The following is a 215,598-nucleotide window of genomic DNA, read 5'->3' as shown; positions in this document are numbered from 1 at the left end:
CGTTGCATCTTCATCCGCTAACACTTTCTTCGCTTCTGTTAATGCTTCTTCAAGCGCCTGCCAGCTTGCTTCTGTGTACGCTTCTTCCTTCAGCTCGCCCGCTTCGATCGCTTCGTCGATCTCATCAGCTTTTGCTTTAAGCAACGTTTTGTCCACGTTTGGCACTACTGGCGCTGGTACTAGCTTCTCATGCGCATTTTCTAATGCTTCTCGTGCCGCATCCACTTCCTCTTGCGTTGCATCTTCATCCGCTAACACTTTCTTCGCTTCTGTTAATGCTTCTTCAAGCGCTTGCCAGCTTGCTTCTGTGTACGCTTCTTCCTTCAGCTCGCCCGCTTCAATCGCTTCGTCGATCTCATCAGCTTTTGCTTTAAGCAACGTTTTGTCCACGTTTGGTACGACTGGCGCTGGTACTAGCTTCTCATGCGCATTTTCTAATGCTTCTCGTGCCGCATCCACTTCCTCTTGCGTTGCATCTTCATCGGCTAGCACTTTCTTCGCTTCTGTTAATGCTTCTTCAAGCGCTTGCCAGCTGTCAGCTGTGTAATCTGCTCCTTTTAGCTCGCCTGCTTCAATCGCTTCGTCGATCTCATCAGCTTTTGCTTGAAGTGCAGTTTTGTCCACTAGATTATTCTCAACAGGCTTGTTAAACCGATCTACTGGAACACCGTTGGTGCCTCTCAAATTCTGAGTCCCATCATAATCTACGTTAACGTCCTTACCTATTAAATCAGTTCCAGTAGGTAACTTTAGAATCAGCTTGGTGTTATCGGTTGGGTCAACCTCAAATTCTGCTGCTACCTCATTACCTTCTATGGTAACAGTGAAGCCAGCCAAATCGTTCAACTCAATCTCACGATCAAATGTAATCACGATACGAGCATCGCCTGTTTCCGTTTTCTCTAAGACCGCACTAACAAACTGTGGTACTTGAGCCGCAATTGTAAAGAAAGAAACTGAATTAAGATCTTTCGTTTCAATCGTAACCTTGCCGTCCTCAATAAGATAGAAGGAGTCATTAGCGTCAAATTGCTCGTCCGCACTAACTACAACATAAAGCGGCCAATCTGAAGCTCCATTTACTTTGTCAACCTGTAATGTAATTGTTGAAGCTTCGCCTGTTACAGCGTTCGTGTCTTGCCAATTGGTTTTCTTAAGCTTATAGACACGTTCAATCCGTTTAAGACTTTCATCCTCTTTTTCGGCTGGTGCAACAAACTCTGCTTTTCCTCCATTGTCGCCAAACACAATGTATGATTTATCGTTCCATATTGTGTTTAGATTCTCTTCATTAGAGTTTTCAACAGAATCTCCTAGCGCAATCGTTACATTAGCGCCAACTTCTTGGGAAACCGATTGCTTTTGATATAATGCTCCGTTGTTATCGCGCCCAATACCTGTAATTCGATTACCGTAATTTGCGCTGTCTTCAGTCGTCCACATCGTTCCGCTTCCGCTATCTAAATAATCCGTAGCCAGCGTCAAACCATATTTTAGAGCCATATAACTGTTTACTTGCTGACGCTCATTTTCTGTGAGGACTCGATTAAATAGAATGACTTCTGAAATAGAACCATCGAAGCGACTAAAATGACCAGCTCCAATATAATAAGACGAAAGCCCTGCAAATTGCATTTGCACCTCATTTTCGGTATCAGCCAGCAATTGACGACCATCAAGAGAAAGAGCCCATTCTTCGTTTGAGCTTCTAATATTTAATACACGACTTTTCAACAGATCATACTCGCTTGGATCGATATTGATGATTCTACTACTTCCCGAGAAAGCAGAAGTTATAATCTGTGATTTGTCACCGTATTTAGCACTATCATATCTACTCCCGAACTCCCATGGAAATGCTTTAGAGTTTTGATAGTGAGCTCTAGCTTGTACAGAGAATATTTCTCTTTCTAAATTGTCAGTTGCAAATGCGGATGTGCTGTAATAACCTGAGCCGCTATTAATCGTAACTCCTGGATTAAAGTTGATTGTCGAAGCTTTGTATGGTTGTCCAATGGTGTTTGTTGCATCCCACGTTCTGGCACCCGCTAAGTCCTGCAAACTAGTAATATTATTATTTTCAGCGTTTTTAATTGCACTTTTACCTACATCTACCCAAGAAATTAGACCATCACTCACTCCGCCCGGAGCAACTTTTTGTTCTGCTCTAACAAATGTAATAATCGCCCCATCAGCAAGCTGAGCGCTATTTAAGGTTACTAATCCGGAAGCATCCAGTTTTGTCGTTTTATTATCAACGAGCAAATAATAATTGAATCCTTCCTCGACGTCATCTAATTGAAGAGTAATCTCTGTCTCCACCCAATTAGCTGTTTTCTCAACCTTAAATCCACGTGCCATACGCTTTAAATCAGAAGAAGTACCAGGAATAGAAACAGCTTGGTCATACTCCACACTGCCGTTATTATCGCTAAACGTTAAGAATGCTTTATCTGCTTCTATTTCATTTAGATTTTCAGCATTAGAGGCTTCTACCTTGTTGCCGAGTGCGATCGTAACTAGTGCATCAACATCAGCAGATTTTGACTGCTTCTGGTTAAGTGCGCTAGAATCATCACGCCCTATACCAGTAATACGATAGCCATAGCCTGCGTTATCTTCTGCAGTCCACATTTTCGTTGTTCCGTCACTTGCTAGATAATCAGTTGCACTGCCGCCATCAGCTTTTAAGGTCACTCCGTATTTCAATGCTAGGTAGCTGTTAATCTGGTTTCTTTCATTTTGTGTCCACACTTTATTGTCGTCAAACACAATTAATTCAGGGAAGTGTCCGTTCAAGAAAAGTATATCCCTGTCTGAAGCACCAAGTTTTAATTCAAATGAGCCTACATCTACAGGGGCCTTTGAAGCTCCAGCTACTCCGTTCTCCCATGCTGTACCCAAGGTTGCTGAGGCAGAAAGCTGCTTTAACGCATCGTTTTCTCGCTGATCAGGTGCGTAAAACTCACGAGCAGTCCCTGAACTTCCACTAGAATCAGGGAATTGAACCAATGGTCCGTTCCCATGATTTCTAAAGAAACCTTGAAGATTAGAAAGCTGATTTTTTGATGAGAAAATAGTCCCTTGCTGGTTATTAATAAATTTCGCTACGGTAAAGATATCGAGTACCTTTATAGCCGAATCAGCTCCACCGTTTAACTTTCCGTTGCCGTCAAACCTTACAGTAGGATTAAAATTAGCTAGATTACTGTCAAGCGTTACACCTTTACTGTTTGAGTCAGTAGTAAACACTTTTCCAGTCGTTTGATCCGTCCAAGTGGTGACTTTCCCGTCACTTCCGACCTCAACATCATCGCTTGCTTTTAGCCACAAAGCTGCGCCTTCAACCCCGCCTGGAGCTATAGATGTCGCTGGAGCCTCGCCAGTTGCAATTGCTCCACCTACTGCTACGGCTCTTAGGTCACTGATTGTAGATGGATCATCTGGAGTGAAGTATACTTCTAATAGTCCTTCAGCATTGGTCAGCATTTTGGACCAGTCTGTAATTACGATACCAGTTTCATCTGTCCATACTCCAGATTTGGAGCTGGTCATTACAATTGGAACCTCTGCTGCCGAAGATCCATCAGCATTTTTAGCGGTAACTGCAACCTTGTATTTCCCGACTTCAGATGCTCTTTCCGCCTTTAAATCAACAGAACTTGGGGTCTGCCGATAGCCAGAAGTGTCGTTCAAATCTCCAATCGGTGCAAAGTCGTTCACGAAATACCAGCTCAAAATTTCATGCGATTCATAATAGCCTGAAGTAGATCCCGTAAAACCAGCATAAATTTCATTTGCATCACCAAAAATGTCCTTCAAGCTAATACCCTCAGCATTAATTAAAGGCTCAGTAGGCTTGCTCGGCGAATCGTTAAAGTACACCTTTATGTTGCTGGATACACCATCGTAGTCGATCCAAGCATAGTAGACGTCCCCGCTCGTAAGTTTAAACTTCGGCTCGGGATTGCCCGGTTGCGTAGTTCCAAGATCGTAGTACCAATCTGGATTGCTATTTATCATATTTCCGTTATAAGCAATTCCAACATAATTGTTCGATGGATCTCTATAAGCAAAATCGGCGTAATTATTCAAGTAGGCGTCAAACTTTATACCCAGACTTGGTTTGACACCTGCTAACCCCAGACCACCACCGAAGCTACCCAAGTTTGTTGGATCAGCTACAATCGCAAAGGTCATACCATCAGCGGTATTCGGAGGATTACCATCCATTCTAAATGAAAATCCTGTACTGAAAGAAAAATAATCATGAGCCTGGATAGATTGCCTGTTAAAAACACTACCAGTTTGGCTAGCCAGCTTCGGCGTTACCATTAATTTTCCGTCCGCAAATGCTGCATTCCCATTTAGCTGAAACAGCGCTTGCTGAGCAGGATCTGAAAAATCATTCAAATCAAACTTGTAAGTCAACCATTTCAAACCTGCATTTGATCCTGTTGATGGCGTCTCATCACCCTCAGCCGCATAAATCAAGTTAGCTGGTAGAGTGCCGATAATCAACATGAGAGCAAGGGTAAAAATGATAAAACGATGCCATGTCTTAGTTCGACTTCTTGCTGTGTACATAACTTCCTCCTATACCTGATTAGCCTGTATTTTGGCAGTTTCAGATACCGCAGTTTCTGAACTGCCCCGGAGAACAGTGAAAACTTGCCCGTATCATGTATACAGAGGAAAACTATAGTGCTATTAGCCTTAACTAAACCTCCTTTCAATTAGAAAACTTGACATTCATACTATGACAAATTTCCACAGTATTCCCCACTACCATAGTTTAACAACCCCACCTATACAAAACCTATACACAATAAATTATTGAAAATAAAACAAATAATGTAAAAAAAGATTGCATATGACTTAATTCATTTAGAATATTTGACTTGAGAATGTAAGATCTGGCAAGCTGCAAGAAGATGAAGGAACTGCTCTTACGCGATAGCGCATTTCAAGAAGCTTAATGGGAATCCGCTTGATATGTACGGAACGAATCATGATCCGCGAAATTGGGGAGAACCCAGATCAGTTTCGACCTGGAACGATTCCTTGAGGAAATGAATGGCTGTGTAGTCACATAGTGAACGGTTTTCAATTCAAGACAAGCGGCCTTTGTCCTAATAATAAAATGGACAAAGGCCGCTACTTTTTATGAAACTACTTGCACGGGAAATGAATAAGCTTCAAGCTAGAGATCGGTCCTTCGGATCATGCCTGCCAGTAAAAACCGCATTAAAGTGCGCAACAGTTCCGCTTATAGCGGAATCAATCGCTTCCTTTAGCCTCTTCGTAAATGCTGCCAGGTTCCTAAAAAAGCTATAAAAATTGTGGCAGTAGCGCACTAAAATTGTTAAAGACATGGATCAAGATAGGGTAGATTAAATTGTTCGTTTTGTAATAAATTATTCCCATAGCGATTCCCATAAAAAAATGTGGCAAAACGTTAAAAAACTCGCTAGCCTGAAATGAGCTTACATGCAGCACCGCAAATAGCAGACTTGATAACAAAATAGACAGCCATGGAGGAATATACTTTATTAATGTTGAGATAAGAAAGCGGCGATAAAACATTTCTTCAACCGCCGGACCTGCAAGGCTCATAATAAAAAAAGCAAATACAGGCGGCAGGATCTTTATAGCGTTCATAATATTAGAATCATTTTGCAAGATAATGTCCGAACTATTAAAAGCATCAGAAAGCCAACTATAAAGCAATCCACCAATTAACTCCACAATCATATAGAATAGGTAGCCAATAATTAGAATGAAAATGGACTTTAGCACATTTTGCTTCATCCAGGCTAATTGTTGTCGGAAATCATCTCTAAAAATATAGAGACCTAGTACAAATAAAATCATGTAGAAAATGGACGTTACATAAAAACTAATTGATTGACTATCAAGTAATAATCTCGGAATCTTGAATAGAAAGACTAGGCTATACAGCACACAAAAAATGGCTAGTCCCCGTGTTAGTTGAACATTTTGCTTCATCCAATCACCCTTACGTTTTTAATTGGGAGAAGTCAGTCATAATATACTTAATAAGTAGACTGATTAGCAACAGGACAAATAAGAATACGCTACGGACATCTACTATAACAAGAAGTAACAGTATGGATAATAGCTTTGCATTTCTTTTTAGCGTCATCTGCAATACCTTTGAGCTGCTTGATCCTATTGTTGCAGTTGCAGATTCTTCATGTGTAGCTTCAACTGTAGATGAAACTGTTACATCGAACAATTCATCAATGGACAACTGATAAATTTGGGAAAGCTTGATCAAGCTATCAATATCAGGAAGTGTTTTACCGTTTTCCCAATTTGAAATCGTTTGTCGAGAGACACCCAATTTATTTGCCACAGATTCTTGTGTTTCGTTTTGCTTCAAGCGTTGTTCTTTTAATTTTTGTCCTACTAGCATTTGAATCTCCCTGCTTTCACTGTAATATAACGGATGATTGAAAATTAGACGAAACCCTTTTACATCAAGGTTTTACGGCGTGAAAATCCTTTTACATGCCTATATGCTATGAATTATAGCATGTCGGCTCATCAAATTTTATGTTTTAAAATGAAGAACTGGAATGATTACTCATTCCAGTTTTTTTCGTTAATAGCTTTCAAATTTAACATTGTAAATATTACCGGATTACGACCGAGCTGTAAGGAGGTATCGTTAATTGGCTTGCTTGCAGTTCGGCAGTATCTTCAGTGGCATAAAGCAGCTGATCAAACATGCCATAAGCCGCTGATTCTTTAAGCTCGGTGCTCTGCATCTCGCCCGATAAATTATGAACAACGAGCACTCGATCATCCTTCGTCACGCGTACATAAAGGCTAAGTGATGGATTCGGAGTATCAAGCTTGTATTCTCCAATTGCTCCGTTTTGCAAAGCCGGCTCCTGATTGCGCCAGTGAATCAGCTTGCGGTAATGATTGAGCAGCGACTGCTCATCTGCAATTTGAGTCTCAACAGAAATATCGCCAGCCTCGGTATTATGGCGTGACGCCACCCATGTCGTCTGACCTTCGCCCCCGGCAGAATCGGCATACCACAGCAAAGGCTCTCGAATGAATTCATCAGGTTTTGCTCCCTTCATTCCAATCTCCTCACCATAATATACAAATGGCGTACCCGGCAGCGTCAGCAGCATGCTGGCAGCCATCTTCGCATGATCAACGTTCCCATTCAGCTCCGTCATGACGCGATTCTGATCATGATTTGTAAGAAAAGGCGCATCTACAAAATGCCCGCTTGAAGATTGTGCATAAAAGGCATGAACTCGTCCTAACGTATGCGCAAGATCTGGATCACGTTCCTCTGATGCTGCACGAAGCAGCCGCTCAGACAGATCAAAGTTAAAAGCTGAATCAAGCGCCTCGTCAAAGTAAGGACCAATAACCGCTGTTGTATCCCACACCTCGCCAATTAGAAAGGCGTCAGGATTGATTTCATTCATGCCTCGTCTGAATTCCTGCCACCACGCTTTGTTGGCAGCTTGAATTTCCGGAGAATGAATCGTCGACTTAAAATCTCCATAAATGTGTTTGGCAGCATCTAATCTAAAGCCGTCCAATCCTTTTTCGAGCCAGAACTGACCAATATGAATCAATTCCTCCCGCACCTGCGGCTCATCGAAATTAAAATCAGGCATGCCTTCCCAAAAGATTCCCAAATATTTTGAGCCAAGCACGTTATGCCAAGGACTGCCGCTGCCCGCAGCATTGTCGCCTTTGGTCTGCTCCTCTGCGGAGACAAAATGATACCAGCTGCGATATGGGCTGTCAGGGTTAGCAACTGCCTCTTTGAACCACGGATGTTCTGTGCTGGAATGGTTTACGACCAAATCCATAATGACTTTAATATCACGCTTATGTGCTTCCTCTATAAGCGTAGTTAAGTCTTCCATCGTGCCATATTCAGGATTTATCGCATAGTAGTCAGTCGTATCATAGCCGTGATAACTGGGAGAGCTGTTGATCGGCATTAGCCAAATTCCGCCTACTCCCAGCTCCTGCAAATAATCAAGCTTCGCCGTCACGCCGTTAAGATCACCAATCCCATCACCGTCGCTGTCGTAGAATGCACGTACAAAAATCTCATAAAATACCGTTCCTGGCTGTTCATGAACGTCGTAAGGACCGAGCGTCTTAACCTTTTCGACAGATGAAGGTTCAACCGATTGCAGTGGCTCATTGGAACTGATCGGTGCTGGGTTATTGCCAGCATTCGTACAAGCGCTGATTACTAGCAACAGCAGCATGCAGATGCTGAATTTCGCAATACGGTAGCTTCCCACAAACGTCATCCTTTCATAGCTCCGGCTGTCAATCCTTGTACTAGGAATCGTTGCAATATTAGGAAGAGAATCGTGATCGGAATCGCAATAATGACAGAGCCTGCAGCAAATAACGTAAAGTTGCTGTTCGTTTGCGAAGCAATTAGCTCATACATGCCGACTGCAACTGTATAATTGTCCTTCGTTCGGAGCACAAGTCGTGCAAAAATAAAGTCTCCCCAAACACCTGTAAAAGAGGTTAGCGCTACAAAGGTTAGAATTGGCCTAGATAGCGGCAGCATAATTTTCAAAAATACTTGTAGATGGCTTGCTCCATCAATTCTCGCTGATTCATCCAAACTCCGCGGTATCGTATCAAAATAACCTTTTACAATAAAACCGCCGAGCGCAGCGCCGGCCGAATACACCAGCACCATCGCGAAGTGCGTATCTAGCAAATTAAGCTGTAGTAAAACGATATAAATGGCAATCATACTCATAAAGCTAGGGAACATTCCGAGAATTAGCATAACCGTTAGCATTGTTTTGCGCCCGCGAAAACGAAAGCGAGATAGCGCATACATACTAAGCGTCATGAGCAGCACAGAAAATATCATTGTAAACACAGCAATCTTAAAGGTGTTGACATACCATATTCCAAATGTATACTGCGTACCGGTAAATAACGTCACGTAATGATCCAGCGACCACGTTTCAGGAAAAAAAGTTCTGCTGTATAAGGAGCCGCCAGGCCGAAAGGAGGATACAATTACCCATAATGATGGATATAATGCACACACCGACAAAATAATTAACGTTAAATAGCTAAACGTTAAACGTATGATGCTATTTCGTTGCCTCATGATAGCATATCCTCCTCTTTAAACGATTTTGTTCTGCGGAAGCTGAATATCGAAAGAGATGCGATGATAATAAAGATCAAAATGCCGATCGCGGCAGACATATTGTATTTATTGTTAACCAGCGTCAGGTTGAACAGCCAGGTTACAAGCAAGTCGGTTGAACCCGCAAACTGATATTCGCCTTTTGGCGGTCCGCCGCCTGTCATCAAATAAATAACGTTGAAGTTGTTAATATTGCCTGCAAATTGTGTAATTAGGATCGGAGCCGTCGCAAACAACAAATACGGCATCGTAATAATTTTGAACTTCTGGAAGCTTGTCGCGCCATCCACCTCAGCAGCCTCATACAAATCGCGTGGAATTGCAGTCAAAACGCCCATTGCCAACAGCATGCTGACAGGAATACCAATCCACATATTAACAACAATTAGCGTCACCTTTGCCCAAAACGGATCGGTCAGCCATGGCAGCCCATCCAGACCAAAATACGCAAAATACTGATTGATTGGACCGAACTTGGCATTGAACAGATTGCGCATCACGAGCAAGGAAATGAGCTGTGGAATTGCATATGGGATAATAAAAAGTGTGCGCCATACCTTCTTAAAGCGAATACCTCTTGATTCAACTAGCAGCGCTACAAGAATACCGCCAAAGTAACAGGTGACGGTTGCAAGCACTGCCCAAATAACCGTCCAGACTAACAAGCCATAAAACGTTTTGCTCCATGATTTCATCTGCAGCAAGTCTATAAATGATTGAAACCCGACCCAATCGACTAAATTGGCAGGCGGTATATTGTTAGGCGCCGAATAGTTCGTAAACGCCAGCATAATCGAAAATAAAATCGGCATAATGGTAAAAAACAACACGCCAAGCACTGGTACAAACAACATGAAATAAGGAAAATGTTTAACCGTAACATGATTCCACGAATCTGAAAAATTAGGAACGTTTTTGCCCTCATCCCGTTTCTTTCCGTTTTGATAAGCATCATATACATTCAAAACATAGATCAGTACAAATACGAGCAAAACAAGAATGGTAATGATTCCTTCCAGCATCAAAAAGATGGAATGATCACCTTTAACCAATTGCGTGCTTTTCCCTACTCTTACAAACTTCTGTGTCGTTTCCCCTAATGTGACCAATCCCCAGATTGCATTGCCCAGTCGGGGAACCAGATAATAAAGCCCTAATGCCTGTACACAAAGGAATACAATCCCTTTTAGCCACTGCCGATTGTACAATTGACCAAGTCCTTGCAGCGCTACCGATAGCAAAGCTGCCATATTGCGATGCTTCATCATCCTTCGGCTCCTCTCTTCATTGCATAGAATGAAAGGTTCCCCCACTTATCGTGAGGAAACCGTACCCTTCATTCTTGCATGGCTACTATTAATTAGCTCCAATGCTTTCCTTAATTTGATTCACTGCATTGTCAAGTGCGGTTTTCGGATCTTTGCCGTCATTCCAAATTTCAGTAATGGCAGAAGTGATCGGGTTCCATACACTGTCCATTTCAGGAATGGATGGCATTGGGGTGGAGTTGTTAAATTGCGCCAAGAAGCCTTTAATTACTTCATCTTCAGCAACGACAGGATCGTTTGCTACCTCCTCGTTGGATGGCATTAAGCTGTTCATTTCGTAGTTTTTCATTTGAGCTTCTTTCGTAGATAAGAAACGAGCCAGCAACTGAGCAGCCTGTGGGTATTGTGAATAAGCATTTACATAGTAAGCTTGAACACCCGAGAATGAAGTCATAGGGTTGCCATCGACCTTTGGAAGTGGTGCGATGCCAAAATTAATGCCATTTGCTTTGTAATCTGCAATTGCCCATGGACCGTTGATATCTAGAGCTAGTGAGCCATCTAGAAACAGGCCCTTTTTAATGTCAAAATCAATGTCGCCTGTATTAATTGGAAGCAGTTTTTCTTTAATTTCTGCAAGTAATGTAGCACCCTTTACTGCGCCCTCATTGTTAAGTCCGATATCAGCAGAGTTTGTATTGTCATCGCCGAACATGTAACCGCCTTGTGAGGCAAGGAAAGCAAAGTTGTAATAGAATTGCTGAAGTTCCCAAGCAAATGCGTACTTGTTTTTAGATGGATCTGCAAATGTTTCAGCAAAAGCAAAAATTTCGTCCATCGTTTCAGGTGCATCAGCGATAATATCTTTATTATAAATAAGTGCATAGGTTTCTACTGAGCGAGGATATCCGTATAGGATGCCATCATAGCTAACAGCTTTTACTGTTTTATCAGCGTTTTCACTTATAATCTCATCTTCATAAGCCGTATTTGGTAGTAGTAAGCCAGCTTCAGCTCCTTTACCTAAATGGTCATGTGGGAAAAGCAATACGTCTGCTGCAAGACCAGCTGGACCATCAGTCATTAGCTTGTTAACTTGATCCGTGTTGCCCACTTCTTCAAATTTAACGCTTACACCATACTGCTGCTCAAACTCTTTTGCCATTTCCTCAATAAATCCAACTTGGTTGTTCGCATCCCAAATAACTAGGCTAGCGCCTGGTTCAGGTACAAGGTCATCGTCTTCTGATACGGCGTTCCCTGGTTCCTGAATATTGTTGTTGCCGCTGTTGTTTGTAGGCGCTACGTTGTTGCCTCCTTGATTTCCTCCAGTGCTCGAGCTGCAAGCAGCTACAAAAAACAGAGAAACAATCATCGTTAATGCAAGCAGTTTTTTCATTTTAAGTATCCCCTTTCAATTTGTATACTTCATACATCGAATGTGCTACATCCCCATTTGCTTAGCATTGTGCAATTTAGCGCAAACGTTTGTCCTTATTTCAGAAAAAAACCTGAAATTTGGGGAGATATACCGTATTTATGCACAAGATTTTATGTATTATGGAAATGTAAGCGTTGTATTCGTGAACTCATCATACAACATACTGTGCAATTTGTTAAAACGTTTGCATAGCTCGATTTATGTAAAAATAGCTATAAAATCTCTTATTTTCTCCTATTTTCTTTAATTTGGATAGTTTCTCGTCATTTGTTAACCGCTTTCATTTGGTATATATTAACTGACAAGTGATTAACGAAAATGGAAAATCAAGAACGAATCAAACATTTGCAGGATAAAGGGGCATTTCCTAATGGTAACGATAAAGGATATTGCAAAGGCTGCAGGGGTCTCTCCCTCAACGGTTTCGAGAGTGATTTCCAATCATGATCGAATCAGTAGTGCAACTAGCAGCAAAGTAAAACGAATTATGGAGGAGATGGGCTATCATCCGAATATAATGGCAAAAAGCTTGGTTTCAAAAACAACCAAGACGCTAGCCATTATGCTGCCGCGTCCTGCTGAAGAGCTGTTCAAGGATTTTTTCTTTGGCGAGCTGCTGCGCGGAATCTTGACGCACTCGACTATCGCAGGATATGACATGCTGCTAACCGCTGCAACATCTCCAATGGATGAGAAAGAAACGGTATCGCGTCTAGTGTTTGGACGTCGCGTCGATGGTGTCATTCTGCTTTCATCCCGCGTTAGTGATCCATTAATTTCGATGCTCGACAAGCAGCAATTCCCGACCGTTCTTATAGGACGCACAGATGAGCAAGCAGGAATTCTGTCTGTTGATAATGATAATGAGCAAGCGGCTTATGATGCAACGAAGCATCTTATTCTTCAAGGGCATGAACGTATTGGATTTGTAAGTGGTCCGCCGAATTTAACAGTTTCATTGGATCGAATGGCCGGATATCGACGCGCCTTGCAGGAGCAAGGGCTGGAGCTTCGTTCAGAATGGGTAGTTGAAGGGGAATATTTGCAGCATAGTGGATATCGAGCGATGACTTTTCTTATGAATTTGCAGGAGCGGCCAAGTGCACTCGTAGTTATTGATGATGCGGTTGCATTTGGCGTATTGCATGGTCTTACCGAGCTTGGCTTCGCTGTGCCTGAGGATATATGCATCGTCAGCTTTAACAACATTGCTTTATCCGAGCTGGCCTCTCCACCGATCAGTTCAATAGATATCGGCACTTATCAGCTCGGTTATACTGCATCGCAAATGCTGATAAGAAGAATTGTTGATCAGCCATCCGTGCATCAAAACCGAGTTATTATTCCTCATCGTTTAATTGTGCGCGAGTCTTCATTATTGTCACTGCCTAAACGAGTCAAGTAACTGAACAGCCCCCAGCTATAATTGAATGCGTCTCCAACTTTATTGCCTGCGAAATCGGAGATCAACACCGATTTCGCAAGCCTGGCTATTAAAACGATCTTCAGCTCAGTACGATCTGAAGCATTTCTATTCAAATAACTGCTGATTCTGCTTAAAAAATTGATAGAAAAACTTTACGTGCTCGAGCTCATACCACTGAGAGGTTTTCAGCGAAGCTGCATCCAAATTATAGATTTTGGCATGGAGTGTTCCAAGCATAACAGGTGAATGTGTCGCTATAATAAATTGACAGTTGCAATAGCGAGCAAGCTGATTAATCATCTCCGCAAGCTTTAATTGATTTTGCGGGGACAGTGAAGTTTCCGGCTCGTCCAGCACATACAGACTGTCGGGTGTTAAATACTGCTCAAAAAACTGCAGCGTCGTTTCCCCGTTAGAGTATTTCTCCTGTGAAAATTTCATTCTTTTCAGCTTGTTGTACAGCTCGCTTGATTGTTCGTACTCCGCAAGCTTAGTTTGATCCATCCCATTTTTCACCTGCTCGACAAGCAGACCTTCTCTTAGTATCGCGAGCTGTTGAATCTTTTTAATTTCATACAACAAATCCTCTGATTTCATATATCGGCTCTGCTCAGGCAGCTTCTCTAGTGTCCGTTCTCGCTCATCCTCTCCAAATGTGTAGACGCAATACTGTAGGAACTGTTCTGCATATGGTATTTTACCGTAGTCAGGCAGGCTTTCCTTGCCAGTTATGTCAAGCTTATTGGCAATTAAATTCAGCAACGTTGATTTGCCAGAGCCATTGTTTCCGTAAATTACAGTAATACGATCAAACAGCAACACTTCACCTGCCATATGTTTAAACACCTGATCCGGGTATGCATGTGGATTTCGATCAATAAAAGGCGACAGCTTGAAGCTTTTTAGATAGATCAACTCTTTCATTCCTTTCAGCATGATCATATTAACGTAAGTGTAGCATGAATACAGGAGTACCTAAAGTGTACAAGCTTCTTCGTATTCTGTATCGCTGATCGTTTTCAAGGAGTTACAATAAGATACGCGCACTAAAAAAGCATCTATGCCTCGCTGGGAAATAGATGCTTTTACTTTTACTTCTGCTAAAGCATTGTTTTTGTACTAGTTTACATACTTGTTAGCGTTCGTGCTTGTCCGAGTTTACATCATAGAGCTTCCGCAGCACCTATCTTTTCAGGCTCTTCGTCCTTAGATGAAAATAGCAGATTTAAGATAACTGCCGTAATCGAACCCGTCACAATGCCGTTTTCCAGCAGCATTCTAGCAAAGCTTGGAAGCTGACTGAACATTTCCGGCAGTACGGCAGAGCCTAGCCCAATCGCGATACTGCATGCAACAATCATTAAATTATTGCCTTTTTGCACATTGGCCTCAGCTAGAATGGATATGCCTGAAACTGCTACCGAACCAAACATCACAATCATCGCGCCGCCAAGCACTGCGCTTGGTATAATTGTCGTTATTGCGGCAAGCTTGGGTAGCAATCCTAGCACCACCATAATGGCTCCTGCTGCAAAAATCACATCTCTTGACTTAACGCGTGAAAGAGTTAGAAGTCCGACATTTTGCGAGAAGGCTGTGTAAGGAAAGGCATTAAAAATACCGCCAAGTGTGATCGCAACCCCTTCAGAACGCAAACCATTTACAATTTGTTTTTGCTCTACCTTTTGCCCGGTCGTTTTTCCAACCGCCAAATACACGCCGGTCGATTCGACCATGCTGACAATATTTACAATGACCATTGTCGCTATAGCCACGACACTTATTTGAGGTACGCCGAAATAAAATGGCTGTACCACGCTTACCCAGCTCGCTTCAGCTACCGGTGAAAAATCTACCATGCCGAAGCCATACGCGATAATAGTGCCAACAGCTAAACCAAGCAAAACTGATATGGAGCGAATAAAGCCTTTGGCAAAACGGTTAATAAGAAGAATAATAACAAATGTTACTAATGCTAGCAGCAGGTTGCTCGGCGCTCCAAAATCAGCACTTCCATCACCGCCAGCGGCGTTTTTCATTCCTACAGGAATTAGCGACAGGCCGATGATAGTCACGACTGTTCCCGTTACAATTGTCGGGAAAAACTTCAGCAGCTTGCCGTATAATGGGGCTGCGAGCACAACAAAGATCCCGGATATAATAATCGCTCCGTAGGCTGTAGCCAAATTAGAGGTCGAAGCAATCGCGATAATCGGGCCGACTGCAGTAAATGTACAACCCAATACGACAGGAAGGCGACTGCCAAAATATTTGGTGTTCATTACTTGAAGAATTGTTGCAATCCCGCAAGTAAATAAATCCGCAGCGATCAGGTACGCCATCTGAGCAGGTGTCAAATTAAGAGCTCCACCGACGATAAGCGGTACAATTACAGCCCCTGCATACATTGCGAGCACATGCTGAAGGCCAAGAGCAGCAACTTTTTGTTTACTTAGCATCGTCGTCGCTCTCCTTACCAAGCATAATTTCATCATCGCCAGGCACAAACTGAATACTGCCAGGAGCCATCGAGGATATTTTAGCTAGCGAATGAACGTCGACACCCTTTTGCTCAAGCAGCTCTCTTCCTTCCTGGAAGCACTTCTCTATCACACATCCGACTCCTACAAGGGCTGCCCCAGCTTCCTTGACGATATCGACAAGACCAATTAACGCCGCACCTGTTGCCAAGAAATCATCCACGATCAGAACTCTGTCCTCTGGACCCAAATAAGCTTGCGATACACAAACCTGATACGTTTCCTGCTTGGTGAAGGAATGTACAGCTGCCGTATATACGCTCTCCTGAAGGGTAACTGCTTTCTTTTTCTTCGCATAGACAAATGGAACGTTAAACGCCATTGCAGTTGCCATTGCAAATTGAATTCCGCTCGCCTCGATTGTCAACACTTTTGTAATCGGTTGATGTCGAAATATACGGTAAAATTGCTGACCAATCTGAAGTGCCAATTCTGTATCGACTTGATGATTAAGAAATGAATCTACCTTTAATACTTTGTCCGATAAAATATTGCCATGTTCACGAATTTTGTCCTCTAGCAATCTCATTAGATGCAAACTCCCCTTATTCACTTTAAAATAAAAACAGACTTCACTGAGCGAAGGCTCGTAAGTGAAGTCTGTCATCTTAGCTGTCTATAATGCATGTCTACATACGTAAAGCGTATAAAGCTAGCATTCATACCCTAATAGATCATCATTCACTCATAGTTGGCTGATTACAGTGGTCGCCAGTAGAGACTTATGGGCCATATTCCCAAAATTATACGAGTAGATTACTTCTGATTTTGTAATCCTACAACATCTTGTCTCATGTTTCAATACTTTTTTATGATTGCTTGTGTTTTTATAATCAAACACGTAGAATATGAAAATGTGTAAAAAGATCTAAACTGAATAATGGATGGGTGTTTGACAGATGAATGAATGGTTTAGAAAAAAATCATTGCAAGAGCTGCTTCAGAAAAAAGGGAGAGCACAGCTTGAGCAAACCTTAAGTGCATTCGATCTGATTTTGTTGGGGATCGGTGCAATTGTAGGAACAGGGATATTCATATTGCCAGGAACGGTAGCAGCCGAGCACGCAGGACCTGCTATCGTTTTTTCTTTTATTATTGCAGCCATTGTATGCGCATTTGCAGGCTTATGCTATTCCGAGTTTTCCAGCTCAGTGCCTGTAACAGGAAGTGCTTACTCGTATGCCTACGTTGTATTTGGCGAATTGTTTGCGTGGATCGTTGGTTGGGTGCTAATTCTTGAATATGGACTGGCTGTTGCTTCAGTAGCGACTGGCTGGTCATCATACTTAAGCGCTTTGCTTGCCGGGCTCCAGCTTCATATTCCGCAAGCCTTGTCTGGTCCGTTCAATCCCGCCGCAGGCACGTACATTAATCTGCCTGCCATTGCGATTATTATGGGCACCGCTTATTTGCTTACGCTTGGCGTAAAGGAATCAAGCAGAATCAATACGATTATGGTATTTATAAAAGTCGGCGTTATTGTTTTGTTCTTAGCTGTCGGCGTTTTTTATGTGAAGCCCGATAATTGGCAGCCTTTCATGCCATATGGTACAAGCGGCATATTTGGCGGGGCAGCTCTTGTATTTTTTGCGTATCTTGGCTTTGACTCCGTATCGAATGCTGCCGAAGAGGTCAAAAACCCTCAGCGGAACCTGCCGATCGGAATTATCGGCTCGCTGTTTATTTGTACGCTTCTGTATGTGTCAGTCTCGCTTGTGCTCACTGGAATTGCTCCTTACAGCCAGTTGAATGTTAGTGACCCAGTCAGCTATGTTATCTCTCTAGTGGGTCAGGACTGGATCTCAGGCTTGATTGCGCTTGGTGCTGTTGTTGGTATGATGACCGTAATTCTGGTAATGTCTTACGGAGGTTCCAGACTGTTATATGCCATCAGCCGCGACGGACTACTGCCAAAAAGCATGAGTCAGATCGATGAGAAATATAAAACACCTATTAAAAACACGTGGATCTTTGCAATTGCTGTTTCGGCTTGTGCAGGCTTCGTGCCTCTGGCCAAGCTGGCTGAACTGGTCAATATGGGAACACTGATTGCCTTTGCTATTGTATCGATTGGCATACTATTTTTAAGAAGAAACAAGTCTATACCGTCTGGCGGCTTCAAGGTACCCTTCTATCCTGTTCTGCCGATTGTTTCTTTCTTGCTCTGTTTGTTTTTAATGACGCAGCTCTCTCCTTACACATGGATGGCTTGCGGCATATGGATTATTGCCGGGATCGCGATCTATTTCATGTATGGACGAAAGTATAGTCACATGAACGATAACTAGCACACGCAAAAGCTAGCATCCAAGAGAGGATCGCTAGCTTTTTGCGTGTATTAGCCAGTATGCTTACCATTTTCATTTGACTGTTATGTATGTTAAGTTCGGCAAGTCAAGAGTCCTGTGCTATAAATTTTTTATATTTCGTAGGAGAAGTTCCCTCCAGCTTCTTAAAGACACGACTAAAATAAAATTCGTCACTAAACCCAACCTCAGCCGCAATGTCCTTGATGCGCAGCTTTTGATTCCTCATAAGCTGCTTTGCCTTTATCATCCGCAGCTGTGTCACATATTCCGTTGGGGTGACCTCATACATTTGCTTGTAAATAGACGATAAGTATGTAGCCGACAAGCCTGAACGAACGGCAAGCTGTTCGAGCGTAATCGGCTCGCAATAATGACGCTCAATATATTGCTTAACAGCTTCTATGTCTTTTTTAGCATTTGATTTTCGCATGTTCAACACCACTTTGTTAGTTCATAAACTGCATTCATTGCGCAATATTCCATCCAAGCGGATCAAAATGCCAACTAAAATGCGGCTTTTGATTTTTATCAATGATAATCATTATCAATTATATCGGATTGCATCGCTCTTGACAATCATCTTAGTGTATAGTTAAGATCTTATGTGCCGAATACTAAAAAAAAAAACCTTGAAGCATCAGTCAATGCTCCAAGGTTTTTCTATAGCTAATATTATTATGGCTTATGATACTTTATTGGTTCATACCAGGATAAATCATCACTTTGATGCTCGTATCCTTTTGCGTACGCGCCATTTCTACAGCTTGCTCTGTCTCTTGCAGGGTGAATTTGTGCGTGATAACCTTTTCAATATCGAGGTCACTGTTGGACAAAGCTGCAATCGCTGCAGGGTATGTGTTAGCGTAACGGAACAAGCCGAATACATCAAGCTCGGAATCAATAATAGTATTGATGTTCATTGGGATCTCATCGACAGCCGGCATACCTACCAGGACAAGTCGTCCTCCTCGCTTAACAGCACGAACCGCGTCACCGATTGCTCGTCCGTTACCGGATGACTCAACAACTACTGATATGCCGTGTCCATTTGTAAGCTCTTGCAGACGCTCCTTCACATTTTCCTTGGAAGGATCAATGACAGCTGTCGCTCCCATCTCCATAGCCAGCTCCTGACGGAATGGTACGACATCTGTTGCATAAATCTCCTTTACACCGTACAGCTTGGCAGCTTGAATTGCCAGCAGCCCTATCGGCCCAAGCCCTGTTACGAGCAAACGATCGGCAGGTGTAACGTTCGCACGATTCATGGCATGGATGCCAACCGACAGCGGCTCAAGCAACGCTCCTTGCTCGAATGTCATCGTATCTGGCAGCTTGAATAAAAAATCTGCACGTACTGCTACATATTCCGCCCATGCGCCATCAACTGGCGGTGTCGCCATAAATACGACATCCGGACAAAGGTTATAACGTCCTGCCTTACAATATTCACATCTACCGCACGTTACACCAGGTTCTACCGCGACTCGATCACCGACCTGAACCTGCTTGACATCCTCGCCTATAGCGACGACTTCACCAGCTAGCTCATGTCCTAATATGATGGGTTGTTCAACGACGTAGCGCCCAATGCGACCATGCTCATAATAATGCACATCCGAGCCGCATACCCCGATGCAATATACCTTTACAAGCGCTTCATCCTTGCCAGGTGTTGGGATCGGTACCTGCTTCATCTCCATATCCAATGGCTTATTCAATACAGCAGCCAACATCGTTCCATGTGACATAACGTTCCCCTCTCTTCTTGTTTAAGTCAACTTTGTTCAATCAATAAACTAACTCATTAATTACTATATTAAACTAGTCTGCAGCAGATAGGAAGTAGGAAAACGTTCTTTCTGCATTGATGCACGATCTATCATTTCTTACAAAGAATCTTAAATTATTTAACTAGGAAACAAAAATACTAGATTATACGATTATGTATAGAATCAAATAAAAGGAGGGTGGATTTTGTATGTTAAAACGAAGAGCAAGTCGCTTACTCACAATCGGAGTACTACTGATCGCTTTGACGATTTTAATTGTCGCTATACAAAGTCAAAATAGGCATGAGCCTAGCCAAGCGCAAGTTGCGTCTATGGCATCCAGTTATGTTGCGTTTAATCATATAGACGACTATATCAGTTATGCCGATCATATCGTTATTGGTACGGTCAAGGAACGATCAAAATTTGATTCTTATATTGATGAATATACCGTCATCGTAAATCAACAGCTTAAAAACGAAACACATTCGGCCGAGCTTTTAGTTTATACGCAAAATCAAGAATTAGAAATAAATAACCAGTATCTTTTCTTTTTCGAAAGATTTGAGGGAGGGTTGTATCCTGAACCGATCTATCAGCTATTACAACCAGAAGTGTTATTCGCCATTGATGGGCAACACGTCTATCATCAAAATCCCTTCTTGCCAAATGAGTTAAGCTTAACTGCACTGCTTGACTCGATTCAATCATCACCTGGAATAACGAAATCTCGTGTAATCGAACCGTCACAGACAAATGTATTGCTCAAAGACGCAATGAGTAACGATGAATTGATTAAACAGTCTGATATTATCGCTCATATCAAGCCCTCCATTATTACGCGAACCAACAAATATATGACCTTTGCCCAAGTAGAAACACTTGAAAGCTTTTCTGACAAACAAATCGAAAAGGATGCTATCGTTGTTCTGCCTGCAGGTATAGACGCCGATCAGGAGTACTTAGTATTTTTGAAGTACGAGGATGGTTTGTATATCGTTACGGCTAAAACAGGCAGCGTCATTGCTAAACAAGACAAAGAAAAGTGGGCGGATACGTTACATTCGCTGAAAGAGGAATAACTACAAAAGCCTCCTGCTGCACTGGCAGCAGGAGGCTTGATCATACATGTGGAAAAAGATGGTTACAGACGACGCACGGGTATCCAAATCTCGCTTCTAAAGTCTGGCTTGGATGTATCAGGTCCTTCATTCCACAACATTTCTGGTCCTCCTGTTAGTTCATAGCCGGAGGAAGGAAACCACTGAGCGTAAATGCTTGCCCACGTATCCTGAACTGCTTTAGGAAATTCGCCTACTACCTCAAACACTGCCCAAGAGGATGCTGGAACCTGAAGAGCATCGTATGACAAGTTTGCAGCGTTCGTTGCAATCCCAATATATTGGTCCAGCTCTGTTCCCTCATTCGTACGATCTGTAAAATTTGCTGACACATTTAAGATGCCTGCTGGCTCCATATTAGACAAGGATTTCAACTCTGCAATGACTTCTGGTGTCAGCTTCTGTACTAAATCATCCAGCTGATGATTAACCCCTTCGAACTGCAGTGTAATTCGTTTTTTAAATCCAATAATTCTAAACGCTTCTTTCTCAACAATGCGATAATTCATTGCTACCCCACCTTGTATCGTTAGTTGAAAGAACATGGGCGGTATCGCCTTCAGCATCGTATTCGACTTTTTCGCTTGTGACGGCAGGATGCCATGCAACAATAAGAACGCCTTGCTAAATGCTTCCGGGGAGTCATAGCCAAGCTGCATGGCTACATCAATAACCTTTCCACCCGCTTGCAGCAGCTCGGCTGCAGCAGATAGCTTTCTTCTCCGAATGTATTCACTAAGCGGCATTCCTGACAATGTAGAGAACATTCTGCGAAAATGATAATCTGAGCAGCCAGCAATTCGCGACAGCTGATTCATATCAAGCTCATCCATCAGATGCTGCTCTATAAAATCCATTGCTTCATTAAATTGGCTCAGCATATTCATACACGCCCCTCCTTTCAATCAACATTTTACAACGCTTCGGCTCGAAAAACCTGATATACACTGTGCTGCTTTTCACTGGTTTTGACGATCATCAAAGCCGTGTTTTTGATTACCTATTCCAATAAAGGGTTAAAATGTTCGACTTTCAGGATAAAGAAGATAGGACGAAGCTAGAAATTACGGAGCGGAGCGTACATGTATTGGTACGTGAGCTCAAATGTTTTCGCAGAAAACATCCTACGAAAGCATAGGTAGCGTCACATATTCGACGTCGACTACGCTACAGCGCATGACATCGTCATCAAAGCCGTGCTTTTGAATTACCTATTCCAATAAAGGGTTAAAATGTTCGGAGTTCAGTACCAAGAAGCTTGGACGCTAGTAGAAAACGAGGAGCGCAGCGTACATGTATTGGTACGTGAGCACCGTAATTTTCGCTAGCGTTCAAGATTCGACGTCGAATCAACTAACGCATTCGCATCGTAATCAACTTCGGACATTTTAACCTACCCCTTCTCGATGTGCATTAGCTGCTCAGCTTCATCCCATCTTACAGAATACCCCGCACCCTTGGCGCAAAAGATTGAGGATGAGGTATACTCGGGGTCTGCATCCTTATTATAGCCAGTGCGCTCGATGACCTCGCTCGCATTATGGCACGGAGCATAGCCACCAAAGCTAAGATGGAGCTTCCCTTTTCCTTGGGTGAAGGAAGCAAGCTCGCTTGAATAATCCAACATCGTAGCTACTGGTGCTTTACCCGTAATGATTGCCTTCTCCCCTTCCGTTTCAAGCGGATCGAGTGTTCCATGAGCACGCTGAATATCTGATATGACACGACCGAGCTGCTCCGTCTGAACGACAATCTTAAACTGATAATAAGGCTCCAGCAGTACATTTTCCGCTTTCTCAAGTCCCTGTCTCAACGCTCGAAAGGTCGCTTCTCTAAAATCACCACCATGTGTATGCTTGTTGTGATCTCGGCCACGCAAAAGCGTTACATGCACATCTGTTAGCGCCGAACCCGTTAGCAAGCCGTGATGCTCACGCTCCAGCACATGCTGACCGACGAGGCGCTGCAGAGCATCAGATAGCATATCGACATGGCAGTTGGAGGAATAGCTTACCCCTGCACCGCGTTCAGTTGGCTCCATCATGAGATGCACCTCGGCATAATGACGAAGCGGCTCAAAATGCCCATAGCCGATAACGGTCGCAGCGATCGTTTCCTTATATAAAATTTGCGGAGGCTCAAATTTGATCTGCAGCCCGAAGCGTTCCAGCACAACCTGCTCCAGCACCTCCAGCTGAATTTTACCCATCACATGAAGTTGAATGTCGCCATGCTTTTCATCCCAAACCACATTTAGCGAGGGCTCCTCGGTCTCCAGCATCCGAAAATAGCGCAGCGCTTCCTTCGGATTAATTGTCTGCTCGAGCTGAACCCTTGAGCGAAGTGTAGGCTGCATATCATAGCTTATCCGCTCCGACATTGCTCCTATTCCATCGCCTGTTTGTGGCTGAGACAAGCCTGTAACCGCAATCAATTCTCCTGCATAAGCAGTTGAAATCGTTTCATAGCTTGAACCGTTGTAGCGGCGAATTTGCGTAATTTTATCCTGCAAACCCGCGCCATAGCTAAGCTCATCTCGTACTGACAGTGTGCCACCAAGCAGCTTAATAAAGGCAACCAGCGTTCCTGCTTGATCATATCTCAGCTTATATATCCGTCCTGATAATGGTTTATCGTCTGCATAGCTTGTAACCGTCAAGCTGTCAAAAGCTGCAAGGAATGGCTCAACGCCAATATCATGCAGCGCAGAGCCTGCAAAGCAAGGATAGATTCGTGCCTCCATAATGGTGCGTCGCATAGCCTCCTGCCACTGCATCGGCTCGAAGCCATGCTCCATGTAATAATCGAGCAACTGCTCGTCACGCTCCGCAATCATTTCTATGACGGACTCGTCCCATTTAAGCCCGTCTTCATTTGCTTCCAGCAGCACTGCATCGCTCGAAAGCTCCTGCTGAATTTGCTTCATAACCGCCTCTACGTTAGCGCCAGTTCGGTCAATTTTATTGATAAAGAAAAAGGTTGGGATGCTATGTTTTTTTAGCAGCTGCCATACCGTTTCGGTATGCGCTTCAACGCCTTCTACTGCGCTGACAACGACAATCGCAATATCCAGAACAGCAATCGCCCGCTCCATTTCTGGCGAAAAATCGACGTGCCCCGGTGTATCGATCAAGTAATAGTGATTGTCCTTAAACTGGAACATTGCTTGATCGGCAAACACCGTTATGCCCCGCTGCTTTTCGATATCATGATTATCTAAAAATGCATTTTGATGATCGACCCTGCCGCGCTGCTTGATGCTTTTCGTATAATACAGCAGCTGCTCGGAAAAGGTCGTCTTGCCTGCATCAACATGTGCTAATATTCCTATCGTTTTTTTCATCGTATCCAGCCGTCCTTTTTATTCGTTGCGTACCTCCATTATAACAGGCTCAAAAAGAACGAAAAGAAAAACCTGACCTCCATACAATGTGCCATAGGTTGAAGGGCTGCGTTATGGTAAACTATAGCTGTAAAACTTGAATAAAGGAGCGTAAACGCAAATGAAATATAGAGCTTTAGGAAAAACAGGGATGAATGTAAGTGAAATTAGCTTCGGAACGTGGGGCATAGGTGGAGATTGGGGCAAAGTCGATGATGCTACCTCTCTACGCGCCTTACATACGGCTATTGAGAATGGCGTCAATTTTTTTGATACAGCTGACGTATACGGAAGCGGACATAGCGAGGAACTGCTTGCAGAGGCGACAAAGGGCAAGGAGGACGACATCTATATTGCAACCAAATTTTGCCGAAAAGGCGATATTCAGGATCCTAACAATTACTCGGAGCAAACCGTGCGCGCCTATTGCGAGGACAGCCTTAAGCGTCTAAAGCGCGAACGAATTGACTTGTATCAAATTCACTGCCCAGCTTTCGATATCTTGAAGCAGGGCGACGTTTTTCATGTACTGGACAAGCTTCAGGCTGAGGGTAAAATTCGCAGCTACGGTGTAAGTGTGGAAAGTGTAGAAGAGGGCTTATTCTGCATGGAGCAGCCCAATGTTGCAGCGTTGCAAGTTATCTTCAATATTTTCAGACAAAAGGTTGCTCGCGAGCTTCTTCCAGTTGCGAAGGAAAAGCAAGTCGGCATTCTTGCGCGCGTGCCGCTGGCTAGCGGACTGCTGACAGGCAAGTTCAATACAAGCGCAAGCTTCGAAGCAAGCGACCATCGCAGCTATAATCGAAACGGAGATGCCTTCAACGTCGGTGAAACCTTCGCAGGCCTTCCACTGGAAAAAGGTCAGGAGCTAAGTCGAGCACTTGGCTGGATTGCTGAGGGAAAAGAAAACATGACTCGCGCTGCACTTCGCTGGATTCTTGATCATGAAGCGGTAAGCACAGTCATTCCAGGCTTTAAAACAAGCGAGCAGGTGCTTGACAATCTTGGAGCATTAAAGGTTCCTGCCTTCACGAACGAGGAAATGAAAAAGCTGGAGCAGTTTTACGACAACGAGGTTCATCAGCACATCCGCGGCTCGTATTAGAACCATCAGTTGAAGCGCAGCGAGCAGCTCAACAAGAAGATAAGCAACAAAGCAAAACGTGACAGTCTGACAGGGTGTCACGCTAGAACACACATCATTTCCTAAAATGCTATTACAACAGCATTGAACTGCCCCCCAATTGTTAAGCGTATCTAACAATTGGGGGGCAGTTCTCATTGTTGAGGCTTTTCGATTGGATTGATGTAGCTTTTTCGATAGGATTGGCTATCGATTTATAGTGACGTATCGGGTATCTAGCTAATCATCCAGTTTTCTTGGAAGCTAACAAGCTATTTGCGAAGAAGGCATGGCGGATATCCCCATAGCTTTTCCCTGCTTATATCCCACAAACGCTGACACAGCTGCTGCAGCTTCCATACGGAGTGACCAACCGCGCGAACGACGATGCCGCCTTTTTCAGCCAAGCTTGCCGCTGCGAGCACTCGCTCGCGAGCAAGCAGCTCCAGCTCAGCACGCAGCAATACAAGCAGATCCGCGTTGACTTTAGGAGAAAATATCCACATCACCGCTTGGTGCGTATACTGCTCCATTACTCCTATTGCTGAATAAGCATCGCTTCCCGGCTTAAGCTGATAGCGATCACTAGCTACGAGCTGACCATCCAGGTATAGCTCCGTTGTTGTTGCGAATTGGGCAAATTGATAACGCTCATCCCGATGAGTCCTGCCCGGGGTTATGATTTCCGCAAATATAAGCGAGGCATCCTTCGCCAGATGAAACTCATTTCGCCCCGTAAACATACTGTCCTTATAAGGAATGGTAGGCTCCGGCATATACTCCAGCTTCGCGCCTTCCTCCAGCTCAAACCGTGCAGTAGTCGATGACCCGTGCAGCAAGGCAGGATGCACCTTCGTAAACGATTGATTTGTCATGACAAGATGCGTCCCTAACTGCTGCTTGAGCTGAAGCTCATAATGATCGCCCTCCATCAAGCCAGGTGATACATCCATCACATACATAAGCAGAGCATTCGTATCCGGCTCGCGAAAGGTTTTTGTGATTTTCAGCGGTGTCTCATGATAGCGAGAGGTTAGCACGGTCTTGCCTGCTACATGCTGACATACTGCACGAAGTGTTGCTCGGTTTATGTCCAATGTATTTTTGCTCCTTTACTTCGAGATCGATGTTTCATTGCTTCATGATGGACTTTCCATACCCGCCTGAGCTTGAGAAGGATGAGCAACGATTAATGAGACTCGTGCTGATGATGATGCTGATGCCCGTGGTTAGCTTGCTCGCCATGAGCATGAATGCGATGCTGGTGACCAGGCAGTTGATGCTCCAGCCAATGAACAATTTCGCTGACTCCGATTTCATCACGAAGATTGGTCATGAGATAAGGACGATCGCCGCGCATCAGCTCTGTATCCTGCTTCATCACGTCCAGACTCGCGCCAACGTGCGGTGCAAGATCGATTTTATTAATAATAAGCAGATCAGAACGCATAATGCCTGGCCCGCCCTTGCGTGGAATCTTCTCCCCTTGTGCAACATCGATAATGTAGATAAAGCGGTCAACCAGTTCGGGACTAAACGCCGCTGCCAGATTGTCGCCGCCGCTTTCTATGAAAATAATTTCAAGGTCCGAGAAGCGCTGCTCCAGCTCTTCAACCGCTTCAAAGTTCATCGAGGCATCCTCGCGAATCGCCGTATGCGGGCATCCTCCCGTCTCTACGCCAATAATGCGCTCCTCAGGCAAGGCATCCTCGCGAATTAAAATTCTTGCATCCTCCGCTGTGTAAATATCATTGGTAATGACACCGAGGCTGTAATGCTCACGCATTGCTTTGGATAATTTCTCGACTAGCGCCGTTTTCCCCGAGCCGACAGGTCCTCCAATTCCGATACGAATCGGACGATTTAACGCCATAACAGGTGTTTCCCATTGCTCATGTGAATGATTAGCTCCTTGACACATTATAAATTCCTCCTCTAATTGTTCTTCAATTTATCGTTATGCTGAAACGATGAAGCTGATTTGTTATGACATAAAAAGCCTTGAGTAAAGCGTCTCATGCTGCATCGCATAGATTTCATTGACTACCGCATAGCTGAAAGGCTCAACCGCTTCCTGCAACTTGAACTTCCACCATAGCTGCTCAGCTGTTTGTACCAGCTTGCGCACCAGCAGCTGCCCGTCCGTCTGCCCCAATGACATTAGCCTAAGCGCACTATTGACGGACATCTGAATGCTTGCATATAAATACCCCAGTATCGCGGTGTCCTTATCCATTTGCAGATGCCAGGCTATCCAGGCAAATACAATCGGATATGAGCCGTAGCCTTTTCCTTCTGCGAGCAGCCTCTCCAGCTCATCGAGCTGCACCTCCGGGTATAAGGATTTGCCAAGCTTAATCAGCCTGCGCCCCATCTTATGCATCCCTTCCCTGCTTTCACGAGCCGATCGCTGCGTGTGGCATAATCCATCGATTCGCAGCAGTTCCTTGCGAAGATGCAATTGCTGCTCTGCTTGCAGCATCTTCACCGCTGCTGCAGCTTGGATTGCTGTCCTCTCTGCTGTAAGGGCCTCCTGTGATGAAGCTGATAGTTTCCTCGCATTTTCCAAAATTCGATATACCGCTTGAATCGACAGTGCATCGAGTGGAATAAGCGAGGCTTCCAGCTGCGCATTCATATAAAGCTCTAGCTGGCTTAAATTATTTATTTTTTGCTGCTGCACATAGGTTTCCAAACCAAAGGAATGTGAAAAACTCCCGATTGGAAACGCAGAATCCAGCAGCTGAATATAGGAAAGCCAAGCTGACGTTTGGGTCATCTCTTATCACGCTCATTTATTAAATTGTGTTGCTTCCTGTAGGTCTCACAGCCCTAAAACAAATAGTAGCGCTGTGTCATAGGCAGCTCCTGGGCAGGCTCGCATGTAATTGCCTCGCCATCTACCTTGACCTCATACGTCTCGGGATTCACTTCGATCTTCGGAGTCGCATCGTTGTGAATCATATCCTTTTTGCCGATAGACCGCGTATTAAGCACCGGTGCAATTTGCTTGTGCAGGTCGAGCTTAAGATGAACGCCCTGCTCATAAGCAGCAGCAGATAAAAACGTATAAGAGCCTTTAGCAACCGCCTTGCCGTACGAGCCAAACATCGAGCGTCCAAATACTGGCTGCGGCGTAGGAATCGAGGCATTCGGATCGCCCATTTGCGCATAAGCGATAAAGCCGCCCTTAAGAATCATTTCTGGCTTTACGCCAAAAAATGCTGGCTGCCAGAGGACCAAGTCTGCCCATTTGCCCGGCTCCAGCGAGCCTACAAGATGCGAGATACCGTGTGCGACCGCAGGATTAATCGTGTATTTGGCAACATAGCGTTTAATGCGATCATTATCGTGGTCATGCTCCGCTCCTCGCTGACGCTTCATCTTGTCTGCCGTTTGCCAGGTTCGAGTGATGACTTCACCAACTCTCCCCATCGCTTGAGAATCTGAGCTGATAATACTGAACACGCCCATATCATGCAAAATATCCTCTGCCGCAATCGTCTCTGGTCGAATGCGTGAATCAGCAAAGGCTACATCCTCTGGAATGGAAGAGTCGAGATGATGGCACACCATCAGCATATCGAGATGCTCCTCAATCGTGTTCACCGTAAATGGACGCGTCGGATTCGTGGACGAAGGAATAATATTCGGATAACCCGCAGCTGTTATAATATCGGGCGCATGACCTCCGCCAGCTCCCTCCGTATGATACGTATGAATCGTTCTGCCTTTAATGGCTGCCAGCGTATCCTCTACAAAGCCCGCTTCATTCAATGTATCCGTATGAATGGCGACCTGCACATCGTACTTGTCTGCAACAGTTAAGCAGGTGTCGATGGTAGCAGGTGTCGTTCCCCAATCCTCATGCAGCTTCAGTCCGATTACACCCGCTTCAATCTGCTCAATTAACGGCTCTTCTGACGCACAGTTGCCCTTTCCTAAAAAGCCAATATTCATCGGGAACGCTTCTACTGATTCCAGCATCCGATGAATATGCCATGATCCAGGGGTGCAGGTTGTCGCATTGGTCCCGGTTGCTGGTCCAGTACCGCCACCAATCATCGTGGTTACGCCAGATGCGAGGGCCGTTTCAATCTGCTGCGGACATATAAAGTGAATGTGCGTATCTATACCCCCAGCCGTAACAATACGTCCTTCTCCAGCAATAATTTCCGTTGAAGCTCCAACAACAAGCTCAGGATGGACGCCGTCCATCGTATCAGGATTGCCCCCTTTGCCGATCGCAACAATTCTGCCATCACGGATGCCAATATCGCCTTTTACAATCCCCCAGTGATCAATGACGATTGCATTCGTGATCAGTACGTCTAGCGCACCTTGGGCCCGCGTTACACTTGATGATTGACCCATTCCATCACGAATAACCTTCCCTCCGCCAAATTTGCACTCATCACCGTAAACGGTGTAATCATGCTCAATCATCGCCCACAGCTCAGTATCTGCAAGGCGAACCGCATCACCTGTGGTTGGGCCAAATATGGAGGCATATTGGGCTCTCGTCATCTTAGCCATACTGCGTCCCCTCCCATTCTGCCAGCCTCTGCTGCAACTCGACGGATGCTTCCCAATCACCATCTGCAGCTCCTTCTGTCAGTCGGTTCAAGCCAAAAATCTGCTGCTTGCCTCCAAGCTGTACAAGCTCAATTGGCTTTTCCTCACCGGGCTCGAAACGTACAGCCGTACCAGCTGCAATATTCAATCGCTTGCCGAATGCCAGCTTGCGGTCAAAGCTTAGCGCGCGATTCACTTCATAGAAATGATAATGAGAACCAACCTGTATCGGTCGATCTCCTTTATTTACAACAAGCAGTGATACTACACTGCGACCCTGATTAATGTTAATCGTACCTTCTCGCACGCGATATTCTCCCGGGATCATGCTGGTATTCCCCCTATCTACTCTCGTTACTAGATCTACTCCAGTTAAATTGGTTCTTCATTATTCTAGCTATTGACGAATCGGTTCATGGATCGTCACCAGCTTCGTACCATCTGGAAAGGTAGCCTCGACCTGAACCTCGGCAATCATCTCTGGTATCCCTTCCATGCACTGTGCCCTTGTCAGTATCGTGCCGCCATACTCCATCAGCTGTGCAACAGACTTTCCTTCTCGCGCCCCTTCCAATACCTCAGATATTAGAATAGACATCGCTTCCGGATAATTCAGCTTGATTCCCCGCTCCATTCTTCTGCGAGCAAGATCGGCAGCATAACTGATCATTAGCTTCTCTTTTTCTCGTTCTGTTAGATGCATCCTTTGGAATCACCTCCATATTTTGGTGGTCATTTTTCTGTTGATGTTAATATATATAACATATGCACTTTGTTTTAGAAAGAGGAAATTTGTATTCACGTACAAAAAAGCCAATAAATAGGTTTTATCAGCAAAAATTATGTTAATATAGTTGACACAAGTAACTGGCGCTCATATAATTGGAAACACGAACATTTCAAGTAAATATATAGAAAATGTTCACATTTTGTACGATCCAACTAACAAAGGGAGTGGAGAAATGAAGAAGTATGGATGGAAAAGTGTTGTAGTAATGATGTTGGCGTTTCTTATTGTATTAGCAGGTTGCAGCAACGGAGGCAATTCTGGCGGCAATGGTGGCAGCAGTCCTACCCCTGCATCGACCAATGAAGGCACTGGCACGGAAACACCTGCTACAGACGGTGACACCATCAAGGTGGGCATCCTTCATTCTTTAAGCGGCACGATGGCGATTAGTGAAGTATCCGTAAAAGACGCGGAGCTGATGGCAATTGAAGAAATTAACGCAGCTGGCGGTGTGCTTGGCAAGCAAATTGAAGTGGTAATCGAGGACGGAGCATCTGATTGGCCGACCTTCGCTGAAAAAGCACGCAAGCTTCTGCAGCAGGATCAGGTGGCAACTGTATTTGGCGGCTGGACATCTGCAAGCCGCAAGGCGATGCTTCCTGTATTTGAGGAGTTAAATGGCTTGCTATGGTACCCGGTTCAATATGAAGGCCTGGAATCATCCCCTAACATTTTCTACACAGGCGCTACGACTAATCAGCAAATTGTACCTGCCGTTGAATGGCTGCTTGAAAATCGCGGTACAAAATTTTTCCTTCTAGGCTCAGACTACGTATTCCCTCGTACTGCCAACAAAATTATTAAAGCTCAGCTCGAAGCATCTGGCGGCGAAATGGTTGCCGAGGAATATACACCGCTTGGTCATACTGACTACAGCACAGTGATCAGCAAAATTAGAGAAGCTAAGCCTGACGTTGTCTTCAATACACTCAATGGCGACAGCAACGTTGCCTTCTTCAAGCAGTTAAAGGATGCAGGCATTAGCGCTGATGATTTAACAACATTATCCGTTAGTGTAGCAGAAGAAGAAATTCGTGGTATCGGCACAGATGTGCTTGAAGGACATCTTGCTGCATGGAACTATTATCAAACAACAGAAACACCTGAAAATGAGAAGTTTGTTGCTGCATACAAGGCAGCCTATGGCGAGGATCGTGTAACAGCAGACCCGATTGAAGCTGGCTATATCGCTGTATATTTATGGGCAGCCGCTGTTGAAAAGGCAGGAACAACGGATGTTGATAAGGTCCGCGAAGCAGCAGCCGGCATCTCATTTGATGCACCAGAAGGAACGGTAACGATCGATGGCGAGACGCAGCATATTTACAAAAAAGTATTAATCGGTGAAGTGCAGGCTGATGGCATGTTTAAGACGCTATACAGCACAGAGGAGCCTGTTAAGCCAGATCCGTACTTGAAGGGCTATGATTGGGCAGCAGGCTTGGCAGAATAATACCTCATTGGAAGCTCGACTTGAGTAACAGACTGCCCTGCCCTAGCTTGGCAGCATGAGCAATTTGTATACAGCCTGCTGGCGTATTCAGCAGGCTGACTCAAGCTTCGAGCAATTGGAAAGGAGTGCTGATATGGACGTAATACTCCTTCAGCTTTTCAACGGCATCAGCGTCAGCTCGATTCTGCTGCTGATCGCGCTTGGTTTGGCAATTACCTTTGGCTTAATGAACGTTATCAATATGGCGCATGGTGAATTTATTATGATCGGCGCCTACTCTACCTATGTGACTCAGCTGTTTTTTACCGCAAATTTGCCGGCTAGTTATTTTGGCTATTATTTTATCTTATCGATTGTAATCTCATTTGCAGTAGCTTTTGTGTTTGGTTTTGTACTTGAAATCAGCCTCATTCGCTTTTTATATGGCAGGCCGCTCGACAGCTTGCTTGCGACGTGGGGAGTTGGCCTTGTGCTTCAGCAGCTTGCACGCTCTATTTTCGGTGCACCGAACGTTGCCGTTCAATCACCAGCGTGGCTCAATGGCGGCTTCGAGCTGATGGAGGGCATCTATTTACCGTATAAGCGATTGTTCATTATTGCGCTCGTTGCTGTCGTGCTGATTGCCATGTACTGGTTTATTTACCGCAGTGAAGCTGGTCGCAGAATGCGTGCCGTCATGCAAAACAGGGAAATGGCGTCCTGCCTCGGCATCTCTACGCGACGCGTTGATTCCATGACCTTCGCCATCGGCTCTGGTATTGCAGGCATTGCAGGGTGCGCCATTACACTGCTCGGCTCTATTGGTCCATCTCTTGGCACCTACTATATCGTCGATGCATTCATGGTAGTCGTGCTCGGTGGAGTTGGCAAGCTAATTGGCTCTGTAGTCGGCGCTTTCGGCATCGGCATTACAGGCACATTTTTTGAATACTGGACCAATGCGTCCATTGGAAAAGTGCTCGTATTTATTGTCATTATCGCCTTCCTGCAATGGAAGCCTAAAGGTCTTGTGACGATGAGAACGAGAGCTTTAGATTAAGGGGGAGTACCATGATTGCGCAAACAGAAAAAGCTTCCTTCCACAAAAAAATAATACTCACATCGGTATACTCGATTGTTGTTCTATTATTATTACTCGCACCACTTTATCTCTCGGACTTTCGTCTCAGCTTGCTTGCCAAATTTCTTGCATTTGCAATAGTCGCGATTGGACTTGATCTGATATGGGGTTATTCAGGCATCTTAAGTCTCGGACACGGTGTATTTTTCGGGCTTGGCGCCTACTGCATGGGCATGTTTCTTAAGCTTGAGGCAACAGGCGGCAAGCTTCCAGACTTTATGAGCTGGAGTGGATTAAGTGAAGTTCCCTGGTTTTGGAAACCCTTTGCACACGCGTGGTTCGCCTTTCCGGCAGGTATCCTGCTCCCAATGGCATTAGCCTTTGTTTTAGGTTTCTTCACCTTCCGCAACCGAATACGCGGTGTGTATTTTACGATATTAACGCAAGCGCTCGTCATTATTATGACGACGCTCTTCATCGGCCAACAACAATATACAGGCGGTACGAACGGCATTACTGGCTTTCAGACGATTTTCGGCTTTGCACTTAGAGACTCCTCTACGAAAATCGCTCTTTATCTCGTTACAGTAGCAGCACTCATTGCAGTCTTTATCGCGTGCAAGCGTCTTGTTGGAAGCCGCTCAGGCCGCGTGCTTCGCGCAGTGCGTGATGCAGAAAACCGTGCGCGCTTTATCGGCTACAACCCATCCCGCTATCAGCTGTTCGTGTTTTGCTTGTCAGCTGGCATCGCTGGTCTGGCAGGTATGCTGTTCGTGCTGCATGTCGGCATTATCTCCCCTACGACGATGGGCATTGTGCCTTCCATTGAAATTGTGCTTTGGGTAGCGCTGGGAGGTCGTGGCACGCTGATCGGAGCGGTTATCGGAGCTGTTGCAGTAAATGCAGCGAAAAGCGGACTTAGCGAAACGTATCCCGATTCTTGGCTGTTTTTCCTTGGCGCCCTCTTCGTCATTGTCGTTGTATTTTTACCGAAGGGTTTAGTTGGCTTAGGGCAAGATCTGGCGTTGAAAATAAAAAGGAGGCTTGGTAAAGATGACAACAGCAGCACCTATCCTGTCTTGCGAGAACGTGACAGTAGCCTTTGATGGCTTCAAAGCAGTGAATGGCATGGACCTGAAGCTGATGCCTGGAGAGCTTCGTTTTTTAATCGGTCCGAACGGAGCAGGCAAAACAACGATGCTGGATGTTATATGCGGCAAGGTTAAGCCTTCCGCAGGTGTCCTGCGCTTTATGGAAGACGTAGATATTAGCCGCAAAAAGGAATATGAAATTGCTGAGCTTGGCATTGGGCGCAAGTTTCAGGCTCCTTCCATCTTTGTTGGCCTAACGGTGTATGAGAATCTTGAGCTGTCGATGAGCCAAAATCGTGGTGTATGGGCTACACTACGCGCCACGATATCAAAAACTGATCATATGCGCATTATGCGTCAGCTTGATATGATCGGCTTAACGCATCGTGCGCATGTTGCGGCGGGCGGTCTGTCTCATGGTGAAAAACAATGGCTCGAAATCGGCATGATGCTGATGCAGGAGCCGACACTGCTGCTGCTCGATGAGCCTGTTGCAGGCATGACGGATACGGAGACAGAAAAAACGGGCGAGCTGCTTCAGGAAATCACCAAGCAACGCACCGTTGTCGTCGTTGAGCATGACATGGAATTTGTAAGAAGCTATGCAACCAAGGTTACCGTCATGCACGAAGGCAAGCTGCTCAAGGAAGGAACAATGCTAGAGGTTCAATCAGATGCAGTCGTGTCGGAGGTGTACTTGGGACACGGGAGGGATGCAAGTGCTGTCAGTTAACCAGATCGAATCCGGATACGGTGAAAGCACCATCCTTCGCCAAGTATCTATTGAAGTGCCGCCCGGTCAGGTGGTTTGTTTAATGGGACGCAACGGTGTCGGTAAAACGACACTGACGAAAACGATAATGGGCGCTATTAAAACGAAAAACGGCGCCATCCATTATAATGGTCAAAATATTACGAAGCTCGCCCCCTATGAACGTGCAAAGCTTGGCATTGGCTACGTGCCGCAAGGAAGAGAAATCTTCGGACAGCTGACCGTACAGGAAAATTTGCTGCTTGGGCTTGAAGCAAGCCGTGACCGCAAGGCTGGCGTTCCCGCTTCCGCTATTGATAAATTCCCCGTTCTGCCCTCCATGTACAACCGCAAGGGTGGAGACCTTAGCGGCGGTCAGCAGCAGCAGCTCGCTTTCGCCAGAGCGCTTGCTTCGAAGCCGAAGCTGCTGCTGCTCGATGAACCAACAGAAGGCATTCAGCCCTCTATTGTTCAAGACATTCAAGATGTCATTCGCAGTATAAAGCAACAAGGCGATACGGCAATCCTGCTAGTTGAGCAAAGCATCGACTTTGTGAAAAGCGTCGCCGATTACTACTACATTTTAGAAAAGGGAACGGTGGTAGCCAGTGGAAGCATCGACACCCTTGATGAACAGGTGATTCGCCAGCATCTTGTTGTGTAGGACGATGCTCAACAGCTTAATAGCCAGTAGTAAAATGAAAACAGCTTAAGCATACGTGTATAAACACTCGCTTAAGCTGTTTTTCATTGTTGCCTCATTATACGTAATGAAATGGCTCCTTAGCATCTACAAATGAAACTGGAACGCCCTCAACTAATGGAGACAGCCAATCGGCCATATGCTTCATGCCCCATTCTTCAGAACGCTCGTGACCAATCACGATCATCGCTTTTTTCAAGCCTAGCATTGCAGCATCATTCACATAGGCACAAAGAGTCCATTCTGTAATTTCCCCACATAACATAACATCGAGATTTTTTTCGTTCATTAGTTCCATTGGCATCTGCTCTCTACCTAATCCTAAGCTTCCACCACCTACTAAAATACCAACTCTTGAGCAGCTCATTTCAGGATTTCCGACAACTCGAATCGTCTTCATTCCTAATTTATTTTTCAGGTATTGCGCAAGCTCCTTAACAGTAGTTGATTCTAGCTCGTATACCCAAGGCGAGTTAGCGTCTGCTTTGAACGCATCCCATTCCAGTTCCTTGATCAGTCCATCATAGATACGATCTGTATCTGCCATATGCATATGATCGTGGAATCTCCAAATCGTAATCTGGTGTTCATCGATTAGCTTTTTCTTTTCTACATATACTGCATCCTCAGTAAGCCAATCTGTATGATCTTTCCCAGTAAAGTAAGTCGGCTCATGTGTAATGATTAGATTAGCGCCTAATGCAATCGCTTCTTTTATAACATCTGCCGTCGCCATAAATGTTGTGACAATTCCCTTTACTTCCATCTCCATATGTCCGCTAGCCAAAACATCACAAGTCTCCTCTAGCTTTTTTCCACCACAGCAATCCAGCAAGATTCGGTCAATAACCTCTTGTACCTTCATATTCCCAGCTCCTTATCAATTTTTTATCCTTTAACTGCTCCAATAACAACGCCTCGGGTCAAATATTTCTGTGTTAACGGCAGTACGAATAGAACAGGAACAATCCCTAATACAGCCATCGCCATACGTACTGATGTGCTAGGCATATCGACTGCTTCTGCACCAAGCACGACATTCGCTTGTCCGGAATTCAAGTATTGGATATTATTCATTAATTGAACGAGAAGATTTTGAATGCCGTAATATTGCGGCTTAGAAATATAATAAAGTGCATTAATCCAATCATTCCAATACGCAAGTCCCATAAATAACCCTACAGTTACCATAACAGGTACTGACAGCGGCAGCATGATTTTGAAAAATGTGCGCAGCTCGGACGCTCCGTCAATCTGTGCCGATTCAATAATTTCTAGCGGCACATTGTTTTTGAAATAATTGCGAACTAACAGCACGTTAAATCCGTTAGCTAATAAATTCGGTACAATTAATGCCCAGATTGTATCTTTTACATTAAAAAATTGTGTCCACATAATATAGGAAGGAACTACACCGCCATTAAACAGCATTGTAAAAAACACGACAAATGCGAGTACATTGTGATATTTAAAGTCTCTTCTAGACATAGGGTAAGCTAGCATGCTTGTAATTAATAAGCCAACAGCTGTACCAAGCACCGTAACAAGAAACGATACCCCGTATGCACGAATAAACGTATGAAGGGATGCCTCCAAGTACAAATAAGAATCAAAACTAATTTGAGTTGGAATAAAACTATAACCGTTTCTTATAAGTGACGATTCTTCCGTAATAGAAGCAACTACAATAAGAACAAATGGTAAAAATGCTAATAACGTAAACAGCACCATCATTATTGCAGAGAAAATGACAAATGCTCGTTCTCCTCTTGTTTGAATCATATCATTCTCCTCCTAGAAAAGTGCGTTCTCCGGACTAACCTTTCTAACGATTGCATTTACAATTACAACTAATGCAAAGCCTACAATCGACTGATACAGTCCAGCTGCAGCGGACATTCCAATATCATTCAACTGCATGAGTGCACGATATACGTACGTATCAATCGTTTGTGTTGTACTGTACAGCGCTCCTGAGTTCATAGGGACTTGATAGAACAAACCAAAATCAGAATTGAATATTCGACCAAGCGACATAAGCACCAGGATAATGACAGTTGGCTTTAAGAGCGGAAGGGTGATCGTACGAATTTGTCTGATCTTCCCAGCTCCATCAATTTTCGCAGCTTCATAGATGCTTTTATCGATCCCTGCTATCGAAGCAAAATAAACGATAGATCCGTATCCTGCTGTCTTCCAAATCTGAATAAAAACGAGGATATAAGGCCAATATTTAGATTCCGTATACCAGCTTATTTCAGGTAAGCCTAAGGGCGCTAAAATAGATTTGTTTACGAAGCCACTATCAGCATTTAAAAATGCGAATACCAGCATGGAAAGCACAACCATTGAAATCAAGTTTGGTAATATCAAACCTGACATAAATAGCTTGGCATATACTTTTTTCAGCAGCTCAGCCATAAAAATTGCAATCATGATTGAGAAAACGGTACCCAACGCAATAAATACTAAATTATAAAACAAAGTGTTTCGTGTCATGATCCATGCATCTTTTGTCTGAAACAAAAAGGTGAAATTATCAAAGCCTATCCAATCACTACCAAAAATTCCTTTAGCGTAGTTCACATCTTTGAAGGCGATAAATACCCCAAACATCGGTAAGTAACTGTTGATTAAAAAATACAACAGCCCCGGAATCGCTAGCATAAATAGTGGAAGCGTTTTTTTCAACGCTCTAGCTTTCGTCATTGTCTCCTACCTCCACTTACGGAAAATGGAGCCTAGCATCGACTCCATTTTCCTTCCGACTTTTATTGTGTATTATTGTTGTTCTGCAATCCATGCATTCAATTGATCTTGCTTGCTCTGAATAATAGCTTCTGCCCCTGCATCCTTCAATGCTTGTACAAATTTAGGGATGATTGTCTCAGGATCTAGCGCACCTGTAACAAGTCCAGGAAGGTACTGATTCACAACGTTTGTTACGGCACTAATTTGAGTTTTCACTGGGCTTGGATCAAAGATAAATCCAAAGTAAGGGGATCTCTCTGTTTCTTTGTTTTCTTTCAGCTTCAACTCGACATCAGACCAATTAATACCTTCAAATTGATATTGAATAGATTCTGAACCTACAATTCCTGTGCTTAGCATAGCTGTATAAGAAACTGTGTTTGCATTTTTACCATCTGGAAATTTCACATGGTGCTCATCAACCTTAATAAAGTCTTCGCCTTCAATACCGTACAAAATCGTGTTAATGAGTTGTTGATCTGTATAAAGCAGATTCAAGAATTTTACCGCAGCTTCAGGCACTTTCGTTGTACTTGATACCAACCAGCTTACAGAGTTAACAGCATTCGTATCAAAGTAAAACGGAGCAATACGCTTCATTTCAATATTTTTACCTGTTTGGGCACTAATTGAGCTTGCTGCTTCCATACCACCGTATCCTCCCATATAAGAGAACAATCGATCAGAAGCCATGAGCTCAGTTGAGGTGATCGTCGTCGTTGCTGCATCCTTTTGCAAATAACCATTGTTAAACCAAGCATTCATCATCTTTACACCATCAATAAATGCATCCGTTTCATACAGATTTACAACTTGTCCATCGCCATCTACGACAACACCAATACCAGAAGTGTCTGTCAAAAAGTCAATTTTTGATGTGCCTTTAATGTAGTTAATAAGGCCGGTATCACTTGGATTGACGTTAATTGGACCAAATGGGACGACATCAGGGAACTTCTGCTTAATTGCTTCAAAGATAGCTGGCAAATCCTCAATAGATGTTATATCATCAGAAGTCTTGCCAATTTCTTTCAACATATCTGCGTTATAGACGAAGCTAATTGGCAGTGACATTCCTTTGTTTACAGGCACACCATACGTATGTCCACCAATCGTTGTAGCTTTTAGGAAGTCAGGTCCAAAGTCCTTCTCAACGATTTCAATTAGCTCTTTTCCATGTTCAGCTAGTAAATCCTCAATCGGATACAGCTGATTTTTAGATACATAGTTTGTAAACTGACCTAGTGTGGTGAATACATCCATCTTATCCCCACTTTGAAGCGCTAGATTTACTTTTTGTGCATAGTCAGCAGGTCCATAAAGCTTAAAATCAACCTTTACGCCAATTTTATCGACCGTAATGGCATTAATCGCTTCTGTTACTTTACTTAGGTCTTCTGGAATGGCATTGAAGGTCGGCATAGCAAAAACTATCTCATCTACTGCCTTTTCGCCAACTTTATTGGACGAGGAAGAATTATTGTTGCTTCCACACGCCGATAAGATCAAACTGAACACTACCATTACCAAGATGCCTAAAGTTAACCCCTTTTTTGTTTTCATCATTACTCCTCCTGTTCTGTAAGTTCGCTTTCAGTATACTGTAAACGGATTCAGGATGACTTTAATAAAAACGGCCTGTTTTTTAAAAAAACAGGCATATATAACTTCACTATTACGTTGTAATATAAAGGCTTATTTATGCCTTGCTCTATAACTGTTAGGAGTTTCACCTGTCAGTTTCTTAAATACTGTTGAGAAATAAGACATACTGTCAAAGCCCGTTTCCATCGCGATTACACTAATACTTTTCGAGCTCTCTACGAGCAGTTGCTTCGCTTGATTGATGCGCCATTCATTGAGATATTCTCTAATCGTAAGACCCGTTTCATTTTTAAATACTTTGGAGAAGTAATCAGAGGTTAAAAATACACTCGCAGCAACATCCTCCCTCGTAAGGTCTTTCATATAATTTTCTTGAATAAAACGCTTCGCTTTGTCTACAACGCCCTCTGACTGCTGAGCAGCGTTGACGGAGATAATCGTTTGCTCTGTGAGCATATGGGCCCACTTAATAAAATCAAATATGCTGCGCTCCGCATGATGACTTAGCTGCTGGGCAGTTTCACTTACAAACAAACGATGAGCTTGTATATGATTTCTAGTTAAGTATGAATATACAACCTGCAAAAAATCCTCTTTAATGGAATGAAGCGTAAATGAATCCAGTCGATTTTGCTCAGATAGCGTTTCTAGCTCTTTTCTTAATTTATTTATAATTTGAAGCTTCTCACGTTGAATAAACAATAACGAAAATTGGTCAATGTCAAGCATATAGCTGTCTGACTCGGCATAATTAAATGGATCATTCTGATATTGAACAATGCCCCTAAAAATGATGTTGGAGGCATCCATGCCTTCAAGAGCTTGTTTTGTTTGCGCTAGCTTGGCTATAGATAACGGTTCACCAATATAGCAGGTGGCCGTGCATTTGAAATATTGCTTGCAATGCATAATAATCAGCTCGCTTTTTTGTTTCAGATGTTCAACCTGACCTTCTTCTACGACAATAGCGGTATAGAAGACATGATCAACTTGGTAGGAGATCACTCTGTGATGATTAACTCGATCAAACATAATTTCAGAACAAATATTAGAAAGCGCAGTCAGGAGCAAGCTTGGTTGCCAATTCATTTCAATACCCGAGCTAGGGATACTAATAAGTAGCAATGTATAGGCTCGCTCGGCATTAATCGTTAGTTCACGTTTAACAATTTCTCCTTGGATGATATCAGCTCTGGATGGAATTGATGATGATAGTACGTCCTTCCAAAAGCTATTTTCAATGACATCCTTATTTTTCAGCCATGATTGACCTAGCTTGCTGTATTCGCCCATTTCTCTCTTCTGCTTAAGCTTGTCGATTGACTTTTCTAATGCTTCTTCAAGCTTATTTTTATCCAGAGGTTTTACAAGATAATTATCAGCATGATATGAAATTGCTGTAGCAGCGAATTCAAAGCTTTGATGGCAGGTAAAGAAGATAAAGCCACCTTCATAGCCCCGCTCATCTCTTACCCATTTAATCATATCGATGCCTGAACCACGAGGCATTTCAATATCACAAATAATTAAGTCAGGAACAGCTTCCTCATAAAGCTTTATCGCATGCTGCATGTTGTATGCAGTCACAACTTTTGCTATTCCATAGCGATGCCAGTCTATAATTTCTACTAATGCCTCAATTGTTGGAATATCGTCATCGATTATTAAACAACGCATGACTCTCTCCCCTTCTTATTCGCTCTTCTGTACATGGTATCCACAACTCGACTTTTGCTCCAGAATTTTCAATATTCGATAGTTGCAATAAATCATCACGCTTGTACAATAATTGCAATGTTTTTCTTATATTCGCAATCCCAACTTTATGTTGCATTTCCTGATTCTGCGGCTCTGACTGCCCCAGTAAAACCTCTTGAGGAAAACCGCAGCCATTGTCTTCAATCGTGATTTTCACAAATGAAGCTGCATCCTCATGCGTTTCCATATCAACACGGATAAATATCGACATCATTTCCCCATATACAATCGCATGTTTAAATATATTTTCTACAAAGGTTTGAATCATATATTGCGGAATATATTCCTTGCGTGCCATCTCATTAATCTCTGTCATGAAGAAAACTTGATTAGGAAAACGGATATCCTGCATCGCAATATAGTTTTCGACGTGCTTAATTTCTTCTCCAATTTGGATTTCTGTCAATACCCCATTAAACATATAGCGCAAATGGTCAGACAAATGACTTATCATCTTTCTGATCTCTTTGTTTTTATGCTGATAGGTTAAACTCGTTATTGTAGAGATCGCATTGAGATAAAAATGAGGGCGAATTTGCATCTGCAAATATTTCAGCTCTAGCCTGTTGCGCTCCAGCTGCTCTTCATACGAGGAAATTTTTAATTCCTTTATTTCACGAATCATGGATTGAAATGATTGGAACAGCTTCATAAATTCAATGGAATAGTTTCTAGTGGGGTCACGAAATTCGAGCTGTCCCTTTTCTATTTCTTTAGAAGCTTTTACCAGCTCAAGTACAGGCTTTACAATATCTCTTGCCAGATTACGAAGCACAACTGGTATAACAACGCATGAAACTACTGCCAAAGAAATAATCATCCATTGAATTGATTTTAATTTCCAAAAGACATTTTTCTTTTCCACCATGTTAGTGAGCTTACCTACTTGATCAATGGCCTCCGAAACAATAAGATACTGATTGCTTTGCATGGATACGAGCTCATCGAGCGGGATACCTACGTCACTTTTTTGCTGTTCGCTAGCAGCAATCACAACACCCTGCTCATTGCTAATCGCATATTGATTTGAATCTGTATCACTTTTATGGATTAACGCTAACAATGTATCTGCTTTTACAATTGTACCGAATCTAATTCCTGAAAATGAAATGATTTTAACTAAATAATACTCTCCCTTGATATTAAGGCTTGTCCACTCATTACTATCGTAATCCTCCGTCATGAATGAAGCCGATCTGATCGAATCACTTAATATTAATTTGTTCTCTGAATAGATTCGACTATTATATTGCTCAAGAACGATATCGCTTCCATCAATTTTAATGAACATGCCGTCGCTTGATTCATTTCTGGACATTTTAATCTGCAATGCATTGCGCAATTGAATTTGTCTGAGGTAGCTCGTGTTGGTATCAAGATCAATTAATGATGAAGCCAAATCGATATTATTTTCAAATACATCAATCAAATCTCGTTCATAGCTATTAAATGCATGTTGTACATTTGACTTATGAATAGCGAGCGTACCTTGAGAATTAGCTAAAGAGTTGTTTCTCACAACCTCCAAAGAGTACACATTGCTCATTACAAGTACCGTAATTAAAATGACAAGAATAAGAGTTACTTGCAGAGAAAACTTAAAGACGATGCTATTCGTTCTAATCATACTTGCTGCTCACGTCCCACGTATAAAGTAAAACCCTGTTGCCAGTAAACGTTTATGTGACGTTTACTGGCAACAGGGATAGGAACCATAGAAGGCTTATTCCTTAGTAGAGGGTAATGCGGATATCCAATTTAGTGCGTCTTCAATACCTTCATCCCAAAACTCCCACGTATGGTCGCCTGGCTTCTCTTTATAAGTATGCTCAATCGCTTCACTTAATAAAAACTGATGATAGCGTAAATTAACATCATATAAAAAATCCTCTGTTCCGCAAGACAGATACATGTGCGGCAGCTGTTTGCCTGCTGCTGCTAATTGCTTAATTAACGCCTCAGGATCCTTATCGCTCCCTAGCAGCTTCGTTAAATCTCCAAATACGCTTTGAAAATAGGGCTGTCTCATCGAATTATGCGTAAAATCCGGTGAAGCGTTCGCAATTTTGTATGGGATTAATGCCGCTGACAACGCAATAATTCCAGCGAATCGCGTATTATACTTTAATCCGTTTCGAATAGCGCCATATCCACCCATAGACAAGCCGCCTATAAATGTATGCTCTCTGCTCGTCGATATAGGAAAGCATTGTCTTGTAAATTCGACTAGCTCCTCGCCAACAAATTGACCGTAATACTCTTCTCGAGCTTCATGATCAACATAAAAATGATTTTCTCCAGCGGGCATAAATACCGCAATATTGTGTTGATCTGATAGCTTTCTTATGCGAGTGTAGCTTATCCAATCGTTATGACTGCCAGTAAAACCATTAAGAAGGTATAAAGATTTTAATGGTTGCTGAGATGCAAAGTCCAATTTATTGGACCCGTCTATTGGCAGCAACGCGTTAAAAGTCACTTCTCTTCTTAAGCTATCCGAAAAAAAGTTAACGGTTAGGTACGCCATTGTCAAACTCCCTTATTTATAGTTATACGATATAATCGACTATACGATATAATCGACAAGTTTTCCATCCTCATTTTGATACGTAATCACTGTTTTATATGTTGTTAAATCGACAGACAGCTGACAATAACGATTTGAAGTTTTCCAACACATATGCAGCTCATGATCATCCGTATCAGCTACTTCAAATTCACCATCGAACGCCTCATAGGTATTACGGAAACGGATAAGCTCTAATTGACGTTTCACAACAGACGTTTGGAGCGCAGATTCAATTTCCTCTATGGTGTAATTATGGCGATTGATTTCTCTTCCTTCACCTGTTGCTTTGACCCGTTCCATATCATTTTCACCAGCTAACAACCCGACGTAATAAACCTGAGGAATACCAGGAGTAAAGAGTTGAATAGCACGAGCAGCGATATACGCATCATCGTTCTCTTCCAGCACACTATAATAGGTGCAGCGAATTTGGTGGACATCGAACCCATCAGCTGCTTTATGCTCCTCAGACATAATTAGACTTAAATTTGCGCCTCGCTCCACACACACCTTAACAAGCTCTCGGGCTTCTCCTGTGTGAATGAGATCGTCCATATCTGGCTTCACAGGAATTCCATCGTGGCAATCCAGCATTGTAAATTGATTGTGAGGCCTTGTTTTAAGATAATGGCGAAGTTCTTTACTGTTGCGATTCACTAATGTATCCAATACGCGATATGGCAAAATAAAGTCGTATATCCAGTAGCCTTTTTCAGCTAACCTGTATTGAATGCTGTAATGCGCATGAACCTCTGGTAAAAGCTCAATATCGAGTGAATCCGCCAGTTCTTTTATTTCATCTAAAAAATTATAAATGTCCGGCTCGACAAAGAAACAGCTCGTTCCTAGCTTTTTAATCACATAGCCAACTGCATCAAGCCTTACAATTTTAATGTTATTGCGCTTGAAATTTTCGAAAAATGCGCGTAGTAACGCTTTTGTTTGAGCCGATTTAATGTCTAAATCAATTTGCTCTGAGGGGTCTGTTTTGCCAAAGGTTGTCCATACCTTTTCTTCTTTATTATCCTTTTTCGTTATAAATGTGGAATAGGGCAAGGGACGTCTTAAAAACATCTTGTCTATATCACGCTGAATCGGTTCTCCATCTGGCCATATTTTATCCAGCGTAATAAATAGGTCTGCATATTCTGAATCCCTGCCATGTTCCAGGAAATGCTGAAAAAATGGCGATTGCTGCGAGATATGATTAACCATCAAATCTACTAAAACATCAAATCGCTCTCCAATTTTCCTTATATCCTCCCACGAACCAAATTCAGGCTCAATTTCAAGATACGTTAGCGGTGCAAAGCCGCGATCTCCCGATGACGGAAAAGGTGGAAGGATATGCACACCTCCAGTAAACGCATCAGAAAAGTATTGATTTAGAACGTGGTTCAAACTTTTCAAGTTACCGCCTAATGAATCCGGATATGTTATGAGCTGAACTTTATTTTTGATTGCCATGTTGCTGCCTCCTACTAGCTGAAATATTGCCGTTCAATCTGTTCTAGTACTGGAAAATCTATAACGGCTCCCGCGTGCTTTAATTTATAGGCACTTACCGCAAAACCTAATTGAAGCGCCTTGTTAAGTGGATATCCCTTTACAATAGCTGCATAGAAGCCTGACCAAAAAGAGTCGCCCGCTCCTGTTGTATCTATAATTTCAGTTGCCAAGCTTGGAAAGGTGAGCGTCTCACGACCATTAGACACGAGTGCGCCATCTTTGCCAAGCGTCAAGATGACCAGCTTAGCACCTAAATCCAAAAACTTATCCAGTTGATTGTGTGGAGAATCTGCTCCAAACAAGCGCTCGGCATCGTCTTCAGAGGGCTTTATGACATCAACCTTCGGAATAATTGATTTCACATATTGAACGCCATCTTCGCCACTAGGCCAGAGCATTGGATGATAATTAGGATCAAAGCCAATAAGTAGCTGATGTTGCCGAGCAGTCTCAATCATTTGCTCTACGGTTTCACGAGCAGGATTTCTTGAGAGTGGCCAGCATGAAAAATGAAGCACCTTTGATTCCTTCAGGCTTGTTTCCAATTGTGCCGAATACGATAAGTGAAAATCAGCTCCACGGTAAAATATAGGAATTGGTGTAGCCGTACTTCGTGTTACGACAACTAGACTAGTTGCAGCATCCTTATACTGTATCGTTTGTAACGGTAGGCCTTCTTTTTGCAATTGATCGATAAGGAATCTCCCAAATCCATCATGGCCGACAGCGGAGCATACTTGTGCGTTTATTCCTAATTTCTTAGCATTTATTGCGATATTAGACGGAGATCCTCCAAAAAATTTGCTAAATCGATTGCCTTGAAATGGATCATCATACTCATCCGCAATTAAATCAATTAGCAACTCGCCGACTGTCAACACATCATTACTTCTGTCTTGCAATGGAATAATGCTGTTATACTCTAACATTTAAGCCCCCCTAGCATTGCCTTATCTATCTAATATCTACACTGTAAAATAATGAACCTAGGGGTACATCAAATAATACGGTTTATTTTTTAAAAATCTAGGCTTTTATAAAGTTGAAGCAACGCGTGTTAGATGGGTCGTTTTCGTTAATACTATACCATTGTCAAAACTTTGCTATGGCAACTAAGAATAGGAGCATGAGGATGAGAAGCGAGGATCAAGTTAAAAGCAAGCTGTATGAGCTGCGCCAATTAATGCAAAACAGTCAGGATGAAATGAGACTTGCGACGGTGCAGGCTCAAATCGAAATGCTGGAGTGGGCGCTGCATAATCCAACCGAAATATATCACATTGAGGATTTGGAGCAGCTGGACAGCTAATCCGCCGAACGATTGGAACCACAAAAAACACCTGCTTAAACCATGATTGGTTTGCAGGTGTTTTCTATTTATAGGTTCATATGTTAGTTTAATAATTGCTTTGCTTTTTCTACAACATTGCTTACGGAGAAGCCGAAGTATTCCAGCACCTCTGATCCTGGGCCAGAAGCCCCGAATGTATCGATGGAAATAATTTGTCCGTCAAGACCGGCAATACGATCCCAACCTAGTGAAATTCCCGCTTCGATAACAACACGGTTTTTCACACTAGCTGGCAGTACAGATTCGCGATATGCCGCATCCTGTGCATTGAACAGCTCACGAGATGGCATAGCTACAACTCGAACAGACACATTGTCTACTTCTAGCGCGGCTTTTGCTTGAACAGCAAGCGATACTTCAGAGCCAGTTGCAACAAGAATAACGTCAGGTGATGCATTCGTTTCAGTAAGGACATAGCCGCCTTTCGTTACATCAGCCACATTTGCCTTCGTCTCTTCGAAAATCGGTAGGTTTTGACGGCTAAGAATCAATGCAACCGGGCCATCTGTTTTTTGCAATGCATATGCCCATGCGCTAGCTGTTTCGTTCGCATCGCTTGGACGAATAACCGTCAAGCCTGGAATCGTACGAAGCGCTGCAAGCTGTTCAATCGGCTCATGCGTTGGACCGTCCTCACCAACTGCGATGGAGTCATGTGTAAACACGTAAGTCAAAGGCAGCTTTTGCAAGGCTGCAAGACGAATCGATGGACGCAAGTAGTCACTGAATACGAAGAATGTGCTGACGAACGGCTTCACTCCGCCATGAAGCGCCATACCATTGCCTGCTGCGCCCATTGCATGCTCACGAACGCCGAAGTATACGTTGCGGCCCGCATAGGAATCGATAGCGAAGATTGGCTCGCCATTAATATCGGTCATCGTAGAGTGCGACAGGTCTGCGCTTCCGCCAAAGATCGCTGGAATTTGTTGAATATAATGATTAATCGCTTGACCGCTTGCTACGCGAGTAGAGATCTGCTTGGAAGAATCAAACGTTAAAATATTGGATGCTTCAAGTGTTACATTACCATCAATCGCTTGCTTAAGCTGTGCTGCAAGCTCAGGATATTGTGCTTCATATGCTTTTACAAGCTCGTTCCACGCTTGCTCTTTCGCAGCACCTTGCTCCTTCAATTGAGCAAAGTGAGCCTTCACTTCAGCTGGAACTGTAAATTCATCATGCTCCCAACCATACTCTGCCTTCGTTGCAATTGCTTCTTCCTTACCTAGCGGATTGCCGTGCGCTTTGTTCGTGCCTTGAACCTTTTTACTACCGTAGCCGATAATGGTACGGATTTCGATCAAGGTTGGCTGATCCGTCTTAGCTTTCGCTTCAGCGATCGCTTTCTCGATTGCTTCAATATCGTTGCCATCCTCTACGCGCAAATATTGCCATGCTGCAGATTCTGTGCGTTTTTTGATGTCCTCACTGAAGGAAAGATTCAGCTCGCCATCAAGAGAAATATCGTTGGAATCATAAAGCACAATCAGCTTGCCAAGCTTCATATGACCTGCCATGGACATTGCTTCATAAGCAACACCCTCCATCAAGCAGCCATCACCTGCAAGCGCATACGTGTAGTGATCGATTACCGGGAATTGCTCCTTGTTGTATGTTGCAGCCAGATGCGCTTCCGCCATAGCCATACCTACAGCCATTGCAACCCCTTGACCTAGTGGACCAGTTGTTGCATCAACACCGTCCGTGTGACCAAACTCTGGGTGACCTGGTGTTTTGCTGTTAAGCTTGCGGAATTGTTTCAGATCGTCGATGCTAACCTCGTAACCAAATGTATGAAGCAAGCTGTACAATAGTGCTGAACCATGTCCTGCTGACAATACGAAGCGATCACGATTGAACCATTTGGAATGTGCTGGATTGTGATTCATTTGCTTTGCCCATAGCGTATAAGCCATAGGTGCTGCACCCATCGGCAAGCCTGGGTGACCTGAATTCGCAGCATTAATCGCATCAATTGATAATGTGCGTAGTGTCGTAATCGACAATTGATCAATGGTTTGTGTAGACATATTGCTGTTCTCCTTTAGACGTAGTAGTATGTTGATCTGATTCACGGTCCAGCCACCAGTGGTGACCGTTTTGAGCTAGCAGCTCTTCAGCAGCTTTGGGACCGTTGGAACCAGCTGGATAATAATGCAGTGGGACGGATTGCTCAGCGAATGCGTTCAAAATCGGTTGGACCCATTTCCAGCTAAGCTCTACCTCATCCCAATGAGCAAAGAAGGTTGGATCGCCATTGAAGGCATCAAGAATCAGACTTTCGTAGGCTTCAGGCACTTCATCCCCGTTGGAATGGAAATCGATATGGATCGGCTTGAACTGCTCCTTGTTTTGCGGATCTCTCGTATTAAGCTGGAATGTAATGCCTTCATTCGGGCTAATTTCATAAATTAGCAGATTCGCGATTCGATTGTTATCCTGCGTTTTCGTGCTTTGCTTCAACGCTTCCTTGAATTCTATAACAATGCGGGTAGATTTCTCTGCCATGCGCTTGCCTGTACGGATGTAGAATGGAACACCTCGCCAGAACGGATCGTCGATTTCAAGCTTCGCCGCAATATACGTATCATTCATAGATCCAGCTGGAATGCCTGGTTCTTCTGTATAGCCCGCAACTGGCTTGCCGCTCTGCGTACCTGCTGCATATTGACCGCGCACAATATGTGTCGCGACGTTATCCTTATGAAGCGGTTCAAGCGCTTCTAGAATTTTCTTCTTCTTAAAGCGTACAACCTCGGACGTGCTGTTTTCAGGCAAATGCAGCGTAAGCATCATAAGCAGCTGCAGCATATGGTTTTGGAACATGTCTCGAATGGCGCCAACATGATCGTAATAGCCTGCACGCTCCTCTACGCCTACCGTCTCGCTTGCTGTAATCTGTACGTTCGCAATGTAGCGGTTGGACCATAGTGCCTGCAATACAGGATTGCTTTGCTGCAATATCTCCAGCTTCTGTACCATCGGTTTGCCGAGATAATGGTCAATCCGGTAAATTTCATGCTCTTCAAATGACTCGCTCAGCTTCGCATTAAGCTGCTGCGCTGACAATAGATCGTGTCCAAATGGCTTTTCGATTACGAGGCGCTTCCAGCCTTGTGCATCGCCAAGACCGCTAGCTTTAATATTGTGAGCAATCGTTTCGAAAAACTCTGGACCGACAGATAGGTAGAACAAACGATTCGTTGTACCTGTCATTGCCGCTTCCTTCTGCTGAACCTGCTCAAGCAGCTTCTTGTAGTCCTCTTGATGATCAATATTCAATGCGCAGTAAGAGAAGCTTTGCATAAATCGCTGCAGCTCTGACTCATCAGCGGTACGTCTAGAAAAAGTTTGTACCGACTGCTGTACGCTTGCTTGATAGACTTCATCAGAAAATGAGCGTCTACCTAAGCCGATCACATGAAAGGATTCCGGCAGCTTGCCATCAATAAAAAGATTATATAGCGCGGGATAGATTTTGCGCTTCGCCAAATCTCCTGTTGCTCCAAACAATACAAATGTCGTTGCTTCCATTTTTCTCTTCCCTTCTGGCAATATATATTAACGCAATTGCTTTGTGTTCAAAGGCGTGAACATCCTCTTCCAATTGAAGTTCAAAAAGTTCGGATTTCAGGACCAAGAAGCTTGGTCGCTAGTAGAAAATGAGCAGCGCAGCGTAGATACCTACTACGTGAGCTCAAATGTTTTCGCAGAAAACATACTACGGAAGCATAATCCTTCGCTAGAGGCCAAGATTCGACGCCGAATCGACTACATCGCTTCGCATCGTAATCAAAGCCCGGCTTTTTGAACATCCTCTTCCAATAGAAGTTCAAAAAGTTCGGCTTTCAGGACCAAGAAGCTTGGTCGCTAGTAGAAAATGAGCAGCGCAGCGTAGATGTTGACTACGTGAGCAGCGGAATTTTCGCTAGAGGCCAAGATTCGACGCCGAATATGCTACATCGCATATCACCGTCATCAAAGTCGGACTTTTTGAACTACCTATAAAAAATGCGCTGGCTTAACCTGTATACATCTACTATAATACTAATAACAGGTATACAAGTAATCAATATATTTGACAGGAGATATAGACCATGTCTATGACTAATTATGAGCTATACAAGGTGTTCTACTGGGCGGCAAAAACAGGAAGCTTAACGAAAGCAGCCAAAGCACTGTTTCTCACGCAGCCTAGTGTCAGTTACGCCATTAAGCAGCTAGAGGATCGCTTCAAGATGAAGCTGTTCTATCGAACAGCCAAAGGTGTGGCGTTAACGGAAGAAGGAACAGTTCTGTTTTCATATATCGAGCAGTCTCAAGTTCTCATTACACTCGCTGAGGAGAAAATGGCGGCATTGAAAAACTTGACTAGCGGCGAGCTGCGCATCGGCGGCAGCGACTCGTTATTCAAGCATTACTTGCTATCTCATTTGGAGGAATTTCATATTGAATATCCATCAATCAAGCTGCAGCTTATTCACGGAACTACACCTGAAATCATTAATTATTTGAAAGAAGGAAAGATTGATCTCGGTGTCGTTCGTCTGCCAATTGCTGACCCTCAGCTTGAATACCGGGAAGGTATCGAGCTGCAAGATTGCTTTGTTGCAGGCTCGCACTATGCTGAGCTCAATGGCGTAGAGCTGTCGCTGGAGCAGTTGATTGACTACCCGATAATATTGTTTTCCCGCAACAGCCGTGCACGGATGGCCATCAATGAGCTTGCTCACGGTTACAACATAGAATTAAAGCCAGCTATTGAGGTCGGTAGTGTTGATCTGCTTATTGAGCTGGCCAGAAGAGGTTTGGGCATTTCGTATGTGACCCGAGAGTTTGTTTCCAAGGAGCTGGAATCAGGCGCACTGTTCGAAATCAAGCTAAATGTACCGCTTCCACCGTCGCAGGTCGGCATTATGAATATGCGCAGCGTTCCTTTGTCTACAGTTGCACGCAAATTTGTCGAGCGCTTTGACAAGGGGATGGCAACGTTTGAATCTTAAGCATGTGCTTATTCTGTGTGAGCACGGATTAGCTTCAATTCGTATACGATATGAACTAAAACAAAAAAGACAAGCCGCACGCTCTATTGTTGGAAATTCCCTACAATCGCGTTTGCTTGTCTTTTTGTATTGAATACCTAACTTAACATTACTTGCTTTGGCTGATGAGTTAGTTAGAGTTTGCTTTTAAATCGGCTAGACAACTAGGTTTCCACTAAAAAATCCAAGTTAACGACTACGAAGCGTTAACTTGGATTTTTTTATCTGCTCTGCTCCTGCAGCTGCTCTTCCTTTAGCTTAAAGCTGCGTGCCCAATATAACACAGGCGTTGAAAGCACTGATATAATGAATTTGAAAATATACGTTGTGAATACAATTTGCAGCCATTCACCAAGCGTATACAGCCCGGCAAAAGCGATCGTACAAAACACCAGCGAATCAATGAGCTGGGAAAAACCTGTGCTGACATTCGTTCGAATCCAAAATTGGTTGCGTGCACCAAACTTCTTTCTTAGATAGCCATAAACCCGTACGTCGAGAAATTGGCTGATGAAATAGGCGAGCAAGCTACCTGCTGCAAGTCGGGGCATCAAGCCAAATATCGTTTGCAGTGAATCATGAGCAAAATCGGTCTCTTGTGGCTCAAAAGCAAGCACCATCTGCATCATAATAGTTGAAGCAATTAACGTAAAAAAGCCGAACCATACTGCTCTTCTCGCTTCTTGCGAACCAAACTTTTCATTCAACATATCGGTACTCATGGAGATCGTCGTATAAATGGTATTGCCAAGCGTCATAATGATTCCAACAGAAGCAATAGACAGCTCAATCGTTTTCGTCACCTGAATATTTGCAATTACCGTCGCAAATCCTATCCACGCATATAACCCAATTCGACCAAACATTCGATAGCATATCAGAAATAGCGCAAAATTTACCGCTATAAAGAAAATGCCCCATCCTAAATTAAACATCTATATATCCTCCCTTAGTTTTGGTTACGCGGGATGGTTCCGAACCGCGGGCCAAGCAGACCATTCACTAGAATAGCAAAATTCCGCTCAAAAAGATACTGCTATTGTATATCCTTCGTTGAAATCATCCGCACCATACGTATCACTGCCCTTTCTCTTTTGTTTCTTATAGCTTCTCATCAATCTCTATTACCTAATCGCAATAGGCTGCATAAAAAAAGACTGCCGGTAAGTGAGCACTTTGCCGACAGTCTGAAATCGTAGAGCATTTATTTTTAGTTTTGGATAACGTTGCTCGTTGCTTTTATTAGTGTATAGGATTGGCCTTGCTTTACATTCCATTGCACAGTTTGGCCGTCCTGCTCAACACCTTCCAGTTCGACATCAGCCTCCAACGCAAGAGCTACATCTGCTCGAACACGGCACACTCCGTCAAGAGATGCATGAATGATTGCACGCTCCAATTGTCCGTCATTCCAGGAAAGCTCAAGCTCATATCCGCCTCTGGCTCTTAGACCACTGACATGTCCTTTTCGCCATGCGTTTGGCAAGGCTGGCAACAGCCTTAGCTCATCCTTATGACTTTGCAATAGCATTTCAGCTATTCCAGCAGCTGCACCAAAATTGCCATCGATCTGGAATGGTGGATGATTATCGAGCAGATTAGGCAGCATGGAATGCTGAAGTAGTGCAATCAGATTTTCATATGCCTTCTCTCCGTCCTCTAATCGAGCCCAGAAGTTAATAATCCATGCTCGGCTCCAACCTGTATGTCCGCCCCCATTTGCAAGTCTTTGCTGAAGCGTCACTCTGGTCGCCTCCGCCAATTCTGGCGTATGATGTGGTGTAATTTGGCTACCAGGATGCAAGGCAAATAAATGTGAGATGTGGCGATGTCCCGGTTCCGCCTCTTCATATTCCTCCATCCATTCCAGCAGCTGTCCTTTTGAGCCTACAGCAGGTTTAGGCAAACGATCTTTTGCCGCTAGCCATTGTTCCTTCAACTGAGCATCCTGCTGCAGCACCTCAGAGGCAGCGATGCATGCCGAGAAGAGCTCATATAGGATTTGGCTGTCCATTGCAGGCCCTTGACATAACGTGCCGGATTGACCGTTCGGCAATATATACGTATTTTCCGGTGATGCAGAAGGATTCGTCACAAGCAAGCCATTGTCTGTAGGCGTCAAAAAGTCAAGGAAAAACTGAGCGGCCTCTTTTAATGTAGGATAAGCCTGCGACAAAAATTGCTTATCTCCAGCATACAAATAATGCTCCCAGAGATGCAGGCTGAGCCATGCCGCTCCCATCGGCCAATATGAGGCTGGCAAGTATATATCCTGCGGCGCTGTATCTCCCCATATATCTGTATTGTGATGCGCTACAAATCCGCTGCACCCATACATAGTGGACGCAGTAACACGTCCCGGCTCTCTCATGCGCTCAATAAGCTCAAAGAGTGGAAGATGGCATTCTGCCAAGTTGCAGCTTTCGGCAAGCCAATAGTTCATTTCTGTATTAATATTGATCGTATATTTGCTATCCCATGGCGGCAGCATGTGCTCATTCCATATGCCTTGCAAATTAGCAGGCAAGGAGCCTGGGCGACTGGACGATTGCAGCAAATATCTGCCGTAATAGAATAAGCTCTCCACTAAGCCCAAACCAAGGCTTACCTCGCCATTCTTTATTCGCTCCAATCGTTCATCAATTGGCAACTGCTCCGTTGAATCCGAATCACCTAAGGTTAAAGAGACGCGCTTGGACAGTGATGTGAAATCTTCCACATGCCGCTGCTTCAACTGCTCATACGTTTTGGCAGACGCATGCTGCAGCTTTTCAATCACATACGCTTCTGGTTCATCATGCCTGAAGCTGGTACCAGCAGCGAGAAACAGCGTTACAGTATCTGCCTCCTTGCATATGATATGCTCGCCGATAATCGAGACTTCTCCTCCTTCGGCAGTGATAGAAAGACCTGCACGAATACTGGAGCCGCCATTGCCTCCGCACATTGCTCTCATCATCAAGGTATTGTCCTTAACGCGACTGATTTCATCGTAATAGCGGTTATTGTTTCCTCTTGTAAGCCGTGCTCGAAAGCTAATCTTGCCAGGCTTATCGGCTTCGAAACGAAATACCATTACCTGATCTGGATAGCTTATAAAGCTTTCACGTCTATATGTAACGCCTTCGCTGCTATAGACTGAATGAGCGATGCCATCTATCAGATTCAATGCTCGATTATATTGTTCAACCTTCGAATGTCGAAAATCTAGCTTCAAATCACCAAGCGGCATGTAGTGCCTCTGAGATTCAGGCGTACCGGATAAGGCCAAAACAGCCAGCTCCTGCGCTTGGTTAAGATTCCCTTCCGTAATAGCCTGTTGGATATCAGACAGATGCTTCAAGGCATCTGGATTGTTGCGGTTTTGCGGACCTCCATACCATACACTATCTTCATTTAAAGCTATCCGTTCCCGATCTACTCGACCAAACACCATAGCTCCTAGTCTACCATTGCCAAGCGGCAACGCTTCTTCCCATTTAGAAGCAGGCTTATCAAACCATATCTTGTTCATCATATCACTCCTTGACGTGTAGCTTAATCAAAGCACAGCAATTGTTTTGTTTTAAATGTAATTGTAGCGTAGCATAACGTTACTTGTGTGTAGACAGGTGAATATATAGATAATCGCATCAAGACGTTCGTTTTATTCCGTTTACAAACATTAGTAAACCCTATATAATGAGGAAGAAACGAACAAAAACAAACATTTAGTGAGGTGGTCTTATAATGGATATTCGTCATGCAACTAATCCAATTGATGTTAAACGTCTTACTACGCCTGAGCTTCGTGAACGCTTTTTAATTGAAGATCTTTTTCAAGCAGGGAAGCTGAGCATGGTATACACGCATTACGATCGAATGGTAATCGGTGGTGCGGTTCCTCTGCAGGAGAGCATTGAGCTGGACGACGCTGATACGCTGAAAACCGATTATTTTCTTGAGCGCAGAGAAGTAGGCTTTATTAATATTGGTGGTCCAGCTGTTATTGAAGCAGACGGCGAGCGCTACGAATTAAACAAGCTAGATGCTTTATATGTTGGCAAAGGCACGAAAAAAGTATTATTATCAAGCAAGGATCAAAACAATCCAGCCAAGCTTTATTTCTGCTCGGCTCTTGCACATGCAGTACTGCCGACTACTAAAATTGATCTGGAAAAGGCGACACCTAATCATCTTGGCTCAAAAGAAGCTTGCAACGAGCGTACGATTTATCAATACATCCATGCCGGTGCGGTGCAAAGCTGCCAGCTTATGTTAGGGGTAACGATTTTGAAGGAAGGCAGCATCTGGAACACGATGCCAGCGCATATTCATGATCGCCGTATGGAGGCTTATTTGTACTTTGACTTAAAAGAGGATGCGCGCGTCTTCCATTTCATGGGTGAACCTTCGGAAACACGCCATCTCGTTGTCTCCAATGAGCAAGGCGTTATTTCGCCAAACTGGTCGATTCACTCTGGTGCTGGAACGAGCAATTACTCCTTTATATGGGCAATGGCGGGAGAGAATTATACGTTTACGGATATGGAAGCAGTGAAGATGGATCAGCTTCGCTAAGAGAGGTTGTTTTAAAAGTACGACTTTGACATATATTTTGATTTTGAAACGGTTTAGGGGGTTCAACTGTGTTAGCAGCGACTAGACATAAAAAAATATTGGAACAACTGCAAAGCAACGGCTTCGTAAAGGTATCTGAGCTTAGTCAGCAATTTGACGTTACCGAAAAAACGATTCGTGAAGATTTGATGAAGCTAGAAAAACAGCAGTGGTTGAAGCGAATTCATGGCGGCGCTGTTTTCGTTGAATCCTCAGAGCAGCCCGACTTTGCATTAAAGCTGCCTAATACAGTGAATCCAAATGAAAAGCAGCAAATTGCACACTACGTTGTTTCCGAGCTTATTAGGCCCCACGATGTAATCGCCCTGGATAGCGGCAGTACAACGCTTGAAATTGCCAAGTTTATTGAGGATATGCCGCTTACTGTTATTACGAATGATTTGCTCATTATGCGTGAGTTGATGCTGAAGCAGCAAATTAAGCTCGTTATACCAGGAGGATACAGCCAGCATAATTTGCTTATCCCATCCCATCCACTAGAATGGATCATGCAAATGAACATTCATAAGCTATTTCTGTCGACCTCAGGCATTCATCCAAGCTACGGTCTGTCGATTTTCTCACACGATCAGCTTGTGATGAAAAAAGCTTTTGTAGAAGCAGCCAAGGAAGTCATATGCGTGGCTGATCATAGCAAATATGGCAGAGGGGCTCTCCATACATTTGCTACGCTTGAGCAGGTGCATCAATTCGTAACAGATGGTGGGATATCAGTTGATAATCTGGAGCAAATGAAACAAGCAGGAGCAACGCTTATTATTGCACAATAACTTTATAGAGGGTGGATCATTATGAAGCTGTTTAACCTTGCAGGGAAAAGCGCCATCGTAACAGGTGCTGCGCGAGGGCTTGGACAAGCCATTGCGATTGGTCTTGCAGAAGCAGGAGCTGACCTTGTCCTTGTCACCAACCAAAGCGCGGCTGACGAAACAAAGCAGCAAATTGAACAACTCGGTCGCAAAGCCATTATCGTTAAAGCAGACGTTAGTGATCAAGCTCAGCTTGCAGGAATTATCGAGCAAGCGAAGCAAGCCTATGGGCGCATTGATATATTAGTGAATAATGCAGGTATTATTCGCCGCACACCAGCTGTTGATTATTCCTTTGCCGACTGGCAAGCCGTGCTTTCAACGAATCTTGATTCGGTGTTTACACTGTCTCAGCTGGCAGGGAAAGAGATGATTGAGCAGGGCTCGGGCAAAATTATTAATATCGCATCGATGCTATCCTTCCAGGGCGGCATCAACGTGCCTGCTTATACAGCGAGCAAGCATGCAGTTGCAGGCTTAACAAAGGCACTAGCCAATGAATGGGCGTCTAAAGGCGTGCAGGTCAATGCTATCGCGCCAGGTTATATGGCAACCGATAACACCGCTGCTCTCCGTGCTGATGAGGTTCGCAGCAAGCAGATTCTGGAGCGTATTCCAGCGATGCGCTGGGGCAATAATGAAGACTTAAAAGGAGCAGCTGTGTTTCTTTCCTCACAAGCCTCAGACTATGTCAACGGTCATGTGCTCTGTGTAGATGGCGGCTGGATGAATAGATAATAAGAATTAAGGCAGTATGCTTAGCAAAGCTTCCGCTTTGTGCCAAGCATACTGCCTTCTCGTTTACTTAAGATGCCTCCCTTAGTTTACTGCAGCTCCGCAAGCTTAACAAAATCATCAAAATACGGGTAAACATAAGGATCATTCGGCGCTTCTGTTCTATTCAACTGCTTAACGTTCAGCTGTACAATTTCGATACCTCGATAGCTAGTCAACGCAAATTCACCCGTTATATGAACCCAGGCATCCTTCTCCAGTGTATTCGCATCATCCCATTGCACAAGAAATCCGTAGGGAGAAGCATCCGCTGAGCAGCATTGCATCGCCATTCTTGATACAACAAACTTATCTGAGCTCATATCATCCTCACGGTAGACGAATCCACTCATTACTATGCTTTTACCGAGAAAATTTTCACGATAAAGATCGAGTGTCGTTAAAATTTCCAAAAAGCCTTCCTCTGTCACCGTTATCGTATCCTGCTGATAAAGCAGCTTGCCAAGCTCTGCAAGCTCCACGCTGTATTGATCAGAAGGGAACAACGCATCAAAGCTTTGCTCGCTTAATGGCTGCCCCTCCGCACTACCAGCTGCAGCTTTATCTGAATTTATTCCTTCATTTTCTGAATCTATGTAACCATATTCATTAGTTTCGTTCGCGCCATCTGTGGGACCTTTGCTGCTCAAGCCTTCATCTTGCACAGCCGATACAATCTCGCCACGTTCATCAACTTCACTCTTATCTCCTGCTGCTGATGAAGGTACAGTTTGTTCACCAGCGTCAGCAGCAGCGTTATTGCTGGAACTGCTTGTGCTTGTTAGGAGTTTGTTTTCCGTTAACATCTCATTGCCATTAGCAATGCTTCCGGCTCCTGCACTTAAATTCATACCCTTTACCGCTGCCATATCACTCCCCATTAATTGATCGGGCAAGGCAAAGCCTAGCAGCAAGGGCAGTATAAACAAGCTGTAAATAAATGTGCTTTTCAACTTCGAAGTTGGCGGCTCATGCTGACAGTCACAATCATGACGATGTTCGTGTTCATTCTCATGCTCATGTTTACGTTTCTCCTGCCACGCCAAATAAATCGAATATAAAGCCAATATGTATAAGACAAAGGTAGTCAGCATGATATAAGGAATCATTTTAGGAACAATATAATAATGTAGCTTATTGAAATAAGCCAAATATGCAATATACGATGTAAGTCCTAATAGGATAGCGCCTCTAATGTAATAATGCAGCTTCTTGCTGTGATGCTTGTCCATGCTTATTTCCTCCTAAATGAGCCCAAAAGCTCCAATAAGTAAGGCTCCACCTACGACAACTGCCGCTACAGCAATGATGAGAAGCAAAACAAATTTTGCCCGAAATACAGACAACAGCATTAATGTTCCCTTAAAATCAATCATCGGTCCAAATACCAAAAAAGTAAGCAAGGAGCTTGCCGAGAAAGTCGTCATAAAAGATGAAGCTACAAAAGCATCTGACGTGGAACATAGCGACAACAGATAAGCAAATGCTAGCATAAAAAAGTGCGAGGAGTATTCGCCCTGACCAATAGCTACTAATTCAGCTCGCGGTATAAAGGTTTGGATTAAACTAGTAATACAAACGCCTAAGATTAGATACTTCCCCATATCAAAAAACTCATCACTGCTATGACGCAAAATTTGATGGCCCACATTTTTCTTCCTTGATTGCGTATGCACATGATCTTGTCCATGAACAAAACTCTCGTGGTCGATACTGGGCTTGCGCGGATCTTTTTTCACCAATAAATAAACAAGTAAACCAATAACACAACTAACGATCAGCGCAAGTCCCATTCTCCCATACAGCATGTCTGATCGCCCGCGAAAAGCAGTTAACGTAGCAGAGATTACGACAGGATTAATGATCGGTCCCGCCAATATAAAGGTAACTCCAGCATACAGCGGCATCCCCTTTTTCATTAGTCTCCGTACGACAGGGATAAGTCCGCATTCACACACTGGAAATACCATTCCCATCATACTCGCAACCAGTACGCCAAGCACAGGATGCTTCGGAATAATTTTTCGAATCCATGACTCGGGGATAAAAACCTGCATCACTGAGGATACAACAATGCCGAGCAGCAAAAAAGGCAGTGCCTCTAGTAATATACTTATGAACATAGACTTAAAAATAGAGAGGCTCGTAACCCAATCTATCGAATGATTCGAAGCTAAACTTGGTAAAACCCCGCCGAGCAGCAGTAGAAAAATCAACCCCATCCAAAGCACTGCCAGCTTGCGCTTATACAGCGCTACCTCATTGTTCATTCGTTCCGATCCACCTCCTTACGCTAGCCCTCTTCATTAAATGTAATGATTACGTTTATTGTTGTCAATACTTGGTATTTAAATTATTAAAAGACATGTGTTCGATGATTTCACCGAGCACATGCCTTTTGCCTCCATTCATATCCTATTTAATAGGAAAAGGCCGCGAGTACTGCACAGAACGAACCTGCCTATCTTAGGTGTGTTCTATGCATGCCCGCGGCTACATATCGTGACCAGCTGTTATTGAAGTTCTTGCTCTACATGCTTTTATATTTAATTGCTTACTTTTTTCAAACGAATCACATTCCATGATGCTTTTGCCAAGTTTGCAGTTACATAGCCGTCTTTTAGCTCAGACGCACCATTAGAGTGAGGTTTTACCTTCTCATCACTTGCGGTGTTAAACGCCTTCAAGTCATCATGCTCGAGTACGATGTGCTCTACAATGGCGTAACCTTCAAAGCTGCGAACATCACAAGAAAGCTGCAGGCTGTCTGTCAGATGACGGTTCAAAGCAAAAATCGTAACTTCCTCTTTTTGTTCGTTGTATACGGCAGCGCTATCCAGGTAAGGAACATCTGTATAATCCTGTGCGTCATATTTCGGAGAATCTACAATCGGCAGCAGTGAAACGCCGCGACCAAAGATCGATGCATGCAGGTAAGGGTAGAAGATCGTCTGCTTCCAAGCCTTGCCGCCTTCCTCCGTCATAATTGGCGCAATCACATTGACCAGCTGTGCGAGGCATGCCATTTTTACACGATCAGCATGACGTAGCAGTGTGATCAGCATGCTGCCAACCAGTAGCGCATCCTCGAAATTGTAGATATCCTCAAGCTGCGGAGGGCCAATTGTCCACGGTTCTATTTTTCTATCCTGATCATTAGAGTGATACCATACATTCCACTCATCGAAGCTGAGATACATCGTTTTCTTGCTGCGCTTTTTCGCTTTAATATAATCACATGTCGAGATTACGGTATGAATGAAATGGTCCATGTCCATCGTTCTCGCCAAGTAATTAGAGGAGTCTCCATCTCGGTTTCCATAATATTGATGCAGCGATACAAAGTCACTAACATCATACGTATGGTTTAGTGTCGTCGCTTCCCATTCCGGGAATGTCGGCATGCCTGTGCTGGAGCTTCCGCAGGATACGAGCTGAATATCTGGATCGACAAGGCGCATCGCTTTAGCGGTTTCGTAAGCAAGTCTGCCGTATTCATCCGCCGTTTTCTGCCCTATTTGCCACGGTCCGTCCATTTCATTGCCAAGACACCATGTTTTGATTTTGTGCGGCTCCTTATAGCCATGCTTAATTCTAAGATCACTCCAGTAAGTTCCTCCTGGGTGATTGCAATATTCAAGTAGATTACGGGCTGCATCCACACCTCTTGTCCCGAGATTGACCGCCATCATCACTTCAGTACCAATTTCCTTAGCCCATTTGGCAAATTCATTCGTACCGACATAGTTAGGCTCAACAACTCTCCAAGCAAGCTCAAGCCGCTTCGGACGTTCTTCGACTGGCCCTACGCCATCCTCCCAGTTGTAGCCTGAAACAAAGTTTCCTCCCGGATAACGAATAATTGGAACCTGCAGCTCCTGAATAAGTGCCTTAACATCACCACGGAAGCCCGCTTCATCTGCTGTTGGATGTGACGGCTCATAGATTCCCCCATAGACAGCGCGACCTAAATGCTCAATAAAGGATCCGTAAATTCGCGGATCGACCTCCGCTATTTTGAAATCCTTATCAACAATCATCTTTGCTTTCAATCCAGATGAACTCATTTTTGCTCCCCTCTCCTACTTGAATGCGTTTTCACCAATAAAATAGCATACGAGGTTGGATTTGTAAACACAAAAACATAAAATAGTTTATATAAACCTAAAACTATGTTCGTTTAGCAACGATTTAACGACATTTTACGACAATTATTTCAGGAAACTCCCGTATTCATTTTATAATAACCTAAAACAAAATTCGGATTTTTGAAAGTTTCATCTTTTCTTTAATAATCGCTTCGTATATGATAGATAGCAAATGAATGATTAGTTAAGGAGCCATCGCCGATGATTTATATTAAAGATTTAATGAGTGGATTGCCGATTTTCAAGGCTTTAAGCTCAGAGGTTCGCATTCAAATTATTGAGCTGTTGATCCGTCATTCCGCCATGAATCTGAATGAATTGGCAAACGAGCTTAATTTGTCTAACGGCGCCATGACGATGCATATCAAGAAACTTGAGGAAAGTGGCATTATTCAGATCAACTCTACAGTCGGCAAGCATGGCATTCAAAAAATTTGCTATTTGAATGAGGACAAATTGCTGATTGATATGCGAAATAACGACAAGGAAAATTTGTACGAGGTCGAAATTGAGGTTGGGCACTTTAGCAACTACAATGCTCTGCCAACATGTGGACTTGCCACTAAAGACAGCATTATCGGCGATTTTGATGATCCGCGTTATTTTGCAGATCCAGAGCGCATCCATGCAGATATCATTTGGCTGTCGGAAGGCTTTCTTGAGTACCGTATTCCAAACTATCTAAAATCAAACCAAACCTTTAAGGAAATTCAATTTTCGATGGAGCTAAGCTCTGAAGCGCCTGGCTACAATAATCATTATCCGTCGGATATTTACTTCTATCTAAATGACGTTGAAATTGGCAAATGGACCAGCCCTGGGGATTTTGGCGATACTCGCGGCAATTTCAATCCGGACTGGTGGCCTCCACATCTGAATCAATACGGTATGCTTAAGCTGATTCGAATTACGAATGAAGGCAGCTTTATTGATGGAGTCCGTATCTCAAACATTTCCTTAGAACAGGTTCAACTAGATTACAAAAGTGATCTTACCTTTCGAATTGCATGCCCCGAGTATTCTCTGAACAAAGGTGGCATGACTATATTCGGCAAGAGCTTCGGCAATTATAGCCAAAACCTCCTTGTTCGAGTTCTTTATGATGTACAACGATAATTTTGTCTAGGCACGCACGCATCAGCATGTTGATCTCATGTGAATGGACCCTAACAAATCAGCCCGCTAATGACCAAGCAGCTTGCTTGGCATATAGCGGGCTTTGTGTTAACTACTGAATATATTTCCCATAATCGGGAACAGCGAGCGAGTCGAAATCTGCAGCTAGTTTCTTTAAGCCTTGAGCAAGACGCTCTCCACGCATAGGCACACCGTGCCCGGTTACAGCAACAGCAGGTTGAAGCTGCTCTAACATGTAAACCGAATGTTTAGCCTGTTCCCAGTCCGTTGTCAGGTAGCGCGGTGGTCCGTGTACTTCTTGCTCCTGTGTAAACACCTTGTAAAGCGAATCCTGCCTTACTGTAACAAATGCATCGCCCGCAATCAACACGCGATCCTGCTCACGAAACAGCGAGATATGACCCGGTGCATGACCAGGCGTGTGAAGCCAGCGCCAATCCTCAAGAAACGGAACGCTGCCATCCTCAGGCAGTTCCTTTATCCAATCACCTAGTTGGATCGGTTCTACAGGAAAAACAAAGGAAAGCTTCGCAACCATTCCGCCTTCAACAGAAGGATCAGGTGCAGGATAGCTTTCTGCTCCTGTTAGATAAGGCATCTCTAGTTTATGCGCATAAACAGGCACCTTCCAGAGCTGTACCAATTCAATGATTGCGCCAACATGATCAAAATGGCCATGTGTTAGTACAATACATTTTGGCTTGCTGCCAGCACCGAATCGCGCTTCACATGCCTCTATAATTTGATCGGCTGAACGCGGCATCCCTGCATCAATCAAAACCCAATCGTCCTGATTGCTAATACAGCATATATTTACAATTTGAATCGTTTTGCACCATACACCAGTAGCGACTTCATCTTCAGCACCGCTTTTGATCGAGGTAACCGGCAAAAAATGATAATCGCTGCCATATGACAAGCCAGAGTCTATTTCCATTGCAACTGAGCCTCCTATGTATGGCAGGTCAGCACGCAATTAAGCATGCTTTTTTGCCAATCCATTTTTTATTAAAAGGAGATGCAGGAAGTACTCAACTACAGTAAGCAGAACTGCAGCCCAGAATGCCCCCCAAACGCTTACATAAGCGGTATCAAAAAGCAATGAAAGGCCAAATACAAGTACCCATGACACGATAAAGTCAGCAAAAGTGCTTATCCATAGTGTTCCTTTTCTAAGGATTGCGTACTCCATAGCTAACCCTACTGCTGCTAAAATCAATCCTACAATGATGGGCTGATACAATCTTGAGTATTCCACATTCGGAAATATCCAGGAAGCTATAATTAACCCAAGTGGAACACTTAATATTTTAATGAGTAAACTTGTCATGGTAATCCTCCTTTAATCATTCGTTTAGTACAGTACTAGCATGTACAATTTGTCGAAACTTCAAACAAAAAAGATTCAGCAGCATGTACTGAATCTCACTTGTTTCAACAAATGATTGACAATAATCTAAAACACAAATGACCCACAAGAGGATCACTTTTTCAAAGAGTCCTTTTGTAGGTCACTGTTCTCCAGGTTTTCTGTTGTTTTAATAACATCTAAGCTTATTCTTCCTTCGGGATAAATTCGTAAATTTCACCCGTTTCAAAAGAATCGATTAATCGATCCAGCCACCTATAATAGGCCAGCGCTTCTTGAATTTTTTCTTTATCGCTCTCAAGCAGCTGTTTCATCGACAAATCTGTTTCATACTGAACCATCAACTCATCGACTTCCTTCAAGCTGCGCTTAAGTGCACTCATGTTCTGTTCAACGGCTTTTCTCCATTTAATTGAAAAATAATCAACGAAGTTCTGATGCCAATCCGGTACGACCTCGTACAGGTCCTTACGTGATCCCTTACCCCAGACCTTGTTAATCATCTTCAGGTCATGAAGTGTTCTCATACCTGTACTCATAGATGTTTTGCTCATTCCCATCGTCTGGCTCATTTCGTCCAGTGTAACAGGCTCGCGATTAAAATACATATTTCCATATAAATAACCAATAGAGAGCGTTATTCCGTACAAATCCATATTTTTACCGATAGATTCAATTACTCTTCTTCTAACCTTAAGCAATTGAGAGCGCTGCTCTTCCGTTAATGCTTCTAGTTCATTCATTGTGTGCCTCCCTGAGAGCCGCATAACCATGCGAGCTAACTATATCCATTGTAAACAACGGGCAATGATTATGTAAAGAATACACCAGAGGCGAAAAACGGAGTTATCAAGAGTATACAGTACATAAAGTTTGTAAAGTTAAAACTGTACGAACTACACGAAGGCTGAGCCGCTTTGACCGCTGCAACCATTATTTTCTACACTATTAGGGTGCAAAGTTGCTATATACCACAATGAAAGGGGGAATACGAAATGTCGATTATCGAGGCAAAACATTTGACCAAAATATTCGGTCATGAGCCCAAAAAAGGTATATCTTTGCTTCAGCAAGGCTGGACAAAAGAGAAAATTCTAGCCGAAACCAAGATGACGGTAGGGGTCAATCAAGCCAGCTTTAAGATAGAAGAAGGACAAATCTTTGTCATAATGGGACTGTCAGGCAGTGGTAAATCTACGCTTGTCAGATTGCTCAATCGCTTAATTGAGCCTACTGCTGGGCAATTGCTGTTCAAAGGTCAGGACGTGATGCACATGTCCGCTGAACAGCTCCGTCAATTCAGAAGAAAAAACATCGGCATGGTATTTCAAAAATTCGCTCTATTCCCGCACCGCACCGTGCTTCGCAATGTGGAGTATGGACTTGAGGTTCAAGGAATAGACAAAGCAAAACGCAAGGAGATGGCAATGCAAGCGCTGGAGCTAGTTGGTTTGAAGGGCTGGGAAAACAGCTACCCTAATCAGCTTAGCGGAGGCATGCAGCAGCGTGTCGGATTGGCGCGCGGCTTAGCCAACAATCCCGATATACTGCTAATGGACGAGGCGTTCAGCGCGCTTGATCCCCTTATCCGCAAGGATATGCAGGATGAACTGCTCGAGCTTCAGAGTGAAATGAAGAAAACCATCATATTTATTACTCACGATTTGGATGAAGCATTGCGAATAGGTGATCAGATCGCGCTGATGAAAGATGGCAGTATCGTGCAAATTGGTACGCCAGAAGAAATTCTCATGCAGCCTGCCAACAAGTATGTAGAACGCTTTGTTGAAGATGTTGACTTATCCAAGGTTCTGACTGCCGCCCATGTCATGGAGAAGGCGGAGACGATTACGATTGATAAAGGTCCCCGTGTTGCCCTGCAATTTATGAGGGATCGAGGTGTTTCAAGCCTTTACGTCGTTGATAAAACAATGAAGCTTTTAGGTCTGGTGACCGCAGATGATGCCTCCAATGCAATCAAGGAAGGCAAGAAGCTCGAAGAGATCATTCAGGATGAAGTGCCAGTCACGTCTCCAGATTCCGTACTAAATGAGCTGTTCGAGTTAATGGGTAATTCTAGATTACCGGTAGCTGTAGTTGATGAGAATAATCGCCTTAAGGGCGTAGTGATTAAAGGCGCAGTTCTTGCAGCGTTAGCTGGAAATTCCTTAGCTGATGGAGGTGGTACGAATGAATCTGCCTAAGCTTCCGATTGGCGCTTGGATTGAAGCGGTCGAAAAATGGATGGATACCAACATGGAACCATTTTTCAATCTCATTACGCTTATTATTCGCGGTATGGTGAACGGATTAGAGACAATTCTTCGTTATCCGCCAGCACTAATTATTATTATTATATTTACACTTCTGGCTTGGCTAATTGGTAGATGGGGACTTTCCGCATTTACCGCAATTGGCTTGCTGCTTATTGAAAACCTCGGTTACTGGGATCAGACGATGCAGACGCTTGCGCTTGTCCTTACAGCAGCCTTGATCTCTATCGTAATTGGTGTCCCGTTAGGTATTCTCTCTGCCAGAAGCGACAGAATGCAGCGAATCATTACACCGCTGCTCGATTTCATGCAGACGATGCCAGCCTTTGTTTACTTGCTGCCTGCCATTACGTTCTTTAGTCTTGGCGTAGTTCCTGGGGTAATCTCATCCATCATTTTTGCTATTCCACCAACGATTCGACTTACGAATCTTGGAATCCGACAAGTTCCTTCGGAGCTTGTTGAGGCTGCCGATGCATTTGGCTCGACGCCAGCGCAAAAGCTGTTCAAGCTTCAGCTGCCACTCGCATTGCCTACGATTATGGCAGGAATTAACCAGACGATTATGCTCTCGCTATCTATGGTTGTCATTGCCTCAATGGTTGGTGCACAGGGTGTAGGTGCTACCGTATACCGTGCCGTTACACAGGTTAAAACAGGAATCGGCTTTGAAGCCGGACTTGCGATCGTTATTTTGGCTATCATCTTGGATCGTTTTACACAAAGGGCTATTCGCCGATCCAACAATGTAGCTTCATAATATATGCATGTCTCCATGCATCAACACATCAAGACAACACACTGAATTAAAATATCGCAATCGCGAGAAAAATTTATTCAAGGAGTGATTGATATGAAAAAAACAAAACCAATGGTGTTTGCTGCAATGCTTGCCGTGCTTGTGCTTCTAGCAGGCTGTGCTTCAGGAAATAATGGTGGAAGCGAATCACAAGGAGGCGGCGCTAATAAAACGTTAAAGCTCGCCTATGTAGCCTGGGATTCTGAAATCGCCAGCACAAACGTAGTAAAAGAAGTACTTGAAACAAAGCTTGGCTACAAGGTAGAAATGCTGCAGGTTGACGCAGGCCCAATGTGGACTGGAATTTCGGACGGCAGTGCCGATGCAATGGTAGCTGCTTGGCTTCCTACAACGCATGAATCCTATGCCACTGAGATGGAAGGCAAATTCGAGGATTTGGGACCGAACTTGAACGGAACGAAGCTTGGACTTGTAGTTCCTGCTTACATGGATGTAACGAGCATCGAGGACTTGAACGATGAAGTCGGTGCAGCTGTTGATCATACGATTATTGGTATTGAGCCTGGTGCTGGTCTTATGATGAAAACTGAGGAAGTTATGGAGAAATACAGCTTGAGCGACAATGGTTGGACACTGCTTGAAAGCTCTTCTGCTGCGATGGCTAAAGCACTACAGGACGCTTATAATAAGCAAGAGCCAATTATCGTGACAGGTTGGACTCCGCATTGGAAATTCGCCAATATGGACTTGAAATATCTTGAAGATCCTCAACTTATCTATGGTCAAGATGAACAAATTCATACGATTACACGTACTGGCCTGCAAGAAGATCACCCTGAAGCTTACGCATTCCTTGATGCCTTCAACTGGACACCGGACGATATGGCCGAGGTAATGCTTGAAATCGTTGACGGAGCTGAGCCTGAGGCTGCCGCAAAAGCTTGGGTTGAAGCGAATGCTGATAAGGTTGACGCTTGGCTGCAATAATTGAATATTATCAATACAATTCAAAGAGCTCCAAGGCTTTACATGCCTCGGAGCTCTTTCTTGTTTATTTATTCAAGTGCTTAGCGTGCACGTTCCTCTTCTCTTAATCGACCAAAGAACTTGAATGAGTAAATCGCGCATAACCCAACAATAACGTAAATGATACGCGACAAAACGGAATCCTGTCCGCCAAAAATTGCAGCAACTAAATCAAATTGGAACAAACCAACTAGCAGCCAGTTAAGTCCTCCGACTATAAGCAATGTTAATGCAATTGCGTCTAACGTTCTCAACAGTATCAACTCCTCATTAGAATCATTACTACTATCTCCAAATGCTCGAGTTTCATACATCCCACCACATTTCTTTTCGATTCTAAACTGCAAGCGAGCATGTTTTTATAACCTTATGGCATCCTATTGTCGTATAACCAACAAAAACAAATTGGAGGAATGAAAAACAATGAATTTAGCGGCACATGAGTTATATGACTTGAATGAATTAACAATGAGCTGTGTCAACAGTATTACCAACATGGGGTACATGCTTCAACACGTACAGGATCCTGAGTTTAAAGCGATTTTGGAACGACATTTCCCTCTTCATATTCGTGATTACAATATGAAGGTTGAATTTTTGAATAAATCCGAAGGTGCTCACAAAGAGCTACCGCTGTTAAGCGAGAAGCAGCAGCTCAATTTCGATATGCTAAGCATGATGCCTCCAGTTCCAGGTGTGCAACCCCGAACTATGGTAGAGCAAATGAATGACCGTGAGATGGCAACTGCATATTTGCTTACATTGAAACGCGCAGGTCGTGAGTATGCTTGGGCTGCAATGGAAATGGTCAATCCAGAAATTCGTTCTTTCTGTCAAACTGCTTTCATGATGAGCTGTTCGCACGCATATGATATGTGGCAATACATGGCTAAAAAAGGTTATTATCCGATGGAGATGGCTACGCCAGATCAAACAGCAAAAATCGGAGCCATGTACCAAGTTATTCCTGAAAATTCGCCTCAAATCCAGCATCTGATGGCCGCACAGCAAAATCAAGCTGTAGGTGACAGCAGCCAATTGTATCAATAAAATTTTCAACATAGCATAAAAAGATGGATGCAGTCGCATCCATCTTTTTATGAGAAACTAGTTTTGTTCGAGCCTCTTTCATTGCTTCAATTGGGACATCAGTTTATTGACAAATGGGAGATCAGCTGGAGCAAATTCGTATTTATCAAGCTCTTCAGCAGTGCTCCAAGCATATTGGTCGTGATCCGATAGTTTTATATGTCCGCTCACAAATTTCGCCTTATATGCATATAAGCGAATATGGGCCGTTTCATAATGATGCGAATGAACACCAAAAGCCTCATATGGTTCAATGTTAATATTCATCTCTTCCAGGAGCTCTCGTCTCAAGCAAGCCTCTATCGTTTCGCCTTGTTCAAGCTTTCCACCAGGAAACTCCCAAAGTCCCGCTTGTGATTTGCCTGACTTGCGCCGTGCAATCAACAGCTGACCATTATGATTTTCGATAATCGCTGCTGCTACATCTATCAAAACGTCACATCCTTTTACATTCTCAATTAATAAGCTGTGACATCTTCAAGCATCATTGCATTCTTCTGCTGCATGCTCGTGTTCATAACAACAGAGCTTCCCTTCATCGTCGGTATATCCATTAAGAAATCCATCCTCACAATAAATGTCACGACCGCATATGACGCAACGACCAACATACTCTCTCATTCTACTCTTCCCTGCTTTGATAGTACTCATGATGCATAATCTGCTCAATTGGATACATTTCCTTAGGCGGAGGATCTATCGCAGGATAGCCAATTCCAAGGATAGCTACGACTCGCAAGCTCTCGGGAACATTCAACTGTTCCCGTACAAATTGTTCACGCTGTGCAGATTCCTCATAATTTTCTGAATGATATACCGCTCCCCATGCAGCCCCTAACTGCAAGGATGTCGCTGTCAGCCACAGATAGGAGCCTGCAATCGTTGCATCCTGCAGCCAATACTTGCTCAGCTCAGAATTTGCTACAATAACAAATCCAGCTGCAGCCTGCTCGAGCCATTTCATATAAGGGGTTGTCACACTAAGTTGGTTAAGCATAACGCGATCCGTCACGACGATACACTCGCGTGAAGGTAAATTATTCCCGCTTGGAGATAAGTAAAAAGCTCGTTCTAATTGCTTAAGTGTTTCCGATAGTAGGTTCAAAGAATGAAATGACGTAATTTCTCTCCGTTTTTCAATTGCTGTTATTACATCCATACCGTTACACCTCCATTATTATTTATCTTGATCCTCTTATTATATAACGGAAACATTATCCAGCAAGCAGCACGCTTACTAAAGTCCCAAAGTCAAAATGATAATCTCTTAAATAACCCGCATCAATGAAAAATTTTGTAATACGGCTACTATTATTCTACCAGTAATACGTTATACTGAACGAGGAGTAATGGGTTTGGAGGATGAATAATGGCAAGTAAACCGATTGATGAAATTGCAATGTTTAGCGGTCTAAGCAATGTTGAAAAAGCAAAGATACTTGGGAAGCTGGAACGAAAAACAATTTTAACTGACGAGCTGCTGTTTCGCTTTGGGGATATGGGCAGAACCGCGTACATTGTGCTGGAAGGGCAAATTGCGCTATATACTGAAAATGAAGAGGGAGAACGTTATGCCTTAGCTGTACTTGGTGAAGGGGAACTGCTTGGCGAAATGGCTTTGCTTACGGGTGAACCGCGAAGCGCGACTGCAATAGCCGCTTCGGATACCCATATGTACGTCATAACAGAAGAAAATCTGCGAGATTTCATTGAGCAATATCCAAAAATATCATCGTATTTCATATCGCTGCTCTCTAATCGATTAACACATACCAATTCAAAGCTTGCTGAAATACGAGAAGCAGAAGTAATGCGCATCCGCTCCCTTGCTGAACAGTTGCCAGAGCAATTGCGCGACGCATGCATCTCTGCCGCACTTCTTCCTTATGGCGACATTTTGCTGCTGCAGCAGCATTTTCAAATAGACAATATGAGAGAATGGATAGACCAGCAGAACGGGTTGAACGAGCTGCTTCAATTCGATTCCACTAATCAACAGCATTTCACATTTTCACCGTTCGCAAAGGAAGTGTTGTCAGAGCTTTATATAGAAAAACACGGTCATGGTGCCAGAGCAAGGCGGCTTTTGCATGCTGTGGAATATTACTTATCTATTGATGATCTCGTAGCAGCTGCAATGATATGCAGAGGCATCGACAATGCAGGTTGGGACTGCCTGCTGGAGTACTTGCAGCGCATTACCAATCGAATTGATCTGCCGCTCGTTGAAGCTTTACAAGGCTGCCCACCTGAGAGGCTTGCAAGCTATCCAACTGTAATGCTGGATTATTTGCACATGTGCTTAGAAAGCAGAAATGAGGCAGGTTATATTTGTCTGAAGGCTTGTCTCGAGCTGCCACAGCACTCCTTTACCGTTGACGAATTATCGACCTTATACATATGGGCTGCCGATTGGTGCAGCCAGTCAGGCATGCAGCAAAAAGCACTTGAGTATGCAGCACTTGCTCAGCAATTGTCTGATCCAGTAGCTACAGCTGCTAATCGCTTTCCACTCATTCGTCCGAAATGGAAAAGCACTAAACAGCAGCAGCTGGAAAGGCAAGCTGGTTTACTGCCAGGAAGACAAAAGCTGCAAGCAATTATTGCTATGCTTCTCGCCGTCATTAGTCTCGTATATTTTCATATTGCAGAGCCAATAGGAAGCTTTACTGAGCAAGGAATGGATTTTATTGGAATAAGCATCGCCGCTGTCATGATGTGGATTGTTCGTGTCATCCCCGATTATATCGTCGCACTGCTGATGGTAATGCTCTGGGTAATGCTTGGTGTAGTAGAGCCTGTGGTTGCCTTATCTGGCTTTGCTTCAACGAGTTGGCTCTATATGCTGTTTATTTTAGCTCTTGGTACAGCGATCGTGAAATCCGGGCTGCTGTACCGGTTCTCATTATTGGCGCTTAAGCTGTTTCCTGCGAGCTATCGCGGACAATTTCTAGGCATCGTAGCAAGCGGAGCACTACTCAATCCGTTAATCCCATCTTCCTCAGGTAAAGTTGGACTTGGTGTTCCACTAGCTCGCACCTTATCTGAAGCGATGGGCTACAAGGATCGATCTAACGGGATGGCTGGCTTGTCTCTTACCGCTATGGTGTTTTACGGATTCACAGCACCATTTGTACTGACAGGGTCCTATACAAATATGCTGGCATTAGGTCTTACTGGAGGCAGTGTGAACTGGTTCCAATGGTTTATTTACGCTCTGCCTGCTTTTCTTCTATTTAGTGCGGTGATGATTGCAGCCTTGGCATGGCTGTTTCGCAAACAAGAAGATCGCAGATCGATTTCGATTGAGGTGCTTGACGATCAATTGAAGCTGTTAGGAAGCTTTTCACGAGGAGAAAAAGCAACGGTCTATTCTACACTAGGCGCAATACTGCTTATTATGCTTGAGCCATTGCTTGGCATTGATTACGTGTGGATCATGCTTATAGCGTTTGTCGTGCTCGTAGTGTATGGCGTATTGGATGAGCAAACGCTGAAAACCTCGATTGATTGGCCATTTCTACTCTTTATCGGTGTAGCTTTCAGCTTTGGAGAAGCGGCAATACGTACTGGGACAGTCGATGCCATATCAAACATGCTTGGCTCACATATGAGCGTCTTCATTGATTCACCTGTATGGTTTATACTAGCTGTCGTCCTGCTCTCATTCGTCATAACACTCATCGTTCGTGATGATGCAGCTGTCATTCTGCTCATTGTATCGCTGGCGCCGTTCGCTGCATTAGCGAGCATCCATCCATGGGTACTTGTTTTTGTTGTATTGCTTGCAACTGATCCATTCTTCTTTACCTATCAATCACCTACGTATTTAACGGCATACTACAGTACTGAGGGGAAATCATTTAGTCATAAGCAAGGTCAATTGGTTGCAATGGCCTACGGACTTGCTGTTTTATTGCTCGCGGTACTATGTGTACCATACTGGCAGTGGCTCGGACTTATACAATAGCTTGCTAATAGTAGATGGGGTTGTCCAGAAATTCAGTAAAAACTGAACAACCTCATTTCCAGCCAGTTAACGATTAACTGCCGGCAACCAGCCTGTTAGCCTTGCACCGCCTTGCGGATGATTGCCAGCTTCAAGATCGCCTCCATGCTTTCTCACAATCCGCTGAGCTATCGTTAACCCTAACCCACTTCCCCCTGTTGCACGGTTTCTTGAATGCTCACCTCGGTATAAAGGCTCAAATACTTTCGGCAGCTCTTCTTCTGAAAAGCCATCTCCACTGTCATGTACCGAAAATTTGAACTTGCTCCCCTCCTGCACACATTCCATCGCAATTGTTCCGCCAGACGGCGTATGCCTTACCGCATTATCGAGCAAGTTGCTGAAGGCACGCTCTAACAAATGCTCATCTCCATACACGATGCAATCCTCTAAAGGCGCCCTATCATATCTAAATAAGATTGTCTTCTGCTCGGCAGCTGGCTGCACGCTATCCAATGCCTTTTGCAGCAAAGAGGGGACATTGACACGCTCACTGTCGAGACGTTCATCCACATACTCCATTTTCGAAAAGGTAAACAAATCCTCTACCAACCGATCAAGCTGCGCAGACTTTTCCTTGCATACCGCAACGTACTTCGTCATTTGCTCTGGTGATCGTGCGATCCCCTGAGCTAAACCATCCAAATAACCCCGCAAAGCAAAAAGCGGGGTGCGTAAATCATGCGCAATTGCGGCGATTACGAATCGACGCTCCTCTTCCAGCTCAATCTGCTTTTGATGGGCTTTACGAAGACCCGCCACCATTGCTTCAAAACCGTCACGTACTTCAGCAATTTCCTTTATTCGCAAAGATGGAATAGTAATATCGAGATCACCACTGGCGATATGCCGAGCTGCCACTCCCAGCTTTTCAAGCGGCTTTAACAACAGCCTTCTTAGCATGAAGCCGATCATGATGAACGCAATCACTACTCCTATTCCTGCAGCTGTAGCTTGTACTGTGTAGCGATTAGCAGCAGGCTCGTTTGCTAGACTTTGCTTTGCCTGCTCGATTTGAGTGTTAAGTTGATTTTGCCAACTGGGATCATGCCATCGCATAGTCGTATCATCGAGCAGAGAAATCATTTCAGTCAAATGACCGTGTACAATGTCATACTGTGTTGATTTTTTCGTGATAGTCAGCGACTTCGTTTCGATAGCATGAGCAGCAACGAAGCAGAGCCAGGGAATGAGCAAAATTAACACTAAACAAAATACAGTAAAGGTTCGTATGCGCAGCGTTGTCATACTCTACCTCCTTCAAATCGATAACCAATTCCCCACACATTAACTAAATAGTGCGGCTCATTTGGGTTAGCCTCGATTTTTTCACGCAGGCGACTAAGATGTACGCGAATCGTATGCTTATCGCCAACCCCTTCCCAAAAGCGATCTAGCAGCTGCTCATACGAAAATACCTGCCTTGGGTGCTCAGCGAACAGCAGCAGCAGCTCATATTCTCTTGGCGTAAGTGTGACCACCTTCCCATCTACGAGAACCTCTCTTGTTGTGGCATTGATTTTGATCCGTCCATAATCCAGCTCTGTGTCGCTCCTGGATTGATGAGAGGCCGAGCGCCTTAATACGGCCTTTACTCTCGCAACAATTTCACCTGGCGAGGCTGATTTGACGATATAGTCGTCGCCACCAAGCGTCAGCCCTCTAATCTTGTCTACATCATCGCTGCGTGCACTCAGAAACAGAATCGGCACATTGCTCTTCGCACGAATTTGACGGCACAGCTCAAATCCGTTCTGCCCTGGCATCATAATATCTAGCACCATACAATCTATCGGCTGCTGCTCAAATGCTTGCCACGCTTGCTCGGCATCGCATGCAGTTATTACATGAAAATGCTCATTTTCCAAAAAGTCTCTTAGCAAATCAACGATACTTGGGTCGTCATCTACTACGAGTATTGTGTTTGGTTTATTCATCACGCATCCCACCTTTGCATTCATTTTAGCATCTTTTGCGCCGAAACCCGATTGGATATACAAGTTGTGATCACTTGTTTACTGTTTTGTGATAGTTTGCAGCATTTTTTGTGAGACTTATCGGTTATCTTGGACATTAAACAACTTTACTGTTAAGGAGGACTATTCTATGCTATCGATTCAAGTCGTGCTGTTTGATGGATTTGACCTGATGGATGCCATTGCACCCTATGAGGTCTTTTCCGCAGCGGCTATGTATACCGATCATCAACTAAACCTACAATTCGTCACTGCCGAGGGACCGCGTACGGTAGCCAGCGGCATTCAGGACGTAAAGCTAGAAGCGATTGGCAGGCTTGACCCTGAGACTGCGGACATTATTGTCATTCCTGGAGCATCAGGACCGTTGGAGGAAGATCACCCTGATTCCGTACCTGTTCGATTAAGCAAAGCGATGCAGACTGAACTAACCCCACTCGCACAGCAAGCCTTGGAGCGTGAGCATTGTATCGTCGCTACTGTATGCGGTGGCTCGCTTATCCTTGCTATGAACGGTTTATTGGAGGGCAGACCAGCAGTCACTAATCATTTGGGGATGGAGCTTTTAGCAGCAACTGGGGCCATTCCGATTAATGCCCGTGTAGTAGATGATGGCAATCTAGTATCTGGAGGTGGCGTCACTTCAGGTCTGGATGTAGCGTTATATCTTGTAGAACGCGTGCTAGGTCCACGTACCGCACATGCAGTAGAGCAGCTGTTTGAATTTGAACGTCGGGGAACGGTGTGGCGAGATACATCAAGCATTCGTCCAACTTTGAACGCAGCAAACTTACTAAAACCAGACATGCATAGCTTGCAAAACGTGACCTCAGAAGCAGCTAGTGCAAAGCATAACGAAAGGCCGCCCATCGTTAAACATAAGCAAGCCGTTGAGCCGCCCACACATAAGCTGCTACAGGAAGAAGATGCAGCTGCTTTTATTGGTGACTGGGATACGACAATCGCGACGCCAATCGGAAAGCTGCAGGTTAGGCTTTCTATTATGCTAATGGATGGCATCGTTCAAGGTACTGCAACACAAGGAAATGAAACCGTTCCATTTATAGATCCTATGCTGGATGGGAATAGGCTTGTTTGGTCGCTGCGTATTACGAAGCCTATGCGCTTAAATCTGAAATTCGAAGCATTCGTTGATGGCAATGCGATCCACGGAAATGCAAAAGCGGGCCTGCTGCCCTCTTCCAAGCTTACAGGCGTGCGTATCGTCTAGCTAGCAGTACGAAAACGTTAGAATGAATGAGGAGATCCGACCAGATGAAAAACCGAAAATTTTACTTTCAACTACTAGCATGTCTCAGTATCGTTGTCATTGTATATGCCATCATTAAAAACTACATGATCGATCCTGGCGCTACCAGCTTTCTCAGTCACAAAACAGCTACAAAACGCGAGCTTAATTTGCCAATCTGGTTAAATGTGATGTACATTCACGTGGCATTTGCTTGCGTAGCTATGGCAGCAGGCTTGCTTAATTTTTCTGAGCGAATGTTCGAAAAAAGCCGCAAGCTCCACCGTTTTACAGGTTATGTCTATATTATCTCTGTGCTGATCGTTGTTCTTTCATCAGGCTATATGGCGCCATACGCCACGGGTGGAAAAATAAGCAGCATGGGCTTCAATGCGCTTAATATAATATGGTTAATCATTACCGCAACTGCACTCATTTATATGAAGAAGAAGCAAATAACAAAGCATCGCAACTGGATGATTAGAAGCTACGCCTTCTGCTTTACCAACATGATGATTCACTTGATTACAACAATCTTTCATAAAGGGCTGGACTTCAGCTATGCATCCAGCTATACGATCGGCATATACGGCTCGATCGCCTCGCTGCTCCTTATAGCTGAGCTTGTCATTAGAACATTCACGTTCAATCGGCCGATTCAAGGGCGTTAGCAATAAAACAAGCCATTCCTGCGCTATACATTAGCGTTGGAATGGCTTGTTCAATATAATCGTTATGCCAAGCAATCAACATTATACTGATTATTTTTTTCGTGATGATAGGATCAGCATCATCGGTCTGCGAAGCTCATCCTTCATGCCAGGTACCGTAAGCAGCAGATCTGCTGCTGGCTGCGGCTCCACAACTCCCGTTATTTCAAATCCACCCTGTATTAGTCCGTTCAGATACGTCGTTAGCGTTTTATGATATTTGATAACTGCTTCTCCCAGAAAATTAGCTGTTCGTTCTCCCTCAAAATAGTAGCGATCGACTGGAAAGTGCGCAATATTCCCTTGTTCATCATAATGCCAATCCTGGCTACCGTTTGCAGTGAACACGGGGTGCTCAACTGAAAATACGAACTCTCCGTTCGGAATCAGGCAACTTGAGACCTTTTCCACAATACGTTCAAACGATTCGATATAATGAAAGGCAAGCGAGCTTATCACGATATCAAAGGCGTTCGCATCAAATGAAACATCCTCAATGGCTTGATGAATATAGTGAATTCTTGCATCTGTTTTTTCCTTCGCAACTGTCAGCATTTTCTCAGATATATCTACGCCTGTAACACTCTTCGCACCATGCTCTATCGCATATTGACAATGCCAGCCATACCCACAGCCCAGATCGAGTACACGTTTTCCGTTGAAATCAGGAAGTAGCTTTTCAAGCGTTTTCCACTCACCTGCCCCAGCAAGACCTTTCCTTGATCGATCCATCTGGCTGTATTTTTCAAAAAATCGCTGATCATCGTATATGTTCTGCTTCATAGATTCATCCTCCTTACTAAAAATGCCTTCATATCTAGTTACATAATTCCTTGTCGTATTATCCAAATCCTGTTGAAAGTTGTTTGTTCTAGACGTATAACCTATGATACACTTAGTTTATCAAAATTTTCCAATTAAATTCATTTCATAAGAGGTTGCTGAATGGAGTACTTAACCGGAGTATTACTATGTATCGCTTTTTTTATTTTTATCATTCATACAACAGAAACCCTCGCCTACGCTGTGAGGTTATCAGGTGCAAGAGTTAGAATGATCGCTTCAGCTTTATCTCTCTTTAACATTTTAGTTATCGTCTCAAGGTTGGCAAATATGATGCAACAACCTTTCACAGGGAGTCTAATTGATAATGCCCCAAAACAAAACACGTTAGAATTTGTAGAAGCTCAATTTCGCATCCTTATTGGCGCATCAACTCTTGGAACATTATTCGGGATAATTTTACTTCCAACTTTTATTGCGATATTTTCAAGAGCTATCATTCATTTATCAGAGGAAAAGGGCTCTGTTCCTTCCTTTATGAAAAAAATCTTCTCCCTACGCTACATAAAGCGCAGTATAACTTATTTTAGTTTACCGAAGTTTTCATATTTAAAGGATACTAGAGTTAAGGACATTCCCATTAAGCTTTTTTGTGTAAATATGATTATAACTTCGATTTACACGATAGGAGTGTTATCTGCCCTATATGCTGCGTTGCTAGTTCCTGAAAGAGCAGCGACAGCTACTATGGCATCAGGATTAATTAATGGAATCGCAACTATACTGTTAGTTATTTTTATAGATCCGAAGCTATCCGTCATTGCAGATGATGTTGTTAATGGAAGAGGAAGCTATAATAAGCTAAAAAATATGTCGTTAATGATGGTAACTTCAAGGCTATTAGGCACATTACTTGCTCAATTGATGTTCGTATGGGGAGCAAAATATGTAGCTTGGTTTACAAAAATCATAGGGCTGCTATTTTAATTTAGAGTTTTTTATGAAAATAGCAATGTCTCCAATTCTATTCAGTGTGATAAAACGGTATTTATATCGACTTTAATCTTTCGCTCAGCACATAAGCGAGATGGTTTTCAGCTGAGCGGCTATGACGGTAAAACGTTGTTCTGCTCATATGGAACATGGCTGCAAGTTGATTTTTATTCTGATTTCGCTGTACATAGCTTTCTCGTAAAATGTCCTTTTCAAGCTGTGTTAGCGGCTCCGTTGAACTAGTTTCAGACAGAATCTGTTGTATCGTTGATCGCATCTGTGATCCGCTCCAATTTAAACGCTGCATAACAGGGAGACGCTCCAACTGGACAGCATCAAACAATTGCTCAAGAATTTGTTTCATGTCGTTCCTTTCAATTGACAATATTGCTTCGCCTTTAAGAGCACTTGTCTGTGCAGTTATCGCTGGCGCAGCTTCTGTCTGCCAGATGATGCGATGAATCCATTTATCAAACGTTGTTTGCCTAAAGTCCAGCTCCCATATTGTCAATTCAATGCCTGCGACTCCTATAGCCTTTCCGCATTCTCTAAAGCCTAGAAGCAGCATCAGCTGATTCAATTGTCGATCAGCTGATGCCAAAACACATCGCAGCCCGTTAGTCATATGAATAAGCCATTGCTGCATAAGCAGCGCTCCCAGCTCTTTTGGTCGATACAAGGCATGCTCACAGTCAACCGCAGACAACAATACAAATATTGTATCTGCTGACTCGGAAGGAAGCTGGCGCAGTGCAGTAACTTCTTCACCCAGTATCTCCAGCCATCCTGTGGCATATCGCTCCAGTAGCGGCATACTTAATGCATGAAGCCAAAGCCCTGCGCTAAACGCAAGCGGCAGTCCCTTATAATCCCGCACAATAAAAATACCTTCAGAGAAGTGGAGTGCGATATCCTCCAGCAAAGCTTGATAATGAGCAGTTTCAACCAATTCGGATTGCCAATCTGATTCATTCACCGATACCATCAAAAAATGCTTCAAGTATGGCAAATCTTCCTGTTGGAATGGCTTGGGCTGTCCTGGCTTAAGATTAGACGAAAAATTAGCATAGGCATGCGTCGAGGGCAGAAATTCTCGATACAGCTCCAAAACATGAGCAGCCAGACGCATTTGCAATTGTTTGTCTACGGAATGAAACTGTTCCGCCAGCAAGCTGAAAACCTTACCTCGAACACGTTCAAATTGGTCAGCATTTCGTTGGGCGAAATCATCACGCAGCAGTCTTGATACTACATGATGCAAAGATACGCCCTGCATCGTAACCCGAACAAATGAAAGACGGGACAGCTTGTAATATTCTCCTTCGTCCAAAGGAGCTTCTAATACACGATTGAGCAACTTCTCATCGGCTACTGGCAGCAAGGCCAACACCGTAAGTGCACGGAAGACGCCAGGGGATGCCACTTCCCTTAAAAACTCTGCACTCAAAATAGTCGGAATTTCACGCCATACGTTGCGCTCTTCCTTAGCCGCAGTATGCAGCAAATCTACGGTAAGAGCTAGCGAAAGCGGATGCCCTTCTGTCCTCTCCGCAATATCAATTTGCACGTCTTCTGCCAAGCCGGAGTCTCCCAAATAATCGTAAACCTCTTCACGTGTAAATAACCGTAAAGGCAATTGATGTATCCTTGACTTCCAGTACGGATTCGTTTTCCATCTCAACGGCAAGCCATTCCGCGAGGCACACACCAATAACACAGAAGCAGATTGAATATGGGGGAGAAAACTGGAAAGCAGCCATCCTTCCAATCTATCTATATGTTCACAGTTATCGATTAACAGGATGATTTTCTGCTTGGACAGCTCGGAAACAATGAACGGCAAAAGCGCTGCTCCATGCTCTCTTATTACGCCATACTCTGTTGCGAGACTTACTTCAAGACTGTCGAGAAATGCTCCCGAGGTCGTTAACCCAACCTGTCCATCCAGCCATAACGTGCGTAAGGAGGAAAGCCTAGCAGTGCGAGCCATCTCAAACAGTAAAGTCGTTTTGCCAATACCTCCGATTCCAGAAACCGAAAAAATTGAAGTTTGAGCATCGGAATCGAATACCCAATCATTAAAGCACTTCATTTCGTTGTCAAAACCGATCACACGTTGTTCCATTTGTTCCATCGATATTTTTCTCACTCTTTCGCATGCGATATTGTATGTTTATACTATACTATTTTCTGACCACAAAAAATAAATAGATTGTGCTTTACGCTGTTTTCGTACGATTACCTAACACTCACATATAAAATAAGCAATTCGACAGACACACAAAAAAAGCCTCCAAATCCACATAACAAGTGGATTAGGAAGCTTCCATTACGATCAATATTAAGTTGCCTCGTTCACAAACTCCACATACTCTAGCATTCGTTTTATGAGCACCGCACTCTGAGCGCGCGTGGCTGGAGCCTGTGGAGCGAGTTTTTCTTGTTCTACGCCTCTCATCATGCCTGCTGCATACAGTTGAGATGCTGATGCCTTTGCCCAGTCGGCTATCTCATCAAAATCAGAAAAACGTTCCAGCGCCGTTACATTCTCAGACGGAAGCTCGCCAGCATAGGAAACCGCTCTGCCCATAATAACCGTCATCTGTTCCCGCGTAACTAGCGCATTAGGTCTGAATGCTCCATCCTCGAAGCCTTCAATCAAGCCAGCTGCGCTTGCTGCTCCTACTGAACCAGCAAACCAAACCTCATCCGATGGAATATCTGTGAATGTGGCTTGCTTTGGCTTCTCTGCAAGTCCAAGCGAGCGTACAAGCATCGCGATAAACTCAGCTCTAGTAATCGCGTTTTCGGGATTAAACGAATTAAGATCTTCTCCGTTTATAATAAGCTTGTTGGCGAGCAGTTCTATTTCCTTATGCGCCCAATGTCCCTCAGTGTCTGCGAATGCTCGCTCAGAGGCAATTACAGTATATGCACCATGATGTACACTATAGAAAGTCGCTGTTCCTGTCTCGAATACGGAAGGAACAAAGTGTGGCTTTCCTGCATGATCGAGTTGCACCACAGTAGTATGATCAGGGTTGACATCACCAGCAAGTGAGACCGTCCGCTCCATGTAGGTATCTTCAACCTCTACCATGTCACCATCTCGATAAAGGTAGAAGCTCATTGACTCTGCCAGCATGGTGTGTCCTTTTTCATCCAATGCAGCGGTAAGCTCGTCTTGATCAGACTTCGCCATTCTCGCGATCACGGCTGTAACAGTTGCATCGTGCTCTTCTATGTTCAGCATATGCAACGGAAAACTGCTGCTTGCACCGTTTACAGCAATGCGAATAACTGCATGAGGTTTATCATTAGCAAGGACTCTTAATGCTTCTGCAGAGAAATCCACCTTAACAATTGGATCTTCATTGTTGATATCTAGCACGACTTCTTCTATATCTGAAGCTTCAAATATCGATTCAATGAACTCAGCATCCAGTATCAATCGCAAAACTGAGCGACCATCATTCTCCTGCTCCTTCGCCATCGTTACCTTAATCGTTCGACCGTTAATTGTAATCGACATCTCTTCGTTCTTGACTTCTCCACCAGAAGCTGGCGGATAGCTCGGATTAGGGGTAGGCCTAGGAACAGCCTTCATATCAATACGACCCACATCAACTGTCTGTCCGGCCTCTATATCTACAGTCGCCTTATACTCCACATATCCTGCTGCTGTTATGGCGAGCGGTTGACTGCCTGCACCGATGTTCACCAAATGAAAGTTGCCCTCTGCATCGGTCGAGCCCTCGACTGCACCAACTACGATCTTCGCACCAGATAACGCTGTATCTCCTGTGCCCATTACCGTTCCTGTGACATTGCCGACCACTGGAGGCAATGGTTGCACAGTTACCGTAGCATAGGCGGTGTGCCATCCATCCTCGGTCATCGCAGTAATTACCGCTGTTCCCTCGGATACTGGCGTTACCTCGCCGCTCTGATTCACCATCGCCACTACCGAATTACTCGATGTCCACGAAACAGCTTGATTACTCGCATTTTCAGGCTCTATCGTAGCAGTCAGTTTTCTCGCAGCGCCTCCTGCTACAAGCGTTAGCTCAGTTGCATCAAGACTTATTCCTGTTACAGCTATTGGCGCAAGCGTCATATCGATGCGACCCACATCAACTGTCTGTCCGGCCTCTATGTCTACAGTCGCCTTATACTCCACATATCCTGCTGCTGTTATGGCGAGCGGTTGACTGCCTGCACCGATGTTCACCAAATGAAAGTTGCCCTCTGCATCGGTCGAGCCTTCGACTGCACCAACTACGATCTTCGCACCAGATAACGGTGTATCTCCTGTGCCCATTACCGTTCCTTTGACATTGCCGACCACTTCCGGCAATGGTTGCACCGTTACCGTAGCATAGGCGGTGTGCCATCCGTCCTCGGTCATCGCAGTAATTACCGCTGTTCCCTCGGATACTGGCGTTACCTCGCCGCTCTGATTCACCATCGCCACTACCGAATCACTCGATGTCCACGAAACAGCTTGATTACTTGCATTTTCAGGCTCTATCGTAGCAGTTAGTTTTCTCGCAGCACCTCCTGCTACAAGCGTTAGCTCAGTTGCATCAAGACTTATTCCTGCTACACGAATCTGACTCTGAATATGTGAAGGTGCAAGTTGAAGGCTGCTCCATGCCTGGATGTGTTGAGCGTTATCCAATTCGTACAGCTGGAGTATATGACCAGATTGAACATCGGCAATGTCTGATCCCAGAGAATATATGGTCACATCGCTAGGCAACGGCTGCCCCAGCAAAGGCCGCACACCCGCATCATCGCCGATAACATAAGCAAATGCATGCTCCTGATCGCTCGCAGTTGCTGTCACATTTACTGAACCTAGCACGTTCCCCGGAGCAACGTTGAAGTCAGTAATGTCAGGCGCAAGCTCATTGACGATAAGGGACAAATCAGCACTGGCTACATTCGAGCCAGCATCGATTACCGACACTTTAATCTGAAATATGCCGCTCTCCGCAGGACTTCCTGTTAAGGTCCCGTCATCGCTTAATGCCATGCCAGTAGGCACTCCAGAGGCACTCCAGAAAAGCCCATTTCCCGCTCCATCTATAGCCTCAAGCACATGTAAATATGAATCTCCCTTTAATGCTTGCGGCAATTGTTCGCTCAATATTACAGGACGCAAATAAGGGTAGCCATCATTCACACCAGAATGAATAGCCCAATCATTAATAAAATCCCAGCCTGCTCCGTAGCTTGCTATACTTTTCATATCGTCAGTCGAGAGGCCGGTAGGCTCATGCGAATTACCAGTCCCCAAGCCTTTTGATTGCAAAGTCGTCATCTGATCAAAATACGACGATACAATTGAAGTATTCTGCACATTCGCGAACGTTCCTATCAAACCACCGATTGCCGTATACATAGGGTCTGCAGTTGCTGTCACAGCTCCCGAAGCGTAGCTGTTCGTAACCGTTCCGTATATAAGCTGCCCAGTCAACCCCCCAATATTAATATAGTAGAGAAAGCCTACATTAGTATCAGTAACAGTTCCGGTCGCATATGCATTTTCAATCGTGCCGGCGCCTTGAGAACCGACCAATCCACCTGCGTATTGATTAGATGCTCCACCACTTTTAACATCAGCTGTCGAATAAGATTGTATAATGGAGGAATCTCCATTTGCACCTCCAACCAGTCCGCCTGAACTGTTTACGCTTCCTATCCTGTTGTTATCACCGCCGATAACACTTCCCTGTGAATACGAACGGATAATGCTGCCTCCAAACAGATGTCCGACCAGGCCACCTGTATATTCACCGCCTGTCGCGAGTACCTCCACACCCAAGTTTTGAATTGTGCCGGATACTCGCCCAAAAAAACCGACATTGGTACGTGAACCCCCATCTATTGAAACTCCCTTAATCTTGTGTCCTCTCCCATCGAAAATGCCGCTGAACGTTGCTGCTCCATCACCAAATGGGATCCACTCGTATCCGGTCATGTCAATGTCATGGGTCAAGCGAATTTGGCGATCGATATAAGCAGCTTGATTCTTGTTAATATAAGCAAGCTCTTCTGCTGACCCTACAAGCACCCAACCTGATTCTTCAAGCGGAACTGCATCATTACCGGCCCGTGCGACTGGCACAGCGGTTGCAAGAGAACTAAGCAGCACCGAAAAAATGAGCAGCAAGAGAAACGGTTTTTGCAGCAGTGGCCATTGTCTGCTCGTTATATGGCTTCGCCTAATTAGCAAGGTAATCATTGTTTTCATTAAATTAGCTCCTTTGTGTCACTTCAGTTATAAAAGCAATATAGAACAATGCCATTTCATTGTAATACAGCTAGCAATTCCGCGGTGTTTCATTTTTGTTTCAAGTTTGAGATTTTACATTTCCTGTAGCTTAAGCTGCTATCGACAAGGTGAAGCTTCAATACAACTACAAAAAGCCAATCTCAGCACTATGTGCAGTGCTTGGATTGGCTCCAACAGTAAAATCATTATAAGTAAGCTTTATTTACTTTTGAGCATGAATTGAACGTTTACTTCATCGCCAGCGCCTATTTCGATAGCAAGAAACTTTCTATCCCCCTCTTCAACAGGATTAGAAACCTTGCTATCAATTTCAGCTTGTAGCCATGGGCGTCCTAATGATACATGAACCATTTGCCGCTGATTGTCTATGGAACGCAATGTAGCGCTAACAATGCCTAGCTGCAGATCCCAACAAAGCTCTGCAACCTCTATCCGCGTTCTTGCCATTAGTCCGCATATAGAGCCTGCTATCCAGTCTGTCGGCAATGCTGGAAGCAGCTCAATTTCTCCTGTATTGGAATACAGCAGCGCTTCATTGATAGTTGCTACCGTACCAAACAACGTATCGGTGCAAAATGAGTTCATACGTCTGTTCGTATCATGATCCGTCATTAGCGAAGCATAATATCCGTCATTGACCATCATCGGCAGCAGGGAAGCAACCATTTCATCTCCATCCTTCAGCCTGGCAGCAACGAGCGCTTTATGCATCCAGCCATGACCAGCAGTTGCATCTCCCGTATTGAACGTATTGCGATTGTGCAAAGCCTTCTTAACACCAGCTTTTAATTCGTCATTATGCTGTGTCTCATAGCCTGGCCATGCCGGATAGAGATGACTTAGATGACGGTGATTATTGTTTTCCACATACTCCTTCATCGCCCATTCACGCAATGCTCCATCCTGATCATATGCATAGCTTGGCAGCTGTTCCAGCAATGCCTCCCATTTAGCAATCGCCTTCTCGTACCCTTCTCGTTTCACTGCTCTTTCAAGGGCAATTACCATATTGAGTCCATCTCTTGCTGCACCGATGTCCATCGTTGCATTTGCCGTCAACGTACTGCTATACCCGATTGGATGATTTTCAGGCGAATAAGCTGGAATAATGAGGTACTTCTCTCCTGGAAGCAGCTCCTTCTTTCCTTTCTCATAAGTCACATTGCCTTCTATGTCGGTATAATATTCTGGTGTGCAAATTTGCTCCCAGAAATTCGCCTGCTTTGTAAGCAATGGTAGAAGAATATCCTGTTCAAGGTCCATATAGCCTTGCTTCAAAATGGCAGCAAATGCTTCATCAGAAAGTCCGCCGTCTTCAACTCCGAGAATCTGCTGCAGGTCTAGAATCCTCATATTCGGATCAATAGGAATTTTCCGATTGCCATAGCATTGCCAATATTCATAAATTGGCAGCAGGCACCAGCTTGCTCCTGCATTCCAATAGGAAAATGGATAGTCATTATCATATTCCACGTGCATGGCACGGTCTCCATCGGAGTTCACCGAAATTTGCAGCGCATCATGCATGCCATAAGCCATTCGAGCATTGTATTCGAAGTCAGGAGCATTTCTTAAGAAAAATGTAATATAACCGAGTGGTGAATAGCTTAGATGCCCGGTATTCATAGCCGCGACCTGCAAATTGACGTTTGCATCCAAGGTGTAGATCGAACGCCAGCCTGGATTCCATTCTCCTGTCCACATGCCGTACAGGCGTGGCGCGCTTGAACCACCACTGCAAATCATCGCATATCGTCCTTGATGATAGACCTGCTCGAGGAATGCATGGTTCATCGTAGATGGATTCTCTTTCTGCGTACGAATCAATTCCAGATTATCGGATGATTTGTCGGTTTCATCACCAGCAAGCTGAAATTGTACTGCATTAAACTCGACCGCGTGCTCGCTTGCATGGGACGCAAGCGCCGCATCATAGTCGAATTGTCCCGTTACATCAACATATCTTTCCTCTACTACCTTCGTAGATGCTAACAATTGATCGATTATCTCGTACTCGGAGGCAGCTGCAAATTCCTCAATCTTCCCCATATTAAACGTCCGACTTGCCTGTGTTATTAAATAAACGGCTTCGGCATCGATAATACGAATAGCGGGATTCTGCTCTTCTCCCACATTCATCCGCTCGCCTGAATCACCTAACTTAATGCGTTCCTTTGTCCCGTTCACAACAATAACCTTGGTCAAGCCTGCATACCCGCCTTCAGCCAGCTCGCTGCCAGCATAAGACGGATAATGGGCCACCTGTGCAATATACCTGGCATTAGAATCGACTAGTTTCTTATATTGCAATTCCGAAATTTTGCTGGCGCCGTCATATGCGCCACTCATCACAGATATATCATCAATAGATAAGATCATGTTGATTTTGGTTCCTGTTGAAGACTGAGTAATTTTCGTAATAGAGACATTATCGACTCTGGAGGTGAATGACGTGCGTGTCCATTCGCCAGCCTCATTTCCATATTGAACGCCTGTCTCTGCTGTCTCGTAATTGGTCCATCTTATGTAGCTGGTTAGTTTGCTCTGCTTCCGTACAGAAAGCCGCAGCTGATGTGAGGGATGATAGCTGTAATAGAATGTTCGAATTCTTGTATCGCCATTGGTATGCTTAATCTTCCATTGGTCGTTCAACGTAAATACATGATATCTTGCCTCGTCCAGCTGACTCGTTAGTTCTTCGGGAATTGATCTGGGATCTCTTGACGGAAAGTTATTCCACATATATTGAAAAATAAATGTGTCGGAGTAGGGTGCACCCGAAGTAACATATCCATTTTCACCATTACCGCTAACCATTCCGTCTCGCCATGAACGTCCAGCGTTTTGAACGGGAACCTCCGTATAAGAAAAAGCATGATTTCCTTTTCGGTACATTAGGCTGCTGGCTAATCGCTTTGTCATCTTCTAATCCCCCTGTCATTTCGATGTCGTCATTTCACATGGGCTGTTTCGCAAAGTAAACGTTTTCAGTTATAATTATAAGGAACTAGCTCTTGAACATGAATGCCATAAAGACGACGAATCACCGACTGCAATGTCGTATTTTTACAGGAGGGATGCCATATGAATTTACCTCCCATCGATATTGGGAATATGGATATAAAGCTTAGGCTTGGTCACTTAGTACTGAATGTTCTTTATGTAAGATTCGGTTATTTCTATCATTCAATGCCGGAGCACAGCCACAGCTTTGGCAGCTATGAGCTTCATTATATCCCATGTGGTCAGGGAGAATTGATCGCGCAAGGCAATCATTATCCAATTCAGCCAGGCACGCTGTTCATGACTGGTCCGAATGTCGCGCACGAGCAGATAACCAATATGGATGATCCAATGGCTGAGTATTGTATATTTTTTGAAATTATATCGCAAGATTCCGCATCCTCTAGCAAGCAAACGACTGTAAAGGAGCTTGAGTTATCCGAGCTTCTGATGTCTACCCCGTTTTGGATTGGGACAGATCGTAGTGGACTAATGGGGTTGTTTGAAATGCTTGCAGATGAACTTTCTAGACATCGCCTTGGCTTGCATCATATGACGACCAATATTTTAGAAATGATCTTAATTAATACAATTAGGCAATATTCATCCAGCAAGCAGCATGAGGTCACGGATATCCCTATTAAATCATTGGATGATCAACGAATGATCATTATCGAGAACAGCTTTCTATACCACTATTCAACGATTACACTTACACACCTTGCCGATATGCTAGGATTAAGCACAAGACAAACTGAGCGCACGATCTATAAGCAGTACGGATTATCATTTATGGAGAAAAAAACTGCAGCTAGAATTAATGCAGCTGCACGTCTATTAGAAAAATCAGATATGACGGTAACTGCTGTAGCGAATCAGGTTGGATTTTTAACAGTGGAGCAATTTTGCAATACCTTTAAAAGAGTGTGTGGCATGACGGCTACGCAATATCGAGCAAACAAAAAAATGCGAAAACCCTGACAGGGTCCTCGCCTCTTGTTTATATGGATAACGAGCAAGAATGTAAGTTTTTTGTTTTACTATCATTCATGCTCGCTAAACATATACGAGTGCATATATTACGCCATAATGAATTAACCGAATCGTCCGCTAACATAATCCTCCGTACGATTGTCGCTTGGATTCGAGAATATTTTAACCGTTTGATCAAATTCAATCAGCTTTCCATTCAAGAAGAACGCTGTCTTATCAGAAATACGAGCCGCTTGCTGCATGTTATGCGTAACAATAACAATCGTGTATTGCGACTTCAGCTGCTGAATCAATTCCTCAATTTTTGCTGTAGAGATTGGGTCAAGCGCTGAGGTTGGTTCGTCCATCAAGATGACTTCCGGTTCGAAAGCAAGCGTACGTGCAATACACAAACGCTGCTGCTGACCACCAGATAAACCATAAGCATCCTTATGCAGACGGTCCTTGACTTCATCCCAGATTGCAGCATCACGCAAGCTTTTTTCAACGATTTCGTCAAGAACTGCTTTTTTGCGAATACCGTGAACGCGCGGTCCATATACGACATTTTCATAGATCGTTTTAGGCAGTGGATTAGGCTTCTGAAACACCATTCCAACCTGGGTACGCAGCTCTTCTACAGAATACTCACGGAAAATATCACGACCTCGGTAAATAATTTCCCCTTCTGTCCGTACACTGTCGTTCAGCTCGATAAGTCTGTTTAGTGTTTTAATATAAGTTGATTTGCCGCATCCGGAAGGGCCGATTATCGCTGTCACCTGATTCTCTTGAATGTCCATATTGATATCGTACAATGCCTGCGAATCACCGTACCATAGATTCAGGTCCTTCGACTGAATCACACTTGGTTTTGCGTTAACAGTAAACTCCTCCGATATAAGCTCGGCTTCAGGTTGATGCTCTATAACAGCACTAGTCATTCTTCCCCCTCCATTCTTAGTAACGTTTTTGGTATTTGTTTCGAATATATATTGCCAGTGAATTCATCGCGAACAAAATAACAAGCAATACAATAATCGTAGCTGCAGCCAAATTTGCATACTCTTGAACAAGTACGGTGTCCAGCGTCCAATAGTAGATCTGAATCGGCAGCGCCGTAAAATCAGACATTAGAGAATTTGGAATTGGCATAATTAATACCGGGATTCCAAGCACGACTAGAGGAGCCGTCTCTCCAATTGCCCGCGACAGCGATAAGATAAATCCCGTCAAGATACCTGGTAAAGCAGCAGGAAGCACTACTCTTCGTACTGTTTGCCACTTGGTAGCACCCATACCGTAGGATGCTTCACGCAAATATTGTGGTACTGCACGAATCGCTTCCTGACTAGCTACGACGACAATCGGCAGTACGAGCAAGGACATCGTCAATCCACCCGCAAGAATACTAGACCCCAGATTAAACATTCTGGAGAAGACCGCTAAACCCAGCAATCCGAAAATGACGGATGGTACTCCGGCCAAATTTGAAATATTAACTTGTATAAATGCATGGAGCTTGCTTTTTTTCGCATATTCTTCCAAATAAATTGCAGTACAAACACCCAGTAGCATTGTAACTGGACCCACCACTACCATTAGTAGTATAGTTCCGACAATAACACCTAAAATACCTGCTCGATCAGGATTCAAGGAAAGCTTGCCGGTAAGAAACTTCCAATCGAGCCAACCGATCCCTTGTGTAACGACCTGATAAATCAAGATGCCAAGTACTAGCAACGCAAACATGGTTGCGAGCAAAAACAGATTTTTCATCGCTGTATCCATCGAACGACGGATCATGACTCTTTGATTATGTCCGCTTTTCATGCTTAATACCCCTCCCTGAATTTACGTGAAATATAACGGGCTGTCAGGTTCATGAGAAGCGTAAATACGAACAACGTCAAACCAACGGCATACAAGCTGTAGTAGCCTACTGTTCCAGCTCCTGCATCACCGCTTGTAAATTCAACGATATATGCTGTCATCGTCTGCATAGACTGAGTAATGTCAAAAGTAAAGTTTTTGGAGCTTCCACTTGCAATCGTAACGATCATTGTTTCACCAACGGCACGTGAAACTGCTAATACGAAGGATGCGATGATTCCAGACAAGGCAGCAGGAATAACAACCTTGAAGGTCATTTCCAGCTTTGTCGATCCTAATGCAAGAGCCCCTTCACGCATTGAATTCGGTACAGAGCTCATCGCATCCTCAGATAATGAGGTTACCAATGGAATAATCATAATTCCCATTACAATTCCAGGACTCAATGCATTCTTTGCACCTAAGCTTGGAATGATATGCGTTAATAGTGGTGTTACAAATGAGTAAGCAAAAAAACCATATACAATTGTAGGAATACCTGCTACAACCTCCATCAGCGGTTTAACAATTTTTCTAACTCGAGCTGATGCATATTCACTTAAATAGATTGCTGACGTTAATCCGATCGGGATAGCAACGCACATCGCAATCAAAGACGTAATAAGTGTACCATTAATTAATGGCAAAATTCCGAATGAAGGATTATTGTGGCTTAGTGGAGCCAGGTTTGTACTGCCAAAAAATTCCCAGAACGGAACCTTCTGAAAAAACAATACTGCATCATAGACCAATGATAACACGATGCCAACTGTTGTAAGAACGGAGATAAGGGCCGCAGTAAACAAGGATATCGGCGCAATTCTCTCCAATTGGAAAGGTCTTTTTTTTCTGCGGGCGATATTTTGTTGGATTTGCTCCCTGACGCTTGTGCGCTTATCCATAAAGGGTATGCCACCTTCCAAAGCAACTTTTTTACGTTTCTACTTTCTATTTTAAAGTTCTATTTATTTTCTACTCATGAAACAGCCAAGAAGATGAGAGCATGCAATGTCTCTCATCTCCCGCTAATTTTTAGTAACGATTGATTCGTTGCATTATTTCAAGGCTTCAAGCTGTGCTTTATATTCTGCATATATAGAGTCCGGAAGAGGAGCAAATCCAGCTTCACCTGCGAAATCTTTAGCAACTTCCATCACGTAAATCGCATAATCAAGAACCTGTGGTTTTTCTTTTGCATAAGGACCATACAAGTACGTGTATACTGGACGAGTAAAGCCCGCATAGTCAAGATCCTCACCGATTGTATCCAGGCTTGGCTCTACTGGACCGTTACCGAAATCAACATGAACAGCAGTTAATTTGTCAGTGTTTGTAATGTAGTAGCCAAATCCGAAAAAGGCAATCGCATTTTTATCTTTAGATACAAGGTCTACAAGTGTAGAGTACTCTTGTTGCAGATTTGCAGTTTTCACCATTTCTTGCTTGCCAAGAATGACTTCATAGAAGAACTCATATGTTCCGTGGTTTTCGTTCGGGCCATAGAAGTTGATTTGTTCAGCTGGCCATTCTGGACGAATATCAGACCATTTCACAACATCATCAGCAGCATAGTGGCCAGATAGGTACATATTAACAATTTCTTCTTTCGTCATTTCAGTAGCCCAGTCGTTCTCCGGATTGATGACCATTGTCAAGCCGTCATAAGCAAGTCGGAATTCAAGAACATCTTCACCCACTACCAAGCCCTTAGCTTCTAGCTCTGCAGCTTCCTCATCTTTGATTTTTCTTGAAGCATTTGCAAAGTCAAGCTCACCTGGAATGAACTTTTGGAAACCAGCAGATGAACCTGCACGACCTGTTTGAACACTTACTTTCGTTTGAACTTCAGACATATACTCTTCAGAGATACGTGCCATTAGCGGATATACTGTACCTGAGCCGTCAACAATTACTTGTCCTGACAATTCTGGTGTTTGATTTTCTGGAGTTGGTGTACTTGTTGTTTCTGTGTTCGTACCACCTGTATTCGTTTGGTTATTACCTGCATTTCCATTGCTGCTATTACCGCAAGCTGCTACAACTACCATAACTAGGACAAGCATCAATGGGACCCCTAATGTCTTAAATACTTTTTTCATTTGTACAATTTCCTCCTTAATCAATATGGGTTTCAATCACCACATCCTTATGGTAGTCCTGTTTTGTTATGCATGTATAAAGTAGTGTTAATTCCGTGTTAAAATTTAACCAACATTGAATTGGCTTGTCATTTTCGCCAGGGAATTGGACAAATTGCGCAGCTGCAAGCCGATTTCATGCGTTCTTTCCATTTGTACAATTTGATCCTCACTAGCTGCCAACATATGCTCAGAGCTGATATAAGTCTCTTTAGACACAACGGAGAAATTCATAATCACCTGCTGCAACTCGGGCAATACTGCCTTAAGAGCCTGCAAATCACCCTGAACCCCCTTAATGCGTTCGCTAACTCTTCCGATATCCATCATCAGCTGATCGAGCGATACTTTAGATTCATTAGCGGTTCGCACATTGTCTTTAAGCTTAGCAATCATATGATCAAACGTATCGGTAGCTCGAAGCGTAACCTTACCCATTTGATGAATCGACTCTGTTATAAGCTCAGTTGCAGATTGGGATTGGACGGCAAGCTTTCTTATTTCGTTCGCTACAACTGAAAAGCCTCTGCCAGCTTCACCCGCTCTGGCTGCTTCAATCGAAGCATTTAACGCTAGTAAGCTGGTCTGCTTCGTAACGTTTTGAATCAGCTCCACCTGATGCGAAATCGAAAATGCTTGTTTTTTCACCTCATTAAAGGTTTCTGCCATATGGCTAAAGTCCCTCTCATAGGTATGAAACGTATCAATTAGCAATTTCAGACTACTTTCGCCATGCTGAGCCGACAAATTCATTCCTTCTGACGTGACAAAGATATGATCCATATTTTCAATCAGCGCTTCATTTTGTTTAAGCATTTCTCTAAAGCTATGCATTCCTGTATTTGAGCCGGTTGCAGCTTGCTCCGCACTTTCCTTTACAACCTGAATCGAGTGAATCAGCTGCTTGCTATGCGTTAGTGCCTCATCTGAAGCCTCACTTAATGTACCACCCGTTTGATTGAGATCGTTGGTCATGTCATTCACTTCTGTAATCATGCCACGCATTTGCTCAAGCATGGTCGAAAAGCTTAATACCAATGATGATATTTCAGGTACTGTTGATTTAATTGTTAAGGCTTGCTTTAAATTTCCTTTACGAACATCTGACATAATCTCACGCAGTCTCATCAACGGCTTTGTTAAGCTGCGAACGAACAATATAATGAGCAGAATTGATGCTGCCAAGCTGATCCCGCTAATAATAAGGGTGAATTCAGCCATTCCATACACAGGCCCCAAATAAGAACTCGTAGGGACCATAAGAATGTATCTGCCTTGAATTTCTGGCATATCGCGCACCGTTACTGTGTAATCGATCCCGTCAATGGTTTCATGAAAAACGCCGTTCGCATCCTCAGCGATGCGATTCATTAACGTATCTGAAAATGGAATATTAGAGTTGATGCTCACCTTGAAAGGGTGTATGGCGCCATCTGTTAAATAAAAGAAATCAGGGGTGAAGCCATGCAGCTCAAGCTGTCTCTTTTGCTCGCTAATACTCATCTCGACCTGTTGTTTAAAGTAAACTTCATCACTTACATATACAAACTTCAAATTGCGAACAACATAACTGATGCTTTCTGATTCACGCTCCAGCCGCTTTTCGACATTCTCAATCAGAATATCCTTGGCCTTTGTGTAGGAGCTTATCCCGACTGCACTAATCGAGAAAGTTAGCAGAAGGATGGATAAGATCAACAACCTATCACGCAAAGTAAATCTTGCATACCATTTTTGATCCGACGTAATTTTACGAACATTTGTCATAGGACTAAATCCCCTTCTTCATCGTTTTTCCTGCCCATTATACGTATGAACTATTAATTCTATATAAGAGAAAGATAAACTCTGTATTAAGTGAGGAGAAACTAGAACATTAAACCTATAACTTTGAAGCTATATAGATTAATAGACGAGTGTCGTAGTTATAAGTACAAGATTTCACCGCTTCCGAATCATATTTTATACAAACGAATTGGAGGTGAAAGATCAGTGAATAAACACACTGAAAATGAAAATAACCATTCAGAGCTGAATGGTGAGAAAGATGTATTCATTAATGGCATTCATTGCAAGTGCAAAAGAGGACCGAGAGGGCCAAGAGGACCAAGAGGACCGAGAGGACCAAGAGGAGCAACGGGACCAGCAGGCGCAACAGGAGCTACAGGAGCTACAGGTGCAACAGGTGCAACAGGTGCAACGGGACCAGGAGGATTAGCTGATTTTGCCTATCTTGCTAGTACTGTCGCACAAACGATTGCTGGAGCAACAGAACCGGGAGCACAAGGAGGAGCTGTTTCTTTTAACTATACAGTTATTAACGGTACAGCCATTTCATTTACTGCACCAAGCAGCATTAACATTAATGAACCAGGGTTTTACAATATTAGCTGGGAGGTATTCCCGGTTCAAGGAAATACCGCATTTGCATTGTTCTTTGATCCTACAGGCGCTCCTTTGCCAACACTTGTTCCAGCAAGCAATTATGGAGCTGGATCAGGCAATCAGCCTTACCAAGGGCAGGTCATCGTAGAATTAACATCAACAGGTGTGTTAACGCTCAATCGAATTGATGCGACTGGTAACATCACCCTGCAAAATGACGTTGGCGGAAGCGGACCAGCTGTTATTAGCGCTTCAATTGTTATTGAAAAGCTAGCTTAGATTGCTAGAATAATTATTGTTTTCATATAAAAATAATAAGCTTCTTTCACAAAAGGTATGATAAAGGTGATGAACCGGATTCATTCCTTTTGTTTTTCTAGAAATCTATTTTCAATAGGATGCTGCAGCTTATTGCTTATTCGAATCGTACTTAAGATTGAGACATTGCCTTCTCTAGTGCGTAATCTTCAAGTGGTATATCCAGCTGTTGCTGCATAGCCAGCTTCGCTAGCTGCTGGCCAAGGAATGGCCCCACTGTTAAGCCCGATGAGCCTAACCCATTGGCCACGATGAGATTGTTCCAGCCAGCTACCCTTCCAAGCACTGGAAGAAAGTCAGCAGTATACGGACGGAATCCTACTCTTATCTCGCTTAGACTACAAGCTGCAAGTCCTGAAGCGGTTTGAAGACCTTTATTCAATATTTCATGCATTCCACCGGCAGTAATGGAGGTGTTATAATCGACTACATCATTTTCATGCGTAGCGCCAATGACGATTCGTCCCTCCTCGAATGCAAGTAAGTATTGATCGGATGGAGGCATAACGACAGGCCAATGCCCGGTGTCGACTTGATCAGCAAGCAAATGCATAATTTGAGCCTTCTGATAGTGCACCTGAATCATAATACCGAGCGGATGCAGCAAAGCATTAGACCATGCTCCCGCACACACAATGACTTCATCTGCCAGCAATTCTTGGTCTCCAACCCTAACACCTGTTATTTCACGATCTACATACGATAAGCTAGCATCTCCTCTTATGATCTGCGCACCGTTTTGCTGTGCCATTGTTAACAGAGCATCTCGCAGCTTGCGACCATCGACTCTAGCGGCTCCAGATACATGCAAAGCATGAAAACCTTCAGACAGCAATGGGAATTTTTCCTTAGCTTCCATATCTGTTAGTAGTGTGAGTTCTCCTATTTCAGGCGCTTCCTCTCTTCGAAGTTCCGCTCGTTCTTTCATCGCCAGCAGCTTTGTCATATCGTAATGAATACATAGTGCTCCTGCCTTGGCATATCCTGTATCAATTTCTCCGCCATCTTCCAGTTCCCGGATTAGCGCTGGATAGAAGCTTGCACCAGCCTTAGCAAGACGATACCATGCCTTATTTCGGCGCTGTGACAGCCACGGACAAATAATCCCTGCAGCTGCATCCGTAGCTTGTCCTGCATCCTTGCGGTCGATAATGATGACATCCGCTCCCAGTCTGCTCAGCTGGTAGGCCGTTGAAGCACCTAGTATTCCTGCGCCGATTACAATAACTTTTTTCATTTCCGAATTCCTTTCCATCCTAATTTAGGTAAAGTATATTATAACCTTGCACGAATTTGAACACCATCTCCATATACGTTACACTTAACAGTGCACAATAAGTGCCGTATATGTTTTCGAGGAGGTGCACATGATGGGGATGGTTATTATCATCTTAACGATAAACATCGTATACGTATCATTTTTTACAGTCCGGATGATTCTCACGTTGAAGGGACAAAAGTTTTTGGCAGCAGCGCTTAGCTCCATAGAAGTGATGATTTACGTAATCGGCTTAGGACTGGTACTGGATAATTTAAACGACATACAAAATCTGATCGCATATGCAGCGGGTTATGCGCTTGGTGTGCTATTAGGTTCAAAAATTGAAGAAATGTTGGCACTCGGCTACGTAACCGTAAAAGTTATTACCAATCATTTCGACGAACAGCTTCCAAATAAATTAAGAGATGTTGGATTTGGCGTGACGTCGTGGCTCGGTGAAGGCAGAGACGGTCCTCGTTTAATGATGGAAATATTGACTAGAAGAAAAAGGCAGCAGGAGCTGTATAACCATATCATTGCGTACGATTCAAAAGCATTTATCATTTCACATGAGCCGCGACATTTCCATGGCGGTTTCTGGGTAAAGGGTATAAAGCGCAAGGATGATATTAGTCAAATCATTAACGATGACAATCTCCCCGGTGTTACAGAAAAAACCGTACAAGAGGTCATCGAAAAAACAGAGGGAGAAAACAAGTCGCCAAACAAAGACGCTACGTATTAATTCAATCACAAAAACAAAAACGTCCATGTACTCCTATAAGAGCACGTGGACGTATGTATTTGTGATTGTTTTTTCCTGTAGCAGCATGGCTCAAACCTTCAGTAAACCACGAAAACCTCTTGCAGCATAATATGAATCGGCTCCGTTATGATACACAAAAACTTGACCATAACGATAATCTCCAAAAATGGCCCCGCCAAGCTTACGAATATCAGATGGTGTTTGCAGCCAACTTGACGTCTTCAAGTCGAAATTCTCAAGCTTCTGCAGCTCGCGATATTGCTCCTCTGTTAATATCTCTATTCCTAATTCGGCAGCCATATCAATCGCACTGTTTTCAGGCTTATGCTGTTTTCTTGCTTCCAGCGCTTCACGATCGTAGCACAAACTTCTGCGTCCCTTCGGACTTTCCTTGGAGCAATCGCAGAACATATACTCGCCTGTCGCATCATCATAGCCAATCACGTCAGGCTCTCCTTCTGTTCTTTCCATCTCATATAGCGACCATAGCTTGTCCGAACTTGCTTCAAGCTTTGCTTGAACATCAGCCCATTGCATCCCTTCGTGACGACTCATGTTTTTTTCAAAACGAGCCTTCAACAGCGTAATAATTTCTGTTCGCTGCTCTGCTGATAGTTCTTTTTTTTCAATTGACATGTCAATGCCTCCTTCATCTACGTTCGCGCTGTAATATAGCTTGCTTTATATTTTGTTGTTCCAGCTATTATAATAGTAGGTAAATTTCGTATATGCAATACATGATATGAAGTGAGCTCATACTGGTGTTAGGACATCTCCAAATGCTTCATATAGATCAGCTTGCCTTCTCCAGGATAATAATAGTTCGGCAGGTGACACATAATCTGAAAACCGCAGTTTAGAAACATTCTTCTCGCTTGCTCATATTCGGGAAGATCACATGTAAAGGTTTCAATATAGCGACCGCTGCTTGACTTGCAGTAGTCCAACATAAAGGTCATAAGCTTTAGTCCCAGCTTCTGTTTACGATACGCACGGTGCACCCCGAAATAATCCAAACGATATCCACCACTTAAATGCTCATTTTCGACAAATATGATAGCTGAAATAATATCGCCATTCAGCTCTTGAAACCAGCATTGCACCGTTTTATCCTGGATGCTCTTTAGTGGCAAATAACGCAGCTGCTCTAACTCGCCCGGTGTAAACCGTTGATCATCAAAGCAATCCTTGCCTAATAAAAAATCCGATACTTTTCCAGCATCTGTGCCTGATGCAATCCGCTTTATCTCTAACCCTGATTCACCCTCTAGTGCCATAGCAATCCCGTCCTATTCTCTAAAATTTCAGCTTGGCTTCTTGCTCTATGATCAATCCTGAATGTAAAAACTCATCGCATTTAAAGAAATAATATTTAGCTATAAGGTCGTTGCGATTGGCTTTCATAATTTGTACAAAGCCTTCTCTAGCAGCTTCATACTTCCCTTGACGGAATGCTTCTACTGCAGCTTCAAACATTGCCTTATCTTTTGTCTTCTGCTGTTTCAAGGAAGGAGAATCAGTCTCAAACCAATCATAAAGTTGAATGGAATGCCTCTGTGAGGTCAATTCCACCTCCCCCAAATGTCTAAAGCGTTCTCTTTCCAGAGGAGTGATGCCTTCAACAACCTGAGAGGTTACTAGCACCGATACACCGAGCGTCTGACTAAGTCGCTCCAAATCAATCGCCAGATTGACATGATTGGAAATCACACTGCCTTCAATCCGCTTCTCTTCTCCAATAATGCCGAGCATGACTTCTCCAGCGTGTATCGATATTCCAATATCGATTGGTACTAATCCCCGCTGCTCGCGATCTTGATTGTAGCTCAGCAGCTGTGCTCTTATTTGACGCGCAGCTTCTAACGCATTAGAGGTTTTGCGGGGGAACATCGTTAGCATGCCTGGCCCCAAATAGCGACTAATAAAGCCGTTGTTCTCACGTATAATAGGACCAAATTGATTGAGAAATTGATTAATAAATGTAAAATTCTCATCCGTCGTCATATCTTGTGACAGCTCATCAAAATTACGAACATGACAGACAAGGATCGTCATATAGCGATTTTGCTGGTCGCCTAATTGAATATCCGTCATCTTCTCTTTACCTAGCAGCTTCAAAAATTGCTGTGGCACAAAGCGAAGATAGGCACCATTGAGCTTCGTTACCTCGGAAATATACGTTTTAATGGCAGTTGTCATCATATTAAAACGTTGCCCGAGCTCTTCAACCTCATCTTTTGTATGAATATCTACCTTTACATTCCATTCTCCGCTTGCAATCAGATTAACTGTTTTTCTTAGCTTTCCAATTGAGCTTAAGAAGTAGACGGTCATTAAGGCAATAACAGCCGATAGCGCAATACTGATCCAGCATACGATTTCGATGACATGATCTCTCAACTGTGCAATTTTTATATCTAAAGCAACGATAGCCTGTCCCGTTTCATAGATACCGACGATTTCTTGCTTGCTATTATAGATTGGACCGATCGCGTAAACCCAGCTGCCACTTGCGTCTGTCCACTCTTCAACAACAACCTCGCCTTTTTCCAATACCCTCATATTGCTTTCATTTGTTTCGAAAGGCTGATACATCGTAACGCCGTCATCATCATCCATTAAGATGTACAGCTCACCGTCTACATAACGATATATGGTGTTGTATAGCCCGCCCCTATTGTCTCCTGATGTTGTAAATAGACCATTCAATCGGTTTTTCAGCTGGGTGAACGATGAGGAGCGATAATCGGCTGGACTATTCAAATCTTCCAGCAAGTCACCATCAATTAAATATTGACCATTCGTGGCTAGAATAGAAAGCTGTCTTACCGTCTGTTCTCTTAATTGCTGTGCTACTGAGGCGTTAATGCTGTGCGTTAGCCACGCCATACATACCGCAATGACAGGAAGGACAATTAATAATTGCTTGGCAACTAATGACAGTCTTCCTTTCATCACATCCTTGTAAACCATGCGAAGAAACAGAACCATTAAACCGATTGTGATCAATACAAGCAGCACATACATCAATTGCTTGATGACTTGACCTATACTGTAGTGATAGCCTTCCAGCACTTTTTCAATTTTCCCGTTCGCATCGCTAACGACGATCATTTCCTCACTTGTCAACACAAACTTGCCCTGCGGAGTAATGGAGTAATCAATTAATCCCCACCATTCTGCTTTGCTTTCTAACGGTTGTGTTATTGATGCTACATCTAATCTTAGCTTTGTCTGCATCTGCTTGTTAACGGAATAGATCGTTTCCACTTGATTATCAACGTAATATAATTCATTCTCATACAACGAAAGCTCTACTGGAAAATGAGTTGTGACAACATCTTTCTCTGGATACAACTGTAGATCGTTATCATGTTCTTCGCTAAATAAATGTCCTTGCTTTGTAGAATAATAGATATGGGAGGAGGGTGTACCAATAATCTCTTTCAAATACTGATTGGGAGGCAGTAATACAGAATGAACTTCAGTAGGCGGCTTCAATAAACTATCTTGTACAAGATCAATACTCATGAGAATAGCCGAATTGTTCTGGGGCTGCTTCTTATAGAAGTACAACTGATTTTGCTCGATATGTAGTCGCTGGAGTTTACCTACTCGCATATGGGTTTCTGTGTTCGGGATATTGTCTGTGTAGAGCATTTGACGTGATTTTCCGTCTGATGAAATTTTCAAAATATGCTCACGAACAACCTTTAAACCAAATTCATCCAACACGGTTACAATAACGTATGCATTGCCATGCTCATCGACAGCCAGATCGTTATACATATACGTATTTTGCTGACCTTGTTTCAACGAACTATCCAATTCATACACGACCTTACCGTTCATGTCCAATTTAGTGAGAGATAATTTTGAATGTGCGATCACATACATAGAATCCATCTGGTCGATGACAGCCTGGGAGACAGCTTCAAAAGGGAAATTTTTTTGAAGCGGCTGCATAGAACCTAATCCTCTAAACTGAACCAATAAGAATACACAACATAGTATACCTGCAAAGCAAACTATTAACTTTCTTTTCATTATTTCTCCCCATTACATTATAGTCTTTGCATCACAACTCTTTATGTATCCAATGCTATTTTACTATATTTAGCCAGCATACTACTAGTTCTTTATTGCAATCTTTTATGTCAAATAGTAAACTTATGCTAGATGTTTATTTAACAAAGAGGGTGATTCGCATCGCAAATGTCGTTTGTGGTGGAGCTGTCCTGCAATGTAGCTTTGGAACAGGTCCGTCGATCTTTAATGTACTCCCAGCAAACAAAGTCACAACCTCTCTCCCCATCGCTAATATTATGGATAATAAAGCAATTGTTAATATTTCTCCCTTTATATTGTGTCAATCATTAGCCAATCCTACCGTAGCAAGCGCTACAGCTGCAGCATTTGGTGCGCTTACGCCTATGCCCTGCATGCCTGTTCCTGCTTCACCCTGGACGCCCGGTTCTCCTACCGTGCAAATTAATAATTTCCCAGCAGTAACCAACTCATGCAAATGTATGTGCAGTTATGGCGGAGTCATTTCTGTGCAAGCACCTGGACAAGTCACAATCCAAGCTCCTTAACAATCTATTCCCTTTTGACATGATTTGAAGGAGATCGAGAAATGATAGAAAAAATTATTATGCCATTTGTCAATCCTATTAAAAAACGCATTATTATGCCTTTAAAGCGATTGAAAAGCTGGCCCAAGCTACTAGCCAAATGGATTAAGCGCAAGTTTAAAGAAATACTTGGACAAAAGGAAATCACGAAGGATAGCTATGTTGCTATAGGTAATTACTATATTTCTAAAAAATTTATTGTCATTATCCTAATCGTTATTCTATTACTCTACTTTTTAATATTTATCAGACCTCCCAAATTCATCAATAACTTGCTAAAGCGTACACCTACCATAACGGTCAGCGAACAAGGAACTAATTTCACAGGAAAAGCAATATTGAAAAACAGTGATAAGCAGCTTCTGTATGTTGGTAATTTAGTGGAAGGCAAATATGATGGACAAGGAATTCTTTACTACCCTAATGGTCAGATTCAATATGAGGGTGCTTTTAGTGCTGGTTTGTACAATGGAGCAGGCACGCTGTATGCAGAGGACGGAACCTTGCAATATGAAGGCAGCTTCCTGGCTGGTGAGTTTGATGGCCAGGGCAAGCGATACAATGCGAGTGGAACATTAATAGAGCAAGGGTTATTTTCACAAGGCCTGCTAAGCAATGGCTCCTTATATAACGATTCGGCTGTCTTACTATATACCGGCGCCCTTTTGAATGGAGCATATGAAGGTGAAGGCAAGCTGTTCCATGCGGACGGCTCCGTGCATTATGAGGGCGCATTAAAAAATGGAACGCCTCATGGCAAAGGAAGATTATACACCGATCACGCTACACTATTGTATGAAGGCGAGTTTGCGAACGGCGCATATGCGAGCGAAGGAACGCTATATGATGACCAGCAGCAAATGATCTATCAGGGTCAGTTTCTTAATGGAAATTTTCATGGCAATGGTAAGCTGCTATATTCCAATGGCTTCATAAGCTACGAAGGTCAGTTCATTAACGGTAAACAGACCGGCGAGGGCACATCCTACTTTGAAAATGGGAATGTGATGTATAAAGGACAGCTTCAATCTAATCAGTATCATGGACCAGGCACGCTATTCAATGAAAATGGCAATACGATCTATCAAGGCAATTACTCTAATGGATTATATCATGGAATTGGAGAGGCCTATAACGAGGACGGACTTCTTGAATATGCAGCTACCTATAAGTTCGGCAAACGCAACGGTGAAGGCAAATGGTATCAGGATGGCACTCAGCTCATCTACCACGGATTTTTTGCTAACGATTATCTGGACTTCAATGCTCTGCTGCGATTAGGCTATAAGGAGCGTGAGCTGCTGTTAGGTCAAGCGCCTAGCACGGTCTATATCGTTGATGATTTGCCTGCGCCTATCGTAGTTGAAACGGAACCTGCGGACACTAACGCTGACTCAGATTCGGCAGATAATCCAGACACGGATCGTACAAATGCTACGGAAGCGCAAGATACGGAACCTGCTTCCACGACAATAGAACCTGTATCTCAGGCAGAAGAAGATAAGCCAATTCAAGGACAATGGATTGAACAAAACTATGCAGCATTAAGTCTGTCTTTTGTTACCCGACAAGAGAATATAGAGGTAGAGCAGTATGAGTTGTACGAAATGACTTTATCAGGTGGGCTCGTGCTTACGACCTTCTATCATGAATTACTTGAGAGATCTCAAGCTGATCCAGAGCAAGTTAAGCTTACTAAAAATGGTCTGTCCTATACGTTTAACATAGCGGATATTACCTATCTCATTCGTTTAAATCAGGATGAAGAACCACAATATGCAAAAGTCATATTGAAAGAGAGAGAATGAAAAATAGCCGTCTTGAGTCATACCCTTTGACTTGAGACGGCTATTTTAGTAGCTATTCTATGGCTGCAGCTGCTTCTAAATGTGCATGCTGTGGCAGTTCTTCTGCCTTAACGGCTACAGCTCCAGTTGCCCACCAACGCACGCGAACACGCATAATATCTGTTTTTTTATGAACCTTTACTGCAATTCGAAATGTTTGATTCGTTGGAAATTGAATGATTGCTATGCTTAACTTCGGATAATGCAGCTCATACTCTGATCCCTTCAATATGCTGAGATCACCTGAGATGAGAGCATCACTCTTTTTCCACATTTCCGGCACGGCAACATCGGATTTAATATCCTCATCCGAAATCGCTGTCGTAATATACGGCACACTATCGGTAAATCCGTGCTTAATCTCTTCAGAGTAGAAGGTACTCTCACGACTCTGGAACCACTTTTTCTTCTTCTCAGAAACGATAGAAATTTCTGCGATGCCCGTGGTCACCGTTGGCGTCGGTTCAATCTCTTCCGTCTCTGGCATAATGCGTGCAAACTCCTCTTCAATAAGTGGAAAAGGCTGCGGTGCTTTCACTTGATCGAATGGAATGATATCTGCTTGCTGAGCCGATTGGCCGTTACGATCTGCGGCGATAAATTTATGCTTCATCAGCTTATAGAGCAGCGTAGGATTCATCACATAGTCCTGAAAAGGCTGTGGAATGATTTTATCAATAACATAACTAGCCCCGAGCTGCAGCAAATTTAACTGTGCCAAATAAATACTCGGTTCGCTCGGAGCATCCAAAGCAAGATCAAGCGGACGATTATAGTAATCACTAATGATTTTGCTCGCCACATCCTGCTCAATAATTTCAAGCTTCTGCTTTAATACGTTCAGATCGTATACAACACGATCTCCTATCGTTAGCTTCACACTGCCAGTAGTTGCGGATAAAAACAGTACACTCTCTGCCTGCTCCATTCCTTCCTCTTGCGTAGCTGCCTTTAGCCTAATCTGCTTAACAAACTGTGTTTCCCCGCTGTCGAGCGGCTCTTGAAACACGATTTTTCCATCAACGTCACCATCGACAACTGTTAAGGAAGGAAATTGCGGGATGAATTCAAATGAAACAGGTGGAGATTGCAGCGTTTTTTCAATTACAAGTGTAATCTCAAATTCCTCATCCTGCTTGATATAACGAGGCGTGTACTGATAAATGCTGACCGATCCATCATCGTACCATGCCCATTCATTGAACATAAGATGCTCAAATGATATATTGGGATGCTTAGGTCGCTTGTCTGTTACGAACAAGCGATAGCTTTCCTGAATACGGTTATGTTCACTAATTTCCTCGCTATTGCTCATTCCCCCTACAGCATGGACAGGCTCTTTCGGCTTCTCATTATAGGCAAGACATAGATACACGTTTTTAGCGTAATCATGATTGGTAAATCCATCCACGTTAGAAAGCTTCATGGTCATTGGAGAAGGAACGACTATTTCTCTTCCAAGCGCATCTAAAGCAACTCCAGTTTCAATTGCAATAGACTTATCATCTACAGCAACTACCTGTAAGCCAGCTACAACTCCGCTCCCATACAATAGTCGGTTTACTAGTCTTCGTTTGTCGGCATTATAGGTCTGCTCTGTCATAAAGTCGCGAACCGTCAATAGCTTTCCATAAAAATAACGGTTCCTTTCAAACGGCACATATCTTGATCGATTCATTTCCTATTCTCCCCTTTATTCTAATCGTGAATTTAAGCCTAAACGAGAATGCTTATTCAATTGATTTTCCTGACCAAGCTCCATCGTAATCGTATGATGAGGCATTGATGAAATACCGTCTAGCAGCAACTGCTGTGGCGCTGTTAAAATCGTATTCATACCAAGGTAAGAGTGAAGATCCATGTATACCCATGGCTGCAGTACAACCAGCTTGCATGCTGAGAATACAGGCTTGTATTTATCTAAAATATGCTCCAAGGTGATACGCTTCAGCTCTGTATCTACGACATCGGCTTTTACCAGTACGTTAAAGGTATGCGGATCGGTTACATAAAGCCGATCTACAACATCGCGAAGCTCAATATTTTCCTTTAATGGCTTAATGTCGTCATATTCCAATATGATGGGGCGATAGCCTGTATAGATCTTCACCAAAGTTTCTATCGCATATCGTGTCCCTCTCATGTTGGATAGCTTGGGGGCATGAATGAGCAATTCTCGCAACTGCTCCTCCGACCAATAATCCTCGCTATCAATTCCTAACCAGCTTAACAGCCATTTTAGTGAGGAGCCGCTATTCATGCTTGCTTCCAATGTTCTCGGTGCCGACAATATACGCTGATCCGTTTTCTCGATTAAGGTTTGAAATATGCTGAGGTAGTTCGTTAAAAATCCACTATCGGTCCGCTGATAGATTACGGGTAAATCTGAAACATAGGATTGTCTCGGAAAATACACATCTAATGCATGCAACCCAGGAGAATGGCTATCGGTTCCCATAAGCTCTACGGCTACCATTAAATATTGACCGATCAAATTGTTGAGCAAAGCATCCTGCGGATCTACAATCGTTTGCTGCCATAGTGGTTGCAAAATGTCCAGCTTTTGCTCCATTGGTGCTTCGTTATGCTGCAGCCATTCCACAAGATGAATTTTCTCCCCTGCAACGTTCACCTCCAGGTGATCGGTTGCAAATACATGAATGTTAATCGTGGTGTCGTTGTGAATGCTTGCATCCAGAATGATCTTATGCCACTGCGTCCCCAACTCGCCACTATTAAGCGGCATAGACAGCCACACACCACTGTAGCTTTGCTTCTTATCCCAAAAGCTCGGCAATAGCTGCGGGATGAGCGTATAGGCAAATCCGTCAGTCACATTGATCACTTGCAATTGATCTCCACGCGCGACGACATATTGCCCCTTTGTAAGCGGTGTTGTTCCGTGCTCCACATACCTTCCATTCTCATCAAAGGAAATTAATCTGCCCTCTTCTGCCTGCTGCTCCAGCAATAACATCCAATATTGATTATTCTCATCTATTGCCATACTTACGATGTTGGAGATGTCTCGATCCAATGTGAGATAACGTATCGTTTTTTTTACGTCCCAGCATACGATCTGATTTTCTATAGCATCTGCATAGACGACATCACCGTTTTTATGCTGTAGCAAACGATTGCGAGCGCTCCACTCTTCTATGAAATCAGCCTCATGAACAAGCGCTGCAGAACAGCGATATACATCTACAGCATTCATCGCCAGTCCTATATTATCGAACTGCAACAATTGTACGTGCTGTGCACCAGGCAATGTTCCGGTGACAACGGTCGATTGATCGTCCAGCAGCAAGACTGCACTTGCCACAAACGGTTGATCTTTAAAAGCTTCCAGCTTCCATTTCAATTGACCACTGTCCAGAAAATAACAAAACAATTGGGAGTGCTTGCCGCTGTCTTCATCGTTGCTCTGATAGAGTACGACGAGTAAATTATCCTGGATAGATATCCGATGCGCCATTAAGCCTTCTTGAGCAGGCAACACAAAAACCAGCTCTATAGCTGCAAAATTTCGTTCCATTCGCCAGACGCGCTCTTGATCATCCAGCCAATACCATCGCCCATTTTTCGCAACGATAGCATCCTTCCATGTCGTATCCTCATAGCTTGCAGGCAAAGTTAATTTTTGCACATTACGATAGTGATGATCTTTACGAATTTGAAGACCATGAACATAAGGATCAAGATGAACAGCTATGCCATTATTCCAGTCTGAGGGCTTACGGAATGCAAAATGTTTTTGTTGTTTCATTCGTCAATCCCCCTTTTAATGCTGAATAATAAATTCGATTTCATGCTCGCCAGAATAAGCTAAGCCATTAGGCGGAATGCGAATATCTCCGCCCTCTTCTTGTGTAACTTGATTGCCTTCTGCCATAATCCACAAATCCTGTATGTACACAATTCCAGCAACGCTATGAATATAGTCGTATACATCGCTTTTATTAATGGATTTGCCAAATGCCCAGCCGTCTGACTGACTCGTTTGTTCAGGAATAAGCCAGCGATTCAATGCCGTTACGACCTCTTTCTCTTTTCCTTCGTATTGGGCTTCCACTACGATAACGGCTCGAATTGTAACCTTGATATATTCAGGCCCAATAATATGATACTTGTTTGTTAGCAGCCGATATGGCTCCATATGTGCAGCAATTGTCTGCTTCAAGCCATCGCTAGGACTCGGAAACAACCGACTGCTTCTTGGTACGACAACGATTGAAAGTTGTCCCATCGCACGTTCTTGCGGATAATTGGTAAGGGTAGGATGATAGCCGCTTATCGCTTTTATTCTAGCGATTTTCACACCAGGAATTTCTAAAACGCGTGCCTCAATATCCTTTTCGGTAATCGCGCATTTCGGATCTAATGCCTCCAACTTTGTACGTGCCAATGCGTCAGCTACCGTTTCCGGGTCCTTGCCTCCGTATGCAGGGAATAAATTAGTTACCTGCAGTTGCTGATTATGTACACTCATGCTCTTAAGCGTATCTTCCTTCACATTTCCTTGTATGCCTTCACCTGTACGATAGCTTATGAATCGAATATTGGGTACAGGCGAGCTCGAAGGTGACATTCCGTATGTGCCATCAGAAAAGGAGAGCTGCTCATCCTCCGTGATCACATAATGGGGACTGCTCATCGTCGATTGATCGAAATCCAATACCCGTTCCCAGTCACGCCAAAGCATTCTCTTCATTTCGGGATCCCATTCCCCAACCTGCACGATCAGTTGATTACAATATATCGAAGATATCGGCAATGGATAGATTTGAAACGCAATTCCAGTTCCACTGCCAATATATTGATCCGCTACAAAATCAGGATCAAGACCAACAACTCTTATACTGTCTTTTCCAATAGGAATAATCTCGAATGGTTGTATCGTCAGTACAACATGAGTATCTTCATGCTCAGCATGTATGTACTGTGGAGCAACATCGATCCAGCCATCTTCAACTTTATACTGTACTTGAATATGGCCGCTTAGATAAAGCGCATGATACAAATACAGATGTACCGGTTCACTTTGGCCTAATTTGCGCGTCTCTTCTCCCCAACCCTCAAAGCGCTCCTCAATACACCATGTTTTGCCTTGGGAAGTAAACACCTCATTCCACATAATTCGGCGAACTCGAGGGATATCGTCAAATCTGCCTGCCACTACTTCTGCTTTTATCGTTGAAATGCTTTGTGTGGAAAGTGGCAATTCGAATAAAATCGGACCACTTTGATGAAAGGAATATGATTCATCTCGTTCCATGCGAAGCGGCTTCCAGCTTCCACCCTCCTCATCCTCTGCCAAATAACTCCACTCAACCGTAGCAGAAGGATAGAACTGCTTATAGCGTGCAGGAATACGGTGCGCCGCTGGCTGACCGTCCAGCTCAATAAATAGGGATAGCGGCATAACCTGTGGCAGCGGCTCTTCTAATGTAATTAACATGTGAGAGCCAATCTCTCCTTTATCGCCAAAAGGATAGAAGACAACCTTGCCTGAACGGAGGTTTTGTGTTAACGCCTTGCTTGTTCCATCATGCTTTAACGTAATCGAAGTTGTGCGTTCTGGTATTAGCGTAATGGAGCGTACGGTTTCAAACTGCAACTGTCCAACCTTGATTGCCGTACCAAACGGTATGTAGGTGACGTCATGAACGTGCGTAAAGCTAACAGAAGTCGTTGCAGGCTGTCTATCCATTGGCCAGCCGCCCAGCAAAGATAAAAATTTACGATCATACTCTACTGACATCCGATTAATCCGATATTGCTGCATCTCAATATGCCATGCCAACAGCTCAAGCAGCGTCATACCTGGATCATGTACATTTTCATCTGTCCATTCTGGAGCTAAACGGGGAATGAGTTCCTTCGCTTCACGCATAATTTGCTCAAAGGTGCGATTATCCAAATTTGGTACTGGCAACATATCTGCATCTCCTCTCCTGCTTATTGATGAACCTCAACCGTAATCCGATGTTCGCCTGGAATAATGATGCTATGCGGCAGTAAGTCAAGCTTGTCCGGATTGTATTCTACTTTCCCGTCTAATTCATGCTTGTATGCCTCGAGCAATAATTGTGGTATATGAACGACAGGACCTAATGATTTAATTAACGCATAAAACATCGATGGATGTATCGATTGACCAATTTCCCAGCCTCTTCCGTCGTGATTTCCATGAATCGGATCAAGAAAATGATTCAGCTTCTGCTGCAGCTGTCTTTCGACCATTACGACATCATCCATCGTTCTAACCCAAACAGTAGCGCGAACTCCAATTTCAACATAGACAGGCTCAATCACCTGCAATAAATTCGGGAATGCAACACTCGCTGCTGTAATTTTCAATAAACGATGCTCGATCCACTTCTTCAGCTCAAGAAAATGCGTATTTTGACCTCTGCCCGTATGAGGCATTACGACGAGTGTTAATGCCCCTGCTTCTGGCTGCAATTTAATATTTTGATTAGCCAAGCATTTTACTTTGGCAACGTTAGGATGGATGCTGCGAGTGAGCCATTCAAAATCATCAGCTACTACCGCTCTATTACGGTGAGCAAAAAACTTCGTCCCATGAGCAATCGCATCAGATACAGTGCCTGCGTCACAGCCGCCTGCTGCTTCTTCAAGATTAGACACTGATTCTACAAAAGCTATTGCATTTTGCAAAGAAGTGATCGTTCCCTTCTCTACGTTTCCTCTAGCACCGCCTCCACTGATATAGCTTACTTTAACCTGATCAATTCCATTAAGCGATATAGCTTTACCGAACTGACCATTGCCAAACGTAATTTTGCCGGTGGCTCGTTCTATGCAATAATGACGATCTGTTGGCTTGGAATGCAAGAAATGATCAACCAGTGTATATCTCACCCAAACCTGCATAATATGACCCTCTGAATCACGCTGGATATCCAGCATCTCAGGTGAATGAAGCATCAATTCTTCCAGCTCATTACTGCTCATGCGACCTGTTTCATCTACCCATACCGTCTCGCTAATCACCGGCTTCAATGACAGGGCATAGCAGCTTTCCTGCATCTCTTGCGTTAAGTCATAACCATCCAGATAGACGGGGTTCTCATGATGAATCGTATGCTGCTGCAATACACGCAGCGTATTTAACTGAATCGTTTTCACAAGTGGCTCATACTCTTCCTCATTATGCATGTAAAAACGCGTATCGCGATTAACCGCACGTATCCAATATTGCGCCTTGCCGAACTGCTTATGAAAAGCAAAATCTCTAGGTCCTACAAATTGCAAAATACCACTTCTTGAAAAACCCTGTGTATCATCTGCAACAACAAGAGGCTGCCACTGCGATGTGCTTCCTACAGCCTTTAAATACTGCCATTCTACATGAGGAATTTCTTCTGATGTCCAATTTCTCGATATCACATCCATATATAAATGAATCGGCCCACGCTCTGGCGGCTTGTCAAAACCAAACCAAACGGTTGGCTGATAGCCTGCCATCGGTTGAAAAGGTCTGACAATTATGCCGCCACTTTTCAACTGCTGGGTATAAGTTTGCCAGTCGAGGTTGTTGTAGCTCATGCAATGCTGAGGGGTTAACATGCGATCCTCGTAGCGATAGCGCAGCTTCATCTGCTGAACATAAGGTGAATAATAGATGGCATCAATGGAATACGGATTAGCTACGGTAACAATGCGAGCACGAATCCACATGCTGTACTCGGCATTCACTTCTATTCCTTCCATGTCTTCTGGAACGATAAATTGCAGCTGAACCTCTTTTTCCTCGGCGATTATATGCTGAAATAACGTTGTCGCTTCCTCAGCCACAGGAAGCACCGCCCATGAACGACCATTCCAATATTCCCACTGTACTTTCGTAATCGTGACGGGATCAGGAACCTCTACTCGATCTACCACTTCACGCTTCATAATTGGCTTCCAATTGATTTGCTTCGGTTTGTCAGGGAATAGCCGATGCATGTTGTACGATAGTGAAAATGAAATCGATACTTCAGCCCCTCGCTTGCCGAGCACTTCCTTATTACCAATATAGAAGCAGCCGTATGTCGCGAAAAAGTCACCAAAAGGCTCACAGCCCTTGTCCGGCTGAATCGGAATATCGTTGTAAAATGCACGTTCCGTCAATATCCCTGAGGAAGCATGGGCAGCTGCATAGTCTGTTTTCATCGTGAGACGTTGGAATTGAAGTTTTCCCAGCCCCAGATTATCATCAACAGCAGATAAGGAATGTGCGCGACAACGAATCCAGTTTCCTTCTTGACCAGCAATCACTGTTGCCTCTAGCGGCGTCGAATTTAGCTTCAGGAGACGCAGCTTTTGTTCATAGCCATGAACAGCATCAAAAGGAATCCATTGACCACCACTGTAAAACTCCCACGTAACTTTACGTTCATCAGCAAACATCAGTGCAGCCTCACTTGCTGCAATTTCATGCTGAGCATGAGAAAAATAAAGCTCGATAGAACAAGGATGAATGACATCGAATAAGAAAGGATGCTCCAAATACAGCGTATGCTCTTGAAGATTGTGTCCCTTGCTGCCATATAACGTAATAACTGGAGCCTGCTCGTCGTGACCTGCTCCGTTCCATTGATTATCCTCTTTGTGTACGACGATGCGATCATTGCGAGGATATACAGCAATAATTTGCTCCAGAGCAGCGGTTGTTAATAAGGCAGGGCTTTCCGTTTCAAATACAACCGCTTCACCGCCAGCCACATTGGCTGCAAGTTGTATGCCTTTATCAATCCATACTGGTTGAGGTGTACCATCAGTAAGCTTAAACAAGACATTGGCTACAGCGGACGTCGCAGGCGCACGCTCTACATTAAATAGATTCAAAAAAGAAACGAGGCTTTTGTAAGGCAGCTTATTCATTCGTTCTATATTGCCTTCCAATAGTCGTAGGAAGATTAGTGCCAATGCACTGCCAAAATCCGGATTATCCTTATTAAAGCTCCACTCCGGAGCGTAAAATGGGACCATGCTATTCAGTTGTTCTAATAGAACCTCTTGATCACTCGAATCTATCGTAGGTGCGAGTTGCTCAAAACGCCGATTATCATTCATATTTTCGCTCCGTATTCTTAATTTGCACCTTCATACAAATAATAGGGGTATACTAGATTGTAAAGGTTGTTCGTTGTTCGCACGGTATACTGAATTGTAATATTTAAGCGATGATCAGCGTGTGGGTCAGATTCTACTTCTACTTCTACTTCGTGTACACGCGGTTCCCATTTTATAATCGCTTGAAGCACTTCATTTTTTATCATTTGCGCCGTTGTCGCATTGTTGCCTTCAAAAAGATACGATTCAATGCCGCTTCCGAAATCTGGACGCATAATGCGCTCGCCTCTTATTGTCGTAATAATAATTTTTATCGCTTCTGCAATATCATCCTCGTATTCTACTGATCGAATTCTTCCTGTTATTGGATCAACTTCGACGGGAAATTTCCAGCCTCGTCCCAAAAAATCCTTTGACATCTGCCTTCTCCCCCTACTAATTCAACTTAATAATGCTTCCTTTTAATTGCAGCATGCCTGAAGCTGATATATTGACATTGGCATTTGCTTTCATCTCTAACGTACTGCTTGCTTCGATTTGAATTTGACCACCTGATAGTTTAATAGATTTGGGCGCCTTGATTTCTATCTCACCCTTCTGATTCATCGTAAGTGTCGCTTGTGACGATTGAATCGTTACTTGACCTTTCTGCTCATCCAGCATAACTTTATGATTGCTGTTAGCTGTTCGGAGTTCGATTCGCTGTTCCTTATCGGCAAACTCCAGCTGATGCCCCTTTTTCGTTTTTACTGTAATCTTACCCGCTTGATCATTATCATCGAATGTAATTTCATGACCACTTCGCGTCTTTATTTTTCGAATATCATTCTTATCATTGTTTCCAGCAGGTGGAGGCTCTTCCTTGTTCCATAAGCTTCCTATCACAATAGGAGCAGTAATGTCCCCCATCATAAAAGCAATCAGCACCTCATCCCCTACTTCAGGTATAAATAAAGCGCCTCTGTCCTTTCCCCCCATAAAGGCAACGATTCTCATCCAGTCGAATTCCTTTTGATCATCGATAACAGGGATTTTCACTTTTACACGTCCATTACTATCCGGGTCCTTGTTATCTGTGACTATACCGCTATATACACCATTCATCGTAAAATGCTCATCCTGGCGCGATCCTGTTGTAAAGTAGTCATATAACATCATTACACCGCATTTCCTTTTAATTTGAATGAGGTTTGATAGCCTGAAGATCCTACTGTATGTGTCGCACTTTCAATATAATAAAGGGTATTGAGTCGCTTCCCTAAGCCACCGATTTCTATATATCTGCCTGCTCGAATTTCTGGCAAGCCAATACATGAGGCACTGGCGCTGACAAGCTTCATACTGATTTCTTCCATCTTCGCTTCCGCTAGCTCTTTCGCTTCCGCTTCGTCATCTACTTGCTCTTGGATGACTTGTATAAATGTCCCTATCTTTTTCAGCAAATCTCCGCCGGTTAAAGAATTTTTCCCAAGCTTCCGTACTGTAGAGGCTTCTCCATATACAATATCCTTTGACTTGCGTATATTCCCCTTCACGATCACTTTCGTCACCTGATCCGCAATATCATGTTCGAGTTTAAAGGACATTAATTGCTTCCCCCATTCCAGCGTCATAACAGGGGTGCGGTTGTTCATATACGGACGAAAATACAGCTTTTTACCCACTACAAAAAACTCATAATGTAATTTATCTGCTAAATTTTTAATGAACTTGTGATCAGTCTCCGTATTTTTCATAAGGGTCGGGTAAACCTGTGTATCCTTTTCAATATCAAATTCAGTAAGCCCATATTTTCTGCCGAGTTCCTCTACAATGTCAGGAATCGTTTTATTTGACCAAATTTGCGGCTCCCCGCTTCTCATCATGAAAAAGCTTATATCCATTGCGGTCACAGAAATAACGGGAGCTTGACCAGATGAGAAATTAAATTCAGTGTTGGAAATGTAACCAAAGAATAATGGCGTCAAGATGTCGGTGTAGCCGATAGATACTTCTACAGAATTACCAGGCTGAAGCAAATCGGCCCATTTCAAATCTCGTTTTATCAAATCATAAGCATTGGTAACAGAAAAGCTGACCGTATCCGCGATCTTTGAGGTGGAGGTTTGTATAGTGACGGATTCAATAGCCATACCTTCCTTTACAATATCCTTATTGCTAACGATGACCTTAAAAGATGGAGCAATAAATCCACGGTAATGCTGCTCTAAGGAATCAAAGGAAACGGTTTTTGAATCTAGCTTAACGCTGCTCATATCGTGATCTCCTTATCCGTATAATCGTGGAATTTTCAATAAAGTCCCTGGCTCAAGCTGTCTTGGATCGGCTAGATCATTCGCTTTCGCAATTGCACGCCATAGTGCTGGGTCCTCGTATTCTTCCGCTGCGATCTGCCATAGCTGGTCACCCTGCTTCACAGTTCGTTGTTTCGTACGATCCGCCGATTGTCTTGGAATATGCTTTAGCTGCTCCTGCATGCTTTGTACTGCTTTGAACGTTACATTTAATGTTGCTCGAACCGGCTTGCCCTCTCGATTAAACATCGTATAGCGCTGGCTTACCTTTTCGAGTACACCCTGAAACGATAACGAGCCCCATTTGAATATACATAGCGGAGGTGCATGCAAATCCTTATCGATATCAAGCATTCCAGCAATTTGCAGGGTATAGCTTCGAACATCTGTATTTTGTTCATAAGTATCAAAAAACAGCTCCATGGACAATGTAGTGGCTTCACCCGTTACAAATTGCGCAATGGGTTGAGATAACCCGGGCATCGACTGCCAGGAATATTGATTGGATGATTCAAGTGCGTACTCTGAAGGATTGAATAGAACATCAACCGTCGTTTTTTTTGATCCCACCATCGCAATGACTTGTGCTTTTTCCAGTGACATGATTTCCCCCCTTAATCACTTCTGAGAACATTAACGACCTAATCGTTGGTTATCAAATTTGATTTTTCTGCTTAATTCTTCATAGATTTGATTGGAAAGCTGCTTTATTGCATTGGGATTTCTTGCATCCTGAATAAGCTGTTGCTGTTGCGTAATTTGTTCCTCGAGCTTTTTAATATGCGTTTGCATGACTGCTATGGGCTCCGTAAGGGAATCCTGCTGCTTCACTTTCTTTTCTTCCTTCACAAGCAAAGACACATGCTTGATGACCGTATCAAGCTCTACACGCTTTAATGAAAGCGTCTGAGCGTTATCCTCTTTTTGTGCAGCCTCTACTCTTGAAGGCTTAGAGGAGTCAACATAACTTAAACGGGTATCAACCTTGGAATTGCTCCGCGTCATATCCGTATGATGAATGACGACTGGCAGTGCATTAGAATGCTCAGCCATTCTCATATGTACCGGAAGTATTCTGAATTGCTCAGCCTGCCTCACACTGACGGGCAGCGATCTTGAGCGATCTTGCTTCATTGCTACTGGCGTTGATTTTGTACGTTCAACCTGGTTTATAGCTACTGGCGATGAGCTTGCATACTCAACTTGCCTCATTTTCACTGGCAATGTTCTTGAACGTTCTACCTGTTTCATTTCCACTGGCAATGTTCTTGAACGTTCTACCTGTTTCATTTCCACTGGCATTGACCTTGCATGCTCAACCTGTTTCATTTCCACTGGCATTGTTGATTTTGTACGTTCAACCTGGTTTATAGCTACTGACGATGAGCTTGAACGTTCGTAAGAACCTCTATTTGCCTGCTGTACTCCTCGCTTCAATGCGGTTGGCAGCTTTTCATGTTCTTTGTACAATATCGTCATATGCTGCTTTATGATAGGCCTGAATACACGCTCATGAACAAGCTCTTTAGACTGCTGAGTGACGCTGCTGTGCTCCGCATTATAAACAGCTTGTTCATTCCTGGTTTCCGCATCTTGCTTGCGGATCGTTTGCGTGTCTATTAAGTGCGTGTTTATCGTCTGCTTGTTTATCGAGTGCGTATTTATCGTTTGGGTTTTAACCTCGCGCAGCAGCTTTCGCGCCAAAATCGGGATAGTCGGGATAGCTTGTGCTTCCTGAATTTCACGATACGTCAATTCCCGTCTAGCTAACGCCCTTGAAGTCAGCTTTTGGATAGCTGCTTCCCCTCTATGCGACAAATGCGATAATGATATCGCCTTGCCGCTCTTTAACGTCACAAGCTGGCTTGATTGCGCATGAATTGTTACGGAATGTTGATTATGCACGGTTATCACATCATCAGTGTGCCGTATCACGTTCAATCTCTCTTGCAGCTTGTTCAGTAATACGGTTTGCGGTGAAGCCAGTTTATGCTGCCATTTTGCTTGAAGCAATGGTTCCCCTTTATCATTCGAGCGAGAACGTAGTGCTCCTTGTATAGCTGGGGCTAATACGGACTTTATTTGTTTCGTTATCGAGTGCTGAAGCGAGTGCAGATGCACATGCTCCACCTTGGCTTGTAGCTGATGGTTAACGATCCATTTTGCTTCTGCAAGCTGTAGTCGTTCCTGCTGCGGCTGTTGTATATCTCTTGCTGCTGACGTGCTAGAAGAGTTGGATCGTTCATTGTGCTGAGAGCTGCCTTCCAAAGCTATATCACTTACGGGAGCTTCCATATTACTTAGCGGCTCGCTGCTCGACTGCTCACGAAGCGTCGACCTCGATCTGATACTCTTTTCACTGCTCGACTGTTCACTATTCGGCCTCGGGCTGTCATTCTTTTCTCTGCTCGACTGTTCACTATTCGACCTTGGGCTGTCATTCTTTTCTCTGCTCGACTGTTCACTATTCAGCCTTGGGCTGTCATTCTTTTCTCTGCTCGACTGTTCACTATTCAGCCTTGGGCTGTCACTCTTTTCACTGCTCGACTGTTCACTATTCGGCCTCGGGCTCTTTTCATCGTCACTCTTCCTTGTTATTTCGCTAACTTGCTTCGTAAGGTGAATAAGCGATAACTGCTTCTTAAATTTGATTCTATTCAGCCACTGCTCACTTACTGAAAGCTCCTTTAGAACGGGAAACTTCACAAGCTGTTTTTCAACTTGTGTCCTGCTTCCTTCCATCCTGTTAAACGTAGAATGAACCATCTGCTGTGATGATAGTGTTACTGAAATCGTTTGAGCTGCACTCTGTACGTGAGTTGCTTGAAGAGAAGAAGAATGAGCTTGTGCCTTTACAACTTTTAAGACTGATGCATTTCTTCGAATTTGATGTATATGATGAGCAACAGCTTGCCTATCTTGGACAAGCTGACTATTTTCTTTTTTAGGGCGACTCTGTTGCCGTTTTTGTTCTGCAACGTAGTAAAGCTTGATATGCTCCTGAGAAAGCCGCTGCTCTATTTTGCTTAACGTCTTCTCAGAAACGTCCTTCATGCTGATTTTTCTAAGCTGTGTCAATTGCTTGGTAGACACCTTCAAATGCTGTGTAGATCTATAGCGTACAAAATCATCATGCACTAACCGATGGATCGTCCACTGAACATCCTGCCCAGTTATTCGTTCATCCCTGCTTGCTTGATTAGCAGGAGTTATTGCCCGCTTCTCACTTACCACATTATGAAAGATGCTTTCATTCTCTAGCTGCTTCACTACTGTTTGAGTCTTCAGGAGTAGTGACTCGTGCTCTTTACGCCATTGCTGCTGCCTTTCTTCTACACGCTCATGCCAGATCATTCGAGCCGGCTGCTTCGCATATGAAGTCGTTACAAGCTGCGACTTGGTCAATTCTGCTTGCTGCACATCTTGTTCTTTTTTTTCCAATCCTCTTACGGTAGAAGCTGTAGGCTGCTCTGACACAAGCTGCTCTCGATTAGGAGAAGCGAGCGAACCATCGTTTTCGATTGCAACGGTTTGAGCATTGGTCATAACATGCTCCATATGCTTGACGCGCTCGTAATAATGAACGACAGCATTGCGTTTTTCTATGATCGATTGCAGAAAGCGATCCTGCTTAAAATGCTGCGAAACCTGCTTCATGTGCAACCATGTCGTATCTCTTTGCTTCTCTTGACGTACATGCATAGCTTGTGCGGGCTCTATCGAGCTTGACATAGGAGCAACATTTGCTTCAGTCATAGCAAGAGCATCCACAATCCTTGTAGTTTGCATATGCTGAGTTCCAGAGCTAGAACTGGAGCCAGCAGAAGTCTGCAGTCGTATGATGCTCTCATTGGTTTCCCGCAACAGCTGCTGCTTGTATACGGCAAGTTGTGAAAAGGAAAGATGCTGCACAGCGAGCTTTATATACAAGGGCTGGATGATCTGTTGAATCGATACAGCAGGTACAGCAATAGCCGTCTGCTGCTTAGCATGAACGACATCTTCCTTATGCTGAAGCCGAACATGATTGCCTTGCGAAAAAGACCACCCATATTTCCTTAAAATTTCGTTGGAAAATTGTGCTTGGCATTGAACGCTAATCATCATCGTTTGGCTTTTCATCACTTTCATTCTCAATTCATGCTCACCTCTCCAGCCTTACTAACGCAACTTAAATCCGTTGTGCACGAGCTCAATTTGTTCAATCGCTACTTCACTTACAGAAGCATTCAAATCAGGGCCTATCCATTTCACGGGATAGGCATCGTTAAAGGTCCATCGACGATATTCCCTAAACCTGTCGTCAAATAATATAATAGAACCGCTTAAACGCCTAATGCGTCCTGCGACAACATCATTGTGCCAATCCCACAGCTCAGTAGAATAGCCTATGCCTCTTTTCAGCACAATCGGTACATGTCTAGTCCCCTTCGCTAGCTTATGAACGTAGTCATTTACTCCGCCTTCGCGATATTCTTCGAATTCCGTTTCAACCGTAAGGCCACTTACTTCAGAAAAACCTGCAACATATAAATTTCCGATTTCAACCATAAAACGATAATTGCCTATTAGGGATGATTGATTAAAAAACAAGTTGGTTCTCCCCCGATCTAGAAAACATCAAATGGATTTTTTTGTTCCGACTCTCCATTTGTTTTACGGTTTATTTGTGATATTTCTTCGCACCACCTTCTTCGTTCCTTATGCTCTAAATTCATAATTTCTGCGTGCGACCAATGGAAGTAGTAAGCAATAAACCCGATTTCTTCATACAGCTTTTTTTCGGGATAAACGCTTAAGCCTCTTCCGTCCGAGACAAAAAAGAAATATCCACCTCGTACTCATGCTCGCACTTCGGACAATGTGTACGAACCATCAGCTTTTCCATTTCGTTAACTTCACGATAGAAGTTTTGTAGAAATGCTAAATCCGCTGTAAACATCCGTTCAATTGTTTTCGTATCTACTGCACGCAAATCGCCCAGCTTCGTAATGACACGAGCAAGCAATATGATAGACAAGTAGCCCGGGTTTTGCTGTACACGAGGATCACGCATCGGTAAAATTTCGTCCGCTGCCGTAGCTAATCGCATTGTTCCTCTACGATGCAGATTGCCGTTCTCATCCACATATCCTCGTGGCAATTCAAATTGAAATTCAGTTTCAAATGACATAGCCGCTCCTCCTGCGCTAGTATATCCATCGAAAATACTAGCTTTTAATTATTTTTAATATGTTCCATATTTCTGAAATAAGACGCAGGAACAAACCGCAGCGGTCGTTCCTTGCGTCCAATCTCATCATCTATTATTGCGTACGAAGCATTCCTTCGTGCGCTAGCTCTAGCAGCTCAATGGCAACTTCTGATGCGGTAGCATTAAAGTCTGGCGCAGTATATTTCGTTGGCCAAGCTTCATTTACTTGCCATGTTGCAACATCCTCGCCCTCTTCACTAATCGCAATAATCGTAACCGTTTTACGCTCAATTGCTCCTTCAACGATACACTCCTGAATCCATTCCCATAGATCAAGAGAATCGGTAGCACCCCATTTAAGTGAGATGTTGCCGTACTTCGCCAAGCCTGGTAGCTTACGCGGTGTAATGACATCCGTCCCCTCACGATATTCAATGACATCAAGTGAAGCGTCGAAGCCAGAAACTTCGCTAAATCCTGCCTGCTCAATTCCTTCAACCTCTACACGGAATCGAAACTTGCGGTATGGGTCATTTCTTTCGCCTGCCATGTTTGATTCATCCTTTCCTTCTACTTTTCATTATTGTTCATTCGTTTTTTGCGTAATGCGGAATACGACGAACTCTGCTGGTTTAACTGGCGCGATACCAATTACGCATATAAGTCTGCCGTTATCAATATCATCCTGGCTCATCGTGTTGGAGCTAATATCGATGTAAAATGCCTCATTTGGCGATGAACCCTGCAATGCGCCGCCACGCCATACACGAGTTAGGAACGCATCGATCGTACGGTGTACTCTTGCCCATAGACGCTCATCATTCGGTTCGAATACTACCCAGTTTGTGCCTTGCTTAATCGATTCTTCGATGAAGATGAACAGGCGACGCACGTTAATATATTTCCATAAGCTATTGGAGCTAGCGGTGCGAGCTCCCCATACACGAATACCTTGACCAGTAAAGCTGCGTATCAAGTTTACGCCTTTCGGATTAAGCAGATCTTGCTCGCCGCGATTATATTGAACATCCAGTCCAGTTACGCCGCGCAGCACTTCATTGGCTGGTGCTTTTTCAATACCACGAGAAGAATCGCTTCTTGCGTACACACCTGCCATAGAACCAGATGGAGGAATGAATACATTGCGCTTCTCAGCCGGATCAAACACTTGCACCCAAGGATTGTAAAGCGCCGCATAGCTGGAATCGAACAGATCGCGATGCTCCAGCACCTCTTGAACAGATGTTTTCTCACGTGGAATATCAAGAATGGCAAAACGGCTGCCAAGTCCTTCGCAATGTGCAACTAGTGCAAGTTGTACAGCTGGAATCGTAACGCCAGGTACAGCCATAATGCTAACGGAATCATTATCAATAAAGCTTTGGATACCTGTACGTTTGCCAGGACCATTATCTTCACCCATAAATGTACCTGCTGTTACTGTGTCGAGACTGCCATCAGAACCGCCTGTCAGGCTAATGGTTAGCTCATTCGCCTCGCCTAGAAGATCACTAATTGTACCTTCATTAACCGTTACTTCAATGAGCTGTGATTTTGCAAGCACCTTTGTAACAAAGTGTGGAGATTCTACGTTAAAGGAAAGATTATCAAACTTCTCGGCTACTGCTCCATAAGCAGCAAACAACGAGAATTCTACTGTGGAAAGAATGCGAGTCGGTACAGCACCCGGCTCTGTTGTTACTTCACCCGTCAATTCATCAGCAAGCTCGATTACTTGATCACGAACACTAACGACCACTGTTTTTTGGATGCCCTCTTCGCTTGAGAATACAACCTCGTCTCCTGCGTAGAAGCCCCCGCTATTTTTAAGTACATACTGATTATTTCCTAGATCAGATACAATAGCTGATTTCGCCTTCGTTGCCTTTTCTACACTAACTGCAACCTGATTGCCCCATGCGCCTGCATTTTTAGCAGAAACTTGCAGCACGCCGCTTTCGCTTGAAGCAACTGCAGCATTTTCTGGCGTTACACGTACGATGTATGCCTGGGAGCCGCCATTGACGAAAAACTGCTCAACAGCGTAAGACAGATAACGGTAATCGCCAAATTGGTTTTGTGACAAATAGCCACCGAAATTTCTTTTGAAATCATTCATACTCGTTACAAGAGTTGGTAGTCCAGTCGTTGGTCCAAGCTCAGCCAAACCAACAAACCCTGCGATGCTTGTGCTTACGCCTGATAGCGGTTGCCCAGCACTATCGAACTCTTCTATATACACGCCAGGTGTAAAATATTCAGCCATTTGTTTGCCCAATTATATCGATCATCGATATAACTAGTACCTCCTTTATTTTATTTATTGAATAGAGTTGGAAGATTCCAGCTCTAGTACAATCATCATTTAAACTGCCTTGTTTTGATTTGTCGTTCGCTTACTCGGCTCACGGTTTTGGTACGAGTAGAATCGATGTAAACTGGACCTATCTTATAACCTAGCGATAATTTATATGGCTGGTTCGGAAACAAGCTAACCAAGGTTTCTATTGGAACAGGCTCCTTCGAAATGCGGTATGTATGAGTTGTGCCTGTGAGCGCTCCCTCTAGATCGTCATCCTTCAATACTGGATGATCGTGCAGCAGCTGAAGCATTCTCCCAATCATCCGCTGCTCATCGATGCCACGTGTCAGCACATCAGATGAGGAATGCGCTGTCACGATGTAATACAGATCCAAAGCAACACCCGGATAACGCATGCGATCGCCCAGGTCTACCATTTCCTGACTACGAGCTTCAGCGTTTTCCTTGATCTCATATAAGTAGACCGTCACATTCATATCCCCACGATCAAGTGGATTAGCTAGTCCAACTCCATCAGAATGATTGACCAGATCAGGAACGAGCGCTTCTCGCAGCACCTTTACAAAGGACAGTCCTATATCAGCAATGACTGAATAACTCGCCATTACGATCCCCCCTTCCAATATTCACTGTAGCTGCCAAGCCGCTCTTTCATCAGTAATTTGCCCGTCTTCTTATACTCCTGAATAGCTGCCTCAATGACGTGCTTCATGGAGACGATACCTGTATCACTTGCTGCCATATATGCAGCAGTCAGTACGATATTTTTAATCGGGCCACCAGAGAGTTCAAACGTTTTTGCCAGAAACTGATAATCTAGCTCTTCGCATGGCATTTGCTTCGGAATAACAGAGCGCCACAGCTGCTCTCGCTGCTCAACAGCAGGAAACGGGAATTTCACGATATATTGAATTCTTCTTGTAAAGGCTTCATCCAGATTTTGAGAAAAATTCGTTGCCAGAATCGTTAATCCCTCATACTCTTCCATCTTCTGAAGTAAATAGGACGTTTCCATATTGGCGTACTTATCGTGCGAATCCTTTACCTCTGATCGTTTGCCGAACAAAGCATCTGCCTCATCAAAGAACAGAATAGCTCCACTAAGCTTGGCACGATCAAAAACCTCCGCTAGATTTTTCTCTGTTTCGCCAATATATTTCGATACGACCCGTGTAAGGTCAACACGATACAATTCACATTGCAGTTGCTTGGCCATCACAGAAGCAGCCATTGTTTTACCTGTTCCTGGTGGTCCAGTAAACAGCATGCTGACTCCTCGACCATACGGCAACAACCGGGAAAATCCCCAATTCTGCATGACGGTGTAGCGATGATTAATTCGATAACACGCTTGCTGCAATAATTGCATAACATCTGGCGGCAGGATTAAGTCCTCCCAGTTCCAGCTTGCTTTAAGCTTATTAGCCTTCTCCTCCAATCCATGATGGATAAGAGAGTACGCTGATTCATGAATAAGCTTCATGTCTTGCGTGGCATCATCATTAAATTGTTGAATTTTTACATATTCCGCTAATTGCAAAACCTTTTTAATTTGACCTGGACTAAATTGAAATTTATTTGCAAGCTCTAATGCTTGGGAGGAAGTAATAGGCAATCTAGTGCTTGCAAAATGGAGCCATAAAGAGGCACGCTCATCGATGCTTGGTACTTCAAAAACATAGCTGAATATCGGGATATCCATTAACGACAACGTGATCGGCTGCTCTGAGTGTAAAATAATCATTCCTTCGAACTGTGTTATTGCGGTTTGCAGCCATTCCAGCCTTAAGTCATTGGACAAGAGAAGCTTCTCAAGTCGATCAAATACGATAAGACAGTTCGTAATGGTTGCGCCAAACATAATATCAGTCAAACCTTGCTGAAACTCTGCTCGCATTAGCGGCAAGGTCGTTGCATCCACGCAAAGAACAGATTTTTGAGCATAGTTTGCCAGCCATGCTGTGTGCAGCATTTTACCTGACCCTGTTGTACCAACTAGACATAGTGCGACCTGCTCGTTCTTATAGGTATCCGCAATATACTGCATATTGCGCTGTTTCTCATGATCAACAAGCAGTTCAGCCATAAACGCTTGTGAATTGCATCGATTCGCTTTTATATCGAAAGGAAAACGATATTCTTCATGAACATCAAGCAATAAATAATGAATAACACGCTCTTTGAGACAAAGCGGTTTTATTAATATCGAGCTTTCTTGGAAAAGAATCGCTTGCTTTTCGCCCTCTTCATAGAGCAGGGCATATTTACCGCCCAGATAATAGTAGCGATGGTATAACGCTTGTACCTCCTGTGAGGTTCTAGCACAAAGTGCGATCAGTAGATCAAGGGTTACGTTTTGCTTCGTCATATCATCCTGCAAATACGCATATAGCTTCATATATTTCTTGTTCAAATGCGGGGCAAGCATCACCATTAACACACGAAAATCAAGCTCATCGAGTTTTAAGCTTTGCTGCAGTGAAAAAATCGATAAACTTGTAGAATGCTTTAGCTTTTCAGTTGCAATGCTCTCCAGCCTTCGAATGACTTCCTGATACTGATCACTTAATTTGAGATGTATGACCTGACTATGCAGCAGCTCCTTGGCTTCTTCCTCGGACAATGCCATCTTGCTCATGCTGCTCGTACTTATCGAGCGATAGACAGGCATTAATCGAATCGCTTCTTCGAGCACTACGTCCAAAATCAACGATTGATCTTCATAATACTCCCAAACCGTTTCATACCTATTTGAAGCTGCTCCTTGACCTGTTTTCATACATCCATTCCTCAACTTCAATTTTTCGGATCATTCTATCTTTTAGTGTAACTTGAAAAAAATTAAAAACAATGAACTAGATCACAAATTTCGCAAATTTTCGCTATTTTTTATGTCATAGTAAAAACTAGCACTGCAATATCATCTGACTGAGGGAAGCCTTCTGCAAATTGCTGGACATCTTCAATGACTGCCTGGGCTTGCAAAGATCGCTGCCTAGAACGTATATATTGCTCGAGTCGATCGGGTCCGTACATATGACCAAGTTCACTTTCCGCTTCTGTAATCCCATCTGAATAGATCACTACCGTTGTATTAGCAGCAAGCTGCATTTCCATCGCTTCATAACGCATATGTGGCATGACCCCGATTGGCAAGCCTTTGTGTACATCAAGCGTCGCAACCTGTCCATTTTGCAGCAGCAGAACAGGACAATGTCCCGCATCGCAATACTGCATCAGCCTCGTCCGCGTATTGATAATCGCGATAAATAACGTGGCAAACATCGTAGAGTCTTCTGAGCTGATTTCATTATTGATGGAATACACCATTTCTGAAACATTCATTCCTTTTTGAGCTTTTGCACGAATCCATATCATAAGCGAAGACATAAACAGCGCCGCTGGCATGCCTTTATCCGATACATCGCCTAAACAAACAACGACATGCTCTTCATCAAGCTCGAAAAAATGATAGAAATCACCACCTACTTCTCTAGCAGGCAATAGCTTGGCGTTCAGACTTAAGTTGCCATGTTGAAATTGTTCGCCTGGCAACAGGCTTAATTGAATCTGACTAGCCATTCTCATCTCACTCAGCATTTTTTCCTTCGCAGCCGTTGTTTGCTGCAGGCTATCCATTGAATGGCGCAGTGCTTCATAAAGCATCATATTTTCTAATGACATGGCAATAGGCGCACTTAATTGCTCTAGCAAATCAAGCTCATAGGCTTTGAATCTACCATTATTTTTCTTATTGATGACCTGAATGACGCCAAGCAGTGTGCCGTTAGAAAAAATCGGCGCACATAGCATATTTCTTGTAACTACCTCTGTTTCATTCTGTACTTTATTGCTCCATCGAAAGTCCTGGCTTACATCTGGAATGAGCACTGATTTGCCATGAATCTGTACCCATCCTGCGATCCCTTCTCCTGCCGGCAGACGTATTTTTTTCACTTCCTCGGCACTGTTTCCTGTTGCCACTTCAAAATACAAATCGCCACTTTCATGGTCCATTAATATAATCGAAGACCCTTCGGCACCAAGAGCAGTTGTCGTCTTTTCCATTATTAAGGCAAGAAGCTGTCTGCGCTCTACCGTAGAGCTTAACTGCAAACTCATCGAGAGAATCGTTTCATTCATTTGTAATTTAAGGCGAAGCCTCCACAACAAGCTGCATAATCCAATGCATAGCAGTAATAACACGCCACTAACGATTGCCCACATGTAGGTCCCCCCAAATTTACTGCATCATTGCCAATGCTTCTTCTCTAGTAGAAACGATCGTATAAATGCTAGAAAAGCCTGATAATTTGAATATTTCGTTTACCGAGCTGTTCAAGCCATACAGCACAAGCTTGCCTTTCATCGCTGTTGTTTTTTTCAATGCGAGCAGCATCACTCTAAGACCTGCACTGCTAATATAGTCCAGCTTCTCTAAACTAAAGATCAGGCGAAGCTTTTGCTGACTAAAACACTCTGCTTCCAGCCGTTGTTCCAATTCAGGCATTGTAATGCCATCCAGTCTCCCGCTAATCCGAATCTCAGTTACCCCCTGCTCAAGGCCTATCACCTGCGTGTCCATCTGATTCCCCCCTTTCTCCAGCTTCAATAGTGGAATAGTACATTGCGACACAATTACGTTGATTCACATAGCTATAATGGTAGTGCGAAATTTTGCTGCGAATAAAGTGAATGCCAAGCCCGCCAAGACGCTGACCAATATTAGCTGTAACCTCCGTAGATGCCGGCTTCTCAAAAGGAGAGAACGGAATGCCAGCATCCGAGAAATACATTCTGATGTCTCCAGCGTGCAGCTGCTCCACCTCCACATTGATGTAAGTGGAGAGATCGCACTTTCCATGCTCGACGATATTCATGAACCATTCTTCACAAATGAGTGTAATGTCGAAGGATTGCTTGTCTGTCCACTTTTTTTCAAGCGCCAGCTGCTCAATATGAGTCCGAATTACATCCCATTGCGTGACAAGAGGCAAGACCTCAAGCGATAACTTTGCCATATAGACCTCCTTTGAACGCCACCTGCTCCATTAGCTCATCTTCACTACCATTTGCTCCAAATTACTCATTCTCTGACTCAAGGTTTTCAAAAGTCCGATTCCGATCTCTGGATACAATCGGATCAATCTCAACAATTCCATCGCCTTAATCTCTAACAGCTCTGCCTGATCGAGCAAGATTTGCGCTGTTACCTGTGAAGGCTGATTGGCAAACAGACTGCTTTCGCCAAAGCATTGTTTTTCTTGAATGATGTTTAATGTACCGACGATACCTTGATCATTTTCTCCACTAATTTCAATCAAGCCTGATTTGACAATATACAATCGATCTCCCAGGTCACCTTGCTGAACAATTAGATCATTTGCGTTATAGCGAGTTTCTTCCGCTATGCTCGCGATTCTACCTAGCTCCTCAATCGAAATTTTCTCAAACAATGAAACCTGCTTAAGGAAAACGATCTTCTCAATGGAGCTTAAATATTCCCAGTTACTCATCAACAGCAGCTCTCCTTCTTCGGCTCCAGATTGAATCGCAATAGCCTGCAGCCAAGGATCTTTAATGTGCTCAAACCACGAATGATCAACGCTACGCTTCGCATGCTGCATGTGCTCGCGATAATAATGCAATAATCCATCGTTTAATCCTTTTTCGCCGTAGCCTTCTGCAAGCACCTCAAGACCTTGATCTCTAATTTCTTCCTCCGGGTGCTCTAGCGCCTCTCTTAGCTTGGAAATTGCTCTTTCGTCACTATATCCACTCATCACTTCCCAGATCGTATCCAGCTGACCTGATACCAACTCCTCTGTTCTCTGCTTCGCCAGCTCTATCCATTGTGTTTGATTGGTTTTCACAATTTCTGCATACATCACATGACTGGCAGACATCTCTTGCAGCTTCGTTAAGCAAGATGGAATGATGATCTCCGATAACTCCTGCTCTGTCGCCACCGTTCGCAGAACCTCAACCGCCATGCTCCATTGCAACGTATTAGGCGACTGCACGAAGCGGATCAATTCCTTTTTGCTTTTATGAGCGAGCAGGCATAACGATTGTTTAATTGCTTGCCGCATTTCAATATCCGCTCCAAGCAGCAGCTCCATGAAGCTTGTTACGAGCTCTTCATTCCCAAGCTTGCCTATCGCTTTGACAGCAGCCAGCTTCACCGCTTGGACCTCCGACATCATGCCATACATAACGTCCATTGTCAGAGATTCAAGATGTCTCGCGACGATGACATCCATTGCATATATGGCACCCTCTTGCTGCTGATGCAATTGTGCTCTTAGCTGACTATACAACGCCTCATCACTTGGCATCACATACCATGCCTCTCGTTGCACCCACACATGCTCATCGGCCAAAGCGCGCTTAAGGTCATCCTCAAGAACAGCCTGCTTAAACAAATAGTGATAGCTGATCGCTCTAACTCCCGGATCATTATCCTGAATTAACCGCTCGTAGCGACCTTGCTCAAAGCCTGCCCATGTACCTGGATGAAGCGCCTGCAACGCTTGCACCTTGGACTCTCCTTGGGCATGCTCCGCGTAAGGCATAATGTAGGTGTCGAGTGCTTGATCCGGCTGACGCCGAATAAGCTCCAACAGCACATGCTTCATCGTTTTCGTTCCCTGATTTAACTGGTTTTGCAGAAACTTGCGAAATTTATCTGTACGAATATAGCTCCAAAACTCAGCCAAATAGTCTCGGTCTACCGCAGTTAGCTGTAATTGATTCATAAGCTCCTTCATGTATAAGGATTTCGTTAGCCATGCCATGACGCACAACATAACGGCAAATACCAATGCAATGATCGCCTGCACATTCATTGAAAGCTCAAATCTGGAATGCAGCAAGGACAAGACCGATCCGACTAGTATACCTAGTGATGCCGCGATGCCTTGTGCCAAATAACGATAGCCGTCGCGATGCTGGATCGGCTGCATCTTAAAGAAAAATTGATAGCTTGGTTCCGCAAAATAATAGAGCAGCAGGTAGGTTAAGCTATAGCCCAATGAAGCAATGATTAACGCGATATGTGAGGAAACAAACAAGCTAGACAGTACTAAACAACCTAGAAAGATAAACGATATAATGACAATCATATTGGTTGCGCCTAGTTTATCCATTAATTTTGTCGCGATAATTTGCAAGATTAGAGCAGCGACAAACAATATAATAACCATCATGCCGTAAAAAGCCGTTAAGCGTCCTTCATCGGTAAACACTGCTTGTGCATTGGTGAAGTACTGGTACTCCATAACAAAATACAAAGCAGGCATTAGCGTCATTATCCCGATCACTAAAAGTAGAAACGGAGATTTGACAATATTTTTCCAATAAAAGGAAGTCTTCTCGCTTTTGACCTCTTCTTCTTGCCGGAACGTAAGCGGAACTAAGTATTTTCGAAGTGCTTTTATAAAAAATGGCAGCCCGCAAGCGAGCAGCACAGCTCCTAGCAAATAGATAATCTCTGAACCTAGCAAAGTACCTAGAGAGGACGACAGAACACCTGCAGTAATACCTCCGATAATCGCCAGTATGACAAAGCCGGGCATTAAACGCTTTGCCTGCTGCGTTGGACATAAGTCAAAAGCCGCACTCCACATTAACAGCGTTTGCTGCCTAATTACGAAGTTTGAGCTTAAAAATAACACGACATAAAACGAAATCCATTGAAACTCAAACCATTTGAATAATAGTAAACAAACACCGTTGATGGTACATATCGATAAAAACAACATATAAAGCCCAGCCATAAATTTGTGCTTGGCGACCTTTTGAGAGAATAGTGAAAGCAGCCATCCCTCAATCGGCAATAGAATTGCCTCAACAATATACATCACCGGCAGCATGGCCGTTCCCATGCGAGTATTAAAAATAGCCATGAGCGACGTATAGTTTAGCATCTCGGCTATTCCTGCTACAAAAAACACAAAGCCAAGTAGCATAAGTTTTTTCGTATCATCTCTTTGAAGATGTAGCATGCGCTGTAACGTTTAAGACACCACCCTATGCTTTATGACTCAAAGTGAGCTAACAATTGTTTGGTTAGGCTTTCTTGGGATGGAATAGCTCCACCTTTCATTAGTGATAAAGCTTTTAATAGCTCTATGTACGCAGGATCCTGCTTTAAAACACCATCCTGATATAATCTCACAGATATAACATTGATAATAAATTCGAAAATGTGTTGAAGGGAGGGAAAGTTTAGGGATTTAATCTTTTTCTTGCGAGCTTTTTCTCGTTTTGTTGATTGTAAATTGTGCGGAATCTTCAAGCATAGGTCAACAAAATCTTCTTTTTTCATTGCTTTACGTTGATTTCCATTAGACAAAAGACCTAGCAACGCCAGAACGTCTTTCTCTAAATTTTCTAGCAACGTTTTTCTTCGATCACCAATCGGAATTAAAGGCGGTAATTGATCCTTTTCTTGTTCAAATGCTTGACCATGCTTCTGCATATGAGAGGGTGTATCTGTTGTTGCATCATGATCCATAGATGCAAACTCCTCATTTAAAAATGTGTGATCATCAAGCTCGTCTTGTCCATCTTCGTCAATCAGCATATGGTGTGAAGCGTTAGGAGGAGCCATCTGCGATTGAGATTGAGTAAGTGATTCTAATTGAAGAAGCTCAGCCTGTACTTGATCAGTATCCAGCTGATGCAGGCTGCGTAATTGTTGCATAATTCTGTCCCAATCCACGACCTTCTGCTCATGCTGGACGATCGTTAATTGTTGACTAAAAAGCAAGCTGCTGCATCTTTGCTTGCCATTCAAGCGCAAAATCAATAGTTTTTTAGCATTTATATCTAGTTGATCGATGCTGTGCAGTAACGCTTGCTGTCCCTGATGATTGCCCTTATAGCAGAGCCATAATAAAATCTCACGAAACGGGGATAACAGGTCACTTTGATTCATCATATAAAAGGATGTAATCGGCTTTGCATCCTTATTCCGCTTCTCTTCGAACGATTCTTGATCCTGCAACGGAATCTCAGCGATTACCTCTAATCTTGATTGCCAATCCTTCCAATCAGGCTGACTGTTTTCGTTTAGCGGTTTTTGATTGGTTTGTGCGATATCTAATAGCAGGGAGCGTTTTTGACCGATCGATAACACTTCAAATTTGCTCCACAGATGATGCTGCTCATGCTGTATGAATTTCTCATACCAGACCGCTATCCATTCCTGCTCAATCCTCGTCATTGACTTAAAGGCTGTAAGCTGGGGAGTCGATTGAGGCATCAGCTTCTGAGACGATGCTCTGGTGCTTTCGCTCACACCTGCATGCATATGGCTTCGCTGTTCTTGCTCTATGGAAGACTGTGTCTGTTGTTTCCTTCGCTGCAGCCGAAACCAAGGATCCTCTTCGATACTTTTGTAGTACGGCATAGCTACTCCATTCGACAATAGATATTTTAAGATTGCTACTTTACTCCTATTATAATGTCATTTCTTGCTAAAATAAATTAAAACTATAAAATAGTTTTTAAAAGCGTCTGATGGAAGAAACTACCTTCCACCAAACGCTTTTTAATTTAATCTATTGATAGCTCAAGCTTCGATAAGCCAGTATAAACGTCGACGGATCTGTTCGCACATGAAAGGCATATACACCTTGATTCGTATGCACATACAGGAACCCCTCTTCACCGCTTATAATTTTGTAAGACATATCGTACACGTTTTGCAATAGAAACTCATGCTGACTCGAAGTGATCTTAGTTTCGAACAAGCTAAGCTCATGTTGTACAATAGTCGTCTTTTGCGTTAGATTCGCAACAACACGTTCGATCATAATATACGGCTGAACAGCAATCGCAATAGTCATATTATTCTGTGCCTGCTGCTCTGCCTTTTTGCTTGTCTAGTTCATCACGAACGCTATTGCCCCACAGCTTCACGCCGCTTCTGTAGGCTGCTCGCCCATTCAAATGCCCTGCGACAGGAGATGTGATGAATACAAACGCAATTCCAAGCAGCAGCTTAATGCTTACCTCACCGAGCACAATCCAAAAGTACAAGAATACCCCTAGAAGCACGCAGAGCACGCCGAGCGTAGCACTTTTCGTTGCAGCATGCGAACGAAGATAAACGTCGGGCAATCGAACTAGCCCAAATGCGCCAAGCAAACAAAATACAGCTCCGAACAAGACGACTCCAACGGCAATAACTTCAATGATCACTAGTCTCATCCCCACTCTCCAGCACAATGCCTCTTTCAATGTATCTAGCCAGCGCCACTGTTCCAATAAACGTCAATATTCCTAGAACGAGGATGACATCAAAGTAGGCTTGTGTCTTAAATTTCAAGCTAACTACGGCAATCATCGCGAGCGAGCATATTCCCAGTGTATCCAGCGACGCGATTCGATCAGATAGCGAAGGCCCGCGCAGCAGTCGATAGATGCAGCCAAGTAAAGATAGTGCAATCAGCACAAGTGCTGTCGTTAATAAACCATCAATCATGCGCGTTTCACCTCCAAAATGGCCGTCTCAAACGTATTTCTAATTTGCTTGATATGCTCTTCAACCTCCTTAATATCCATCGCATGAATATAAAGGGACCGCTTGTCTTGGGAAACTTCCAGCGTCAATGTGCCTGGCGTCAAGCTAATCAAGCAAGCAAGCAGAGTAACCTCCCAATCCTTTTCAAGCTCAGTCTCATATGCGAAAATTCCTGGACGAAAATTAAGCTTAGGAGAGATTGTTTGCCATGCAACAGAAAAGCTGGACAGAAACAACTCTTTAATAAACAATAGCAGCAAACGTATAATTGCCCATATTTTCTTCATATAAAAAGGCCTTGAGAAAAATCGACGAAATGCCCCGATGATCAATAAGCCGAGCACATATCCAACAATTAAGCCGCTAAGCGTCCAATCGTTCTGCAAAAACATCCAGATGAATGCCAGCATCAGATTAAGCAATATTTGAATAGCCATATCTATCTACTCCTTCATTACAGCCTGAATATACAGGTCTGGCTGAGAAATGACATGTCCAGCCCGAGACACATACTCGTATATCCACTCTGCGTTAATACCGACAAATACTAACAGTGCAAATACTGCTAATATTGTGCCGTTTAACAGTTTCGATCTAGCAGGTTTCGTGACAGGAGCTTCTTCCTCCGGCTCAGTTCCCCAGAAGGCTTGCTTGAACACATTAATAAGCGAGTACAAGACGAAGAAGCTGGATATTAGCCCGATAGCGGCGAGTAAAAAGGCTTCCGCTTGAAAAGCACTGCGGATAAGCAGCACCTTGCCTGGAAAACCACTTAATGGCGGGATTCCAACAAGTGCAAGTGCTGTTCCTAAAAACAACCAGCCGAGCAGCGGGTAACGGACAATTAAGCCTCTCATTTGCGTCAGGTTTTCTGTTCCTGCCCTGGCAATGAGCATACCGCCCAATATGAAGAGCAGAACCTTTGCCAGCATATCATGCAGCAAGTAAAAAACAACACCGTCCCATGCCTCTGGCGTTGCAATAGCTAATCCTAAGCCGATAAAGCCAATTCCTATAACGACCTGATAGTTTAAAACCGTTAACACATTACGGTAGGCGATAGCGCCAATGCTTCCTAACACCATCGTCGCGCCAGCCATAACGCCAAGCCACGTATGGGTAACCGCAGGATCATGATAGAAAATTAGGCTAAAGGTGCGAATTAACGCGTACACGCCAACCTTAGTGAGCAAAGCCGCAAACAATGCGCGAATTGCTGCTGGTGGAGCTGCATATGAGCCTGGCAGCCAAAAGAACAGAAACAGACCCGCCTTTAGAGAGAACACAATCATAAGCAGAATCGCAATAACGTTAAGCATGCCCCCCTGTCCAGCTTCCGCTACACGCTGTGACAAATGTGCCATGTTCAGCGTTCCAACTGCTCCATACAGGTACGCGACAGCCGTTACAAACAATGCGGATGACAGGATATTAACCAGCATATATTTGATAGACTCACCGAGCTGGCGCTTGCTGCCGCCAAGCACGATAAGCGCATAGGATGCAATCAGCATAACCTCAAAGCATACAAACAGATTGAACAAATCTCCTGTTAGAAACGAGCCGTATACACCAGCCAGCAAGAAGTGAACCAAAGGGTAAACATACATCCGCTCGCGTTCTTCTCCAATGCTGCTGAATGAATAGAACAGACACGCAGCCCCTACGATAGACGCGGTTAGAATAAGCAATCCTGCAAGCATATCTGCCACGAACACAATACCGTAAGGCGGGAGCCATCCTCCCATATACAATGTTTGTATGCCCTCGCTGTGAATCTGACCAACAAGAATAACGGCAATGAGTATATTAAGCAATGCGCTTATGCCACTAACCCAACGTTGAAAACCTAGCTGATTGCGGAAGAAGATAAGCATGATCGCTGTCAATAATGGAATCAGCAAAGGAGCTACAATCAAGTTATTCATCCATGTCTCCCCCTCTCAGCTTTTCCAAGTCGTCCGTTCCCAGCGTCTGGTTAGCACGATACGCTAATACTAGAAAGAAAGCCGTCACTCCAAAATTGATAACAATCGAAGTTAAGATCAATGCCTGTGGCAGTGGATCTGTATAGCTTTCCGTTCCCTTTCCAATCAATGGAGCAACACCTGTTTTCAATCCTGCCATGCTCAACAATAGCAAATGAACACCATGTGTCAGAAGGGAGGTCCCTAGTATGATGCGAAGCACACTACGGGACAATATGAGGTAAACCGCAACAGCAAAGAGCAAGCCTGTTGTAATCGCCATAACGAGTTCCATCTTAACGCTCCCTCCCTACAGTCAAAATAATCGTTAACGTAACACCAATAACAGCTAGATAAACACCAAGATCAAAGATAACCGCTGTGGCCAGCTCGGTTTCCCCTAAAATCGGCAAGGTAAAGTAGTCAAACGAATGACTTAAGAACGGAGCGTTGAATAGAAAGGCGCCTACTCCTGTAAGCACAGCAATGAGCAATCCGATTCCAGTCATTATGCGATAATTAAACGGCAGTACACGACCTACTGCATCCATGCCAAAGGAAATCACGAACAATATGATAGCTGCCGCTGTAAGCAAGCCGCCAATAAAGCCGCCGCCAGGCGCATTATGTCCAGCAAAAAATAGATTAATGGAAAACAGAACGATGATGAAAATCACAACGCGAGCTGTGGTCATTAATATAACATCGTTCGTTTTTGGCTCACGCCGGAGTGCCAGATTGGACAGATGGTTTCCACTTAATGGTTGTTTGGCTTGATCGCCAAGTCGAAGCGTCGCCATCGCATAGATTCCTAGAGAAGCAATACCAAGAACGATTACTTCCAGCATCGTATCGAAGCCACGGAAATCAACAAGGATGACGTTAACCATATTTTTACCGCCAGCCAGATTATAGCTTTCTTCCATGAAGAAGGTAGAGATCGGTGTGAATTCCTTGTTGCTGCCAACCCCAAGCGCAATAAATGTAACGACTACCCCAACAGCAGCGGCAATTATTGCATTGGTTAGCTTGAATGGTATTTTCACAGCTTCTTTCTTTAGCTTAGGCAGATGCTTGAAGCACAATAAGAACAGCACAACCGAAACCGTTTCAACAATTAACTGAGTAAGCGCTAAGTCTGGCGCACGTAACAAAACAAACAGCAGTGTCACCATGTATCCGACAGCACCTGTTAACAAGATCGATGCCATTCGATTTTGTGAAAATGGTACAGCAAGCGCAGCAAGTGCAAGTACAATAACCGCTGCGATCTCATAGCCAGTCACTGGCGCATTTGCGCTAAAATCCAGATTAAACACTGGTAGACGCAGCATCGTCGTGCCTAGCGCTATTACGAAAAACAGAAAGATATAAATCAAGTAACGACGAATCGATCCCGTCATATATAACGAAGTCAATTTCTCAGATGCATATTCGCTTCCTTGAAGTGTTTTATCATATAAACGGTTCAGGGTAAAACGAGCCTTCTCACCAGAGCCAGGAAGTTTCCAGCCACGCATTTTATAGACGTAGACCAGTATTGTTCCCAGTACAATGAGCGCTATTGTCATGAATAGCTCCGTCGTCCATCCATGCCACATGCGAATGTAGATATCAAACTGTTCGCCTGCTGCCAGTACACTCGGATGTATGGCATTCATCGCAGGCTCAACCAGCCATGCAGCTGGAAGTGCAGGGAATAAACCAATCGCAAGTGCAAGCCCCGCCAAAATCGTTGGCGATATTAGCAAGCCAACAGGCGCTTCATGCGGTTTCTTCGGTAAAAGCTCAGGCTGATGCTTTCCACCAAATGTGCGAACAAGAAGAACCATGCTGTACATAAAGGTGAATACACTTGCGATCCATGCAACGACAGAGATCAGGACGCCCCAGCTTTCGAAACTCCACATGTTCATTTCTCTAATATTCAATACCGACGTGAAGAACATTTCCTTACTTAAAAACCCGCCAAATGGTGGCAGGCCAGCCATTGAAAACGCACCGATCACCGCAATTGAAAACGTAACAGGCATGAAGCTTATTAGTCCGCCAAGTTTTCGCAAATCACGTGTTCCCGTTTCATGATCTACAATACCGACAACCATAAACAACGCACCTTTAAACACGGCATGGTTAACTAGATGAAACAATGCTGCTGCCGTAGCCTGAGCAAAGAACAACGATACTGCAGTCTCTGTTTGCAAGCCTGCTGCAGAGCCTAGACCTAGCAAACACATAATAAGACCGAGCTGACTGATCGTGGAATAAGCGAGCAGCGCCTTTAGATCCGTCTGCCTTACCGCTTTCAGCGAGCCATACAATAGCGTTACAAGTCCGCCAATTGATACAATCCAGAACCACTCAGACCGCATAGCAAATACCGGGCTTAAGCGGGCAACAAGATAAAGTCCTGCTTTAACCATCGTAGCCGAGTGCAAATAAGAGCTGACAGGTGTTGGAGCCTCCATCGCATCCGGCAGCCATATATGGAAAGGGAATTGGGCTGATTTCGTAAATGCTCCAAGCAGAACAAGGATAAGAGCTGGTACCATGAGGGAATGATCCTTAATCACATCTACTTGAGCAATGATTTCACGAACACTGAAGGTGTCAGTCATCACATATAGCAATATAAAGCCCGCGAACATCGCCAATCCGCCAAACACCGTAATAAGCATTGATTTTAATGCTCCATATTGCGAACGGTCCCGTTGAAACCAGAACGCAATTAGAAGGAAGGATGCGATACTCGTAAGCTCCCAGAAGCCATACAGCACGAACAAATTATCAGAAAGAACAACGCCCAGCATTGCCCCCATAAACATTAACAGGTAAGCGTAAAAACGCCGCTGTGCTGCTTTTTCTTCCTCCAAATAAAAGATAGAATAAAGCACAACAAGTAAACCAATACCACTAATTAATAGCGAAAACAGCATGGATAATCCATCTAAATACAAGGTCATATTAATGCCAAGTGACGGAAGCCACGACATTGAATGGATGATAGGTGCTTCTTGAATCTGCGGCATATGCCACAAAAAGAAAACAAAAAGCATGAGTGGAACAGGTAGAGTCAACCATCCCCTATGCAATTGTTCCAATAGCTTGCGACTGGCTAACAAGCCAGCAGAAAATATAAAAGGTATAAAAACAGCCACATGAAGCAAAGACAAAAAAGTTCCTCCTTCTCTTTATTTACTTTTCATCATTCCCAATTTCTTGCACTCAAATCACTAATATATGGAAGCCTAAAAAAACGCAAAAAAAGCCTGCAAAATGGCAGGCTCCTCCGATATTTCCATATTTAGTTTGATTTTTTGCTCAAGTATAGCTGTCACGGTACGAACTTAAATAAATATACCTTATTCTCGGTTAATTGTAAATGCAAATCGATATCGTTCATCCACATGTATATCCTTAAATAGATGAGGTGAGACTGTTATTAAAAACGGAGGACATTTCTTTGCCTATTCGTCAAATCGGAATTTGTTCACTCGTATTCCTCGCAACAATACTTATATGTGCTGCTTTTAGCTTTTATAGTCAACAATATAACAAAACGCAACGATTTCTCGGGAATTGGAGCAGCACTGATCAGTTGAAGGCGCACTCTACTTCCACACCGTTTTTCCCGCGGCAGTATGTGCGTATTTTGCCTAATTTACAAAAGGACCTGGAAACGCCAGATCATTTGCAGTAAGTTTCTTCTATAAACCGTATATCTTGCTGGTCTTTTTTGTAGAGGTCTATTTACATTTTGAGAAAAGTATTTTAGTATGGATATCGACAAATTCATATTAAACTGCTTAATCCTCTTATCAAGGAGGAGCGGGGGAACCATAGAAGCATATTATGCTTCAGGGGTGAATTTTCTCTTAGCCAGAGAAAACGGGTACTCTCAGACCCGAATCCGACAGCTAACCTCGTCAGCGTCATGAGAGAGAGCCTTCATGCATGTTTGGTTAATTTTGAAAATAACCAAAGCTTGGTTGCGGATAATCTCTGCTCCAGGCTTTTTTTAATTGTGGAGACAATTCTATTCAACAAAAGGAGTTTGGCAATGACAAACGATGAAAAAATCTTAGTATGTGTGCGTAATATGGCAAATGGAGAGCAATTAATTCGCCGTGGAGGTGAATTGTCTCAAATGCTTCACTGTCCCCTATATGTGTTAAACATTACATCTGGACAAACAGAGACACCAACTCAAGAGCAGAAAAAGGACACTGAATTTTGGCAGCGCAAATGTGAAGAATGGGGAGCAACCCTGATCGTTGAATCCTTCGACAATAAAAAAATCAATGAAGTGATAGCTGAAACAGCTTCGCGATACCATATTACGCAGTTAATCATTGGGCAGCCAGGACAAACGCGCTGGCAGGAAATTATGCACGGTTGTTTCGTAAATGACCTGTTAAGTCTGCTTACCGAGGTAGACGTGCATGTCGTAGCAGTTCAACGCCTGAACGACGAAGTTCATGCCTAATCGACCATTCACCAACGCAACGATCATAAAATAGAAATATTGAAATGGACTGTTCTTGTTTGATAGATCATGCATATTATTTCGTGATTTATGAATGATAAGGAATACGTCCATTTCACACATTTCTTGGACTATATTTGTCTTCATTTCAGTGGGTAGGTCATCCTATAAAGTAAAGGTGAAAACATGATCAATAACTGGAATCAAAATGAAATCACACTCCAAGTGATTAAGTATCTAAAAGAAGCGAAAATGAATGAGTTTCACGTTCTTTTGGATGAATTGCAGCCATATGATATCGCTCAAATTTATGAAGTATTGCCTGCCAAGCATCAAAATCGCTTTTTATCCTTCCTCAATACCTCTCAACTAGCCGATATTCTTCAGGAGCTTGACAAGGAACAGCAGCAAAAATTTCTTAATAAGCTAGGTGTCGAAAAGGCTTTGGACGTCATGGATGAGATGGATAATGATGACTTGGCGAACCTGCTAGAGGAATTATCGCCAGAGAACAAAGAAAGCTTTCTGGCAAGTATGAAGGCAGAAGAATCTCAGGTTATCCAAAATCTGATGAACTACCCGCCTGAAACAGCCGGCAGGCTAATGACCGACCGTTTTGTCTGGATCCCTTATCATTATTCGGTTCGAGATGTTGTTGATAAATTAAAAGAGTATGCCGAAATTGCCGAGACAATCAACTATTTGTACGTCATTGATGATGAAAAAAAACTGATCGGCGTCGTTTCATACCGAGACTTGATACTTGCAGAAGCAGATGAGCAAATTAAGAACATCATGTATGAACGTGTCATCTCCGTAACCGTAGATACCGATCAGGAGCAAGCAGCGCGGATGATTGAAAGATATGACTTTCTAGCTGTTCCCGTTGTTGATCACAACAACGTGCTGGTCGGGATTGTCACCGTCGATGATATGATTGATGTCGTAATGAAAGAAGCGGCTGAGGATATTGAAAAGCTATCCGCCTCTGGTAAAAACATCGACTTTGACACTAAAGCACCGATTGCAGCTTTTCGAAGATTACCATGGCTTATATTGCTGTTATTTATTGGCATTGTTTCTGGTACTATTGTTAGCATATTTGAGGAGACGCTGGAAAAAGTCGTCGCGTTAGCCTTTTTCATGCCTATGATTGCCGGTATGACCGGGAATACAGGTACACAATCATTGGCAGTCGTTGTTAGAGGACTTATTACAAAAGACATTAATAAAAAAATTGTCGCGAAGCTTATATTTAGAGAGCTGTCAGTCGGGATAATGATCGGAGTTATTTGTGGGTTATTGATCTCGATAATCGCATTTATCTGGCAAGGCGATGCGATCTTGGGGCTTGTTGTAGGTAGCACACTCGTCATTACGTTAATTATTGGAACGTTAGCGGGAACGATCATCCCTCTGCTATTGCATAAATTCAAAGTAGATCCGGCAGTTGCCTCTGGTCCACTTATTACAACGTTAAATGATATTTTATCCTTGTTCATTTACTTTGGTATTGCAACGATTTTTATTACCCGCTTAATGTAAACAGGCTGTTGATAAGGTGTTGTTCGGAAGCTCAGTGAAAGCTGATCTCTGGACAACCCTTTTTTTGTTTGTGGACATAGATTAGCTGCGGTTAATCGAACAAGTGGATGATGAAAATTTGACAGATATGATAATGTTCATTATATTTAGAGTAATTACTCTAATAAAGGTGATGGAATTTGAACACAAAGCAACGTATTATTCAAACCGCAGTTCAATTATTTAATGAACAAGGGGTTGGCAAGGTATCGACGAATCACATCGCAACAGCAGCTTCTATTAGTCCTGGCAATCTCTATTATCATTTCAAAAACAAGTCTGAGATCATTAAATCCATTCTAACTATTATGTATGAGGAGTGGAATGAGGTCTGGTACATCGAGGAACAAATGCAGCTAGAACAAAAGCATTTGGAGCAAAAATTAATCCAGAACTTCGAAATCTTATGGCGATATCGCTTCTTCTATCGCGAGGCATTGTCTTTATTTCAAGCAGATGAAAGCTTAAGACAACAACATAATGCGATGATGGAAACTCGACTTGTAGAGCAGCAAGCCTTCATTCAGCGGTTTATCGAATGTGGTGTCCTGCATATTCAAGCCGATTCAGAGCAACTGCAGAAGCTGCTCCTATCTTGCTGGATCATTGCGAACAATTGGTTATCCTTTCTTGAGATGAACGGGCAGCCGATTGACGAAGCGGGATTGCAGAAGGGCGTTAGCCTCATATGGGCGATTTTAACCCCTTACTTAAAGAAATAGATGACTACTATATTGGGGGGAAAGCTTGTGAAACCTACTGAACCGCAAACAAAATTATCAAGAAGAAGCTTCTTAAAAGTATCCGGAGCAGCATTGCTATTGCTGTCTGGAGGAGGTTTGTATCGCGCCGTTGATCAAGGGGTGTTTTCAACAAGTAAAGGACCTGCCTATGAGCCATGGGCTATCCATGCTGTAAACCAGGCAGACCTGTCCGACAAGGCCCCTGAAAGGCTTGTACACTATGCCATATTAGCTTCTAATGCGCATAATACGCAGCCGTGGCTGTTTCGAGTTCATGCTGATCGAATTGAACTATATGCCGATCTGTCTAAAAATATTGGCACAATGGACCCCTACTTTCGAGAAATGAACATTAGTCTTGGCTGTGCCATTGAAAATTTGTGCCTTGCTGCACAGGCGCATGGCTTTGAGCCAAACGTGAAACTGCTGGATGGCGATATCGATCAAGCCAAGGTTGCTACTATCGATTTATCGCCTAGTTCCCCTCACTCCTCTCCATTATTTCACATGATTACGAAACGTCATACTCATCGTGGAGCCTATGACAGCAATAAACCAGTATCGGTTGCTTTGCTTAACGAGATGTCCACGTTAAGCGATCACGCTTCATCTGCGAAGCTGCTATTGCATACTGATCAGCAAATGAAGGAGCAGCTCGGCTCGCTCATTGTTCAAGCAACGGAAGCAATCGTACATGATGCGGATCAAGCAAGAGACAGTCATCGCTGGTATCGTCATAGTCAGGATGATATCCACCGTTTCAAGGATGGCACGACACTGGATGCTACAGGCAACTCTACGCTAGTACGCGTGTTTGGCAAAATGCTTTCCATATCCGAAAAATCGTCCAATGCGTATTGGCTTAAATCTACAAAGGAGGTTCATATTCCGACTGCCTCTGCTTATGGCAGTATCGTACTTGCAACACGCTCCAAAGCGCAATTGCTGGAGGCTGGACGACTATGGCAGCGAATCCACCTATGGGCGACTAGTAAAGGAATCGCACTGCATCCTCTAAATCAGGTAAATGAGCGCCTGGATCGTGAACAACAAATGAATCTGACCCCACACTTTGGCGATGCATTGCGTTCGATTGTTGGCGGTCATGGAGAGCATGTCTTTTTATTCCGAATGGGCTATGCTCGTGATCAGGCTCTGCCAAGCCCAAGACGATCAGCCGATGAGGTACAGCTGCAATAATAATTTGACCTTTTACAACCAACGAAGCAGGTCTTGCTTTAAGAGCAAAGCCTGCTTTTCATTTGTTTCACCTATCCGTACTCAACTGCTGGTTGAGTACGATAAAAAATCAAATACGAAGTTATTGTTCATTCCTGGCGATTCCCATAAACTAAGGGACAAAGGAGCGTGTTCGAATGTTAAAGGAGCAATTGGCAAGAAATATTAGCATTTATCGCAAGGAGAAGGGGCTAACGCAAGAAGAGCTGGCGCACATACTCGGATTATCGTTCCAAGCCGTGTCCAAATGGGAAAACGCGCAAACGATGCCAGATATTTCGCTGCTTCCACTGCTGTCTCAAACGCTGGAAGTGAGCATAGATAAGCTGCTTGGTTATGTGACACAGGACAAGCCAATCACGATCTATGAGGAAGAATATAAATCACCAAATTATTATTGGGGAACCGAGCCTAATGCGGATTGTTACAAGGTGTTGCAGCTGATGCCGCCAACAAAACGACTGAAATTGCTTGATGTCGGTTGTGGCGAAGGGAAAGATGCTGTATTTTTTGCCCGCAATGGATATGAGGTTAGCGCCTTCGATGTATCGGATGCCGGAATTGAAAAAACAAAGCGACTTGCTGATCAAGTTGGTGTACATGTCAATGTGTTTAAGGCTGATCTATTGGATTATCGCCTGGACACTCATTACGACATTATCTTCTCCAGCGGCGTACTGCACTACATCAAGCCGGAATACCGTAATGAGATATTCGACAATTATAAGCAGTTCACGAACGAAAACGGCATGCATGTTTTTAATGTGTTCGTGCAGAAGCCATTTATTGCACCGCCACCTGAAAAAGAGCCGAACGCGTACAAGTGGTACTCAGGCGAGCTGCTTAAGCATTATCATGACTGGCTAATTCAGGACAGTGCAGAGATTGTATTTGATTGCAATTCTTCTGGCATTCCGCACAAGCATGCGATGACCACAATCGCTGCTCAAAAAATATTGACCCCGTTAGGTTAAGTGCTCGTTAACCTGCAAGCGATAAAGACAAAGCGCCGCAGCTCCTCTGTCAGGAATTGCGGCGCTTCTCTTATGGTTCCATCACATACGCGAGCAGCAGAGCCGCTGTATTTACGATTGCATCCGCATGCGAACGCTCCATGCCATGCGAAGCGTGAACGCCTGGCCCAAGAAGCGCTGCGCGAATATTGCTCCCACCTCGCAGGGCGGCCGTAGCGTCTGATCCATAGTGCGGATAGATATCTACTGCATATGGCAGCTCTTCCCGCTTCGCCAGCTCGATCAGCTTCGTTGTCATCCCATAATCATACGGGCCTGATGAATCCTTCGCACAGATCGATACATGCTTCTCCGATCCGGACAAATCCTCTCCCAGCGCACCCATGTCTACCGCTATAAATTCGGTTATCTCCTCAGGGATGTAAGACGCGCCATGCCCCACTTCTTCATACGTCGAAATGACCAATTTAATCGTGTGAAGAGGCTGCTTTCCCTCGCGCTGCAGCCATTCCATGAAACCAAGCAGCGCCGCAACACTTGCCTTATCATCCAAGTGTCGCGACTTGATCCAGCCATTAGGCAATATACGCACGCGAGGGTCCCACGAAATAAAGTCGCCCACGCTAATTCCGAGCTGCTCCGTATCCTCCTTGGAGCTTACAGCTTCATCAATCCGTATTTCCATATTGGCTTCTTCCCGCTTCATATCTCGTGCATCCGAATAAACGTGGACAGACGGCTTTGTAGTCAGCACGGTCCCTTCATATCGGCGTCCATCCCGAGTATGAATCTGGCAATATTCCCCCTCCACTGATTCCATCGTGTAGCCTCCAATGGATGTGAAGCGAATCATCCCGTTTGACTTAATCGAACGAACCATCGCACCAAGCGTATCGACATGCGCGGAAATCCCGATAACCTTGCCCTCCGTGCGACCGGGAATCGTAATAATGCCCGTTCCTTTCGGTGTTTGCTCCATCTTATAGCCGAGCCTGTCTACCTCCAATTCCAAATGCTTCATAATCTCCATGCAAAATCCACTTGGGCTAGGTATGTTAAGCAGCTCCTCAAGGCGTTCAATCATGTAGGCTCTATTCAAATTCGGCTTCATTACCGTAGACATTGTAAACTCTCCTTTTTCAATACAAAATCAATACAGAACCAATACCGTTCCATAATCTATGTTACCACGCAATTGACGCACCTGCACAAGCTCACTTGTCCATCCATATCGCTAAATATGCCTTATTGATTCTATGACAGGTTAACAGTGTTTATAATATTATCCCTCACATCGTAAAAATCTCCCCCTTCCGACTTCTTGGCCTACGAATCATGATAGTATGTAGCATTAACATTTCCGTATGCAGAGGTGATGCGAACAAAGCCACTACTAATCTACGCTTCAATGCCCCGTCCTTTTAGAACGCCTGCACGCCATGACACACTATTGAATTTGAGATCAAATCATAGACTCGTATGATTTAGACTACAAATCAGAGGTGATAAGGTGGTTTACAAAGTCCAACCATTAAAACTGGTGTTTCTCTCATTGCTCGCCCTTATGTTGTTTATTAGCCCCCTGTTAAGTGCAACTTTCTATGCAGCTGATGGTAATGCCGCAGCAGAAGCAGAGGCGCCCGCCCCTCAAAATCTTCGCGTGCTGGAGGATTCTATTACTGCGACTAGCGCCACTATTGAGTGGGATCATGTTGAAGAGCTAAATGATATTGATATTTGGCTGGCAGATGGTGATGTCTATTTCGAATGGGGAAATTCAGGCTCCAAGACGATCACCACTTTAAAGCCTGAAACGACCTACCGCTTGTACATTACGTGGTTTAGTCAAAGACCAGCGGCCAATAAAAGCAACATCATCGAGTTTACAACTCCCGCAGGAGAAGTCCCGCCTCCATCTGTTCCAACAGCTGGAGCTACCGATTTGCAAGTTTCGAATATTACGCACAACTCTGTTGAATTAACATGGAAAAATGCTCCTGGCATTGATGACTACTGGATCTGGTCCACAGCAGGCACTTATCTCAACTGGGCGAATAGTGAGTACAAATTCCTCGGTGGTCTTAATCCTGAAACGACTTACTCGATCCTGCTTGGTCCAGACGGCATCCAATTTCCTAATTTAACCGATGCCCAAAAAAGCAATGTCGTCACCTTTACGACGTTAGAGGATAAAACGGAGTACGAAGAGCATCCGCTTATGCCACCGTTGAATTTTAAAGTTACGGAGGTTACGGATTCCAGCATCACTTTAGGCTTTATTGGCTCACCAAAAGCGGACGGCTACGATTATTGGGTAAACGGAGATTGGATAGGCGGAATATGGGATGGAAGCAATCAATTCACGTATACGCTAACAGATGAGCAGAAAGCAGCTGGAACTGAGCTCACCTTCCTGGTCGCTGCTCAGAACTCGGAAAAAGGAACCGTATCTGAGAAAAGCAACGAAGTAACCATCACCTGGGGGCAATTAATCCCTCCTAGAGATCTGCAGGTCGTTACTGCCAACCGCTCAACGGTTGTGCTCGGCTGGGCACCCACCCAAGGTGCTACGTTCTATGAAATTTATCAGGATGGTACGCTAATTGGCACTAGTGAATCGAACCGCTATGTCATTGAACAGTTAACCGAAGGTCAATCCTACTCCTACCATGTAGTAGCTAGAAACAATGCATGGACTTCTGCGCCTAGCGATCCTATTACTGCCGTCCCGGGTGCGAATTACACAAATGTCACCTACTACACGTCATGGTCGCTATCGCCTACTGGAAGGAACTACAAGCCTGAGGATGTGGATGTGTCGCAAGTAACGCATATTAACTATGCATTTTCAGACCTGTGCTGGATGAAGGTCAGTACGAACGGAACGGCTTGTCAGAACGACGATATTCCACTTCAAACGGGCTACGTATACGATGGTGAAATGGTGCTGGGCGATCAGGAATATGATCTGCTCAACTTCGAATCGTTCGCCGCAATTAAAGCTGCTCATCCTCATTTGAAATTGATGGTATCTGTTGGCGGCTGGTCTTGGTCGAAAAACTTCTCCAATATGGCGGCTACTGAAATAACGCGCAGAGCTTTCGCCAACTCTGTCGTTGACTTCCTCCGCGCATACGGAATAGATGGACTGGATATCGACTGGGAATATCCTGTTGAAGGAGGAGAATCTCACAATACTCACAGACCAGAAGACAAGGAAAACTTCACCCTGCTCATGCAAACCGTTCGTGATGCACTGGACGCAGCTGGTTCAGTAGACGGCAAATATTATCTGCTAACAATCGCATCCGGGCAAGGCGATAACTTTGTTGTGAACGCTGACCTTAAAAACGCAGTGAACGATCTTGATTTTATCAATATTATGACATATGACTATAGCGGAAGCTGGGAGATGCTGGCACACCACAACTCGCCGCTTTATTATGATCCTGAGCATCCAGCAGCTACTGCACCGCGCAACCATGTAAAAGGTGGACTCGTCGGTCATCTCAATGGCGGTGTTCCTAATTATAAGCTTACGCTCGGCATTCCTTTTTACGGCAAGGGCTGGATTGGTTGCCCTGACGGAGGTCAATATGCGACATGTACCTCTATTCCGCCAGGCACATGGGAATCCGGCATATTTGACTATACCGATGTTGAAACCAACTATTTAGGTCAAGAGGGCTTTACCCATCATTGGAATGAAGCTGCCAAAATCTCATATCTGTACAATAGCGACACAGGGATGTTCATAACGTATAACGATCCCACCACGATGATGTACACCTCATCGCTAGTAAAATCGCTAGATCTCGCAGGGGTGATGAGCTGGGAGATTAGTGGAGACCGCAACCGTTCGTTAACGACACAATTGGTGAAGGACCTGCCTATCGACGGAGTCGTGAACGAGGCTGCCCTGCAAGCAGCTACGCAGGTTCGTGCGGTTACATCGAGCTCTTCGATCCAGCTGACTTGGGAAGCTGTGGACGGAGCGACAGGCTATGAGGTATTTATGAATGATGTATATGTCAAATCCGTAGAGCAACCTAATGCGGCAATCTCGAATCTTACGTCCAATACAACCTATACGTTCAATGTGCTGGCGATTAAAGAAACCGAAGACAAAATTGTAGAAGTATCTCCATTCAGCTCGAATCTAACAGCTAAAACATCACAAACTTCTCAAATTTCTGGCCCAGCTGCGCCGCTACCGGTCAGAGATAAGGATGAGCTGGATGCTTCAATCTCAAGATCCGATGGCAAATGGACTGTAAGCATCAATAAAGACGCTTCGATTCAAATAATTGAAGCAGCAGGCGATGTGAACAGCTTCAAAATCACGGTAAGCGATGAAGCAGAAGCGATTGACATCATCGTACCAAAAGAGGTCGTCGCTGCAATTAGAGGAAAGGATGCTCAAGCACAGCTTTCTGTTGTTTGGAACGGGATCACGTACGTTGTACCCGCACAAGCAATTGAGCTGGATGCAGACATTCAGCTATCTATTGCACCAGTAAGCGATCAATTGGAAGACATTAAACAGCTTGCTGATGAGAGCGGCCTGTCGCTGTTAAGCGAGGTACTCGACTTCAATATCTCAAAGCGTTCAGCTGCTAATACCTGGGAGGATGTTACGGACTTCGGAGATCAAAAGCTAAGCCGTATCTTTACGCTGAAGGGCAAAGACATTGATCCAGCTAAGCTTACAGGAGTCATATTCTTGCCTGATTCTAATGAGTTCCGTCCAGTACCATCACAGTTCACTGTTCATAAGGACGGCACCCTATCGGCCGAGTTGAAACGTGACGGCAACAGTATCTACATCATTGCACAATCTAATGTTAATTACAGTGATGTAAAGGCAGCATGGATGAAGGAGCCTGTCAATCGCGCCGCGGCTAAGCTGCTGCTTGATGGTGAAAGCAAGGACAGCTTCGGCGTCAATAGCAGCATCACGAGAGAGGAGTTCACATCGATGATTGTGAAGGGTCTAGGTATTCTGCCTAAATACGGAGCAGCACCATTCGGGGATGTACCTGCCAGCTCCACCTATGCAGGAGATATTGCTGCTGCCAAAGCGGCAGGAATTGTTCATGGTCAGTCCGCAACAGCGTTTGAGCCTGATGCCTTCATCAGCCGCCAAGATGTTACGATGCTTCTATCGAATGTACTAGACTATGCAGATGTTAAGACAAGTGCTGATGCTGATGCATCTCTCGATACATTCACGGATGCCCATCTCATTTCAGCCTATGCAAAATCTGCTGTTTCACGAATCGTGGAAGAAGGCATCATGATCGGAAAATCATCCTCCACATTCGATCCATTGTCAAACCTCACTAAAGCAGAGGCTGCTGTGATCGTGATTCGAATTCTGGAGTCGCTTGAACTAGATTAATGTTAGGCAAGTAGTCAAATAAGTCCTTTCGCTTCCTGATCGGGGTGCGAAAGGACTTATTTTCATATTGCATCTTGCAGCCAACTGCAATGCTCAGGCTAGCAGTATTACGTTGGCACTCGCTGAATAGGTTGAACGTACAATGTCGCCAGTAAAAAATAAATATAACTGTACATTACGTCGATTAATACAACCAATATATGGTAACCTTATTAATAATCACAGTAAAGGAGGCGTTTGATTTTGAATAAACAATTGAGCGTAAAGGGCCATCTTATAAAGGGGAAATTCGCATAGCTAGCCCTCTAAACTGCGAAGCCCTCTATTACCGAGAGGGGTACTCATTTGAGCCAATCATTATCTAAAAACGTACTTATTCGTCTTTTTCAAAGCGAAGACATGCCATTGCTTGGCGAGCTATACCAATCTGTTACGATAAATAAGCATGCAGTATTTTGGTGGGTCGGAGACGAAGCTAACTGGTGCAATGTCTATTGTGCATTTGAGCAAGGGAAAATGATCGCTAAAGGGCAGGTCAGCATAATTAACGTCGTACCTCCCAATCGTTCACAAGAGAACAAACACTCTATATATGTGAACCTTAAAACCGTACCCGATAGAGAAAACGACGTTGCTTTACTAGAGACCATCTATCAGCAGCTATTCAGAAGAGCGAATGAATTAATGAATGAGTTGCCGAAAGAATATGGGACGATTCTATGTGTCGGCAACGACTCGTCTGAAGCAGCGAACAATCAGTTTTTTATTGATAAAGGGTATCGTAATCTGTACCGTTCGTATCATATGAATCGAGATTTGAAGGAACCCATTTCTGAATTAAAGCTCCCTGAGGAATTTCAATTCTCGCACTGGAAGATGGAGACAGCTGACGAGGAGAGAGAGTATCTTGCCATAGAAGGAGAGATATGGCCTGACACTCCACTGGGTCATAATCGGCTATGTGAGCATAAAACAAACAAGCTATGGACGGCGATGGTCATTCGATATAAAGGGATCATTGTGGGGGGATTAATGGCGTGGCAAGAACAGGATTACGGCGTAATCGAGGATGTTTTCGTTCGAGAGCCCTGGCGAAAGCGCGGTATTGCCAAGTATTTGCTTACAGAAGCCTTAACCTATCTCAAGGCTAATGGTTTGAAAAACGCTGCTCTGATGGTCGTAACGACTAATCAATCTGCCTTGACTCTATACGAATCAGTTGGATTCCATTCGGTATCGGAAGAGCTAAGATATTGTATAAATTTGAATTAGACAAAGAGGGGCTGCGCCCCTCTTTGTTTAGTTTCGGTTGTGGTTACTACCCGACTATATGATGATGTTCTTCGTCTCACGAGTCTGACTATGTGATGCCTGCCAGTTACTGCTTGAAGAAATCTTCCCACGGATCACTTCCATTAAGCCTCAATAGTGCATCTGCCATCGTAATGCCATCCGGTTCTACAGTATCGAGCTCGTCCCACGAGATCGGCATCGATACTTTCGCTCCTTCTCTTGCTCGTATAGAATAAGCAGCAGCACTTGTTGCCCCCCTGCCGTTTCGTATCCAGTCGATGAAGATCTTGCCGGCACGGCTGGCCTTTCTTACATTGCTCGTATAGCGATCAGGCCACTTTTGCTCCATCACCTGTGCGACTTGCTTGGCGAAATTGTGAAACTGATCCCATGTCATCGCCTGTTGGAAGGGAACAACAACATGGTAGCCTTTTCCTCCACTCGTTTTAAGATATGATTTCAGCGAGAGCTCCTCAAGAATACTTCTTACGTCCTTTGCTCCCTGTCTAATTCTTTCAAGCTCCATGCCTTCATCGGGGTCTAGATCGAACACCATCATGTCAGGATATTCAAGCTTATCGATCCGGCTTCCCCAGGTATGGAATTCCATCGTGCCCATTTGCGCCTCGTAAATCAGCCCGGACACGTTCTCGATATAAAAATAATCCTCCGTACTTCCACTGCCAGTCGTTATAGGGATGGGAACAATTCCCTTGCTATCGGCACCCGGATGCTTCTTGTAGAAGCAGGTGTTCGCGACTCCTCTTGGGCAGCGCACCACAGTAAGAATTCTGTGGCCTACGTACGGCAGCATATGCTTGGCAACCTTAGCATAATACCGAATCACGTCTTCTTTGGTGATGTCAGGATTGGTAAATACTACTTTATCAGGGTTTGTAATTTTAATTCCTTCAATAACGATGCTGGCTTTCTTAGCTCTGCCTCCTTGTTTGGGTGGGGCTGGTTGAAGGCTCTCTTCTTCCGCTTCCTCCCGCTTGATCTCCCGAGGGTCCTTATCTACCCGTAAGCCCTTGTAGCTTGCCTGCCTTAGCTGCTGCTCCTTCGTCCATTCGGCAAATTTGATCTCCGCAACCAGCTCTGGCTCCAGCCATGTAAACCTTTCGCTGGATTTAGGCTTCGGTGCTTGATTGAATGGGGAATCCTTTCGTATCAGGCGCTCAAACTCCTTTTCTAGCATTCTCACATCAGCCTCACTCATGCCTGTACCTGCGCGACCAACATATACGAATTCATCGCCTTGATAGACACCTAGCAGAAGCGAGCTTATCCCGCTCGTTTTTTTATCGGTAAGCACGAAGCCTCCGATAACGAACTCCTGCCTTCTATCGCATTTCAGCTTAATCCACTCACCATTTTTCCCACCGCTATACTTGGAGTCTGCCCTTTTACCAATGACCCCCTCCATTCCAGTCTGACAGGCCACTGCAAAACTTTCCTTTCCGTTACCCTCGATGTGGCGGCTGTAGTATAGATGGCTTGGAGCATTCTCCAGCAATTGCTCCAGTTGCTCCTTCCTCTCGATCAAGGGATTCCGCCGAAGATCCACACCATCCAGCGCAAGCAGATCAAAAACGATATAGGTCAGGCTTTGACCCTTCGGATTCTTCATATAGTTCTGCAACGCCTGAAAATCCGTCTTTCCCGCTTCGTCAGTAATGACAACTTCACCGTCCAAAATCATCGATCTTCCAGCGGCAAGGTCGGAGACAGAAGTTGCAATGGTTGAAAAACGACTCGTATAATCATGGCCGTTCCTCGTCATGAGTCGGACGGTATTCCCCTCCACGAAGGCAACAATTCGGTAGCCATCGTACTTCAACTCATAAAGCCAATCCTCGCCCTCGGGAATGGTCTGAACTAATTTGGCAAGCTGAACCTCGACCTTATTGAACGGATTTCTTGTTAGCTTCTCCTCTTCTCCTCGCTCGATTTCCTCCATTGTACGTCCCGTTCTAATGCTGGTCGTATACTCCGATATTCCGCTAGAGGTCTGGACATATTCATCTCTTTCCTTTAGTAAAAGCCAGTTGTCCTTGTCGTCGCCAGCTTTAGGCTTCAAGCGAATGAGCGCCCACTTTCCCTTCAGCCGTCTTCCTCTCAGTACAAGCTTCAGCTCACCTTTACGAAGCCCTTCGTCCACATCCCCTTGTGGTTCCCAGTAGCCTTCGTCCCATAGCATAACGGTTCCACCGCCGTACTGTCCCTTGGGAATCGTGCCTTCGAAATTTCTGTATTCGAGCGGGTGATCCTCCACCATAACAGCAAGCCGCTTATCCCGTGTATTATAGGAAGGGCCTTTCGGTACAGCCCAGCTTAACAGAACACCTTCCCACTCCAGACGAAAATCATAATGCTCTCTTCTTGCCATATGGTGCTGAATGACGAATCTGAGACCATCTTCAGAAGCTTCTGTTCTCCCTGTTGGCTCTAAGGTAATATCAAAATTCCTTTTCTCGTTATACTCACTTAGCTTCGCAGTCATTAGTCAAATCCCTTATCCTAATTTATGTATAATTGGTAGTGTTTCCAACAACAAGGACAGTATGCGGAATTGCGGGTACAACAAGAAAACAGATTGGACTTTCAACTAACGAAAAACCCGAACTATTTGACGAAATGCTTTACAGAATTTCGTTATAGATCGGGTTCTTATTTAAAATTTCACATGATTAGCTTAATTGTTCGGGACCCCTACGGCAACATTAGTGCTGTCACAGCCAAGTTAAAGCATTAGCCTTGTTAACCTTTAATTACTTGTATACTTGACCCAATCGTATTCAGCATATAACGGATTCGCACCATTATATGATCCTAACCAAGAATCAACTCCTTTGCCGTTCCAAATGTTCATCATAATTCTTCCTGGCGTACGTGGAATATTGGTTGTTGCAGTATGCTTTAACACGCCGTCAACATACCATTTAATGTAGCCAGGCTGCCAATCGAAAGCATAAGTATGGAAGCCCTGTGAAGCATCGAAGCCGAGATTAACAATTTTCTCATTGCCGCCAACGCCATTGGTGAAGTAATTGAATTGTACCTTTGTCGTATCCTTGCCTAAAAATTCAATGTCAATCTCATCCCACTGCGTTCCATAAGACGGGCCTGTATACGTGAAGAAGGATGATACAATCCCTACATTTTTGGCAGGTTTCATGCTAACCTCGTATAAACCATAACCATACGTATGCTTGGATTGATACTCACCGCAATCAAATACGTTATAAGCAGAGCTCGTCAATCCAAGCCTTAACTTACCATCGTTCGTAAAGCTAGCATTGTTGCTGCGCCATGTGCAATTAAACATCCCGCCGTTTGAGTAACCATTCGATTTGTTCCATGTCTGAGAATTAAAATAGGTTAGTGGCTCCCAGAAAACAAAACTAGCAAATACAGATCCAGCCAAAACCATAGAAATGAGACCTGTTGCAACTAATGAAATCCAAGACTTCTTCTTCATTCGACACCTCCTAAATAATTGACCAGCACGAAAGACGAATACAATAGCGTAGATGGATCCTTTCTGCACCATTTGTAAAGCGCTTTCATAATTGGCGTCTTTATTGTATATCGTAGTCATGCCGCTACTCTATAACAACATCTTAAGTTTGGTGTTAAATTTCCAACTTTAAAGCCGAAAGCTGAAGACATGCTGCTGAAAATGGTTCGTGTAGGCGAATTGTAAGCGATTCATCATTGATATGAGCCTCTACATGCTGTTCCGAGAATGTACTCGTTATCTCATAATGTAGATCGTTCTGTAGTGGCAACGTGATGGTTGGAGCTAAAGCACCGTCAAATGTATGAATGACGACTAGTAGCTGATGATGATCATTGGACGTACGCATAATAGCTTGCCAGCCCTCAGGCTTGCGATATCGAGTAATGGTGCTTCCGTATCTTCTAGTAGTGCCTTCTTTAATGATTGGTGCGACATCTTTGTAAAATTTGATTGCTTGCTCGACAACTTTCCATTGCTCATGACTCAGCTCATGAATATCTCCAGACAAACACATCCTGCCAAGCATTGTGCTGCTTAACGAATAGACCAAACGTTGCAGCGAATCCTGTTTTCTTAACACAGCCCATATTTGACTTTGTCTTGGTAATATGACGCGATGGAGATTAGCAGCAATTATCGGTATTTCTTCGCATTCATGTGCGTCAGAGAAGGACGACATACTTGTAATGGCAAGCATAGAAGGCTCTAATCGATGTCCCCCGGAAGCGCAATTTTCGATGACGATATCGGGAATTTCTTTCTTAATTAACCTAAAAAAATCTTGAACGGCCTGCATTTGACTTCGTAATCCCTCTCCAAGAGACTCCGAACCGTCGCAGCCGATTCCAAGACTATCGTTATAATCAACTTTTAAATATCCAAACCTGTGTTGTTTCATAAATTGAATTACTTTTTCTCTCAAGTATTCGATCACATACGGATCGCGGAAATCCCAAAATCTTCTTCTGCCAACTGTAATGGGAAATCCGTCTCGCTTCAACAGATGCTCCGTATTATGAAACGCTGTTGACGCTTCGCCGCAGACCTCCATTTCAAACCAAATCCCTGGAATCAGGCCGCATTTTCTAATATGCTCAACCGTTTCTTCAAGTCCATTAGGAAAATCACTACGGCTGACCTCCCAATCTCCCATACTGTTAAACCAATTGGATGTGTCGCTCTTATACCATCCACAATCAATGACGAGATATTGAATCCCTTTCCCCTTAAGCTGTTCCGCTATAGCGTACAGATTCGAAGCGGAGGGAGATCCCCATGTCGTACAATAATCATTAAAAATAATAGGCAAGTCATTCTCAACTGCTGGCAACTGCGCCAACGGTCTGTTCTGAATGGCGGTCAAACGCTCTGCTGCACAATCTACATCTCCTGCTACAGTAGTCAAAAAAGCGCTTGGGCTCTGAAATGACTCCTCTATTCCAATCGTTTTATACCAATGACCAAATTCTCTATCCGCCAAGCCACCTGAGAGGTACAACGCATGATCTCTTCTGCCAAGCTCAATCTGCCAGGAAGCTGGATGCGCAATCTGAACTCCCCACGTTACGCCTGCCCGAGTATCTTCTAAAAATGCAGTTGGAAAAAACTCACGAACAGGCATACTGCCTACTTGTCCGAAGCGCAAACATCTGTTCCCAAATGGGGCCCATGCAGGCTCCAAGTTCAATTCTGCAAGCGTATTTGACATTAATCGTCCCTCTGCCGACCAGGAGCTTAACACGCGATGCAGTACAACAGTGTCAGAAGCGTCATCTTCAGCAAAAGGTGTAATTCCCGTCAATGAAAATGAAGATAGCATCTCTACTGTTATTGGGCGTTCACCTTTATTTCTTATGACGACATAGGATTCTATAGCGTTGTAATCGGTATACCATATGAAATGATGCTCTACTTTATAGGAATCAGGAGAGTTCCAAGTAGAAATAATCGTTTTACGATCCTTCCCCTCTATTACATGCTGATCTTGAAATTCAAGTTTATCAAGCGTTCCACTATTGCGCATGGAATGACCATGAGCAAATCCACTTGGATATGCATCGCCAAGCAGCTTAATTTGCACCAATGAATCGACCATCTCGTATTTATGGCGCACTTCAGATGCCATCGTATTCGGTAATAGAATCAACCCGACTGTACTGCTCTGATCATCTTTTATATAGCGTGCAATCATGTCGCCTAGTACGTAATCTCTCCAAGGTTTCATGTTATCCCCTCCGATTATGGAAACTTCGAACTTTTCTGTTTATATCGCGTCATGCCTGTTCATACGCTGCACTTCCATCTGTTGCCGGCATAAACCGACGCTTGTGCGACAAGCGTCCAGCAAGATCCAAGTATACAGAATACTGTTCCTGCTCAATTCGAAAAAGCGGTTTAAATGCCGCTTTATGTCCAAGGTCGTCTGTTAATACAAATTCAAGCTGATTCTTTTCACATTTTACGAATCTACTCAACAAATTTTCTTTTGATATGCCGACCAACTTTTGTTCGCTTCCTAATTGGGCAAGTAATACGTTTCCGTACATTACAGCAACCAAACGCTCATTGCCTTGTAATGGAACGAAACGTAACGGTGCTGCAATTTCGATTTGAATGGTGTCTTGATCATGGAATACTCGCTCAATGAGGATAAATCCGCTCTCCCTCTTATATTCGATGCTTGATGAATTTATTTTTACGTCAACAATAGTGCTTTCCTTTAACATCAAGGTGAACGCTACAGCATGTTTTGTGCTTATGACAAGCGTTGAGGTAAGACTGTCTGGGAAAGCTGTTTGCTGTGAAATCTCTACTTCTTTTTCCTTCCAATATAAAGTAGATGAGATAAAGGCATTCAGTAATAACGTGTCTGTTCCTTTAAACCAGATGTTCTTTTGCAATTCACTCATTGCCTCGATTCCGGATGCTGTGCAGCACCAGAAGGTATCGTAAGGTTCACTGAATGTTTTGCAAGCTCCGCTGCCCATAGGCTGATGATATTGAGATAGACCAGTCTCACTGCTTGTGCTGTTAAGAATGGCGTTGTATTTCAGCGATTCAAGATGATCCAAGTAGTTAACCCCCTGAGTCCAGTAAAACAATCGCTCAACCATTCTTTCCGTGTTATGCGCACAGCAGCTCTCACTTTCACCACCAGTCAAGCTGTTGTCCAATCTGCCATACGCTCCCCAATGCTCTGATTTCTCGGATACCGCCCCTTGTATAGCATGTGTTGCCCTAGAGCTGTTGTTGCCATTGGCAAATGTTCTCCCTAGCAAGAAATGATAAAAGTTCATCGCTGCAAGCTTATACTTTTCCTCACCCGTAATCTCATATCGGTGCATGGCACTTATAATCATCGGTAGATGCGTATTGGCATGCAGGTTATTAAGAACGTCTTCCCCTGAGGCAAGTGGAGATATGAAATAATCTCTGTCAAACTGATGCGCAAGACGAAGCAGGCTCGCGTCACCTGTTAGGTCATATAAGGTATAGAAGGAATCTCCTATTCCGCCAAATTCATTTGCCGGATTAAGCTTAGTGCATCGCAGTATACCGTCGATTTTCCAAGAGGATAGCTTTTCAAACCTTCTGTTAATGTAATGAGCCAGACCGAGTGCCAAGGTCAACGCTTTTGCATTGCCCAAGTAGTGATAACAATCAATTAATCCTTGAATAATTTTGTGCAGCGTATAGTACGGCGCCCATACATTGCGGTCTTCCTCCTGCTCCAACACATCCAATACACCTTCTTCAAAGGCACTAAGATACCCGTTGGGCTGAGCACAGACATCCAACACATCAACAATTGTATTCGCTTTCAGCTTTAAGTGTGGATCGCCATCAGCATAAGCAAGCTTCGCGCAAGCAGATAGAAAATGTCCGACAAAGTGACCTCTTAAGCCGCAATTCTCAGCCTCCCACCCTCCTAATGGTTTAGCATGAGAAGGTAAGCCTGCATTTAGCCTAAACGTGTGCAGCAACCTATCCAGCTCGAAATTGACGATATACTGTTTAACGAGTTGACGGCGAACAGCTGCATCATGATCCATTAATGTAACCTCATCCAAATGACATGAACGAATCAATGACCATTCCTCCCTTTTTCATTGCACATATCGCTTGTTTCCTTCAGCAGTCTGCTTCGCCACTCGCGCTCTTGCGATATTCACCTGGGGTTGTGCCTGTATATCGTTTAAACACCTTCGTGAAGTAGTGCTTGTTGTCATAGCCAACCATTTCCCCTATTGTACTAACCGGGATGTCGCTCCCAGAGGCCAATAATTTTTTTGCTTCCTGAATTCGAATTCCATTCAAATAGTTGACAAAGGTCTGTCCTGTTTCCTTCTTAAACAAGCTGCAAATGTAATTCGGATGCAGATTCATCATGTCAGAAATATGATCCAGTGAAAGATCCTTACGAAAATGAACCTGCATATAGGCTAGTATTCTGCTGGCATGACGAGAATCTGTATCATTAGCAGGGGGCAGCTCTTTATTGACACGTTCAAGCAATACAGCGATTTCCTCTTGATCGATTGGCTTCAGAATATAATCAATAACACCAACTCGCAATGCTGTTCGTACGTACTCAAACTCATCGTATCCTGTTAATATAATAAAACGATTACACAGCTCTTGCTCTCTTGCCTCTTCTATCAACTCAAATCCGTTTTTTTCAGGCATATTTACGTCAGTGATCGTAATATCAGGCATATAATGTTTCATAACCTCAAGTCCCTCTACTGCATTGTGAGCTTCTCGAATCTCCGTTCCTCCAGGAGCGACTTTTCTGATGACTTTGATCAGACCTTGCAATATCAATGGTTCATCGTCCACAATTAGTAGTCTCATTTTACTTCCCCCTCCTTTTATCAATGATGATACAGAAACTCGCCCCCTTACCAAATTCACTGTGCACCTCAAGACGGGACGTACCGCCGAAGAAAGCTTTAATTCTATCATTCACGTTTATCAATCCAACACCCGTTATCGTCGCAGATTCTCGCAGTTTATCTCCACCCAGGAGTAAAGATTGAAGCACTACTAATTTCTCTGCTTGAATACCATTCCCATTGTCCATCACATACAATCTAATTTCTTCCTCCAGCTCTTTAGCTGCAAGTCGAATATGAACAGGACGTATTACTGCGGATACTCCGTGATTGATACTATTTTCTATCAGAGGCTGTATAATGAAACGCGGACATATAACCTTTGCGGCATCCATAGAAACATCAATCTCATATGTCAATCTGTCCTGCAGTCGTGTTTTGTGAATTTGCAAATAAAACTTTGCCATATCAATCTCTTGTGCCAATGTTACCTCATCTTGCTCAGAGGATAAGCTATAACGCATCAGCTTGCCAAACCAAAATGAAATATCCGCCACTTCTTTATCATTATTCGTTTCAGCGAGCATCCTAATTGTCTCAAGCGTATTGTAAAGAAAATGCGGTTTAATTTGTGCTTGTAAAACTTTATAGGCAGCCTCTTTATTAAGCAGCTCCGCGCGATGAACATTGTTAATCAGTTCGTCCATACGATGCAGCATAGAATTATAGGTTTCAATCAGGAAGCCTATTTCATCCTTTTTCTTGGAGCTTTTCTGTTTAAATATGCTTTGACGTAAATTATCCTCATTTAACGTACGCATATGTCTTGCTAATTTTAGAATACGCTTCGTAATAGACGTTGCCAGCCAATAATATACGAGTGATAATCCTACTAACAGCAAGAATAGAATGATAATCACGATCACTTCAGACCTTGTTAAGGAATGAAATACATCGTCAACTTTACCAGCTATGAAGACATGAACGCCAAGCTCTTCAAGCACCAGTTGATTGATTACATTTTGACGGTCAATGATAAATGTATCCGCTTCCGAATTCACTAACTCGAAAACACTGTCATGAATTGGCATGGGAAGGTTGCCAACAACTTCACCCTTTACTAAGAAAAAAGCCTCCCATGGAGCCTGTACTCCTGCAGCTTCAAAAAACTTTTTTATAAATGAATCGTTAATTCTAATTTCCAATAGTCCGATTATTTCAGTAAACTGTGTGTTGTAAAGATGCTGGTAATAAATTAGCTCAGAATGTAAAGAATCCGGGTCAACTCTAACCCATAACCCGGAACCAGGTTTTAGAGTGCTTAGTGACTCTTCTATTTGGGAATCAAGAAATTCCCACTCAACAAAATGATCGGTTATTGTAAATATGTCCGCGCCCTTCGTGTAGATCAATAACGAATCAATCTCAGGATTGGCAAATAACGCTTGTGCATATAACGGCCGTATATAGCGAATGAAGGAATACACATTTTCTAATTCTGTGTCATATACGCCATCAAGATAATCAGTAACGTAAGAATTATATTGCAAAACTCGATGTATCGACTCGATACGAGTGAAGTCCATTTTCATATTTGAGTAGGCTTGTTCCAATATCTTTTGACGACCTTCAGCGTATTGCTTCGTTAAGCTTCCATGTATTTGAGTATAATAATGGTAACCAAATGCCATTACCGGTATGAATATTAAAATAATATAACCTAGCGTTATTTTCCGAGTAATATTCACCATTACTCCTCCTAGCACTTGTATGTCACTTGGTATACCTAATATAACATGGAAGAATGATCAATACAGACGGAAGTTCGAAAAACGGTAGAGAGACAAGGTCCCTCTACCGATGTAACAGGTTATTTAATAAATAGTTCTTTCTTTTTTTGATAAATGTCATTCGCCCATTCAACCAGCTGTGGTAGTCCGATTTGATCGGCTGTTTTTATCATATTTTCATAGTTAGCAATCGCTTCTTCTTCTGAATTTGCGAGATAGATTTTTACTTTCTCATTTTTAATCATCTCATCGACTTTTGTTTTAATTGTTTTTTCTTCAGAGTCTGGTTGTGTTTGAATAAGTCCAATCTCAGGCTTATATTGTGTAATCTCTTTTCGCTGCAGTAAGGCCTGAGTTTTTTGTGTACCAGGAACGTAGCCTTGCAGCCCTTCAGTCACACCATCATTGTACAGATACCACCACTTGATGCCGTTACTGTTAACAAAGTCCCCATCTGATGGATCATAATTCAAATTAGGATAACCCTCTTCATTCCATGTCCAATGCTCGCCTTCGATACCGAACATGGTTAGCTTTTTCCCCTCATCACTAGCTAGGTATTCGATGAATTTGATTGAAGCCTCAGGGTCCTTGTTGTTTTTAGTAATAAATGTACCCGCGAACCCAAGTCCTGTGCTTACAATTTTAGCATCTTCAGATAATGCGCTTGGCAGCATTTTAAATGTATAGGTACCACCATTGTTTTTGATTTTTGTGTTGTTGGCGTCAGCTACACTTACGGTATGGCTATGAGCAAATGCTTTTCCACTGATGGCGTACTCATCATCAATTTGATCATTGGTGTATGCAAAGTTTTCAGCTAGAATATAGCCTTCACGGTATAATTTATTCATGAATTTAAAGAACTCCAGCATTTCTGGCTGCTTAATCGCGTATTCGATCTTGCCATCTCTTTCATACCATCCATCCAGCAGTGCTTCCACTCCAAATTGTTGCAGGAAATATTGTTCGATCCAGTCCTTATCCATAATCAATGGCACCATATCAGGATACTTTTCCTTCACCATAGCTAAAACATTTACGAAATCATCTACGGAGTTTAGAGACGGGTTGCCAAATTCATTCAGTATATCCTCGCGAACCGCAATACCTGGATTGCCATCACTGCCAATTGCATATTTATTCGCGGCCATTTCCTCTTGCGTAGCAAAGGAATTTCTTACTGTATAGAAATTCCCATCGTCCATTGTATGAATGGCAATTCTCGTATTATCAATTACAAAATCAGGTGCATATTGTTCAATCAGTTCATTCCATGGGTATGATAAACTTGAATCCGACAACCGATCAATTTGAGAATAAGTAAAGATCAGATCCGGCAAGTCACCTGAGGAAATCATAAGCGGTAGTTGTCTGTCATCAGCAGCGACCGTTACCTTTAATTTCACACCCGTTTTTTCAGTGATTTTCTCCGCTATAGGGCCCTTCCACTCACTGACAGGATACCACGGAGCATCAATAAAAAGCGAAAGCTCCTTAACTTCACCATTCCCTGTTGATGTCTTGCCATCGTTTTCATTCGTATTCGCATTGTTGCTACCACAAGCCACTAGCAAAGAAAACGAAAGAACCATTGACAACGATAGTAACAGACCTTTCTTTATCTTCATCATCAAACAACCCCTCCATGAATCAAATTATATATCAAAGCAAGCAAGCTTGCTCTAATACCACAGAATCAACCTTTTACCGAGCCCAGCATAACGCCCTGAACAAAGTATTTTTGCAGAAACGGATATACGCAGACAATAGGCAAGACAGATATAACCATTGCAGCTAATTGAAGCGAGTAGCTCGTAACCCCAGCTGAAGCACTGTTTGCTATCGCAATTGAATCCATAGGTGCGTTACTTTTATTAATAACTTCCATCATACGAAAGGCTAGCGTTCTTAAATTTTCCGACTGCACAAAGTAAGCTGAATCCAGCCATGAATTCCATTGACCTACACCAGTGAACAACGACATCGTTGCAATAAGCGGCATCGATACAGGAAGAATAACCTTATAAAAAATAACAAACTCATTTGCGCCGTCTATATGAGCTGATTCCTTAAGCTCTCCTGGTATATCCCTAAAGAAGGAAATCGCGATTAACAAGAAGAACGTACTTAGCATCGAAGGAATGATATATACGCCGAACGTGTTGAGCAATCCTATCGAGCGCAATACAACATAATAAGGAATTAATCCGCCTGAAAAATACATGGCGAAGATAATAATCGTGAAATAGGTTTTACGAAATAACAATTGTTGATGCGACAAGCCATAGGCTACAAGACTAGTAAACAAGACACCTAGAACCGTACCTGAAAGCGTTCTCATAACACTTACAAGAAAAGCCTTATACCAATGAGGGTCACTTAAAAAACGTTCGTAGTTTTCAAGAGTGAATGCTCTTGGCCAAAAGTAAATAGCTCCTGTAAGGGAATCCGTTCCCTTATTAAAGGATAGAATTAACACATAGTAAAACGGATAAAACATAACTATAAAAATGACGAATAGGATGACTGTGATCAAGCTATCCATAATCCGGTCTTTTTGTCTTTGACTCAAAGCCATAATCTCCACTCCTCATTCTAAAATAAGCTTGATCCTGAAGCGCGTTTTGCAATATAGTTACTTGAAAAAATTAAGACGACAGATATGATAGATTGAATAAGATCGATAGCTGCTGCATATGAAAAGCGACCATCCCGAAGCCCAACCTTAAACGCATATGTTTGAACAATTTCGGATGTGGAATTATTTATACTATTTCCAAATAAAAACGCTTGTTCAAAATTAGAGCCTACTAATCCGCCTCCCAAAATGCTTCCAATTGTAAGAATAAGAACAACAACGATCGTTCCTTTCATACCTTGAAACGTAATATGCCGAATTCGTGCAAGTCTTCCTGCGCCATCGATCTGAGCTGCTTCGTACAATGTAGGATTGATCCCAGCTATAGCAGCTAGGAAAATAATCGTCCACCATCCAACCTCTTTCCATACTGCGCTTCCGACTGCTAGCCCCCAGAAGTGATCAGCGTTAGTCAAAATATCTAACGGCCTATCGATTATACCGAGACTGATCAAAGCTTTATTGATCATTCCTATATCAGCGGACAGGAAGGAGAATGCAATACCTGCCACTACTACCCAAGAAATGAAATGAGGCAGGTAACTAACCGTTTGGACCACTTTCTTAAAACGAAGGTTTTTAGCCTCACTCAGTAAAATTGCAAGTATAATTGGAGCTGGGAAAGTAAACAGTACCTTCAGAAAGCTTAAAGCAAGGGTATTACGAACGATTTCACCAAAACGATAATCGTTAATGAATTCATTGAAGTGCTTAAGTCCAACCCACTCACTTGTGAATATTCCTTTAATCCCGGTAGATATGGAATAATCTTTAAAAGCCATAACTATCCCAAACATCGGAGTGTAAGCGAATATTAGTAAAAAAATCATTCCTAATCCTACAAAAAGGTGAAGAACTTTTTGCTTTTTTAATTGTTTGAAAAATTGTGTGCGTCGTTCGCTAAACCGAACACTGTGATCGACTGATCTTTCCAATGCCATACAACCCCCTCCTTCTCCATCATTATAGCTTTGCAAAATAACCTTCCATAAGCTAACATTTTTAAGAAAGCGTTGTCATTTTTTAAGATTCATTCACATTCTTATCCCGAAATATATAAAAAAATCCGCAGCACACAAGAGATACTCTCTTGCATACTGCGGATTTTCAATTAGCTCCAGTATTGCTGTGCAATGCGTTGTCCTTGATTGATCTTCGCCCACTGCTCATCCTCAGTCAGCTCGTTTCCTCCATCGCAGGATGCAAAGCCGCATTGATGAGATAGGAATAGGCGATCCTTATCGATAATTTTCGATGCTTCATCAAGCATTTTTAGTACACGAGTCTCATCATCCAGGGAATTTGTTTTCGAGGATAACAAGCCAAGCACAATTTCTGTTTCCGGTCTATCCTTGAATACAGCAAGCGCTTCAAGAGAGCCTGCTCTCTCGTCATCCCACTCTAAGAAGAAACGGTCATATTTCAGCTGCTTAAGGAACAGGTTCGCAATTTTCACGTACGAGCCGCCACCCATATTGCGTGAGTCGTAGTTGCCACGGCAGTTGTGCGTCCACATTTTCAAACCAAGCTCATGCCCAAAGTCGATAACCTCGTTATTAATCTCAATAAACTCCCCGGCAAGTGCTTGTACTTCGTCCTGGTTAACCTTCTCTCCCGTAAAAGGCGAGTTCGGATTATCGTCGGCAAAAAGCTCCCATAAGCAATCGTCAAATTGCAGGATCTTACCTCCAGCAGCTGCAAACTCTTCAACAAATTGCTTGTACGCTGTCACAAGTCCAAGCTTAAGCTCTTCACGCGTACGATAAACAGCATCAGCCCTGCCAATATTATCAGACCAGGACAATTCACCATAAATATGTGATGGTGAAGGCACGCAAAGCTTCGTTTCACGATCATCAGCCAACTGCTGAAGCTTCTTAAAGATCGTAATGAAATGATGATTTTTACCGCTTAATTCACCTGTGATACGAAGCCCGATGTCTTTTCTTGTTTCGTACTTGGAGGTGCCATCGATATCTCTGAAGAAATAGCCATGATCGGCAATATAGCGTTCGATTCCATGCAGTCCCCACACGAAATCAAGGTGCCACATCGATTTTGAAAATTCACCGTCAGTAATAATATCGAGTCCGTTATCAATTTCCTTCGCTACGATTTGCTCAATCGCAGCAGCTTCACATTGCTCATAGCCAGGAATTTGCTCATAAAATGGATATCGAATATCATCGCGATGCTCGATTATATGTTTATACTCTAGTAAATTAGATGGACGCAATAGACTTCCTACAATTTGAAATTTGTTGCACATGGTAGTTCCTCCCTTAGGCTGCTTGTTCATGCTTTGATCTTAGCACGCAAGAGCCAGAGAGAAATAACACCTTTAAGCTATTGCTAGATATAACATAAAGCTATTAGTGAACAGATCATTACATACTGCGTAATAACGATAGGTTAATGGGATACGGCTTTAGCTCTATAGCCGCATCTGTGTGCGTGAATACACTTCTGGCTTCTGCAACAAGCTCGGCCAAATCTTCTTGCTTATATCGAGAGCTGAAATGCGTAATGAACAACCTGCCGGCACCGGCAGCATGTGCAATTTGTGCCGCCTGTAAAGCAGTTGAATGTCCGTATTCATGCGCCTTATCAGCCAATTCATGTGCAAAGGTTGCCTCGTGAACAAGCACATCTGCCCCTTCGCCAAGCTTCACAGCATTATCACACGGCCTTGTATCGCCAAGAATCGTAATGATGCGTCCAGGCAATGGCTTGCCCACGGCTTCTGCAGAACGAATTACACGCCCATCGTCAAGTGTCACATCCTTACCCGACTTCAATTCTCTGTATACAGGACCTGGAGGAACTTTCATCTCAGACAGCCATTGGGCGTTCAGCGCACCGGTTCGCTCACGCTCCACCATACGGTATCCATAGCTTTCAATTCGATGATCAAGCTTGGCAGCCACGACCGTCATGTCTTCATCTTCGACAATCATGCCTTCTTGGATCTCGACAATGTTCAATGGAAACCCTAAATAGGTTTCCGTTATACCCAAGCTAGTCTCTACTAGCTCACGCAACCCGTTCGGACCGTAAATATCCAAGCGCTCCGTACCGCCAAGCGATGAGCGGGAGCTCAATAATCCAGGCAGTCCAAAGACATGATCCCCATGCAAATGGGTTATGAATAGCTTATTCAATCGGTTAAGCTTCAAGGGAGTTTTCAGCAGCTGGTGTTGAGTTCCCTCTCCACAGTCAACCATCCAGAACGATCCGCCATTCTCACATAGTTTTATAGCTATTGATGTTACATTTCTATCGCGAATCGGCATACCCGCATTGGTACCTAAAAACAAAAGCTCCATCCTGCTGCCCCACCTCTAAATTTATTATCACGAACACGAACAGTTTTCCATAATCCTCCTGTATTATGTCACACTGCTTTAACCATTATACGATATCGTCTTAGTGATGAGTCGTCATGTAGTACAGCCCGTTTCCAATTGAACTTGTGTTATGATGAAATTGTATTAGGGCTGTCTGAGAACTCCGAGGCCAGCCAATTTTGCTGAATTTTCGTTTCATGCAAGGCGCGTTTGGGAAGGCGTACCGGGCGTACGTCAAACAAACGGAACGAAGCAGGGGGCGAAAGGGCGTGAAAGGAGCCTCTGAGCGGGTTTTCAGACACGCCCTAGATAAAGGAGAAGAGAATTATGATGATTAGAAAATTACGTGTTGATGAGGACTCCCCGATAAAGCTTCTGCTGCTAGCGGACCCTTCTCAAAAGCTTGTTGAGGACTACCTAAAAAGAGGTGAATGCTTCCTAGCAGAAATCAATCATCAAATCGTGGGTGTATATGTTCTGCTGCCAACTAGACCTGAAACCGTTGAACTGGTAAACGTCGCGGTAACAGAGGAGCTGCATGGCAAAGGAATCGGGAAGCAATTAGTTTCACATGCCATTGAAACAGCTAGGTCAAGCGGCTACAAGACGATAGAAATTGGGACAGGCAACTCCAGCATAGGGCAATTAGCACTTTACCAAAAATGCGGCTTTCGAATTGTTGGTGTAGATTTTGACTTTTTCATTAGACATTACGCTGAAGAAATTTATGAGAACGGAATCCAGTGTAGAGACATGATTCGATTATCACAGGATTTATAAAAAATGGGTTGACATTACCTTGAATCATGTTAAACTATTCCCATAAGTTTACTAAGAATTATTGTTTCCCCTCATATGAATGCCGATTAGTTATCTAAAGGCTCCTACGTTCACTGTTCAGTGATAAGTAGGAGCCTTTCTGTTTATACGAATGTAAATCTTATTACAATAGGAGCTGATTGAATGGGAGAGAAGATTAAGGTTGAGCGCGTGACGAAAGCATTTACCGTACGTGACAACGAACAAAAGGGTGCATCAATGGAATTCACTGCGATAAGCAATATGGAGTTTTCCGTTAATGAAGGAGAATTCCTTACGATAGTCGGTCCGAGTGGATGTGGAAAGTCTACGCTGCTTGATTTATTGGGAGGTCTGTCTACACCAACAAAAGGAAGAATCTTACTTGATGGTCAAGAAATTAAAGGCCCCGGGTTAGATCGAGGCACCGTCTTCCAGCAATATGCTTTATTCCCTTGGAAAACTGCACGCGGCAATATCGAGTTCGGACTTGAAGCAAAAGGAATACCTAAGCGTGAATGGCGAGCTCAATCCGATCACTACTTAGATCTGGTCGGATTAAAAAGCTTTGCTGATCGATATCCTCACGAGCTTTCTGGTGGAATGAAGCAGCGTGTGGCAATTGCTCGTAGTTTAGCGTTTAATCCAGATGTGCTGCTTATGGATGAACCCTTTGCAGCTTTAGATGCTCAAACTAGGGAAACGCTGCAAAGCGAGCTGCTGCGAATATGGGAAAAAACGAAAAAAACGATTATTTTCATCACGCACGGGATTGATGAAGCCGTTTATCTTGGTCAACGGGTAGTGATCCTATCGGCCAATCCAGGGCGTGTAAAGAAAATCGTTGAGATTCCATTAAAGCACCGATTAGCTGATGCAGATATTCGATCCAATCCAGCATTTGTAAAAGCTCGTCATGAGGTTTGGAGTTTACTTCACGAGAATGAATATGCAGGACTATATATTTAACCTATATCCCGAAGTGAACTTTTCATTATCGAGGAAGCTTAATCAGCAAGCAAAATAAGGAGGCATGACTTTATGGTTGCGATTAGTAAACAAGTGAAATCTTCTAGAAGGCTTCAAAAACTAACGTTTAACCCTTTATTGACGCTACAAAAGCTAATTAAACAATCTATCATACTGTTGCTATTTCTAGTGGCCTGGGAGGTTGCACCCCGAATCGGCCTAGTCGATCCTGCATTTTTCCCTGCATTTTCAGAAGTAGCAGCTGCATGGTGGAACATGCTTATATCGAACGAATTATTTTCTCATTTTAGTGCAAGCATTACCCGTTCCATTGCTGGTTTTGGTTTAGCTATCGCGTTAGCAATCCCGTTAGGTTTAGTCATTGGCTGGTATCCGATTGCGCGTGATCTGCTCAACCCGATACTGGAATTGTTTCGCAATACAGCGGCATTAGCACTGTTGCCCGTGTTCATCCTATTGCTAGGGATCGGAGAAACCTCGAAGATTGCCATTGTTTTTTTCGCTTGTACCTGGCCAATTTTATTAAATACAATCGCAGCTGTACGAAACGTTGACCCTATGCTGATTAAATCTGCACGTTCGATGAACATCTCTTCCTTTGCTTTATTTTATAAAGTCATACTCCCCGCTTCCATCCCGACAATGTTTACAGGGATTCGAATGGCCGGGACTGGAGCTATTCTAGTATTAATCGCTGCCGAGATGGTTGGGGCAAAAGAAGGCTTAGGGTACTTCATCACCTATTCACAATACAACTTCATGATCCCGGAAATGTATGCTGGTATTCTTACGATTTCGATACTTGGTCTGATCATTAACTACAGTTTGTTAGCGCTGGAAAAAAGATTGTCACGTTGGAAGCAAGATCCGACCGCGTAATTTTTTTGCATCATAAACCAAGTATTCCAATTAGAATAATAGGAGTGTGTTCATTATGACAAAACGACAATTAAAGCTAGGTGCATTTTTCAATTTGCCAGGACATCATTTTGCAAGCTGGCGTTACCCTACTACTCATCCTGAGCGTTCACTTGACCTTGACTACTTTATCGAGCTTGCACAAATCGCGGAGCGTGGCAAATTCGATACCATCTTTTTCGCTGATGGGTTCGGTCAAGAGCTTCAGGAGAACTCTCCTTCTGGTATTAAATTAGATCCGATTATTATTCTCGCTGCATTAACTGCTGTAACAAAAAACATCGGGTTAGTTGCAACGCTTACGACCACGTATAACGAGCCTTTTCAAGTCGCTCGAAAATTCATTGGCATCGATCATTTATCGAAAGGCCGAGCAGCCTGGAATGTTGTAACCTCTGCAAACGGGAAAGAATCAACGTTATTCGGCAAAGAAAAGCATCTAGCCCATGCAGATCGTTATGTACGTGCTGAGGAATTTGTAGATGTAGTGAAAAAGCTTTGGCTCTCTATTGAACGTGAAGCGATTGTCATTGATAAAGAAAATGGTCAATATCTCGATCTTAATAAGGTGCACCCCGTAGATCATGAGGGACTATCGTTTAAGGTTCAAGGAACGCTAGACGCCCCTGCTTCACCACAGGGTCATCCTGTTATCGTTCAAGCAGGCTCTTCAGAGGCTGGAAAAGAGCTTGCTGCCAAAACAGCTGACGTTGTGTTTACCGGCTGGCAGACGCTAGAGGAAGCGCAAGCCTTCTATCGTGACCTAAAGGGGCGTCTAGCTAAATACGGGCGAAAAGCTGATGACCTCAAAATTATGCCCGGTGTGTTCATCACGGTAGCTAAAACAGAGGCTGAAGCCATTGCTAAACGAAAACAATTAAACTCATATATATTGCCTGATGTAGGTCTTGCTTATCTATCCCATTTTATTGGTGCTGATCTTAGTGGCTACGATGTAGATGGCCCGATCCCTGCACATTCAGACAACGACGATCCAACCAATCCGCAAACTCGTGCCAATATTGTTCGCGGCATCGCTGAGCGGGAAGGTCTTCAGACGATTCGAGAGCTTTACGAGTTTATTGCAGGGGCACGAGGACATCGGGAAATTGTCGGAACACCAGCACAGATTGCAGATCAACTGCAAGAATGGTTTGAACATGAAGCGGCTGACGGATTTAACGTTATGGCCCCTACTTTTCCTGATGGTCTAAACGATATCGTCGATCTTGTCATTCCTGAGCTGCAACGACGCGGACTATTCCGTACGGAGTACGAAGGAAATACGTTACGTGAAAATCTTGGCCTATCACTCCCCATTCAACCTGCCCAACAAACGATAAATACCATCCAATCTTAAGGAGACATGACATATGAAAAATTCAAACCAATTCGTGTTAGGTTTATTGCTTAGTGCAGTGCTGATCGGTCTATTAACTGGATGCTCTTCCTCTAGTAAATCTGCTACAGCTAAAGCTGGAGGCAGTTCAAGTGAAGATAAGGTGCTGCAATATCAAAGCTCGCCGGGCTCAGTTAGTTTTCCCGAATTAGCGGCAGATCTCGGCTACCTAGGTGATTTGACGCTGGAAAAAGTAAGTAATTCCGTTGGCGGACCCGAAAGCATTCAATTAACAGCGACAGGAGATATCGATTTTGGCTCTGCTTTTAACGGCGCAACGGTCAAGGCGATATCTAAAAATGTAAAGATCAAAGCAGTTGTCGGCTCTTATGGCAGCGATGACAACACATATATTGGAGCATATGTGCTGGAGGATAGTCCTATAAAAGAGCCCAAAGACTTCATCGGCAAGAAGGTCGGTATGAACATTTTAGGCGCACATGCTGAATTCCTCGTAAAGGATTATTTGCGACAGGAAGGCCTAACGGAAAAGGAAATCAGCGAGGTTATTCTAGTGACAATCCCACCTGCCAACGCTGAGCAAACGTTACGGAATAAGCAGCTCGATGTCATCATATTTAGCGGCATAGCTAGGGACTTTGCGCTTCAACGCGGTGGGCTCGTTGAGCTTTTCAAAGATACTGATGTTTTTGGAGGGAATTTTACTGCGGGTGATTACTTCTTTACTGAGAAGTATATTTCCGAAAACCCTACGACGGTAAAGACGTTCACTGAAGGCGTTGCAAAAGCCATTGAGTGGGCAAAAGAAACGCCCCGTGAAGAAGTTATTGCACGTTTCGAAAAAATAGTATCCGCTCGCGAAGGGAATGAGCCAACCGAAAACCTGCAGTATTGGAAAAGCACGGGAATCGCTACGACAGGAGGCGTTATTGAAGAAAAAAACTTTAGCATTTGGATCGAATGGCTGGAGAAAAACGGTGAGCTAGAGCCTGGAAAGATAAAAGCTGAGGATCTATATACAAACGAATTTAATCCGTATGCTCAAGCTCAATAGAGAAGCTCAATATGAAACATGAATTTGCCTATATTTATTAAGAGAAGGAATGGGAGTGTTACGTTATGGCAAAGAAACAATTAAAGCTCGGTGCATTTTTCAATTTCCCTGGGCATCATGTCGCAAGCTGGCGCTATCCTACAACGGGGGCGAATCGCGTATATGATATCGACTATATTAAGGAGCTGGCATTAACCGCTGAACGTGGAAGGTTCGATATGATCTTCTTTGCTGATGTTTTCGGGCAAACCTCATCGAGCTATCTAGCAAATTCACTAAAGCTTGATCCACTTATTGTTTTGTCTGCTATTGCTGCAGTTACCAAGCATATTGGGTTAACCGCGACAGCTACAACAACATACAACGAACCCTTTCAATTAGCTCGAAAATTTGCAGCGCTTGATCACCTTTCTAAAGGTCGTGCTGGTTGGAATGTCGTAACGTCAGGCAATGAAAAGGAAGCTTATTTATTCGGTAAAGCTACTCATCTTCCGCATGCGAATCGTTATGAACGCGCGGAGGAATTTGTAGAAGTCGCTAAAAAGCTGTGGTCCTCTATCGAGTCAGATGCACTCGTAATAGATAAACAGTCTGGCCGATACCTTGATCTTAATAAAGTACATCCTGTCGATCATGAAGGGCAATGGTTTAAAGTGCAAGGCACATTAGATTCACCTGCTACTCCTCAAGGTCATCCTGTTATCGTTCAGGCTGGATCGTCTGAAGCAGGAAAAGAGCTTGCTGCCAAAACTGCTGAAGTGATCTTCACCGCATGGACGACGATTGATGATGCCAAAGCATTTTATCGAGACGTCAAGGATCGCTTAGCCAAATATAATCGCAAGCCTGACGATCTTAAAATTATGCCTGGTGTTTATATTACCGTCGCTAAAACAGAAGAGGAGGCTCGTGCAAAACGCGAGGAGCTAAACCGCTACATCTCACCTGCGATCGGCCTTGAGTATTTATCCAATTTCTTCGGTATTGATTTGCGCGATCGCGATATTCATGATCCGATTCCAACGCCTGCTGAAAATAGCGATAAAACGAATCCTAATACTCGCGCTTCCATTATTAAGGAATTTGCCGAGCGTAACAACTTTACGACGTTACGTGAATTGTATGAGCATATTGCCGGTGGACGCGGACATTTAGAGCTCGTTGGTTCCGTTGAGCAGGTGGCTGATGTACTGCAAGCATGGCTCGAACAGGAGGCCGCCGACGGCTTTAATGTGATGGCCCCTACCTTCCCCGATGGATTAACCGACCTTGTAGACCTATTAATTCCTGAGCTTCAGCGTCGCGGCATCTATCGAACAGAGTATGAGGGTACGACACTTCGCGATCATTTGGGTTTAGCTTATACCTCCTCTCAGCTGCAAACGAGCACGATTCATCGTTAAGGCATCGAACGCTTACGATGGCAGGTTGACGTCGTTGCTTAGAAGGAGCTGAGCATGAGCACTTATAAGGTTTGGACACGCGAATTTACGAGTATGACCATTATAAACTCGATGTTCACCATCATATTTTTTCTATTTATCGTAACGATCACACCGTATGCCAAGGAACAATTTCATGTTTCGATTAGCACTGCCGGCTTAGCAGCTAGCGTATTCGTTATTGGCACCTTATTCGGAAGAATACTTGCAGGGGGATGGATTACAGCCTATGGTGCAATGAAAGTATTAGAGCTTAGTCTACTGTTCTTTATCATTACATCAGCTTGCTATTTTTTATCGTTTACGATCGAGCTGCTGCTTGCTGTACGAATTCTGCAAGGATTTACTACAGGTGTCATAAGTACAGCAACCGGCACGGTGAGTATGCAGGCAATTCCTTTATCACGACGTGCGGAAGGAATTGCTTACTATAGCTTTAGCGCTGTCATTGGAGCGGCTGTCGGTCCTTTTCTGGGAATATTCTTCTTATCGCTTCAAGGTGGATACCAGTGGATATTTGTGATCAATCTTATGATCGGGATCATTAGCTATACGATCTTGCTTATGACTAAAAAGCATATCCCCTCTATTCCTAAGCCTGCTTCTGTCCAGCGATCACGGTTTTCATGGAATCACATCATAGAGGTTCAAGCTATTCCGATTTCATTAATCGCTTTATTGTTTGGCTTTTGTTTTTCTAGCGTCACTTCCTATCTCGTGACGTATAGCGAGCACATTCATCTTGTAAAAATAGCGAGCTACTACTTTTTCATACATTCCGTCTGCATTATATGTACTCGCTTTTTCACTGGCAAATGGATTGATGCAAAAGGTGCCAATATTGTTCTCTATCCATGCTTACTGTTATTTTCCGGAGGATTGCTGCTATATAGTCAAGCAACCGTCGCTTGGATGTTTTTACTCGCAGCCGCATGCATGTCCACCGGATTTGGAAATTTTAATACGGGTGCTCAAACCCTAGCTGTACGGTTCAGTGAACCGCATCGTCTAGGTATAGCAACTGCTACCTACTTTATGTGTATGGATATCGGTACAGGTCTAGGCCCATACGTTCATGGGTTAATCATTGAGCAATTGGGCTATCGTCCCTTGTACTTGATTGTTTCTATGGTCGGGATGTGCTGCTTACCCTTGTATTACTATTGTTATGGGCGTAAGGAAAAAGCCACACTGCAAGCACAGCAAAACGTGCCTACTCATCCGTCCTAATTGCCAAAATTCATTTAATGGAGGTTATTCATATGTCACGTATCGTTATTATTAACGGAGCAAATGCCGCTAGTTCAAGAGTGAACGCGGTGCAGCAGCATATCGAAAAAACATTTAGTGAGGTTACTTCTATTGAAGTGTTCAAGCTACCCGCTGAGGATTTGCTTAGCGCTAATTTCAATAGCGAGCATATTCAGGCTGTCAATCAGCTGGTCGAGAGGGCCGAAGCGATCGTCGTAATTACACCGGTGTATAAAGCTGCCTACTCCGGCATTTTGAAAACCTACTTGGATTTGCTGCCACAAAAAGGACTTGAACATAAAACGATTCTGCCGATTGCAGTGGGGGGATCACTGGCTCATTTACTATCACTAGAGTATGCATTAAAGCCTGTACTATCGGTGCTCGGAGCTACAACGATATTGCAGCCTGTCTATTTGATCGATAAGCAGATTGAACGGAAGGATAACGGCAGCTTTACGATTGCAGAAGAAGCTATCCAGCGTATCGATAAAGAACTTTACAGAATCATTTCAGTCTCTAATGCGATATAATCCTCGCTTTCTCTCCATTACAGGCTGAAAACTAACAACAATTAGGTATATGAACGTAAAAAAGAGGGGCCGAAGCCCCTCTTAGTCGCATGCAATCTTATTCGATATCTGACTGTTTTGTATTACCTTTAATTTTGCTTTTCAAAGCGATTGAGCAGTTCACGTACTTCATCTGTTGACTTTGTATTCATCAATTGATTCCTTAGTTCACCTGCTCCTGGGAATCCTTTGACATATATTTTGAAGAAGCGATGGAGACCAGACATAGAGCGTGGCAATTGCTCTGCATATTGATCCTGTAGATCGAGTTGTAATCTTAGGAGGTCAAGATATTCCTCACTGCTATGCTCTTTCGGTTCTTTTTCAAAAGCAAATGGATTTTTGAATATACCTCGTCCGATCATTACCCCATCCACACCATATTTCTCAACTAACGCAATACCAGTTTGCCGATCAGCAATATCTCCATTGATCGTTAGCAGCGTACTAGGCGCAATACGGTCACGTAATTGCTTAATATCAGGTATCAACTCCCAGTGTGCATCAACCTGGCTCAATTCCTTTGTCGTTCGTAAATGAATGGAAAGGTTAGCGATGTCTTGCTTAAGAATGTGTGTCAGCCACTCCTCCCACTCGTTTATGTCATTGTAGCCAAGTCTCGTCTTCACACTAACAGGAAGCCCGCCTGCCTTTGCTGCCTCAATAATTTCCGCCGCAACATCAGGGCGTAGAATAAGACCGCTGCCTTTCCCTCTTGTAGCTACATTGGGCACAGGACAGCCCATGTTAATATCTATGCCTTTGAAGCCCAGTTCCGCCATCCCTATACTCATTTGACGGAAATACTCCGGCTTATCTCCCCATATATGTGCAACGATTGGCTGTTCGTCTTCTGTAAACAATAGACGTCCGCGCACCTTTGTCATTCCCTCTGGATGACAATAGCTCTCCGTGTTGGTGAACTCCGTAAAAAACACATCGGGCCGACCTGCTTGGGCTACGACATGGCGAAATACAACATCGGTCACATCTTCCATTGGAGCAAGTACAAAAAAGGGGCGTGGTAAGTCGTGCCAAAAGTTTTCTTTCATATATAAATCAAGTCCTCTCGTTGATCAATACGGCTTAAGCTTTCGAATAAATGTATAGCCAACCTTCATTTACACTTATATCATGCTTGATAGCTTATTTTCAACTAGAACAAATACTTAAACCTTTGCAAGTGATCTCCCAGTTAATGGAGTGCCGCTTTCAAAACTCAAAAAATGGAGCAGCATGTATTACGCTGCTCCGTTCAAATAAGTTAATGTCGATGCATTAATGAGCCATCATTTCATGTGCTATCGTGTGGCCGTCCATTGATGTAGGATAATACGTGGGCCAGTTGACTACTTCCTCTAGCAAAGCAGCACGATCATTCCCCCAATATAAATGATAGTGTCCTGCAACTGTTGGATAAATACTATGGTCACTAAATTGAATATAGGTTGGTAATCCTTCTGTAGGCTCAGTTAATTTAAATATAAATCGTACGCCGCGATTACCTTTTTCATACGTTAATATTTCGTATCCATCACTTACGTATTCCCCCGTATTAACTTCTTCTCCCTCATAAAAGGTCACTTGATTACGTTCAATGACAATGCGATTCACCGTTGTCTTATAACCAATTTCATAGTATTGCTTATATTGTGCTGCGGTCATCGAATCACTTTGCTTAGCCTTATGCTCAAACACTTCATCTAATGTCCCATCTAATAAATACGGATATACAGACTGCCAGTCACCAGCCCAGTCTGATAATTCTCGATTGTTAATCTGATCATCATCAAAATAACCAGAGTAAATTCGCTCTAATTCCACATCATGTTCGTGATTATGATCCCCTTCCTCTTCATGTCCATGATCGCTATCATCTTCCTTATCATGTTCGTGATTATGTACCTCCTGCTCACTATGTACATGGTCGTGCCCGTCTTCTTCCGTTTGAAGGTCACGTTCAGCCTCTTGCTGTTCCATTCCAGTTGAATTCTTATCCTCCATATCTACATCCTTAGACTGACATGCTGCTAGCATTACACTTAAAGCAACAATACTTACCCACATCATCGTTTTCCTCATTGTAAGTTCCACTCCTCATTAATCGTAATTATTACGTTTAATATATTATCCAACAATTCCCTAGAAGTCAATACTAATAGTAATTATTACGATTAAATTATACGAGCATTACTAACATTAAAACAAAAAAAAAGAGTGAGCTTAGTCGTCGCTCACTCCTCATTAATAAATTTAACTAATCTATATCTTTTCCCTGCCTCAACTACTCATCTGCTAGCACGATATCCCACTCATGAATCTCGTATCGTCTAGCCTGCTGAATAATGTAAGGATCCTGCTTCACCCAGTGCTCAACTTCATCCTGTGATGCTGCTCGATAGATGACAAGCCCTCCTGCACCATCAACGAATCGACCATTAGCAAGCAGCATGCCAGCCTGTCGTCTCTCTGCTAAAAATGCAAGATGCTCCTCTCGGTACTGGACACTTTTATCCGGATCAAGCATCGGTAAAAACACAGCAAAATGCTTCAGCTTACCTTGCTCGCGTTGTTGATGATCCCGCTCCTGTTGATATACAAACATGCCCGACATATCCTGATCGCCATGCCCTTGATGCATCGCGCGCTGAAGCAATGCCTTCACGCGTGCACCGACAACGGATTGTACGCCCATGGAGCTAGCCGCTTCGACTGCGAGATTCAAGTCCTTCGCCAGCAGCTTAATTGCAAAGCCCGGTTGATAGTTTTGCTCTGCAATAAACTGTGTATAGTGACGCTCGAATATTTTACTTTGAGCGAAGCTGACATTAAGAATCTGAAACAGCTGCTTCAAATCTAATCCAAACTGCTCAGCTAGCGCCAGCGCCTCACTCGTTGCCTGCGTATGAATACCTACCATTAACTGATTGATCAATTTTACCGCCGAGCCGCTGCCCGCTTCACCGACCCAATGAATATGTTGACCAACAGCTTGAAGGACAGGCAATACTTTATTGAACGTCTCCTGTTGTCCGCCAACCATAATCGTCAACGTTCCGCTTGCTGCACCAGTCGTACCTCCGCTCACCGGTGCATCTACAAACAACAGCCCTGCTTGATCGGCAGCTTGTTCCAGTGATGCACTTAACGCAGGTGAAACCGTACTGCAATCGACTAGAATTAATCCTTCTCTTGCATGCTTGATTATTCCGTCCTCACCCAAATATACGTCCTGAACGTCTTCGGGCATCGGCAAGCATGTAACGATTATGTCCATCTCTTGTGCCAATTGCTTATAGGAGTGTGCAACGTTTCCGCCTTGTGCTGCAAATGCCTCCTCTTTCTTGCTGCTTCGATTTTTCCCGTGCACTTCATACCCTGCCTTCATCATGTTCAGTGCCATCGGAAATCCCATATTACCAAGACCAATAAATCCGATTTTCATCGTTTTGCACCTCTCTCTATCAAATTTTAATATCTAGCTGTCATCATTTTTTTTCGAGTATAAAATTCTACTCCATCTTTCCCGTTAGCATGTAAGTCTCCATAGAATGATTTCTTATAACCTGAAAAAGGGAAGAAGGCCATCGGTGCTGGAACGCCGACATTAATGCCCAGCATCCCTGCATCAATCTCCTCGCGAAATTGTCTAATTGCTTTTGCGCTGTCTGTATACAGGCAAGCACCATTAGCAAACTCCGACTGATTAGCTAACTCAATCGCTTCCTGCAAGCTATCCACACGAACGACACTAAGTACTGGCGCGAAAATCTCGTCCTTCCATATGGTCATCTCTGGCGTAACACCATCAAAAATTGTTGGCCCCAGGAAGTATCCTGAACCTTCGACGGCTGCAACTGCTCTACCATCAAGCACTAGCTTGGCTCCCTCATTGATGCCCGATTCAATATACTGGATCGTCTTCATCTTATGCTCTTGACGAATGACTGGACCGAGAAATACATCCTTCTGCAAGCCATCACCTATTATTAATGCACGAGACTTTTCAACCAGCCTCTCGATTAATGGCTCTGCAGCATTTCCAACAGCTACAACGACAGCACAAGCCATACAGCGTTCACCAGCAGAACCAAACGCAGCGTTAATAATATTGGTCACGGTCAAGTCCATATCCGCATCCGGTAGGACGATGCTATGGTTTTTAGCACCAGCAAGCGCCTGTACTCTTTTGCCTCTAGCAGCCGCTTCACGATATACATACTCCGCTACTGGCTGTGATCCAACAAATGAGATCGCCATTACCTGCTCATGCTGAATTAGCCCATTTACAACATCATGTGCACCATGAACGATATTAAGTACACCGTCTGGAAGTCCTGCCTCACTAAACAGCTGAGCTAAACGATTAGCTAAAAGCGGCGTTCGCTCTGAAGGCTTTAATACAAAGGTATTGCCACAGGCGATTGCCAGCGGAAACATCCAGCACGGGACCATCATTGGAAAGTTGAACGGAGTGATGCCTGCAACGACTCCAATCGGATAACGATACATCGATGATTCCAGCCCTGTAGCAATGTCTGGCAAATGAGAGCCCATCATTAACGTTGGCGCGCCCGCGGCAAATTCGACACATTCGATACCACGCTGCACCTCTCCTAATGCCTCCGTGTAGCTTTTGCCATTTTCCTTCGTAATCAGTTCTGCCAGCTCTTGCTGGTGCTCGATTAAAAGCTGCTGATACGCAAATAACAATCTAGCTCTGCGAGGCACGGCCGTTGCCTTCCAGGCTGGAAATGCTTGCTCGGCTGCCCGTACTGCAGCCTCAACATCTTCAGCAGAAGATAACGGCACCTTCGCCATTTCTAGACCGTTAGCAGGGTTTGGAACGGAAAGGGTTGATGAACTTTTGGCATCTGTCCATACCCCATTAATATAATTTTGCAGCATCGTGACACTCATATTATGGTACCTCCTAGATTATTAACTCCTGCAAATCATCACCATACATATAATCAAAGCAAACGTGATAAAGCTGTTCTATATCCTCTCTTGTTACATCAAATGGACAATTAGCTGGACTTCCGCTATCCATCGCATCACTGACCATTTTCGGAATGGCTTTCCTATACAATTCTCGATCTATACCATAGTCATTAAGATTACCAATCCCTAGCGAGCGGCATAGCGATTTAACTGCATGGATTATAGCTGAAGCATAATCTTCTTGCTCTCCCCCAGCTTGTGCTCTTGCGCCTGCAACATCTCGTACCCGCTCCTGTTGGATCAGCATAGTGTGAATATCGGCCAAGCGCTTAGATGCTGTCTTGCTTGCCATAAATGTTAATACTGCGGGCAGCAGCATCGCATTCGAGATGCCATGCGGAACATGAAACAAGGCGCCGATTGGTCTGGACATGCCATGTATGAGCGTAACGGATGCATTAGAGAATGCAGCACCTGCGAGCATGGCGCCTAATGCCACCTGTTCATAGTCCTCAGTAGACGCCTGCTTATGGTAAACTTTCGGCAGATGCCTATAAATTCGTTGAATCGCTTGCAATGCCCAAACATCTGTTGCTGGCTGTGCCTTTCTCGAGAGGTACGCTTCAATCGCATGACATAGTGCATCTACACCTGAGGAAGCGACCACGCTTGACGGACAAGTCATAGACAGCTCCGCATCAACGATTGCCGCTTTGGGCAGCAATTGAGGCTGAGCAATCATCATCTTAACTTGACTGTCCGTATCAATAATAACCGTCACCTTTGTGACTTCAGAGCCAGTACCTGCGGTTGTCGGAATAGCGATCAGCGGCAAGGCTTCCGACTGGAAACGATGCCCGCCAGTAAATGTATAGCTGGAAAGCTGACCACGATTCGTCATTAACACAGCAGCCGCCTTGGCTGCATCGATGCAACTCCCTCCTCCTAGCGCAATAAATAAATTACAGCCCTCTGCCTCACATATTGCTACAATTTCATCTACGTGCTTTGTAGTCGGCTCTGTATTCACGCCACAATAGCTTACGTATTCGATCCCTGCTTCAGACAGATACTGACTACAGCGCTCAACTAGACCGTTTTTCTGCATCATAAGATCACTTACGATAAGTGCCTTGTTTCCCCACAGCTTAGCAAGCACGCCAACCTGCGTTAACGAGCCTGCTCCATATTGAATACGACTGGGCATAAGCAATTCGTAGCTCAACCTAACTCCTCCCCTCCTAGAAACGCTAACGTATAATACGGCTGATTCGATAGCGTTGCTTCAAACCCTGGCCATAGCTTAGCTGCGCCAGATGCTTTCCTTACGATGAAATAATAGATTAATGGATATCCAGTAGAGGTGACGGCTGGTGGTAGCTGCGCATAAAAGCAATTACCAACACATGTCATCTCCATTCCTGTGTACGAAGCAGCTTGATTAGCTGGCCGGTAGTAAATATCCACACTAACGGCTTCACTAGCTCCCTTTACTTCGATGCTTAACGATACAGCCTCACCGCAGGATGCCACAGGCTGAACATGCATGCATGTGATGGTGTCGCCGAACACAATCGGCTGGAGCTCTTCATACCGCATGAGCGGCTCACCTGATTGCAAAAGACAAGCCCTATGCTCCCTCTCCATTGCCGCAATATCCTTTTCGATTCCTTCTAATCGGTCTTGCCAGTGCCCTCTCGCATAAGGCTTATAGCCAAAGGCTAAATCCGATTTATACACATCTGTTGCATGAATAAGCTGCTCCCATGACGCTTTCGCCTCGCGATAGCTGTTAAGCGCATAATGTAAAAACGTTGCATGCTTCGCTTGCTTAAAGTATGCATAAAGAATTGCTGCTTCGATTTTACATTTGAAAAACTGACCGATATAACTAAGTGCCTCTATATCTACGCAAAATCTATCCCACTCAGCTGTGCCCTTCTTATTATCCGCTTCACCTTCACAATACTCTTGAATGCGCTGCAGCTGCTTTTGCGCTTCATTAGCCAGCTGACTAAGCCAGTTAGCGACTTCGACTGGAGTAATCTTGCCGTTCAATTTTCCAGATAAATGATCTGTTACATAGTCATCTATCGCATAAAACAGTTGTGGATCAAGCGGAGAAGCAGTCCCAAACGTATAAGGCGCTGGAGTGTCAAAATCCCCATCGGTAGGCTCTTGTCCTGCAACGATTGCTTGATTCGTATACATTTCTGGCCAATAAATATTGTTAGCCGCAGACGGAAGATACGCGGTCGTTATTAATGGAAGTATACGGCTTGCTGCTGCCAGCCCCTTCTCGAAATACGGAGCAGCTTCGCCAAAACTTGCTCGATAATATCTGCTCCAAGCGTCTCGATTGGTATCCGGATTATAAAGTAGACGGCCCATTAGACGATACGTAATCTGATACTTCTTCCAGTCATGCTCTTTCAATTGCAAGGACTGGCTGGCATAGGGATCTCTGCCGCCTAACGTTCCGGAGTTTTTTCTTGCTTTAAAGGAGAGCGGCTCAAACCACTCTATCCCTTTTGCGCCGCCAAATCTGCCTAAGCGTCCAAAGCCAGCTGCCAATTGTGGGTCGCCCCATAATAACAAGCGCTGAGTGCCAGGCCATAGGCGATAGATCACATCATAGGAACGACGCTCTTGCAAGAAATCTCCGTATCCATATCTCGTAAATCTTCTAGAAGTTGCAGTGACGGCATCAAACTGCAGTGCCGTTTTCCCTGTTCTCGGTTTTTCTAGCTGTCTAATATCTGCTTGATGATAGGGCAGTCCCATATGCTCAGCTGCATACTTTGCAGATACTAGCACGGGAGAACCGGTCTCAACGGCAGTGTGGATTAGCTGCTCATCTACGCCTTTAGCATGCATATCCAGCTCAATTCGCTTATCATGGCGACGAGCACCTTCCATGACGGTTTTCCAAAATTCACTTGCCGGCTCAGGAATGCCGCTTTCATAGTGCACTCTTAATGTAACTCCATCAATAGCTGGACACGCTTGGAGCAGCGCTTGCAGGGCATCTCTGCAATACAGCGCGTGATTATGCTTCGTAATCCCCTGGATCGGATAACGTACATTCGGACTGTCTAAAAAAGCATGGGCATGCGTCCATAACCCTAATTGGAAATGCAGACCTCTCCGTTTGGCTTGCTCACTAATATAGCGAAGGGCTTCAAGGTTTCGCTCTCTTTCCTCTGTCGGTAAATGAACAGCCTTAACGTCATACTGTGGGAGCTGCAGCAAAAACGGGTAAGCAAAGCAAAAATAGTTATCTACGACATTGGGGTCATGACCAGAATCGTAGCCTATTCCTAATGCAAGATGAAAACGATTGAAGCGCTGCATAACCAGATTGGTCAAGTACTCATCCCAAAAGGCAGGACTGTAGAACCAGCCTTTATCCTCTTCTTCACTAACAAACAATCGAGTCACACTGCGAATTGGCATAGCTGTGCGTTCTGTTTTTGATGTGAATGCGGCTAGCTGAGCATAGGCTTCTTCTTTCATGCTTGAACACTGCAAAAGATCTGCCAGCTCCAGCAGGCCATAGACGATGCCTATAGTGTCATAAGCGATCACATCGATGTCATGGCTATCCGCAGAAGATGTACGAATGAGCGAGAAGGACTCTTGCGTATTCGGGTAACCGATCCCCTCAGCATCCAGTAATCTCATAGCATTCTCATCAAGTGAACGGATTCGAATGTTTATGCGTGGACCTTTCCTCGACCTCACTCTAGTTTGGAGTATATGAATAAGCTCGCTCGATGCCCACTGAATTTGCTCTGAACCTTTTAAGCCTTCATCGTCTATCTCCATTGTCCAGTTCTGACTAGGATAAGATTCCATCCGTCTTTACCTCCGCATCGATCGTGAATTGCCGTGCAAGTTCAATATCTGCAAGTACATCTCTTCGATAAAATGGGTAGCCAAACGTATGCTTCACCCGTGCCATAAAATAAGGCTTATTATGGGAGGCCCAGTACCTGCCAAGCTTATCCCAATGCTTTACTCCTTGCTGCAGCGCTTCAACAGCATGCTCACGATGAACGAGGCTGCCGCTGACACGATAACGGTTTAACGAAAGTGCAGCTGAAAACTTACAATAGTAATACCTTGCCATCTCCGCATAGGCTTGCAGATCAGACAATGTACATTCCGCATGTCCTCCGCACAGCTCGCCTAATCCAGCATGCAGCTGCTTGACGACTCGTTCTGTTCGATCAGCTGCTTGCTCAAGCTGACGTAAAATATCTATCGGTGTTTCGTCATAGGATTGGATGACGATTGTTCCGCTTATCAGATCAGCCTCGGCCTCAGCATACTGTCGCAGACTCATCACATTGACACCCGGCATCGGGGCTGCATCTACAAAATCCAATATCGTCTTAAAGCCACTCACCTCAGATAGACAGCTCTCTGGATGCCACTGAAAATCATAATCAATCCAAAACAATCGATTAACAGCAGGTATAACCTTGGAGGCTGAGCTCAGGCCCTCTAAAAATAATGGCGCATGCTCACGGTCATAATGCTCCTGAAGAGACAAGACCCATACCTCAGGCTTAACGTCAGGATTGTAGCTTAAACGACCCCATAATAAAAATTGAAACTGATGACGTTCAAAATCATATGTCCAAGTTTTATGACCGTAGTCGATATGTTGAAAATCCTTGCCCCACACATAGCCGTCTGCTCCCCAATAAAAGCCCTTCACGTAAGGCTTTAACATACCGCGTACATAGTCGCGAATATATTCGGGATCGCCCCAGCGATGTGTAAATACATCATCATTTCGCACAGTGTAAAGCACTTGTGTTTCATCTAGGTCAATGCCTTCCCACGCCTTCCACAGCTTCTCAAACTGAGGCCTTGGATGTGAATAGCAATGCGCATTGGAGTATTTCCAGCTGATATAAAACTTCTCTGGTTTGATATGCGGCATAATCATTTCCTTAATTTCTTTTCCGGCATTTTGCATGTTGGTACGATGAATAAAAGGGATATCTCTTCCCGATTGATTAATCGCCTCAAGATAAGTATCCACAATCCATGCTTCACGCTCGTATCCGTCCCCATCCATCCATTCACTTGCCGAGGTGCCAAGCCCCTTAAGCTCAGGATAGGTCAACAGCAGCTGTAAAACCATTTCTTTTATATAATCTCGAATCAGGTCAGATTGACTGCGAAACCGATTCAACGGCAGCCCGACACGATGAATTAAGTGGTCATACATATTTCCAAAATCCCCTACATTTTCAGGCAATCCCAGGCCTACAGCAGCTTGTGGAATTAATCGAATATTCCACGTAAACAGATACACATCGACCCCGCGATCAGTTGCATATTGAAATAATTGACGGAAAAACCGTATATTTCGGTCGATTTCAATATCTGTATAAGGGTTCGTGCTGCGATACTTGCTAGACACGACCATAAGATGATAGGGATGCTCCGACCATAGGCTGAGGCAATTGTAGCGATGACGCGCCAGCATATCGATGAACGCTTTCCAGTAGTTGATATCGAGACAGGTTTCTTCGTTTTCTACAAATGGATCTCCTGAGTCAAAAGGGGCATAGGGCAGGTTGTATTTAATTCCGCGTATCCCAATTGCCGGAGATTGTTCGATTGGCTCGCGCAAGGAAGTCTGATCAAGCAGTATCCTTTCGGCCCATTCCAAGCAGCCATACATCAAGCCTCTTGAATCAGAGGCTTCAATATGGATACTGTCCTCATCACTATAGATTTTGAACGCCTGATCTGCATAAGGAGCTGGATTGCCTTTCTTACCTGTAATCTTGCGAATTACAATCCCGTTTTTCGGCAGCACAAGTGACCCATACGTAATAAAGCTTTCTACAAACTCAATCCCCTTTTGCTTCAAGCTGTTGCGAATATGCTCCACACCGAAGCGTACCATCGAATCGTTATGATCATAATAAAGCTGCATTTCCTTCCCCCCTATCCTTTAACAGAACCAATCATGACGCCTTTGGCAAAGTGTTTTTGAAGAAACGGATAGACCAATAATATTGGTAGCATCGCAAGAACAATCGACGCCATTCGAATCGTCTCCTGAGGCAGCACGGCTTCGTCTCCACCTGCTCCCGCTTCTCCAACGCCATTCGAATCAGAGTCAATAACGAGAGACTTCACTAGCACCTGCAGTGTCCATTTGGATGATTCAGAAACATAAATGAGTGCATTAAAGTAAGTATTCCAATACATCACCGCAAAGAACAACGTAAAGGTCGCAACCGCAGGCATGGAGAGCGGTACAACAATTCTCCAAAACACTCCGATATCTGAGCTTCCATCAATTCTTGCTGCCTCCTCTAGTTCAGATGGCAAAGACTCCAAAAAGCTTTTGATCATAATTAAGCTCCACGCATTCGTTAAGCCTGACCATATCAGTGCCCAGAGTGAGTTTAATAGATCAAGCTCCTTAATAAGCAAATAGTTGGGCAAAATTCCTGCATTAAATACTAACGTGAATATAACGGCACCCAGCATAATCTTCTGGCCAGGCATTGATTTTTTGGTCAAGGCATAAGCAAAGGTAAATGAAAAAGCAATGCTAAGCACTGTACCGATAGCGGTAACAAAAACCGTATTTTTGAACGCATTTAAGAAGCTGTTCGTTGACAATATATATTGGTAGGCTGATAGTGACCATTCCTTCGGAAATACATAAAATTGTAAAGGAACATACACTTTTGGATCTGTGAAGGAAACACTGAATACATAGATAAAGGGAAATAAACTAATGAGTGAAATAAGGATTAATAACGTATAGTTTACATAATCGAAAAGTGTCAGCTTCTTCGTCGCGACAAAGCTCATCTGCCATACCTCCTATTATTTTTTAATAGATACCCTCTTGACCCATTCTTTTGACGATATAATTGGATAGAACGACCAGCACGAGCCCAACGACTCCCTTAAACATCCCTACCGTTACCCCTATACTGATTTTTCCTTGCAATATACCAACTGTGTATACATACGTATCGAATACTTCAGACACAGAGGTGACCAATGGATTGGTCATCAAAATTACTTGCTCAAATCCGACGTCTGCCATTTGTCCTAAGCGTAAAATTAATAGGATAATGATCGTTGGTCGAATAGCAGGAAGGGTAATATGCCATATTTGACGCCACCTTGAGGCACCATCGACAACCGCTGCTTCATATCGCTGCGGATCAACGCCAGCCATCGCTGCCAGGAAAATAATCGTGCCCCAGCCTGCTTCCTTCCACATATTTTGTGCTGTAAGCAAGGCCCAGAAATAGTTGGGCTCAGATAGGAACATGACGGTTTCTCCACCGAACTCACTGATTAGCTTGTTAATAATGCCGACGTCTGTTGATAATAGAAAAAACGTCATACTAACGACAACGACCCAAGATAAAAAATGCGGTAAATAAACGATAGACTGATTAATTCGTTTAAACACTTCATGTCTAACCTCGTTTAGCATTAACGCGAGGATAATGGGAAGCGGAAACATAAACACCAATCCAAATAAATTAATAGCAAGCGTATTACGAAGCATAATATAGAAATTTCTACTTTCAAATAATTCGATAAAATACTTAAATCCTACCCATTCACTCCCCCAAAAGCCTGAGTACGGGTTATATTCCTTGAAGGCAATAAGCAGCCCCCACATCGGAAAATATTTGAAGACTATAAGATATAAAAAGCCGGGTATAGCCAAGACATAGAGCCAGCGATGCTGCACGATGGATCGAAGCAGTGTAATAATGGGTGATTTTTTCTTTTCAATGTTTTTAGATACTGCCAATGACATTGGGTATTCACCTACCTCGTATAGTTAGACTTGTATTAACTATTTCTCACTTACTTCATATTGCGCTTGATTAAGCCATTGTTGGGAAATCGTTATACCCCAGCCCGGTCCTTCAGGTATGCGAACCGCTCCGTTACGTACAACTAGCGGCGTATCCAGCAATCCCTCCGTCCATGAGTCCTGCTCAATGGTGTATTCCATATAAGGGCCTGCATTGGAAAGGGCTCCAACCATATGAAGGGTAAACACAGTTACCATAGACAAATTCGCAGCGTGCGGCGTGCAAGGAATCCCTGCTTGCTGTGCCATCTTCGCGACCTGCATCGCTCGATCTATGCCGCCAACATAACAAATATCTGGCTGCACAATATCAACGGCCTTCATATTGATCATGCGGCGAAATTGTGCAAGGTCCGTATCCTGCTCTCCTCCTGTTACTGGAATATCTAGCGCATCAGCTACCTGCTTCGTCCATTCCAGCTCTGGATATGGACAGGGCTCCTCGTAATGCACAACGCCCTGCTGTTCCAAATATTTGCCTACTTCGATGGCACGCTGTGGCGTAAATCCACTATTTGCATCCACGTAAATAGCGGTGCGATCTCCAAGTGCTTTTCGAACTTCGGCTACGACCTGCTCCGTTCGACCTGGGTACACATCGACGTCATTTCCAAAGTTATTACCGATACGGATTTTGAATGCTTCGTAGCCAAATTGCTCCTGCAAGCGCAGCAGGCGCTCTGCTTCAGCCTGAGGGCTAATGTCTCTTCGCATGCTTGAACCATAAACTTTAACTTCTCGATGTGTTCCACCTAGCAATTCACATACACTTTTTTGCTGTCGCTTGCCTAGTAGATCCCACAACGCTGTCTCTAAGCCTCCGACTGCTCTGCAGACATACGATCCAGGAAATTTATGCTCTTCTCTGATGACCATCTCAACTAGTGATGCAATCTCGTCCGAGCGTTTTCCAAGCACCCGCGGAGCGACTTGCTGATGAAGCACTAACGCTGAGATATTGGCATGATAAGGAGCAATTTGCCCATAGCCTACTTGACCATCATCGGTTTGTACGCGTACCACTGAAATATTTCGCGAAGTAAATGTCTCAATCTTTTGAATATTCAGTTTCTTCAACCCCTTTCGAGCTTCATTGCTCCTGCTTTATACAATGCACGATGAGTGCGTCCTTGCTTGGCAGCTTCACGGAAAGCTGATTTCCTCGCTTACGTATTCCGTTTTCATCGCCCCAGAATACGGTGTCAAGCCTATAATCTCCGAAGGCCGCTGCTAACTGAATCGTAGTCTCGAGCTCGTTAAGACTGTAGTTAATTAACCACAGCATCAGGTCACCATTGGGTGATCTATGGACTCTACCGTGCAGCCCCTCGACATCGTCAGGGATACGAACAGCGGGCTCCACACCTGCCCAAGCCGCCAGCTCAGCAAAAAACATCCGATTGCCATGTGCCTTGTTTCTAAAATAAGCCTCTGAAGGCAAGCTCCCAACTAAAAACGTCCTTCCTTTTTTGTGAGCGTTTTCAATAACAGCAGGCTTACCATCCGGATAACGCCCCGTTACTTTTCCGTGTAAAGGCGAATAGGCTTGACGATATCCACCACCATAAATGCGATTGCCGTTCCAACCAAATGTCAGCTCATCAAACAGATCCGGTGTAAACTCGACATCACATTCTTGCGCTCCGAACACTTCATCTAGACCATAGTTCGGTTGAACCGTGCCTGCTCTGCCAAGATTACCGAAGTAAGCCGGACAGCCCTCTGCAATTAGCGTGCCTCCTTGCTCAATCCAAGCGATTAGCCGTTCCACATTCGCTTGATCCATCCGCAGGGGATAGGCCAAATAAATAACCTTGTACTGATCCACCTGATCCATGCGGATCCAATCTGCTTGAATGTGATTGTCAAAAAAGCCTTGATAAGCCCCCCACATGGCTTGGCTATAGAGCGGCTGATGCCCATCCGAGTGAAGGAGATGGTCGAAAATCTGAGCTTCAGGCAGTATAAGCAGCCCAATATCACCCTTTAGCGGCTTAGCTTCCCATAATGGACGCTGCTCTTTTGCATTCGCCCATTTGGCAATGGTGCTTGCCATCTCAGAACGCTCCGTTCTTGCTCCATTCATCGCATATGGACCAAATGCGCCGAATAATGGTCCATCCAGCAATGGTCTCCATCTAGGAAAGAATATCCCTCTGGCTCCTCCGGCAAATGAGGTCAGCTGCCATACTCTAATATCCTCAGGAGAAGCAACCCTTCCATCCTCTTTTTTTCTACCGATGACTTGAGGCTGCAGCCACAGTGGTCCTCCCTGTGTTTCGGCATGCCAAAACTCCTTGCCATTAGCTGCTGATCTTGTCAGGTCTACCGCATGCCATAGCTTCCAAGGCTCATTTCCTTTACGCGAGGCAACCCAAGTAAAGCCATATACATCTACTTCTGCTGCCGCTGCCCAATCATCAGCTCCCATCAACGCCATGTGTGAGATGCTTCCAGCAATGCCATGAGCAATAATTAATCCCTTGGGATCTAAGCTTCGAATGAGCTCAATTCTCCAACGCATCTGCTCATAAAAATTTTCCTTTCTAAACTGAAGCCAATCCTCATGCTCAGGATAAGGCGCTAGTGCAACAGGTGGCTCGACCTGTTCCCAGCTTGTGTAGCTGTATCTACGCCAAGCCTGATTCAATGTCATTAAATCTCCGTATTTTTTTAACAGCCATTCTCGAAATTTTTCCTTCGTGTAATGACAATAACAAACAGAAGGAGAATAATTGCATTCATTCCAAACATCATAGCCAATAAGAGAAGGATGATCCTTATAACGCAATACTAGCTCTGTAAGAAAGCTAGCCGCATATTGTTTTGCTTTCGGATGATCTAAGCAAATCACGCCAGAGGATCCATTACCGAAACCTCCAGTTGCTGTGCTAACGCCCATCCTAGTTTTTAATTTACTCCCATCTGATAATGTATAAGCTAGATCAGGCTCCTCAGCTGCCAGCCATTCAGGTACAGAGGTAATCATCTCGGCTATCACCGTTCGCATGCCTTGCTGAGCAGCTAATTCAAGCTGAATATCGTAATCAGACCAATCATACTCCCCTTTCGAGGTCTCGATGGCGCCCCACAAAAACCAATGCCTAAAGGCGTTCATTCCATCCTCGCTAGCAACGATATAGTCTCTTTCCCAATCAGCTTTGGGCGGATTGGATTTGCGAAAGTATACACTTCCATATGGAATTTGTGTCACATGGCATCACCCTTTACATCGCCTTAGTCATTAACACCTTAACCTTAGCGCGGATCGAAGCGACCTGAAAGAGACAATTTTCCACTTATATTGCATGAATAAAAATTGTCCTTGTGTATAAAAATTGACCTACTTATCGATGCTGCATTCGATAGTTACCTGGGGAGGTCTGAACATGTCTCTGAAACACTCGATTCAAATTTCGTTCGGAGTATCCAATTTGCTGTGCAATTTCACTAATATTCTGATCGGTTTCTTTCAAAAGTTTCTTCGCTTCTGCGATCTTACTTTCCGCTACGTATTCCAAAAAATTCATCCCCATTTCCTTCTTAAATAAACGACTTAGATAAGAAGGGCTTATTCCAATCATTTCTGCGCACTGCACTAAGGACAGATCTTCTCGGCAATGCTCGCGAATATATTTACAAATATATTGAATGCCCAGTTCCTCATTCTCTTCAATGCCATTTTGTGTGAGGTAGATATATTGAGTGAATACCGTCTCAGCAAACCATGCATGCAGATCCTTGAATGTCTTTTTACTTTTTAGCTGCTGAAAAAAGTTATGCTCCATAATTTCCATCATATTTACACTCTGCTTTTCCATCGACACGATGATCGATGAAAGGAGAATATGATAGCACTGCAGGATAAAGGCATAGGATTGAGACATCTGAAGCAAATCAGCAAATTTCGTGAGATTTTCAACAGCAATGCCTTCTTGTTTTCGTTCTAGGGCATCAATAATATTAGCTTCCAGCTCAAAGGGATACCGGAGTATACTGTGCTTTTTCTCAACCTCAATATCCTCGATAAACAATATGGAGCCCAAATTCGGGAACATGCGATATTGCAGCGCAGTTTGAGCCTCATTGTAAGAGACGCTCACATCCGCAATGTGGGAATAATAGCGTCCAATCCCGACCGCTACATCAAAGGACAAAAAGTCTCTAAGTGCTGTAGAAAACTCCTCGATATAGGCCAGCGTCTGCTTATGCATGACCGATTGCTCCAGCTCTGAAGGGTATTGCAGGATCGCGACACCCGCTCCATGATAAGGAATAACATATCCTTTTGCGACATTCTGATTACGCAATATTTCTAACATGACATTGACTAAAGCAAAAGAAACGACGCCTTTTTCTTCAGGTAAAAATCGATTGATTCGGTAAATATTTTCTACCTCTACAATTAGAACGATATTAGTCAGCGTGCAATCTATTCCATAGCGATTGCAATCCTGAAGCACAGTTTCTGCTCGTGTGTAATCACGATCTAATATTTGTTGAAGACACTTTTCACGTAAGGTTGGCTTGCTATTTTCTATAAATATTGCAAGGTTTTCCTTCTCTGAGCTCAAATGATCCAGACAATCCTTAATAAATTCAAGCTCATTACCTTTCGCCTGAACTCTGCCAATATTTAAGGAATGACTATGCTCAAGCAATCTTTCAATTGGACTATACGCCTTCTTGGATGTAATAGAGGTAAGAATGAAGCCTATAATAACAAACGAAAACACGATTAGAATCGTCATGCCGCGAATCCAGCCAAATTGACTTGAAATGAAGGCCTCAGGGATGACCGATACATACGTACGATTAAATACATTTTTCATATATTGAAACTGTGCAGCATTGCCGTAGATGTCAGCAGCTGCAAAATGACCATTGCTTGAAGTTGATTCGATGATTGTTTTAATGCCTTCAAGTTGATAGATTCTTTCTAAAAGGTCGTCCTCTTGTGTTGCGGTTGGTTGAAACAGATCAAAGTAATTCATAATAATAAATTCATTATCTTTAGTTAAAATAATCGTATTGGTCTCTAGAAAATTCCCCATTGCCAATGCATCAATTTCAAATGCTAATATTCCTTTTGCTCCGCTAGAGCCTATTGGGAGCAAACGGGCAAAGGTAATATGACCATCTGCAATACTTTGCGAATGCTGGATCCACTGCGAGGGCTGATCTGATTCTAATAATTGCTCAATGTCCTGCTCGTACTTAAAGTTTTTTCTTTCTATCGTTCCATATTCATTTGATAGAACTAAATCATTATGCGGTATGTATAGAAACACTTCATTAATAAATCCATTCATATTTTTAATTAGTGACAGCTTCCCTAAAAACTCAACATGCCAAATAATGGATTGCTCTTGATTCGTATTCTGTATAATTTTCAACGTCAATGGATCATTAGCTAACTGGAGCGACTCACTTTCAATTCCTTGTATAACCCGTTCAGCACGATCTTTCATTAGCTGTAATGAAGATTCACTTTCAGTCAGCAGATGCAGCTCCATTTTTTGTACGGATACAAAATGATAGGCAACACTTGCTAATATGACAGGGATACATACAGAAATACAACTCAACCATATTAATTTATATAAATAGCTTTTTTTCCTTTTTGCATGGTCAAGATTTAATTTCATTATGAATCGTTGCCTCCAGTTAGCCATAGTACATCCCACCTACCTGCACATAGTACTTTCATGACATACATAATGATCCACGACCGCTTTAAGTAAGTGTTAATTAGCCTTCTAATACTAAAACATCATAGTCCTTAATCGTTGGTATAGTTACATAGCAAGCATGCTCGTTTGAATTGATAACCAGTTGCTGTTGATTGGATAACATATAGGCCTTCACGGGTACGAATTGCTCAGAAAGCGGGATTGCAAGCTGAATATCATGTGCAGGAATAATGTCCTGGAACATTCTTCTGCCGCCGTTCATATTTACAAAGTGGATTAGCTTGCGATTTTCCTGCTCACGCAGCGTAATCATCATCGTAGAAGGTGCATTCGTTTCAAGCACTAGCTGGTCCTGCAGGCACCATGTCACGGCATTTACCATGAGCCTTGACCAGTCAGGGTAGCCTGCCCGGAAAAAAGCAATATCAGGTTGACCTGTAAAATATACGACTCTTCCACCAGAAGCGTACGTTTTCGTTATCGCCATCGGACAACCCGTATCTGGTGCTGTCGTGTAGGACATCCCCTCAGGAAATACTCGAAATGCTGCTGACAACGTTAATGGGACCTCAACAGAAGAACCCGCTTCGACATGACAAAATTGATATGCGGCAGGAATGACCTGTGTATCCCCAATATTTCGAAACAACGGACTGTGCTTATCTTGAATATTCATATAAGCCTGCTTGAAAACACCATTAGGCTCGCCCATAACCGATGCCGTTTCTACATACGCAGCACCAAATAAACTAGAAAGGAGGAAGTTAGCGCGCTTCTTGCCGTTAAGATCAAATAATGAGGTTTCAAACGTAGCGACTACATTGCCCCCACCTGTAACGTATTGCTCAATTGCTTGCGCCCCTTCCTCTGACATGCAAGCTGCAGTAGGCAAAATAAGCGCCTTATACTTCTGAAGCTGCTCCAGTGTTAGCATCGAATCAGAAATAATTTGAAACGGAATATGTTGTTCAATAAGTGCTTGCTCAAAGCCTCGGATTGCTTCTACATACTTCTGTTTAGCTTCGTTTTGACCATAAAAAAACATCGTTGTTTGAGAGTAGAGCAATGCGACCTCACTGCCGCTGTGATCATTTTGGAAGTATGCTTGATTTTCAGCAACAAACCTGTACAGCGAAGCAACCGCCGGAAACCCACGTTTATCCTCATGTACCTTTGGAGGACCACCTGACAGATTTAAGATAGCATTTCCACCATTGGCATAAATTTGAGCCATATATACTTTTTGCTCTGCCGGCGGTACCGCATTTCTGCGCCATGGCCAAGCTTGGAAATAGGAAGCAAGCACCCATGGTTGATGGTCGCTAACTGTATCTAAGAAATTCGCTTCCTCAGCTGGCATATATACGTAATCCCAATGATACTGATCCTCTTCTACGCGTACACGCGTTTGCGCTTCTACTTGAACCGCATCAATATATTGGGCCATTCGTTCAATATCAAGTGAGCCCTTTATCGTCCAGCCCGGATCACCAAAGGCAACACTATTACACATCACCGGCAAATCAGTACGAAGTGATTTGACGAGGTCATAGAGAAATTTGGAGCGATCAACTACACGCTGCTGTCTCCAGCGTTGAAACTCTCCCCAATTCGGATCTTCCCAATCTTCTTCCAATGGAATGTGTGCACCTGCATATTGCTGATACGCCGTCTTGCAGCGTTCACAATAACAAATGCCATTTCCATAGGAGGAAAAGCCATAGCTCCCACCTCCGAATTTGATACCGTCAATATCGTATCGCTGTACAATCTCAGTTAGAATTAACGCCAAATACTCATTTTGATAGCCGCTTAACGGACAAGCGATATAGAAATCCCCCAAATCCTTGTTCGCTCGATACGCATTTCCATCTCGATCAAGGGAGCACCAATCCGGATGCTCCTTGGCAGCATTTCCAGGAATTAAACTTAAGTCCATTGCAGGAACAGCTCGGATATTCCGTTTTTTCAACGCATTTACAATATCTCCTGTTAAGTCACGTTCTCCAAGATATGGGCTGCGTCGTATAGACAATGTTGTTTGATGCGTTGTGATGTACCCTGCACAAAAAAATGATAAAATATTGACGCCCATCTCTTCTAAGTCTATCGCTAATTGCTCTACATCAAAATCACGACAATCGATATCTCTAATCGTTAAATGCACACCTCTAGAGCGCTGAGTCAACCAATCTGGATTCACACAAAGTCCCCCTTAAATAGGAATGAAACGGTCAACACATCCTATTGTCTATGTTGACCGTTCAAACTGTTTAGTTAGAAAATTTTTCTTTGTATTGCGCAGCAAACTCCTGGAATGCCTGCTTAATTTCTGGCTTGCTCACTAAGCTAGCAACATATGCTTCGTATTCATCCATCGAAATTTGACCAACGATTGCTTTAATGACATTAGACTCCCATTCTGCTTGGTACTTCGGCCATTCAGCAGTCCAAGTATCTGAGCTTATTACCGAGAAGATATTAATTTTGCCAACTTCGCTGAAGTCCTTTACTGCTTCCATTTTCGCATCGTTATATGCTTTTGGCGCAGCTGCATTCAATACTTTCATCTCATTGTTATAAGCAAGCGGGAATACTTGGTTAGCGTTCGTTGTCACTTGCTTTGTCCCAAGCTCAGTCAGCTGCTTTTGACCGTCAACAACCGTATGATGAACACCCTCAATGCCATAGTAATTGAAATCTGTATGCTCCTTCGTCGTTGTCATTTCCATATAATCTATAATTCTTCTTACTTTATCTTCCGGTACTTTTTTAGAGATATACATCGCACCGAATATAGGCGTTGCTAGTCCGACGCTCACCCCGCCAGTTCCTTGCATCGGAGGCAGCGTTATAAGCTCTGCATTAGGCTGAACCTTCTTTATTTCCTGCTCCCAAGTGTAATCACGCCATACATTACGTGCATAAGAAGCTGCTCGGCCAGTAGCAAACATTTCCTCTGCTTGCGTCTTCTTCACGGCTGCGAATTCTTTTGCAAGAACACCGTGTGCATATAGATCACGGAACCAAGCAACCATTTCCGTATAGTTCGGTGTTAGATTTTCTTTGATTAGCCCACCTGCTTCATCATGTATAGGATCCAATCCACCGAATGCTGCCAAGTAATTGTTATCCCCATCATCTAACAAAAATCCGTGACCAAGAATACCGATCGTATCATCTTTTCCATTCTTATCGGGATCGCCCTTCACAATTGCTTTCAGAACCTCTGCGTACTCATCCATTGTCGTAGGTACTTCTAGACCTAATTCATCCAGCCAGTCTTTACGAATATTAAGAGCAATGTCAATATGCGGACGATTTCTTGGAATACCGTAATATTTACCGTCAACCTTCAAGTAATTCCAAGCATTCGCTTCACTGTTGTTTTTCAGATTAGGATATTCACTAAAATCACCTAGAAACGGCGTCAGATCCCAAAAAGCACCTTGGTTGATCGCATTTAGTAACGTTGTACGAGTAGCACTAGTCGCAACAATAATTTCAGGTAGATTACCAGAAGCAAGAACTAGATCAAACTTCGTATCATAATCACCCGATGGAACCCATTCAACATTCAATTTCGTGTTGGTCATTTTTTGCCATTCGGTCCAGTACTCATCATTCATGTTCGGTACATCAGAGTACGACGGCACCATAAATTGCATTTCCAAAGGTTCTGCCTCTTCATCATCTGATACTTTCGTTTCTTGAGAACCATTGCTCTGAGCTGGAGCTACCGTTTCTTTTGCTCCGTTGTTGCTTTTACTGTTTCCGCCTGGTGAGGACCCACATGCTGAGAGTAAACTTAGAATAAGAACTAATGAAAGCAATAGACCTGTTGTTCTTTTCACGTTCATAAAATAACCCTCCCTCTTTCTATTCAGATGTTGTAAACAACCACCAAGAATTGCTTGTGAAGCAGAAAGTTCTTTGGTAACGCTTACAATTGGATTTTATGACGTTTTTTTAATGCTTGTAACTGACAGTTTTTGATTTTTGACTAGATTTCAATAAAAAGCAAATATTGTCCGTTAGGTCATATTTGGGCACCGTGCATGAATAAAAATCGCGTCCATGGTTTACAACCTTGGTCGTAGTCGGTAACACTATGTGCTAAAATATTTTTTTGTACGTACTCCGATATGTGTCACTCCACATGATTGAGACAATCATTACAAATAGTAAAACTTATCCAATTACTCATCATTGTAGCATATTTCTTTACATTGGATTAATTACAAATTTGAGATAATAATTACAATAATTCATCAATAATTAATGAGTATTCACGTTTTCATTAATATCCTAACGTTCGATCAACTACATTTTTCAATGGTTTATCTTGAACGTAATGAGATAATAGCTGTGCAAACAGCTCCATTCTTCGTTCCTCCTTGCGATTCGTTACACCAGCTGAATGAGAAGTAATCATAACATTGTCCAGCTCCCATAGCATACTGTTAGTTGGTAGTGGTAGAATATAATTGGTCTATGTAATCAGGACACTTCAACGATAGGCATTAATCGAAGCTGCGGCTTAAAATCGCCCGATTGGCATAAGATGACTTTCATGATTAGCCCCCTTTAGAGTGATATACGTGGTGATTTACGAAAGTGAAGTATTAGCTCATACTTGCGGTCTCCATGCGCTTCATCTCAACACAACGTGCTGGTTTAGGGAAGAGTTTATGCGGATTACAAAGGGATAAAGGATTAAATACATCTCTTAATTGCGTCTGTGCCTCAATTTCTATCTCATTAAATATAAAGCGCATATCATCCAGTTTTTCGATACCTACACCATGCTCGCCAGTTATTGAACCTCCTGCATCGGCACATGCCTTCAATACAGCAGAGCCTGCCTCTACTGCCCTTTCCGTCTCACCCTCTATTCTTGAATCGAATAAAATAAGCGGATGCAAATTGCCATCACCTGCATGGAACACATTGGCGATACGCAGGCCATAGTGACGACTGATCTGACTAATTTTTTCTAACACCTCCGGCAGCTTGCTTCTCGGAATCACACCATCCTGTACGAGATAGTCAGGTGAAATTTTCCCCATCGCCCCGAAAGCCGTTTTACGATTGGCCCACCATCTCGCACGTTCGGCTGCATCTTTTGCTTTACGCACCTCACGCACATGATGCTTTTTGCATACGTTCATAATTTCGTCGATCTGTTCTTCTAGCCCCGCAGCAATGCCATCTACTTCAACAATGAGCACCGCTGCTAAATCCTTAGGATAACCAACAGGATAATTACCCGATTCCACGCCGTGAATCGCCATATTGTCCATCATCTCTAGTGCAGCTGGAATAATCCCGCTTGCGATGATATCTGATGCAGCTTGACTAGCGTCTGCCACTTGATCAAATAGTGCGAGAACCGTGCTAGCCGACTGTGGCTTCTTCAAGATGCGGACTGTGATCTCTGTAACAATACCAAGCGTGCCTTCTGACCCAGTGAGCAAGCCTAGTACATCATAACCAGGCATATCGAGCACTCCGCCAAATCTTCTAATATGTCCGTTTGGCAGCACTACCTCTAGGCCGAGTACATGATTCGTCGTCACACCGTACTTCAAGCAATGAGCGCCGCCTGCGTTCTCACCAACATTTCCGCCAATGGTACAGGTTGCTTGACTTGAAGGATCGGGGGCGTAATAATAACCTTTCGATGCGATAGAATTGGATAATTTCAAGTTAATGTAGCCTGGCTGCACAATTGCTTTTCGATTGCAATAATCAACATGTAGCAGCTTATTCATCCGTACTAACGAAATAATAACCTCACCATTCAGCGCAGTTGCTCCACCACTCAGACCCGTACCGGCTCCTCTAGGTATGAACGGAATCTGATGACGATGAAGATACGTTACGACTTCGGAGACTTCTTCGGTATTGCTTGGAAATATGACCGCAGATGGTATCCCTTTATGGATGGTATAGCCATCACATTCATAGGCCATAACATCCTCGAATCGATGTATGATCGATTTTTGCCCCACAATGTTAGTTATCGCTTCAACCATCTTCTGCTTGCGGATCGAGTCTAATGGAGTCGTACTCACTCGGCAGTTCCCCCTTTCGACGATTCGTTCTCGTAGGCTTCATTCAGCAGCTCAATCGTATGTACAATCTGCTCTGAACGTTTATACTTTACAACGCCAACCTGAAATTGCATCATGCATCCAGGATTGCCCATTGCTACTGCGTCACAGCCTGTTGGAATATCGTTCAGCTTGCGGTCCAGCAGCTGAGATGCCATCTCTGGATGCGTTATATTGTAGATGCCTGCACTGCCACAGCAACGATCCGATTCAGGCATCACCTCGATTTCTAAGCCAGGAATCATGTTTAGCAGTTCTCTCGGAGCCTGACGAATGCCCTGTGCATGTGCAAGATGACACGCATCATGATAAGTAACTTTTTTATCAACTCTACCTGTTGGTGGAATTACTCCTAATTCTATTAAAAATTCAGAGATATCCTTAGTCTTCTCAGCGAAGCGATGTGATCGATCCCCGTATTCTTGATCGTTCTTTAACAGCTCATCATATTCCTTTAAGGTTGAACCACACCCGGCAGCATTAATAACAATTGCATCTACGTCATTGGATAAAAAAACATTGATATTATGTTTTGCTAACTGCTTGGCCTGCTCTCGATCCCCTGAATGCAGATGGAGTGCACCACAGCACTTTTGAGATGAAGGAATCCATACATCGCAACCATTTTTACGAAGAACATTTAAGGTTGCCTCGTTCACATTACTGTATACCACGTCCATCACGCAGCCTGTAATCATTGCCACCGTTGCTCTTTTTTCACCATAGGCAGGGAAAAGCTCTCCGCCTCTTCCAAGCAGAGGGGCGGTTTGTAAGGAAGGCAGTGCAGCCTCCATTTCTTGCAAATGAGCAGGGAGCACTCGCAGCAGCTTCAGCTTTCTAGCTCCGCGCTGAATTCCTGACTTTTGATACAAGCGCGTCATGCTGCCTAGCATCCGCAACCGATTGGGGTTAGGGAATATGTGGCGTAAAAAAAGCTGCTGCAGCATACGGTTCTTCCCCTTTGCAGGTGTTGCATGAAACAGCTGTCCTCTAGTTTCTTCAATTAACGCACCGACCTGTACTCCTGAAGGACAAGCTGTCTCGCAAGCACGACATGCTAAACACGTATCAATCGGCTCTTTAAAGAAGCTGTTTAGCTCCATTTTTCCTTCGGCTGCAGACTTGATTAAGTACACTCTTCCTCTTGGAGAATGATGCTCCAATCCAGTTTCTTGATAGGTTGGACATGCTTCCAGACACATGCCGCAATGAACGCATTCGGAAAACTTATTTTCATCAGGTGCATCTTCCCACCAGAAGCTTGAACGTTGTTTAGACATCGCTTATATTCCTCCTCGAAATCTACCTGCATTTAACAGGTAATGGGGATCGAACGTTAGCTTAATCCGTTTCATAAGGTCATCAGTCGGCATCGCTGGTCCCCATACCGCTACTTTTCTTCGAATAGCTAAAGGCGCACACTCGACCAGGCTATGACCATGAAGAGACGCTGCGAATTGTTGCAGCTTCTGTATAAGATCAATCATTCCTGCTTGCTGCTTCCAGCTTGTATTGAAGATAACTCTGGACATTCCTGTGTACAGCCCGCCAGAAAATTGAAAATGAATACCTGTCTCTTCCGCCTTCGCTTGAATATATTCGAAAACCTTGAACACGTCAGATATCGAGCACATGAGCTTCATGCATACAACGTGATCATCCTCTTGGAGCTCTAGAGAATTTGGAACAATATTACTTATGTTAGTATAAATAGCTCTTGTCTCAACAGCATCCGCTTCATGCTTAAGCTCCTGTATGCCCACCTCAGCACAGAGACGCTTTACCTCTTCTAATTGATCGTGCACAGCTGATCTAACATCATCGAAGCCAACAGCTATAGCAGGCTGCTCATTTATTATTCCTATGGGCGATTCATAGTCCCCATACAGCCATTCACAAATACTTGGCTCAAGCTGAGAATCCAGTAATTGATGCTGCAGCGCTTGCAGCTGATCTGGTTTCGCATGTATGAGCAGTAATCCACTTGAAAAGGGGATCGGACGAGTTTTTATTGTCAGCTCAGTAAGTACCCCAAGTGTTCCCATCGCCCCTATAAAAAGCTTATTCATATCATATCCAGCTACATTTTTAACTACTTTTGCCCCTATTCGAATGACTCGCCCATCCGGGTACACCACTCTACCCGCCATCAAGTAATCTCTTGCTGATCCATACATCGCACGTCTCGGTCCAGATACATTGGCTGAAAAAACACCCCCGACTGTGCTCTTTTCCGCATGAGGCATATCTAGTGGCAAAACCTGACCATACTCTGCTAAGCAAGACTGTAATTGCTCAATGGTTGTTCCTGCTTTCACCGTTATCGTTAAGTCACGAGGTGAATACTCTACAATGCCAGACAGTCGCTCCATAGAAAGCAAAACTATCGAATCATTCGGCTCACCCATCGCATCCTTTGTCCCACCTCCTTGAGGTACAACTGTCAATCGATGCTTGTTTGCCCATATCATAATCTGTACAACATCCTCTTCATGTTCCGGTGTAACGATTACGGGCGTACTTATCCTGTAACTCCTCTCATGCTTGAACCCTCTTTCCATCACTTTAAATGCGCCGATACGTTGACGAAGCTCCACTAGCTCCGCCTGCAGCCAAAGTGATCCTTGCGTGTTTAGCATCCTAGTCACACTCCCTAGACTATTTGTCCTCGAACATATTCAATGTCTTCGTAAACTTGCGGTAAAAAAAGCTCCCAAGAGAATAACGTTTTGCCCAAATGCATGAGTGGCTGTACCCTATAATGCAACTTCGTGACTGCAACTAATCGTTCCCAGTGAGCAGCGGCATGAGGAGGCTCAAGCCAATATATTGCGGCTTGTTGATCGGCTTTATTACCTGTTCTTCTATAACATTCAAGGCTCACCGCAGCTCGCAGCTTCTTCGCAAAGTATAAGCTTAGCTGGGACCAAGCAATAATATCTGACAGCTCACAATCTAATCGCGGATCGTTATTGAGCAGCTCAACAACAATAGTAAGTGCATCCTGTCCGTCCGTTTCTAGCTCGCTCGCCAGCTCTAATGGTGTAATAAAACCATCCATCGCTTCCTCTCTCACTAGCTTATCTACATATTGCTTAATGGACAGATATGTTGGATTAAACGGTCTGCTCTCCAATAAATCCTCAAGTGAAATAAAGGCTTTACCCTTGTTATATTCGGATTCGTCCGTTGCAAGAAACCCTTCTGCATACAATGTAAAATCCCAACTGAAATGATAAAACGACGCTAACGCCATAGGCATCTTGCATGCTTTGGAATATGCCGTTAGCAGCTTATCCCCTTTTGATATATGAAGACGCTCATTAAGCTGCTGAACGAATACATCATCAGAAGTGTCAGGATTATGTAGGAGGCGACCCCATAGCATGTAATACAGCCAGTTTTTCTGAAAAGCATAGTCCCAATGAATATGTGGACTGTCTGGAATATGCGAATAATCAATTCCAGGAATAAAGCATTCTGAGCCTACATAATAGCCTCCAACATATTCCTGCCCGTTCATTCGTATATGATCTCGAATAAAATCAGGCTGCGCCCATCTAAGCGTAAAGAAATCCTCATTACGAACCATCCAAGTTATTTTGTAATTGGTAGGCATAGGATTCCAATATGCTTCCATACCCTTCGAGCCTCCATGGGTAAGCAATAGCTGAGGGGAGGAATACGCATGCGACCAATTGAATTTCACCTCTAGCCAAACAGGCTCTAACGCTGCATGATTCTGTTCGATCGAAGCTCTTGTAATAGCAGGATCAACGGTAAATGGAGCGCGATGAATAAATTTAATTGGACGACTGGCCGCCTTCATGCCTTCAAAATACACATCCTCGATCCATTGTTGGATTGCCTCTGGCGTCATATCGTTCATACGCTCACCGAGAGAAACTCCAAATCCCGTCAGATCGGGGTACTCCTCTATAAGCTGAATGATGCTCTCTTTTGTATATTGCTTAATTTGATTCGTTGAATAGGAGTCGCCGTAATGATAGTACTGATCGTGTATCGCATGCTGGTCATAATGCTCTGCAAACGCTTCCGAAACAATAATATTCCAATTGATTAAGTAGGTTTCTATCCCTCTTTCCTTCGCCATTCTAAACAGTTCAGTCCAGTAATGCTTCCATTCTGACAGCTCAGCATCTGAAAAAGGAGTCGCAAGCGGGAAATTTTGTGTCCGAACCATAAACGGAAATGGATGAAGATTCCAAAGCGTTAGCGTATTATAGCGATTTTCAAGCATCATATTAAGAAACTGCTCCCAAAACGACAAATCCTTCACACAGTTATGCTGCAGCTCAAAGCACTCATTTTTTCTATAACTTGACCAAGGCAAGTTAAACTTCAATGCCCGAAATGGAAATCTTGCATGAATAAGACACGGCTCGATGTTGACAAGGGATTTTGCTGCTTTTACTCTCTCTGCCAGCTCTAGAACACCGTAAATAGCGCCTCTTTCGTCTAGGCTGAGCACGAGAACCTGCGCATTTATTGACGATCCCCCTTTACGAATTTCGAATGATTCCGGAGCAAGCTGATGCGAAGCAGGTGCCAGCTTACATTGATCAAGCAATGCTTGATCAGCGATGATGATCATTTCATTTTCGCTCAGATTACCCTTGATTGCTTCATGAAGCTCAGAAGCTGTTGCTGAACTTTTCCGGGTAGATGACAGACCTAGCTCCCGCAAAGCGGATTCAAGCTTTTGCAATGCAATATTTAGTCCAGTAGAATTATGCGCTGTCGCCGCCACAATTTGTACAGTCATTGTATCCTCCCCCTGACCTATCAAGTTACTTTGAGCATGCTAATTTAAAAAGAAGAAGCAAGCTCTTGGTTCGCACAAGCCACCTACTTCTTCGAATGATTAATCCGAATCACGATCTGCCCTATACTTGATGTACGACTTTCGATTTAAATTCTAATCTGCGACGATGAAGAATTGGCTCCGTGTAACCATTAGGCTGATGGCGTCCTTCAAATATAAGCTCATATGCAGCTTGAAACGCAATTGAAGCATCGAGATTATCGGACATACGACGGTAGGCTGTATCTCCTGCATTTTGCTCATCTACGATTTTAGCCATTCGTACAAGACTTTCTCTTACCTGCTGCTCCGTACATATGCCGTGATGCAGCCAGTTCGCAATATGCTGACTTGAAATTCGCAATGTCGCGCGATCCTCCATCAGCCCGACATTATGAATATCAGGAACCTTGGAACAGCCGATACCTTGCTCAACCCAGCGAACAACATACCCGAGTATGCCCTGGATATTGTTATCCAGCTCTTCCTGTATGTCTTGCTCACTCCATTCCCTCGTTGGTGAAAGCGGTATTTGCAAAATTCCGGCTCTCATATCTTGTATCGAGGTAACTAATGTGTTCTGTACGTCTTGTACGTTTACTTGATGATAATGTAAAGCGTGCAGCGTTGCAGCTGTAGGAGAAGGAACCCAAGCTGTATTTGCTCCTGCTTTTGGATGAGCAATTTTGCTTTGCAGCATCTCTTTCATTTGATCTGGCATTGCCCACATTCCTTTGCCGATTTGGGCGTGTCCTTGTAACCCGCAGGCCAATCCTGCATAAACATTGGACAACTCATAGCTAGTCAGCCAAGTGGATGATTTCATATCATGCTTTCTTAGCATTGCGCCAGCTTCCATGGAGGTGTGAATTTCGTCTCCTGTACGGTCGAGAAATCCGGTGTTAATAAAAACGATACGATCCTTCACTTCACGGATGCAGGCTCTTAAATTCAAGGAAGTACGACGCTCCTCATCCATTACCCCAACTTTAAGTGTGTAGCGCTTCATATTCAGCATATCTTCGATTGCATTAAATAGTTGATTCGTAAACGCCACCTCTGCTGAGCCATGCATCTTAGGCTTTACAATATAAATAGAGCCTTTCTTCGTGTTAGTCATGGCATGGTTAAAGGTATGCTTAGCAATCAAGCTAGTTAGCACTCCATCCAGAATACCCTCTGGAATCTCGCGGCCATCGCGATCTAAGATTGCATTTATCGTCATTAAGTGTCCAACATTTCTAACAAATAGTAAGGATCGACCGCGCAGGCTGAAGTCGCAGCCGTCAGGCGCAGTATAATGACGATCCTGATTCAACACTCGGTTAATAACCTTACCGCCTTTATTAAAGCTGGCAGATAAATTGCCTTTCATTAGCCCTAGCCAGTTACGGTAAACCAACACTTTATCCTCTGCATCCACCGCAGCTACAGAATCCTCACAATCCATTATCGTTGTAATCGCGGATTCCATAATAATATCTTTTACGCCTGCGCTGTCCGTACGGCCAATAGGGTGTGTACGATCAATTTGCAATTCAAAATGCAGCCCATTATTGCGAAAAAGAAGCGCTTCAGGCTGAGCTGGTTGGCCTCGATAGCCTGCAAATCTTTCATTGTGCTGCATTCGTACGATCGTTCCGTTCTGCAAAGCAGCAATGACTTCTCCGTCAGCTACTGAATAGCTTGTTACCTCTACATGAGAGCCGTCAGTTAACGGAACCGTGTTATCGAGAAATTGTTTTGCAAAAGCGATAACCTTTGCACCTCGAATCGGATTGTATGACTGGCCTTGTTCAGCTCCACCTTCTGCATCTATGGCATTGGTTCCATATAATGCATCATAAAGACTTCCCCAGCGTGCATTCGTTGCATTCAAGGCATATCTAGCATTGTTTACAGGCACAACTAGTTGTGGTCCAGCTTGAGACGTGATTTCATCATCGACGTTTTCAGTAGTCACCTTGAACGGCTCGACATCTGGCTCAAGATATCCTATTTCTCTTAAAAATTGTTCATATTCCTTAAACTCCGGATTCGAGTGTGTTTTATGCCAAGCATCAATTTTGGATTGAATTTCATCACGCTTTTCCAGCAATTCACGGTTTTTAGGAGCAAACGAATGAACGAGCTGGTTGAAGCCTTGCCAAAATTGATCACGCTCAACTCCACTTCCTGGCAGCACCTCTGCTTCTATAAAATCATATAGCACAGAAGCAACCTTCAAACCACCAACCTCAACATACTTCTCCATCTTCAATTCCTCCTTAGTAAATTCACCTTCTAGCTTATATCCTCATACATTTTGTTCATTATATTGAACAACGTTTTGTAAAACGTTTGATTCAGTTTATCACCGATCCAAATATTGGTCAATATTAAAACTTAAACAAAAAATAACCGTTATATTGTTTGACATTATAGAACTCACAATGATAAAATAATCGAAGTTTTACATATTGAACAATATTCAAGTTAAGGAGTATGCATATGGAGCAAAAGTACAGTGTTCCTGCGCTTGATCGCGCCGACGCCGTATTATCATTACTCATTAATGAGCCTTATCGTTGGAAGCTATCTGATCTGTCCAAGCAGCTTAATATTAGTAAAAGCACCCTTTATTCGTTACTCGTTACGATGGAGCGCCTAAAATGGGTGAACCGAGATCGCAATGAAACCTATGCTATTGGCAGTGCCTTAGGTCGCTACGGAAGTGCTTTTTTTCGTCAATTCGATCTGATAGAGGAGTTTCGCAGGCTAGCTGATCCTGTAATGAGAAAGCTCCAGGAATCGATTCAATTAGCCGTACTTGAGGGCTCTGATGTGCTTTACCTCGCCAAGGTAGAAGCAGCGACGCCTGTTCAGATGGTATCTGGTCCAGGAGTTCGTTTTCCAGCACATGCAACAGGTCTGGGCAAAACCTTATTATCTGATATGAGCGAGGAGCAGCTTCGCCAGTTATTCCCGCAAGAAACATTGCCCAAAATAACGGTGCACACCATTGCTTCTCGAGAAGCGCTTATTCAAGAAATTAAGTCGGGCAAGCAAGCAGGCTATACAACCGATATTCAGGAAGGTGTAATGGGGTTTTGTTGTGTAGCTGCACCAATAAAAAAACCGAATGGTTCAGTCATAGCTGCTTTAAGCTGCTCGATGCCTATCCATCATTGGGAAGGAAAAAAAGACTTAGCTTTACAAGAAGTTTTACAGCTTGCCAATACACTCTCTCAGATTCATTCATAGAAAATACAAAAAAAGGACATGCTTGTGTGGAGATCACCAACGAAGCATGTCTTTTGTTTTACCCATTGACAGATTATAAAAAATATAAGAGGATAGTCTTGTGCTATATACAATACATTGTTCTAAATAACGAACAAATGGGGGGCTTTGAAAATGAAATTCGTTAGATTTTCAATTGAAGGTAATGCACAAGTGTACAACGGTGTTATGGATGGAACATGTATACGTACATACAACGGCAATCCATTTGAATCGATTGAACTTACACAAGAACAATATCCACTCGACGCAGTTAGCCTACATTCACCAGTTCTTCCAAGAACCATTATCGGAATCGGTAAAAACTTCATCGCAGAAGGTACACCAAAGCCGCCTATTCCTGAGCTGCCAATTTTCTTTTTCAAACCGTTGACTACTGTCATTGGTCCTAATGATCCTATTCTATTCCCAGCTCACGTAACTGAGGCTAAATTCGAAGCAGAAGTTGCCGTTATCATCGGAAAAACCGCTAAAAATATTACTCCAGATCAGGTTTCACAATATATTTTTGGCTGCACGATTGCTAATGATCTTGCAGCAACCCAATACTTCCATCATGAAGGACATTGGACGGTAGGCAAAGCTTTTGATACATTTTGTCCGTTAGGACCTTATATCGATACTGAGTTTGATTATCTTAATGCTAGAATTAGCGCCCGGCTAAATGGTCAGCAGCTCCAAAACGACACAATGGAGCATATCATTACGCCTATCCCTGAAATGATCAGTTATATTAGCAGCTTCATGACCTTAATGCCTGGCGATGTTATACTAACCGGCACTCCAGCAGGCTCTGACTTCATACGAGTTGGAGATGTTATTGAATGTATCGTAGACGGTTTAGGCGTTCTTCGTAACCCCGTAAATAAGAGTGAAGCAACCACTTAAGGAGGGATATCATGTCAATTAGTACAACCATTATTTTCAGAATTGAAATGGATAAGCAGCAAGCTTCCTTTGGTGAAGTCGCAACGGCTGTTAATCAGGCAGGTGGTGATATCATTGCAGTCGATATTATTCGCTCAAGCAAGGATATTACCGTTCGTGATCTTACGGTAAAACTAAATGTTGAAGTCCATTCAAAGGTTACAAACCATATTCGATCACTCGCTGGTGTAAAGCTCATTCATGAATCGGACAGTACATTCCTTGCCCACTTAGGCGGCAAGCTTCAAGTGACACCTAAAATGCCTATAAAAAATCGCGAAGACCTCTCCAAAGTATACACTCCAGGTGTAGCTAGAGTATGCATGGCTATTCATGAGGATCCAAGCAAGGCATTTACATTGACTGTAAAACGCAACACCGTAGCCGTTATTACAGATGGGTCCGCTGTATTGGGATTAGGTAATATCGGGCCAGAAGCAGCGATGCCCGTTATGGAAGGTAAAGCGATGCTATTTAAGCAATTTGCAGATGTGGATGCATTCCCAATTTGCCTAAAAACACAAGATACAGAAGAAATTATCCAGATCATAAAATCAATATCTCCTACATTTGGCGGGATTAATCTTGAGGATATCGCATCTCCTCGCTGCTTCGAGATTGAGCGGAGGCTGCAACAAGAGCTGGACATCCCGGTGTTTCACGATGATCAGCACGGAACTGCTGTCGTTATATTAGCAGGTCTATTGAATGCGCTTCGCCTAGTAGGCAAATCTATTGATGCGATCAAGGTTGTCGTATGTGGAGTTGGGGCTGCTGGAACAGCATGTATTGATATGCTGCTTGCTGCGGGAATCAAGCAATTAATTGCGGTAGATAAATGCGGGGCGCTTGTTGCAGGCAACACATATGATCATCCGACATTAGAGCGCATTGCTTCAATCACCAATCCTGAAAAACAAGAGGGAACTGTGTCGGAGGTCATTAAGGGCGCGGATGTGTTTATTGGTGTCTCTGCTCCAGGCGTAATAACAATTGAAGACGTAAAGCAAATGGCTAGTGATGCGATTGTATTTGCAATGGCCAATCCAGAGCCAGAAATTGATCCTGATCTAGCAGAAGATCACGTTAGAGTACTAGCTACAGGCCGCAGTGACTATCCGAACCAGATCAACAATGTCCTATGTTTTCCAGGGATATTTCGTGGAGCCTTAGATTGTAGAGCAGCTGAAATCAACGAGGCCATGAAGCTAGCTGCTGCAAAGGCAATTGCTTCTATCGTTACCGAAGAGGAATTAAATGAGCAGTACATCATTCCGAGTATTTTTAATGAGAAGGTCGTTCAGCAAGTTAGAACTGCGGTTATCGCAGCAGCGATACAGACCGGCATTGCTAAGCGTATTCCGCCTGAATTCAACCGTCTTGATTATACGACGTATCTATCTCAATAAGAGAAAATGCACATTACTAAAAGTCATTTTAGTATGTGCATTCAGAGGGGCAAATAGCCCCTCTTCCTCTTGTTCCCTATTCAATATCCTTGCTCTTCTGTTCAATGTTATCTTCAATTTGCATTGCAAATTGATCGAGCAGTGCACTTACTTCATCCGTGGAATTAGTGCTCATCAATTGATGTCTTAGCTCGCCAGCACCGCGAAAGCCTTTGACATATATTTTGAAAAAGCGATGCAGCCCGGACATCGAACGAGGCAATTGCTCTGCATATTGATCCTGCAGATCAAGCTGCAATCTAAGCAGATCCAAGTATTCATCACCGCTGTGCTCTCTCGGCTCCTTCTCAAAGGCGAATGGATTTTTGATAATGCCGCGCCCAATCATCACACCATCTACACCATACTTTTCAACTAGCTCTAGCCCAGTTTGACGGTCAGGTATATCTCCGTTGATCGTTAATAAGGTATTAGGTGCAATACGGTCACGCAATTGTTTAATCTCAGGAATAAGCTCCCAATGCGCAGCAACCTGGCTCAATTCCTTTGTCGTTCGTAAATGAATCGAAAGATTCGCAATATCTTGTTTCAAGATATGCGTTAACCACTCCTCCCACTCGTTTACTTCATGGAACCCAAGTCTTGTTTTTACACTTACAGGAAGTCCTCCCGCCTTTGCTGCCTCGATTATGTCAGCTGCAACGTCTCGACGAAGAATAAGGCCGCTGCCTTTCCCTCTTGTAGCTACATTGGGCACAGGACAGCCCATGTTAATATCTATGCCTTTGAAGCCCAGTTCCGCCATCCCTATACTCATTTGACGGAAATACTCCTGCTTATCTCCCCATATATGTGCAACGATTGGCTGTTCGTCTTCTGTAAACAATAGACGTCCGCGCACCTTTGTCATCCCCTCTGGATGACAATAGCTCTCCGTGTTCGTAAACTCCGTAAAAAATACATCTGGCCGACCTGCTTGGGCTACGACATGGCGAAATACAACATCGGTCACATCTTCCATTGGAGCAAGTACAAAAAAGGGGCGTGGCAATTCACGCCAAAAATTTTCCTTGATATATATATCAAGTCCTCTCGTTGTGCAATACAGCTTTTACTATCGCTCAGAACGATATCGTCGTTAATGCTTCACATCTTTAACACTTATACCATGTTTGATGGTTTTTTATCAACCAAAAGCACGAGAGAATCAACAGATGACAAGATAATACAATTGACAATAATAGAGTTCTCCAAGATAATACTCATTAGTAATATATATATTACTAATGAGTATTATCTTTATTTTATTAGGTGATCAATAGTCTCATGAAGGGGCTAGGTATGTATTCGGAGGAGGACTTATAACTTATGGAAATGCAAGAGAGCAGTTTAAGGCCGATTAGAATAGCGATTGTTATCGCGTTACTGAATTTATTTTCACTTGGTGGGATCATAGCTAATCAACCTGCCGAGGCAAGCGAGAAGAATGCCATTTTTACGGACATACAGCCAGGCAGCGAACATGAACATGCATTAAGAAGTCTCGTGCAACAAGAAATTATTTATGGTTATTCGGACGGAACCTATCGTCCAACAGAAAAATTGAGTCGTGAACAAGCAGCCGTTATTCTCGCAAGGGCTCTACAACTCAATCTTGATGTGATTGAAGAGCCCAATTTCCAAGATGTGAATACAAGCTCCGATTCTTATAAATCGATTGCTGCAGTTGTTAGCGCTGGCATATTCCAAGGATATTCAGACGGAACGTTTAGGCCTCATCAATCGCTTACACGTGCGGAAATGGCGAAAATCCTTGTAGTTTCCTATCAGTTGCCAATAGAAGATTTAACGACAAATCCTTTTAAGGATGTCCCTTCTTCTAGCTGGTATGCTCCTTACTTGACCTCATTAATACAAAATAAAATTACAACAGGAACATCACTGACAACCTACTCCCCGAATAAAGAAATCAATCGCGGTGAAATGGCTTTATTTATTTTCCGTTGTCAACAAGTGAAACAACAAAAAGAGAAAATTATTGAGTCTGAATTAAAGACAATTACTGCAGATTCCGTTCAATTAGGTAACGAAAGCTATACATTAAATGAAGAGCTTAAAACTTGGATGACGCCTGATAATCTTCCGATATTGAAAAACTCACGCATAAAAGCACATATTGCTGGAGGAAAAATAAGCCGTATCGAATCGATTACTCTATACACAAATGGGTTGTTCAATAATCAAGCAAAAAACTCAGATGTAGTGTTATTGGGCAAAGGTGCTGTTATTGATGCGACCATAATCGTAAAAGGCGATAATTTGTCCATTAAAGACGCCACGATAACAAAAGATTTACTAATAGAAAGCGATGTTCGCAGCTTTTATCTTGAAGATATACTCGTAAAAGGTTCGACGATCTTAGCGAATCAGAAAAAACCAGTCCCAAAAATAAATCGTTCTACATTGCACGTTCATAATTCAACCTTGCAATCTGTTAAAGTTGCCTTGGATAACTTTACCATTAAATTTACAGGTGAAACCAAAGTTAGCGGGATAGAGCTATTAGTTAATGCGACCATTGAGGCAGATACACGGTTAACCATCCCCATCATCAGGGTTGGAGCTGGCTCCTTAAACATAGCGTTAAACGCAGTAATCGATTCACTCCTCGTTGAAAACACGAATAGTAGAATTACTCTGAAAAATGATGCTAGGATTGAAGATTTACACTTAAAACTGAAGAACGACTTGAAATTAATATTTATTGACTACGAGCTAATAAAACATAAAATCATTAGAATTAATGGGATCCCAAATTTTGATTTGCAGCCTCCTACTGGCGGGTCTCCTAACTCTGGCGTAAATCCTAAATTAATTGAAGCAAGAAATGCAGTTGCTTCGTTATTCTCGGACAGCTCTAAAACGGCATTGAAAGCGGACGTCGATCAAGACGCAATTAACGCTGCCAGCGCTAAAGTAGCTCTTGTGGACGATGGTGCGGAAAAGGCTGCGTTGCTCGCCGACCTTCATTCCGCACAGCAGTTGTTGGACGCTCTACTC

At 43.6% G+C, this 215,598-nt stretch carries 165 protein-coding genes, 1 pseudogene and 2 riboswitches; of the genes and pseudogenes, 48 read left to right on the top strand and 118 right to left on the bottom strand.

All coding sequences use genetic code 11. From position 1 onward, the window contains the following. From ACFP56_RS17955 to ACFP56_RS17925, 7 genes are all read right to left on the bottom strand, one after another. The coding region (locus ACFP56_RS17955) for a lectin-like domain-containing protein (protein ID WP_449290047.1) at positions 1 to 4,587 on the bottom strand (4,587 nt) is incomplete at its 3' end. Between the two features lie 744 nt (positions 4,588 to 5,331). Next, the gene (locus ACFP56_RS17950) at positions 5,332 to 6,009 is read right to left on the bottom strand and encodes a CPBP family intramembrane glutamic endopeptidase (RefSeq protein WP_379237122.1); all 678 of its coding nucleotides are present in this window, start codon (positions 6,007 to 6,009) and stop codon (positions 5,332 to 5,334) included. 10 nt (positions 6,010 to 6,019) lie between these two features. Further along, positions 6,020 to 6,439, bottom strand: coding sequence for a helix-turn-helix transcriptional regulator (locus tag ACFP56_RS17945; RefSeq protein ID WP_379237120.1), 420 nt, complete (start codon positions 6,437 to 6,439; stop codon positions 6,020 to 6,022). 220 nt (positions 6,440 to 6,659) lie between these two features. Beyond that, on the bottom strand, positions 6,660 to 8,327 hold the full coding sequence (locus tag ACFP56_RS17940) for an alpha-amylase family glycosyl hydrolase (RefSeq protein WP_379237118.1): 1,668 nt from the start codon (positions 8,325 to 8,327) through the stop codon (positions 6,660 to 6,662). Next, complete coding sequence (locus tag ACFP56_RS17935) at positions 8,324 to 9,160, bottom strand: sugar ABC transporter permease (protein ID WP_379237116.1); 837 nt, start codon at positions 9,158 to 9,160, stop codon at positions 8,324 to 8,326. Before ACFP56_RS17935 ends, ACFP56_RS17940 begins: the two co-directional genes overlap by 4 nt. Beyond that, complete coding sequence (locus tag ACFP56_RS17930) at positions 9,157 to 10,470, bottom strand: sugar ABC transporter permease (protein ID WP_379237114.1); 1,314 nt, start codon at positions 10,468 to 10,470, stop codon at positions 9,157 to 9,159. The genes ACFP56_RS17935 and ACFP56_RS17930 overlap by 4 nt, the downstream gene beginning before the upstream one ends. Before the next feature lie 88 nt (positions 10,471 to 10,558). Beyond that, positions 10,559 to 11,869, bottom strand: coding sequence for a sugar ABC transporter substrate-binding protein (locus ACFP56_RS17925; RefSeq protein WP_379237112.1), 1,311 nt, complete (start codon positions 11,867 to 11,869; stop codon positions 10,559 to 10,561). A gap of 412 nt (positions 11,870 to 12,281) precedes the next feature. Between ACFP56_RS17925 and ACFP56_RS17920 the strand changes: the two genes are divergently transcribed. Further along, positions 12,282 to 13,316 (top strand): LacI family DNA-binding transcriptional regulator, encoded by a 1,035-nt coding sequence (locus ACFP56_RS17920; RefSeq protein WP_379237110.1) that lies wholly within the window; start codon positions 12,282 to 12,284, stop codon positions 13,314 to 13,316. Positions 13,317 to 13,442: 126 nt separating this feature from the next. Here ACFP56_RS17920 and ACFP56_RS17915 read toward each other — a convergent pair whose 3' ends face one another. The 3 genes from ACFP56_RS17915 to ACFP56_RS17905 form a co-directional block, all read right to left on the bottom strand. Continuing rightward, positions 13,443 to 14,261: an AAA family ATPase gene (locus tag ACFP56_RS17915; protein WP_449290048.1), complete on the bottom strand. Its 819-nt coding sequence runs from the start codon at positions 14,259 to 14,261 to the stop codon at positions 13,443 to 13,445. Positions 14,262 to 14,500: 239 nt separating this feature from the next. Beyond that, entirely contained in the window at positions 14,501 to 15,796 is a 1,296-nt protein-coding gene (locus ACFP56_RS17910) for a nucleobase:cation symporter-2 family protein (protein WP_379237108.1), read from the bottom strand. Next, positions 15,786 to 16,406: a xanthine phosphoribosyltransferase gene (locus tag ACFP56_RS17905; protein WP_379237106.1), complete on the bottom strand. Its 621-nt coding sequence runs from the start codon at positions 16,404 to 16,406 to the stop codon at positions 15,786 to 15,788. Before ACFP56_RS17905 ends, ACFP56_RS17910 begins: the two co-directional genes overlap by 11 nt. A gap of 139 nt (positions 16,407 to 16,545) precedes the next feature. Next, positions 16,546 to 16,648, bottom strand: a riboswitch (purine riboswitch). Positions 16,649 to 16,776: 128 nt separating this feature from the next. On the opposite strand from ACFP56_RS17905, the gene ACFP56_RS17900 reads away from it, so the two are divergent. Further along, positions 16,777 to 18,165: an amino acid permease gene (locus ACFP56_RS17900; RefSeq protein WP_379237104.1), complete on the top strand. Its 1,389-nt coding sequence runs from the start codon at positions 16,777 to 16,779 to the stop codon at positions 18,163 to 18,165. Positions 18,166 to 18,271: 106 nt separating this feature from the next. Here ACFP56_RS17900 and ACFP56_RS17895 read toward each other — a convergent pair whose 3' ends face one another. Together ACFP56_RS17895 and ACFP56_RS17890 are read right to left on the bottom strand one after the other, a co-directional pair. Continuing rightward, positions 18,272 to 18,616: a helix-turn-helix domain-containing protein gene (locus ACFP56_RS17895; RefSeq protein WP_379237102.1), complete on the bottom strand. Its 345-nt coding sequence runs from the start codon at positions 18,614 to 18,616 to the stop codon at positions 18,272 to 18,274. A gap of 262 nt (positions 18,617 to 18,878) precedes the next feature. Then, the gene (locus ACFP56_RS17890) at positions 18,879 to 19,937 is read right to left on the bottom strand and encodes an NAD(P)-dependent alcohol dehydrogenase (RefSeq protein WP_379237100.1); all 1,059 of its coding nucleotides are present in this window, start codon (positions 19,935 to 19,937) and stop codon (positions 18,879 to 18,881) included. 230 nt (positions 19,938 to 20,167) lie between these two features. Between ACFP56_RS17890 and ACFP56_RS17885 the strand changes: the two genes are divergently transcribed. Beyond that, the gene (locus tag ACFP56_RS17885) at positions 20,168 to 21,040 is read left to right on the top strand and encodes a hypothetical protein (RefSeq protein WP_379237098.1); all 873 of its coding nucleotides are present in this window, start codon (positions 20,168 to 20,170) and stop codon (positions 21,038 to 21,040) included. Positions 21,041 to 21,102: 62 nt separating this feature from the next. Here the strand turns inward: ACFP56_RS17885 and ACFP56_RS17880 are convergent, their stop codons facing one another. Both ACFP56_RS17880 and ACFP56_RS17875 read right to left on the bottom strand, forming a co-directional pair. After that, entirely contained in the window at positions 21,103 to 21,966 is an 864-nt protein-coding gene (locus ACFP56_RS17880) for an AraC family transcriptional regulator (protein WP_379237096.1), read from the bottom strand. Between the two features lie 506 nt (positions 21,967 to 22,472). Further along, entirely contained in the window at positions 22,473 to 24,422 is a 1,950-nt protein-coding gene (locus ACFP56_RS17875; RefSeq protein WP_379237093.1) for a GTP-binding protein, read from the bottom strand. A 160-nt stretch (positions 24,423 to 24,582) separates the two neighbouring features. Between ACFP56_RS17875 and ACFP56_RS17870 the strand changes: the two genes are divergently transcribed. Beyond that, positions 24,583 to 25,566: an aldo/keto reductase gene (locus ACFP56_RS17870; protein ID WP_379237091.1), complete on the top strand. Its 984-nt coding sequence runs from the start codon at positions 24,583 to 24,585 to the stop codon at positions 25,564 to 25,566. 290 nt (positions 25,567 to 25,856) lie between these two features. Here the strand turns inward: ACFP56_RS17870 and ACFP56_RS17865 are convergent, their stop codons facing one another. The 6 genes from ACFP56_RS17865 to ACFP56_RS17840 all read right to left on the bottom strand — a co-directional run bounded on the left by ACFP56_RS17865 (position 25,857) and on the right by ACFP56_RS17840 (position 30,862). After that, positions 25,857 to 26,681, bottom strand: a complete 825-nt coding sequence (locus ACFP56_RS17865; protein WP_379237089.1) for an urease accessory protein UreD — start codon at positions 26,679 to 26,681, stop codon at positions 25,857 to 25,859. Between the two features lie 92 nt (positions 26,682 to 26,773). After that, complete coding sequence (gene ureG, locus ACFP56_RS17860; protein ID WP_379237087.1) at positions 26,774 to 27,505, bottom strand: urease accessory protein UreG; 732 nt, start codon at positions 27,503 to 27,505, stop codon at positions 26,774 to 26,776. Positions 27,506 to 27,568: 63 nt separating this feature from the next. After that, on the bottom strand, positions 27,569 to 28,363 hold the full coding sequence (locus ACFP56_RS17855; RefSeq protein ID WP_379237085.1) for an urease accessory protein UreF: 795 nt from the start codon (positions 28,361 to 28,363) through the stop codon (positions 27,569 to 27,571). Positions 28,364 to 28,416: 53 nt separating this feature from the next. Beyond that, a complete protein-coding gene (gene ureC / locus ACFP56_RS17850) occupies positions 28,417 to 30,120 on the bottom strand; it encodes an urease subunit alpha (RefSeq protein WP_379237083.1) in 1,704 nt (567 codons plus the stop codon). Next, entirely contained in the window at positions 30,113 to 30,487 is a 375-nt protein-coding gene (ureB, locus tag ACFP56_RS17845) for an urease subunit beta (protein ID WP_379237081.1), read from the bottom strand. Before ureB ends, ureC begins: the two co-directional genes overlap by 8 nt. Before the next feature lie 69 nt (positions 30,488 to 30,556). After that, positions 30,557 to 30,862: an urease subunit gamma gene (locus ACFP56_RS17840; RefSeq protein ID WP_379237079.1), complete on the bottom strand. Its 306-nt coding sequence runs from the start codon at positions 30,860 to 30,862 to the stop codon at positions 30,557 to 30,559. Positions 30,863 to 31,121: 259 nt separating this feature from the next. Here ACFP56_RS17840 and urtA point away from each other — a divergent pair, with 259 nt between their 5' ends. From urtA to urtE, 5 genes are all read left to right on the top strand, one after another. Continuing rightward, positions 31,122 to 32,402, top strand: a complete 1,281-nt coding sequence (gene urtA, locus ACFP56_RS17835) for an urea ABC transporter substrate-binding protein (RefSeq protein ID WP_379237077.1) — start codon at positions 31,122 to 31,124, stop codon at positions 32,400 to 32,402. A gap of 133 nt (positions 32,403 to 32,535) precedes the next feature. Then, positions 32,536 to 33,441 carry an urea ABC transporter permease subunit UrtB gene (gene urtB, locus ACFP56_RS17830; RefSeq protein WP_379237075.1) on the top strand — a complete coding sequence of 302 codons (906 nt, stop codon included), beginning with the start codon at positions 32,536 to 32,538 and terminating at the stop codon, positions 33,439 to 33,441. A gap of 11 nt (positions 33,442 to 33,452) precedes the next feature. After that, positions 33,453 to 34,568 carry an urea ABC transporter permease subunit UrtC gene (gene urtC, locus ACFP56_RS17825; protein ID WP_379237073.1) on the top strand — a complete coding sequence of 372 codons (1,116 nt, stop codon included), beginning with the start codon at positions 33,453 to 33,455 and terminating at the stop codon, positions 34,566 to 34,568. After that, the gene (urtD, locus tag ACFP56_RS17820; protein WP_379237071.1) at positions 34,516 to 35,286 is read left to right on the top strand and encodes an urea ABC transporter ATP-binding protein UrtD; all 771 of its coding nucleotides are present in this window, start codon (positions 34,516 to 34,518) and stop codon (positions 35,284 to 35,286) included. The genes urtC and urtD overlap by 53 nt, the downstream gene beginning before the upstream one ends. Next, positions 35,273 to 35,968 (top strand): urea ABC transporter ATP-binding subunit UrtE, encoded by a 696-nt coding sequence (urtE, locus tag ACFP56_RS17815; protein ID WP_379237069.1) that lies wholly within the window; start codon positions 35,273 to 35,275, stop codon positions 35,966 to 35,968. Before urtD ends, urtE begins: the two co-directional genes overlap by 14 nt. 97 nt (positions 35,969 to 36,065) lie before the next feature. On the opposite strand, the gene ACFP56_RS17810 is transcribed toward urtE, so the two are convergent. The 9 genes from ACFP56_RS17810 to ACFP56_RS17770 all read right to left on the bottom strand — a co-directional run bounded on the left by ACFP56_RS17810 (position 36,066) and on the right by ACFP56_RS17770 (position 47,128). Beyond that, positions 36,066 to 36,872 (bottom strand): Nif3-like dinuclear metal center hexameric protein, encoded by an 807-nt coding sequence (locus ACFP56_RS17810; RefSeq protein WP_379237067.1) that lies wholly within the window; start codon positions 36,870 to 36,872, stop codon positions 36,066 to 36,068. 23 nt (positions 36,873 to 36,895) lie between these two features. Continuing rightward, entirely contained in the window at positions 36,896 to 37,789 is an 894-nt protein-coding gene (locus ACFP56_RS17805) for a carbohydrate ABC transporter permease (protein ID WP_213514208.1), read from the bottom strand. A gap of 12 nt (positions 37,790 to 37,801) precedes the next feature. Continuing rightward, positions 37,802 to 38,716 carry an ABC transporter permease gene (locus tag ACFP56_RS17800; RefSeq protein ID WP_379237064.1) on the bottom strand — a complete coding sequence of 305 codons (915 nt, stop codon included), beginning with the start codon at positions 38,714 to 38,716 and terminating at the stop codon, positions 37,802 to 37,804. Between the two features lie 72 nt (positions 38,717 to 38,788). Then, positions 38,789 to 40,321, bottom strand: a complete 1,533-nt coding sequence (locus ACFP56_RS17795; protein ID WP_379237062.1) for an ABC transporter substrate-binding protein — start codon at positions 40,319 to 40,321, stop codon at positions 38,789 to 38,791. Between the two features lie 132 nt (positions 40,322 to 40,453). Next, the gene (locus ACFP56_RS17790; RefSeq protein ID WP_379237060.1) at positions 40,454 to 42,040 is read right to left on the bottom strand and encodes a helix-turn-helix domain-containing protein; all 1,587 of its coding nucleotides are present in this window, start codon (positions 42,038 to 42,040) and stop codon (positions 40,454 to 40,456) included. Continuing rightward, a complete protein-coding gene (locus ACFP56_RS17785; RefSeq protein WP_379237058.1) occupies positions 42,018 to 43,748 on the bottom strand; it encodes a sensor histidine kinase in 1,731 nt (576 codons plus the stop codon). Before ACFP56_RS17785 ends, ACFP56_RS17790 begins: the two co-directional genes overlap by 23 nt. Before the next feature lie 96 nt (positions 43,749 to 43,844). After that, on the bottom strand, positions 43,845 to 44,648 hold the full coding sequence (locus tag ACFP56_RS17780; protein WP_379237055.1) for an alpha/beta hydrolase: 804 nt from the start codon (positions 44,646 to 44,648) through the stop codon (positions 43,845 to 43,847). Between the two features lie 39 nt (positions 44,649 to 44,687). After that, complete coding sequence (gtfA, locus tag ACFP56_RS17775) at positions 44,688 to 46,157, bottom strand: sucrose phosphorylase (RefSeq protein ID WP_379237053.1); 1,470 nt, start codon at positions 46,155 to 46,157, stop codon at positions 44,688 to 44,690. A gap of 14 nt (positions 46,158 to 46,171) precedes the next feature. Continuing rightward, positions 46,172 to 47,128 carry a carbohydrate kinase family protein gene (locus tag ACFP56_RS17770; RefSeq protein WP_379237051.1) on the bottom strand — a complete coding sequence of 319 codons (957 nt, stop codon included), beginning with the start codon at positions 47,126 to 47,128 and terminating at the stop codon, positions 46,172 to 46,174. A gap of 203 nt (positions 47,129 to 47,331) precedes the next feature. Between ACFP56_RS17770 and ACFP56_RS17765 the strand changes: the two genes are divergently transcribed. Further along, a complete protein-coding gene (locus tag ACFP56_RS17765; protein ID WP_379237049.1) occupies positions 47,332 to 47,508 on the top strand; it encodes a hypothetical protein in 177 nt (58 codons plus the stop codon). An 83-nt stretch (positions 47,509 to 47,591) separates the two neighbouring features. Here the strand turns inward: ACFP56_RS17765 and tkt are convergent, their stop codons facing one another. Both tkt and zwf read right to left on the bottom strand, forming a co-directional pair. After that, complete coding sequence (gene tkt, locus ACFP56_RS17760) at positions 47,592 to 49,583, bottom strand: transketolase (protein WP_379237047.1); 1,992 nt, start codon at positions 49,581 to 49,583, stop codon at positions 47,592 to 47,594. Continuing rightward, positions 49,564 to 51,087, bottom strand: a complete 1,524-nt coding sequence (gene zwf / locus ACFP56_RS17755) for a glucose-6-phosphate dehydrogenase (RefSeq protein WP_379237045.1) — start codon at positions 51,085 to 51,087, stop codon at positions 49,564 to 49,566. The genes tkt and zwf overlap by 20 nt, the downstream gene beginning before the upstream one ends. A gap of 563 nt (positions 51,088 to 51,650) precedes the next feature. Here zwf and ACFP56_RS17750 point away from each other — a divergent pair. Beyond that, positions 51,651 to 52,556, top strand: coding sequence for a LysR family transcriptional regulator (locus ACFP56_RS17750; protein ID WP_379237043.1), 906 nt, complete (start codon positions 51,651 to 51,653; stop codon positions 52,554 to 52,556). Between the two features lie 260 nt (positions 52,557 to 52,816). Here the strand turns inward: ACFP56_RS17750 and ACFP56_RS17745 are convergent, their stop codons facing one another. Continuing rightward, the gene (locus ACFP56_RS17745; protein ID WP_379237041.1) at positions 52,817 to 53,530 is read right to left on the bottom strand and encodes a queuosine precursor transporter; all 714 of its coding nucleotides are present in this window, start codon (positions 53,528 to 53,530) and stop codon (positions 52,817 to 52,819) included. Between the two features lie 275 nt (positions 53,531 to 53,805). Next, entirely contained in the window at positions 53,806 to 56,109 is a 2,304-nt protein-coding gene (locus ACFP56_RS17740) for a glycoside hydrolase family 95 protein (protein ID WP_379237039.1), read from the bottom strand. Positions 56,110 to 56,324: 215 nt separating this feature from the next. Between ACFP56_RS17740 and kduI the strand changes: the two genes are divergently transcribed. The 3 genes from kduI to kduD all read left to right on the top strand — a co-directional run bounded on the left by kduI (position 56,325) and on the right by kduD (position 58,762). After that, complete coding sequence (gene kduI, locus ACFP56_RS17735) at positions 56,325 to 57,155, top strand: 5-dehydro-4-deoxy-D-glucuronate isomerase (protein ID WP_379237037.1); 831 nt, start codon at positions 56,325 to 56,327, stop codon at positions 57,153 to 57,155. Positions 57,156 to 57,223: 68 nt separating this feature from the next. Continuing rightward, positions 57,224 to 57,985, top strand: coding sequence for a DeoR/GlpR family DNA-binding transcription regulator (locus tag ACFP56_RS17730; RefSeq protein ID WP_379237035.1), 762 nt, complete (start codon positions 57,224 to 57,226; stop codon positions 57,983 to 57,985). A 21-nt stretch (positions 57,986 to 58,006) separates the two neighbouring features. Further along, positions 58,007 to 58,762, top strand: a complete 756-nt coding sequence (gene kduD / locus ACFP56_RS17725) for a 2-dehydro-3-deoxy-D-gluconate 5-dehydrogenase KduD (protein ID WP_379237033.1) — start codon at positions 58,007 to 58,009, stop codon at positions 58,760 to 58,762. Positions 58,763 to 58,848: 86 nt separating this feature from the next. Here kduD and ACFP56_RS17720 read toward each other — a convergent pair whose 3' ends face one another. The 3 genes from ACFP56_RS17720 to arfA all read right to left on the bottom strand — a co-directional run bounded on the left by ACFP56_RS17720 (position 58,849) and on the right by arfA (position 62,865). Next, the gene (locus ACFP56_RS17720) at positions 58,849 to 60,030 is read right to left on the bottom strand and encodes a TIGR03943 family putative permease subunit (protein WP_379237031.1); all 1,182 of its coding nucleotides are present in this window, start codon (positions 60,028 to 60,030) and stop codon (positions 58,849 to 58,851) included. Between the two features lie 12 nt (positions 60,031 to 60,042). Further along, positions 60,043 to 61,068: a permease gene (locus tag ACFP56_RS17715; protein WP_379237029.1), complete on the bottom strand. Its 1,026-nt coding sequence runs from the start codon at positions 61,066 to 61,068 to the stop codon at positions 60,043 to 60,045. A gap of 276 nt (positions 61,069 to 61,344) precedes the next feature. After that, the gene (arfA, locus tag ACFP56_RS17710) at positions 61,345 to 62,865 is read right to left on the bottom strand and encodes an arabinosylfuranosidase ArfA (RefSeq protein ID WP_379237027.1); all 1,521 of its coding nucleotides are present in this window, start codon (positions 62,863 to 62,865) and stop codon (positions 61,345 to 61,347) included. 282 nt (positions 62,866 to 63,147) lie between these two features. Between arfA and ACFP56_RS17705 the strand changes: the two genes are divergently transcribed. Next, positions 63,148 to 64,062 carry an ArsR/SmtB family transcription factor gene (locus tag ACFP56_RS17705; protein WP_379237025.1) on the top strand — a complete coding sequence of 305 codons (915 nt, stop codon included), beginning with the start codon at positions 63,148 to 63,150 and terminating at the stop codon, positions 64,060 to 64,062. A gap of 112 nt (positions 64,063 to 64,174) precedes the next feature. Here ACFP56_RS17705 and ACFP56_RS17700 read toward each other — a convergent pair whose 3' ends face one another. The 3 genes from ACFP56_RS17700 to ACFP56_RS17690 all read right to left on the bottom strand — a co-directional run bounded on the left by ACFP56_RS17700 (position 64,175) and on the right by ACFP56_RS17690 (position 66,195). Then, complete coding sequence (locus ACFP56_RS17700) at positions 64,175 to 65,020, bottom strand: MBL fold metallo-hydrolase (RefSeq protein WP_379237023.1); 846 nt, start codon at positions 65,018 to 65,020, stop codon at positions 64,175 to 64,177. A 39-nt stretch (positions 65,021 to 65,059) separates the two neighbouring features. Beyond that, positions 65,060 to 65,413, bottom strand: a complete 354-nt coding sequence (locus ACFP56_RS17695; RefSeq protein ID WP_379237021.1) for a DUF2512 family protein — start codon at positions 65,411 to 65,413, stop codon at positions 65,060 to 65,062. 224 nt (positions 65,414 to 65,637) lie between these two features. Beyond that, positions 65,638 to 66,195 (bottom strand): GbsR/MarR family transcriptional regulator, encoded by a 558-nt coding sequence (locus ACFP56_RS17690; RefSeq protein WP_379237019.1) that lies wholly within the window; start codon positions 66,193 to 66,195, stop codon positions 65,638 to 65,640. A 252-nt stretch (positions 66,196 to 66,447) separates the two neighbouring features. Here ACFP56_RS17690 and ACFP56_RS17685 point away from each other — a divergent pair, with 252 nt between their 5' ends. The 3 genes from ACFP56_RS17685 (at position 66,448) to ACFP56_RS17675 (ending at position 69,472) form a co-directional block, all read left to right on the top strand. Continuing rightward, positions 66,448 to 67,656 (top strand): quaternary amine ABC transporter ATP-binding protein, encoded by a 1,209-nt coding sequence (locus ACFP56_RS17685; RefSeq protein ID WP_379237017.1) that lies wholly within the window; start codon positions 66,448 to 66,450, stop codon positions 67,654 to 67,656. Beyond that, positions 67,643 to 68,485 (top strand): ABC transporter permease, encoded by an 843-nt coding sequence (locus ACFP56_RS17680; protein WP_379237015.1) that lies wholly within the window; start codon positions 67,643 to 67,645, stop codon positions 68,483 to 68,485. Before ACFP56_RS17685 ends, ACFP56_RS17680 begins: the two co-directional genes overlap by 14 nt. A 93-nt stretch (positions 68,486 to 68,578) precedes the next feature. After that, entirely contained in the window at positions 68,579 to 69,472 is an 894-nt protein-coding gene (locus ACFP56_RS17675; RefSeq protein ID WP_379237013.1) for a glycine betaine ABC transporter substrate-binding protein, read from the top strand. 80 nt (positions 69,473 to 69,552) lie between these two features. On the opposite strand, the gene ACFP56_RS17670 is transcribed toward ACFP56_RS17675, so the two are convergent. After that, a complete protein-coding gene (locus tag ACFP56_RS17670; protein WP_379237011.1) occupies positions 69,553 to 69,765 on the bottom strand; it encodes a DUF378 domain-containing protein in 213 nt (70 codons plus the stop codon). Between the two features lie 169 nt (positions 69,766 to 69,934). Between ACFP56_RS17670 and ACFP56_RS17665 the strand changes: the two genes are divergently transcribed. Then, the gene (locus tag ACFP56_RS17665; RefSeq protein WP_379237009.1) at positions 69,935 to 70,561 is read left to right on the top strand and encodes a spore coat protein; all 627 of its coding nucleotides are present in this window, start codon (positions 69,935 to 69,937) and stop codon (positions 70,559 to 70,561) included. A gap of 78 nt (positions 70,562 to 70,639) precedes the next feature. Here the strand turns inward: ACFP56_RS17665 and mutT are convergent, their stop codons facing one another. Together mutT and ACFP56_RS17655 are read right to left on the bottom strand one after the other, a co-directional pair. Then, positions 70,640 to 71,032, bottom strand: a complete 393-nt coding sequence (gene mutT, locus ACFP56_RS17660) for an 8-oxo-dGTP diphosphatase MutT (RefSeq protein ID WP_379237007.1) — start codon at positions 71,030 to 71,032, stop codon at positions 70,640 to 70,642. A 190-nt stretch (positions 71,033 to 71,222) separates the two neighbouring features. Next, positions 71,223 to 71,759 (bottom strand): nitroreductase family protein, encoded by a 537-nt coding sequence (locus tag ACFP56_RS17655; RefSeq protein WP_379237005.1) that lies wholly within the window; start codon positions 71,757 to 71,759, stop codon positions 71,223 to 71,225. A 210-nt stretch (positions 71,760 to 71,969) separates the two neighbouring features. On the opposite strand from ACFP56_RS17655, the gene ACFP56_RS17650 reads away from it, so the two are divergent. Next, entirely contained in the window at positions 71,970 to 74,570 is a 2,601-nt protein-coding gene (locus ACFP56_RS17650; protein WP_379237003.1) for an SLC13 family permease, read from the top strand. Between the two features lie 66 nt (positions 74,571 to 74,636). Here the strand turns inward: ACFP56_RS17650 and ACFP56_RS17645 are convergent, their stop codons facing one another. Together ACFP56_RS17645 and ACFP56_RS17640 are read right to left on the bottom strand one after the other, a co-directional pair. Next, positions 74,637 to 75,857, bottom strand: a complete 1,221-nt coding sequence (locus ACFP56_RS17645) for a sensor histidine kinase (protein WP_379237001.1) — start codon at positions 75,855 to 75,857, stop codon at positions 74,637 to 74,639. Continuing rightward, entirely contained in the window at positions 75,854 to 76,546 is a 693-nt protein-coding gene (locus tag ACFP56_RS17640; RefSeq protein WP_379236999.1) for a response regulator transcription factor, read from the bottom strand. Before ACFP56_RS17640 ends, ACFP56_RS17645 begins: the two co-directional genes overlap by 4 nt. A 169-nt stretch (positions 76,547 to 76,715) precedes the next feature. Here ACFP56_RS17640 and ACFP56_RS17635 point away from each other — a divergent pair, with 169 nt between their 5' ends. Further along, complete coding sequence (locus ACFP56_RS17635; RefSeq protein WP_379236997.1) at positions 76,716 to 77,816, top strand: DJ-1/PfpI family protein; 1,101 nt, start codon at positions 76,716 to 76,718, stop codon at positions 77,814 to 77,816. Between the two features lie 44 nt (positions 77,817 to 77,860). Continuing rightward, a complete protein-coding gene (locus tag ACFP56_RS17630; protein WP_379236995.1) occupies positions 77,861 to 78,505 on the top strand; it encodes a DUF2306 domain-containing protein in 645 nt (214 codons plus the stop codon). A 90-nt stretch (positions 78,506 to 78,595) separates the two neighbouring features. Here the strand turns inward: ACFP56_RS17630 and ACFP56_RS17625 are convergent, their stop codons facing one another. Beyond that, positions 78,596 to 79,327, bottom strand: a complete 732-nt coding sequence (locus tag ACFP56_RS17625; protein WP_379236993.1) for a class I SAM-dependent methyltransferase — start codon at positions 79,325 to 79,327, stop codon at positions 78,596 to 78,598. 162 nt (positions 79,328 to 79,489) lie between these two features. Between ACFP56_RS17625 and ACFP56_RS17620 the strand changes: the two genes are divergently transcribed. Beyond that, a complete protein-coding gene (locus ACFP56_RS17620; protein ID WP_379236991.1) occupies positions 79,490 to 80,314 on the top strand; it encodes a lipid II flippase Amj family protein in 825 nt (274 codons plus the stop codon). Positions 80,315 to 80,375: 61 nt separating this feature from the next. Here ACFP56_RS17620 and ACFP56_RS17615 read toward each other — a convergent pair whose 3' ends face one another. From ACFP56_RS17615 to ACFP56_RS17605, 3 genes are all read right to left on the bottom strand, one after another. Further along, complete coding sequence (locus ACFP56_RS17615; protein ID WP_379236989.1) at positions 80,376 to 82,454, bottom strand: bacterio-opsin activator; 2,079 nt, start codon at positions 82,452 to 82,454, stop codon at positions 80,376 to 80,378. Positions 82,455 to 82,661: 207 nt separating this feature from the next. Beyond that, positions 82,662 to 86,579 carry an S-layer homology domain-containing protein gene (locus tag ACFP56_RS17610; RefSeq protein WP_379236987.1) on the bottom strand — a complete coding sequence of 1,306 codons (3,918 nt, stop codon included), beginning with the start codon at positions 86,577 to 86,579 and terminating at the stop codon, positions 82,662 to 82,664. Positions 86,580 to 86,819: 240 nt separating this feature from the next. After that, entirely contained in the window at positions 86,820 to 89,543 is a 2,724-nt protein-coding gene (locus ACFP56_RS17605; RefSeq protein WP_379236985.1) for a glycosyl hydrolase family 95 catalytic domain-containing protein, read from the bottom strand. Between the two features lie 162 nt (positions 89,544 to 89,705). Here ACFP56_RS17605 and ACFP56_RS17600 point away from each other — a divergent pair, with 162 nt between their 5' ends. Further along, positions 89,706 to 90,605, top strand: a complete 900-nt coding sequence (locus ACFP56_RS17600) for an AraC family transcriptional regulator (RefSeq protein WP_379236983.1) — start codon at positions 89,706 to 89,708, stop codon at positions 90,603 to 90,605. 113 nt (positions 90,606 to 90,718) lie between these two features. Here the strand turns inward: ACFP56_RS17600 and pstB are convergent, their stop codons facing one another. From pstB to ACFP56_RS17575, 5 genes are all read right to left on the bottom strand, one after another. Continuing rightward, positions 90,719 to 91,540: a phosphate ABC transporter ATP-binding protein PstB gene (pstB, locus tag ACFP56_RS17595; RefSeq protein ID WP_379236981.1), complete on the bottom strand. Its 822-nt coding sequence runs from the start codon at positions 91,538 to 91,540 to the stop codon at positions 90,719 to 90,721. A gap of 16 nt (positions 91,541 to 91,556) precedes the next feature. After that, positions 91,557 to 92,429 (bottom strand): phosphate ABC transporter permease PstA, encoded by an 873-nt coding sequence (gene pstA, locus ACFP56_RS17590; RefSeq protein ID WP_379236979.1) that lies wholly within the window; start codon positions 92,427 to 92,429, stop codon positions 91,557 to 91,559. Between the two features lie 2 nt (positions 92,430 to 92,431). Beyond that, complete coding sequence (gene pstC / locus ACFP56_RS17585; protein ID WP_379236977.1) at positions 92,432 to 93,370, bottom strand: phosphate ABC transporter permease subunit PstC; 939 nt, start codon at positions 93,368 to 93,370, stop codon at positions 92,432 to 92,434. A gap of 153 nt (positions 93,371 to 93,523) precedes the next feature. Continuing rightward, positions 93,524 to 94,567, bottom strand: coding sequence for a PstS family phosphate ABC transporter substrate-binding protein (locus tag ACFP56_RS17580; protein ID WP_379236975.1), 1,044 nt, complete (start codon positions 94,565 to 94,567; stop codon positions 93,524 to 93,526). A 105-nt stretch (positions 94,568 to 94,672) separates the two neighbouring features. Further along, a complete protein-coding gene (locus ACFP56_RS17575; protein ID WP_379236973.1) occupies positions 94,673 to 96,373 on the bottom strand; it encodes a methyl-accepting chemotaxis protein in 1,701 nt (566 codons plus the stop codon). Positions 96,374 to 96,598: 225 nt separating this feature from the next. On the opposite strand from ACFP56_RS17575, the gene ACFP56_RS17570 reads away from it, so the two are divergent. Continuing rightward, a complete protein-coding gene (locus ACFP56_RS17570) occupies positions 96,599 to 97,270 on the top strand; it encodes a collagen-like protein (RefSeq protein WP_379236971.1) in 672 nt (223 codons plus the stop codon). A gap of 151 nt (positions 97,271 to 97,421) precedes the next feature. Here ACFP56_RS17570 and ACFP56_RS17565 read toward each other — a convergent pair whose 3' ends face one another. Next, positions 97,422 to 98,546: an NAD(P)/FAD-dependent oxidoreductase gene (locus tag ACFP56_RS17565; protein WP_379236969.1), complete on the bottom strand. Its 1,125-nt coding sequence runs from the start codon at positions 98,544 to 98,546 to the stop codon at positions 97,422 to 97,424. Between the two features lie 133 nt (positions 98,547 to 98,679). Between ACFP56_RS17565 and ACFP56_RS17560 the strand changes: the two genes are divergently transcribed. Continuing rightward, positions 98,680 to 99,315: a DUF2179 domain-containing protein gene (locus ACFP56_RS17560; RefSeq protein WP_379236967.1), complete on the top strand. Its 636-nt coding sequence runs from the start codon at positions 98,680 to 98,682 to the stop codon at positions 99,313 to 99,315. A 90-nt stretch (positions 99,316 to 99,405) separates the two neighbouring features. On the opposite strand, the gene ACFP56_RS17555 is transcribed toward ACFP56_RS17560, so the two are convergent. From ACFP56_RS17555 to ACFP56_RS17545, 3 genes are all read right to left on the bottom strand, one after another. Next, entirely contained in the window at positions 99,406 to 99,972 is a 567-nt protein-coding gene (locus ACFP56_RS17555) for a DUF4256 domain-containing protein (RefSeq protein WP_379236965.1), read from the bottom strand. 128 nt (positions 99,973 to 100,100) lie between these two features. Next, positions 100,101 to 100,613 (bottom strand): GNAT family N-acetyltransferase, encoded by a 513-nt coding sequence (locus tag ACFP56_RS17550; RefSeq protein ID WP_379236963.1) that lies wholly within the window; start codon positions 100,611 to 100,613, stop codon positions 100,101 to 100,103. A gap of 19 nt (positions 100,614 to 100,632) precedes the next feature. Further along, positions 100,633 to 103,302, bottom strand: coding sequence for a HAMP domain-containing protein (locus ACFP56_RS17545; protein ID WP_379236961.1), 2,670 nt, complete (start codon positions 103,300 to 103,302; stop codon positions 100,633 to 100,635). Between the two features lie 233 nt (positions 103,303 to 103,535). Here ACFP56_RS17545 and ACFP56_RS17540 point away from each other — a divergent pair, with 233 nt between their 5' ends. Together ACFP56_RS17540 and ACFP56_RS17535 are read left to right on the top strand one after the other, a co-directional pair. Further along, positions 103,536 to 103,931, top strand: coding sequence for a DUF4280 domain-containing protein (locus ACFP56_RS17540; RefSeq protein ID WP_379236959.1), 396 nt, complete (start codon positions 103,536 to 103,538; stop codon positions 103,929 to 103,931). A gap of 41 nt (positions 103,932 to 103,972) precedes the next feature. After that, positions 103,973 to 105,778: a hypothetical protein gene (locus tag ACFP56_RS17535; RefSeq protein ID WP_379236957.1), complete on the top strand. Its 1,806-nt coding sequence runs from the start codon at positions 103,973 to 103,975 to the stop codon at positions 105,776 to 105,778. Positions 105,779 to 105,830: 52 nt separating this feature from the next. Here the strand turns inward: ACFP56_RS17535 and ACFP56_RS17530 are convergent, their stop codons facing one another. From ACFP56_RS17530 to ACFP56_RS17395, 28 genes and pseudogenes are all read right to left on the bottom strand, one after another. Next, positions 105,831 to 107,495 (bottom strand): hypothetical protein, encoded by a 1,665-nt coding sequence (locus tag ACFP56_RS17530; RefSeq protein WP_379236955.1) that lies wholly within the window; start codon positions 107,493 to 107,495, stop codon positions 105,831 to 105,833. Positions 107,496 to 107,510: 15 nt separating this feature from the next. After that, positions 107,511 to 109,586, bottom strand: coding sequence for a phage tail protein (locus tag ACFP56_RS17525; protein ID WP_379236953.1), 2,076 nt, complete (start codon positions 109,584 to 109,586; stop codon positions 107,511 to 107,513). A 15-nt stretch (positions 109,587 to 109,601) separates the two neighbouring features. Then, positions 109,602 to 111,758 (bottom strand): baseplate J/gp47 family protein, encoded by a 2,157-nt coding sequence (locus ACFP56_RS17520; RefSeq protein WP_379236951.1) that lies wholly within the window; start codon positions 111,756 to 111,758, stop codon positions 109,602 to 109,604. Between the two features lie 20 nt (positions 111,759 to 111,778). Continuing rightward, complete coding sequence (locus ACFP56_RS17515) at positions 111,779 to 114,904, bottom strand: hypothetical protein (protein WP_379236949.1); 3,126 nt, start codon at positions 114,902 to 114,904, stop codon at positions 111,779 to 111,781. Between the two features lie 17 nt (positions 114,905 to 114,921). Next, entirely contained in the window at positions 114,922 to 115,323 is a 402-nt protein-coding gene (locus ACFP56_RS17510) for a GPW/gp25 family protein (protein WP_379236947.1), read from the bottom strand. 16 nt (positions 115,324 to 115,339) lie between these two features. Further along, positions 115,340 to 116,062 carry a phage baseplate assembly protein V gene (locus tag ACFP56_RS17505; protein WP_379236945.1) on the bottom strand — a complete coding sequence of 241 codons (723 nt, stop codon included), beginning with the start codon at positions 116,060 to 116,062 and terminating at the stop codon, positions 115,340 to 115,342. Beyond that, positions 116,062 to 117,159 (bottom strand): phage late control D family protein, encoded by a 1,098-nt coding sequence (locus ACFP56_RS17500; protein WP_379236943.1) that lies wholly within the window; start codon positions 117,157 to 117,159, stop codon positions 116,062 to 116,064. Before ACFP56_RS17500 ends, ACFP56_RS17505 begins: the two co-directional genes overlap by 1 nt. Positions 117,160 to 117,171: 12 nt before the next feature. Beyond that, the gene (locus tag ACFP56_RS17495; RefSeq protein WP_379236941.1) at positions 117,172 to 117,801 is read right to left on the bottom strand and encodes a CIS tube protein; all 630 of its coding nucleotides are present in this window, start codon (positions 117,799 to 117,801) and stop codon (positions 117,172 to 117,174) included. Positions 117,802 to 117,831: 30 nt separating this feature from the next. Next, on the bottom strand, positions 117,832 to 121,335 hold the full coding sequence (locus ACFP56_RS17490; RefSeq protein WP_379236939.1) for a hypothetical protein: 3,504 nt from the start codon (positions 121,333 to 121,335) through the stop codon (positions 117,832 to 117,834). A gap of 24 nt (positions 121,336 to 121,359) precedes the next feature. Beyond that, positions 121,360 to 121,791 (bottom strand): phage tail protein, encoded by a 432-nt coding sequence (locus ACFP56_RS17485; RefSeq protein ID WP_379236937.1) that lies wholly within the window; start codon positions 121,789 to 121,791, stop codon positions 121,360 to 121,362. A gap of 17 nt (positions 121,792 to 121,808) precedes the next feature. Next, positions 121,809 to 121,982: pseudogene (locus ACFP56_RS17480) on the bottom strand (DUF6760 family protein); the annotation flags it as partial. Positions 121,983 to 121,993: 11 nt separating this feature from the next. After that, positions 121,994 to 122,371: a phage tail assembly protein gene (locus ACFP56_RS17475; protein WP_379236935.1), complete on the bottom strand. Its 378-nt coding sequence runs from the start codon at positions 122,369 to 122,371 to the stop codon at positions 121,994 to 121,996. Between the two features lie 133 nt (positions 122,372 to 122,504). After that, a complete protein-coding gene (locus tag ACFP56_RS17470) occupies positions 122,505 to 122,942 on the bottom strand; it encodes a phage tail protein (RefSeq protein WP_379236933.1) in 438 nt (145 codons plus the stop codon). 30 nt (positions 122,943 to 122,972) lie between these two features. Beyond that, complete coding sequence (locus tag ACFP56_RS17465) at positions 122,973 to 124,658, bottom strand: phage tail sheath family protein (RefSeq protein ID WP_379236931.1); 1,686 nt, start codon at positions 124,656 to 124,658, stop codon at positions 122,973 to 122,975. Positions 124,659 to 124,753: 95 nt separating this feature from the next. Beyond that, positions 124,754 to 125,320 carry a DUF4255 domain-containing protein gene (locus ACFP56_RS17460; protein ID WP_379236929.1) on the bottom strand — a complete coding sequence of 189 codons (567 nt, stop codon included), beginning with the start codon at positions 125,318 to 125,320 and terminating at the stop codon, positions 124,754 to 124,756. Further along, positions 125,320 to 127,494, bottom strand: a complete 2,175-nt coding sequence (locus ACFP56_RS17455; protein ID WP_379236927.1) for an ATP-binding protein — start codon at positions 127,492 to 127,494, stop codon at positions 125,320 to 125,322. Before ACFP56_RS17455 ends, ACFP56_RS17460 begins: the two co-directional genes overlap by 1 nt. 110 nt (positions 127,495 to 127,604) lie before the next feature. Continuing rightward, a complete protein-coding gene (locus ACFP56_RS17450) occupies positions 127,605 to 128,942 on the bottom strand; it encodes a PP2C family protein-serine/threonine phosphatase (RefSeq protein WP_379236925.1) in 1,338 nt (445 codons plus the stop codon). A gap of 16 nt (positions 128,943 to 128,958) precedes the next feature. Then, on the bottom strand, positions 128,959 to 129,300 hold the full coding sequence (locus ACFP56_RS17445) for an STAS domain-containing protein (RefSeq protein ID WP_379236923.1): 342 nt from the start codon (positions 129,298 to 129,300) through the stop codon (positions 128,959 to 128,961). After that, positions 129,275 to 129,736 (bottom strand): ATP-binding protein, encoded by a 462-nt coding sequence (locus ACFP56_RS17440; RefSeq protein ID WP_379236921.1) that lies wholly within the window; start codon positions 129,734 to 129,736, stop codon positions 129,275 to 129,277. Before ACFP56_RS17440 ends, ACFP56_RS17445 begins: the two co-directional genes overlap by 26 nt. A 30-nt stretch (positions 129,737 to 129,766) precedes the next feature. Beyond that, on the bottom strand, positions 129,767 to 132,643 hold the full coding sequence (locus ACFP56_RS17435; RefSeq protein WP_379236919.1) for a cyclic nucleotide-binding domain-containing protein: 2,877 nt from the start codon (positions 132,641 to 132,643) through the stop codon (positions 129,767 to 129,769). Positions 132,644 to 132,753: 110 nt separating this feature from the next. Continuing rightward, positions 132,754 to 134,130, bottom strand: a complete 1,377-nt coding sequence (locus ACFP56_RS17430; protein WP_379236917.1) for a hypothetical protein — start codon at positions 134,128 to 134,130, stop codon at positions 132,754 to 132,756. Positions 134,131 to 134,281: 151 nt separating this feature from the next. Beyond that, positions 134,282 to 134,569 carry a hypothetical protein gene (locus tag ACFP56_RS17425; protein WP_379236915.1) on the bottom strand — a complete coding sequence of 96 codons (288 nt, stop codon included), beginning with the start codon at positions 134,567 to 134,569 and terminating at the stop codon, positions 134,282 to 134,284. Position 134,570: 1 nt separating this feature from the next. Next, a complete protein-coding gene (mnhG, locus tag ACFP56_RS17420; protein WP_379236913.1) occupies positions 134,571 to 134,933 on the bottom strand; it encodes a monovalent cation/H(+) antiporter subunit G in 363 nt (120 codons plus the stop codon). Beyond that, positions 134,914 to 135,207 (bottom strand): Na(+)/H(+) antiporter subunit F1, encoded by a 294-nt coding sequence (locus ACFP56_RS17415; protein ID WP_379236911.1) that lies wholly within the window; start codon positions 135,205 to 135,207, stop codon positions 134,914 to 134,916. The genes mnhG and ACFP56_RS17415 overlap by 20 nt, the downstream gene beginning before the upstream one ends. Continuing rightward, on the bottom strand, positions 135,204 to 135,683 hold the full coding sequence (locus ACFP56_RS17410) for a Na+/H+ antiporter subunit E (protein ID WP_379236909.1): 480 nt from the start codon (positions 135,681 to 135,683) through the stop codon (positions 135,204 to 135,206). The genes ACFP56_RS17415 and ACFP56_RS17410 overlap by 4 nt, the downstream gene beginning before the upstream one ends. A 6-nt stretch (positions 135,684 to 135,689) precedes the next feature. Further along, on the bottom strand, positions 135,690 to 137,174 hold the full coding sequence (locus ACFP56_RS17405; protein ID WP_379236907.1) for a Na+/H+ antiporter subunit D: 1,485 nt from the start codon (positions 137,172 to 137,174) through the stop codon (positions 135,690 to 135,692). After that, positions 137,167 to 137,508, bottom strand: a complete 342-nt coding sequence (locus ACFP56_RS17400) for a Na(+)/H(+) antiporter subunit C (RefSeq protein WP_379236905.1) — start codon at positions 137,506 to 137,508, stop codon at positions 137,167 to 137,169. The genes ACFP56_RS17405 and ACFP56_RS17400 overlap by 8 nt, the downstream gene beginning before the upstream one ends. A gap of 1 nt (position 137,509) precedes the next feature. Then, the gene (locus tag ACFP56_RS17395; protein ID WP_379236903.1) at positions 137,510 to 140,386 is read right to left on the bottom strand and encodes a Na+/H+ antiporter subunit A; all 2,877 of its coding nucleotides are present in this window, start codon (positions 140,384 to 140,386) and stop codon (positions 137,510 to 137,512) included. A gap of 290 nt (positions 140,387 to 140,676) precedes the next feature. Here ACFP56_RS17395 and ACFP56_RS17390 point away from each other — a divergent pair, with 290 nt between their 5' ends. From ACFP56_RS17390 to ACFP56_RS17365, 6 genes are all read left to right on the top strand, one after another. Further along, positions 140,677 to 140,913, top strand: coding sequence for a hypothetical protein (locus tag ACFP56_RS17390; protein ID WP_379236901.1), 237 nt, complete (start codon positions 140,677 to 140,679; stop codon positions 140,911 to 140,913). Between the two features lie 93 nt (positions 140,914 to 141,006). After that, a riboswitch (cyclic di-AMP (ydaO/yuaA leader) is annotated at positions 141,007 to 141,161 on the top strand. 112 nt (positions 141,162 to 141,273) lie between these two features. Further along, complete coding sequence (locus tag ACFP56_RS17385; protein WP_379236899.1) at positions 141,274 to 141,699, top strand: hypothetical protein; 426 nt, start codon at positions 141,274 to 141,276, stop codon at positions 141,697 to 141,699. Between the two features lie 186 nt (positions 141,700 to 141,885). Next, positions 141,886 to 143,244, top strand: a complete 1,359-nt coding sequence (gene mgtE / locus ACFP56_RS17380; protein WP_379236897.1) for a magnesium transporter — start codon at positions 141,886 to 141,888, stop codon at positions 143,242 to 143,244. Between the two features lie 179 nt (positions 143,245 to 143,423). After that, complete coding sequence (locus tag ACFP56_RS17375) at positions 143,424 to 144,005, top strand: TetR/AcrR family transcriptional regulator (RefSeq protein ID WP_379236895.1); 582 nt, start codon at positions 143,424 to 143,426, stop codon at positions 144,003 to 144,005. Positions 144,006 to 144,032: 27 nt separating this feature from the next. Continuing rightward, positions 144,033 to 145,226, top strand: coding sequence for an Acg family FMN-binding oxidoreductase (locus ACFP56_RS17370; RefSeq protein ID WP_379236893.1), 1,194 nt, complete (start codon positions 144,033 to 144,035; stop codon positions 145,224 to 145,226). Positions 145,227 to 145,402: 176 nt separating this feature from the next. After that, positions 145,403 to 146,239: a helix-turn-helix domain-containing protein gene (locus ACFP56_RS17365; RefSeq protein WP_379236891.1), complete on the top strand. Its 837-nt coding sequence runs from the start codon at positions 145,403 to 145,405 to the stop codon at positions 146,237 to 146,239. Positions 146,240 to 146,309: 70 nt separating this feature from the next. On the opposite strand, the gene ACFP56_RS17360 is transcribed toward ACFP56_RS17365, so the two are convergent. Continuing rightward, positions 146,310 to 147,350: a M42 family metallopeptidase gene (locus tag ACFP56_RS17360; RefSeq protein ID WP_379237278.1), complete on the bottom strand. Its 1,041-nt coding sequence runs from the start codon at positions 147,348 to 147,350 to the stop codon at positions 146,310 to 146,312. A gap of 399 nt (positions 147,351 to 147,749) precedes the next feature. On the opposite strand from ACFP56_RS17360, the gene ACFP56_RS17355 reads away from it, so the two are divergent. Beyond that, positions 147,750 to 151,640 carry a glycosyl hydrolase family 18 protein gene (locus ACFP56_RS17355; protein ID WP_379236889.1) on the top strand — a complete coding sequence of 1,297 codons (3,891 nt, stop codon included), beginning with the start codon at positions 147,750 to 147,752 and terminating at the stop codon, positions 151,638 to 151,640. Between the two features lie 345 nt (positions 151,641 to 151,985). Then, on the top strand, positions 151,986 to 152,912 hold the full coding sequence (locus tag ACFP56_RS17350; protein ID WP_379236887.1) for a GNAT family N-acetyltransferase: 927 nt from the start codon (positions 151,986 to 151,988) through the stop codon (positions 152,910 to 152,912). Positions 152,913 to 153,018: 106 nt separating this feature from the next. Here the strand turns inward: ACFP56_RS17350 and ligD are convergent, their stop codons facing one another. The 11 genes from ligD to rnz form a co-directional block, all read right to left on the bottom strand. Continuing rightward, positions 153,019 to 155,436 (bottom strand): DNA ligase D, encoded by a 2,418-nt coding sequence (gene ligD, locus ACFP56_RS17345; protein WP_379236885.1) that lies wholly within the window; start codon positions 155,434 to 155,436, stop codon positions 153,019 to 153,021. 264 nt (positions 155,437 to 155,700) lie between these two features. After that, positions 155,701 to 156,414 (bottom strand): beta-glucanase, encoded by a 714-nt coding sequence (bglS, locus tag ACFP56_RS17340; protein WP_379236883.1) that lies wholly within the window; start codon positions 156,412 to 156,414, stop codon positions 155,701 to 155,703. Positions 156,415 to 156,568: 154 nt separating this feature from the next. After that, positions 156,569 to 158,680: a glycoside hydrolase family 36 protein gene (locus ACFP56_RS17335; protein WP_379236881.1), complete on the bottom strand. Its 2,112-nt coding sequence runs from the start codon at positions 158,678 to 158,680 to the stop codon at positions 156,569 to 156,571. 49 nt (positions 158,681 to 158,729) lie between these two features. Further along, positions 158,730 to 160,544: a beta-L-arabinofuranosidase domain-containing protein gene (locus tag ACFP56_RS17330; RefSeq protein ID WP_379236879.1), complete on the bottom strand. Its 1,815-nt coding sequence runs from the start codon at positions 160,542 to 160,544 to the stop codon at positions 158,730 to 158,732. 43 nt (positions 160,545 to 160,587) lie between these two features. Beyond that, entirely contained in the window at positions 160,588 to 161,310 is a 723-nt protein-coding gene (locus ACFP56_RS17325; RefSeq protein WP_379236877.1) for a response regulator transcription factor, read from the bottom strand. A gap of 1 nt (position 161,311) precedes the next feature. Next, complete coding sequence (locus ACFP56_RS17320) at positions 161,312 to 163,039, bottom strand: sensor histidine kinase (RefSeq protein ID WP_379236875.1); 1,728 nt, start codon at positions 163,037 to 163,039, stop codon at positions 161,312 to 161,314. A 122-nt stretch (positions 163,040 to 163,161) separates the two neighbouring features. Beyond that, positions 163,162 to 164,715, bottom strand: a complete 1,554-nt coding sequence (locus ACFP56_RS17315) for an extracellular solute-binding protein (protein WP_379236873.1) — start codon at positions 164,713 to 164,715, stop codon at positions 163,162 to 163,164. Positions 164,716 to 164,780: 65 nt separating this feature from the next. Then, the gene (locus tag ACFP56_RS17310; RefSeq protein ID WP_379236871.1) at positions 164,781 to 165,662 is read right to left on the bottom strand and encodes a carbohydrate ABC transporter permease; all 882 of its coding nucleotides are present in this window, start codon (positions 165,660 to 165,662) and stop codon (positions 164,781 to 164,783) included. A 17-nt stretch (positions 165,663 to 165,679) separates the two neighbouring features. Beyond that, a complete protein-coding gene (locus tag ACFP56_RS17305; RefSeq protein ID WP_379236869.1) occupies positions 165,680 to 166,663 on the bottom strand; it encodes an ABC transporter permease in 984 nt (327 codons plus the stop codon). Between the two features lie 170 nt (positions 166,664 to 166,833). Further along, complete coding sequence (locus tag ACFP56_RS17300) at positions 166,834 to 167,991, bottom strand: cobalamin-independent methionine synthase II family protein (protein ID WP_379236867.1); 1,158 nt, start codon at positions 167,989 to 167,991, stop codon at positions 166,834 to 166,836. Between the two features lie 118 nt (positions 167,992 to 168,109). Further along, positions 168,110 to 169,048 carry a ribonuclease Z gene (gene rnz / locus ACFP56_RS17295; RefSeq protein WP_379236865.1) on the bottom strand — a complete coding sequence of 313 codons (939 nt, stop codon included), beginning with the start codon at positions 169,046 to 169,048 and terminating at the stop codon, positions 168,110 to 168,112. Positions 169,049 to 169,396: 348 nt separating this feature from the next. On the opposite strand from rnz, the gene ACFP56_RS17290 reads away from it, so the two are divergent. The 8 genes from ACFP56_RS17290 to ssuE all read left to right on the top strand — a co-directional run bounded on the left by ACFP56_RS17290 (position 169,397) and on the right by ssuE (position 177,415). Next, positions 169,397 to 169,849 (top strand): GNAT family N-acetyltransferase, encoded by a 453-nt coding sequence (locus tag ACFP56_RS17290; RefSeq protein WP_379236863.1) that lies wholly within the window; start codon positions 169,397 to 169,399, stop codon positions 169,847 to 169,849. A 183-nt stretch (positions 169,850 to 170,032) separates the two neighbouring features. Continuing rightward, positions 170,033 to 170,836, top strand: coding sequence for an ABC transporter ATP-binding protein (locus tag ACFP56_RS17285; RefSeq protein WP_379236861.1), 804 nt, complete (start codon positions 170,033 to 170,035; stop codon positions 170,834 to 170,836). A 72-nt stretch (positions 170,837 to 170,908) separates the two neighbouring features. Beyond that, positions 170,909 to 171,736, top strand: a complete 828-nt coding sequence (locus ACFP56_RS17280; protein ID WP_379236859.1) for an ABC transporter permease — start codon at positions 170,909 to 170,911, stop codon at positions 171,734 to 171,736. Positions 171,737 to 171,791: 55 nt separating this feature from the next. Then, positions 171,792 to 173,135 (top strand): LLM class flavin-dependent oxidoreductase, encoded by a 1,344-nt coding sequence (locus ACFP56_RS17275; RefSeq protein ID WP_379236857.1) that lies wholly within the window; start codon positions 171,792 to 171,794, stop codon positions 173,133 to 173,135. A 13-nt stretch (positions 173,136 to 173,148) separates the two neighbouring features. After that, the gene (locus ACFP56_RS17270) at positions 173,149 to 174,189 is read left to right on the top strand and encodes an ABC transporter substrate-binding protein (RefSeq protein ID WP_379236855.1); all 1,041 of its coding nucleotides are present in this window, start codon (positions 173,149 to 173,151) and stop codon (positions 174,187 to 174,189) included. Positions 174,190 to 174,254: 65 nt separating this feature from the next. Then, positions 174,255 to 175,592: an LLM class flavin-dependent oxidoreductase gene (locus tag ACFP56_RS17265; RefSeq protein WP_379236853.1), complete on the top strand. Its 1,338-nt coding sequence runs from the start codon at positions 174,255 to 174,257 to the stop codon at positions 175,590 to 175,592. A 54-nt stretch (positions 175,593 to 175,646) separates the two neighbouring features. After that, complete coding sequence (locus ACFP56_RS17260) at positions 175,647 to 176,861, top strand: MFS transporter (RefSeq protein ID WP_379236851.1); 1,215 nt, start codon at positions 175,647 to 175,649, stop codon at positions 176,859 to 176,861. A 32-nt stretch (positions 176,862 to 176,893) separates the two neighbouring features. Then, positions 176,894 to 177,415, top strand: a complete 522-nt coding sequence (gene ssuE / locus ACFP56_RS17255) for an NADPH-dependent FMN reductase (protein ID WP_379236849.1) — start codon at positions 176,894 to 176,896, stop codon at positions 177,413 to 177,415. Positions 177,416 to 177,543: 128 nt separating this feature from the next. On the opposite strand, the gene ACFP56_RS17250 is transcribed toward ssuE, so the two are convergent. From ACFP56_RS17250 to ACFP56_RS17155, 20 genes are all read right to left on the bottom strand, one after another. Further along, positions 177,544 to 178,506, bottom strand: coding sequence for a tRNA dihydrouridine synthase (locus ACFP56_RS17250; protein ID WP_379236847.1), 963 nt, complete (start codon positions 178,504 to 178,506; stop codon positions 177,544 to 177,546). A 226-nt stretch (positions 178,507 to 178,732) separates the two neighbouring features. After that, complete coding sequence (locus ACFP56_RS17245; RefSeq protein ID WP_379236845.1) at positions 178,733 to 179,536, bottom strand: ZinT family metal-binding protein; 804 nt, start codon at positions 179,534 to 179,536, stop codon at positions 178,733 to 178,735. A 202-nt stretch (positions 179,537 to 179,738) separates the two neighbouring features. Beyond that, positions 179,739 to 180,932 (bottom strand): NAD(P)-binding domain-containing protein, encoded by a 1,194-nt coding sequence (locus ACFP56_RS17240; protein ID WP_379237276.1) that lies wholly within the window; start codon positions 180,930 to 180,932, stop codon positions 179,739 to 179,741. Continuing rightward, a complete protein-coding gene (locus ACFP56_RS17235) occupies positions 180,926 to 182,374 on the bottom strand; it encodes a CoA-acylating methylmalonate-semialdehyde dehydrogenase (protein ID WP_379236842.1) in 1,449 nt (482 codons plus the stop codon). The genes ACFP56_RS17240 and ACFP56_RS17235 overlap by 7 nt, the downstream gene beginning before the upstream one ends. Before the next feature lie 13 nt (positions 182,375 to 182,387). Next, the gene (locus ACFP56_RS17230; protein ID WP_379237274.1) at positions 182,388 to 183,605 is read right to left on the bottom strand and encodes an iron-containing alcohol dehydrogenase; all 1,218 of its coding nucleotides are present in this window, start codon (positions 183,603 to 183,605) and stop codon (positions 182,388 to 182,390) included. Positions 183,606 to 183,619: 14 nt separating this feature from the next. Further along, positions 183,620 to 186,256 (bottom strand): hypothetical protein, encoded by a 2,637-nt coding sequence (locus tag ACFP56_RS17225; protein WP_379236840.1) that lies wholly within the window; start codon positions 186,254 to 186,256, stop codon positions 183,620 to 183,622. Next, positions 186,240 to 188,360, bottom strand: a complete 2,121-nt coding sequence (locus ACFP56_RS17220) for a hypothetical protein (RefSeq protein ID WP_379236838.1) — start codon at positions 188,358 to 188,360, stop codon at positions 186,240 to 186,242. The genes ACFP56_RS17225 and ACFP56_RS17220 overlap by 17 nt, the downstream gene beginning before the upstream one ends. A gap of 11 nt (positions 188,361 to 188,371) precedes the next feature. Beyond that, a complete protein-coding gene (locus tag ACFP56_RS17215; protein WP_379236836.1) occupies positions 188,372 to 189,253 on the bottom strand; it encodes a carbohydrate ABC transporter permease in 882 nt (293 codons plus the stop codon). A 22-nt stretch (positions 189,254 to 189,275) separates the two neighbouring features. After that, on the bottom strand, positions 189,276 to 190,226 hold the full coding sequence (locus ACFP56_RS17210; RefSeq protein WP_379236834.1) for an ABC transporter permease: 951 nt from the start codon (positions 190,224 to 190,226) through the stop codon (positions 189,276 to 189,278). A gap of 39 nt (positions 190,227 to 190,265) precedes the next feature. Further along, the gene (locus ACFP56_RS17205) at positions 190,266 to 191,363 is read right to left on the bottom strand and encodes a mandelate racemase/muconate lactonizing enzyme family protein (protein ID WP_379236832.1); all 1,098 of its coding nucleotides are present in this window, start codon (positions 191,361 to 191,363) and stop codon (positions 190,266 to 190,268) included. A gap of 13 nt (positions 191,364 to 191,376) precedes the next feature. Further along, positions 191,377 to 193,500, bottom strand: coding sequence for a beta-galactosidase (locus tag ACFP56_RS17200; protein ID WP_379236830.1), 2,124 nt, complete (start codon positions 193,498 to 193,500; stop codon positions 191,377 to 191,379). Between the two features lie 133 nt (positions 193,501 to 193,633). Continuing rightward, positions 193,634 to 195,934, bottom strand: a complete 2,301-nt coding sequence (locus ACFP56_RS17195; protein WP_379236828.1) for a helix-turn-helix domain-containing protein — start codon at positions 195,932 to 195,934, stop codon at positions 193,634 to 193,636. A 103-nt stretch (positions 195,935 to 196,037) separates the two neighbouring features. Beyond that, on the bottom strand, positions 196,038 to 198,182 hold the full coding sequence (locus tag ACFP56_RS17190) for an alpha-amylase family protein (RefSeq protein ID WP_379236826.1): 2,145 nt from the start codon (positions 198,180 to 198,182) through the stop codon (positions 196,038 to 196,040). A gap of 70 nt (positions 198,183 to 198,252) precedes the next feature. Continuing rightward, positions 198,253 to 199,839, bottom strand: a complete 1,587-nt coding sequence (locus ACFP56_RS17185) for an extracellular solute-binding protein (RefSeq protein WP_379236824.1) — start codon at positions 199,837 to 199,839, stop codon at positions 198,253 to 198,255. 440 nt (positions 199,840 to 200,279) lie between these two features. Next, positions 200,280 to 200,414 (bottom strand): hypothetical protein, encoded by a 135-nt coding sequence (locus ACFP56_RS17180; protein ID WP_379236822.1) that lies wholly within the window; start codon positions 200,412 to 200,414, stop codon positions 200,280 to 200,282. 190 nt (positions 200,415 to 200,604) lie between these two features. Continuing rightward, positions 200,605 to 202,017: an FAD-linked oxidase C-terminal domain-containing protein gene (locus tag ACFP56_RS17175; protein ID WP_379237272.1), complete on the bottom strand. Its 1,413-nt coding sequence runs from the start codon at positions 202,015 to 202,017 to the stop codon at positions 200,605 to 200,607. Between the two features lie 35 nt (positions 202,018 to 202,052). Continuing rightward, a complete protein-coding gene (locus tag ACFP56_RS17170; protein ID WP_379236820.1) occupies positions 202,053 to 203,375 on the bottom strand; it encodes a (Fe-S)-binding protein in 1,323 nt (440 codons plus the stop codon). A 3-nt stretch (positions 203,376 to 203,378) separates the two neighbouring features. After that, the gene (locus tag ACFP56_RS17165) at positions 203,379 to 204,734 is read right to left on the bottom strand and encodes an FAD-binding oxidoreductase (protein WP_379236818.1); all 1,356 of its coding nucleotides are present in this window, start codon (positions 204,732 to 204,734) and stop codon (positions 203,379 to 203,381) included. A gap of 14 nt (positions 204,735 to 204,748) precedes the next feature. Then, a complete protein-coding gene (locus tag ACFP56_RS17160; protein WP_379236816.1) occupies positions 204,749 to 206,881 on the bottom strand; it encodes a hypothetical protein in 2,133 nt (710 codons plus the stop codon). A 121-nt stretch (positions 206,882 to 207,002) separates the two neighbouring features. Then, a complete protein-coding gene (locus ACFP56_RS17155; RefSeq protein WP_379236814.1) occupies positions 207,003 to 209,174 on the bottom strand; it encodes a malate synthase G in 2,172 nt (723 codons plus the stop codon). Positions 209,175 to 209,410: 236 nt separating this feature from the next. On the opposite strand from ACFP56_RS17155, the gene ACFP56_RS17150 reads away from it, so the two are divergent. The 3 genes from ACFP56_RS17150 to ACFP56_RS17140 all read left to right on the top strand — a co-directional run bounded on the left by ACFP56_RS17150 (position 209,411) and on the right by ACFP56_RS17140 (position 212,538). Beyond that, a complete protein-coding gene (locus ACFP56_RS17150; protein WP_379236812.1) occupies positions 209,411 to 210,163 on the top strand; it encodes an IclR family transcriptional regulator in 753 nt (250 codons plus the stop codon). Positions 210,164 to 210,316: 153 nt separating this feature from the next. Beyond that, the gene (locus tag ACFP56_RS17145) at positions 210,317 to 211,090 is read left to right on the top strand and encodes a fumarylacetoacetate hydrolase family protein (RefSeq protein ID WP_379236810.1); all 774 of its coding nucleotides are present in this window, start codon (positions 210,317 to 210,319) and stop codon (positions 211,088 to 211,090) included. Positions 211,091 to 211,101: 11 nt separating this feature from the next. Next, entirely contained in the window at positions 211,102 to 212,538 is a 1,437-nt protein-coding gene (locus ACFP56_RS17140; protein ID WP_379236808.1) for an NAD-dependent malic enzyme, read from the top strand. A 76-nt stretch (positions 212,539 to 212,614) separates the two neighbouring features. On the opposite strand, the gene ACFP56_RS17135 is transcribed toward ACFP56_RS17140, so the two are convergent. Beyond that, positions 212,615 to 213,559 (bottom strand): tRNA dihydrouridine synthase, encoded by a 945-nt coding sequence (locus ACFP56_RS17135; protein WP_379237270.1) that lies wholly within the window; start codon positions 213,557 to 213,559, stop codon positions 212,615 to 212,617. 347 nt (positions 213,560 to 213,906) lie between these two features. On the opposite strand from ACFP56_RS17135, the gene ACFP56_RS17130 reads away from it, so the two are divergent. Beyond that, the coding region (locus tag ACFP56_RS17130; protein WP_379236806.1) for an S-layer homology domain-containing protein at positions 213,907 to 215,598 on the top strand (1,692 nt) is incomplete at its 3' end.

Origin of the sequence: Paenibacillus septentrionalis, assembly GCF_042659865.1 — a bacterium.
In the GTDB taxonomy this organism is placed as follows: Bacteria; Bacillota; Bacilli; order Paenibacillales; family Paenibacillaceae; genus Pristimantibacillus; species Pristimantibacillus septentrionalis.
This window is presented reverse-complemented; position numbering and strand designations above follow the sequence as displayed.

Bases quoted from the DNA above. Each gene is read 5' to 3' on its own strand.
- ACFP56_RS17935 (WP_379237116.1), bottom strand. From the start codon at position 9,160: ATGAGGCAACGAAATAGCATCATACGTTTAACGTTTAGCTATTTAACG.
- ACFP56_RS17495 (WP_379236941.1), bottom strand. From the start codon at position 117,801: ATGTCACTGGAAAAAGCACAAGTCATTGCGATGGTGGGATCAAAAAAA.
- ACFP56_RS17430 (WP_379236917.1), bottom strand. From the start codon at position 134,130: ATGCCGTACTACAAAAGTATCGAAGAGGATCCTTGGTTTCGGCTGCAG.
- gtfA (WP_379237053.1), bottom strand. From the start codon at position 46,157: ATGGCAATCAAAAATAAAGTTCAGCTCATAACATATCCGGATTCATTA.
- ACFP56_RS17175 (WP_379237272.1), bottom strand. From the start codon at position 202,017: ATGGTTGAAGCGATAACTAACATTGTGGGGCAAAAATCGATCATACAT.
- ACFP56_RS17450 (WP_379236925.1), bottom strand. From the start codon at position 128,942: ATGTGGGCAATCGTTAGTGGCGTGTTATTACTGCTATGCATTGGATTA.
- ACFP56_RS17500 (WP_379236943.1), bottom strand. From the start codon at position 117,159: ATGAGCAGCGTTAAGCTAGATTCAAAAACCGTTTCCTTTGATTCCTTA.
- ACFP56_RS17325 (WP_379236877.1), bottom strand. From the start codon at position 161,310: ATGAGACTACTAATTGTGGACGATGAACCATTGATATTGCAAGGTCTG.
- ACFP56_RS17740 (WP_379237039.1), bottom strand. From the start codon at position 56,109: ATGAACAAGATATGGTTTGATAAGCCTGCTTCTAAATGGGAAGAAGCG.
- zwf (WP_379237045.1), bottom strand. From the start codon at position 51,087: ATGGAAGCAACGACATTTGTATTGTTTGGAGCAACAGGAGATTTGGCG.
- ACFP56_RS17290 (WP_379236863.1), top strand. From the start codon at position 169,397: ATGATGATTAGAAAATTACGTGTTGATGAGGACTCCCCGATAAAGCTT.
- ACFP56_RS17410 (WP_379236909.1), bottom strand. From the start codon at position 135,683: ATGGCTATTCAAATATTGCTTAATCTGATGCTGGCATTCATCTGGATG.
- pstC (WP_379236977.1), bottom strand. From the start codon at position 93,370: ATGGATAAGCGCACAAGCGTCAGGGAGCAAATCCAACAAAATATCGCC.
- ACFP56_RS17920 (WP_379237110.1), top strand. From the start codon at position 12,282: ATGGTAACGATAAAGGATATTGCAAAGGCTGCAGGGGTCTCTCCCTCA.
- ACFP56_RS17435 (WP_379236919.1), bottom strand. From the start codon at position 132,643: ATGCTAAACTATACGTCGCTCATGGCTATTTTTAATACTCGCATGGGA.
- ACFP56_RS17910 (WP_379237108.1), bottom strand. From the start codon at position 15,796: ATGCTAAGTAAACAAAAAGTTGCTGCTCTTGGCCTTCAGCATGTGCTC.
- ACFP56_RS17230 (WP_379237274.1), bottom strand. From the start codon at position 183,605: ATGCCCAGTCGTATTCAATATGGAGCAGGCTCGTTAACGCAGGTTGGC.
- ACFP56_RS17530 (WP_379236955.1), bottom strand. From the start codon at position 107,495: ATGAATCGATCAAGATATGTGCCGTTTGAAAGGAACCGTTATTTTTAT.
- ACFP56_RS17870 (WP_379237091.1), top strand. From the start codon at position 24,583: ATGAAATATAGAGCTTTAGGAAAAACAGGGATGAATGTAAGTGAAATT.
- ACFP56_RS17900 (WP_379237104.1), top strand. From the start codon at position 16,777: ATGAATGAATGGTTTAGAAAAAAATCATTGCAAGAGCTGCTTCAGAAA.
- ACFP56_RS17470 (WP_379236933.1), bottom strand. From the start codon at position 122,942: ATGGCAGGCGAAAGAAATGACCCATACCGCAAGTTTCGATTCCGTGTA.
- ACFP56_RS17895 (WP_379237102.1), bottom strand. From the start codon at position 18,616: ATGCGAAAATCAAATGCTAAAAAAGACATAGAAGCTGTTAAGCAATAT.
- ACFP56_RS17475 (WP_379236935.1), bottom strand. From the start codon at position 122,371: ATGTCATTTGAAACTGAATTTCAATTTGAATTGCCACGAGGATATGTG.
- ACFP56_RS17140 (WP_379236808.1), top strand. From the start codon at position 211,102: ATGTCAATTAGTACAACCATTATTTTCAGAATTGAAATGGATAAGCAG.
- ACFP56_RS17155 (WP_379236814.1), bottom strand. From the start codon at position 209,174: ATGGAGAAGTATGTTGAGGTTGGTGGTTTGAAGGTTGCTTCTGTGCTA.
- ACFP56_RS17195 (WP_379236828.1), bottom strand. From the start codon at position 195,934: ATGAAATTAAATCTTGACCATGCAAAAAGGAAAAAAAGCTATTTATAT.
- ACFP56_RS17315 (WP_379236873.1), bottom strand. From the start codon at position 164,715: ATGATGAAGATAAAGAAAGGTCTGTTACTATCGTTGTCAATGGTTCTT.
- ACFP56_RS17930 (WP_379237114.1), bottom strand. From the start codon at position 10,470: ATGATGAAGCATCGCAATATGGCAGCTTTGCTATCGGTAGCGCTGCAA.
- ACFP56_RS17310 (WP_379236871.1), bottom strand. From the start codon at position 165,662: ATGGCTTTGAGTCAAAGACAAAAAGACCGGATTATGGATAGCTTGATC.
- ACFP56_RS17750 (WP_379237043.1), top strand. From the start codon at position 51,651: ATGTCTATGACTAATTATGAGCTATACAAGGTGTTCTACTGGGCGGCA.
- ACFP56_RS17945 (WP_379237120.1), bottom strand. From the start codon at position 6,439: ATGCTAGTAGGACAAAAATTAAAAGAACAACGCTTGAAGCAAAACGAA.
- ACFP56_RS17365 (WP_379236891.1), top strand. From the start codon at position 145,403: ATGTTAAAGGAGCAATTGGCAAGAAATATTAGCATTTATCGCAAGGAG.
- ACFP56_RS17635 (WP_379236997.1), top strand. From the start codon at position 76,716: ATGCTATCGATTCAAGTCGTGCTGTTTGATGGATTTGACCTGATGGAT.
- ACFP56_RS17260 (WP_379236851.1), top strand. From the start codon at position 175,647: ATGAGCACTTATAAGGTTTGGACACGCGAATTTACGAGTATGACCATT.
- ACFP56_RS17615 (WP_379236989.1), bottom strand. From the start codon at position 82,454: ATGGAACAAATGGAACAACGTGTGATCGGTTTTGACAACGAAATGAAG.
- ACFP56_RS17630 (WP_379236995.1), top strand. From the start codon at position 77,861: ATGAAAAACCGAAAATTTTACTTTCAACTACTAGCATGTCTCAGTATC.
- ACFP56_RS17150 (WP_379236812.1), top strand. From the start codon at position 209,411: ATGGAGCAAAAGTACAGTGTTCCTGCGCTTGATCGCGCCGACGCCGTA.
- ACFP56_RS17465 (WP_379236931.1), bottom strand. From the start codon at position 124,658: ATGGCTGAATATTTTACACCTGGCGTGTATATAGAAGAGTTCGATAGT.
- ACFP56_RS17690 (WP_379237019.1), bottom strand. From the start codon at position 66,195: ATGAATGAACTAGAAGCATTAACGGAAGAGCAGCGCTCTCAATTGCTT.
- ACFP56_RS17305 (WP_379236869.1), bottom strand. From the start codon at position 166,663: ATGGCATTGGAAAGATCAGTCGATCACAGTGTTCGGTTTAGCGAACGA.
- ACFP56_RS17405 (WP_379236907.1), bottom strand. From the start codon at position 137,174: ATGAATAACTTGATTGTAGCTCCTTTGCTGATTCCATTATTGACAGCG.
- ACFP56_RS17385 (WP_379236899.1), top strand. From the start codon at position 141,274: ATGACAAACGATGAAAAAATCTTAGTATGTGTGCGTAATATGGCAAAT.
- ACFP56_RS17785 (WP_379237058.1), bottom strand. From the start codon at position 43,748: ATGATTAGAACGAATAGCATCGTCTTTAAGTTTTCTCTGCAAGTAACT.
- urtD (WP_379237071.1), top strand. From the start codon at position 34,516: ATGACAACAGCAGCACCTATCCTGTCTTGCGAGAACGTGACAGTAGCC.
- ACFP56_RS17215 (WP_379236836.1), bottom strand. From the start codon at position 189,253: ATGAGCTTTGTCGCGACGAAGAAGCTGACACTTTTCGATTATGTAAAC.
- ACFP56_RS17245 (WP_379236845.1), bottom strand. From the start codon at position 179,536: ATGAGGAAAACGATGATGTGGGTAAGTATTGTTGCTTTAAGTGTAATG.
- ACFP56_RS17885 (WP_379237098.1), top strand. From the start codon at position 20,168: ATGTTAAAACGAAGAGCAAGTCGCTTACTCACAATCGGAGTACTACTG.
- ACFP56_RS17265 (WP_379236853.1), top strand. From the start codon at position 174,255: ATGGCAAAGAAACAATTAAAGCTCGGTGCATTTTTCAATTTCCCTGGG.
- ACFP56_RS17300 (WP_379236867.1), bottom strand. From the start codon at position 167,991: ATGTGCAACAAATTTCAAATTGTAGGAAGTCTATTGCGTCCATCTAAT.
- mgtE (WP_379236897.1), top strand. From the start codon at position 141,886: ATGATCAATAACTGGAATCAAAATGAAATCACACTCCAAGTGATTAAG.
- pstA (WP_379236979.1), bottom strand. From the start codon at position 92,429: ATGAAAAGCGGACATAATCAAAGAGTCATGATCCGTCGTTCGATGGAT.
- ACFP56_RS17550 (WP_379236963.1), bottom strand. From the start codon at position 100,613: ATGGCACTAGAGGGTGAATCAGGGTTAGAGATAAAGCGGATTGCATCA.
- ACFP56_RS17180 (WP_379236822.1), bottom strand. From the start codon at position 200,414: ATGATTACTTCTCATTCAGCTGGTGTAACGAATCGCAAGGAGGAACGA.
- ACFP56_RS17890 (WP_379237100.1), bottom strand. From the start codon at position 19,937: ATGTCACATGGAACGATGTTGGCTGCTGTATTGAATAAGCCATTGGAT.
- tkt (WP_379237047.1), bottom strand. From the start codon at position 49,583: ATGTCTACACAAACCATTGATCAATTGTCGATTACGACACTACGCACA.
- ACFP56_RS17160 (WP_379236816.1), bottom strand. From the start codon at position 206,881: ATGACTGTACAAATTGTGGCGGCGACAGCGCATAATTCTACTGGACTA.
- ACFP56_RS17225 (WP_379236840.1), bottom strand. From the start codon at position 186,256: ATGGAATCTTATCCTAGTCAGAACTGGACAATGGAGATAGACGATGAA.
- ACFP56_RS17925 (WP_379237112.1), bottom strand. From the start codon at position 11,869: ATGAAAAAACTGCTTGCATTAACGATGATTGTTTCTCTGTTTTTTGTA.
- ACFP56_RS17555 (WP_379236965.1), bottom strand. From the start codon at position 99,972: ATGTCAATTGAAAAAAAAGAACTATCAGCAGAGCAGCGAACAGAAATT.
- ACFP56_RS17425 (WP_379236915.1), bottom strand. From the start codon at position 134,569: ATGACTATTGCGATTGCTGTTCAGCCGTATATTATGATCGAACGTGTT.
- ligD (WP_379236885.1), bottom strand. From the start codon at position 155,436: ATGACTGCGAAGCTAAGTGAGTATAACGAGAAAAGGAATTTTGATATT.
- ACFP56_RS17680 (WP_379237015.1), top strand. From the start codon at position 67,643: ATGAATCTGCCTAAGCTTCCGATTGGCGCTTGGATTGAAGCGGTCGAA.
- ACFP56_RS17695 (WP_379237021.1), bottom strand. From the start codon at position 65,413: ATGACAAGTTTACTCATTAAAATATTAAGTGTTCCACTTGGGTTAATT.
- ACFP56_RS17875 (WP_379237093.1), bottom strand. From the start codon at position 24,422: ATGAAAAAAACGATAGGAATATTAGCACATGTTGATGCAGGCAAGACG.
- ACFP56_RS17650 (WP_379237003.1), top strand. From the start codon at position 71,970: ATGGCAAGTAAACCGATTGATGAAATTGCAATGTTTAGCGGTCTAAGC.
- ACFP56_RS17220 (WP_379236838.1), bottom strand. From the start codon at position 188,360: ATGCAGCTTTATTATGATCATAACGATTCGATGGTACGCTTCGGTGTG.
- ACFP56_RS17210 (WP_379236834.1), bottom strand. From the start codon at position 190,226: ATGTCATTGGCAGTATCTAAAAACATTGAAAAGAAAAAATCACCCATT.
- ACFP56_RS17805 (WP_213514208.1), bottom strand. From the start codon at position 37,789: ATGATTCAAACAAGAGGAGAACGAGCATTTGTCATTTTCTCTGCAATA.
- ACFP56_RS17665 (WP_379237009.1), top strand. From the start codon at position 69,935: ATGAATTTAGCGGCACATGAGTTATATGACTTGAATGAATTAACAATG.
- mnhG (WP_379236913.1), bottom strand. From the start codon at position 134,933: ATGAGACTAGTGATCATTGAAGTTATTGCCGTTGGAGTCGTCTTGTTC.
- ssuE (WP_379236849.1), top strand. From the start codon at position 176,894: ATGTCACGTATCGTTATTATTAACGGAGCAAATGCCGCTAGTTCAAGA.
- ACFP56_RS17575 (WP_379236973.1), bottom strand. From the start codon at position 96,373: ATGACAAATGTTCGTAAAATTACGTCGGATCAAAAATGGTATGCAAGA.
- ACFP56_RS17640 (WP_379236999.1), bottom strand. From the start codon at position 76,546: ATGAATAAACCAAACACAATACTCGTAGTAGATGACGACCCAAGTATC.
- pstB (WP_379236981.1), bottom strand. From the start codon at position 91,540: ATGACTAGTGCTGTTATAGAGCATCAACCTGAAGCCGAGCTTATATCG.
- ACFP56_RS17335 (WP_379236881.1), bottom strand. From the start codon at position 158,680: ATGAAACCTTGGAGAGATTACGTACTAGGCGACATGATTGCACGCTAT.
- rnz (WP_379236865.1), bottom strand. From the start codon at position 169,048: ATGGAGCTTTTGTTTTTAGGTACCAATGCGGGTATGCCGATTCGCGAT.
- ACFP56_RS17455 (WP_379236927.1), bottom strand. From the start codon at position 127,494: ATGAAAACAGGTCAAGGAGCAGCTTCAAATAGGTATGAAACGGTTTGG.
- urtA (WP_379237077.1), top strand. From the start codon at position 31,122: ATGAAGAAGTATGGATGGAAAAGTGTTGTAGTAATGATGTTGGCGTTT.
- urtB (WP_379237075.1), top strand. From the start codon at position 32,536: ATGGACGTAATACTCCTTCAGCTTTTCAACGGCATCAGCGTCAGCTCG.
- ACFP56_RS17780 (WP_379237055.1), bottom strand. From the start codon at position 44,648: ATGGCGTACCTAACCGTTAACTTTTTTTCGGATAGCTTAAGAAGAGAA.
- ureC (WP_379237083.1), bottom strand. From the start codon at position 30,120: ATGGCTAAGATGACGAGAGCCCAATATGCCTCCATATTTGGCCCAACC.
- ACFP56_RS17700 (WP_379237023.1), bottom strand. From the start codon at position 65,020: ATGGAAATAGACTCTGGCTTGTCATATGGCAGCGATTATCATTTTTTG.
- urtC (WP_379237073.1), top strand. From the start codon at position 33,453: ATGATTGCGCAAACAGAAAAAGCTTCCTTCCACAAAAAAATAATACTC.
- bglS (WP_379236883.1), bottom strand. From the start codon at position 156,414: ATGAAGAAGAAGTCTTGGATTTCATTAGTTGCAACAGGTCTCATTTCT.
- ACFP56_RS17170 (WP_379236820.1), bottom strand. From the start codon at position 203,375: ATGTCTAAACAACGTTCAAGCTTCTGGTGGGAAGATGCACCTGATGAA.
- ACFP56_RS17795 (WP_379237062.1), bottom strand. From the start codon at position 40,321: ATGAAAACAAAAAAGGGGTTAACTTTAGGCATCTTGGTAATGGTAGTG.
- ACFP56_RS17165 (WP_379236818.1), bottom strand. From the start codon at position 204,734: ATGCTAAACACGCAAGGATCACTTTGGCTGCAGGCGGAGCTAGTGGAG.
- ACFP56_RS17135 (WP_379237270.1), bottom strand. From the start codon at position 213,559: ATGGAAGATGTGACCGATGTTGTATTTCGCCATGTCGTAGCCCAAGCA.
- kduD (WP_379237033.1), top strand. From the start codon at position 58,007: ATGAAGCTGTTTAACCTTGCAGGGAAAAGCGCCATCGTAACAGGTGCT.
- ACFP56_RS17285 (WP_379236861.1), top strand. From the start codon at position 170,033: ATGGGAGAGAAGATTAAGGTTGAGCGCGTGACGAAAGCATTTACCGTA.
- ACFP56_RS17580 (WP_379236975.1), bottom strand. From the start codon at position 94,567: ATGAAAAAAGTATTTAAGACATTAGGGGTCCCATTGATGCTTGTCCTA.
- ACFP56_RS17950 (WP_379237122.1), bottom strand. From the start codon at position 6,009: ATGAAGCAAAATGTTCAACTAACACGGGGACTAGCCATTTTTTGTGTG.
- ACFP56_RS17655 (WP_379237005.1), bottom strand. From the start codon at position 71,759: ATGGATGTAATAACAGCAATTGAAAAACGGAGAGAAATTACGTCATTT.
- ACFP56_RS17415 (WP_379236911.1), bottom strand. From the start codon at position 135,207: ATGATTGATGGTTTATTAACGACAGCACTTGTGCTGATTGCACTATCT.
- arfA (WP_379237027.1), bottom strand. From the start codon at position 62,865: ATGAGTTCATCTGGATTGAAAGCAAAGATGATTGTTGATAAGGATTTC.
- ACFP56_RS17525 (WP_379236953.1), bottom strand. From the start codon at position 109,586: ATGAAACAACAAAAACATTTTGCATTCCGTAAGCCCTCAGACTGGAAT.
- ACFP56_RS17560 (WP_379236967.1), top strand. From the start codon at position 98,680: ATGGGGATGGTTATTATCATCTTAACGATAAACATCGTATACGTATCA.
- ACFP56_RS17625 (WP_379236993.1), bottom strand. From the start codon at position 79,327: ATGAAGCAGAACATATACGATGATCAGCGATTTTTTGAAAAATACAGC.
- kduI (WP_379237037.1), top strand. From the start codon at position 56,325: ATGGATATTCGTCATGCAACTAATCCAATTGATGTTAAACGTCTTACT.
- ACFP56_RS17235 (WP_379236842.1), bottom strand. From the start codon at position 182,374: ATGAGTGTCACGATGCTGCAAAATTATATTAATGGGGTATGGACAGAT.
- ACFP56_RS17275 (WP_379236857.1), top strand. From the start codon at position 171,792: ATGACAAAACGACAATTAAAGCTAGGTGCATTTTTCAATTTGCCAGGA.
- ACFP56_RS17905 (WP_379237106.1), bottom strand. From the start codon at position 16,406: ATGAGATTGCTAGAGGACAAAATTCGTGAACATGGCAATATTTTATCG.
- ACFP56_RS17280 (WP_379236859.1), top strand. From the start codon at position 170,909: ATGGTTGCGATTAGTAAACAAGTGAAATCTTCTAGAAGGCTTCAAAAA.
- ureB (WP_379237081.1), bottom strand. From the start codon at position 30,487: ATGATCCCGGGAGAATATCGCGTGCGAGAAGGTACGATTAACATTAAT.
- ACFP56_RS17940 (WP_379237118.1), bottom strand. From the start codon at position 8,327: ATGACGTTTGTGGGAAGCTACCGTATTGCGAAATTCAGCATCTGCATG.
- ACFP56_RS17460 (WP_379236929.1), bottom strand. From the start codon at position 125,320: ATGGCGAGTTATTCAGTCATTGCTGATATAGGACTGTCCTTTGTAAAG.
- ACFP56_RS17400 (WP_379236905.1), bottom strand. From the start codon at position 137,508: ATGGAACTCGTTATGGCGATTACAACAGGCTTGCTCTTTGCTGTTGCG.
- ACFP56_RS17610 (WP_379236987.1), bottom strand. From the start codon at position 86,579: ATGAAAACAATGATTACCTTGCTAATTAGGCGAAGCCATATAACGAGC.
- ACFP56_RS17675 (WP_379237013.1), top strand. From the start codon at position 68,579: ATGAAAAAAACAAAACCAATGGTGTTTGCTGCAATGCTTGCCGTGCTT.
- ACFP56_RS17810 (WP_379237067.1), bottom strand. From the start codon at position 36,872: ATGAAGGTACAAGAGGTTATTGACCGAATCTTGCTGGATTGCTGTGGT.
- ACFP56_RS17705 (WP_379237025.1), top strand. From the start codon at position 63,148: ATGATTTATATTAAAGATTTAATGAGTGGATTGCCGATTTTCAAGGCT.
- ACFP56_RS17445 (WP_379236923.1), bottom strand. From the start codon at position 129,300: ATGGACACGCAGGTGATAGGCCTTGAGCAGGGGGTAACTGAGATTCGG.
- ACFP56_RS17720 (WP_379237031.1), bottom strand. From the start codon at position 60,030: ATGGACAAGCATCACAGCAAGAAGCTGCATTATTACATTAGAGGCGCT.
- ACFP56_RS17880 (WP_379237096.1), bottom strand. From the start codon at position 21,966: ATGAATATGCTGAGCCAATTTAATGAAGCAATGGATTTTATAGAGCAG.
- ACFP56_RS17770 (WP_379237051.1), bottom strand. From the start codon at position 47,128: ATGTTAGAGTATAACAGCATTATTCCATTGCAAGACAGAAGTAATGAT.
- ACFP56_RS17360 (WP_379237278.1), bottom strand. From the start codon at position 147,350: ATGAAGCCGAATTTGAATAGAGCCTACATGATTGAACGCCTTGAGGAG.
- ACFP56_RS17545 (WP_379236961.1), bottom strand. From the start codon at position 103,302: ATGCAGCCGCTTCAAAAAAATTTCCCTTTTGAAGCTGTCTCCCAGGCT.
- ACFP56_RS17535 (WP_379236957.1), top strand. From the start codon at position 103,973: ATGATAGAAAAAATTATTATGCCATTTGTCAATCCTATTAAAAAACGC.
- ACFP56_RS17250 (WP_379236847.1), bottom strand. From the start codon at position 178,506: ATGAAAGAAAACTTTTGGCACGACTTACCACGCCCCTTTTTTGTACTT.
- ACFP56_RS17645 (WP_379237001.1), bottom strand. From the start codon at position 75,857: ATGACAACGCTGCGCATACGAACCTTTACTGTATTTTGTTTAGTGTTA.
- ACFP56_RS17620 (WP_379236991.1), top strand. From the start codon at position 79,490: ATGGAGTACTTAACCGGAGTATTACTATGTATCGCTTTTTTTATTTTT.
- ACFP56_RS17510 (WP_379236947.1), bottom strand. From the start codon at position 115,323: ATGTCAAAGGATTTTTTGGGACGAGGCTGGAAATTTCCCGTCGAAGTT.
- ACFP56_RS17790 (WP_379237060.1), bottom strand. From the start codon at position 42,040: ATGCGTTGTTTAATAATCGATGACGATATTCCAACAATTGAGGCATTA.
- ACFP56_RS17800 (WP_379237064.1), bottom strand. From the start codon at position 38,716: ATGACGAAAGCTAGAGCGTTGAAAAAAACGCTTCCACTATTTATGCTA.
- ACFP56_RS17565 (WP_379236969.1), bottom strand. From the start codon at position 98,546: ATGAAAAAAGTTATTGTAATCGGCGCAGGAATACTAGGTGCTTCAACG.
- ACFP56_RS17520 (WP_379236951.1), bottom strand. From the start codon at position 111,758: ATGTTGCCAGTACCAAATTTGGATAATCGCACCTTTGAGCAAATTATG.
- ACFP56_RS17840 (WP_379237079.1), bottom strand. From the start codon at position 30,862: ATGCATCTAACAGAACGAGAAAAAGAGAAGCTAATGATCAGTTATGCT.
- ACFP56_RS17515 (WP_379236949.1), bottom strand. From the start codon at position 114,904: ATGAATGATAATCGGCGTTTTGAGCAACTCGCACCTACGATAGATTCG.
- ACFP56_RS17915 (WP_449290048.1), bottom strand. From the start codon at position 14,261: ATGAAAGAGTTGATCTATCTAAAAAGCTTCAAGCTGTCGCCTTTTATT.
- ACFP56_RS17440 (WP_379236921.1), bottom strand. From the start codon at position 129,736: ATGGCAAAGTTATCGCTTGAGGTCTTGCCTCTTGTCACGCAATGGGAT.
- ACFP56_RS17505 (WP_379236945.1), bottom strand. From the start codon at position 116,062: ATGATGTTATATGACTACTTTACAACAGGATCGCGCCAGGATGAGCAT.
- ureG (WP_379237087.1), bottom strand. From the start codon at position 27,505: ATGTGTCAAGGAGCTAATCATTCACATGAGCAATGGGAAACACCTGTT.
- ACFP56_RS17145 (WP_379236810.1), top strand. From the start codon at position 210,317: ATGAAATTCGTTAGATTTTCAATTGAAGGTAATGCACAAGTGTACAAC.
- ACFP56_RS17605 (WP_379236985.1), bottom strand. From the start codon at position 89,543: ATGACAAAGCGATTAGCCAGCAGCCTAATGTACCGAAAAGGAAATCAT.
- ACFP56_RS17685 (WP_379237017.1), top strand. From the start codon at position 66,448: ATGTCGATTATCGAGGCAAAACATTTGACCAAAATATTCGGTCATGAG.
- ACFP56_RS17855 (WP_379237085.1), bottom strand. From the start codon at position 28,363: ATGACCCAAACGTCAGCTTGGCTTTCCTATATTCAGCTGCTGGATTCT.
- ACFP56_RS17715 (WP_379237029.1), bottom strand. From the start codon at position 61,068: ATGAACAATGAGGTAGCGCTGTATAAGCGCAAGCTGGCAGTGCTTTGG.
- ACFP56_RS17765 (WP_379237049.1), top strand. From the start codon at position 47,332: ATGAGAAGCGAGGATCAAGTTAAAAGCAAGCTGTATGAGCTGCGCCAA.
- ACFP56_RS17270 (WP_379236855.1), top strand. From the start codon at position 173,149: ATGAAAAATTCAAACCAATTCGTGTTAGGTTTATTGCTTAGTGCAGTG.
- ACFP56_RS17185 (WP_379236824.1), bottom strand. From the start codon at position 199,839: ATGAACGTGAAAAGAACAACAGGTCTATTGCTTTCATTAGTTCTTATT.
- ACFP56_RS17600 (WP_379236983.1), top strand. From the start codon at position 89,706: ATGAATTTACCTCCCATCGATATTGGGAATATGGATATAAAGCTTAGG.
- ACFP56_RS17745 (WP_379237041.1), bottom strand. From the start codon at position 53,530: ATGTTTAATTTAGGATGGGGCATTTTCTTTATAGCGGTAAATTTTGCG.